General features: G+C 67.4%; 165 protein-coding genes, 6 tRNA genes and 7 pseudogenes (1 of these 178 cut by a window edge). 65 read left to right on the forward strand and 113 right to left on the reverse strand.

The window, feature by feature from the left end; genetic code table 11:
- Positions 1 to 16: 16 nt before the first annotated feature.
- From BLU54_RS05905 to guaB, 9 genes and pseudogenes are all read right to left on the reverse strand, one after another.
- Positions 17 to 274, reverse strand: a pseudogene (locus BLU54_RS05905) (transposase); the annotation flags it as partial.
- A 34-nt stretch (positions 275 to 308) separates the two neighbouring features.
- Positions 309 to 1,394 carry a restriction endonuclease subunit S domain-containing protein gene (locus tag BLU54_RS23130; protein ID WP_139169515.1) on the reverse strand — a complete coding sequence of 362 codons (1,086 nt, stop codon included), beginning with the start codon at positions 1,392 to 1,394 and terminating at the stop codon, positions 309 to 311.
- Positions 1,391 to 3,229 carry a type I restriction-modification system subunit M gene (locus BLU54_RS05915; protein WP_091906052.1) on the reverse strand — a complete coding sequence of 613 codons (1,839 nt, stop codon included), beginning with the start codon at positions 3,227 to 3,229 and terminating at the stop codon, positions 1,391 to 1,393. Before BLU54_RS05915 ends, BLU54_RS23130 begins: the two co-directional genes overlap by 4 nt.
- Positions 3,230 to 3,301: 72 nt before the next feature.
- The gene (locus tag BLU54_RS05920) at positions 3,302 to 3,874 is read right to left on the reverse strand and encodes a recombinase family protein (protein WP_235837836.1); all 573 of its coding nucleotides are present in this window, start codon (positions 3,872 to 3,874) and stop codon (positions 3,302 to 3,304) included.
- Between the two features lie 236 nt (positions 3,875 to 4,110).
- Positions 4,111 to 5,368, reverse strand: a pseudogene (locus BLU54_RS05925) (tyrosine-type recombinase/integrase).
- A 301-nt stretch (positions 5,369 to 5,669) separates the two neighbouring features.
- Entirely contained in the window at positions 5,670 to 7,253 is a 1,584-nt protein-coding gene (guaA, locus tag BLU54_RS05930) for a glutamine-hydrolyzing GMP synthase (RefSeq protein WP_091906054.1), read from the reverse strand.
- A gap of 14 nt (positions 7,254 to 7,267) precedes the next feature.
- Positions 7,268 to 7,417 carry a hypothetical protein gene (locus BLU54_RS23630; protein ID WP_170845042.1) on the reverse strand — a complete coding sequence of 50 codons (150 nt, stop codon included), beginning with the start codon at positions 7,415 to 7,417 and terminating at the stop codon, positions 7,268 to 7,270.
- Entirely contained in the window at positions 7,414 to 8,394 is a 981-nt protein-coding gene (locus BLU54_RS05935) for a hypothetical protein (RefSeq protein WP_091906055.1), read from the reverse strand. The genes BLU54_RS23630 and BLU54_RS05935 overlap by 4 nt, the downstream gene beginning before the upstream one ends.
- 4 nt (positions 8,395 to 8,398) lie before the next feature.
- The gene (gene guaB, locus BLU54_RS05940) at positions 8,399 to 9,859 is read right to left on the reverse strand and encodes an IMP dehydrogenase (protein WP_091906057.1); all 1,461 of its coding nucleotides are present in this window, start codon (positions 9,857 to 9,859) and stop codon (positions 8,399 to 8,401) included.
- A gap of 250 nt (positions 9,860 to 10,109) precedes the next feature.
- Between guaB and BLU54_RS05945 the strand changes: the two genes are divergently transcribed.
- A complete protein-coding gene (locus BLU54_RS05945) occupies positions 10,110 to 11,084 on the forward strand; it encodes a DMT family transporter (protein WP_091906059.1) in 975 nt (324 codons plus the stop codon).
- A 129-nt stretch (positions 11,085 to 11,213) separates the two neighbouring features.
- On the opposite strand, the gene BLU54_RS05950 is transcribed toward BLU54_RS05945, so the two are convergent.
- The gene (locus tag BLU54_RS05950) at positions 11,214 to 11,573 is read right to left on the reverse strand and encodes an RnfH family protein (protein WP_091906061.1); all 360 of its coding nucleotides are present in this window, start codon (positions 11,571 to 11,573) and stop codon (positions 11,214 to 11,216) included.
- A complete protein-coding gene (locus BLU54_RS05955) occupies positions 11,551 to 11,997 on the reverse strand; it encodes a type II toxin-antitoxin system RatA family toxin (RefSeq protein WP_091906624.1) in 447 nt (148 codons plus the stop codon). The genes BLU54_RS05950 and BLU54_RS05955 overlap by 23 nt, the downstream gene beginning before the upstream one ends.
- A gap of 161 nt (positions 11,998 to 12,158) precedes the next feature.
- Between BLU54_RS05955 and smpB the strand changes: the two genes are divergently transcribed.
- The gene (gene smpB, locus BLU54_RS05960; protein WP_091906063.1) at positions 12,159 to 12,605 is read left to right on the forward strand and encodes an SsrA-binding protein SmpB; all 447 of its coding nucleotides are present in this window, start codon (positions 12,159 to 12,161) and stop codon (positions 12,603 to 12,605) included.
- 224 nt (positions 12,606 to 12,829) lie between these two features.
- Here the strand turns inward: smpB and BLU54_RS05965 are convergent, their stop codons facing one another.
- From BLU54_RS05965 to ppsA, 6 genes are all read right to left on the reverse strand, one after another.
- Positions 12,830 to 14,212 carry a sigma-54-dependent transcriptional regulator gene (locus tag BLU54_RS05965; protein ID WP_091906065.1) on the reverse strand — a complete coding sequence of 461 codons (1,383 nt, stop codon included), beginning with the start codon at positions 14,210 to 14,212 and terminating at the stop codon, positions 12,830 to 12,832.
- 55 nt (positions 14,213 to 14,267) lie between these two features.
- Positions 14,268 to 16,550 (reverse strand): sensor histidine kinase, encoded by a 2,283-nt coding sequence (locus BLU54_RS05970; protein ID WP_170845043.1) that lies wholly within the window; start codon positions 16,548 to 16,550, stop codon positions 14,268 to 14,270.
- Between the two features lie 388 nt (positions 16,551 to 16,938).
- A complete protein-coding gene (locus BLU54_RS05975; protein ID WP_091906069.1) occupies positions 16,939 to 18,210 on the reverse strand; it encodes a dicarboxylate/amino acid:cation symporter in 1,272 nt (423 codons plus the stop codon).
- Between the two features lie 358 nt (positions 18,211 to 18,568).
- A complete protein-coding gene (locus BLU54_RS05980; protein WP_091906071.1) occupies positions 18,569 to 19,531 on the reverse strand; it encodes an SPFH domain-containing protein in 963 nt (320 codons plus the stop codon).
- A 120-nt stretch (positions 19,532 to 19,651) separates the two neighbouring features.
- A complete protein-coding gene (locus BLU54_RS05985; protein ID WP_091906073.1) occupies positions 19,652 to 20,110 on the reverse strand; it encodes an NfeD family protein in 459 nt (152 codons plus the stop codon).
- A gap of 203 nt (positions 20,111 to 20,313) precedes the next feature.
- Positions 20,314 to 22,704, reverse strand: a complete 2,391-nt coding sequence (gene ppsA, locus BLU54_RS05990) for a phosphoenolpyruvate synthase (RefSeq protein WP_091906075.1) — start codon at positions 22,702 to 22,704, stop codon at positions 20,314 to 20,316.
- 337 nt (positions 22,705 to 23,041) lie between these two features.
- Here ppsA and ppsR point away from each other — a divergent pair, with 337 nt between their 5' ends.
- Together ppsR and BLU54_RS06000 are read left to right on the forward strand one after the other, a co-directional pair.
- A complete protein-coding gene (gene ppsR, locus BLU54_RS05995; RefSeq protein WP_091906078.1) occupies positions 23,042 to 23,857 on the forward strand; it encodes a posphoenolpyruvate synthetase regulatory kinase/phosphorylase PpsR in 816 nt (271 codons plus the stop codon).
- Positions 23,854 to 24,822, forward strand: a complete 969-nt coding sequence (locus BLU54_RS06000) for a DUF72 domain-containing protein (RefSeq protein ID WP_328586104.1) — start codon at positions 23,854 to 23,856, stop codon at positions 24,820 to 24,822. Before ppsR ends, BLU54_RS06000 begins: the two co-directional genes overlap by 4 nt.
- A 163-nt stretch (positions 24,823 to 24,985) precedes the next feature.
- Here the strand turns inward: BLU54_RS06000 and BLU54_RS06005 are convergent, their stop codons facing one another.
- Both BLU54_RS06005 and BLU54_RS06010 read right to left on the reverse strand, forming a co-directional pair.
- Positions 24,986 to 25,336, reverse strand: coding sequence for a VOC family protein (locus BLU54_RS06005; RefSeq protein ID WP_091906080.1), 351 nt, complete (start codon positions 25,334 to 25,336; stop codon positions 24,986 to 24,988).
- Positions 25,337 to 25,652: 316 nt separating this feature from the next.
- The gene (locus tag BLU54_RS06010) at positions 25,653 to 26,087 is read right to left on the reverse strand and encodes a tautomerase family protein (RefSeq protein WP_139169517.1); all 435 of its coding nucleotides are present in this window, start codon (positions 26,085 to 26,087) and stop codon (positions 25,653 to 25,655) included.
- A 91-nt stretch (positions 26,088 to 26,178) separates the two neighbouring features.
- Here BLU54_RS06010 and BLU54_RS06015 point away from each other — a divergent pair, with 91 nt between their 5' ends.
- Both BLU54_RS06015 and BLU54_RS06020 read left to right on the forward strand, forming a co-directional pair.
- Positions 26,179 to 27,027, forward strand: a complete 849-nt coding sequence (locus BLU54_RS06015) for a LysR family transcriptional regulator (protein WP_091906082.1) — start codon at positions 26,179 to 26,181, stop codon at positions 27,025 to 27,027.
- Positions 27,028 to 27,239: 212 nt separating this feature from the next.
- Positions 27,240 to 27,761, forward strand: a complete 522-nt coding sequence (locus BLU54_RS06020) for a bleomycin resistance protein (protein ID WP_328586105.1) — start codon at positions 27,240 to 27,242, stop codon at positions 27,759 to 27,761.
- A gap of 227 nt (positions 27,762 to 27,988) precedes the next feature.
- On the opposite strand, the gene BLU54_RS06025 is transcribed toward BLU54_RS06020, so the two are convergent.
- From BLU54_RS06025 to rpsB, 16 genes are all read right to left on the reverse strand, one after another.
- Complete coding sequence (locus tag BLU54_RS06025) at positions 27,989 to 28,942, reverse strand: TrmH family RNA methyltransferase (protein ID WP_235837813.1); 954 nt, start codon at positions 28,940 to 28,942, stop codon at positions 27,989 to 27,991.
- Between the two features lie 106 nt (positions 28,943 to 29,048).
- The gene (gene rnhB / locus BLU54_RS06030; RefSeq protein ID WP_235837814.1) at positions 29,049 to 29,801 is read right to left on the reverse strand and encodes a ribonuclease HII; all 753 of its coding nucleotides are present in this window, start codon (positions 29,799 to 29,801) and stop codon (positions 29,049 to 29,051) included.
- A 104-nt stretch (positions 29,802 to 29,905) separates the two neighbouring features.
- Positions 29,906 to 31,123 carry a lipid-A-disaccharide synthase gene (gene lpxB / locus BLU54_RS06035; RefSeq protein WP_091906086.1) on the reverse strand — a complete coding sequence of 406 codons (1,218 nt, stop codon included), beginning with the start codon at positions 31,121 to 31,123 and terminating at the stop codon, positions 29,906 to 29,908.
- Between the two features lie 3 nt (positions 31,124 to 31,126).
- A complete protein-coding gene (lpxA, locus tag BLU54_RS06040) occupies positions 31,127 to 31,915 on the reverse strand; it encodes an acyl-ACP--UDP-N-acetylglucosamine O-acyltransferase (RefSeq protein WP_091906088.1) in 789 nt (262 codons plus the stop codon).
- 1 nt (position 31,916) lies between these two features.
- Entirely contained in the window at positions 31,917 to 32,390 is a 474-nt protein-coding gene (gene fabZ, locus BLU54_RS06045; RefSeq protein WP_091906090.1) for a 3-hydroxyacyl-ACP dehydratase FabZ, read from the reverse strand.
- A gap of 3 nt (positions 32,391 to 32,393) precedes the next feature.
- Positions 32,394 to 33,470, reverse strand: a complete 1,077-nt coding sequence (gene lpxD / locus BLU54_RS06050; protein WP_091906093.1) for a UDP-3-O-(3-hydroxymyristoyl)glucosamine N-acyltransferase — start codon at positions 33,468 to 33,470, stop codon at positions 32,394 to 32,396.
- Positions 33,470 to 33,949, reverse strand: a complete 480-nt coding sequence (locus BLU54_RS06055) for an OmpH/Skp family outer membrane protein (RefSeq protein WP_091906095.1) — start codon at positions 33,947 to 33,949, stop codon at positions 33,470 to 33,472. The genes lpxD and BLU54_RS06055 overlap by 1 nt, the downstream gene beginning before the upstream one ends.
- Before the next feature lie 92 nt (positions 33,950 to 34,041).
- Positions 34,042 to 36,342 carry an outer membrane protein assembly factor BamA gene (gene bamA / locus BLU54_RS06060; protein WP_091906629.1) on the reverse strand — a complete coding sequence of 767 codons (2,301 nt, stop codon included), beginning with the start codon at positions 36,340 to 36,342 and terminating at the stop codon, positions 34,042 to 34,044.
- Positions 36,343 to 36,576: 234 nt separating this feature from the next.
- Positions 36,577 to 37,965 carry an RIP metalloprotease RseP gene (gene rseP / locus BLU54_RS06065; protein WP_091906633.1) on the reverse strand — a complete coding sequence of 463 codons (1,389 nt, stop codon included), beginning with the start codon at positions 37,963 to 37,965 and terminating at the stop codon, positions 36,577 to 36,579.
- 329 nt (positions 37,966 to 38,294) lie between these two features.
- Entirely contained in the window at positions 38,295 to 39,476 is a 1,182-nt protein-coding gene (gene ispC / locus BLU54_RS06070) for a 1-deoxy-D-xylulose-5-phosphate reductoisomerase (RefSeq protein ID WP_091906097.1), read from the reverse strand.
- A 26-nt stretch (positions 39,477 to 39,502) separates the two neighbouring features.
- The gene (locus BLU54_RS06075) at positions 39,503 to 40,327 is read right to left on the reverse strand and encodes a phosphatidate cytidylyltransferase (protein ID WP_091906099.1); all 825 of its coding nucleotides are present in this window, start codon (positions 40,325 to 40,327) and stop codon (positions 39,503 to 39,505) included.
- Positions 40,321 to 41,097, reverse strand: coding sequence for a polyprenyl diphosphate synthase (gene uppS / locus BLU54_RS06080; RefSeq protein ID WP_091906101.1), 777 nt, complete (start codon positions 41,095 to 41,097; stop codon positions 40,321 to 40,323). Before uppS ends, BLU54_RS06075 begins: the two co-directional genes overlap by 7 nt.
- A 158-nt stretch (positions 41,098 to 41,255) precedes the next feature.
- Positions 41,256 to 41,816, reverse strand: coding sequence for a ribosome recycling factor (gene frr / locus BLU54_RS06085; RefSeq protein ID WP_091906103.1), 561 nt, complete (start codon positions 41,814 to 41,816; stop codon positions 41,256 to 41,258).
- Positions 41,817 to 41,881: 65 nt separating this feature from the next.
- Positions 41,882 to 42,595 carry a UMP kinase gene (gene pyrH, locus BLU54_RS06090; RefSeq protein WP_091906105.1) on the reverse strand — a complete coding sequence of 238 codons (714 nt, stop codon included), beginning with the start codon at positions 42,593 to 42,595 and terminating at the stop codon, positions 41,882 to 41,884.
- A gap of 278 nt (positions 42,596 to 42,873) precedes the next feature.
- On the reverse strand, positions 42,874 to 43,758 hold the full coding sequence (tsf, locus tag BLU54_RS06095) for a translation elongation factor Ts (protein WP_091906107.1): 885 nt from the start codon (positions 43,756 to 43,758) through the stop codon (positions 42,874 to 42,876).
- 135 nt (positions 43,759 to 43,893) lie between these two features.
- Positions 43,894 to 44,649: a 30S ribosomal protein S2 gene (gene rpsB / locus BLU54_RS06100; RefSeq protein ID WP_091906109.1), complete on the reverse strand. Its 756-nt coding sequence runs from the start codon at positions 44,647 to 44,649 to the stop codon at positions 43,894 to 43,896.
- A gap of 796 nt (positions 44,650 to 45,445) precedes the next feature.
- Between rpsB and map the strand changes: the two genes are divergently transcribed.
- The 3 genes from map to BLU54_RS24135 all read left to right on the forward strand — a co-directional run bounded on the left by map (position 45,446) and on the right by BLU54_RS24135 (position 51,322).
- Positions 45,446 to 46,249: a type I methionyl aminopeptidase gene (map, locus tag BLU54_RS06105; protein ID WP_091906111.1), complete on the forward strand. Its 804-nt coding sequence runs from the start codon at positions 45,446 to 45,448 to the stop codon at positions 46,247 to 46,249.
- Positions 46,250 to 46,896: 647 nt separating this feature from the next.
- Positions 46,897 to 49,500 (forward strand): [protein-PII] uridylyltransferase, encoded by a 2,604-nt coding sequence (locus tag BLU54_RS06110; protein WP_091906113.1) that lies wholly within the window; start codon positions 46,897 to 46,899, stop codon positions 49,498 to 49,500.
- Between the two features lie 1,012 nt (positions 49,501 to 50,512).
- Complete coding sequence (locus BLU54_RS24135) at positions 50,513 to 51,322, forward strand: pseudouridine synthase (protein WP_235837815.1); 810 nt, start codon at positions 50,513 to 50,515, stop codon at positions 51,320 to 51,322.
- Between the two features lie 715 nt (positions 51,323 to 52,037).
- On the opposite strand, the gene def is transcribed toward BLU54_RS24135, so the two are convergent.
- Genes def through BLU54_RS06140 form a run of 4 tightly spaced genes read right to left on the reverse strand, consistent with a single transcriptional unit; the run spans position 52,038 to position 59,800 of the window.
- The gene (gene def / locus BLU54_RS06125; RefSeq protein WP_211435312.1) at positions 52,038 to 52,568 is read right to left on the reverse strand and encodes a peptide deformylase; all 531 of its coding nucleotides are present in this window, start codon (positions 52,566 to 52,568) and stop codon (positions 52,038 to 52,040) included.
- Positions 52,568 to 54,607 (reverse strand): NAD-dependent DNA ligase LigA, encoded by a 2,040-nt coding sequence (ligA, locus tag BLU54_RS06130; RefSeq protein WP_091906119.1) that lies wholly within the window; start codon positions 54,605 to 54,607, stop codon positions 52,568 to 52,570. The genes def and ligA overlap by 1 nt, the downstream gene beginning before the upstream one ends.
- Positions 54,608 to 54,609: 2 nt before the next feature.
- Positions 54,610 to 56,178, reverse strand: a complete 1,569-nt coding sequence (locus BLU54_RS06135) for a cell division protein ZipA C-terminal FtsZ-binding domain-containing protein (protein ID WP_091906121.1) — start codon at positions 56,176 to 56,178, stop codon at positions 54,610 to 54,612.
- 13 nt (positions 56,179 to 56,191) lie between these two features.
- The gene (locus tag BLU54_RS06140; protein WP_170845044.1) at positions 56,192 to 59,800 is read right to left on the reverse strand and encodes a chromosome segregation protein SMC; all 3,609 of its coding nucleotides are present in this window, start codon (positions 59,798 to 59,800) and stop codon (positions 56,192 to 56,194) included.
- An 869-nt stretch (positions 59,801 to 60,669) separates the two neighbouring features.
- On the opposite strand from BLU54_RS06140, the gene dapC reads away from it, so the two are divergent.
- The 6 genes from dapC to cls all read left to right on the forward strand — a co-directional run bounded on the left by dapC (position 60,670) and on the right by cls (position 67,073).
- Positions 60,670 to 61,875 carry a succinyldiaminopimelate transaminase gene (gene dapC / locus BLU54_RS06145; protein ID WP_170845045.1) on the forward strand — a complete coding sequence of 402 codons (1,206 nt, stop codon included), beginning with the start codon at positions 60,670 to 60,672 and terminating at the stop codon, positions 61,873 to 61,875.
- Between the two features lie 225 nt (positions 61,876 to 62,100).
- Positions 62,101 to 62,940, forward strand: a complete 840-nt coding sequence (dapD, locus tag BLU54_RS06150) for a 2,3,4,5-tetrahydropyridine-2,6-dicarboxylate N-succinyltransferase (protein WP_091906637.1) — start codon at positions 62,101 to 62,103, stop codon at positions 62,938 to 62,940.
- Positions 62,940 to 63,287, forward strand: coding sequence for a Spx/MgsR family RNA polymerase-binding regulatory protein (locus BLU54_RS06155; RefSeq protein WP_235837816.1), 348 nt, complete (start codon positions 62,940 to 62,942; stop codon positions 63,285 to 63,287). The genes dapD and BLU54_RS06155 overlap by 1 nt, the downstream gene beginning before the upstream one ends.
- Before the next feature lie 13 nt (positions 63,288 to 63,300).
- Positions 63,301 to 64,449 carry a succinyl-diaminopimelate desuccinylase gene (gene dapE, locus BLU54_RS06160; protein WP_091906127.1) on the forward strand — a complete coding sequence of 383 codons (1,149 nt, stop codon included), beginning with the start codon at positions 63,301 to 63,303 and terminating at the stop codon, positions 64,447 to 64,449.
- Positions 64,450 to 64,521: 72 nt separating this feature from the next.
- The gene (gene prmB / locus BLU54_RS06165; RefSeq protein WP_091906129.1) at positions 64,522 to 65,421 is read left to right on the forward strand and encodes a 50S ribosomal protein L3 N(5)-glutamine methyltransferase; all 900 of its coding nucleotides are present in this window, start codon (positions 64,522 to 64,524) and stop codon (positions 65,419 to 65,421) included.
- Between the two features lie 209 nt (positions 65,422 to 65,630).
- Positions 65,631 to 67,073 (forward strand): cardiolipin synthase, encoded by a 1,443-nt coding sequence (gene cls / locus BLU54_RS06170; RefSeq protein ID WP_091906131.1) that lies wholly within the window; start codon positions 65,631 to 65,633, stop codon positions 67,071 to 67,073.
- 48 nt (positions 67,074 to 67,121) lie between these two features.
- On the opposite strand, the gene BLU54_RS06175 is transcribed toward cls, so the two are convergent.
- Positions 67,122 to 67,601 carry a glutathione peroxidase gene (locus BLU54_RS06175; protein WP_091906133.1) on the reverse strand — a complete coding sequence of 160 codons (480 nt, stop codon included), beginning with the start codon at positions 67,599 to 67,601 and terminating at the stop codon, positions 67,122 to 67,124.
- Between the two features lie 173 nt (positions 67,602 to 67,774).
- Between BLU54_RS06175 and BLU54_RS06180 the strand changes: the two genes are divergently transcribed.
- Complete coding sequence (locus BLU54_RS06180; RefSeq protein WP_091906135.1) at positions 67,775 to 69,805, forward strand: ATP-binding cassette domain-containing protein; 2,031 nt, start codon at positions 67,775 to 67,777, stop codon at positions 69,803 to 69,805.
- 151 nt (positions 69,806 to 69,956) lie between these two features.
- Here BLU54_RS06180 and radA read toward each other — a convergent pair whose 3' ends face one another.
- Both radA and alr read right to left on the reverse strand, forming a co-directional pair.
- Complete coding sequence (gene radA, locus BLU54_RS06185; RefSeq protein WP_091906639.1) at positions 69,957 to 71,330, reverse strand: DNA repair protein RadA; 1,374 nt, start codon at positions 71,328 to 71,330, stop codon at positions 69,957 to 69,959.
- 184 nt (positions 71,331 to 71,514) lie between these two features.
- Positions 71,515 to 72,585: an alanine racemase gene (gene alr, locus BLU54_RS06190; protein WP_091906641.1), complete on the reverse strand. Its 1,071-nt coding sequence runs from the start codon at positions 72,583 to 72,585 to the stop codon at positions 71,515 to 71,517.
- 766 nt (positions 72,586 to 73,351) lie between these two features.
- On the opposite strand from alr, the gene lplT reads away from it, so the two are divergent.
- From lplT to thiD, 3 genes are all read left to right on the forward strand, one after another.
- On the forward strand, positions 73,352 to 74,659 hold the full coding sequence (lplT, locus tag BLU54_RS06200; protein WP_091906139.1) for a lysophospholipid transporter LplT: 1,308 nt from the start codon (positions 73,352 to 73,354) through the stop codon (positions 74,657 to 74,659).
- 57 nt (positions 74,660 to 74,716) lie between these two features.
- Positions 74,717 to 75,607, forward strand: coding sequence for a hydroxyethylthiazole kinase (gene thiM / locus BLU54_RS06205; protein WP_091906141.1), 891 nt, complete (start codon positions 74,717 to 74,719; stop codon positions 75,605 to 75,607).
- A 63-nt stretch (positions 75,608 to 75,670) separates the two neighbouring features.
- Positions 75,671 to 76,471, forward strand: coding sequence for a bifunctional hydroxymethylpyrimidine kinase/phosphomethylpyrimidine kinase (gene thiD, locus BLU54_RS06210; protein WP_091906144.1), 801 nt, complete (start codon positions 75,671 to 75,673; stop codon positions 76,469 to 76,471).
- 12 nt (positions 76,472 to 76,483) lie between these two features.
- On the opposite strand, the gene BLU54_RS06215 is transcribed toward thiD, so the two are convergent.
- From BLU54_RS06215 to tsaB, 4 genes are all read right to left on the reverse strand, one after another.
- A complete protein-coding gene (locus BLU54_RS06215) occupies positions 76,484 to 77,635 on the reverse strand; it encodes a DUF1853 family protein (protein WP_170845046.1) in 1,152 nt (383 codons plus the stop codon).
- On the reverse strand, positions 77,632 to 78,567 hold the full coding sequence (locus tag BLU54_RS06220; protein ID WP_091906149.1) for a uracil-DNA glycosylase: 936 nt from the start codon (positions 78,565 to 78,567) through the stop codon (positions 77,632 to 77,634). The genes BLU54_RS06215 and BLU54_RS06220 overlap by 4 nt, the downstream gene beginning before the upstream one ends.
- A 64-nt stretch (positions 78,568 to 78,631) precedes the next feature.
- Positions 78,632 to 79,117: a ribosomal protein S18-alanine N-acetyltransferase gene (gene rimI, locus BLU54_RS06225; RefSeq protein ID WP_091906151.1), complete on the reverse strand. Its 486-nt coding sequence runs from the start codon at positions 79,115 to 79,117 to the stop codon at positions 78,632 to 78,634.
- A complete protein-coding gene (gene tsaB / locus BLU54_RS06230) occupies positions 79,114 to 79,989 on the reverse strand; it encodes a tRNA (adenosine(37)-N6)-threonylcarbamoyltransferase complex dimerization subunit type 1 TsaB (protein WP_091906153.1) in 876 nt (291 codons plus the stop codon). Before tsaB ends, rimI begins: the two co-directional genes overlap by 4 nt.
- Positions 79,990 to 80,696: 707 nt before the next feature.
- Between tsaB and BLU54_RS06235 the strand changes: the two are divergent.
- Positions 80,697 to 82,064: pseudogene (locus BLU54_RS06235) on the forward strand (DEAD/DEAH box helicase); the annotation flags it as partial.
- Between the two features lie 319 nt (positions 82,065 to 82,383).
- Positions 82,384 to 83,697, forward strand: a complete 1,314-nt coding sequence (gene aceA, locus BLU54_RS06240) for an isocitrate lyase (RefSeq protein ID WP_091906155.1) — start codon at positions 82,384 to 82,386, stop codon at positions 83,695 to 83,697.
- 126 nt (positions 83,698 to 83,823) lie between these two features.
- On the opposite strand, the gene BLU54_RS06245 is transcribed toward aceA, so the two are convergent.
- From BLU54_RS06245 to BLU54_RS06285, 9 genes are all read right to left on the reverse strand, one after another.
- Complete coding sequence (locus BLU54_RS06245) at positions 83,824 to 84,258, reverse strand: universal stress protein (protein WP_091906157.1); 435 nt, start codon at positions 84,256 to 84,258, stop codon at positions 83,824 to 83,826.
- Between the two features lie 84 nt (positions 84,259 to 84,342).
- Entirely contained in the window at positions 84,343 to 85,056 is a 714-nt protein-coding gene (locus BLU54_RS06250; RefSeq protein WP_091906160.1) for a YbhB/YbcL family Raf kinase inhibitor-like protein, read from the reverse strand.
- Between the two features lie 473 nt (positions 85,057 to 85,529).
- Complete coding sequence (clpB, locus tag BLU54_RS06255) at positions 85,530 to 88,127, reverse strand: ATP-dependent chaperone ClpB (protein WP_091906162.1); 2,598 nt, start codon at positions 88,125 to 88,127, stop codon at positions 85,530 to 85,532.
- A gap of 189 nt (positions 88,128 to 88,316) precedes the next feature.
- A complete protein-coding gene (moaE, locus tag BLU54_RS06260) occupies positions 88,317 to 88,868 on the reverse strand; it encodes a molybdopterin synthase catalytic subunit MoaE (RefSeq protein WP_091906164.1) in 552 nt (183 codons plus the stop codon).
- Between the two features lie 2 nt (positions 88,869 to 88,870).
- Positions 88,871 to 89,128 carry a molybdopterin converting factor subunit 1 gene (gene moaD, locus BLU54_RS06265; RefSeq protein WP_091906166.1) on the reverse strand — a complete coding sequence of 86 codons (258 nt, stop codon included), beginning with the start codon at positions 89,126 to 89,128 and terminating at the stop codon, positions 88,871 to 88,873.
- Between the two features lie 11 nt (positions 89,129 to 89,139).
- Positions 89,140 to 90,342, reverse strand: a complete 1,203-nt coding sequence (locus BLU54_RS06270) for a molybdopterin molybdotransferase MoeA (protein ID WP_091906169.1) — start codon at positions 90,340 to 90,342, stop codon at positions 89,140 to 89,142.
- Positions 90,343 to 91,180: 838 nt separating this feature from the next.
- Positions 91,181 to 92,668, reverse strand: a complete 1,488-nt coding sequence (gene thrC / locus BLU54_RS06275; RefSeq protein ID WP_091906172.1) for a threonine synthase — start codon at positions 92,666 to 92,668, stop codon at positions 91,181 to 91,183.
- Between the two features lie 49 nt (positions 92,669 to 92,717).
- Positions 92,718 to 94,061 (reverse strand): homoserine dehydrogenase, encoded by a 1,344-nt coding sequence (locus BLU54_RS06280; RefSeq protein WP_091906646.1) that lies wholly within the window; start codon positions 94,059 to 94,061, stop codon positions 92,718 to 92,720.
- 260 nt (positions 94,062 to 94,321) lie between these two features.
- Complete coding sequence (locus tag BLU54_RS06285) at positions 94,322 to 95,581, reverse strand: pyridoxal phosphate-dependent aminotransferase (protein WP_091906174.1); 1,260 nt, start codon at positions 95,579 to 95,581, stop codon at positions 94,322 to 94,324.
- A gap of 280 nt (positions 95,582 to 95,861) precedes the next feature.
- On the opposite strand from BLU54_RS06285, the gene BLU54_RS06290 reads away from it, so the two are divergent.
- The 11 genes and pseudogenes from BLU54_RS06290 (at position 95,862) to BLU54_RS06340 (ending at position 108,455) form a co-directional block, all read left to right on the forward strand.
- Entirely contained in the window at positions 95,862 to 96,242 is a 381-nt protein-coding gene (locus tag BLU54_RS06290) for an Mth938-like domain-containing protein (protein WP_091906177.1), read from the forward strand.
- A 78-nt stretch (positions 96,243 to 96,320) separates the two neighbouring features.
- Positions 96,321 to 97,997 carry a glycosyltransferase family 39 protein gene (locus tag BLU54_RS06295; RefSeq protein ID WP_091906178.1) on the forward strand — a complete coding sequence of 559 codons (1,677 nt, stop codon included), beginning with the start codon at positions 96,321 to 96,323 and terminating at the stop codon, positions 97,995 to 97,997.
- Positions 97,998 to 98,061: 64 nt separating this feature from the next.
- Positions 98,062 to 98,433, forward strand: coding sequence for a DMT family transporter (locus BLU54_RS06300; protein ID WP_091906649.1), 372 nt, complete (start codon positions 98,062 to 98,064; stop codon positions 98,431 to 98,433).
- Positions 98,434 to 98,517: 84 nt separating this feature from the next.
- Positions 98,518 to 99,642 (forward strand): DegT/DnrJ/EryC1/StrS family aminotransferase, encoded by a 1,125-nt coding sequence (locus BLU54_RS06305; RefSeq protein ID WP_091906179.1) that lies wholly within the window; start codon positions 98,518 to 98,520, stop codon positions 99,640 to 99,642.
- A gap of 34 nt (positions 99,643 to 99,676) precedes the next feature.
- Positions 99,677 to 100,621 (forward strand): annotated as a pseudogene (locus BLU54_RS06310) (glycosyltransferase); the annotation flags it as partial.
- Between the two features lie 233 nt (positions 100,622 to 100,854).
- Positions 100,855 to 101,799 carry a formyltransferase gene (locus BLU54_RS06315; protein WP_091906180.1) on the forward strand — a complete coding sequence of 315 codons (945 nt, stop codon included), beginning with the start codon at positions 100,855 to 100,857 and terminating at the stop codon, positions 101,797 to 101,799.
- Positions 101,796 to 102,851, forward strand: a complete 1,056-nt coding sequence (locus BLU54_RS06320; protein ID WP_091906181.1) for a bifunctional UDP-4-keto-pentose/UDP-xylose synthase — start codon at positions 101,796 to 101,798, stop codon at positions 102,849 to 102,851. Before BLU54_RS06315 ends, BLU54_RS06320 begins: the two co-directional genes overlap by 4 nt.
- A 10-nt stretch (positions 102,852 to 102,861) precedes the next feature.
- Positions 102,862 to 103,752 carry a polysaccharide deacetylase family protein gene (locus tag BLU54_RS06325; protein ID WP_091906182.1) on the forward strand — a complete coding sequence of 297 codons (891 nt, stop codon included), beginning with the start codon at positions 102,862 to 102,864 and terminating at the stop codon, positions 103,750 to 103,752.
- A gap of 85 nt (positions 103,753 to 103,837) precedes the next feature.
- Positions 103,838 to 104,311 (forward strand): peroxiredoxin, encoded by a 474-nt coding sequence (locus BLU54_RS06330; RefSeq protein WP_091906183.1) that lies wholly within the window; start codon positions 103,838 to 103,840, stop codon positions 104,309 to 104,311.
- A 535-nt stretch (positions 104,312 to 104,846) separates the two neighbouring features.
- Entirely contained in the window at positions 104,847 to 106,961 is a 2,115-nt protein-coding gene (locus BLU54_RS06335) for a PhoH family protein (RefSeq protein ID WP_235837818.1), read from the forward strand.
- A 156-nt stretch (positions 106,962 to 107,117) separates the two neighbouring features.
- Positions 107,118 to 108,455: a C40 family peptidase gene (locus BLU54_RS06340; protein WP_091906184.1), complete on the forward strand. Its 1,338-nt coding sequence runs from the start codon at positions 107,118 to 107,120 to the stop codon at positions 108,453 to 108,455.
- A 660-nt stretch (positions 108,456 to 109,115) separates the two neighbouring features.
- Here BLU54_RS06340 and BLU54_RS06345 read toward each other — a convergent pair.
- Positions 109,116 to 109,724 carry a TetR/AcrR family transcriptional regulator gene (locus BLU54_RS06345; RefSeq protein WP_091906186.1) on the reverse strand — a complete coding sequence of 203 codons (609 nt, stop codon included), beginning with the start codon at positions 109,722 to 109,724 and terminating at the stop codon, positions 109,116 to 109,118.
- Between the two features lie 114 nt (positions 109,725 to 109,838).
- On the opposite strand from BLU54_RS06345, the gene BLU54_RS06350 reads away from it, so the two are divergent.
- Positions 109,839 to 110,861, forward strand: coding sequence for an NADP-dependent oxidoreductase (locus BLU54_RS06350; RefSeq protein ID WP_091906653.1), 1,023 nt, complete (start codon positions 109,839 to 109,841; stop codon positions 110,859 to 110,861).
- A 210-nt stretch (positions 110,862 to 111,071) separates the two neighbouring features.
- Here the strand turns inward: BLU54_RS06350 and BLU54_RS06355 are convergent, their stop codons facing one another.
- From BLU54_RS06355 to rpsF, 7 genes are all read right to left on the reverse strand, one after another.
- Positions 111,072 to 112,082, reverse strand: coding sequence for an inorganic phosphate transporter (locus BLU54_RS06355; RefSeq protein WP_091906188.1), 1,011 nt, complete (start codon positions 112,080 to 112,082; stop codon positions 111,072 to 111,074).
- A 15-nt stretch (positions 112,083 to 112,097) separates the two neighbouring features.
- The gene (locus tag BLU54_RS06360) at positions 112,098 to 112,724 is read right to left on the reverse strand and encodes a DUF47 domain-containing protein (RefSeq protein ID WP_091906189.1); all 627 of its coding nucleotides are present in this window, start codon (positions 112,722 to 112,724) and stop codon (positions 112,098 to 112,100) included.
- 90 nt (positions 112,725 to 112,814) lie between these two features.
- The gene (locus BLU54_RS06365; protein ID WP_091906191.1) at positions 112,815 to 114,200 is read right to left on the reverse strand and encodes a replicative DNA helicase; all 1,386 of its coding nucleotides are present in this window, start codon (positions 114,198 to 114,200) and stop codon (positions 112,815 to 112,817) included.
- A gap of 155 nt (positions 114,201 to 114,355) precedes the next feature.
- Positions 114,356 to 114,808, reverse strand: coding sequence for a 50S ribosomal protein L9 (rplI, locus tag BLU54_RS06370; protein ID WP_091906193.1), 453 nt, complete (start codon positions 114,806 to 114,808; stop codon positions 114,356 to 114,358).
- A gap of 24 nt (positions 114,809 to 114,832) precedes the next feature.
- Positions 114,833 to 115,111, reverse strand: a complete 279-nt coding sequence (gene rpsR, locus BLU54_RS06375) for a 30S ribosomal protein S18 (protein WP_091906195.1) — start codon at positions 115,109 to 115,111, stop codon at positions 114,833 to 114,835.
- 8 nt (positions 115,112 to 115,119) lie between these two features.
- Entirely contained in the window at positions 115,120 to 115,449 is a 330-nt protein-coding gene (gene priB / locus BLU54_RS06380) for a primosomal replication protein N (RefSeq protein ID WP_091906197.1), read from the reverse strand.
- Between the two features lie 35 nt (positions 115,450 to 115,484).
- Positions 115,485 to 115,859, reverse strand: a complete 375-nt coding sequence (gene rpsF, locus BLU54_RS06385; protein ID WP_091906200.1) for a 30S ribosomal protein S6 — start codon at positions 115,857 to 115,859, stop codon at positions 115,485 to 115,487.
- Positions 115,860 to 116,132: 273 nt separating this feature from the next.
- Here rpsF and trxA point away from each other — a divergent pair, with 273 nt between their 5' ends.
- The 9 genes from trxA to pbpC all read left to right on the forward strand — a co-directional run bounded on the left by trxA (position 116,133) and on the right by pbpC (position 133,397).
- Positions 116,133 to 116,459, forward strand: coding sequence for a thioredoxin TrxA (gene trxA, locus BLU54_RS06390; RefSeq protein WP_091906201.1), 327 nt, complete (start codon positions 116,133 to 116,135; stop codon positions 116,457 to 116,459).
- A 238-nt stretch (positions 116,460 to 116,697) separates the two neighbouring features.
- Complete coding sequence (gene rho / locus BLU54_RS06395) at positions 116,698 to 117,960, forward strand: transcription termination factor Rho (protein ID WP_091906203.1); 1,263 nt, start codon at positions 116,698 to 116,700, stop codon at positions 117,958 to 117,960.
- 43 nt (positions 117,961 to 118,003) lie between these two features.
- Positions 118,004 to 119,494, forward strand: coding sequence for an MFS transporter (locus BLU54_RS06400; RefSeq protein ID WP_091906206.1), 1,491 nt, complete (start codon positions 118,004 to 118,006; stop codon positions 119,492 to 119,494).
- A gap of 13 nt (positions 119,495 to 119,507) precedes the next feature.
- A complete protein-coding gene (locus tag BLU54_RS06405) occupies positions 119,508 to 120,356 on the forward strand; it encodes a M90 family metallopeptidase (protein ID WP_091906208.1) in 849 nt (282 codons plus the stop codon).
- A 220-nt stretch (positions 120,357 to 120,576) separates the two neighbouring features.
- Positions 120,577 to 120,852, forward strand: a complete 276-nt coding sequence (locus tag BLU54_RS06410) for a type B 50S ribosomal protein L31 (RefSeq protein ID WP_091906210.1) — start codon at positions 120,577 to 120,579, stop codon at positions 120,850 to 120,852.
- 416 nt (positions 120,853 to 121,268) lie between these two features.
- Positions 121,269 to 123,017, forward strand: a complete 1,749-nt coding sequence (locus BLU54_RS06415; RefSeq protein WP_091906655.1) for an ArnT family glycosyltransferase — start codon at positions 121,269 to 121,271, stop codon at positions 123,015 to 123,017.
- A complete protein-coding gene (locus BLU54_RS06420) occupies positions 123,014 to 124,426 on the forward strand; it encodes an MATE family efflux transporter (protein WP_235837819.1) in 1,413 nt (470 codons plus the stop codon). The genes BLU54_RS06415 and BLU54_RS06420 overlap by 4 nt, the downstream gene beginning before the upstream one ends.
- Positions 124,427 to 124,788: 362 nt before the next feature.
- A complete protein-coding gene (locus BLU54_RS06425; RefSeq protein ID WP_091906214.1) occupies positions 124,789 to 130,977 on the forward strand; it encodes an Ig-like domain-containing alpha-2-macroglobulin family protein in 6,189 nt (2,062 codons plus the stop codon).
- Between the two features lie 140 nt (positions 130,978 to 131,117).
- A complete protein-coding gene (gene pbpC, locus BLU54_RS06430; protein ID WP_091906657.1) occupies positions 131,118 to 133,397 on the forward strand; it encodes a penicillin-binding protein 1C in 2,280 nt (759 codons plus the stop codon).
- Between the two features lie 794 nt (positions 133,398 to 134,191).
- On the opposite strand, the gene BLU54_RS06435 is transcribed toward pbpC, so the two are convergent.
- From BLU54_RS06435 to BLU54_RS06450, 4 genes are all read right to left on the reverse strand, one after another.
- Positions 134,192 to 134,268 (reverse strand) — tRNA-Asp (locus BLU54_RS06435).
- A gap of 63 nt (positions 134,269 to 134,331) precedes the next feature.
- A tRNA-Glu gene (locus tag BLU54_RS06440) sits at positions 134,332 to 134,407 on the reverse strand.
- A gap of 68 nt (positions 134,408 to 134,475) precedes the next feature.
- Positions 134,476 to 134,552 (reverse strand) — tRNA-Asp (locus tag BLU54_RS06445).
- Positions 134,553 to 134,616: 64 nt separating this feature from the next.
- Positions 134,617 to 134,692, reverse strand: a tRNA-Glu gene (locus BLU54_RS06450).
- A gap of 422 nt (positions 134,693 to 135,114) precedes the next feature.
- On the opposite strand from BLU54_RS06450, the gene BLU54_RS23140 reads away from it, so the two are divergent.
- Positions 135,115 to 135,363, forward strand: a complete 249-nt coding sequence (locus BLU54_RS23140) for a hypothetical protein (RefSeq protein WP_139169519.1) — start codon at positions 135,115 to 135,117, stop codon at positions 135,361 to 135,363.
- 509 nt (positions 135,364 to 135,872) lie between these two features.
- Here the strand turns inward: BLU54_RS23140 and BLU54_RS06455 are convergent.
- Together BLU54_RS06455 and gltX are read right to left on the reverse strand one after the other, a co-directional pair.
- Positions 135,873 to 135,948 (reverse strand) — tRNA-Ala (locus tag BLU54_RS06455).
- 139 nt (positions 135,949 to 136,087) lie between these two features.
- Positions 136,088 to 137,491, reverse strand: a complete 1,404-nt coding sequence (gltX, locus tag BLU54_RS06460; RefSeq protein WP_091906216.1) for a glutamate--tRNA ligase — start codon at positions 137,489 to 137,491, stop codon at positions 136,088 to 136,090.
- 481 nt (positions 137,492 to 137,972) lie between these two features.
- Between gltX and BLU54_RS06465 the strand changes: the two genes are divergently transcribed.
- Positions 137,973 to 138,896 (forward strand): patatin-like phospholipase family protein, encoded by a 924-nt coding sequence (locus BLU54_RS06465; RefSeq protein WP_091906218.1) that lies wholly within the window; start codon positions 137,973 to 137,975, stop codon positions 138,894 to 138,896.
- Positions 138,897 to 139,114: 218 nt separating this feature from the next.
- Here the strand turns inward: BLU54_RS06465 and BLU54_RS06470 are convergent, their stop codons facing one another.
- The 5 genes from BLU54_RS06470 to BLU54_RS06490 form a co-directional block, all read right to left on the reverse strand.
- Positions 139,115 to 139,840, reverse strand: coding sequence for a C40 family peptidase (locus BLU54_RS06470; protein WP_170845050.1), 726 nt, complete (start codon positions 139,838 to 139,840; stop codon positions 139,115 to 139,117).
- Between the two features lie 146 nt (positions 139,841 to 139,986).
- A complete protein-coding gene (locus BLU54_RS06475) occupies positions 139,987 to 141,738 on the reverse strand; it encodes an ABC transporter ATP-binding protein (protein WP_235837820.1) in 1,752 nt (583 codons plus the stop codon).
- A complete protein-coding gene (locus tag BLU54_RS06480; RefSeq protein ID WP_091906221.1) occupies positions 141,738 to 142,877 on the reverse strand; it encodes an ABC transporter permease in 1,140 nt (379 codons plus the stop codon). The genes BLU54_RS06475 and BLU54_RS06480 overlap by 1 nt, the downstream gene beginning before the upstream one ends.
- Entirely contained in the window at positions 142,874 to 143,932 is a 1,059-nt protein-coding gene (locus BLU54_RS06485; RefSeq protein ID WP_091906222.1) for a microcin C ABC transporter permease YejB, read from the reverse strand. Before BLU54_RS06485 ends, BLU54_RS06480 begins: the two co-directional genes overlap by 4 nt.
- Before the next feature lie 91 nt (positions 143,933 to 144,023).
- A complete protein-coding gene (locus tag BLU54_RS06490) occupies positions 144,024 to 145,955 on the reverse strand; it encodes an extracellular solute-binding protein (protein ID WP_407919398.1) in 1,932 nt (643 codons plus the stop codon).
- Positions 145,956 to 146,225: 270 nt separating this feature from the next.
- Here BLU54_RS06490 and fabI point away from each other — a divergent pair, with 270 nt between their 5' ends.
- Together fabI and BLU54_RS06500 are read left to right on the forward strand one after the other, a co-directional pair.
- Entirely contained in the window at positions 146,226 to 147,011 is a 786-nt protein-coding gene (fabI, locus tag BLU54_RS06495) for an enoyl-ACP reductase FabI (protein ID WP_091906223.1), read from the forward strand.
- Positions 147,012 to 147,112: 101 nt separating this feature from the next.
- A complete protein-coding gene (locus tag BLU54_RS06500) occupies positions 147,113 to 147,352 on the forward strand; it encodes a DUF3072 domain-containing protein (RefSeq protein ID WP_091906224.1) in 240 nt (79 codons plus the stop codon).
- Between the two features lie 311 nt (positions 147,353 to 147,663).
- Here the strand turns inward: BLU54_RS06500 and BLU54_RS06505 are convergent, their stop codons facing one another.
- The 3 genes and pseudogenes from BLU54_RS06505 to BLU54_RS06515 form a co-directional block, all read right to left on the reverse strand.
- A complete protein-coding gene (locus BLU54_RS06505; RefSeq protein WP_091906225.1) occupies positions 147,664 to 148,440 on the reverse strand; it encodes an endonuclease/exonuclease/phosphatase family protein in 777 nt (258 codons plus the stop codon).
- Between the two features lie 632 nt (positions 148,441 to 149,072).
- Positions 149,073 to 151,217, reverse strand: a pseudogene (locus BLU54_RS24435) (VTT domain-containing protein); the annotation flags it as partial.
- Positions 151,218 to 151,663: 446 nt separating this feature from the next.
- Entirely contained in the window at positions 151,664 to 152,599 is a 936-nt protein-coding gene (locus tag BLU54_RS06515; RefSeq protein ID WP_091906227.1) for a LysR family transcriptional regulator, read from the reverse strand.
- A gap of 97 nt (positions 152,600 to 152,696) precedes the next feature.
- Between BLU54_RS06515 and BLU54_RS06520 the strand changes: the two genes are divergently transcribed.
- Positions 152,697 to 153,578 (forward strand): aldo/keto reductase family oxidoreductase, encoded by an 882-nt coding sequence (locus tag BLU54_RS06520; RefSeq protein ID WP_091906228.1) that lies wholly within the window; start codon positions 152,697 to 152,699, stop codon positions 153,576 to 153,578.
- Between the two features lie 255 nt (positions 153,579 to 153,833).
- Complete coding sequence (gene xth, locus BLU54_RS06525) at positions 153,834 to 154,628, forward strand: exodeoxyribonuclease III (RefSeq protein ID WP_091906230.1); 795 nt, start codon at positions 153,834 to 153,836, stop codon at positions 154,626 to 154,628.
- Positions 154,629 to 154,790: 162 nt separating this feature from the next.
- On the opposite strand, the gene ntrC is transcribed toward xth, so the two are convergent.
- From ntrC to glnA, 3 genes are all read right to left on the reverse strand, one after another.
- Entirely contained in the window at positions 154,791 to 156,383 is a 1,593-nt protein-coding gene (ntrC, locus tag BLU54_RS06530) for a nitrogen regulation protein NR(I) (RefSeq protein WP_091906664.1), read from the reverse strand.
- Between the two features lie 67 nt (positions 156,384 to 156,450).
- Complete coding sequence (gene glnL / locus BLU54_RS06535) at positions 156,451 to 157,587, reverse strand: nitrogen regulation protein NR(II) (RefSeq protein WP_091906232.1); 1,137 nt, start codon at positions 157,585 to 157,587, stop codon at positions 156,451 to 156,453.
- 184 nt (positions 157,588 to 157,771) lie between these two features.
- Positions 157,772 to 159,187 carry a type I glutamate--ammonia ligase gene (glnA, locus tag BLU54_RS06540; protein WP_091906234.1) on the reverse strand — a complete coding sequence of 472 codons (1,416 nt, stop codon included), beginning with the start codon at positions 159,185 to 159,187 and terminating at the stop codon, positions 157,772 to 157,774.
- 449 nt (positions 159,188 to 159,636) lie between these two features.
- Here glnA and BLU54_RS06545 point away from each other — a divergent pair, with 449 nt between their 5' ends.
- Complete coding sequence (locus BLU54_RS06545) at positions 159,637 to 160,101, forward strand: rhodanese-like domain-containing protein (protein WP_091906236.1); 465 nt, start codon at positions 159,637 to 159,639, stop codon at positions 160,099 to 160,101.
- Between the two features lie 233 nt (positions 160,102 to 160,334).
- On the opposite strand, the gene BLU54_RS06550 is transcribed toward BLU54_RS06545, so the two are convergent.
- The 5 genes from BLU54_RS06550 to hrpA all read right to left on the reverse strand — a co-directional run bounded on the left by BLU54_RS06550 (position 160,335) and on the right by hrpA (position 168,832).
- Complete coding sequence (locus tag BLU54_RS06550; protein ID WP_091906238.1) at positions 160,335 to 161,123, reverse strand: competence/damage-inducible protein A; 789 nt, start codon at positions 161,121 to 161,123, stop codon at positions 160,335 to 160,337.
- Between the two features lie 9 nt (positions 161,124 to 161,132).
- Entirely contained in the window at positions 161,133 to 161,999 is an 867-nt protein-coding gene (locus BLU54_RS06555; protein ID WP_091906666.1) for an EI24 domain-containing protein, read from the reverse strand.
- Between the two features lie 153 nt (positions 162,000 to 162,152).
- A complete protein-coding gene (locus BLU54_RS06560; RefSeq protein ID WP_235837821.1) occupies positions 162,153 to 163,178 on the reverse strand; it encodes a sterol desaturase family protein in 1,026 nt (341 codons plus the stop codon).
- A gap of 174 nt (positions 163,179 to 163,352) precedes the next feature.
- Positions 163,353 to 164,351 carry a YVTN family beta-propeller repeat protein gene (locus BLU54_RS06565; RefSeq protein ID WP_091906240.1) on the reverse strand — a complete coding sequence of 333 codons (999 nt, stop codon included), beginning with the start codon at positions 164,349 to 164,351 and terminating at the stop codon, positions 163,353 to 163,355.
- A 101-nt stretch (positions 164,352 to 164,452) separates the two neighbouring features.
- A complete protein-coding gene (hrpA, locus tag BLU54_RS06570; RefSeq protein WP_091906242.1) occupies positions 164,453 to 168,832 on the reverse strand; it encodes an ATP-dependent RNA helicase HrpA in 4,380 nt (1,459 codons plus the stop codon).
- Positions 168,833 to 168,967: 135 nt separating this feature from the next.
- Between hrpA and argA the strand changes: the two genes are divergently transcribed.
- Both argA and BLU54_RS06580 read left to right on the forward strand, forming a co-directional pair.
- The gene (gene argA, locus BLU54_RS06575) at positions 168,968 to 170,332 is read left to right on the forward strand and encodes an amino-acid N-acetyltransferase (RefSeq protein ID WP_091906671.1); all 1,365 of its coding nucleotides are present in this window, start codon (positions 168,968 to 168,970) and stop codon (positions 170,330 to 170,332) included.
- Positions 170,333 to 170,381: 49 nt separating this feature from the next.
- Positions 170,382 to 170,657 carry an oxidative damage protection protein gene (locus BLU54_RS06580; RefSeq protein ID WP_091906244.1) on the forward strand — a complete coding sequence of 92 codons (276 nt, stop codon included), beginning with the start codon at positions 170,382 to 170,384 and terminating at the stop codon, positions 170,655 to 170,657.
- 98 nt (positions 170,658 to 170,755) lie between these two features.
- On the opposite strand, the gene BLU54_RS06585 is transcribed toward BLU54_RS06580, so the two are convergent.
- The 4 genes from BLU54_RS06585 to rnr form a co-directional block, all read right to left on the reverse strand.
- Positions 170,756 to 172,213, reverse strand: coding sequence for an HdeD family acid-resistance protein (locus tag BLU54_RS06585; RefSeq protein WP_091906246.1), 1,458 nt, complete (start codon positions 172,211 to 172,213; stop codon positions 170,756 to 170,758).
- Positions 172,214 to 172,256: 43 nt separating this feature from the next.
- Positions 172,257 to 172,952: a ribose-5-phosphate isomerase RpiA gene (rpiA, locus tag BLU54_RS06590; protein ID WP_091906248.1), complete on the reverse strand. Its 696-nt coding sequence runs from the start codon at positions 172,950 to 172,952 to the stop codon at positions 172,257 to 172,259.
- A gap of 239 nt (positions 172,953 to 173,191) precedes the next feature.
- Complete coding sequence (rlmB, locus tag BLU54_RS06595) at positions 173,192 to 173,929, reverse strand: 23S rRNA (guanosine(2251)-2'-O)-methyltransferase RlmB (protein ID WP_091906673.1); 738 nt, start codon at positions 173,927 to 173,929, stop codon at positions 173,192 to 173,194.
- Between the two features lie 79 nt (positions 173,930 to 174,008).
- Positions 174,009 to 176,450, reverse strand: coding sequence for a ribonuclease R (rnr, locus tag BLU54_RS06600; protein ID WP_091906250.1), 2,442 nt, complete (start codon positions 176,448 to 176,450; stop codon positions 174,009 to 174,011).
- Positions 176,451 to 176,860: 410 nt separating this feature from the next.
- Between rnr and BLU54_RS06605 the strand changes: the two genes are divergently transcribed.
- A complete protein-coding gene (locus BLU54_RS06605) occupies positions 176,861 to 178,231 on the forward strand; it encodes an aminotransferase class V-fold PLP-dependent enzyme (RefSeq protein WP_091906252.1) in 1,371 nt (456 codons plus the stop codon).
- A 181-nt stretch (positions 178,232 to 178,412) separates the two neighbouring features.
- Positions 178,413 to 178,497, forward strand: a tRNA-Leu gene (locus BLU54_RS06610).
- 662 nt (positions 178,498 to 179,159) lie between these two features.
- On the opposite strand, the gene BLU54_RS06615 is transcribed toward BLU54_RS06610, so the two are convergent.
- Entirely contained in the window at positions 179,160 to 180,371 is a 1,212-nt protein-coding gene (locus tag BLU54_RS06615; protein ID WP_091906254.1) for a M20 aminoacylase family protein, read from the reverse strand.
- Positions 180,372 to 180,884: 513 nt separating this feature from the next.
- Here BLU54_RS06615 and BLU54_RS06620 point away from each other — a divergent pair.
- Positions 180,885 to 181,787, forward strand: coding sequence for a hypothetical protein (locus BLU54_RS06620; protein WP_091906256.1), 903 nt, complete (start codon positions 180,885 to 180,887; stop codon positions 181,785 to 181,787).
- Positions 181,788 to 182,479: 692 nt separating this feature from the next.
- Here the strand turns inward: BLU54_RS06620 and BLU54_RS06625 are convergent.
- The 7 genes from BLU54_RS06625 to typA all read right to left on the reverse strand — a co-directional run bounded on the left by BLU54_RS06625 (position 182,480) and on the right by typA (position 194,421).
- Positions 182,480 to 183,631, reverse strand: a complete 1,152-nt coding sequence (locus BLU54_RS06625) for a Gfo/Idh/MocA family protein (RefSeq protein WP_091906259.1) — start codon at positions 183,629 to 183,631, stop codon at positions 182,480 to 182,482.
- A 297-nt stretch (positions 183,632 to 183,928) separates the two neighbouring features.
- Positions 183,929 to 184,732, reverse strand: coding sequence for a transposase (locus tag BLU54_RS06630; RefSeq protein WP_091906261.1), 804 nt, complete (start codon positions 184,730 to 184,732; stop codon positions 183,929 to 183,931).
- A 680-nt stretch (positions 184,733 to 185,412) separates the two neighbouring features.
- Positions 185,413 to 186,510 carry a cell division protein ZapE gene (zapE, locus tag BLU54_RS06635; protein WP_091906263.1) on the reverse strand — a complete coding sequence of 366 codons (1,098 nt, stop codon included), beginning with the start codon at positions 186,508 to 186,510 and terminating at the stop codon, positions 185,413 to 185,415.
- 128 nt (positions 186,511 to 186,638) lie between these two features.
- The gene (gene lpdA, locus BLU54_RS06640) at positions 186,639 to 188,066 is read right to left on the reverse strand and encodes a dihydrolipoyl dehydrogenase (protein WP_091906265.1); all 1,428 of its coding nucleotides are present in this window, start codon (positions 188,064 to 188,066) and stop codon (positions 186,639 to 186,641) included.
- Between the two features lie 128 nt (positions 188,067 to 188,194).
- Complete coding sequence (gene odhB / locus BLU54_RS06645; protein ID WP_091906267.1) at positions 188,195 to 189,448, reverse strand: 2-oxoglutarate dehydrogenase complex dihydrolipoyllysine-residue succinyltransferase; 1,254 nt, start codon at positions 189,446 to 189,448, stop codon at positions 188,195 to 188,197.
- A gap of 71 nt (positions 189,449 to 189,519) precedes the next feature.
- The gene (locus BLU54_RS06650; RefSeq protein WP_091906269.1) at positions 189,520 to 192,372 is read right to left on the reverse strand and encodes a 2-oxoglutarate dehydrogenase E1 component; all 2,853 of its coding nucleotides are present in this window, start codon (positions 192,370 to 192,372) and stop codon (positions 189,520 to 189,522) included.
- A 225-nt stretch (positions 192,373 to 192,597) separates the two neighbouring features.
- Positions 192,598 to 194,421: a translational GTPase TypA gene (typA, locus tag BLU54_RS06655; protein ID WP_091906271.1), complete on the reverse strand. Its 1,824-nt coding sequence runs from the start codon at positions 194,419 to 194,421 to the stop codon at positions 192,598 to 192,600.
- Between the two features lie 732 nt (positions 194,422 to 195,153).
- Here typA and BLU54_RS06660 point away from each other — a divergent pair.
- The 4 genes from BLU54_RS06660 (at position 195,154) to BLU54_RS06675 (ending at position 200,384) form a co-directional block, all read left to right on the forward strand.
- Positions 195,154 to 195,678 (forward strand): MarR family winged helix-turn-helix transcriptional regulator, encoded by a 525-nt coding sequence (locus BLU54_RS06660; protein WP_091906273.1) that lies wholly within the window; start codon positions 195,154 to 195,156, stop codon positions 195,676 to 195,678.
- A gap of 219 nt (positions 195,679 to 195,897) precedes the next feature.
- Complete coding sequence (locus BLU54_RS06665; RefSeq protein ID WP_091906275.1) at positions 195,898 to 197,427, forward strand: efflux transporter outer membrane subunit; 1,530 nt, start codon at positions 195,898 to 195,900, stop codon at positions 197,425 to 197,427.
- 114 nt (positions 197,428 to 197,541) lie between these two features.
- Positions 197,542 to 198,726 (forward strand): HlyD family secretion protein, encoded by a 1,185-nt coding sequence (locus BLU54_RS06670; protein ID WP_091906277.1) that lies wholly within the window; start codon positions 197,542 to 197,544, stop codon positions 198,724 to 198,726.
- A 101-nt stretch (positions 198,727 to 198,827) separates the two neighbouring features.
- Entirely contained in the window at positions 198,828 to 200,384 is a 1,557-nt protein-coding gene (locus BLU54_RS06675) for a DHA2 family efflux MFS transporter permease subunit (protein WP_091906279.1), read from the forward strand.
- Positions 200,385 to 200,847: 463 nt separating this feature from the next.
- On the opposite strand, the gene truB is transcribed toward BLU54_RS06675, so the two are convergent.
- The 9 genes from truB to BLU54_RS06720 all read right to left on the reverse strand — a co-directional run bounded on the left by truB (position 200,848) and on the right by BLU54_RS06720 (position 213,640).
- On the reverse strand, positions 200,848 to 201,858 hold the full coding sequence (gene truB / locus BLU54_RS06680) for a tRNA pseudouridine(55) synthase TruB (protein WP_235837841.1): 1,011 nt from the start codon (positions 201,856 to 201,858) through the stop codon (positions 200,848 to 200,850).
- 245 nt (positions 201,859 to 202,103) lie between these two features.
- On the reverse strand, positions 202,104 to 202,475 hold the full coding sequence (gene rbfA / locus BLU54_RS06685) for a 30S ribosome-binding factor RbfA (protein ID WP_091906282.1): 372 nt from the start codon (positions 202,473 to 202,475) through the stop codon (positions 202,104 to 202,106).
- 119 nt (positions 202,476 to 202,594) lie between these two features.
- Positions 202,595 to 205,486, reverse strand: a complete 2,892-nt coding sequence (gene infB / locus BLU54_RS06690) for a translation initiation factor IF-2 (protein ID WP_091906284.1) — start codon at positions 205,484 to 205,486, stop codon at positions 202,595 to 202,597.
- 45 nt (positions 205,487 to 205,531) lie between these two features.
- Complete coding sequence (gene nusA, locus BLU54_RS06695; protein WP_091906286.1) at positions 205,532 to 207,019, reverse strand: transcription termination factor NusA; 1,488 nt, start codon at positions 207,017 to 207,019, stop codon at positions 205,532 to 205,534.
- Positions 207,016 to 207,489: a ribosome maturation factor RimP gene (rimP, locus tag BLU54_RS06700; RefSeq protein ID WP_091906288.1), complete on the reverse strand. Its 474-nt coding sequence runs from the start codon at positions 207,487 to 207,489 to the stop codon at positions 207,016 to 207,018. The genes nusA and rimP overlap by 4 nt, the downstream gene beginning before the upstream one ends.
- Before the next feature lie 625 nt (positions 207,490 to 208,114).
- A complete protein-coding gene (rluB, locus tag BLU54_RS06705) occupies positions 208,115 to 210,013 on the reverse strand; it encodes a 23S rRNA pseudouridine(2605) synthase RluB (protein WP_091906291.1) in 1,899 nt (632 codons plus the stop codon).
- 142 nt (positions 210,014 to 210,155) lie between these two features.
- Positions 210,156 to 210,911 (reverse strand): SMC-Scp complex subunit ScpB, encoded by a 756-nt coding sequence (scpB, locus tag BLU54_RS06710; RefSeq protein ID WP_091906293.1) that lies wholly within the window; start codon positions 210,909 to 210,911, stop codon positions 210,156 to 210,158.
- Positions 210,912 to 211,371: 460 nt separating this feature from the next.
- Positions 211,372 to 212,601, reverse strand: a complete 1,230-nt coding sequence (locus tag BLU54_RS06715) for a pyridoxal phosphate-dependent aminotransferase (protein WP_091906295.1) — start codon at positions 212,599 to 212,601, stop codon at positions 211,372 to 211,374.
- Between the two features lie 139 nt (positions 212,602 to 212,740).
- Complete coding sequence (locus BLU54_RS06720) at positions 212,741 to 213,640, reverse strand: LysR family transcriptional regulator (protein WP_091906677.1); 900 nt, start codon at positions 213,638 to 213,640, stop codon at positions 212,741 to 212,743.
- 546 nt (positions 213,641 to 214,186) lie between these two features.
- Here BLU54_RS06720 and BLU54_RS06725 point away from each other — a divergent pair.
- From BLU54_RS06725 to BLU54_RS24530, 3 genes and pseudogenes are all read left to right on the forward strand, one after another.
- Positions 214,187 to 214,582, forward strand: a pseudogene (locus BLU54_RS06725) (transposase); the annotation flags it as partial.
- 1,289 nt (positions 214,583 to 215,871) lie between these two features.
- Positions 215,872 to 216,150 carry a hypothetical protein gene (locus BLU54_RS06740; RefSeq protein ID WP_091906303.1) on the forward strand — a complete coding sequence of 93 codons (279 nt, stop codon included), beginning with the start codon at positions 215,872 to 215,874 and terminating at the stop codon, positions 216,148 to 216,150.
- A 587-nt stretch (positions 216,151 to 216,737) separates the two neighbouring features.
- Positions 216,738 to 216,899 (forward strand): annotated as a pseudogene (locus BLU54_RS24530) (DNA-binding protein); the annotation flags it as partial.
- Positions 216,900 to 217,167: 268 nt separating this feature from the next.
- Here BLU54_RS24530 and BLU54_RS23635 read toward each other — a convergent pair.
- The 4 genes from BLU54_RS23635 to BLU54_RS06755 all read right to left on the reverse strand — a co-directional run bounded on the left by BLU54_RS23635 (position 217,168) and on the right by BLU54_RS06755 (position 219,990).
- The gene (locus BLU54_RS23635; protein ID WP_170845052.1) at positions 217,168 to 217,338 is read right to left on the reverse strand and encodes a hypothetical protein; all 171 of its coding nucleotides are present in this window, start codon (positions 217,336 to 217,338) and stop codon (positions 217,168 to 217,170) included.
- A gap of 69 nt (positions 217,339 to 217,407) precedes the next feature.
- A complete protein-coding gene (locus BLU54_RS24350; RefSeq protein ID WP_268874506.1) occupies positions 217,408 to 217,536 on the reverse strand; it encodes a hypothetical protein in 129 nt (42 codons plus the stop codon).
- A 294-nt stretch (positions 217,537 to 217,830) separates the two neighbouring features.
- The gene (gene bamC / locus BLU54_RS06750; RefSeq protein ID WP_091906307.1) at positions 217,831 to 219,009 is read right to left on the reverse strand and encodes an outer membrane protein assembly factor BamC; all 1,179 of its coding nucleotides are present in this window, start codon (positions 219,007 to 219,009) and stop codon (positions 217,831 to 217,833) included.
- 435 nt (positions 219,010 to 219,444) lie between these two features.
- Positions 219,445 to 219,990, reverse strand: coding sequence for a hypothetical protein (locus tag BLU54_RS06755; protein ID WP_091906309.1), 546 nt, complete (start codon positions 219,988 to 219,990; stop codon positions 219,445 to 219,447).
- Between the two features lie 394 nt (positions 219,991 to 220,384).
- Here BLU54_RS06755 and BLU54_RS06760 point away from each other — a divergent pair, with 394 nt between their 5' ends.
- Positions 220,385 to 221,698, forward strand: coding sequence for an EAL domain-containing protein (locus BLU54_RS06760; RefSeq protein ID WP_091906311.1), 1,314 nt, complete (start codon positions 220,385 to 220,387; stop codon positions 221,696 to 221,698).
- Here BLU54_RS06760 and BLU54_RS06765 read toward each other — a convergent pair.
- The gene (locus BLU54_RS06765; protein WP_091906313.1) at positions 221,670 to 222,098 is read right to left on the reverse strand and encodes a hypothetical protein; all 429 of its coding nucleotides are present in this window, start codon (positions 222,096 to 222,098) and stop codon (positions 221,670 to 221,672) included. The two genes, BLU54_RS06760 and BLU54_RS06765, sit on opposite strands and share 29 nt — an antisense overlap.
- Positions 222,099 to 222,744: 646 nt before the next feature.
- Positions 222,745 to 223,566, reverse strand: coding sequence for a TOBE domain-containing protein (locus BLU54_RS06770; protein WP_091906679.1), 822 nt, complete (start codon positions 223,564 to 223,566; stop codon positions 222,745 to 222,747).
- A gap of 219 nt (positions 223,567 to 223,785) precedes the next feature.
- Between BLU54_RS06770 and BLU54_RS06775 the strand changes: the two genes are divergently transcribed.
- Positions 223,786 to 223,944 (forward strand): DUF3309 family protein, encoded by a 159-nt coding sequence (locus BLU54_RS06775; protein ID WP_091906316.1) that lies wholly within the window; start codon positions 223,786 to 223,788, stop codon positions 223,942 to 223,944.
- Positions 223,945 to 224,969: 1,025 nt separating this feature from the next.
- On the opposite strand, the gene BLU54_RS06780 is transcribed toward BLU54_RS06775, so the two are convergent.
- On the reverse strand, positions 224,970 to 226,394 hold the full coding sequence (locus BLU54_RS06780; protein ID WP_235837822.1) for a DNA topoisomerase IB: 1,425 nt from the start codon (positions 226,392 to 226,394) through the stop codon (positions 224,970 to 224,972).
- A gap of 470 nt (positions 226,395 to 226,864) precedes the next feature.
- Here BLU54_RS06780 and glgA point away from each other — a divergent pair, with 470 nt between their 5' ends.
- Entirely contained in the window at positions 226,865 to 228,451 is a 1,587-nt protein-coding gene (glgA, locus tag BLU54_RS06785; RefSeq protein ID WP_091906320.1) for a glycogen synthase GlgA, read from the forward strand.
- A 214-nt stretch (positions 228,452 to 228,665) separates the two neighbouring features.
- On the forward strand, positions 228,666 to 230,686 hold the 5' portion of the coding sequence (locus BLU54_RS06790) for a maltotransferase domain-containing protein (protein ID WP_091906322.1). 1,348 nt of this gene lie beyond the right edge of the window; 2,021 of the gene's 3,369 nt are visible here — the first part of the coding sequence; its start codon is at positions 228,666 to 228,668; the stop codon falls past the right edge of the window.

Below are 230,686 nucleotides of genomic sequence, written 5' to 3' on the forward strand. Positions count from 1 at the left end.
ACATGTGCGCTTACCATTTTTTTGCGTTGATCTCCTTCATCACTTCGATTTCGAGATCCCGCTCCGCCAACAGCTTCTTGAGCCGCCCGTTCTCCGACTCCAGCGCTTTAAGCCGCTTCACGTCGTCGCTCATCATCTCACCAAACCGCTTGCGCCAGGCGTAGATCGACGCCTCGCTCACTCCGTGACGCTTGGCCACCTCCGCGATCGGTGCTGTATCCGCCTCCCGCAAAATCCGCACAATCTGCTCGTCGCTATATCGGCCCTTCTTCATGACGCTCCCACCCTCGATGCGCCATTATCCCAGATCAATTTGGTCTTACATTACCGGGACAGGTCACCGCTTCTCGAAGCCACTCATATACAGCGTGAAAGACATAAAGCAGGTAACCACCATTCAGTTGCGCTCCCGGACAAATAGCTGCAAGATTTTGGTTGATCGTGGCATCTATGAGTAGACGAGCAGACATTCCACGAGTCTTACCTTGCCCAATCATGCCGACGATGACAGTTCCTATTGGCAAAATCCGTAGTGAACATTTTTCAAGCGCATACTGCGTGATGAACTCTCCCGCATCACGAATATGAACTTGATTCACCTCCCCGGAGGCCAACCACGGAACATCTCCATCTGTCCAATATGCATCTACGTCACGACTTGGAGTAGTTCCGTTTTCCACCGTGGCGTAATACCCTAGGCCGGCAACTGTCCAATGCGCGGGAACCACCGGCATCCACGCGTAGCCGGACTCCTTCATTGGGGCGTTGGAGTCGAGGCCACGGGTGACGGCGTGCGAGATGGTGGCCTGGCGCTTTTCTGCCAGCAGCGTGAGGAGCTTTTCCTGCTCGGCAATCAGCGCATCAATCTTCCCGGTCTCGCGGTCGAGGAAGGCTGCAATCGCTTTCTGTTCTGGTTTGGGTGGCAAAGCCAAGGTGATGGCTTTCATCTCGCCGTAATTCGTACTCCACAAATCAGCGACAATGCCCTTGCCATAGCGGTAATACTCTTCTTGAAAAGCCACCGAACGGAACAAATGATGGACAAAGCGGCCATGTAACCCGTTGTCAGGACAGACGACAGTGTTGATGAGCGATACCGAGCCGTCGAGTTCAGACAGTCCAGATGAGCCTTTACGATCCGACCGGCTGTTGATTACAAAATCCCCTGCCAGCACGCATTTACGGTTGTCATTGTCATCCGTTTTGGCTGCCGTTTCGAGCTGAGGGACAATACCATTTTTGGTAACGGACAGAGGCGGATAGTCGATGTCACTGACTTTCTCGCGGCGTTCCGAGAAACGAGCGCCGATACGAGTAAGCTGCCAATGCTCCGGCACCATGCCCAGCCATGCCGCACGGCTTTCCTTGTAGGCTGCATAGGTTGGCAAACTCATTCTGCCAACTCTCCAAGCATCTTCATGATGTTGGCTGAAACCGCCTTCAATTCCTCATCAATCGTATGCAGATCACGCGGTGGTTCAAACACATAGAAATGCCGATTGAACGGAATTTCATAGCCTACCTTGCTTTTCTCTTCGTCGATCCAGGCATCCGCCGCATGTGGCAACACCTCCCGCTTGAAGTAAGCGCCGATATCCTCTGACAGCGGCACATTCTCGGTATCACGCAGCGCACTATCCGCCTGCTTTTTGCCCTTCTGCTTGCCTTTGACGCCGAGGACGATTTTGCCCTGCTCGTCGCGCAGCGGCCGTTCCACCGTAATGGTGGTGTAGCCAAAGTCCTGATTGCGGAAGATGCGTGAGATTGGCGCAACCTTCACCTTGCCGCCCGCAGGCGCCTCCGGCGGCCTGTTACCCGCCTCGACCACGCAACGGCCGATCTCCTTGCCTTCCGCGTCGAACGTCGTTGCAAGCTCCGCTTCGACACATTCGCCGAACAGGCGCGTCACCGTTGCGATCTGCTCGTCATTCATTTCCTTGCGCTTGCTGCCGAGGCTTTTGCGCATCTTCTGCCAGAAGCTGGAAGCGTCGATCAGTTGCACATGGCCCTTGCGCTGCTTCGGCTTCTTGTTCGACAAAATCCACACATAAGTGGCGATGCCGGTGTTGTAGAACATGTCGGTCGGCAGGCCGACGATGGCCTCCACCAGATCATTCTCCAGCACATAGCGGCGGATTTCCGATTCACCCGAACCCGCGCCCCCGGTGAACAGCGGTGATCCGTTCAGCACAATGCCGAAGCGGCTACCGCCATCTTGCGCCGGGCGCATTTTGCTGATGAGGTGCATCAGGAACAGCATGGAGCCATCGGACACGCGCGGCAGGCCGGGGCCGAAGCGGCCATCGAAACCTTGTCGCTCATGCTCGTTGCGAACGGACTTTTCGACCTTTTTCCACTCCACCCCGAATGGCGGGTTGGAAAGCATATAGTCGAACTTGCTCCCCCCATGCCCGTCATCCGACAGCGTGTTGCCGGGGATGATGTTGGCGACATTCTGACCCTTGATGAGCATGTCCGCCTTGCAGATGGCGTAGGATTCGTCGTTGAGCTCCTGCCCATACATGGTCAGGCGCGCGGCCGAGTTATGCTCCAGCAGATATTCACCGGCCACAGAGAGCATGCCGCCGGTTCCAGCGGTCGGGTCGTAGATAGTACGCACCACGGCGTTGCCCGAGGTCAGCACGTCGTCATCCTCGATGAACAGCAGGTTCACCATCAGGCGGATGACTTCGCGCGGGGTGAAGTGTTCACCGGCGGTCTCGTTGGAGATTTCCGCGAATTTGCGGATCAGCTCCTCGAACACCAGGCCCATCTGCGTGTTGTCCACCTCGTCCGGGTGCAGTTCGATATTGGCGAATTTCTCGGTCACCAGATACAGCAGGTTGGCTTTGGCCAGCCGCTCGACCTGGGCATAGAAATCGAACCGCTCGAAAATGTCGCGCGCCGCCGGCGAGAAGGCTTGCACATAGGCATAAAGGTTCTGGCGGATATGATCCTGGTCGCCCAGCAGCTTCACCAAGTCCAGCGGCGAGGTGTTGTAGAAGGACTGCCCGGCCTTGCGCAGCAGGAAGGGATCAGGGTTCAGGCCAGCCTTGGTCTTGGCCTCGAACTCGGCCAGCACCGCCGGCTTGGCGGCTTCCAGCACACAATCAAGGCGGCGCAGCACCGTAAACGGCAGAATGACGCGCCCATATTCAGACTGCTTGTAATCACCGCGCAGCAGGTCGGCGACAGACCAGATGAGAGAGGATAATGCTTGGTGGTTCATGGGTGAGGCCTTGTACGCGCGTATTGACTATATCGGTTGGCTGAAGCGGCCCGGCTGCCGCGAACGATGCCGTTAGTGAGGGGACACAGGCTTTTCCTGTGGCGTGATCGCGCCGACGTGTTTGTAAAGTGTCGTACGTGACACCCCATAGCGCCGCGCCACATCGGCTACCTGGATGTCCGGGTCGCGCAGGAGGGCCTTGATCTCGCGCACTTGCTTCTCGTTCAGCTTGGGCTTGCGGCCGCCTGAGCGGCCTCGGGCGCGCGCTGCGGCCAGGCCGGCATAGGTGCGCTCACGGATCAAGTTGCGCTCGAACTCCACGAGGGCGGCGAAGACATCGAAGACCAGCTTCCCAGCGGCGCTGCCCGTTTCGATTTTTTCGGTAAGGCTTTCAAAGCCGATGCCGCTGCGTTCGAGGGCGGCCACGATCTGCACCAAATCGGGCAAGCTACGGCCGAGCCGATCCAGCCGCCACACCACCAGCGTGTCACCGGTGCGCAGGGCTTTGCGGCATTGTTCAAGCTCCGGTCGCACGGCGTTTTTCCCGCTTGCAGCTTCCTCGTAGATTACGTGGCACCCCGCCTGCTGAAGCGCGTCACGCTGCAGGTCCAGTTGGTCTTTAGGGGAGACCCGTGCATACCCAATACGCTGATTCGGTAACGGAACCGGGGTATTGAAACTTGACGAGAATGTTAACTCGGCAATTGAGGTTCGGAAAGTCCCGAATGCCATTTTTTGATCCGTCCAGGAACCACCGTTTTCTGGGCACCGAGTTTGGCGAATGAAGAAAAGATCATCCAGCGTGATCTTTTCGGGATAAATGCAAACCTCGGCCTGTCCACCAAAAGCGATCCCGGGCAAGGCAATCATGCGCTTCTCCCTCACAAAGCCGGGCTGAGCACCGTGACCGACACGTCCTCCGGCACCAGCTTCGGCACATGCGTGCGTCCGTCGAACCATGCATCCACCATGTCGGCGACTCCTGGCGCACGTGCCGCCGCGGCCCGGCGTACTCGGCCTTGTTGTAGACCGAGCGCGAAGTCCGGCTGCCCTCTTCGTGAGCCAGACACTTCTCTATCCAGTCCCCATTGAGGCCGACCTCGTTGAGCAGCGTGGACGCGGTGCGCCGATGGTCGTGCACCGTGAATGGCTCCAGCGGCAGCCCGGCTTCCTTGGCACGTGACCCGATGAGCTGGGTCACCCGGTTGAGCGTTGCATGCGACATGCACCGATCGGGGTCATAGCGCGACGGCAGCACGAACCGCGAGCCCGCCGCGCAGGTGTGCAAGGCCACGAAAATGTCCACCGCCTGCCGCGACAGGTAGACCACGTGCGGCTTGCGCCCCTTCATCCGCACCTTCGGAATCGTTCAGGTGGCGTTCTCGAAATCCACCTCGTTTCAGTTCGCCTCGACCAGTTCGCTCTTGCGCACCATCGTCAGAAGGATCAGGCGCAAGGCCAGCCGGATGGTCGGATAGGACGCGATGGTCTCCAGTTGGTGGAAGGCCAGCCGGATCTCGGCCGGCGAGAGCGCCCCGGTCCTTGGGAACAAAGGTCGCGATCGAGGCTGCCCTCACGTCGTCAGCCGGATTGCTAAGCCGTTCGCCATGCAGGATGGCAAAGGCATAGACCTGCTTCACGATGTCTCGGATGTGGATGGCCGTAGCGGCGCGCCGCGCGCCTTCACCTTGTTGCACAACGGCCGCAGGTCGTCGGGGGTGACTTCCCTCAGCTTGCGATTCTGGAAGACCGGCAGGATGTCGCGGTCGATGATGTGCTTGCGCATCGCCCGTGTGCTGTCGGCCATGCGGGCATCGGCCAGCCAGCGTTCCGTCATCTCGCCGAAGGTGCTGGCGGCCGTCAGCCTCCGTTTGGCCCGCTGCTTCTCCAGCGCCGGGGAAAGGCCCTGATCGACCGAGCGCTTGGCGTCGAGCAGTCGCTCGCGTGCCATGGCCAGCGACATGCCGCCGGCCCGTACCGTCCAAGCGTGACCGTCTCGCGGCGCCCGTTGAGACGGTAGTCGTAGCGGAAGGTGACGGTACCGGCGGTCGATACCGCCACGTACATGCCATCGCGGTCAAAAACCTTATAAACCTTGGACTTAGGCTTGAGATTGCGCAGTGCTGCGTCGGTGAGCATTGAGGGTGTTCTTCCTGTTCGTGACGGCTTTTACCGTCAGGGACCTGGAGACCCGTTGATGCTCGGAAAGCCGCATGAAATAAGCTTTCCTCAGGAGTTTTTTACCGTCAAAGACCGGTTCGGTCTCAATAGTAAACGGGAAGGTCTGGATCCGACCTCCGGGGCTTACCGTCGGTTCTGTCGCCGACCCGTTCTGCTGGCCGGCGATAGCCACCGATAGAAAACGCGACTTATACGTTTAAAATCAACGACTTAAGTCACACCTACCGATACCTGGCGGTAGCCCCCGAAAGACGCTCCGTCACTCCCACTCAATCGTCGCCGGCGGCTTCCCAGAAATGTCATACACGACCCGGTTAATCCCCCGCACTTCATTGATGATCCGATTCGACACGTGCCCGAGCAGTTCGTGCGGCAGGTGTGCCCAGTGGGCGGTCATGAAGTCCTGGGTCTGGACGGCGCGGAGTGCGACGACGTACTCGTAGGTGCGGCCGTCGCCCATCACGCCGACGCTCTTGACCGGCAGGAAGACGGCGAATGCCTGGCTGGTGAGGTCGTACCAGGTCTTGCCGCTGCTCGGTTCGACCATCTCGCGCAGGGTTTCGATGAAGATGGCGTCGGCGCGGCGCAGCAGGTCGGCGAAGTCGCGTTTGACTTCGCCGAGGATGCGCACGCCCAGGCCGGGGCCGGGGAACGGGTGGCGGTAGACCATTGCGGGCGGCAGGCCAAGCTTGACGCCGAGTTCGCGGACTTCGTCCTTGAACAGTTCGCGCAGCGGCTCGACCAGCTTCAGTTGCAGGTCTTCGGGCAGGCCGCCGACGTTGTGGTGGCTTTTGATGGTGGCGGCGCCCTTCTTGCCGTGGCCGGCGGATTCGATGACGTCGGGGTAGATGGTGCCTTGGGCGAGCCATTTGGCGTCGGTCAGCTTGCTGGCTTCGGCCTTGAACACTTCGACGAATTCGCGGCCAATGATCTTGCGTTTGGCTTCGGGGTCGGTGACGCCGGCGAGTTTGCCGAGGAAGGCATCGCTTGCGTCGACGTGGATGACCTTGACTCCGAGGTGGGAGCCGAAGGTTTCCATTACCTGCTCGGCTTCGTTGAGTCGCAGCAGGCCGTGGTCGACGAACACGCAGGTCAGTTGGTCGCCGATCGCACGGTGCAGCAGCGCGGCGGCGACGGACGAGTCGACGCCGCCGGAAAGGCCGAGGATGACGTGTTCGTTGCCGACCTGCGCGCGGATCTTTTCGATCGCTTCGTCGATGTAGCTGCCCATCTCCCAATCGGCGCGCGCGGCGCAGATGTCGAGCACGAAGCGCTGGAGGATGGCGGTGCCCTTCACGGTATGCGTGACTTCGGGGTGGAACTGCACGCCGTAGAAGCCGCGGGCTTCGTCGGCGATGCCGGCGACCGGGCAGGACGGCGTGGAGGCCATCAGCTTGAAGCCTTCCGGCATGCGTTCGACCTTGTCGCCATGGCTCATCCACACCTTGAGCATGCCGTGGCCTTCGGCGGTGCGGCTGTCCTCGATGCCGTCGAGCAGGCGGGTATGGCCGTGCGCGCGCACTTCGGCGTAGCCGAATTCGCGGACATTCGACGATGCGACGCCACCGCCGAGCTGCTGCGCCATCGTCTGCATGCCGTAGCAGATGCCGAGCACGGGCACGCCCAGTTCAAACACCACGGACGGCGCGCGCGGGGTATCGCCTTCCGTCACGGAGCTAGGCCCGCCCGACAGAATGATGCCCTTCGGCGCGAATGCACGGATCGCCGCCTCGTCCATGTCGTACGGATGGATTTCGGAATAGACGTGCGCTTCACGCACGCGGCGCGCGATCAGTTGCGTCACCTGGGAGCCGAAATCGAGGATCAGGATCTTGTCGTGCATGGCTGGCGATGTGCTCAAAAGGGTCCAATCAATAAAGAAGCGACGGCAATGCCGTATCGGGCATTGCCGTCGCTGTCCAACTCGGTCTTCGCATCAAGGCCCCTGCGGCAGCTGCCGCCCAGGCCGTTTCCGGCAATGTGGTCGGCCGGTACGCGTTCGATCAAAGCAGCGGTTCGTCGGGTCGGCGGCGCGGTGCCGTGCCGACCGGCGTCAAAACGGGTTCATCGCGGACCAACGTGTCGCCGCTCGGCGTGACCGTGGTGCTGGTCGGTTCGCCGTGTACCGGCGCGCCGACGGGCCGCGTGGTGGTGGTGACCGTGGTGCGCGGATCGATGGCGCCCGGCGCCACGGTGGGGCTGCGCAGCACGGGTTCGTCGGCGGCAGTCACCGGGCGCGTCACGCGCGGATCGACGCCTTCCGGGACGGTACGGCCCAGGTCACGGTCGCGCTGCGACAGCGTCGCGCCGTCGAGATCGTGCCGAACCACACGCGGCGTTGCGCTTACCACGGTCTCGCGCTCGACGACGACCGGACGGGCCGTTCCGGCCGCCGTTTCATGGAGCGGCGCACCCGCGACCGGCGTCGCCGTCGTTGTAGTCGTCGTGGTGGTTGCGACCGGCGCCACCGGCGATGCTACCGGCGTAGCCACGGGCACGGCGACCGGCTCGGCCACCACCGGACGCTCGGCCAGCGCCTTGCGTTCGGCACGCTCCGCCGATGCCGCGCCTTCGGCGGCGAGGCGATCGCGCCAGCGCACGCTGGAGCCCATCTTGACCTGGATCAGTCCCAGCAACAGCACGACCGCGGCGGCGATCGACGCCACGACCAGATAATTGGTGCTCAGTTCCGGCACGCGCAGGCCGATCATCCAGACCAAGGCGAACGCCGAGGCGATCCACATCGTGTGGCCGGTGACCTTGCCGACCGCACCGGTCAACGCACCGTTGAAGGCCGCGACCAGCATCATCGCGCCGCCGCCCGCCACGACCACGCCGAGCAGTTGTCCAAGCAGCGCCGGCTGGGCGGCAAACGCGTCCAGCGGCGGCAGCAGGGACAACCACGGTGTAAGCAGAAACACTGCCGCGATGACCAATGCGATGCATCCATCCACAATCAACAAGGTTCGCAGCAATGCTTTCATGGTCTTACTCCGCTTGGTAGTTTGGCGCTTCCTTCGTGATCTGCACGTCATGGACGTGCGATTCGCGCATGCCCGCCGAGGTGATCTCGACGAAGGTCGCCTTTTCGTGCAATTCCGGGATGGTCTTGCACCCGCAATACCCCATGCTGGCCCGGACACCGCCGGTCAGCTGATACAGGATCGGAACGATGCTGCCCTTGTAGGCCACGCGCCCTTCGATCCCTTCCGGCACCAGCTTGTCGATATTCGCAGAGTTGTCCTGGAAATACCGGTCGGCCGCGCCGTCCTTCATCGCGCCCACCGAACCCATGCCACGGTAGGACTTGAACGAACGTCCCTGGTACAGGAACACTTCGCCCGGTGCTTCCTCGGTGCCGGCGAACACGCCGCCCATCATCACCGCATGAGCGCCAGCCGCCAACGCCTTCGACACGTCACCGGAGTAGCGCACGCCGCCATCCGCAATTGCCGGCACACCGCTTCCAGCCAGCGCTTCGCTGACGTTGGCGATCGCGGTGATTTGCGGTACGCCGACGCCAGCCACGATACGGGTGGTGCAGATCGAACCCGGACCGATGCCGACCTTGACCGCGTCGGCGCCGTGGTCCACCAGGGCTCGCGCGGCCTCTGCCGTCGCGATATTGCCGCCGATGACGTCGACCTGCGGGAAGTTCTGCTTCACCCAGCGGACACGCTCGAGCACGCCCTGGCTATGTCCGTGCGCCGTATCGACCACGATCACGTCGACACCCGCCTCGACCAGAAGCGAAATCCGTTCCTCGTTGTCGGCGCCGACGCCGACGGCCGCGCCGACGCGCAGCTTGCCATGCTCGTCCTTGCTGGCGGCCGGGTGTTCGGTGGCCTTGGTGATGTCCTTGACGGTGATCAGCCCGCGCAGCTCGAAATCGTCGTTGATGACCAGCACGCGCTCCAGGCGCGAACGGTGCATCAGCGCCTTGGCTTCGGCCAGCGGCGTGCCTTCCTTGACGGTGACCAGGCGGTCACGCGGGGTCATGATGTTGCGGACCGGTTCTTCCAGCCGCGTCTCGAAACGAAGGTCGCGGTTGGTGACGATGCCGACCAGGCTGCGGCCTTCGACCACCGGGAAGCCGGAAATGCCATGCTGGCGGGTCAGGTCGATCACGTCCCGGATGCGCATGTCGGGCGACACGGTGATCGGGTCGCGCAGCACACCGGATTCGTAACGCTTGACCTTGACGACTTCGCTCGCCTGTTCGCGCGCGGTCAGATTCTTGTGAACGATCCCGATGCCGCCGACCTGTGCCATCGCGATCGCGAGACGTGCCTCGGTGACGGTGTCCATCGCCGCGGAGACCAGCGGGATGTTCAGCGAGATGTTGCGGGTGAGCTTGGTGCGGAGGTTGGTGTCGCGCGGCAGAATGTCGGAGAACGCCGGCACGAGGAGTACGTCATCGAAAGTCAGGGCTTTCTGGATCGGACGCATGGCAAATCCTATAGGCGCAAAAGCGGATTATACGCGAGACGCGCCACGGCGTGGGAGCCGTGCTATCCTTTTGGCCCCTATCAAGCGCGGGATCCGGCGTCGCCGGTCCACGGCAGCGGGCGGTCCGGGGGCCGTCATGGAAACGCGGTGCCGCAACGGCGCCGACACCGCGCCGCCGACGGTGCGGTGAGCGGCCCGGCAGTGCCGAATCGTCCCAGTCGCGGCCGCGCGCAGTTGTTTTGCGAGACTCATGCGGCTCGGTATCTTCTACGGCTTGCTGGCAGGTGCCCTGTGGGGCATCGTTTTCGTCGTTCCGAAATTGCTGCCCGATTTCGGCCCCTTGCAGGTGAGCGCCGGCCGCTACATCGCTTACGGGCTGGTATCGCTCGCGGTGCTGATGCCTCGCGCACGCTCGGTCCTGTCGCGGCTACGCATGGCCGACGTGCGCGCCCTCTTCTCGCTCAGCCTGAGCGGCAATCTCGTCTATTACATCCTGCTCGCCGCCGCGGTGCGGCTGGTCGGCGTCGCGCCGACGTCGCTGATCATCGGCGTGCTGCCCGTGACGATCACGCTGGTCGGTTCGCGCGAACACGGCGCACTGCCGTTTCGCCGTCTGGTCGCGCCGTTGGCGACGGTCCTGGCGGGCATCGTCTGCATCAATCTGGACGTGTTCGGCGGCACCACCGACGGCGGTCCGCAGACCGGCGCGGCGCTGGCCGGAGTGGTCTGCGCGGCGCTGGCGCTGTTGAGCTGGACGATTTTTGCGGTCGGCAACGCACGCTATCTGCGCAGCCAGGACCGTTTCAGCAGCAACGACTGGTCGGTGCTCTGGGGCCTGATGAGCGGCGTCGTCGGGGCCTTCGTATGGATTTTCACGATGCTGGTTCCTGCCGAGTGGCACGGCCCGCTGCTGATCGCCAATCCGGACGCGGCGCGTTGGCATGAGTTCGTGCTGGTCAACCTGGGCCTGGCAATCGGCGCGTCCTGGCTCGGCAATGCGTTGTGGAATGCGGCCAGCCAACGCCTGCCGCTGACTTTGTCGGGTCAGATGATCGTTTTCGAGACGTTGTTCGCGCTGTTGTACGGCTATGTCTACGCGGGCCGCTGGCCTCGCGGACTCGAAATTCTCGCGATCGTCCTGCTGGTGGGCGGGGTGTTGTGGTCGGTGCGCGTGCATGCGAAAGCCGAGAAGCCGGACCCGCTGCTGCAGGCGGAGCACCCTTGAGAGCGGGCCAACACGCCGTCGGCCAGCCTGTCAGACGGGCCGCCAGGACGGCCCCAAGGCACCAACCCTCCTGACCCGCCTGCCACTCCTGCCCCACGCTCGCCGCGCAGGGCGGCAGACGCTCGGCGGTCAGCGACTGTCGCGCGGCAGCCAGCGCCGCCCTTCCACGGCGCCGGACGCTCGTGCTTTCGCGACACGCCGGTTGCGGGCGGTTTTGGGATCGACCTGCAGCGGCCGATAGATTTCGATGCGATCGCCGCGTTCGGGGACGTCGTCCAGGCCGACCAGCCGCCCAAAGATGCCGACGCGCGCAGTGGTCGGATCGATTTCGGGATGCAGCGCCACGATGCCGCTGGCCTCGATTGCCTTGCGTACCGACATGCCTTGCTCGAACGCGACGTGGACGACGCTCTGGCGCGCCGGCGTGGCGTACGCGACCATCAAGGCGTCGGCCGCGGCGGCCGGGTCAGACGGCGCTGGGCTTGCCATAGCGCACCGCCGCCCGCTTCACGAAGGAATCGACGAACGTGCTCATGATGTGGCTGAACACGGGTCCGATCAGTGCATCGAGCACGAAGTTAGCGAACTCGTAGTGGAGCGTGAATTCGATCTTGCACGCATCGTCGCGCAGCGGCGTGAACCGCCAGGCGCCATCGAAGCGCTTGAAAGGCCCGTCGCTGAACGTCATGTCGATCGACGTCGGCCGATGCTGGACGTTGTGGGTGGCGAAGAACTGGCGGATGCCCTTGAAATTGATGTCGATGCGCGCATCCATCGTGGTTTCGTCCTGATGGGTGATCTGCACGCCCCCGCACCAGGGCAGGAAGTTGGGATAGTCCGCCACGTCGGTGACCAGATCGTACATCTGCTCGGCGGAATGACGGATCAACAGGGATTTTTGGACGTCTGGCATGAAAGGATGGTCTGCCGCGGCCAGCACAGAGCTTGCGCGCCGCTTTGCTAGAATCGGAATTTTAGCCGAGTTGTCTGCGCGATGATTCGCAGTACGCGTGCCAGGCGCTTTTGCCGCCCCCATGCGCTGCGTGGGGCGCAACGACCGACGGATCGATATCGATGAGCATTGCCGACAACAAGAAAGCCTTTTTCGACTACTTCGTCGAGGAGCGCTACGAGGCGGGAATCGTGCTGGAGGGCTGGGAGGTCAAGGCCGTCCGGTCGAACCGCGCGCAGATCAAGGAAGGTTATGTCGTGATCCGCGGCGGCGAACTCTATCTGATCGGCATGCACATCAGCCCGCTGGCTGCCGCCTCGACCCACGTGGTGCCGGACCCGGTCCGCACGCGCAAGCTGCTGCTGCACGCGGCCGAGATCCGCAAGCTGATCGGGCGTGTGGAGCGACGCGGCTATACGCTCGTGCCGCTCGATCTGCACTACACGCGCGGCCGCGTGAAATGCGAGATCGGCCTGGCGAAGGGCAAGAAGCAGCACGACAAGCGCGAGACCGAGAAGAAACGCGACTGGGAACGCGAACGCGGCCGCATCGTTCGCCAGGGCATCTGACGCGCCTCGCGAGCGGGACGCTTTGCCGCGGCACCGATGAGCGGCATCGACATGCGGCATCAATAGCGGCATCAATAGCGGCATTGATAAGCGGCAGCGCTTGCGCGCTCCAGCAGCTGTCCAGGCGTGACAGGCGCCCGGAAGCATCGCCCCTGCTTCCGGTTGCACGCGCCCTGCGGACTCACGAATGCGCGGGCTCGCGTTCGGTCCGGGGCAGGCGCCGGTCAGATGCTCGCGCGGCCCTCGTCCACGCTGTCCGGCCGGCCGTGCAATGCATAGCGCTTGATCTTTTCGTACAGCGTCGCCTTCGGCAGCTGCAAGCGCTCAGCCGCGGCGCTCACCGAGCCCTTGCATTGCGCGAGCGCGTCGGCAATCGCCCCTTTCTCGAAACGTTCGACACGATCTTTCAGCGAAGGCGCGGAACCGTCGTCGATCGGCATCGCAGCAGCGTCGAGCGCTTCGTCAACGCCCAACACAAAGCGGTCGGCGGCATTGCGCAACTCCCGTACATTGCCGAGCCACGGCGCGGCCAGCAGCGCGCCGCGACGCGCCGCGCCGAGCTCGGGCGCCGCCCGCTGGTAACGTATCGCGGCATCGGCGACGAAATACTCGAACAACGGCAGGATGTCGTCGCGCCGTTCGGCCAGCGTCGGCATCGCCACCGTGACGACGTTCAAGCGGTACAGCAAGTCGCGTCGGAACACGCCCGATTCCACCAGCGCGAGCATGTCGCCCTTGGCAGCGGCAACGATGCGCACGTCGATCTTCACCGATTGGTTCGAGCCCAGGCGATCGAGCACGCCGTCCTGTAAAACGCGCAGCAGCTTCACTTGCAGCGCGAGCGGCATGCTTTCGATTTCGTCGAGAAACAGCGTGCCGCCCGAAGCGTATTCGAGCTTGCCGACGCGCCGCTTCGCGGCGCCGGTGAAAGCGCCCGCTTCGTAACCGAACAACTCGGACTCGAACACGGTCTCGGGCACCGCGCCGCAATTCAACGCGACGAATGGCTTGTCGTGCCGAACCGAAAGATCATGCAGATGCCGTGCGACCGACTCCTTGCCCGTGCCTGTATCGCCGACGATCAGCACCGGTGCGTCCGTCGCCGCGACGTTGCTGACCAGCCGGCGCACCTTCTCCATCGCGGCGCTCGTCCCGATCAAGGGCAGCGAGCCGGTGGCGCGTCGTTGCGCCAATTCGCGTCGCAGCCGCCGGTTTTCCAGGATCAGACCGCGCTGCGCGCCCGCGCGGGCCACCGCTTCGCGCAATCGCTCCGATGAAAACGGCTTTTCGATAAAGTCGTACGCGCCGCCCTTCATCGCGCTGACCGCCATTGCGACATCGCCATGCCCGGTAATCAGGATGACCGGCAGGTCCGGATCGCGTTCGCGCGCCCGGTCGAGCAGCGCGAAGCCGTCGATGCCTGGCAGACGCACGTCGCTGACGATCACGGCCACGCCGTCGACCGCGCCGTTGTCGAGTTCGGCGAGCGCAGCCTCGGCCGTGGCATGCGCGCTGACGTCGAGGTCGGCCAGTTCGAGACTCTGCGCGGCCGCGTGCCGCACGTGCGGATCGTCTTCAACGAGCAGGATGCGAGTGTCGTGTTCCATGCAATCCGAAATTGATGCCGCGGCCGGTTCCAGCTGGTCCGGGACAGCTGCCATTCTAACGCTGCGCTGCCTCGTCATTCGCCGGCCGCGGCGCGATCGGCAAGGTCAAGGCGAAGGCGGCGCCGCCGAGCCGGCTCGGCATCAGCGCGATATGCCCGCCGCAATCGGCCGCCAGCGCTTGCACGATCGCAAGTCCGAGTCCCATGCCGACGCCGGTCGCCTTGGTCGAGAAGAACGGCGCGAAGAGACGGTCGCGAATGGCCGGATCGATACCGGGACCATCGTCGTCGACGACGATCGTCACCGCCTCTCGGCCGGCCAGACCGGCACGCCAGCCCTCGCCCTCGGCCCAGTCCGCATGCAGGCCGTCGCCAGCCGGCGGCATGTCGGCCATTGCAAGGGCCGCAGCTCGCACCGCCTCGCCGCCGCAGGCCTCACTGCCCGCGTAATCGCCGTCGGACGTCGGTACCGGGCGCGCGACGGCAGACAGCGCGAGCGATGGGCGGTGCCCCGCCAGCGCCGCGGGTGGTAGGAGTGGTGCGGCCGGCGCGTTCTCGCTCGACGGCGCGATGTCCGTCGCCTCGCCGGCACCGCGCACATGGAAGCTCACCGCAATCCGCCCGCGCCGCGGTCCCGCGTCGTGCAGGCGCGCTTCGGACGCGCGTGCCGGGTCGAGCGGTACGCTCGCGGCGGGTACGCCACTGGCTTCCGCGCGGCCCGGCTCGATGGCGTCGATCGCGTCGAGCGCATTGCCGAGCAGATTGATCAGAATGTGTTCGAGCCGCAGCGCGTCGCATGCCAACAGCGGCGCGGCCTGACGCGCGTCGTCGACCGCGCGTGCGAGCAATGCGTCGAGCGAGACACTTACGCCCGGCGCCACCACCACGGTGACCGACACCGGCTCGCGCCCCGGCCGCGCGGCAAAGCGCGGCGCCAGCAGCGACGCTGCTTCAACCAGGGCATCAAGCGGATTCGCACGATCGGCACAGTCGGCGGGCTGTCGATTGCGCCCGACAAACACCTTCAGCGTATTCGTGATCTTGCCCATGCGTTCCGCAAGACTCGCGATGGCACGCAGGTTGTCGCGCGCCGCGTCGAGGCGGCCGCGCTCGAACAGTTCCAGCGTGTTGTCCGAGTAGCTGCGCAGGGCGGTCAACGGCTGATTCAGTTCGTGCGTCAGGCCGGCGGAGATCTGTCCGAGCGCGGCAAGTTGACTGGCCTTCAGCAGTTCTTCGTGCGCGTCCCGCAACTCCTGTTCGGCCCTGTCGCGCTCGGCGACCTCGGTACGCAGGCGATCGTTGGTCGCGGACAATTCCGCGGTCCGTTCGCGGACCCGCTCCTCCATCGCGGCATAAGCGGCTTTCAGGCGGCGGCGCGACAGCGCCAACGCCCGCAGCCGCTGCCGCCGCTGGCGCCAATAGAGCCCGATGAACAGCGCCGTCAACGCCGCGCACCCGGCGAGGAAGGCGGCCGCGCCGGCGCGCAGCCGGGCAGGCCCGAGCGGCGTCATGGTCTGCAGGCGCCAACCCGGCAGATCGACCGGCTGACGATATTCAAGATACGTTGGACCGTTGCCGACCGCGACGATGCGTCCACCGTCCGGCAGTGCCTCCAGCGTGCGCCAGGGCAGCGCTGGCAAGTCGCGCTCCGCGTATTGGCGGGTGCGGACGATCTGGCGCGCCGCGCTGGCCGGCAGCGGGCCGAGCGAACTGTAGCGCCAGGCCGGCACGGTCGACAGGACCACCACGTCGTTCTGATCGACCACCGCCAACGGGCCGGTGCCGTCGTCGCGCTGCAGCCAGTCCAGATCGATTTTCACCACGGCGACGCCGACCACGCGACCATCGACCACCACCGGTTCGGACAGGTAATAACCGGCTTCGCGGCTGGTGGTGCCGATGCCGAAGAAACGGCCACGCCCGCCGGCGAGCGCATCCTTCACATAGGGGCGATAACGAAACGAACGACCGACGAAACTCGCCGCGTCGCCCGCATTGCTGGCGGCGATGCACACGCCCTGCGCGTCGACGAGATAGGCGGCCATCACATGCGCATGGTCGGCCAGCGCCCTCATGAAGGCGTTCGCCTGCGCCACGGCGCCCGGCGCGGGTGGCGCCTGCACCAGCTGTTCGACGTAGGGATGATGCGCGAGCACCCATGGCAGCGCGCGGTAGCGCTCCAGCGTTGTATTGAGATCGGATGCGATCACCGTCGCGCGAGCCAGCGACTGGCGCTTGAGCTCGCCGACACCCTGTCGCCAGGCAAGCGACCAGGCCAGCCAGCAGATTGTCGCGATCGCGATGCCGACGGTGCACAGGCGCAGCAGGGTGGATTTCAAGATCGGCAGCGCGAGAAAGTGAGAAGCTGCATTCGGGCGTCGCGGTGGTCCGCCGCGGCGCCATATCACCGGGGTGGCGCGGCGCTCCGGTCCTCAGCTGTGCGCTACGCGACGTGCGCTCACGGACAGGATGTCACGCTCGGCCTCGCCGGGCGCTCGCAACCGAAAGCTTGCCGCATACGAATCGCATCCACCGGTCGCGCATAGAAGCCGCGCGTTGGTCGAACGCACACGGCAAACGACAGGCGGCGCGCAACCCAACGCGACACGGTCAGCCTGGCGACGCGGCCGGCGGATGATCCCGTCCGTGCCGCCCTTCTTCGATACGGCGGCCGCCGTGGCGGCCGTCGATCCGCGCCCGGGCCACACGCTGCACGGGCGCCCCGGATCATACCTCGACAGGCTGGGTCGGGCGACCCATCGCAGCCGCCAGCTTGCTGCGATCCAGCTCCCGCTCCCAGGCCGAGACGACGACCGTTGCAACGCCGTTGCCGACGATGTTGGTCAGCGCGCGGCATTCGCTCATGAAGCGGTCGACGCCCAGGATCAGCACCATGCCCGAGATCGGAATCGTCGGCACCACCGCGAGCGTCGCCGCCAGCGTGATGAAGCCCGCGCCGGTCACGCCGCTCGCGCCCTTCGAGGTGAGCATCGTCACGGCCAGCAGGGTCAGCTGCTGCGTCCACGTCAGGTCGGTGTTGGTAGCCTGCGCGATGAATAGCACGGCCATCGTCATGTAGATGTTGGTGCCGTCCAGGTTGAACGAATAGCCGGTCGGCACGACCAGGCCGACCACCGAACGCGAGCAACCGAGCTTCTCGAGCTTTTCCATCAACTGCGGCAGCGCGGCTTCGGAAGAGCTGGTGCCCAGCACGATCAGCATTTCCTCCTTGATATACGCGACGAAGCGGAAGATGTTGAAGCCGACGGCGCGTGCGATGATGCCGAGCACGATCGACACGAACAGGAAGGCGGTCAGATAGAAAGTGCCGACCAGCTTGAGCAGCGGCACCAGCGAACCCACGCCATAGCGGCCGATGGTGAACGCCATCGCGCCGAACGCGCCGATCGGCGCGAGCTTGGTGATCATGTGCACGACGCGGAAGAACATCGCGGAAATGCCGTCGATGAAGTCCATCACCGGCTTGCCGCGATCACCCATGTGCGACAACGCAGTGCCCAGCAGCAGCGCCGCGAGCAGGATCTGCAGGATTTCGCCCTTCGCGAACGCATCCGAAATCGTGTTCGGGATGATGTTCATCAGGAAGTCGACCGTGCTCTGCGAGTGGGCCTTGGCTTCGAAGCCCGCGATCGCCTTGGTGTCGAGCGTCGAGATGTCGGCATTGAAGCCGGCGCCCGGCTTGAGCAGGTGTGTCGCGGCCAGGCCGATGATCAGCGCGAACGTCGACACGATCTCGAAATACAGCAACGCCTTGCCGCCGACGCGTCCCACCTTCTTCATGTCCCGCATGCCGGCAATCCCGGTCACTACGGTGCAGAAGATGATCGGACCGATGACCATGCGGATCAGCTTCACGAAGCCGTCCCCGAGCGGCTTCAGGTCGACACCCAGTTTGGGATAGAAATGTCCGAGCAGTACGCCCAGTACGATCGCGATCAGTACCTGGACGTACAGGATCCGGTAGAAAGGCTTTTTCACGTTGGCTCCGGTCTTGTGATGGTTATGGCAACCGCGAACGATTTTTCGCGGTGCGCTTCACGCGGCAACCGAACCGAATACCGCTGCCACCGTGAACGGTGGCAGCAGGCAACGCGGCGGGAGGAAGGTGTCTCCGTCGTGGCTGAGGCCTGCGATCGCTGATCGCGGCCCTCTTTTCGGTCGGCCTGTGCGGCGCGGGCTCATTCGCAAGAGCGGTGCCAAGCGCGCCCGGTGCGGCCCGGCTGCCTCAAACCCAGGCGGGGCGGGCCTTCAGGCGCTTCGGGCAAGCGGCGGAGCGGGCCGCGGGGTCGCCGCGCGTCCGGTTTTCCGGAATCCGCGGCGCCGGCCCGTCCGGGATTCAAGACAATGGGCCGCGCGTCTGACGGGATGCGGCCGACGCGGCCAGTGGCCCCTGCTGCTGTCCCTTGACGATGGTCATCGCCGAGGTGATCAGCGCGCTGACGTCGCCGAGGTTGGCCGGCACGATCAGCGTATTGCCGGCCTTCGCCAATTTCGAGAATGCGTCGACGTATTGCTCGGCGATCTTCAGGTTCACCGCGTCGATGCCGCCGGTCTGTTCGATCGCGGCGCCGACCTTCGCAATCGCCTGCGCATTGGCTTCGGCGACGGCGACGATGGCCGCCGCCTCGCCCTGCGCACGATTGATCGATGCCTGCCGCTCGCCTTCGGACTGTTGCACCGCGGCTTCCCGGGCGCCGGCGGCAAGGTTGATCTGCTCCTGCTTGCGCCCCTCGGAAGCCGCAATCAGCGCCCGCTTCTCGCGCTCCGCCGTGATCTGCGACTGCATGGCGCGCAGGATCTCCTGCGGCGGCGTCAGGTCCTTGATCTCGTAACGCAGCACCTTCACGCCCCAGTTGGCGGCCGCTTCGTCGAGCGCATTCACGACGCTGCGGTTGATCAAATCGCGCTCTTCGAACGTCTTGTCCAGTTCGAGCCGGCCGATCACCGAGCGCAACGTGGTTTGCGACAGCTGGGTGATCGCCATCACGAAGTTGCTTGAACCGTACGATGCCTTCATCGGATCGGTGACCTGGAAATACAGCACGCCGTCCACCTGCAGCTGCGTGTTGTCGCGCGTGATGCACACCTGGCTCGGCACATCGAGCGGAATCTCCTTCAGGATGTGCTTGTAGGCAACGCGGTCGATGAACGGCAGAACGATCGACAGACCGGGCGTGAGGGTCGCGTGGTAGCGCCCAAACCGCTCGACCACCCAGGCGTGCTGCTGCGGCACGATCTTGATGGTCTGGGCGGCGAGAACGATCACGACGAGCAGGATGACGAGCGCGACGATGCTCATTGAGGTCTCCGGGTTGAGAAGAAGGGAACGCGGACGAATCTGTCGGCGCGGGGCAGGCTGCGACAGGGTCGCCGGACAGTCGCCGCGAGGGCAAAGCATGAGGACGCGCGCAACGGGCGCTCACCCTGCCCGCGGGTCGTAGTCAGGCTCGACCAGCAGCGTCAGACCGTCGATGCCGGCAATGCGATAGCGCCCGGCGCGCGGCTCGCCGCTGAGCAGCCGTACGTCCCACTCGGTGCCGCGATACCGGGCACGTGCCGCACGTCCGTTCCAGACAGCGACCTGCACCGGCTGGCCGCGATCCAGGTCGAAGGTATCGGCAGCCCCACTCGCCCGCGCCTGCGCCGGCATGCGGCCGCGCCGCCGGCGCCAGGCAGTCAGCAAGCCGACACCGGCCAGCGTCACGAGCGCCGCGGCGAAGACTTGCGCCGACGGGCCGGCGCCGGACAGCGCGGCAAGCATGGCCGCGCCGGCGCCCAGCGCGAGCATCAGAAGATAGAACGTGCCACTGAGCAGCTCGGCGATGATCAGGACGCCCGCGGCGACCGCCCAGCCGATCCAGTGAGGCACAGTGGGCATTGGAATCCTCCATGTCCGAAAAAACAAAAACCCGGCCTATGGCCGGGTTGCTGATCCTGCGGTTCCGCTCGGCGCGGCGCACCGCCCTTCCCTGTCGGGCGGCGGCTGCACCGGGAGACGGACTGCGGCTGCGCCGCAGCAACGAAGCAGGCGAAGCGCAGGGATCGGCGCGCGGACGCGACCGGCCCCTCAGCTTACCTTGCTTACAGTTGCTTTGCGAGCGCTTGCCAGGTATCGATCACCGTGTCCGGATTAAGCGAGACCGAGGCGATGCCTTCCTTCGCCAGCCAGACCGCGAAATCCGGATGGTCGGACGGCCCCTGGCCGCAGATGCCAACGTACTTGCCCTTCGACAGGCAGGCGTCGATCGCACGCTTCAGCATGAAGCGCACGGCCGGGTCGCGCTCGTCGAAATCGCGCGCCAGCAGTTCCATGCCAGAGTCGCGATCCAGACCCAGCGTAAGCTGCGTCAGGTCGTTCGAACCGATCGAGAAACCGTCGAAGAATTCAAGGAATTCGTCGGCAAGGATCGCGTTCGACGGCACTTCGCACATCATGATCAGACGCAGGCCGTTCTCGCCGCGACGCAGACCGTATTTTTCGAGCAGCCCGACGACCAGCTCGGCCTGCTTGATGGTGCGCACGAACGGCACCATGATCTCGACGTTGGTCAGGCCCATCTCGTCGCGCACATGCTTCAGCGCGCGGCACTCCATCTCGAAGGCTTCGGCGAACTCTTCCGAGATGTAGCGGGTCGCGCCACGGAAACCCAGCATCGGGTTCTCTTCTTCCGGCTCGTAGCGGGTGCCGCCGATCAGCTTGCGGTACTCGTTGGACTTGAAGTCCGACAGGCGCACGATCACCGGCTTCGGATAGAACGCCGCGCCGATCGTCGCAATGCCCTCGGCCAGCTTGTCGACGTAGAACTGACGCGGCGACGCGTGACCACGCGCCACGCTCTCGACCGCCTTCTTCAGGTCAGCGTCGACGTTTGGATAGTCGAGGATGGCCTTCGGATGGACGCCGATGTTGTTGTTGATGATGAATTCGAGACGGGCCAGGCCGACACCGGCGTTCGGCAGTTGGCTGAAATCGAACGCCAGTTGCGGGTTGCCGACGTTCATCATCACCTTCAGCGGCAGCGTCGGCAGTTCACCGCGCTGGACCTCGCTGACTTCGGTTTCCAACAGCCCGTCGTAAATGCGGCCCTCGTCGCCTTCCGCGCACGACACGGTGACCAGCGCGCCGTCCTTCAGCACGTCGGTCGCGTCGCCGCAGCCCACTACCGCCGGCACGCCGAGTTCGCGCGCGATGATGGCGGCGTGGCAGGTACGGCCGCCGCGGTTCGTGACGATCGCCGAGGCGCGCTTCATCACCGGTTCCCAGTTCGGGTCGGTCATGTCGGCCACCAGGACGTCGCCCGGTTGCACGCGATCCATCTCGCTGGCATCGCGCACCACGCGCACGGAACCGCCGCCGATCTTCTGGCCGATCGCGCGCCCGGTGGTCAACACGGTGGATGCGCCCTTGAGCTTGTAGCGATGCTCGACCTTGCCGGCCGACTGGCTCTTCACCGTCTCGGGCCGCGCCTGAAGGATGTAGAGCTTGCCGTCGCGGCCGTCCTTGCCCCACTCGATGTCCATCGGACGCTGGTAGTGCTTCTCGATGATGACGGCGAACTTGGCCAGTTCGATCACGTCGGCATCGTCCAGCGAGTAGCGGTTGCGCTGCTCGGGACCGACGTCGACGGTCTTCACGCGGCCTTCCTCGCCGGGACCGGTGAATTCCATCTTGATCAGCTTGGAGCCCAGCGAGCGGCGGATGATCGGCAGCTTGCCGTCGGCCAGCGTCTTCTTGAAGACGTAGAACTCGTCCGGATTCACCGCGCCCTGCACCACGGTCTCGCCGAGGCCGTAGCTCGAGGTGATGAACACCGCGTCGCGGAAACCCGACTCGGTATCCAGCGTGAACATCACGCCGGCGGCGCCGACGTCGGAGCGAACCATGCGCTGGATGCCGGCCGACAGCGCCACTTCGACATGCTCGAAGCCCTTGTGCACGCGGTAGGAGATCGCGCGGTCGTTGTAGAGCGACGCGAACACGTGCTTGATCGTCTCGAGCACGCCGTCGATGCCGACCACGTTCAGATACGTTTCCTGCTGGCCGGCGAACGACGCGTCCGGGAGATCCTCGGCGGTCGCCGACGAACGCACCGCGAACGACAGGCCGGTCTCGGATGCCGCTTCCAGCTTCGCGAAATGCTCGCGAATCTCCGTCTCCAGACGCGGTTGCAGCGGCGCGTCGACGATCCATTGGCGAATTTCACCGCCAGCGGCGACCAGCGCCTTCACGTCGTCGGTGTCGAGGCCCTTCAGACGCGCGGCGATGCGCTCGGTCAGGTCGTTGTGTTGCAGGAATTCGCGGAAAGCCAGCGCGGTGGTCGCGAAACCGCCCGGTACCCGCACGCCGGCGTCGGCGAGCTGGCTGATCATTTCGCCCAGCGAGGCGTTCTTGCCGCCGACCGAGTCGACGTCGCCCATGCGGAGCTGTTCGAACGGGACGACGTAGGCGCCGTCGAAATTCGATTGAGTCATCACAAAAGTCCCAAAGGTAAGAAAATCCTCGCTCCGGGTGGGCGTCGTGCCGCGCCGACCGCGTCGCCTGTCGGGCGCCTGCGGCACATCGGGCATGCGGCACGGGCATGGGGCACCGGGCAAGCCGGCTTCGCGCTGCCACGAAGCCGCCGGCAAGTCCTCGCCATGCCGCCAGCGGGCCGGGCGTCCTAGCGGCGCCGGCAGCCACCCATCCTTGGAGCTGTTGGGTAAGCCATCGCGCCGCAACGCAATTGCTTACCCAACAGCTTGTCGCTATTCTACCGTGCAGAACTACCCCTTGGGTGCGCGCTCCGCCGCACTGCTCCGACAGACCATTATGCCCCCTACCGTCTTCGTCGTCTCCGACGGCACCGGGATCACCGCGGAAACCTTCGCGCACTCGATCCTGTCGCAGTTCAATATGAAGTTCAAGCTGCTGCGGGTGCCGTTCGTCGATTCGCCGGACAAGGCTTACGAGGCGGCGCAACGCATCAATGCGGCGGGCGAGACGCAGGGCAGCCGCCCGATCGTGTTCACGACGCTGGTCGACAGCGTCTCGAATTCGATCGTCAAGGGCGCCAACGCGCTGGTGCTGGACATGTTCCAGACCTTCGTCGAGCCGCTCGAGATCGAGCTCAACATCAAGTCCAGCCACGAGATCGGGCGCGGTCACAAGGACGCCGACAGCGACGAATATCGCGGCCGGATCGCCGCGATCAACTATTCGCTGGAGCATGACGACGGTCAGTCGAACCGCAATCTGGCCGACGCCGACGTGATCCTGGTCGGCGTGTCGCGCAGCGGCAAGACGCCGACCAGCCTCTATCTGGCCATGCAATATGGCGTGAAAGCGGCCAATTACCCGCTGATTCCCGACGATTTCGAGCGCGGCAAGCTGCCGAGCGGGCTGGCGCCCTTTCGGGACAAGCTTTTCGGCCTGTCGATCGATCCCCAGCGGCTGTCCCAGATCCGCAACGAACGGCGGCCGGGCAGCAAGTACGCGGCGATCGAGAACTGCCGCTACGAGGTCAACGAGGCCGAGCAGATGATGCGGCGCAACGGCATCAAGTGGCTGTCCTCGACACACAAGTCGATCGAGGAAATCGCGACCACCGTGCTGCAGGAAATCAAGATCGAGCGGGCCACCTATTGAGCACCGCAGCGTCGGGCGGGCCTGCCGACATCGCCGGTTTTGACGCGCCGGCCTCGCCGTCGGTGCTGATCGGCACTGCGTCGTGGAGCGACCGTTCGCTGATCGCGAGCAAACGCTTCTACCCGGCCGGCGTGAACTCGCCGGAGGCCCGGCTGCGCTACTACGCGTCGCAATTCCCGCTGGTCGAGATCGACACCAGCTATTACGCGCTGCCGACTGTCGCGAGCGCGACGCAGTGGGCAGCGCGCACGCCCCCTGGCTTCACGTTCAACATCAAGGCGTTCCGCCTGTTCACCGGTCACCGTACCCAGTCCGCCGTGCTGCCGAAGGCGATTCGCGAAAAGCTGCCGGCGCAGTCCGACTGGGTGTACAAGCTGATGCCGGTGACGGCCCGGGAGGCGCTGTGGGAAGCGTTCCGGGAAGCACTTGCGCCGCTGACCGCGGCCGACAAGCTGGGCGCCGTGCACTTCCAGTTCGCGCCGACGGTAGTGCGCAGCGACCGGGCCCTCGCCCATCTCGATCACGTGGCGGCCCGACTGCCGGGCCTGACGATCGCCGTGGAGTTTCGCCACGCCTCTTGGTTCGCGACCGCGCAGGCACGTGCCGACACGCTCGACTTTCTCGCCGAACGCGGCTTCGTCAACGTCGTGGTCGACAGCCCGCAGGGATTTCAGAACAGCGTGCCGAGCGTCTGGGAGGCAACCTCGCCCGAGCTGGCGCTGGTGCGCCTGCACGGCCGCAACACCAGCACATGGAATCTGCGCGGCGCAACCAGCGCGTCGCAACGCTTCAATTACGACTACAGCGACGAGGAGCTGGCCGTGATGGCCGAGCGGGTCGCACAGCTGGCGGCGCGGGCCAAGCGCACGCATGTCGTGTTCAACAACAACTGGGAAGACCAGGGACAACGCAACGCGAAGACATTGAAGGGCCTCCTTGGCGGCGACGTAATCCGCTGGGCATGAGCGACTGCGCTCGCGCGGCGATAGTGGCGGCTGCCCTGTGTGTTAGGCGTAGACGACTCGGCCGCGCTTGCGGACGGCCTGTCATCGATGCGTTTCTCCACAAGTCGCGCCGCTCCGATTGAAGGAGGACCGCCGTCAACGTCGCCAGGCCGGGAGCGCGCCCCTAGGCGTGCTGCAAGATGTTGACGAGCTTCCCGAACGGATCCCTGACGTAGAACCGCAGCACGCCCCAAGGCTCACTGGCCGGGCCGTACTCGACCGGGAGGCCGGCGCTTCGTACGCGACGGAGTGCCTCTACGACATCGTCCACCTCGATCGACAAGTCCGGCACCGGCGTGCCCGAGCCGCCGTGATTCGCAAAACTGATCTGCGCGGGCGTCACGCTGCCGGCAGCGTAGGTGCGGATCCAGCCATGATCCATGACGAGGTCCAAGCCTAGTATGCCTCGATAGAAGGCGTCCGCTTTCGCGGCATCCGCAGCGGCCACATTGGCGATGATTCTCTTCACGATCATGTCAGCGCGTCCTGAAAATAGGCTGTCCAGGCGGATCTTATTGCATCCGCGCCTAGGTGATCACAAACGCGCGTTACCGTCTCGTTACCGTCTGACCCTGTCGCGGTCCGAAAGCAGCCATCCAGGTCTCGATCGAAGGCGTGGCAGGCAAATCGGTGCGGCGGCCGACTTGCAAAGCACCACGCTGGCACAGCACGGCCGATGCTGCGGCCGATGCTGCGTGTCGGGTCGCCGGCCCGGCCGCGCGTTGCCGCTTTGGTCAATGGCACTGCGCTCCGCCTCGCCGCCGGGGCCGGCGGTCGAGCAGTGGCCGGCGCTACTGGGGCCGGCACCGGCACTGCGATGGCTCTTGCCCGAACGACGTCGCATCTGCCGTCGAGGCCGCGCGGTCGGCCTGGGTGCGACCGTCGTAGCCCCAGTCCGTGCCCGGCACTTCCATGACCACGACGTAAGTGGCCAGCGGCAGATCCACGAAATATCGACGTAGCAACGTGGTCGCGGCCGCGACGAAAGCGCGTTTCTGTGCCGGCGTATTGGTACCGGCCGTGACGCGGACCTCGAGATGTGCCGCGCTTTGCGGCTCGCTCGCGCCGACGGTCCAAACACCGGCATGCGCGGTTTCGATCAGCACCGAAGTGAGTTCGTATCGCTTGCCGAGCAGGTCGGCGATCGACTGTGTCAATGCCTCGGCGACAAGGCGTCGGGTTTGCACGCTCGGTTCGTGCTGCAGCGTCAGTCTGGCGAAAGGCATCGTAGTGCTCCGAGAGAGGGAACGCCGATGTTATTTGAGAAAAACGAAGGTATGCTGCGGTTATGCTGCCCTGCAGTATTGAGTTTTTCTCATGCTTCCCGACATCCCATCTCCGCTGTTGCGCAGCTTCGTTGCGGTGATCGACTGCGGATCGCTTGCCGCTGCAGCGCGGCGCATCGCGCGTAGCGAGTCCGCGGTGAGCCTGCAGATCTCCCGCCTGGAAGGCATCCTGCAACGGCCTCTGTTCGACCGCGACGGCCGCGGGCTCAAGCTCAACCACGATGGTAGCCTGCTGCTGGTGCACGCGCGCGCCATCCTCGCGCGCATCGATGCCGCCCGCGCGGAGTTTGGCGCCGATACGGAGGCGCCGGTGGTTCGGCTTGGCGTCGTGCAGGACTTCGTGCACGCCGTGTTGCGACCGACGCTCGAGGACATACGGCGCGGCGCACCGGACGCCACGTTTGCAGTCGTCATCGGCAGCACGGCGGAATTGTTGCAGGCGATCAGCGAAGACCGGATCGACCTCGCGCTGTGCGCTGGCGAGCCGTTCGCCGGGCGGGTGGTCAAGCGGCTCCCGATGGCCTGGTTCGGTGTTCCGGCACTGGCCGCGGCCGACGTGGTTCCCCTGCTCAGCATCGCGCCGCCCTGCCCGTTCCTGCGTGCGGCGCAGGCATCGCTCGATGCCGCGGGACGGCCCTGGCGGGTGGCACTCACCACGCCGAGCCTTGACGGACTGCGCGCCGCGGTCGAGGCGGGCCTCGGGATCGCGTGCCGCACTGAACCGGGCCTGGGCCTGACACCCTTGGCGGAGACGGGCCTGCCGCCGTTGCCGGACATCGCGTATTCGATCGTGGAACGCGGCGCATCGAAGGGCGCACCCGGCCTTGCCGCGCAGCGCATGGCGGCACATCTGGAAGCGCTCGACGCGCACCCCGGCTGAGCCCCGACCGGCGGCGTACGAGAAGCCTTGCGTGCAAACGACAAGACCCCGCGACCGTCGAACCGCGAGCGATTCGACAGGCACGCGACGTTGTCCGACTACCGCACGGTCGATGCGGCTGAGCGGATACGATCGAGCGCTGGCGCTCGGCGAGCCAATCTGCCGACAGCAACGAAGCGGACCGACAAGACATAAGGGACAAGCGAGAACGTATGGAAACGCGAGACATGCCTCACCACGACACGACATTCGGCAAGGCTGTTCCCGTGCTTGCCTCGCTCGACATGCCACGCACGCTTGCGTTCTACCGCGACGTGCTCGGCTTTCAGACCCACTCGTTCGAGGACGCTTCATATGGCATCGCGACGCGCGGTGCAGTCGAGATCCACTTCTGGCGGTGCGGCGATCGCGTCATCGCGGAGAACACGTCGTGCTACATCCACGTCGCTGACATCGAGTCACTGCACGCCGAGCTGACAACGACTGTCGCCGATTTGCTGCCGGTGCGACGCACCCCCTGGGGGATGGCCGAGCTCTATGTGCACGACCCGGATGGCAACCTGATCAAGTTCGGGCAGGCGTTCGATGCAAACGACTCGCCAGCCACGCCAGCCGCTTCGTCGACCTGGAGCAAGCGATCGCCCAACGGGTCACGGCCGCGCCGCGCTTGCGCGGGACGGAACTCGGAGAGCGCGTCAGTGCCGCGCCCGGCAGCATCGCCGACGCGCGTCTAACGCGCGAGCGTCATGTCGCACGGTATCGGCACCGGTCACGGTCGCCGCGTCGACACCGCAGCCGCGCACGTCGCCCGAATGCCCGGATGCCCGAATGCCCGAATGCCCCAACGCCTGCACGTCTGGCCGCGTGCGGCCGCCGCTCACCTTATGCGCTGGTCCCGTATGCGCTGGCCCCGTATGCGCTGACCGTATGCGCCCCTCTCGCCCGCGCCCGCCGTGCGCCGCTAGCGCGCCGCGGTGATTCGTTGGCGTCGCTGCTCGAACAGGCATACCGCCGCCGCGGCTGCGACGTTCAGCGATTCGACGCCGTCGGTCTGCGGAATGAAGAGGTTCAGCGATGCCTTGTCGCGCCAGAACGGCGACACGCCGGCGCCCTCGTTGCCGAAGATCCAGGCCAGCGGCGGCCGCAGGTCGACTTCATGGAGCGGCTTCGACGACTGCAGTGTGGTCACCGTAATCGCGGCGCCGGCCAAGCCGGCCACGATCGCCTCGGGCGTGGTTTCGACCAACTCGGTCAGCGCGAAATGCGCGCCCATGCCGGCGCGCAGCACCTTGCTCGACCACGGATACGCGCAACCCGGCGTCAGCAACACTCTACGGACGCCCGCCGCAGCCGCGGTGCGCAATATCGCGCCGACGTTGCCGGCATCCTGGACCGCGTCGAGCACCACGACGTCGCCGATCGGCCCGGCTGTCAGCGGCCCGGCTGTCAGCGGCCCGGCTGTCAGCGGCCCGGCTGTCAGCGGCCCGGTTGTTAGCGGCCCGGCTGTCAGCGGCCCGGTTGTTAGCGGACTCGCAGTCAACGGTCCGTCTGCCAGCGGTCCCTGAGCCGCCGGCACCGGCACGATGGCGACGAGTGCCGTCGCTTCGCTGGCCGCGCTGATCTGCGCGAACAGCGACGGTTCGAAAGCAGTGATCTGCGCCCCGGCAGCGCGCCCGCGCGCAAGCAGTGCCGCTACCTCTCCGTCCGGCGGCACGGCAGACGACACCGCCCACTCGCCGGGGGCCCATTGCGCGTCCAGCAGTGCGCGTATCAGATGCGGCCCCTCCAGCCACGCGATGGCTTCGCTACGCTGCCGGCGCGTCGACTGCGCCAGCGCACGCAGCCGCTTGAAGAGCGGATTGGCTCGCGAAGTAACGACAGACTCGACGGGAGGACGCGCGGAAGAGGTAGGCATTGGCTCGGATGAACGGTTTGCGGCGGCTTACAGCGCCGAACAACGCTTCATGCCGCTTCAGGGTAACGCGCCGGGCGGTGCCAGCCCGCAGGTGGCGGCGCGTCGTTCAAAACAGCTTGCCGCTGAACGGGTCGCGCGGCACAACGTCGTGCATCGTTTCGAACCAGGCCGGGTCGAGCGGCGTCTGCACGCGTCGGGGTCCGCGTCCGGTCGGTCCGCACGGCTCGCCGAGCGCGCGGCGCACCGGTGCGAACGAGCGACGGTGATGGATGCAGGGCCCGTGCCGGTCCAACGCCGCCAGATGCTGCGCGGTGCCGTAGCCTGCATGCTGGCCGAACCCGTACACCGGGAACGCAGCGTCCAGCGCCAGCAGTTGCCGATCGCGGCTGACCTTGGCCAGGATCGACGCGGCGGAGATCGCCGGTACGCAGGCATCGCCGCCGATCACCGCTTCGCTCGCACACGGCAGCGTCGGGCAGCGATTGCCGTCCACCCGAACGAGGCCGGGGGCCATCGAAAGCCCGGCCACCGCACGCTGCATCGCAAGCATCGTCGCGTGCAGGATGTTGAGCGTGTCGATTTCCGCGACGGTGGCTTCGGCTATCGAGAAAGCGAGCGCGTTCGCGACGATTTCATCGAACAGCGCCTCGCGACGCCTTGCCGTCAACGCCTTCGAGTCATCGAGACCGGCAATCGGCCGGGCGGGATCGAGGATCACGGCGGCAGCCACCACCGGGCCCGCCAGCGGACCACGGCCGGCTTCATCGACACCGCAGCACAGCGTGTCGGGCGGGTCCGTCCACCGCCGCGCCGGGGGCTGGCGGCGCGCCTGAGCGGTCGAGGTGGAGGCCGAGGTCACGGCGCGCCGACGCGGCTGCCGCGCTGTCGGCCGGCCCGCGTCGGCGGACCGCTCAACGCCCGCCGCTTCCTCTGCCGTCCTATCCTGGAGGAAATCTCGCGCGTTCATCGCGCCTGCCCGCGCCGGCCTCGCGCCGTCTCGACCACCTCGGCAACGGCATCCGCGGCGCGGTGCGCGGTGCCCTGGCGCAGCGACTGATGGATTTCGGTGAAGATCGCCGTCAGCTCGCGTCGATTGACCTCATCGTTAAGCTGCGCCAGCGTGGCGTCGGCCAACGCCGACGGCGTCGCAAAATGCTGCAGGAGTTCGGGCACGACGAAACGGCCCGCGAGAATGTTCGGCAGCCCGACATACGGTAGATAGCCCTGCCGCCGCATGATCTGCCCGGTCAGCCAGGGCACCTTGTACGAGATGACCATTGGCTTCTTGAACAGTGCGGCCTCGAGCGTCGAGGTGCCGCTCTTGATCAGCATTGCGTCGCTGGCTTCGAGCACGCCGTGCGAATCGCCGACGATCACGTGCACCGACAACTGCGGATGCGTGGCGATCAACGGCGCCAGCAGGCTGGCCGCGGTCTCGTTCGCCGCCGCAAGCAGGAAACGCAAGCCAGGCTCGCGCTGCTGCATCAGCGCCATCGCTTCGAGGAACACCGGCGCGATGCGATGGATCTCGCCCTGCCGGCTGCCCGGCATCACGCCGATGCATGGCCCTGTCTCGGCAATCCCGAGACGGCGACGCGCGCCAGCGGTGTCGGGCACCATCGGAATGGCGTCAGCCAGCGGATGACCGACGAAGGTCGCCGCGATGCCAGCCCGATCGTAGATGTCTTTTTCGAACGGAAACAGGCACAGCATGTGATCGCTGGCGCGCGCGATCGTCTTGATCCTGCCGCCGCGCCATGCCCAGATCGACGGGCTCACGAAATGGACGGTCGGCACGCCGGCGGCGCGCAGCGCCTTCTCGACGCCGAAGTTGAAGTCCGGCGCGTCGATGCCGACAAAGGCGTCCGGCGGATCGGTCAGCAGCCACCGCACGAGTTGGCGGCGCAGTGCAAGAATGGCGGGCACATGGCGCAGCACTTCGACGTAGCCGTTGACGGCCAGCGTTTCGCTGGGCCAGCGTGCGTCGAAACCGGCTGCCACCATTCGCGGTCCGCCGATGCCGGCAATTTCAGCGGCAGGCAGGCGCGTGCGCAGGCCACCGAGCAGTGCCGCGCCGAGCAGATCGCCGGAGGCTTCGCCGGCCACCATCGCAAGACGCGGCGGGCCGTCCGGCACCGTGCCGGCAGGCGCGCGCGCTCGGGTCAGGACGGCGTTCGGCATCGCTCAGCGAATCAGGCCACGCTTGCTGCTTTCGGCGAAAGCGAGCAAGGCGGCGACGCTGTCCGTACCCGCGCCACCCTGCGCGACGGTCTCGCGCAGCGCCGCGAGCGCTTCTTCGAAGGCCAGGCCGCTCTTGTACAGCGTGCGGTACGCGGCGCGCACCGCGCCGATGCTCTCGGCGGAGAAACCGCGCCGGCGCAACCCTTCGACATTGACGCCGTGCGGGCTGGCCTTCTCGCCCGCCGCAATCACGAACGGCGGCAGATCCTGGACAAGCGCCGAGGCACCGCCGAGGAAACTGTGCGCGCCGATGCGCACGAACTGGTGCACGCCGGACATGCCGCCAAGGATCGCCCAGTCGCCGACCTGCACGTGCCCGGCGATCTGCGCATTGCTCGAGAACACCGTGTGGTTGCCCACCTGGCAGTCGTGCGCGATGTGCACGTAGGCCATGATCCAGTTGTCATCGCCGATGCGGGTCACGCCGCCGTCCTGCACGGTGCCCAAGTGAATCGTCGTGAATTCGCGGATCACGTTGCGCGCGCCGATTTCGAGACGCGTCGGCTCGCCGGCGTACTTCATGTCCTGTGGCACGCCGCCCAGGGCAGCGAAATGCCCGATCCGATTGCCCTCGCCGATCGACGTGTGGCCTTCGATGACCGTGTGCGAGCCGACCTGGCTGCCCGCACCGATCGACACATGCGGCCCGATCACCGCGAACGGGCCGATTTCCACCGTGGCGTCGATCTGGGCGGCCGGATCGACCACGGCGCTGGGATGAATGCGCGTCATGTCAGACCCCGGCGCTATCCGTCGTCTTGACCGCGCACATCAACGTCGCTTCGGCGGCAACGTTGCCGTCGACGCTGGCTTTCGCGGTGAATTTGAAGATGTCGCGCATGCGACGCTCGAACGTCACGTCCAGGATCAACTGATCGCCCGGCACCACCACGCGTTTGAAACGCGCCCCATCGATGCCCGCGTAGTAATACAGCGTGGTCGACGGATCGCGCGGCTCGTCCGCGAAGGTCAGCAGCGCGGCGGTCTGCGCCAGCGCTTCGAGAATCAGCACGCCCGGCATCACCGGACGTCCCGGGAAATGGCCGGTGAAGGCCGGCTCGTTGACCGTGACGTTCTTCAAGGCCCGGATCCGCTTGTGCGCTTCCAGTTCCAGCACGCGGTCGACCAGCAGGATCGGATAGCGGTGCGGCAGGAGCGAGAGGATCTGCTGGATGTCGAGCGTCGACGGCAGTTCTTTGTGTTCCATGTATTACTTTCCCGACAGATCGGCGACAGTGGCTTCGAGTTGTTTCAGGCGCTGGCGCATCGTGTCCAGATTACGCATGACGGCGGCGTTGCGGTTCCAGTCGGCGTTGGCGATCGCCGGGAACGCGCTGGTATAGACGCCCGGGCCCCGCAGCGATTTCGAGACGCCGGACTTGGCGGTCACCACTACGCGGTCGCCCAGGGTGACGTGGCCGGCGATGCCGACCGCGCCGCCGATCATGCAGTGCCGGCCGATGACCGAACTGCCGGCGATCCCGGCACAGGCCGCAATCACGGTGTGCGCACCGATGCGGCAGTTATGGGCAATCTGCACCAAATTGTCGATCTTCACGTCGTCCTCGACGACGGTATCGGCCATCGCGCCGCGATCGATCGTGGTGTTGGCGCCGATCTCAACGTCCTGCCCAAGCGTGACGCCGCCAACCTGCGGAATCTTGACCCACTGCCCGGTCGCTTCCGGATCGCTGTCGGACGAGAAGTCCGGCGCGAAGCCAAAGCCATCGGCGCCGATCACGGCGCCGGAATGAATGATGGTGCGGGCTCCGACGCGGCAGCCGTGATGGATCGTCGCGCGCGGATGAATCAGCACGTCCTCGCCAATCACCGCGCCGCGTCCGACGAACGCGTGTGCGCCGACCCGTGCGCGCGCCCCGATCGAGGCGCCCGCCTCGACGATCGCGAACGGGCCGATCGATGCAGTCTCGTCGACCGTCGCGCCCATTTCGACCAACGCGCGCGGATCGACGCCGGCACGCGGGCGCGGCTCGGCCGCGGCCACGAAGTGTTGCGCGACGCGCGCAAAACCGGCGTAGGGATTGTCGGTGACGATCCAGCTGCGGCCGGCGCTCGCGCCGCCCAGCGTATCGAGGTCCTGCTGGCGGATCAGCACGGCGCCGGCACTGCTGTCGGCGAGCTGATGCAGGTATTTGGGATTGGCCAGGAACGCGATGTGATCGGGTCCTGCACGGTCGAGCGGTGCGAGCGACGCGACCTCGCGCTCGGCGTCGCCCACCACCCGCCCGCCGACCAGCTCGGCGATGAGTGCGAGCTTGACCCCCATCAGTTCGACGACCCCGCGAGCGCCTTGATCACTTGATCGGTGATATCGACGCGCGGATTGACGTAGACGGCTTCCTGGAGGATCAGGTCGTACTTGTTCTGCTCGGCGATCGACTTGATCGCGCGGTTCGCGCGCTCCAGCACCGCAGCCAGTTCCTCGTTGCGGCGCTGGTTCAGGTCGGCCTGGAATTCACGCTGCCTGCGCTGGAAATCGCTGTCGAGTTGCGAAAGTTCGCGCTGCGTCTTCGCCCGGTCCGGGCTCTGCGGCGGCATCTTGTCGAGCCGGTCGGACAGCGCGCGCAGGCGCTGGCCCATGTCCTGCAGTTCCTTGTCGCGTTTCGAGAACTCCTGCTCGAGCTTCGATTGCGCGACCTTGGCGGGCGCCGACTCGCGCAGGATCCGATCCGAGTTGACCACCGCGATGCGCGTCGCATCCTGCGCGTGCGCGGCGGCCGCACCGGCCGCCAGCGTCAGCGCCATCAGCAACTGCCTGCCGGAATGAATGATTCGCTTGCTCAAGATACGTCTCTCCTGTCAGGTACGTCGTCGGCCGCTGTCGCGGCACGCCCGCATCAGAATGCCGTACCGATCTGGAACTGGAATTTCTGGTACTTGTCGTTTTCGTGCTTGACGAGCGGGAAGCCGAAGCTGATCTTCAGCGGGCCGATCGGCGAGATCCACGCCAGACCCAGACCGTAGCCATAGCGCAGGTCGCCCAGGTTGATGTTCTGCCCTTCGCCCCAGACGTTACCCGCGTCGAAGAACGTGAACACACGCAGCGTGCGGTCGTAACCGGTGCCTGGCAGCGGGAACGTCAGCTCGATGTTGCCGACCAGCAGCTTCGAACCGCCGATCGGGTCGCCGGTGGTCGAGTCGCGCGGACCGAGCGAACTGGTTTCGTAGCCGCGCACGGAACCGATACCGCCGGCGTAGTAGTTCTTGAAGATCGGGAACGGCTTGCCGCCGTAGGCCTTGCCGTAGCCGAACTGTCCGTTCAGGCCGAGCACGAAGCCACGCGCGAACGAGTAGTAGTACTGCTGCTGCAGGTCCAGCTTGTAGTACTCGCTGCCCGCCGGCGTACCGAATTCGGCATTGGCGCGCGAGTAGTAGCCCTTGCTCGGCACCAGCGCGCTGTCACGCGCGTCGCGCGACCAGCCCACGGTCAACGGGATCACGTTCGACACCGAGCCGGCCTGCGCGACATAGTTCTTGTACGACGCCGGCGTCGCGTCGTCGGTATTGATCCGGTACTGCGAGGCGCCGATACCGAAGTAGACGGTGTCCAGTTCCGAGAACGGCACGCCGAACTTCAGGTCCGCACCGACGTTCAGGATCCGGAAGTTGCTGTCGCTGGTCGAGTAATACAGCGGATAGTACGTGCGGTAGTACGCGCTGGTGATCCGGCTGATCCCGTCGATCGTGAAGTACGGGTCCGTCTGCGTGACTTCGAGGGTCCGGTAGGTCCGCGCGGTGTTGACGTTGACCGACAGGCTGGTGCCCGAACCGAACACGTTGTCCTGCGAAACGCCGGCCGACAGCACGACCTTGTCGCTCGACGAGAAGCCCGCGCCCAGCGTGATCGCGCCGGTCGGCTTCTCGGTGACCTTCACGTCGACGTCCACCTGGTCCGGCGTGCCCTCGACGGGCGTGGTCGTGACGTTGACGTCGGTGAAGTAGCCGAGCCGGTTGATCCGGTCCTGCGACAGCTTCAGGCGCGAGCTGTCGAACCAGGAGCTCTCGAACTGGCGCATTTCGCGACGCACGACTTCGTCGCGCGTCTTGGTGTTGCCGCTGATGTTGACGTGCCGGACGTAGACGCGCCGGCCGGTCTCGACGTTCATGACCAGGCCCACGGTGTGGTTCTGCTGGTCGATTTCCGGCTGCACGTTGACGGTGGCGAACGCATAGCCGTACTCGCCGAGCCGGTCCGTGATCGCCTTCGTCGACTCCGTCAGTTTCGCCGCGGAGAAACGCTCGCCCGCCTTGACCTTGACCAGCTTGCTCAGCTCGTCCTTCTTGTCCAGCAGTTCGCCGGTCAAGTCGACGGAGGTGACCGTGTACGGCTCGCCTTCGTGGACGCTGATCGTCAGATACATGTCCTTCTTGTCCGGCGAGATCGACACCTGCGTCGACTCGATGTTGAATTCGAGATAGCCGCGGTCCCGATAATAGGACACGATGCGCTCGAGGTCGCCGGTCAGCTTTTCCTTCGAATACAGGTCGTTCTTCGTGTACCAGGAGAACCAGTTCGGCGTGGACAACTGCATCTCGTCGCGCAGCGTGCTCGACTTGAATGCCTTGTTGCCGATGAAGTTCACCTGACGGATCTTCGCGCTCGGACCTTCGACCACCGAGAACAGCACCGAGACGCGGTTGCGGTCGACCGGCGTAACCGTCGTCGTCACCTCCGCCGCGTAGTAGCCGCGCGTGAGGTATTGACGCTTGAGCTCCTGCTCGGCCTTGTCGACCAGCGCCTTGTCGTAGTAGCGGCCCGTCGACAGACCGACCGCCCGCAGCGCCTTGGTCAGCGCTTCCTTGTCGAATTCGCGGATGCCGGAGAAGTCCACCGTTGCGATCGCCGGCCGCTCCTGAACGCGCACGATCACGACGTTGCCTTCGGCGGCGACGCGCACGTCGCTGAAGAAACCGGTGGCGAACAGCGCGCGGATCGCCTGCGACGCCTTTTCATCGGTGAAGGTGTCGCCCTTCTTGATCGGCAGATAGGAGAAGACCGTACCGGGTTCGATACGCTGCAGTCCCTCGATCCGGACATCGCTGACCGTGAACGGCGCGATGGCATGGGCGGCAACGCCGTGGAGAGCGAAGAGCGCCACGGTGGCAGCCTTCGGCACGAAACGATGAGGTTTGAACAACTTGCTTCCCCAATTCACTGGAAGGGTCTGTCGAGATGACTAAACAGCGCAAAACAGCGCAAAACGGCGCAAAGCAGCCAGCGCGCGCGGCCGTCGCGCTGCGCGGACCGTACATGCAAAAGGCCGCCGGCACGAACAGCCGCGAGCGGCTGCACAGTCGACGGCCACGAAACCACCGGTCACCCTACTGGCCGGCAACGAACGAAACGCCCAAAAAGGTCGGCGCTGGCGCGATCATGACCGGAAGACGCGCGTCAGATCGTTGAACAGCGCAATGGCCGACAGCGCAATGATGCACAGCAGGCCGAAGCGCTGCAGAAGGCCTTGCACGCGCTCCGATACGGCCCGGCCGGTCACAGCTTCGACCGCATAATATAACAAATGCCCCCCGTCCAAAACCGGAATCGGCAGTAGATTCAAGACGCCGATGCTGATGCTGACCAGCGCAATGAATGAAATGAAGGCGGCCAGACCGATCCGCGCACTCTGTCCAGCCTGGTCCGCGATGGTCACCGGACCACTCAGATTCTTCAACGAGGCCTGTCCCGTCAGCATGCGCCAGAAGATCTTCACGGAGAACACCGCGACGTCCAGCGTGCGCTGCGCGCCGAGCGCCAGCGCCCGCACCGGTCCGTAGCTGACCTTCACCTGGCGCAGGCGCTCGCCGATGCCGGCGCCAATCTGCACCACGCCGTCGGCGTTGGCATGCGGCGTCACGCTCAGGCGCACGGTCTTTCCGTCCCGCAAGACGTCGAGCGCCAGCGCGCGGCTGTCGGCGGCACGGACCGCGGCAACGAAGCGCGACGCGTCGGTTACCGCCTGGCCCTGCACCGCTAGCAAGCGGTCGCCGGCACGCAGGCCGCCCGCCGCGGCCGGACTGCCCGGCCGAATCTCGCCGATCTCGACCGCCAACGGCAGCGGCGCCAGACCGAGTGCGCGCAACGGGTCGGCGGCCGGATCGTCGGGCGCCGGCGCGTCCTTGCCCGCGTCCGTGGCGGCCAGCCGAAGCTGCCGGGTCAGCACCGCGCCGTCGCGGCGCACCTCGAGATCGAGCACGAGCGGCGCGCGCGCGCCGTCGCCCGCGCCCTGCCCGTCGGCGATCAGTCGCCAGCGCAGATCGGACCAGCCGCGGACGGCTTCGCGTTCGGCACCGGCGCCCGCGGCGACGATCTGGTCGCCCGCACGCAGGCCGGCCGCCGCCGCCGGGGTAGCGGCGTCCGGTTGCGCGAGCACCGGCGCCACGTCATTCACGCCGGCCATGTAGAGGCCCGAGAACAAGACAATGGCGAGCAGGAAGCTGGCCGCGGGGCCAGCCGCGACGATCGCAAAGCGGCGGCCGACGCTTTGCCGGTTGAAGGCCCGCGCGCGCGCCTGCGGCGAGAGCGGCCCCGTCTCGTCCCGCTCGTCGAGCATCTTCACATAGCCGCCGAACGGCAGCGAACCGAGGGTCCATTCCGTTCCGCTGCGGTCGCGCCAGCTATAAAAAGGTTTGCCGAGGCCCAGCGAGAAGCGCAACACACGCACGCCGCACAGGCGCGCGACGGAATAATGGCCGAACTCGTGGGCGACCACCAGAATGCCGATGGCAACGGCGAAGGCAGCAACGGCAATCAATAAGCTCATGGTCGACTCCAGTCCGGCCGAGGCGATGCTCGGCTTGTGCGCGCCGCGCTCGTCGCGCGCGCGACGGCCTGCCGCGTGACTATCAGGCAAGCGCCCCGTCGTGCCGCCTGGCCGCGGCTCGTCCTTGGCCAAGCGGCGCTGGCGTGGCGTCAGCCTGGCTTGCAAGCGGCCTGCGCGCTGCCCGCGAGCGGTTTGAGCGCGGTAGCGGCGCGCCTGCGTCGTGCCTCGCGTACAGCGTGCAGGTCGCGCTGCAAACCGGACCGCGCTGAGGCCCAAGGCCCAAGGCCCGCCCGCTACAGCCCTGCCGCGCCCGTGCCGGCTATGCCGCCTCAACCCGCCTGCAGTGCACCCGCGGCCAACGCCTCGTTCGCAAGACGGCGGGCCTCGTGGTCGGACGCCAGCACATCGTCCAGCCCGGCGAGTTCGACAATGCGCGCGCGCGCCATCGTCGACTCGACCACCTCGGCGATTGCCGTGAACCGCAATCGCCCTTCGAGGAACGCCTGCACCGCGACTTCGTTCGCCGCGTTCAGCACCGTGCTGGCGCTGCCGCCTGCCGACAGCGCTTCGAAGGCGAGACGCAGGCATGGAAAGCGGGCCAGATCGGCGCGCTCGAAATTCAGTTGGGCGACGGCGGCGAGATCGAGCGGCGCGACGCCGGCACCGACGCGGTCCGGATAGGCCAATGCGTGCGCGATCGGCGTGCGCATGTCGGGATTGCCCAACTGCGCGAGCACCGACCCGTCCGAGTAGCTGACCATCGAGTGGATCACGCTCTGCGGATGCAGCAGCACATCGATGCGTTCGCGCGGCAGCCCGAACAACCAGTGGGCCTCGATCACCTCGAGCCCCTTGTTCATCATGGTGGCCGAGTCGACCGAAATCTTGCGGCCCATCGACCAGTTCGGATGCGCGCAGGCTTCGTCGGGCGTGACGTCCGCCAGTGTCTCCAACGCACGCGTCCGGAACGGCCCGCCCGAGGCGGTCAGGATCAGCCGTTCGACGCCGCGACCATCGGCCCTGCCCTCGGGCAGGCACTGGAAGATCGCGTTGTGTTCGCTGTCGAGCGGCAGCAGGACCGCTCCGCTGCGCTGCACGGTCGCGATGAACAGCGCGCCGGACATCACCAGCGCTTCCTTGTTGGCCAGCAGGATGCGCTTACCGGCCCGGGCGGCCGCGAGCGCGCTGGACAGGCCAGCCGCGCCGACGATGGCCGCCACGACGGTGTCACAGCCGTCGGCGGCCGCTACTTCGTCCAGCGCGGCGGGGCCCCAACTTACCTCGGTCGGCAAGCCAGCGGCACGCAGATGGGCGCGCAGCGCCTCGGCGGCATCCGGCGAACCGACCACGGCAAGCTGCGGGCGGAAACGCTCGCACTGCTCGGCCAGCTTGCGCCAGTTGCGGTGCGCGGCGAGCGCGTATACCGAGAAACGCTCGGGATGCCGCCCGATCACGTCGAGCGTGCTGTCGCCGATCGAACCGGTCGAGCCAAGCAGTGTGATTCGTCTCATGAATAATCCGAAGCCGCGGCGGCGCCTCAGTGCACGAACAGCATCGCGATCGGCAGCACCGGCAACAGGGCATCGATGCGATCGAGCACCCCGCCATGCCCCGGCAGCAGCGCGCTGGAATCCTTCACGCCCGCCTGTCGCTTCAGCAGCGACTCGAACAAGTCGCCCAGCACGCTGAAAATGACCAGGACAGTGAGCGTCAGCAGCGCGACCGCGATGCCGCGCTGCGCGGCAAGCAGTTCATAGAAGGTCGGCGCGGCGGGATCGAACGGGTGCGCGACGATGGCAAGCAGCGCAACGACGATGGCCAGCAGCCAGCCACCGATCGCGCCTTCCCACGTCTTGCCAGGACTGATCGTCACCGCGAGCTTGCGGCGCCCGAAACGGCGACCGGCGAAGTAGGCCCCGATGTCGGCGAGCCACACCAGCAGCAGCAGCGACAGCACGAACGGCACGCCGTGCGCGCGGGCGGTAACGAGCGCATGCCAACAGGCATTGAACAGCACGATGCCAGCCAGCAGCAGGAACGCGCGCCAGCCTCCGGCGGCCAGCGTCGGCCGGCGCACGAACGCGAACGGCACGGCCAGCACCCAGAACAGCGCGGCAGCGCGATAGAGTCCGGGCGTGTCGAGCGGCAACGCACGCGCGCCGAGCAAGACCAGCACCGCGGTCAGCAATGCATAGCCGATCGCGAAATTGCCGCCGAACTTCAGCAAACGCGCCCACTCCCACGCGGCGAACACGACCACGAAGCCGATCAGGGCGCCGAACACGCCAAGCGGTGCGAAAAGCGTCACCGGCACGAATATCAGCAGCAGGACGATCGCGGTAAGCAGTCGGGCCTTCAGCATGGCAGCGCGTCCCGGCCGGTGGGTTGCAACTGAGCGCTGGTCCGGCCAAAACGTCGCTCGCGCCTACCGTACGACTGGCAGGCGGCATCGAGCGCCGCTTCGTCGAAATCCGGCCAGAGCAAATCGGTGAAATACAGCTCGGTGTAGGCGAGCTGCCAGAGCAGAAAGTTGCTGATGCGCTGTTCGCCGCCGGTGCGGATGAACAGATCGGGCTCCGGCGCGTCGGCCAGCGCCAGATGGCGCTCGAAGCTGCGCTCGTCGATCTCGCCGACCTGGCCGGATGCCGCGGCCGCCTCTGCGATCTTGCGGGTGGCCTGCAGGATGTCCCAGCGGCCGCCGTAGTTGGCGGCGATGGTCAGTGTCATCGCGCTGTTGTTCGCGGTCTTGGCCTCGGCGCGCCGCACCAGATCGCGAATGCGATCGTCGAAGCGGCTGAGGTCGCCGATGATGCGCAGGCGGATGTTGTTCGCGTGCATGCGGGCGACCTCGCGCTCGAGCACCATCACGAACAGACGCATCAGGAACGAGACCTCGTCCTGCGGCCGGCGCCAGTTTTCCGAACTGAACGCGAACAGCGTCAGGTGGGTGACGCCGCGCTTGACGCAGCCCTCGACGGTGGTACGCACCGCGTCGACACCGCGCGTGTGACCGGCGACGCGCGGCAGGCGCCGCTTCTGCGCCCAGCGGCCATTCCCGTCGAGAATGATCGCAATGTGCCGCGGCGTCTCGGACACGTCCGGCACATGGATCGTGGAACTGATATGAGTCATGAAACGCTGTCTCGGGACCGCTGCGCACCCGGCGGGGCGGTCGTTGGGGGCGACGCAAGCACCGGTTGCCAGGTGCCGCGCGTCAGTCGGACGAGGACGGCGGCTCGGCCCGCGTCATTGCGAGGCGGCGCGGCGCGCCCACCCGCCGACACGCCGGCTCAAACAGTCATGATCTCGGCTTCCTTGGTCTGGAACAGCTTGTCGATTTCGGCGACATAGCGGTCCGTCAGCTTCTGGATCTCGTCTGCCGAGCGGCGCTCCTCGTCTTCCGAGGCCAGCTTGTCCTTGACCAGCTTCTTGACCTGCTCGTTCGCGTCGCGGCGCAGATTGCGCACGGCGATCTTCGCGTTTTCCGCTTCGTTCTTCACGACCTTGACCAGTTCGCGGCGACGCTCCTCGGTCAGCGCGGGCATCGGCACGCGGATCTGCTCGCCCTGCGTCGACGGGTTCAGGCCCAGATCCGAATCGCGGATCGCCTTCTCGACGGCCGACACCATCTTCTTTTCCCAGGGCTGGACGCCGATCGTGCGCGCGTCGATCAGCGTCAGGTTGGCCACCTGCGAGATCGGCACCATCGAGCCGTAGTAGTCGACCTGGATGTGGTCGAGCAGGCCGGTGTGTGCACGGCCCGTGCGAACCTTCGCGAGATCGCCTTTGAACGACTCGATCGACCGCTGCATCTTCTGCTCGGCGTTCTTCTTGATATCTGCGATTGTCATAACTTTTTCCTAGCCAGTTTCGGGAGCGGCGCCGCCGGACCGGGACGCCCGGCGTGGCGAGCTGCTTAGACGTGGACCAGCGTGCCCTCGTCCTCACCCATCACGATGCGCTTCAGCGCACCTTGCTTGACGATGGAGAACACCTTGATCGGCAGTTTCTGGTCGCGACACAGTGCAAAGGCGGTGGCGTCCATCACCTGCAGGTTGCGCCCGATCGCCTCGTCGAAGCTGATCGTCGCATATCGCGTCGCGTTCGGGTCCTTTTTCGGATCGGCCGAGTACACGCCGTCGACCTTGGTCGCCTTGAGCACGATTTCGGCACCGATCTCCGCGCCGCGCAGCGCAGCGGCGGTGTCGGTCGTGAAGAACGGATTGCCGGTGCCGGCCGCGAAGATCACGACCCGCCCTTCTTCGAGCTGGCGGATCGCGCGCGGACGGATATACGGCTCGACCACCTGGTCCATGCGCAGCGCGGACTGGACGCGCGCCGTGAGGCCGACGTGGCGCATCGCATCCTGCAGCGCGAGCGCGTTCATCATCGTCGCGAGCATGCCCATGTAATCGGCGGTCGCCCGGTCCATGCCGGCGGCACCGCCAGCCACGCCGCGGAAGATATTGCCGCCGCCGATCACCACCGCCACCTGCGTGCCCATCGCGACGATTTCCGCGATGTCGCGGACCATGCCTTCGATCGTGCCGCGGTTGATCCCGTACGCATCCTCTCCCATCAACGCTTCGCCGGACAATTTCAACAGAACGCGTTTGTAGGCAGGGGTCATGGACGATTTACTCAGCGGATGAAATTCTTGTGGGTTGCGGCTTGCTACGTTAGCACAGTCGGGCGCGAACGGAGTCGCAAAGACGGCGCCGGACGGGTGCGACCCAGCCGGTCGATCCGGCCGCGACCGGACCGACAGGTCAGCATCGGCATCACTGCGTCCGACCGATCGAACACGGTTGGCACAACCGCGTCGAGCGCGAAGCGGGACGGCAGGCGCCGTCGCCGCTGCGTGGGTTTCGGATCGGCGCCGCCTGGCCGGCGCGCCGATCCGCTCCATCAGCCCTGCTTCGAGGCAGCGGCGACCTGCGCGGCCACTTCGGCGGCGAAGTCGTCCTGGCGCTTCTCGATACCTTCGCCGACGATGTACAGCGTGAACGACTCGACCGAGGCGTTGGCCGCCTTCAGCATCTGTTCCACCGTCTGCTTGTCGTTACGCACGAACGACTGGTTCAGCAGCGACACTTCCTTCAGATACTTCTGCACGCTGCCCTCAACCATCTTCGCGACGATCTCGGCCGGCTTGCCCGACTCGGCGGCCTTCTGCTCGGCCACGCTGCGTTCCTTCGCGATCAGTTCGGCCGGCACATCGCTCGACGAAACCGACACCGGCTTCATCGCGGCAATGTGCATCGCGACGTCCTTGCCGGTTTCCGGCGTACCGCCGCTGAACTCGACCAGCACGCCGATGCGGGTGCCGTGGACGTAGGCGGCCAATTGCTTGTCGGTCGCGACACGCTTGAAGCGGCGCAGCGTCAGGTTTTCACCGATCTTGCCGACCAGCGCCGCGCGCACCGATTCCACCGTACCCGACTCCATCGGCAGCGCCAGCGCGGCAGCCGGATCGGCCGGGTTCTTCTCGGCAATCAGTTCGGCGACGGCGCGAGCGAAGGCCAGGAAGTCGTCGTTCTTGGCGACGAAGTCGGTTTCGCAGTTCAACTCAGCCAGCACGCCGACGCCATTGGCGATGTGCGCGACGACGATACCTTCCGCCGTCACGCGCGAAGCGGCCTTCGACGCCTTGCTGCCGAGCTTCACGCGCAGCAATTCCTCGGCACGGGCCATGTCGCCTTCGGCTTCGGTCAGGGCCTTCTTGCACTCCATCATCGGCGCGTCGGTCTTAGCGCGCAGTTCTGCCACCATGCTCGCGGTAATTGCCGCCATGATCTACTCCTTGTCTGGTTTGACTCTGTCTGTCTGGACCTGCTCGATTGCCGCGCCGGGCGCGCTGGCTGTAAAAAAGGGGCCTGGAAGCAGCCCCTTTTTATATCGCGTCGTGCTCGCGCCCGACCCGAGCGATCAGGCCTGCTCGTTCACTTCAACGAATTCGTCGCCGTCTTCGCTGGCGCGGATCGCTTCGACCACTTCCTGGGTCGCCGCGTCACGGCCTTCGATGATCGCGTCGGCAACCGCGTTGGCGTACAGCTCGACTGCGTTCCGCGAGTCGTCGTTGCCCGGGATCACGTATTCCAGATCGTCCGGCGAGTGGTTGGTATCGACCACGGCCACGACCGGCACGCCCAGCTTGCGAGCTTCGGCGATCGCGTTCTTGTGGTAGCCGACGTCGACCACGAAGATCGCGTCCGGAATGCCGCCCATGTCCTTCACGCCGCCAATCGCCTTCTCGAGCTTGTCGCGCTCGCGTTCGAACAGCAGGGCTTCCTTCTTGGTCATCTTCTCGAGCTCGCCTGCCTCGACCGCTGCGTCCATGTCCTTCAGGCGCTTGATCGACGACTTGAGCGTCTTGAAGTTGGTGAGCATGCCGCCCAGCCAACGGCTGTCGACATACGGCATGCCGGCGCGGCGGGCCGCGTCGGAAATCATCTCGCGCGCCTGGCGCTTGGTGCCGACGAACAGGATCGTGCCGCGATTGGCCGACAGCTGACGCACATACTTCAGTGCGTCGTTCAACATCGGCATCGTCTTGTCGAGGTTGATGATGTGAATCTTGTTGCGCGAACCGAAGATGAACGGTGCCATCTTGGGGTTCCAGAAGCGGGTCTGGTGACCAAAGTGGACGCCCGCTTCGAGCATCTGGCGCATCGTGACTGCCATGAGTCCTTCTCCAAAGGGTTGGGTCTTAAGCCGCCCGCGACATCGTCCGTGCTGTTACGGACGACACCCTGGGTGCGGCGGCTCGCGATTTCCTGACTATTTTCTGAGTGATACCAGATAGCTTCCGAGCGTTCGGCGAACCGATCTGGCAATGCCCGCGATCCGGCAATGCCCGCTTGTCGCGGCATCGACACGTGGTCGATGCCTGCAGCAGGCGCTCGGGTGCAACGGAAGCTAGCCCGAGAGTATAGCATCGACGCCGCAGAATTGCATGCGTTTCGACAGGCTGGCACGCTGGCGCCGCACCGTTGGAGGGCGGCCAACGAGCGCGGCCGATGGCGGCGGGCGGCGCCCGGATGCAGCGGCAGGTGGCCGGAGGCTGCGGCAGGTGGCTGGTTTCCTTAAAACTTGGCAGTATATGTCGATGATAGGGGCCGTGGCCTGCCCGCAACGCCTCGCGCGAAGACCGGGGCCGGCAGGTTGGCGCCTGCCGCACGATGCAGGAAGGCGAACGCTGCAAATCGCGCTGATGCGCGTCGCGCGGGGGTCATCGCCTCTCCTGATTCGCAAGGCATCGGTTTCTCAGCAGTGTCCGTACGCCCTGGCCCGCCCTCATCTGGCCTTACCTGGCCTTACCTGGCCTTACCTGGCCTTTCCCGCCCTGGCCCCGCCGCTGCCCGCCCGTGCCGGGCCTGTCAGCGGCCCCGTCGTGCTCGGCTTGTGGCGCTTGCGCCTGTGCCGGAGCGGCGAAGGTGCGATAATCCCGCCACTTAAGATTCACGCAAGCCCGTTCGCCATGGCCGTTACCATCAAGACCGAACACGACATCGCAAAAATGCGCGAGGCATGCCGTCTCGCCAGCGAAGTGCTCGACCACATCACGCCGTTCATCAAGCCGGGCGTCTCGACCGGAGAGTTGGACCGGCTCTGCCACGCCTACATGACGGACGTGCAGGGCACCGTGCCCGCGCCGCTGAACTACCAGCCGCCCGGTTATCCGCCCTATCCGAAAGCGACCTGTATCTCGGTCAACGACGTGATCTGCCACGGCATTCCGGGCGACAAGGTGTTGAAGAACGGCGACGCGCTGAACATCGACATCACGGTCATCAAGGACGGTTATTTCGGCGACACCAGCCGGATGTTCATCGCCGGCGAGGGCTCGATCCTCGCCAAGCGTCTCGTGCAGGTGACGTTCGAATGCATGTGGCTCGGCATCGACCAGGTACGGCCGGGCGCGCAGCTGGGCGACATCGGCCATGCGATCCAGCGGCATGCCGAAGCGGCCGGCTACAGCATCGTGCGTGAATACTGCGGCCACGGCATCGGCACCGTCTTTCACGAGGATCCACAGGTGGTCCATTACGGGCGTCCGGGCACAGGACTGGTGCTAGAGCCGGGCATGATCTTCACCATCGAGCCGATGGTGAACGCCGGCCGTCGCGACATCCGCACGATGCCCGATCAGTGGACCGTGAAGACGCGGGATCGCAGCCTGTCCGCGCAATGGGAACACACGGTGCTGGTCACCGAAACGGGGGTCGACGTCCTGACCGTGTCGGCACTGACCCCGGCGAGGCCGGCGCTGGCCGACGCCTGAGACAAGCGCGGCGCTTGTTTCGATTGTTGCGCGCGCCGCAGCGCGCGTCAGATGCGGAACCGGCGCGGGAACGCGGCGGGCTGATCGGGGCAGACGCTGGACCGCGATGGCGCTGCGCGGGTGGGTACGCCGGCCAGTACCAGCGCCGCGAGTCGACATGACGTGTCCCTGCGGTCCCGGTCCCGGACGGGTGGCGAAGGATTGGCAAAGCGGCCGTCGCAAGCAGCGCGGTGCCGGCGACGCCGGGCGGCGTGCCCGATGCTCGCCGAAACTCGCCGAAACTCGCCGATACCCCCCACACTCGCCCACACTGGCCGATGCCCGCCGACACCCGATGCATGCACTTTTCGTCCGGACTATGCTACGAACGGACGCACGAGGCTGCGATGCGCTATCGGCAAGACGGACGCGCCTGAGCGACGCCAAACCGGCACGCCGCCGCAGTCTGGCCGCAGTCTGGCCGCAGTCTGGCCTCAGTCTGGCCGCAGTACGGCCGCAGTACGGCCGCAGTACGGCCGCATCACCGACGCACTTTCGACGAACTTTCGACGCCCACCGACGCAGCACCGGGCCGCAACGCCTCGCCGTCGCCTGTCACCCTGCCAACCGCCACGACCGTGACCGACCGTCAACGACTGTCTTCCACCATGAATGCTCAAGCCATGCCCGCCCCCGCCGAGGGCAGCGTCGACGACCTCGGCGCCTGGCGCGCGCGCATCAAGCAGAGCAAACAGCAACTGTTCGACCGCTTCGACGCCGGCGGGCGCGCCGATTCGCTGGCGCGCTCGCTTGCGATGCTCGCCGATCAGGTGTTGTCGGCCGCCTGGCTGCAATGCGGGCTGCCGGACGATGCGGCACTGGTCGCGGTCGGCGGTTATGGCCGCGGCGAACTGGCGCCGTATTCCGACGTCGACATCCTGGTGCTGCTTTGCACACCGGCCGACGAGGCCACCGCAGCGCGCATCGAACGCTTCATCGGAGCGGCGTGGGACCTGGGCATGGATATCGGCAGCAGTGTGCGCACGCTGGACGAATGCCTGGCCGAGGCGCAGGCCGACGTGACGATCCAGACCTCGATGCTCGAGGCACGCCGCATCGTCGGCTCGCCGGACTGCTACGCGCGCTTCCGGGCAGGCTTCGATGCGGCGCTCGATCCGCGCACGTTCTTCGATGCCAAGCTGCTCGAGATGCGGCAGCGGCATGCGAAGTATCAGGACACGCCGTACAGCCTCGAACCGAATTGCAAGGAAAGCCCCGGTGGCCTGCGCGACCTGCAGCTGATCCTGTGGATCGCGCGCGCCGCCGGCTATGGCAGCAGCTGGGCCCAGCTCGAAAGCGGCGGGCTGTTGACCGCGCACGAAGCGCGCGAAGTACGCCGCAACGAGAACTTCCTGAAGACGCTGCGGGCACGCCTGCACCTGCTCGCGCGTCGGCGACAGGACATCATCGTGTTCGACCTGCAGACCGCGCTGGCCGAGTCGTTCGGCTATCGCACCACCCATCAGCGACGTGCCAGCGAGCCGCTGATGCGGCGCTACTACTGGGCGGCCAAGGCGGTCACGCAGTTGAGCACGGTGCTGCTGCAGAACATCGAAGCGCGCCTGAATCCGGACACCAGCGGCGTGACGCGGGTGCTCTCGCCGCGCTTCGTCGAGAAGCAGCGGATGATCGAGGTGGTCGACGACGAGGTGTTCGAGCGGGAACCGACGGCCATCCTGGAGGCCTTCGTCCTTTACGAGCGCACGCATGGCGTGAACGGCCTGTCGGCCCGCACGCTGCGCGCGCTGTACAACGCGCGGCACGTGATGAACCTCGCATGGCGGCGCGACCCGCGCAACCGCCGGCTCTTCCTCGACATCCTGCAGGCGCCGCACGGCGTCACGCACGCGCTGCGGCTGATGAACCAAACCAGCGTGCTGGGCAGCTATCTGCTGAACTTCGGCCGGATCGTCGGCCAGATGCAACACGACCTGTACCACGTCTACACGGTGGACCAGCACATCCTGATGGTGCTGCGCAATGTCCGCCGTTTCGCCGTGCCGGATCACGCGCACGAATATCCGCTGTGCTCGGAGCTGATCGCCGACTTCGAACGGCCGTGGGTGCTGTACGTGGCGGCGCTGTTCCATGACATCGCAAAAGGCCGCGGTGGCGATCACTCGCAGCTCGGCATGGGCGACGCGCGCCGCTTCTGCCGCGAGCACGGCATCGGCGAGGCAGACAGCGCGCTGATCGTCTGGCTGGTCGAGCATCACCTGACGATGAGCCAGTTCGCGCAGAAGCAGGACACCAGCGACCCGGCCGTGCTGCGGCGCTTCGCCGACATCGTCGGCGACGAACGGCACCTGATCGCGCTCTATCTGCTCACCGTCGCCGACATCCGCGGCACCAGCCCGAAGGTCTGGAACACCTGGAAGGGGCGGCTGCTGGAGGATCTGTTCCGGCGCGCGCGGCAGGTACTGGACGGCGCACCGACCGATCCGCGCACCGAATTGCGCGAACGTCGCGACGGCGCGCGCGCACTGCTGCGCCTGCAGGCGCTGCCGGAGGGCGTCGAAAAGCGGCTGTGGGACGACCTGGACGTCAGCTATTTCCTGCGCCACTCGTCGGAGGACATCGCGTGGCACACCCGCGCGCTTCACGACGTGCCCGAGGGAGCCGGACCGCGCGTGAAGGCGCGTCCCGCGCCGCAGGGCGAAGGCCTGCAGGTGCTGATCTACGCGAAGGACCAGCCGGACCTGTTCGCGGCGATTTGCGCCTATTTCGAACGCGCGTCCCTGTCGGTGTTGGAAGCGCACGTACATACCACCCGGCGCGATTACGCACTGGACCACTTCCTGGTGGTGGACCGCGACCTCGACGCCGGTTACCGGGACATCGCGAATCTGGTCGAGAAGCAACTGTGCGAACGGCTGCTGGCGCATGCGGCCGGCGAGGCACCGCTGCCGACGCCATCGCGCGGCCGGCTCTCCCGTCTGTCGCGCGCGTTTCCGATCGCGCCGCGGGTCGACCTGCGCTCCGACGAAGCGGGCCAGTACTATCTGCTCTCCGTCTCCGCGAACGACCGTACCGGTCTGCTCTATGAGATCGCGCGCGTGTTCGCGCGCCACCACCTCGTGCTGCATGCGGCGCGAATCAACACGCTCGGCGAACGCGTCGAGGACACTTTCATGATCGCCGGACGCAGTCTCGGCGACGCCCGCATGCAGCTGCAGCTCGAAACCGAACTGCTGCGCGCGGTCAGCATCTAGGCAAGGCATCGGATACACCATGCGTGAAAAACTCACCATCAAGAAGCCGCCCGAAGCGCGCACGCCCGGGGCACGCCGTGCTCCGGTGCGCCCGTTCGGGCTGAATGATCGCCGGCCGGCAAAACGCGCAACCGAGGGTACGGCCGCCGCTGGCAAGCCCCGCGCGCAGCCGACGGAATCCCGCGGCCCGGCGGGCGCGCCCGCGCGCAAGGCCGGACCCGCCCAAGGACGGCCGGCCGGCCCCGGCCGGAGCACGCCGCGCCCGAGCGGCGCCGGCGAAAGCCGCGGCCCGCGTCCGGAGCACAGGTCTAGCGACGCGAAGCCACGTTTCGGTGAAGGCCGCGGCACTGGCGGCAGCGAACGGCCATACGCCCGCAAAACCTCAGAGAGCGGTGCCGACGCCCGGCGGCCGGCGGGCGATCGACCGTTCCGCCGCGACGGCGACGGCGACGGGCGCAGCCCCAACCCTCGCGGCCCCAACGCTCGCGGACTCAACCCGCGTGGGCGTGACGGCGAGCGGCGTCGGCCCGATGTCGACGCACGCGGGGAGCGTGGCGAAGGCCGCGCACGCGAGCCCGGCCACGGCGACAGGCGGGAACGCGACCGCAGCGGCGACGGCGCACCTCAGCGCCGCCCGGCGGGCCGGTTCGAGGAACGGCCAGGCGGCCGTTTCAGCGAACGGACCGGCCCGGGCGCCGCCAGGCCTGCCGGCCCGCGGTCGTCGGAGCGGTCGTCGGAGCGCTTGGGCCAGCGTGCCGACGCGTCCTCCGGCAAGCGCTGGGGCGCGCGGCCCGACGCCGCCGGCGACCGTCGAGCAACCGCGCCGCGGGACGACGCCCGTCCCCGCCGGGACCGCGAAACGGCTGCGGCAGCCCCGCTTCGCCGCGCGCCCACTGACGCCGACCGGTCGGGCCGCTTCGATCGGTCCGGTCGGTCCAGCCGGACCGATCGGACCACGCGGTCCGAGCGGCCTTCACCCCGGCCGGCGGCGCGCACGGTCCGCTCCGAACCGATGCCGTCCGCCAGCAGCGAGCGGCCGGTGCAGACGGTTGCCACCGAGTCGGCCGATGGTCCGCGCCTGTCGAAGCGGATGGCGGAACTGGGCCTGTGCTCGCGCCGCGAAGCGGATGAATGGATCGAAAAGGGCTGGGTCACCGTCGATGGCGCGATTGCGGTGCTTGGCCAGCGTGTGCTGCCGAGCCAGAAGATCGACATTGACCGCCGCGCGCGCAGCGCGCAGGCCAGCCTGGCAACGTTCCTTCTGAACAAGCCGATCGGCTATGTGTCGGGCCAGCCGGAGGACGACCATCCGCCCGCCGTGGCGCTGCTCAAGCCGGACGCGGAATGGTTGGCCGACGGCGCCGTGCCCAGCCGCTTCGACCGCGCGATGCTGCAGGGACTGGCGCCCGCCGGCCGCCTGGACATCGATTCGACCGGCCTGCTCGTGCTGACGCAGGATGGTCGCGTGGCGCGGCAACTGATCGGCGAGCAATCGGAAGTCGACAAGGAATATCTGGTTCGCGTGCACTACGGTGCCGTCGAGCAGGATGTGGCCGCGCACTTCCCGGAAGAGCGCCTGGCGCGCTTGCGTCACGGCCTGAGCCTGGACGGCGTGGCGCTCAAGCCGGCGCAGGTCGACTGGCAGAACGGCGAGCAACTGCGCTTCGTGCTGACCGAAGGCCGGAAGCGGCAAATTCGCCGGATGTGCGAATTGGTCGGCCTGGAAGTCGTCGGTCTGCGCCGGATTCGTATTGGCGGCGTCGTACTCGGCAATCTGCCGGTCGGCCAATGGCGACTGCTCGGCGCCGACGAACGGTTCTAGGCGACCGCCGCCGCAGCGCGGTTCCGCGCGGATGATGCCGGGACCGCGACGGCGCGTGCTTCCGGCCCGCCGCAGCGCGGTCCGGGACGGAACGCGAAGCGGAATCCCGGGCGGCGCCTCGGCTGGGATGCGGCGGGGCGGCCGGGGTGGCCGGATCCTGCCGTTCCGATTGCGGCGGAGGCAGCGCGGGTGGCTTGAAGCGCCCGATGGGCAGAGTGGTCCAGATAGTCAAGGCGGACCCGGCAGTCCGACTTGTCCGACTGGTCCGACTGATCCCGGTGGCCGGAACGGCTTGAGACAGCGGCACCGCGCCGGCGCGGCTGGGTCGGTCGGCGTGACCGGTGCAGTTGCAGTTGCAGTTGCAGTTGCAGTTGCAGTTGCAGTTGCAGTTGCAGTTGCGGTTGCAGTTGCGGTTGCAGTTGCGGTTGCAGTTGCGGTTGCAGTTGCGGTTGCAGTTGCAGTTGCAGTTGCAGTTGCGGTTGCGGTTGCGGTTACAGTTGCGGTTGCCAGACACTTGCGACGCCTGCCGCGCAAGCGGGAAGCGCCCTGCCCCGCAGTCTGGCCGGCCCGCCCCGGCGGCCGCGGATCGGTGATGTCGGATCGGTGATGTCGGATCGGTGATGTCGGATCGGTGGCGTCGGATCGGTGGCGTCGGATCGGTGGCGTCGGACCGGTGGTGTCGGACCGGTCGTGCGGACCGGGCAGTCCGCGGGCGTCAGTCGGCCTCGACCGTTGAGCCCGGAAACATCGCGTCGACGAAACCGAACTTCGAAAGATCGGTCATCCGCATCGGGTACAGCTTGCCGATCAGATGGTCGCATTCATGCTGTACGACGCGCGCGTGGAAACCTTCCGCGATCCGGTCGATCGGCTTGCCATACTGATCAAAGCCCTTGTAGTGGACCATCGAGAAGCGGCCCACCACGCCGCGCAGCCCCGGCACCGACAAGCAGCCTTCCAGCCCTTCCTCCATGTCCTGCGTGACCGGCGCGACAATCGGATTGATCAGCACCGTCTCCGGAACCGGCGGCGCGTCCGGATAGCGTTCGTTGTGACCGACCCCGAACACGACCACCTGCAGGTCGACGCCGATCTGCGGCGCGGCCAGTCCGGCGCCGCTGACCGCCTTCATCGTCTCGAACATGTCGGCCACCAGCGCGTGCAGCGCCGGCGTATCGAAATGTTCCACCGGCTGGGCGATGCGCAGCAGACGCGGATCGCCCATCTTCAGAATGTCGCGAATCATCATGCTTCTCCGTTGAGCAAGGCCAGCATGCCGGCCTCGTCCAGCACCGTCACGCCCAGCGCGACCGCCTTCTCGAGTTTGCTGCCGGCGTCCTCGCCGGCCACGACGAAATCGGTCTTTTTCGACACCGAGCCACTGACCTTCGCGCCGGCCGCCTCGAGCATCGCCTTCGCTGCCTCGCGGGTCAGCGTCGGCAGCGTACCGGTCAGCACCGCGGTCTTGCCGCTCAGCGCTCCCGCCGGCGCCGCCTGTGCCGGCGGGCCTTCCGGCCAGTGTACGCCGGTGGCGCGCAGTTGTTCGATCGCCTCGACGTTGTGCGGTTCCCGGAAGAAATTCGCGACCGACTCGGCCACCGCGGGTCCGACATCGCGGACCTCGAGCAATTGCGCGACGTCCGCCGCCATCAACGCGTCGAGGTTACCGAAATGACGCGCCAGGTCGCGCGCCGTCGATTCGCCGACGTGGCGAATGCCCAGCGCGAAAATCAGGCGCGGCAGCGTCGTGGCTTTGGCCTTCTCCAGCGCGCCGTGCAAGTTCTGCGCGGATTTCTCCGCGAACCGATCCAGTGCGGCAAGCGCCGACACGCCCAGCCGGAACAGGTCGGCGGGCGTGCGCACCAGGTTTTGCTCGACCAGCTGATCGATGATCTTGTCGCCCAGGCCGTCGATGTCCAGCGCGCGACGCTGGGCAAAATGCCACAGGGCCTGCTTGCGCTGCGCCGCGCAGATCAGCCCGCCGGTGCAGCGTGCCACCGACTCGTCCGGCAAGCGCTCGATCGCCGAACCGCAGACCGGGCAATGGGTCGGCATCCTGAACGGTCTGGCGTCGTCCGGGCGCCGTTCGGCCAGGACCGACACCACTTCCGGAATCACGTCGCCGGCACGGCGCACGATCACGCTGTCGCCGACACGCACGTCCTTGCGGGCGATCTCGTCCTCGTTGTGCAGCGTCGCGTTCGTCACGGTGACGCCGCCGACGGCAATCGGCGCGAGCCGCGCCACCGGCGTGATCGCGCCGGTACGGCCAACCTGCACGTCGATCGCCTCGACCCGCGTGACCGCGGTCTCCGCCGGAAACTTGTGCGCGAGCGCGAACCGCGGCGCGCGCGAAACAAAGCCCAGCGTGGCCTGTTCTTCGCGCCGATTGACCTTGTACACCACGCCATCGATGTCATACGGCAGCGCGGCGCGGCGCGCGCCGATGTCGGCGAAGAACGCAAGCAGACCGTCGGCACCGGCAACCACGCGCCGTTCGCCGTTGACCGGCAGCCCCATGCCGGCATACCAGTCGAGCAGTCCGCTGTGGGTATCGGGCATCTCCTGCCCTTCCAGCACGCCGATCCCATAGGTGAAGAACGACAGCGGACGCTTCGCCGTCACTGCGGGATCGAGCTGCCGCAGGCTGCCAGCGGCCGCGTTGCGCGGATTCGCGAACGGCCGCTCGCCCGCCTCCAACTGGCGCGCGTTGAGTTTCTCGAAATCGCGCTTGAACATCAGCACTTCGCCGCGCACTTCGAGCACGGCGGGCGGCTTGCCCTTCAGACGCAGCGGTATCGATCGAACGGTGCGCAGATTCGCGGTGACGTCCTCGCCAGTGGCGCCATCGCCACGGGTCGCACCGCGCACCAGCCGACCGTCCTCGTAGCGCAGCGAGATCGCAAGCCCATCGAATTTCAACTCGCAGGCGTACTCGACCATCGTCCGGTCGAGCGTGTCCGCGGCCCGCTTGTCGAAGGCGCGCACCGACTCGTCGTCGAAGCCGTTGTTGAGCGACAGCATCGGCACCGTGTGGACGACGCTCTCGAAGCCGCTCGCCGCTTCGCCGCCGACCCGCTGGGTCGGCGAGTCCGGATCGAAGGCCTCGGGATGCGCCGCCTCGAGCGCGCTCAGTTCGGCGAACAGGCGGTCATATTCCGCATCCGGGACCACCGGCTCGTCGAGCACGTAATACGCGTAGTTGAAGCGTTCGAGCTCGGCCCGCAGCCAGGCGATCTGGTCGAGAGGATGGTCGGCGCCGGGCGCCGGGTCGATGCGCGCCATGGTCAGACCGAGAACAGGCGACGCGCCGCCGCCGAGCCCGCGGGAATGCCGGCCGCTTCGAGCCGGCCGTAGATCTTCAACAACTGCTCCTCGATGTTCTGCAGCGTCTCCTGCGACAGCGTGCGGCGTTGATCATCGACCAGATGACCGCCGATGCGTTGCGACAGCGAGCGCGCGTAGTCGCACATCAGCCGGAACGGCAGGATGTCTTCGTCGGCGGCCGGCACGTCGAGCAACAGCGTGATCATGTCCCCACCCTTGTAGGTCAGGTCGTCGCGCACGAAGTTGGTGTCGCCGAAGGCCAGCATGAAGACCGGAATCTGCTTCGCGTCGAGTTTGACGAAGCGCAGGCCGTCGCGGGCCAGCAACAGACCATCCTGGGTCGCCACCACCTGCACGTAGTTGGCCGACCACGGCGCGCCGTCCGACACCACGTTCACCGACAACTGCGCGTCGCACTGGGCGGCAAAGGCGTCCAGTTCGCGGCCCATGCCGACGATCTCGAGCATGTCCGGGAACGACGGCACCGCGTCGATCGCATCGGCCAGCTGATTGACGCCATGCACGAACTCGGAAAACTCGAGCTCGTTCAGTGCGCCGGCGCGGTTCGCGAGCTGCACCGCGGCCCGCAGGTGGTCGTAATGACGGCCGGCGCGCGGCGCTTCCCAATGCCCGTCGTCCGCGCGTCCCTCGATGTGAACCTGCTTGTTGCCGGCGCGCCGCAAGCGCAGGGCCAGCGGTGCGACCCGTTCGCCGGCCACGGCGCCGGACAGCGCCAGCGGCACCACACAGTCGATGCGACGATCGATGATCGCCACGTCGGCGTCGAGGCTCGGCGGCGCCGGCGGCGGCGGCTCGACAGGCGGTTGCGCGGAGAGCTGCGGTTCGGCCGGATAGGCGGGATGGCGGGCCGCGTCGTCGGCACTGCCGCCAAGGTTGGCCGCGTCGTTGCCCGTGCCAGCCGCGTCAGCTTGCGCAAGGTGCGGCTCGCGGGCTTGCTGCGCCGCGGCCGCGTCGGGCGCCGCGCCGCCGGCTAGCAGCGGCTCGGCATCGGCGCCACGATCGGCATTGCCCAGCGCCTCGTCCACCGCAGCGGCACCGCCGGCCTGCAACGCGGCCTCGTTGACACGTGCGCGGCTGTCCGCTGCGGCGGCGAGGTCAACGCCGAACCCGGCACCGCCAAGGGTCGGTTCGCGCCGCTGCGAGCCGTCGCCCGACGCCTGAGGCGTCGGCGCCGCTTCGCCGGCGGCGGCCGTACGGCTCGGCCGCCCGCCCGCGACCGGTGCGGCGGGTGCGGCCGGTGCCGGTGCGGATGGCGGCGCCGGCGGACGGGCAGCGCCCGCGCCGGTCTTGCCGGCCGACGGTGCGGCGGGCGCACCGCGGCTGCCCGGCACCGGTTGGATGAAGGGCGATTCCTCGTGAAGTTCCGGCACCAGCGGGCCGACTTCAGGCTCCTCGGCCCGGCGCGGCAACCGGCGACGCGCGCGCCGTCCCTGCCAGCCGTTATAGGCCACCACGCCAGCCACGATGATCGCGCCGGCACCGATCAGGCCAGCCTGCAATTCGTCCATGCAATCTCCTTGTTCAGGCGCCCTTGTCGGCGAAGCCGAGGGCAGCCTCCATATCCACGGCGACGATCCGCGACACGCCCTGCTCCTGCATGGTCACGCCGATCAGTTGCTCCGCCATCTCCATCGCGATGCGATTGTGCGAGATGAACAGAAACTGCGTCTTCTCGGACATCGCCTTGACCAGCTCCGCGAAGCGGCCGGTGTTGGCGTCGTCGAGTGGCGCGTCGACCTCGTCGAGCAGGCAGAACGGCGCCGGGTTGAGCTGGAACATCGCGAACACCAGCGCGGTTGCAGTCAACGCCTTCTCGCCGCCCGAGAGCAGATGGATCGTCGAATTCTTTTTACCAGGCGGCTGTGCCATCACTTGTACGCCGGCATCGAGGATCTCGTCGCCGGTCATGATCAGCCGCGCCTGCCCGCCACCGAACAGGCGCGGGAACAGTTCACCAAAATGCCGATTGACCTCGTCGAACGTGCCTTGCAGCAATTCGCGGGTCTCCTGGTCGATCGTGCGGATCGCATCCTCGAGCGTGGCGATCGCACGGTTCAGATCGTCGGACTGCGTGTCGAGGAAGGTCTTGCGCTCGCGCGCGGTCCGCAACTCGTCGAGCGCCGCCATATTGACCGCGCCGAGCCCCTGGATGGCCTGGTTGATCCGCGCGACTTCGCTCTGCAGCCAACCGGGCTTGAGATCCGGCGTCAAGCGGCTGGCCAGCGCATCGACGTCGGCCTGGCTCGCCGCCAGTTGCTCGGCATACTGTTCGGCCGACAGGCGTGCGGCCTGCTCCTGCAACTGGCACTCGGTGATGCGCTCGCGCAGCGGCTGGAGCACGCGCTCGCCGGCCAGACGCGTCTCGTCGGCCTGCCGCAGTTGCTGCGTGAGCGCATCCAACTCGCGGCGAGCCGCGCCGAGGGTGGCCTCGCGTTCGGCGCGGCGACGCAGCGCATCCTGCAGGCCGTCGTCGGTCTGCTCGCCGGCCAGCCGCTCGGCCTCGGCGCGCGCATTTTCAAGATCGATCTCGACCTGTTCCGACTGGGTCTCGCTCAAGGCCAGGCTGCGCCGCAGTTCGTCGCCCCGTTGCACCAGCTTGCGGGCTTCGAAGTCGGCCTCCTGGGCAAGGCGCTCGCGCTCGCGCAGGCTCGCTCTCGCCTGGTCCAGCGCGCTGGCCATCGCCTCGTAAGCCCGCTCGGCATCGGCGAGCGACGCCTGGCGCTCCGCCAGGACGGCCTCGTGTTCGTCGGCCAGCGCTTCGGCATCCAGTCCGATCGCGCGCTGCTCCTCCTCCCGCTCGGCCACTTCGGCCAGATCCGCATCGAGCTGCGTGCGGCGCTCGTTCGCGCGGCGCACCGCCTCGCTTGCGGCAAGCAGTTCGAGTTGCAGCGCGTGCGCGCGTCGCGCCGCTGCCTCGACCTCGCGGCGCGCGTCCGCCGCGGCCGCCGCCGCTTGCCGGAAGGCCTGTTCGGCCTGATCGGCGTCGCGACGCGTCTGTTCGGCGAGCAGGCGCTGCGCACGGCCTTCGCGTGCCAGTTCCGTGAGTTCCTGCTCGCGCGCCAGCATGCCCGCCTGCTCGCTGTCGGCCGCATGGAAGTGAATCGCGGTGCGGCTCAGCACGTGCCCGTCCGGCACGACCAGGCAGGCACCGGTCGGCAAGCGGTCGCGCAGCACCAGCGCGTCGGCCAGCGTGTCCGCGACATAGGTGTGGGCCAGCCAGTCGGCCAGCGCGGCGCGCACCGCGGGCACGTCGACGACGATGCGCGACATCGCCGGTTCCAGGCCGGCAGGGGTTTCGAGCGCAGGGGCGACTGCATGCGCGTCGAAGAGATCGACGCGCGCCGGCGGCGCCGATAGTGCGGGCGTGCCACCGCCGCCGTCGACTGCGCCGTCGACTGCGCCGTCGACTGCGCCGTCGACTGCGCCATCGAGTCCGCCATCCAGTCGGCCATCCAGGGCGCAGAACTGCTCGAAGCGGGTCGTCTCGCGCGCGTTCAACCGCCCGCGCAGGACCGCCTCGATCGCCGTCTCCCAGCCGCTGGCAACCTTGATGCGCTGCCACAGCGGCTGTCCCGCCTCGACGTGAGCATCGAGCCAGGGCGCCAATGCATCCTGGCGTTGCAGATTGGCCTGTACGGCCTGCAACGCGGCGTGGCGCGCTTCGGTCTGCTGCGCGCGGGCGGCGGCATCGCGGGCCTGCCCGTCGAGCTCGCGCCATCGCCCCTCCCGTTCGGGCGTCAGCGCCTCTGCCTCCGCGAGGCGCTCACGGGCTTCCTCGGCCAGCGCGGCTGCTTCCTCGTGATCGGCCTTCAGTCCGTCCAACCCGCTCTCGTCGGACGCGGGCAGTTGCGTGCGTTCGGCCTCCAGACGCAGCCGCCGCTGGCCAAGCTGCTCCAGCTGGACGGTCGCGTTGCGGCCCGCGGCGGCAGCCAGCCTGGCTTCCTGCTCGACGCCCGCGATGCTGGCGCGAAGTTCGGTCAGCGCACGCTGCGCGTCGCGCGCCCGCGCTTCGCTCTCGGGCAGCGCCTCGCTCGCGATCGCCGCCTCTTCCTGCGCAATCGCCCGCTTCTCCTCGGCGATCTCGCCTTCCTCGGCCAAGCTGTCGAGCTGGGTCTGCGCCTCCCGGCTCTGCTGACGCCACCGTTCGCCCTGCGCGTTCAGCGCGGCGATCTGCGCGACGAGACGCTCGCGCGACTCCAGCGCGAAGCGTTTCTCGGCCTCCAGCCGCGCCACTTCGGCGTTCACCTCGTAGAGGGCGGCCTGTTCCGTCTGCAGGCTGTCGCTGCCCGCATAATGCGCGGCGCGCAACCCTTCCAGGTCGGCTTCGACACGCCGCAGCTCGCCGGTGCGGGCGTCGAGCTGGGCCACTGCCTCGTCACGCGCCTGCCGGTGACGGGTCTCGTTGGCACGCGCTTCATTGCGGCGGATCAGCCAGAGCAGACGCTGCTTCTCCTCGCCCTCGTCGCGCAGCGCGGTGAAGCGCTCGGCCACCTCGGCCTGGCCTTCCAGCTTCTGCAACTGGCTGTCGAGTTCGCGCAGGATGTCCTCGATGCGCACGAGGTTCTCGCGCGTATCGTTCAGGCGGTTTTCAGTCTCGCGCCGGCGCTCCTTGTACTTCGACACGCCCGCTGCCTCCTCGAGGAAGACACGCAGGTCCTCGGGCTTGGCCTCGAGGATGCGCGCGATCATGCCCTGGCCGATGATCGCGTACGCGCGCGGTCCAAGCCCGGTGCCGAGGAAGATGTCCTGAATGTCGCGGCGGCGGGCCGGAAGATTGTTGATGTAGTAGCTGGAGGTGCCGTCGCGCGTGAGCACGCGCTTGACCGCGATCTCGTCGTAGGCGCCCCACTGGCCGCCGGCACGCTTGAGCGTGTTGTCGAACACCAGCTCGACGCTGGCGCGGCTGCCGGGCTTGCGGTTCGTCGAGCCGTTGAAGATCACGTCCTGCATCGACTCGCCGCGCAGTTCCGACGCGCGCGATTCACCGAGCACCCAGCGCACGGCGTCGATGATGTTGGACTTGCCGCAACCGTTCGGGCCGACCACGCCGACGCGCTGACCGGGCACCTGGAAATGCGTCGGATCGACGAAGGACTTGAAACCGGCGAGTTTGATCGAAGTGAGACGCAAGGCTGTTTCGCTTTCTGGGGCCGGCCGGGTCGCGAGGGATACGACGGGGCGTGTCAAAACGGCCCTGTTGGAATCGCGATCATCATACCATCGGGGACGGTCGATCAAGCCCGCCGAACGGCATGCCGCATCAGCATGACGTCGCCGGCGACGGTACGTCCGTGGCCCGGTGCACGGCTGCGCCCACTGGCTGACACGCGCCGCCGCACCTGCCGCCGCACCTGCCGCCGTGTCTGTCGTCCTGCCTGTCGCCGCACCAGCTGCTGCGTCTGTTGCCGTGTCTGTCGCCGTGTCTGTCGCCGGCCCCGTCGCCAGACCTCGCCGTCGCGGGCGCGCGGCCGCCGCACCGCGTACCCTGCAACGCACGCGCACGCCACCCGCATCCGCCGCAGGCCACCTCGGCGCACGGCGCTCCGCTATACTGGCCGCGCATCGGCACTTGCCTGTCAGCTGCCTGTCGACTGTCTGTCGGAACAGCCCGAGAAGGTTGCTCGCCAGGCCGTCGAGCCGCGGCGTCAGGCCATGCGCAAGCCCGCCGGGCTGCGGTTGCTCGGCGCGCCAGCCCCGCCAGCGATCGCGGGCAGGCGAGGCCGGCGGCCGCGAACCGGCACGCCGTTCGGTCCGCGCCCGAAGAAGGCCACCCCCTCCGGGGCGTCTCGATGGCCGCAGTGCCTGCGACGCTTCACGGGTCCTTGCCGCGCGTGTCCTTGCCCGCATGCCGGCCACCGGTCGGCGCGGGACGAGGACCGAGCTGCCTGCTTCGCGACCGAGCTGCCTGCTTCGCGACCGAGCTGACTGCTTCACGCATCGCTGCCTTGCCGCTGCCGCGCTTCCGTCCACCCCTTCTTGTCAACGCCCGTCCTGCCGCCGTGAATCCGCTCCTCGATACCCTGCAACCCTACCCGTTCGAAAAGCTGCGCGCCCTCTTCGAGGGCGTCGAGCCGCCGGCCGGCAAGCCGGCGATCAGCTTCGGAATCGGCGAGCCGAAACACGCCACGCCGCAGTTGATCAAGGATGCCTTGGTCGGTGCGCTCGACGGCCTGGCCAGCTACCCGGCCACGGCGGGTTCGCCGGCGCTGCGGCAGGCCATCGCCGGTTGGTTGCAACGGCGCTATTCGCTGGACGCGCTCGACTGGCGCAGCCAGGTGCTGCCCGCCGCCGGCACGCGCGAGGCGCTGTTCGCGATCGCGCAAACCGTCGTCGACTCGCGCAGCGTCGACCGTCCAGTGGTGGTCTGCCCGAACCCGTTCTACCAAATCTACGAGGGCGCGGCGCTGCTTGCCGGTGCCCAGCCGTACTACGCGAACAGTGTGCCGGCCCGCAATTTCGCCTGCGACTACGCTGCGATTCCGCCGGAGGTGTGGGCGCGCACCCAGCTCGTCTATGTCTGCTCGCCGGGCAATCCGACCGGCGCAACCGTGTCGCTCGAAGACTGGCAACGGCTGTTCGACCTCTCGGACCGTCACCGCTTCGTGATCGCGTCCGACGAGTGCTACTCGGAGATCTACTTCGACGAGGCCACGCCGCCGCTGGGCGCGCTGGAGGCCGCGCAACGGCTCGGCCGCGATTGCACGCGGCTGCTGGTGTTCTCGAGCCTGTCGAAACGGTCCAATGTGCCCGGCATGCGCTCCGGCTTCATCGCCGGCGATGCCGCGGTGCTTGCCAGGTTCCTGCTCTATCGTACCTATCACGGGTCGGCGCTGAGCCCGGTGGTGCAGGCGGCCAGTATCGCGGCCTGGGGCGACGAGGCGCACGTCCTCGACAACCGGCGGCAATACGCGGAGAAATTTGCGCGCGTGCAGCCGCTGCTTGCCGAGGTGCTGGACGTGGCGATGCCGGACGCGGGTTTCTATCTGTGGGCGAAGGTCGGGCGCACCGGCCTGGACGACGCGACGTTCGCGCAACGACTCTACGCGTCCGAACACGTCACCGTATTGCCGGGCAGTTTTCTTGCCCGCGAGCAGGACGGTCTGAACCCGGGCGCCGGCTATGTGCGCATCGCACTGGTGGCCGGGCTCGACGAATGCCTGGAAGGCGCGCAGCGCATCGCCGCGTTCTGCCGCGGTCTGCGCTGAGCGGGCCCCGCCAAGCCGTTATAATCGGCGGTTTGAATCGGCAGCCGAGATCGACGGTTGCGATCGACAGTCGAAAACGTCGGTCGAGAGCGTCGGTTGCGCGAGCGCCGGCCGTCGCGGCCGTCGCCTCTGCCTGACCTCGCCGGCGTCCGGCTCCCGGCCGGGCCGGCACGATTCCCTAACATCGACTCCCACGACTTTCGCGGCTTCCGCGACCTGCGCACCATGACCCAGCAATCCGCACAGCAACTCGAAACGATCATCGACCAGGCCTGGGAAGGCCGCGCCGCCCTCTCGCCCAGTTCGGCCGGCGCCGAGGTCCGCGAGGCGGTCGAGGCCGCCATCGCCGGCTTGGACGCCGGCACGCTGCGCGTGGCCGAGAAGCGCGACGGCGGCTGGCAGGTCAATCAGTGGTTGAAGAAGGCGGTGCTGCTGTCGTTCCGGCTGGCCGACAACGTGCCGATGGCGGCCGGCGGCTTCACGCAGTTCTACGACAAGGTACCGAGCAAGTTCGCCGACTACACGCCCGAAGCGTTCGCGGCCGGCGGCTTCCGCGTCGTGCCGCCGGCGCTGGCCCGCCGTGGCGCGTTCATCGCGCGCAATGTCGTACTGATGCCGTCGTACGTGAACATCGGCGCGTATGTCGACGAAGGCACGATGGTCGATACGTGGGCGACGGTCGGCAGCTGCGCGCAGATCGGCAAGAACGTGCACCTGTCCGGCGGCGTCGGTATCGGCGGCGTGCTCGAACCGCTGCAGGCCAACCCGGTGATCATCGAGGACAACTGCTTCATCGGCGCGCGCTCGGAGATCGTCGAAGGCGTAATCGTGGAAGAGAACTCGGTCATCTCGATGGGCGTGTTCATCGGCCAGAGCACGAAGATCTACGACCGCGAGACCGGCGAAGTGACGTACGGCCGCGTGCCGGCCGGCTCGGTGGTCGTGCCGGGCAATTTGCCGTCGAAGGACGGCAGCTACAGTCTGTACGCCGCGGTGATCGTCAAGAAGGTCGACGCCAAGACGCGCGCCAAGACCGCCATCAACGACCTGCTGCGGGGCGAATGATGCTCGACGTCTGGGGCATTCCGAACTGCCAGACGGTGAAGAAGGCGCGCGCCGCACTCGAGGCGCGCGGCGTCGATTATCGTTTCCACGATTTCAAGAAAACCCCGCCGGCCGTCGCCATGCTGCGCGACTGGCTGCGCGACGCGCCGCTCGAAACGCTGCTGAACCGGCGTGGCACGACGTGGCGGCAGCTGAGCGATGCCGAGCGGGCGCAGGCCGAACACACCGACGGCGCGCTCGAACTGCTGGCGGCCAAGCCGTCGCTGATCAAGCGCCCGGTGGTCGTCGAGGAGGGCCGAGTGCGCTCGGTCGGCTTCGACGCGGCGCGCTTCGACACGCTCGGCTGACCGGAGAACCACGATGTCCACCACCCTCGCGCTCACCGAGGCGCTGATCGCGCGCCCGTCCGTCACGCCGGACGACGCGGGCTGTCAGCAGTTGATCGCCGAACGGCTGCGCCCGCTCGGCTTCGTCTGCGAGACGTTTGCCAGCGGCGGCGTCACCAACCTGTGGGCCGTGCGCGACGGCAGCGGCGGCGACTCCGCGCCGCGCCTGATCTTCGCCGGCCACACCGACGTCGTGCCGACCGGCCCGGTCGAGGCCTGGCGCTCGCCGCCGTTCGAGCCGACACGGCGCGACGGCCTGCTCTACGGCCGCGGCGCGGCCGACATGAAGACGTCGGTGGCGGGCTTCGTGGTGGCGCTGGAGGAATTCGTTGCGGCGTCGCCGGCGCACGCCGGCTCGATCGGCCTGCTGCTGACGAGCGACGAGGAAGGCCCGGCGACCGACGGCACGACAACCGTGGTGGAGGCGCTGCGCGCCCGTGGCGAGCGGATCGACTACTGCATCGTCGGCGAGCCGACCAGCGTCGACCGCCTCGGCGACACCGTGAAGAACGGCAGGCGCGGCTCGCTGTCCGGCCGGCTGGTCGTGCACGGCGTGCAAGGGCACGTCGCCTATCCGCACAAGGCGCGCAATCCCGTGCACATGGTGGCGCCGGCGCTGGCTGAACTAAGCGCCACGGTATGGGACGAGGGCAACGCGCACTTTCCGCCCACCACGTTCCAGGTCTCGAACATGCAGGCCGGCACCGGCGCGACCAACGTGATTCCCGGTACGGCGACCCTCGATTTCAATTTTCGCTTCTCGACCGAGTCGAGCGCGGCCGGGCTCGAGCAGCGCGTCGCGGCGATCCTGGCGCAGCATGGGCTGGGCGAGGCGGATTACGAGATCCGCTGGGTGCGCAGCGCCGAGCCGTTCCTGACCCCGGCCGGCGCCCTCAGCGAAGCGCTGACCGATGCGATCATGGCCGAAACAGGCGTGCGCACCACGCTGTCGACCACCGGCGGCACCTCGGACGCCCGCTTTCTGGCCACGCTGGCCGGGCAGGTTGTCGAATTCGGCCCGGTCAACGACAGCATCCACAAAATCGACGAACATGTGGCGCTCGACGCGATCGAACCGCTGAAAAACGTCTACCGGCGCGTGCTGGCGGCGCTGGTCGCCTGAGCGCACGGGCCGGCACGGCCGGGCCGTGCCCTCCCTCACACCGCAAGCGCTACCGCACCGAGCGAACCGATCATGCCCCTTACCGTTTCCAAGCTGCCCTTCTCGACGCCGCGCGATCTACTGCGCTACGCGGTCAGCCGTTTCAACCGCGCCGGCCTGTCGTTCGGACATGGCAACGCCAGCGCGCTCGACGAAGCGGCCTATCTGATCCTGCACACGCTGGCGCTGCCGCTCGACACGCTCGAACCCTGGCTCGACGCCGCCCTGCTCGATGAAGAGATCGACGCGGTGACCGCCTTGATCGACCGCCGCGTGGAGGAGCGCGTGCCGGCGGCCTACCTGACCCACGAAGCGTGGATGCACGGCCAGCGCTTCTACGTCGACGAGCGGGTCATCGTACCGCGCTCGTTCATCGGCGAACTGCTCGAAGACGGGCTGGCGCCGTGGGTCAGCGATCCAGACGGCGTCACAGCGGTGCTCGAACTGTGCACGGGCTCGGGCTGTCTGGCGATCCTCGCCGCGCAGGCCTTCCCGAACGCCGAGATCGATGCGGTCGATCTGAGCGAGGATGCGCTCGACGTGGCCGAGCGCAACGTCGCCGACTACGGCCTGGGCGAGCGCATCGCACTCTACGCGGGCGATCTCTACGCGCCGTTGCCGGCGCGACGCTACGACGTCATCATCGCCAATCCGCCCTACGTCAACGACGCGTCGATGGCGAGCCTGCCGGCCGAGTACCGCAAGGAACCGCGCATGGCACTGGCCGGCGGCGCCGACGGCATGGACATCGTGCGGCGTATCGTCGAGTCGGCCCGCCCGTTCCTGAAGGACGACGGCGTGCTGGTGGTCGAAATCGGCAACGAGCGGCCGTATGCGGAAGCGGCATTCGGCGGCCTCGACCCGATCTGGCTCGCCACCAGCGCCGGCGACGACGCGGTGTTCCTGATCCACGCCGGCGACCTGCCCGACTGAAACGGCTGCCCGCTGCGCGCGGGCTGCCGGTATGATGGTTTCTTTCGACTCGCTGTCGGGTGTCGAACCGTCGGGCCGGCCCTGCCGGCCGCGATGGTGCCCGCGCCGCGGCCAAGGTGACCCGCCGGGGTGCGGCCGCTGCGCGGCGATGCCCCGGCGCGAGCCGGCCCACGACCGACGGCCACGCCCGCGCCGCCTCCTCCTTCGCCATGCACCTGAGTCTGCTCGATGTCGGCTCCCTGCTCCTCTTCATCCACTGGCTCGGCCTCGCCGCAGCCTGCCACGCGGTACTGAGGGCGCGCACCTCGCAAGGCGCGATCGCCTGGGCGGTGGCCCTCGGCACCATGCCCTACCTGACGCTGGTGCCCTATCTGTTTCTAGGCAGCAGCCGCTTCGCGGGCTATATCGACGCACGCCGCTCCGGCAACCGTCAGGTGCGTGCGCGAGCGCTCGGTTCGGATTGGCAGCGCTTTCGGGATGATGCGCTGCGGCCGGCTCAGCGCTCGGGCGAACTGCTCGGTCATCACGCATCGGTCACGCTGGAGCGGCTGACCGGCATGCCGCTGGTCGGCGGCAACCAGGTGCGCACGCTGATCAACGGCGCGGCCACCTTCGACGCAATTTTCGCGGCGATCGCGGCAGCCCGCAGCTATGTGATCGTCCAGTTCTTCATCGTGCGCGACGATGCGCTCGGCGCCCGGCTGGCGACAGCGCTGGCCGAGCGCGCCGCGGCCGGCGTGAAGGTGCACCTACTCTACGACGGCATCGGCTCCCACGACCTGTCGCGTCGCTACGTGCGCGAGCTGCGCGCGGCCGGCGTCGAGGTCCACAAGTTCGCCACCGGTCATTTCATCAACCGCTTTCAGCTCAATTTCCGCAATCACCGCAAGATCGTCGTGGTCGACGGCGAATGCGCGTTCGTCGGTGGACACAACGTCGGGGTCGAGTACCTGGGCGACAAACCGCCGCTGTCGCCGTGGCGCGACACGCATATCGAAATACGCGGCCCGGCGGTCGGCTGCATCCAGTTCGCGTTTCTCGAGGACTGGTACTGGGCCACGCAGCGCGTCGCCGAACTCGCGCATGCCACGCCGGTGGCCGGCGACATGCGCTGCCAGGTGGTAGCCACCGGGCCGGCCGATGCGCAGGAGACCTGCTCGCTTTTCTTCGTCGAGGCGATCAACGCGGCGAAGACGCGCCTGTGGATCACGACGCCCTACTTCGTGCCCGACGAGGCGGTCTTCGCGGCGCTACGCCTGGCCGCCTTGCGCGGCGTCGACGTGCGGGTGCTGATGCCGGCGCGGCGCGACCATCTGGTGGTGTTCTCCGCATCGACGCTGTACGCCCACGATGCGGTGCGTGCGGGTGTGCGCGTGTTCCGCTATCAGCCGGGCTTCCTGCACCAGAAGGTGATCCTGATCGACGACGTCGCGGCCGCGGTCGGCAGTCCGAATCTCGACAATCGCTCGTTCCGCCTGAATTTCGAGTTGACCGTGCTCACCATCGATCGCGACTTCGCGACCGAGGTGCGCACGATGCTGGAAGCGGATTTCGCGCAGTCCAGCGAGATCGCCGCTGCCGAGTTCACCGGCAAGCCCGGTTGGCAGCGCGCGGCGATGCATATTGCACGGCTGTTTGCGCCGATCCTCTGACCGGCATGGCGTCCGCGACGGCGCGCGGCGCAGCGAGGCGCGCCCTGCCTAGAGCAAGGCTTCGATGTCGGCCGCGATCGTGTCGGGCTTGGTGATCGGCGCGTAGCGCTCGACGACGCGGCCATCGCGCCCGATCAGGAACTTGGTGAAATTCCACTTGATGCCTTCGGTGCCGAGCACGCCAGGCGCGCTCGAGGTCAGCCAGCGATAAAGCGGATGCGCCGCATCGCCGTTGACCTCGATCTTCGCGAACATCGGGAACGACACGCCATAGGTCTGGCGGCAGAACGAGGCGATCTGCTCCGCGTCGCCTGGCTCCTGTTTGCCGAACTGATTGCAGGGAAAGCCGAGCACCTCGAAACCACGCGCGGCGAAACGCTGCTGCAGCGATTCCAGGCCGGCGTACTGCGGCGTGAATCCACAATGACTCGCCGTGTTGACGATCAACAGGACCTTGCCTTCGTAGCGGGACAAGGCGATGGTCTCGCCATTCAGCGTCTCGACGCTGAACGAGTACAGTTGACTCACGACGCTCTCCGTAGGTTCGAGGGATAGGCAAAGTGTAAAGGCAGGCTTGCAAACGTGCAGCGCAGCGCACCGGCGCGGCCGGTCGGTGCCGCCGATCCCTTAGAATAGCGGCCTCTTGCAGACACGCGCGCCGGAGCGGCACGCGCGTCTGCCTCACCAGCCGAGGTATCGCGGTGCTCCGCTTCACTGACTTCAGCCTGTCGCGCGGCGTCAAGCCGCTGTTCGAGCATGTCTCGTTCGCGCTCAATCCCGGCGAGCATGCGGGCCTGATCGGCGCCAACGGCGCCGGCAAATCGACCCTGTTCTCGGTCCTGCTGGGCCGCTTGCATCCGGACGGGGGCGATGTCGACTGGCCTGCGAGCTGGCGCGTCGCCCACGTCGCACAGGAGACGCCGGCACTCGACCGCAGCGCGCTCGACTACGCGCTCGACGGCGACGTCGTGCTGCGCGAGATCGAGCAGGACATGGCAACCGCCGAGACTGCCGGCGACGGCCACGCCCTGGCGCTCGCCCACACCGCGTACGCGGACGCCGACGGCTATACCGCGCGGGCCCGCGCCGAAACGCTGCTGGCCGGTCTCGGCTTCACGCCCGACGCGCTTGCGAAATCGGTGGCCAGCTTCTCGGGCGGATGGCGGATGCGGCTGAACCTTGCGCAGGCACTAATGTGCCGCTCCGACCTGCTCCTGCTCGACGAGCCGACCAACCACCTCGATTTGGATGCAATCGTTTGGCTGGAGGACTGGCTGCGCCGCTACCCCGGCACGCTGCTGGTGATCTCGCACGATCGGGAATTCCTCGATGCGGTGACGCAGGTGACGCTGCACATCGAGCAACGGCAGGTCAGGCGCTATGGCGGCAACTACAGCCAGTTCGAGGTGCTGCGCGCGCAGCAGATCGAACTGCAGCAGAGCGCATTCGAAAAACAGCAGAAGACGATCGCACATCTGCAGAGCTTCATCGATCGCTTCAAGGCCAAGGCGACCAAGGCCAAACAGGCCCAGAGCCGGGTCAAGGCGCTGGAGCGGCTGGAGCGCGTCGCGCCGGTGTTGAGCGCGTCGGAATTCACGTTCGAGTTCCGCACGCCGGACGCGGCGCCCAATCCATTGCTGGTGCTCGAGGCGGTGCGCTGCGGCTATCGTGCGGGCCACCGCAGTGAGGGCGGCAGCGAGGGCGGCAGCAGAGACGGCAGCGAGGGCGGCGGCAAGGGCGGGCGCGCGGGCGAGACCGCCATCATCGACAGCGTGACGCTGTCGATCCAGAGTGGCGAGCGCATCGGCCTGCTGGGCGCCAACGGCCAGGGCAAGTCCACGCTGATCAAGACGCTGGCCGGCGTGCTGGCGCCGCTGGCCGGCACGGTGCGCGGCGGCAAGGGGCTGAGCATCGGCTACTTCGCTCAGCACCAGCTCGAGACCTTGCGTGCCGACGACACGCCGCTCGGCGCGCTCGCCCGGCAGGCGGGCGACGCGCGCGAACAGACGCTGCGCGATTTCCTCGGCAGCTTCAATTTCCGCGGCGAGATGGCGACCTCGCCGATCGGCCCGCTCTCGGGCGGCGAGAAGGCGCGGCTCGCGCTGGCCCTGCTGATCTGGCACAAGCCGAATCTCCTGTTGCTGGACGAGCCGACCAACCACCTCGATCTGGAGACGCGCGAGGCGCTGACCGCCGCCCTCGCGCGCTTCGAAGGCACGCTGATCCTGGTGTCGCACGATCGCCACCTGCTGCGCGCCAGCGCGGACAGCTTCCTGTTGGTGGGGGAACGGCGCGTGCGCCCATTCGACGGCGACCTCGACGACTACCGGGACTGGCTGCTGGCGCAGGCAAAGGCGGCCCAGCAGGCCGACAGTGCCGCCGCGGCGGCGGCCGGAGGCGGCGATGCAAGGGGCGACGGACGGGGTGAAACGCGAAGCGACAGCCGCCGCGACGGCCGACGCGCCGATGCGCAGGCGCGTCAGCAACGCAACGAAAAGCGCCGCCCGGTGCAGCGGCGCATCGAATCCCTCGAGAAACGCCTGCAAGCGCTGGGCGAGGAAAAGCGCGCGCTGGACGAAAAGATCGGCGACCCGGCCAGCTATGAGGCGGCCAACAAGGCGGCCCTGACCGACTGGCTCAAGCGCCAGGCCGAAGTCGGTACCGAACTGGAGTCGGTCGAAACCGAATGGCTGGAAGCGCAGGAAGCGCTCGAGGCGCTGGACGCGGGCTGACGCCGCTCCGGCCTGCCCGGCATCCTCGGTATCCCCGGCCAGGCCGCGGCTCGGTCGAGTCGATGCGGACGCTGTCGCCGTGCCACGCCCAGGATGCCGCCCGTGCCGCCCGCGCCGGCCATGGCCGACGCGCGCCGCGGCGCCGCCGCTCTTATTCCAGTGTCTTGACCCGATCGATGGCCTGCTCGAGGCGCTCCACCGGGATCACCTGCAGCCCTTCGGGCGCCTGCTTCGGGGCATTCGCACGTGGCACGATCGCGTGCGAGAAACCCAGCTTGGCCGCCTCGCGCAAGCGGTCCTGGCCGCGCGGGGACGGCCGGATTTCCCCGGCCAGACCGATCTCGCCGAACACCACCAGCCCCTTTGGCAACGGCTTGTTGCGCAGCGACGAATGGATCGCCAGCAGCACCGCCAGATCGGCCGCCGGCTCGGTGATCTTGACGCCGCCGACCGCGTTCAGGAACACGTCCTGGTCGAAGCACGCGATGCCGGCGTGCCGATGCAGGACCGCCAGCAGCATCGCCAGACGGTTCTGCTCCAGACCGACCGCCAGCCGGCGTGGGTTGGGAACCTGCGACGCGTCGACCAGGGCCTGAACCTCGACCAGCAGCGGCCGGCTGCCTTCCTGCGTGACGAGCACGCAGGAGCCGGGCACCTGCTGCTCGTGCTGCGACAGGAACAGCGCCGACGGATTCGACACGCCGCGCAGGCCGCGTTCGGTCATTGCGAACACGCCCAGTTCATTCACCGCGCCGAAGCGGTTCTTGAACGCGCGCACCAGCCGGAACGACGAATGCGTGTCGCCCTCGAAATACAGCACCGTATCGACGATGTGCTCGAGCACGCGCGGCCCGGCCAGCGCGCCCTCCTTCGTCACGTGGCCGACCATCACGATGGTGGTGCCGGACTGCTTGGCCAGACGGGTCAGCTGGGCCGCGCATTCGCGCACCTGCGCGACGGAGCCGGGAGCGGACGTCAGTTGGTCCGAATAAAGCGTCTGGATCGAGTCGATGACGGCGACGCTCGGCCGGTTCTCCTCGATCGCGGCCATCACCGTTTCGAGCTGGATCTCGGCCAGCAGCCGCAGCCCGCCGAGGCCCTCGGCCTCCAGCAGGCCGAGGCGCTGGGCACGCAGCGCAATCTGCGCGTCCGACTCCTCGCCGCTCACGTAGAGCACGCGGCGCGAGCCCGCCAGGTGAGCCAGGGCCTGCAACAGCAACGTCGATTTACCGATGCCCGGATCGCCGCCGATCAGCACCACGCCGCCCGTGACGAGGCCGCCGCCCAGCACGCGGTCGAATTCGCCGATGCCGGTCTCGAAGCGCGGCACTTCGGCGGCGTCGATCTCGGCAAGCATGCGCACCGCACTGCTCTTCGCCAACGGCTTGAAGCGCTGGGTGCTCGGGCTTTCCACCGGCGCCTCGACCATCGTGTTCCACGCGTTGCAGCCAGGGCACTGGCCCTGCCAACGCGGCGTCTGCTGCCCGCACGACTGGCAGACAAACTGTGTCTTGACTTTAGCCATCATGTTCCTGGTTGCATGCACGCCGGCCGGACCGCTTCCGCGCGGCGCGCACCGCATCAGATGGGGGCGGCCGCCTCCAACGCAATGCGGGCGTCGGCCGCCCCGGCCCGCCGTCGGTTCGCCGCGGCGGCCTGCATGATCCCCGGCCAGCGCCGGCACGCCGGCGCCATGCGCGCCTGCCGGCTCAGTCCGCGTGCGTCGGAACCCGCGGCATCACCGCGCACATCAGCTCGTAGCCGATCGTCCCGGCTGCCTGCGCGACGTCGTCGATCGCGACCTGCTCGCCCCAGAGTTCGACGCTCGCGCCCGTCTGCACATCGCCGCATGGCGTCAGGTCCACGGCCAGCATGTCCATCGAGACCCGTCCCAAGGTACGCGTGCGTACGCCGTTGACGGCGATCGGCGTGCCGGTAGGCGCATGCCGCGGGTAGCCGTCCGCATAGCCGCAAGCGACGATGCCCGCGCGAATCGGCTGATCGGCGCGAAACAGCGAGCCGTAGCCGATCGACTCCCCAGCCTCCAGCCGCTGCGTGGCGATCAGGCGCGAAGTCAGCGTCATCGCCGGCCGCAGGTCGGCCGCCGCGATGTCGGCGTGCCGGCCGGTCGGCGATGCCCCGTAAAGCAACACGCCCGGCCGGATCCAGTCGCCATGCGCATCCGGATGCCAGAGCGTCGCGGCCGAGTTGGCGACCGAACGCTCGCCCGCGATGCCGGCCGCGCCATGCTCGAATGCTTCGCACTGTGCGGCGATGCCGATCTCGCCATCGGCGTTGGCGAAGTGCGTCATCAGCGTGATCTGGCCGATCGAGGCGATGCCGCGCGCCCGCTCCCAGGCGGCGCGATAGCGCGCCGGACGGAAGCCGAGCCGGTTCATGCCGGTGTTCATCTTCAAATAGACGTTCAGCGGCCGGTCCAGTCGCGCGGTCTCGATCATGCGCAATTGGTCGTCGCAATGCACGCCGGTGGTCAGGCCGTGGCGATTGATGAGATCGAGGTCGGCGGGTTCGAAGAAACCTTCGAGCAGCAGGATCGGCCCGGCCCAACCCGATTCGCGCAGCCGGACGGCTTCGTCCAGATCGAGCAGCGCGAAGCCGTCGGCCTCGCGCAGGCCGGCGAAAGCGCGCGCCAGACCGTGACCGTAGGCGTTGGCCTTGACCACTGCCCATGCCTTGGTCCCCGGCGCGGCGGCGCGGGCGCGGGCGAGGTTGTGTCGAAGTGCCTGGGTATGAATCGTTGCGGAAATGGGACGCGGCATGGCAGTGATCCGACTGGTGCAGGCGCCGCCGGCGCGGCGGCGCGGAAAAATTCGATCGCAGAGCAAGCAACAAACGACAAGCGGCACGCAACAATCGACTAGCCGCAAGCGGCAGGCGGCAGGCGGCAGGCGGCAAAGCGGCAAGCATCAAAGCGCGGCAGCAGGCGGACAATGTCGCGCACCGCCCCGTCCGACATCGTTCGAAGCGGCCGCCCGGCCGGTGCGGCTGGCCTGTCCCGGCGCCCGCGCCGGTCGAACACCGCCGCGGCATGCGGCAAGGCGAAGCAGCAGCGCAGCCTGCGGCACCGCCAAATGCGCGCCGGAGCGTGCGCGACGGCGAAAGCCGATTGAAACCCTCGCGCCTGCCCGCCTGCCGACCTGGCGCCGCGCGCCCGCCCGGCACACTGCCGAGGCGAAAGCCGTGCCGACAGCAGGCACGCGGATTGCCGGCAGGCATGGTCGAAAACCGGTATTTTCGTGTTATAAAGCCGGGCGCACAACACGTTTCCTCGAGAAATGTCGCCGCACCCGGGTCGCCCTGCGCCACGCAGCGAGCGAGGCTGCGGCAGCAGGCAGCGCGTCGGCCCGTGCCCTGCTCTCGGTGCCGTCGGCGCGAGCGGCACGCGAGCTTGCCGCACTGTCACCCATCATCGGAGGCTTGGTTTATGCTGGCTGTCTTGCCAACGCAGGTCCGCTCGCTCCTGTTTCGCGCTTCGCCCATCACGCCGGGACGCAAGGCGCGCATCGAGACGGTGACGAACACTCGATGAAGAAAGGCTTTCACACCATCATGGCCGCGCAGTTCTTTTCGTCGCTGGCCGACAACGCGTTGCTGATCGCTGCGATCGCGCTGCTGAACGAAGCGCATGCGCCGCAGTGGATGACGCCGCTTCTCAAGCTGTTCTTCGTCCTCTCCTATGTGATTCTGGCGGCCTTCGTCGGCACCTTCGCCGACTCGCGTCCCAAGGGCCGGGTCATGTTCGTGACCAACACGATCAAGGTGGTCGGCTGCCTGACGATGTTGCTCGGCGCCCATCCGCTGCTGGCCTATGGCATCGTCGGCTTTGGCGCCGCGGCCTATTCGCCCGCCAAGTACGGCATCCTCACCGAACTGCTGCCGCCGGAAAAACTGGTGGCCGCCAATGGCTGGATCGAAGGTACCACCGTGTCGTCGATTATCCTCGGCACGGTGCTGGGCGGCGCGCTGATCAGCCCGCACCTGTCCGCGCACCTGCTGGCGCTGAACCTGCCCGGGGTGCTGACCGCCGCGGACTCGGCAATCGTCGTGATCACGGTGGTCTACGTGATCGCCGCGCTGTTCAACCTCGGCATCCCGGACACCGGCGCACGCTATCCGCAGCAGGACCGCAATCCCTTCACGATGGTCCGCCACTTCGCCGACTGCTTCGTGACCCTGTGGCATGACCGGCTCGGGCAGATTTCGCTGGCCGTCACCACGCTGTTCTGGGGTGCGGGCGCGACGCTCCAGTTCATCGTCCTGAAATGGGCCGAGGTCTCGCTGGGCATGACGTTGTCACAGGGCGCGATCCTGCAGGCGGTGTTCGCGATCGGCGTGGCGGTCGGCGCGATGGTCGCCGCGTCCCGCGTGCCGCTGAAGCGCTCGCTGTCGGTGTTGCCGGTCGGCATCTGGATGGGCGCCACGGTGATGCTGATGTCGGTGTTCAGCCGCAACCTGCTGCCGTCCGGCTGGATGCTGCATGCTGGGGCCTGGCAGGTGCCGCCCTACCTGCTGCTGGCCTATGTGTTCCTGATGATCGTCGGCGCGATGGCCGGTTTCTTCGTGGTTCCGATGAACGCGCTGCTGCAGCATCGCGGCTACGTGCTCCTGTCCGCCGGCCACTCGATCGCGGTGCAGAACTTCAACGAGAACCTGTCGGTGCTGGTGATGCTGTGTCTGTATGCCGCGCTGATCCGCTTCAACGTGCCGATTTCCGCGGTGATCGTCCTGTTCGGGCTGTTCGTGTGCAGCGCGATGTGGCTGATCATGCTGCGCCACCGCGCCAACCAGCGCAAGTTCGACGCTGTCGCACTGATCGGCGAGGAACGCCACTAATTCCGTGCGCAACGCGGCGGGCCGTTCACCGCCCGCTGCGTTGCGCACCACAATGCCATGCCCCTCACTTCCGATCCGCACCGTCCGACGGCGCCGGCCCAACCGGACGCCGGACGGCTCTACAGCCTGGTCGAGACGCTGCGACAGCGCGCGCCGCTGATCCATTGTCTGAGCAACACGGTCGTCGAGAACTTCGTCGCGAACGTGCTGCTGGCGCTGGGCGCGGCGCCGGCGATGGTCGTCGACGCCGGCGAGGCGGCGGAGTTCGCGCCGGTGGCAGACGCGCTGTCGATCAATCTCGGCACGCTGACCGAGCCGCAGGCGGTGGCCATGCGCGCCGCGGTGCAGGCCGCGAACGCGGCGGGCCGCCCGTGGGTGCTCGACCCGGTCGCGGTCGGCCATCTGTCGCTGCGCACGCGCTTCGCCCACGAGCTGCTGGCGGTGGCGCCGGCGATCATACGGGGCAATGCCTCCGAGATCATCGCGCTGGCCGGCGCCGCGGGCGGCGGCCGTTGCGTCGAGAGCACGGCGCGCAGCGAGGCGGCCCTGCCCGCCGCGATCGCGCTCGCGCGAGCCCGCGGCGCCGTGGTCGCGCTGACCGGCGAGACCGACTACGTGACCGATGGCGAGCGGGTCGCCGGCTTCGCGAACGGCGACCCGGTGATGCAGCGGGTAACCGGCGTCGGGTGCGCGCTGTCGGCCACCTGCGCGGCATTCGTTGGCATCTGCTCCGACCGCTGGCTGGCCGCCTGCGCGGCGGTCGCCTATACCGGTGTCTGCGGCCAGCTTGCTGCGCGGGCCCACGATGTGACGCCGTCCGCGCAAGCCGGGCCGGATGCGGTGAGCCGCCCCGCGCGGCCCGGCAGCTTCATGCCGTCGTATCTGGACTGGCTGGCCGGCCTGGGCCAGGACGACTTCCTGCGCCTGCTGCGTCCGGCGGATGCCTGACCCAGTGACGGCGGGCGCGCCGCGCCGGTCTGCCTTCTCCACTCGTTCTTGACACGTTTTTCCATGCCGATTGCCAATGTGCTCACCATCGCGGGTTCGGATTCAGGCGGCGGCGCCGGCATCCAGGCCGACCTGAAGACGTTTTCGGCGCTCGGCGCTTACGGCGCCAGCGTGATCACCGCGCTGACCGCCCAGAACACGCGCGGCGTCACCGCCGTCCACGCCCCGCCGGCCGCGTTCGTCGTTGCGCAGATCGACGCGGTGTTCGATGACATCCGGATCGACGCGGTCAAGCTCGGCATGCTTGCCAACGCGGAGATCGTCACCGCCGTGGCCGGCGCCCTGCGCCGCTGGCAGCCACGGCACGTGGTGCTGGACACCGTGATGATCTCGAAGAGCGGCCATGCGCTGCTGACCGAGGACGCGTGCATTGCCCTGCGCGACACGCTGCTACCGCTGGCCACGCTGGTGACGCCCAACCTGCCCGAGGCGGCTGCGCTGCTTGGCGTGCCCGCTGCCACCGACGAAGACGAGATGGTGCGGCAGGGCCGCGCGCTCTGCGCGCTTGGCGCGCGGGCGGTGCTGGTCAAGGGGGGACACCTAGGCGGTGCCGGCAGTCCCGACTGGTTGATCACGGCCGACGACGAGATCCGGATCGACGGCATCCGTGTCGACGTCACTGCCAGCCATGGCACCGGCTGCACGCTGTCGGCGGCAATCGCGGCCCTGCTGCCGGTGCTGCCGAGCGTCGAGGCGGCCGTGGTCGGCGCGAAGGCGTATCTGACCGACGCGCTGCGCGCCTCCGGACAGCTCGAGGTCGGGGGCGGCGTGGGCCCGGTCCATCATTTCCATCGCTGGTGGTAGGCCGACGCCGCGCTAGCCATTGACCGCGGCGGCGGCCCGGGCCGGCCAGTCATCGGGCACGATCAGCACGCGGCCCGCCTCGACGTAGCGGCCCATTGCGCCGGGCAACAACGCTATCTCGTCAGTCAAAGCAGCGAGCAGCACGGGGCGGCCGCCGGCCAGCCCGCGGTCGAGCGCCGCGTCGAGATCGGCGCGTGCGAGCAGTTCGTTCATGTCGCGCGTCACGGGCGCGAGCCATTCCCGCCGCGCAGGCAGGCAGTAGCCCACGACCGGGCCGGTGCTGCCCAGTTCGCCGGCCACCGCCGCATCGTCCCTGGCATGCCAGGCGCCTCGCGTCATCCAGACGCCGCGCGGATGGTCAAGCGACAGCGTGGACGATGGCACTGGCGCGCGTGCCGCGTGATGCCCGGGCGGATAGAACAACCGCCCCTTCAGCAGCAATGCAGCCCGCCAGCCGCCGCCCCAGTGCGCGATGAAGTCGGCGCGCGACGACAGGGTCAGCTGATGTTCGCGCAGATGGGCGACCTTGCGATCCAGCCGATCGCCTAGCCCGGCGCCGACGAAACGCGACAGCGCATCGGCCGGCACGGCCCGGTTGCCGGCCGTCGGTGGTTGCCACAAATAGAACTTCACCGCCATTTCCCAGTGCTGCTTCGCGCCGTCAGGCGTTTCAAACAGGAAATCGCATTCGCCGATTGTGCTGCCCCCAGCCCGCAACGGCCAGCCGGCGGCAAGCAAGCGCGCATCCAGCACCGGGCCGAACGCGGCGGCGAGCAGGCGTTCCGCATAGCGGCCCAGCCGCAGGGCGGGCGTACGCGGACCGGGAGGACGCGCGCCATTCAATGTTGGCGACGCGGGCGGCACGGACGACACGGACGACACTGAGGTCAAAGCCGCCGCCATGTGATCGCGCGGCGGCACCGGCGACCAGACACGTGCGTACTCGCGTCCGGCCTCGGCCAACGCCTTGGCGGTGAGCGGATGCACGCGATATAGCGCGGCGGGATCGGCCAGCGACAGGTTCGGCACGCCCGCAGCGAGCAGGGCCGGCGCATGCAGCAGCCAGTCCAGGTCGGCCGCGGCCTGTGTCGGGTCCGGCGGGTCCGGCGGGTCCGGCGGGTCCGGCGGTAAGGGGGCCGGCACGGCGGCGGGCGCGGTGCTCAAGCGTCGCTGGCCGCGCGCTCCGCCGTTGCGCGCCGGTGGAGGTCGCGCGCGAACTGAAGATCGGCCCAAGCCTTGGCCTTGTCCTGCAGCGTGCGCAGCAGGTAGGCGGGATGATAGGTGACGACGACCGGCACGCCCTGGTAGTCATGCGCCTGCTGCCGCAGGCTGCCGATCTTTGCATCGCTGCGCAGCAGCGTCTGCGCCGCGAATCGCCCCAGCGCGACAATGACCTTCGGCTGGATCAGTGCGATCTGGCGTTGCAGATACGGCTCGCACGCCGCGATTTCTTCGGGCAGCGGATCCCTGTTGCCGGGCGGGCGGCATTTCACGACGTTGGCGATGTAGACGTGCCGGCGCCGCTCCATGCCGAGCGCGCGCAGCATATTGTCCAGCAGCTTGCCCGCCTGGCCGACGAACGGCTCGCCCTGCAGATCCTCGTTCGCGCCCGGCCCCTCGCCGACGAACAGCCAGTCGGCGTTCGGATCGCCGACTCCGAACACGACGTTGGTTCGCGTCTCGCACAGGCCACAGGCAACGCAGGCCGACGCGTGCGCGGCGAGTGCGTCGAAGTCGAGCTGTTCGATCGTGCGGGTGCGGATCGATGCGGCGTCGGCGACGCTGTCCAACCGCACCGGCGCGCCAGGCGCCATGCGCGGTACGACCGGCGCCGACGTCGATACCGACCCACGCGCGGCCACCGCTGACACGGTCGCGCGCTCGTCATCGATGGAATCGGCCAGCCCGGCTGCCGCCTGCGCCGACACCCGTGCGTGCGCGGACGGTGCGTCCGCCGCCAGCGAGGTCGGGACATCCTTCTGCAGCGCCGGCGACGCCTCGGTGGGCGCTTCGACGCCCGCTGGCGCGTGGCCGTCGCGCCGCAGCGTCCAGCGCGGCCAGAGCCCCAGCTCGGCAAGTATTCGGGAATCGTTCATTGCTATGCTCGTGCGCCGGACGCGACCGACATCCGGCGGTCGAGTCCGGCATTCTCGTGCAACCTTACAGACTCAGCCGCATTACGATCGCGTCTTCACGCAGGCCGCCCGCCGCCGGATAGTACGCGCGACGCTGCCCCACCCGCTCGAAGCCGAGCCGTTCGTAGAGCCCGAGCGCGCGCGCGTTGCTGGGCCGCACCTCGAGCAGCACGCTCGCCATCCCGGTTGCCGCCGCGAGGGCGCGCACCTGCTCCATCAACGCCCTGCCATAACCGCGCCCCTGCTCGGCGGGTGCCACGCACACGTTGAGCAGATGCAGCTCGTCGACCACCGCCATCGCGATGAAATAGCCGACCAGCCGGGCATCGACCCGCAGGCATACGCCGGCATAGCCATGCCGCAGCGAGTCGACGAAGTTGCCGCGGGTCCACGGAAACGCGTAGGCGGCCACTTCCAGGACCATCACCTCGGCCACGTCGCGCTCGCTCATCGGCAAGAACAGCGCCTCGCGCGGTGCGTCGACCTGCCGGTCGCTGGCGGCCGCGTTCATCGCGCCGTCTCCGCCCGGCGGGCGGCCCGCTCGTCGATGGTCAGCGCGACCTTGTCGCGCACGTACTCCGGTGCCGCCGAGGCGGCGTCCTGCGCGCCGCCGGCCAGCCAGACACGATGCGCCAGCCGCGCGATGGCGCCCGCATGCGGCATCGCATCGAGGTCGGCAGCCGCCACGCTGCCGAGCAGGCCGGCGGCCACCATGTCACCGCCGAGACGCGCACCAAACACCGCCGCGGCATTGCCGGCCAGCGCAAACGTCGCCGCGGCCGCGCCGTCCGCGCCGTCCGCGCCGAGCACGCCGCGCCCCACTGCTTCCGGCGGGCCAACGGCGGGCGCGGCAAGCGTGCGCCAACCCTCCGCCTCGTGCGCATAGGCCGCCCAGTACGCTTCGTCCATGCGGGCGTCGACCGCGACCAGCGTGCGCTCACACGCACTCGCCGTTGCCGCGTTCTCACCGCCGATCTCGACCGCACCGGCCTCGCACGGCAACACAATGCCGAGGCGCGCAAGACGCGCGCGCTCGGCGCAGGCGAGCAGGGAATCGACGCCGATCACTGGCAGGCCGGCGCCGAACGCCAGCCCCTGCACGACGCCAACCGCGGTGCGCAAGCCGGTGAACGAGCCCGGCCCCCGGCCGTAGGCGATCGCGACGCAATCCGACAACGCCAGACCTGCGTCCGCGAGCACCTCCCGAACCGCCGTCAACACATAAGTGCTCGATTCCGGTCCGGTGTCGCGATGCCGCACGAACAAACGCTGCAGCATCGACGCCCCGGACGCACGGCTGGCGTCGTCGGGCGCGACGCGCAGCAGCGCGACCGAGCAGAAGCTCGTCGACGTATCGAGTGCCAGCAGTGCATGAGGTTTCATGGGCGCTATTGTAGCGGCTGCCGGCGCCGACCGGCCGGCCTTCGCCGGCGGCCGTGCGGGTCTGCACGCGCGCGCAAACGCGCGCAATACAGAGGTTGGTTGCGAGTTGCCGCTTGCGATGTCCCCGACTGCCGCCCGCGGCAGAGGGGCTTGGCCGGTACGGAGTCGGCATGCGGGGGCCGCCCGTCGCGTCGACCCGCCGATTGGGCAAGCGCCGATCTCATGCGGCGATGCCGGAGCGGCTATCCCAAGCGGCTATCCCAAGCCGCCATTCCAAGCGGCTATCCCAAGCCGCCATTCCAAGCGGCGACCGCACGCGATATCGGCAATCGCAGGGGCCGGTCCGACCACCGCACCGCTTTAGATCGGCCTGGACGAATTAGCGCTGGCTTTTCCGCAGGTTTTTCAGTAGAATCCCTGGTTGCGCTCTCACAAAAAGAGCGTTCCACAGCGTTAAGTCCCAATCCCGCTTAGAAACTGTCCCTCCTGTTCCCGTGCGGTCTCATTGCACGGCTCATGACACGGCACCCCGACGCATCATTGCGCGTCTTCCGGGCCCGCCGGTATCCGATAGCTTCTAGCCCCGGCCGGTTTGCATTTCGTATGCAGCCGTCCCAGCCCACGCGCGCGCCTTCATGGCACGTGTGGCGGAGTTCGTTCGATTGGCGCCAACGCCCCGCAGTCACTTAGGAATTTTGCGCCTGAATATGAATTCTGCCGAAAACCAGATCAACCCCACCATTGACACCGCCAGCGACAGCCAGCACACCGCGGCCGAGCAGGTTGTCGTCAATGAATTTGCGTCGCTTGGCCTGTCCGCGCCGATCGTCAGCGCGCTGACCGCCGCCGGCTACACGCAGCCGACGCCGGTGCAGCGTCGCGCGATCCCCGCCGCGCTCGAAGGACGCGACCTGCTGGTCTCCAGCCCGACCGGCTCGGGCAAGACCGCCGCGTTCATGCTGCCGGCCATCCAGCGCCTGTCGACCGAAACGGTCAGCGGCGCGGACCGCAGCCGTTCGCGTTACCCGGTGGCACGCCCGCGTCTGCTGGTGCTGACGCCGACCCGCGAACTGGCCGTCCAGGTCAGCCGCGCCGCCGAAACGTACGGCCGCGACCTGCGCCAGCTGCGCACGGTCAGCATCCTCGGCGGCGTGCCCTATGCCCAGCAGTTGGCCTGGCTGAAGCGTGACCCGGAAATCATCGTCGCCACCCCGGGCCGCCTGATCGATCACCTGCAACGTGGCCGCATCGAACTGTCGGCGCTGTCGATGCTGGTGCTCGACGAAGCGGACCGCATGCTCGACATGGGCTTCGTCGAAGACATCGAGACCATCATCGCCGCCACGCCGGCTTCGCGCCAGACGCTGCTGTTCTCGGCCACGCTCGACGGCAAGGTCGCGTCCCTGACGCGCACGATGATGAACGATGCGCTGCGCATCGAGATCGCCGCCGAACCGGCACGTCGCGACAACATCGTTCAGTCGGTGCTGTGGGTCGACGATCGCGCCCACAAGGACCGTCTGCTGTCGCATCTGCTGAGCGACGCCGCGCTGGACCAGGCCATCGTGTTTACGGCCACCAAGAGCGACGCCGCCCAGCTGGCCGTGCGTCTGTCGGACGAAGGCTTCGCGTCGGCCGCGCTGCACGGCGACCTGCCGCAGCACGCTCGCACGAAGACCCTCGGCTGGTTGCGCTCGCGCCGCCTGCGTGTGCTGGTCGCGACCGACATCGCGGCGCGCGGTATCGACGTGCCCGGCATCACGCACGTTTTCAACTATGACCTGCCGAAGTTTGCCGAGGACTACGTGCACCGTATCGGCCGCACTGGCCGGGCCGGTCGTTCGGGCATCGCGGTCAGCCTGGCCGAGCATGCGGAGATCGGTGCCGTGAAGCGTATCGAACGCTTCACGCGCCAGCCGCTGCCGGTGAACGTCATCGAAGGCTTCGAGCCGCGGCGGCCGGCGCCCAGCAAGACCGCGCGCCCGACGGGCGGCCGCGGCCGCCCGGGCGGTCGTCCCGGCCAAGGTCGTCCGGGCCAGGGACGCCCGCAAGGCCGTCCGGGCCAGGGCGGCGGTCAGCGTCGCGGCTCGACTTTCCGCAACGCCTGACGAAAGCCCGGCGTCGTCTCGGCGACGCGGTGCGGATTTCACGATGTGAAGTCCGGCTTTGAATCGCGGTAGCGCATGCTGCATGGCACAACGAGGCCATTCCAGCATGAGCTACCGCGTTTTTCATTGTGAAATTAAATCCGCATTACTCTGATTCAAAAGGATTTATTTTTTCCATCCGCCGCTATCTCCGACCGTTGCAGCGCGCTCGCGCAGCCCTACACTCTTCTACAAGAGTTGCGCGATTGCCGCCTGACCGACGAGTTCAACCCTTGGAGAAAGCGAGATGACCCTGCCCCATACCGCCGCCGACCTGACCCACGCCTGGCACAGCGATCCCCGCTGGCAAGGCATCCGCCGCGATTACAGCGCCGATGACGTGATACGCCTGCGCGGCTCGCTGCAGGTGGAGCACACGCTGGCCCGACGCGGTGCCGAGCGACTCTGGCACTTGCTCAACGAAGAGCCGTTCATCAACGCCCTTGGCGCGTTGACCGGCAATCAGGCCATGCAGCAGGTCAAAGCCGGGCTGAAAGCCATCTATCTGTCTGGCTGGCAGGTCGCCGGCGACGCCAACGTCGCGGGCGAGATGTACCCCGACCAGTCGCTGTACCCGGCGAATTCGGTGCCGCTGGTGGTCAAACGCATCAACGCGACGCTCACGCGTGCCGACCAGATTCAGTGGTCCGAAGGACTGCAACCCGGTGACGCCGGCTTCATCGACTATTTCGCGCCGATCGTTGCCGATGCCGAGGCGGGCTTCGGCGGCGTGCTCAATGCATTCGAGCTGATGAAGGCAATGATCGAAGCGGGCGCGGCTGGCGTGCACTTCGAAGATCAACTGGCCAGCGTCAAGAAATGCGGGCACATGGGCGGCAAGGTCTTGGTGCCGACCCGCGAGGCGGTGGCGAAGCTGGTGGCCGCGCGGCTGGCCGCCGACGTCTGCGGCACGCCGACCGTGCTGATCGCGCGTACCGACGCCGAGGCCGCCGACCTGCTGACCGCCGATATCGACGAGAACGACCAGGCCTTCCTGACCGGCGAACGCACTGTGGAGGGCTTCTTCCGCACCCGTGCGGGTATCGAGCAGGCGATCTCGCGCGGACTGGCGTACGCGCCCTATGCCGACCTGATCTGGTGCGAGACCGGCCGACCCGATCTCGCATTCGCGAAGCGCTTTGCCGAAGCCATCCATGCGCGCTTTCCTGGCAAGCCGCTGGCCTACAACTGCTCGCCATCGTTCAACTGGAAGAAGCACCTGGACGACGCGACGATCGGCAAGTTCCAGCGCGAGCTGGCGGCAATGGGCTATCGCTTCCAGTTCATCACGCTGGCCGGTTTCCACAGCCTGAATTACTCGATGTTCGAACTGGCGCATGGCTACGCGCGACAGCAGATGAGCGCTTTCGTCGCGCTCCAGCAAGCGGAGTTCGCGGCGGCGGACAAGGGCTTCACCGCGGTGAAGCACCAGCGCGAGGTTGGTACCGGCTATTTCGATCGGGTGACGCAGACGATCGAGCGCAATGCATCGACCACCGCGCTGTCCGGCTCGACCGAGAACGAGCAGTTCTTCGAGCAGCGCGCGGATGCCGCGGCCTGAGGCCGCGCGTGGCACGGCGTGCGCGCCCGTCGATGCGGCGGACGCGTGTCGGCGGCCGGGGGCGAACGCATGGCCCCGCCACCGAGCGCCAGCGCGCCGCCGGTGCGGCAAGGCCGGCTGGCGCGGCTAGCGGTACGCGAGCACCGGCACCGGACTGCTGGCCAGCAGCCGCTGCGCCTCGCCGATGCCGAACATGCCGGTCAGACCGCGCTTGACGCGGGAATTGATCACCACCAGATCGCAGCCGCACTCGCGCACCGCCTCGACGATGCCGACGTGCGGCGAGGCGTTCACGCTGGTGCGAGCTTCGCAGCGCAGACTGCGCGCCGCCGCGCGCACAACGAAAGTCGACAGGTAGGCCTTGGCGTCGTCCTCGCAGCGCTGCATGAAGTCGGCCGGCGCCTCCACCATTACCTCGCTGAACGCCGACACTTCGTATTCAGGCAGGCACGTGTAGACGGTCAGTCGGCTGTCGAACGACGCGGCCAGTTGCAACGCCGCGTCCCCGGCGCCATCGCACGCCGGCGTGGCATCGGTGGCGAACAGGATGTGCTTGAACATCGCTCCCTCCCAGCGGACCGGGTCCGCGCGAAGACTGTCACTGCGCGCATGGCGCGCGGCTAGCCCGCCCAATAGGACGGGCGGCTAGCGCGCATAACGGCGCGCGACGCTGGTGTACCCGACCACGTGCCCACGGCTGGCAGCGATGAACGCCGCGCGGTCGAGGCCCGGCGGCAACGCATCGGGCGCCAGATCAAGCGCGAAGAGCTGGAACACGTAATGATGCGGCGTCTCGCCCATCGGCGGGCAGGGTCCAGCATACACGTCGGTACCGGCAGTGTTGCGGCCACCGGCGCCCGGCAGCACCGAACCGCCGCCCTGCTCGCCCGTGCCAAGCTCGAACCCCAGTACATCGGGCGGGATGCCGTAACGCAACCAGTGAACAACGCCACCGCCCTGCTGGCCGTCCGGATCGAAGACCAGCAGCGCAAGGCTGCGCGCGCCGTTGGGCGTGCCCTGCCAGCTCAGCGCCGGCGACAGGTTCTCGCCGCCGCAGTCGCGCGCGCGGTTCGCCTGCGCTCGGCCCAGCATCGCACCGGCCGGTGCATCGGGTGTGACAATCGTGAACGACGGGACCGACGTCGCCGGCGGTGGCGGTGGCATTGACGCGGCGGCCGGCGCCGAGGCGCCGCTGGCGCGTTGCGCCGCGGCGGGCGGGCTCGTCAGGCACGCGAGCACCGCAAGCAAGCCGACAGCCAGGCGAACCGGCACGACGCCGCGCTGACGACGCATCCGACGACGTCGCGGCCCGTCGATGCCGGGCAGGCTGGCGTGTGGAAAAATCTCTGGCAGGCGCATGGTTCGCTTCCGGTCTGCAATCTGGGGCGGGACGCGGGACAGGCCGACGCGGCATCCCGAAACGGGCAAACGACTCGCCGCACGCCGCGGCTTGGGGCAGCGTCGTGCGGCCACATCCGCGGGCTGCCGATCCGGGGCGCCGGGCCGGGGCGACGATCCACCGCGCCGTCCGAATCGCCATTGGTAGCACGAAGCCGTGACCTAGGCCAGAGCGCGTGCCACCGTGGCCCCGTCGCCAGGCGCGGTGGCATGTCCCAATCGCGGCCGGCACTCCCTGACATCGCCAGGGTTTTCATCAGCCAAGCGGCGGATGCCTCGACGGCCAGTTTCGCAGATTCGACGCGCAAAAAAAACCGGCCCGGCAAATGCCGGACCGGTCTTGCAGCACTCAACGCTTATCTCGAATGCGTCGCGCCGGCGGGCCTGATCCAGGCGAAGCGGCCCGCGCGACGCGACAGCAGGGTAGCAGGGTCTCAGTGCACGACACGGTCGAAACTGAACGCGCCGTCGTGCCAGTCGACCGGGATCACGTCCTTCGGCGCAAAGCGTCCATTCAGGATCAGCTTGGCCACCGGATTTTCGATCTCCTGCTGGATCGCTCGCTTCAACGGCCGCGCACCGAACACCGGGTCGTAGCCCACCTTGGCGATTTCCGCCAGCGCGGCATCGGACACGTCCAACTGCATGTCGAGCTTGGCCAGGCGCTCGGTCAAGCGTCCCAACTGGATCTTCGCGATCGCCTCGATGTTCGTGCGATCGAGTGCATGGAACACCACGACGTCGTCGATCCGGTTCAGGAACTCCGGACGGAAATGCTGCTTCACTTCCGCCCACACCGCATCGCGCACCAGCGCCTGCTCCTCGCCCACCATCGCCTGGATGGTCTGCGAGCCCAGGTTCGAGGTCATCACGATCACCGTGTTCTTGAAGTCGACCGTGCGGCCCTGTCCATCGGTCATGCGCCCGTCGTCGAGCACCTGCAGCAGCACGTTGAACACGTCCGGATGCGCCTTCTCGATTTCGTCGAGCAGGATCACGCTGTACGGTTTGCGACGCACGGCTTCGGTCAGGTAGCCCCCTTCCTCGTAACCGACGTAGCCCGGCGGCGCACCGATCAGGCGCGCGACGCTGTGCTTCTCCATGAACTCGCTCATGTCGATGCGGATCAGATGCTCCTCCGAATCGAACAGGAAAGTCGCCAACGCCTTGCACAGCTCGGTCTTGCCGACGCCGGTCGGGCCGAGGAACAGGAAGGAACCATACGGCCGGTTCGGATCGGCCAGGCCGGCGCGCGAACGCCGGATCGCGTCCGACACGGCACTGATCGCCTCGTCCTGCCCCACCACGCGCTCATGCAGACGCGCTTCCATCTCCAGCAGCTTTTCACGCTCGCCCTGCATCATCCGCGCGACCGGGATGCCGGTGGCGCGCGCCACCACCTCGGCGATTTCCTCCGCGCCCACCTGGGTGCGCAGCAGCCGCGGACGCGCCCCTTCGGTGCCGCCGTTCGCTTCGGCCTGCGTGACTTCCTTCAGGCGCGCCTCCAACTGCGGCAGCTTGCCGTATTGCAGCTCGGCGACCCGATCCAGCCGGCCTTCGCGTTGCAGCATGCCGATGTCGGCACGCACGCGATCGATTTCTTCCTTCAGGTTCGCGCTGCCCTGCACGGCCGCCTTTTCCGCGGTCCAGATTTCCTCGAGGTCGGCGTACTCCTTGCCGAGACGTTCGATTTCCTCCTCGATCAGGCCCAGCCGTTTCTGCGATGCCTCGTCCTTCTCCTTCTTGACGGCCTCGCGCTCGATCTTGAGCTGGATCAGCCGGCGGTCGAGACGGTCCATCTCCTCCGGCTTGGAGTCGATTTCCATCTTGATCCGCGACGCAGCCTCGTCGATCAGGTCGATCGCCTTGTCCGGCAGGAAACGGTCGGTGATGTACCGATGGCTCAACTCCGCCGCGGCGACGATCGCCGGATCGGTGATCTCGACGCCGTGGTGGACTTCGTACTTTTCCTGCAGACCGCGCAGGATCGCGATGGTCGCCTCGACGCTGGGCTCGTCGACCAGCACCTTCTGGAAGCGACGCTCGAGCGCGGCATCCTTCTCGATGTACTTGCGGTATTCGTCGAGCGTGGTGGCGCCGATGCAGTGCAGCTCACCGCGGGCAAGCGCCGGCTTGAGCATGTTGCCGGCGTCCATCGCACCCTCGGCCTTGCCGGCCCCGACCATCGTGTGCAGCTCGTCGATGAAGACGATCGTGCGGCCTTCGTCCTTGGCGATGTCGTTGAGTACCGACTTCAGGCGCTCCTCGAATTCACCCCGGTACTTCGCGCCGGCCAGCAGCGCCGCCATGTCGAGCGACAATACGCGCTTGTTCTTCAGCGTTTCGGGCACTTCGCCGTTGATGATGCGCTGCGCCAGGCCTTCGACGATGGCCGTCTTGCCCACGCCGGGCTCGCCGATCAGCACCGGATTGTTCTTCGTGCGGCGCTGCAGGATCTGGATCGTCCGGCGAATCTCGTCGTCCCGGCCGATCACCGGATCGAGCTTGCTCGAGCGCGCGCGTTCGGTCAGATCGACCGTGTACTTCTTCAAGGCTTCGCGCTGGCTTTCCGCGTCGGCCGAGCCGACGTTCTGACCGCCGCGCACGGCGGCAATCGCCGTCTCCAGCGAACGCCGGTTCACGCCGTTCTCGCGCAGCAGGCGGCCGACCTCGCCCTTGTCGTCGCAGGCGGCAAGCAGGAACATCTCGCTGGCGATGAAGCTGTCGCCCTGCTTCTGCGCTTCCTTGTCGGCCTGGTTCAGCAGACCGCTCAGTTCGCGGCCGATCTGCACCTGTCCGTCGGTGCCGCTGACCTGCGGCAGACGCGCGATGGCCTTCTCGACGGCCGCCGAAAGCGGCTGCAACGCCGCGCCCACGCGCGACAGCAGCGACGGCACCGAACCGTCCGCCTGGGCGAGCAGCGCCGCGAGCAGATGCACCGGCTCGATATATTGATTGTCGCGACCGACGGCAAGGCTTTGCGCGTCGGCCAGCGCTTCCTGGAACTTGGTTGTGAGCTTGTCGATCCTCATCGGAACAGCCTCCTGGTCGAATGACTCTGAGGTAGGGCTGACCGCGACGATTTCAAGGTAAAAATTGCGGGTTTTGCCTCGCGCCCTGCCTTGCGGTCCTCAGCGCGGTTTTATGCGCCGCCTTCAGACCCTTGCAGTGCGGCTCGCGGTGCGGTGGTCATCAGTGGGTCGCGCGCTGTGCCGCCGCGCTCAGGCCCTGCGTGGCCTTGCGCGCGTGCCTTCGGTCGCTTTGTCGTGCGTCGCTTTGTCGTGCGTCGCTTTGTCCTGCGTCGCTTCGTCGGCACCGGCGCCCTGCCAGCGCTGCTTCGCGATGTCGTCGCGCTCGCGCGCCTCGACCCAGCGCGACACGCCGTCGGCCGTCTCCTTCTTCCAGAACGGCGCCTCGGTCTTGAGGAAGTCCATCACGAATTCGCAGGCCTGGAACGCTTCGCCGCGGTGCGCGGAGGCGACCGCCACCAGCACGATCGGGTCGCAGGGCTTCAGCGGACCGACCCGGTGGATCACGGTGACGCCGCGCAGCGACCAGCGTGCATGCGCATCGGCAACGATTGCCGCCAGCGACGCCTCGGTCATGCCCGGATAGTGCTCCAGTTCGAGCACGTCCACCCCCTGCGCACCGTTCAGGTCTCGCACCTGCCCGACGAAGGCCGCGACGGCGCCGACCGACGCATCGTGCTCACGCAGCGACGCGATCTCGGCACCGGCGTCGAAGGCCGCCGCCTGCACCACGATACGATCCATGCTCAGCCTCCGGTGACCGGCGGAAAGAAGGCGATCTCGTCGCCATCGGCCAGCGGCGTGTCCGGCTGGCCCGCGCGCTGGTTGCGCGCAGCGCGCACCGGCCGCGACAGGTCGAGCGCGTCGGCCCAGACGCCGCCACGCGCCCGCAGCCAGTCGCGCAGCGCGCCGACCGTCGCAACCTCGGCCGGCACCTCGACCCGCTCGGCCGCCACGCCGAGGGTTTCGCGCAAGGCGGCAAAGAATCGCAGTTCAATCAACATCGCAACATCCTTCAGGCAAGCAGATCGGAAAAAGGCAGAAAGCGCACCGGCTGGCCCGGCTCGATGGCCGCGCCCGACGGCATGTCGATCAGACCGTCGCCCCACACGGTCGAGGTCAGCACGGCGGAGCGCTGATCGCCATGGATCACCGCCCGTCCTTGATCGTCGAGCCGGGCGCGCAGGAATTCGCGCCGACGGTCGCCGCGGTGGGCGAACGCGGCCGGCACGGTCAGCGTGCGCGGCGTCACCACGGTAGCGCCCATTGCCTTCAGCAGGAACGGCCGCACGAAGATCAGGAAAGTCACGAACGCGGACACCGGATTGCCGGGCAAGCCGATGAAATGCGCCGCGCGGCCGCCTTGCGCGGCGTTCAACTGGCCAAAGGCGAGCGGCTTGCCCGGCTTGACGGCGATGCGCCACAGATCGAGCCGGCCTTCGGCCTCGACCGCCGCCTTCACGTGATCCTCTTCGCCGACCGAGACGCCTCCGCAGGTCAGCACCAGGTCGGCGGCCAGGCCGCGGCGCAGGGCCGCGCGGGTGGCATCCAGCGCATCCTCGACGATGCCGAGGTCGTCGACCACACAACCCAACCGACGCAGCAGCGCGGCCAGCACGTAGCGATTCGAGTTGTAGATCGCGCCTGGCACCAACGGCTCGCCCGGCGAGCGCAATTCGTCGCCGGTCGAGAAGAGCGCCACGCGCAGTCGCGGCCGCACGGGCAGCGTGGCATGCCCCAGCGAGGCGGCCAGCCCGAGCGCCTGCGGGGTCAGACGGCTGCCAGCGCGCAGCACCGTGTGGCCGGCCGCGATGTCGGCGCCCCGCCGGATCACCCATTCGTCCGGGGCGGGCGCGCGTTCGAACGCGACGCCGGCCGCGTCGGCCTGCGCTTCCTCCTGCATGATCACGGCATCCGCGCCCAGTGGCAGCGGCGCGCCGGTAAAGATGCGCGCGCAGCTGCCAGGCGCGAGTGGCTGCGTGGTGCCGCCGGCCGCAATGCGCTGGCTGACCGGCAGACGGCGGCCCGGCGCGATTTCCGCGGCGCGCACCGCATAGCCGTCCATCGCGCTGCGGTCGTCACCCGGTACATCGAAGCCGGCCTGCACATCCTCCGCAAGGATGCGGCCATCCGCTTCCTCAAGGCGCACGTGCTCGACGGCTTCGGGCGGGCGGGCGCCGGCCAGCAAGGCCTCGAGCGCGGCGTCGACGGTAAGCATCGGGGAAGCGGAAGCGGTCATGGGCGAGAGGGTAATGATAAGCGGTGGTGAAAAGCGGTAATGAAAGACGCTAACGAGAAGCGGTGCCGGGAAGTGATGGCAAGAAGGAATGAACCGGAACAGCGGCAGGCGGCACGACGAAGCGGGTGCACGCGGCCGGGAGATTCGCGACAACTCACGCTATCGGCACACGTTACAGGCACACACTGTCGGCCCGTGCCTGGCCGGCACGCCCGACGCGACGCGCGAGCGAGGTCGACGGCGCCGGCGGCCAAGGCACACGCCTGCCCGAACGACCCGACGCAAAGCGAGGCTGGACGCGCCCGACGAAGCCTGGCCGTGCCGGTCCGACGTTTCGCCAGGCCCGCGCTCCGGCTCGGGTCGGATTGGGCCGGAGCGGTCACGGGCAGACCTGCTACCCGGCACGGGCGGCGCCGGCCAAGCGCTGCGCCGTGCAACCCGCCTATTCTAGCGAGGCACGGCCGGCCGCGCACCGCGTGGCGGTCGCGGCGCAGGCGGGCGCGCGCTGCGTTGCGTGGCGTTGCGTTGGAGCGGGCGTCGGGACCGCTGTGAAAGTGAAACAGCGCACGGGGCACGCACAGCGCGCCGAGGCGCAGGATGGCCGACTGTGGCGGAACGATGGCACCGGACGATGGCACCGGACGATGGCACCGGACGATGGCATCGAAGCAGGACATCGAATCGCGACCTGGCAAGCCGGGCCGCATTGCCGACCGCATTGCCGACCGCGTTGCCGATCGCATTGACCTCGCGGTGCCGCTCGCATGGCCCTCGGCGCTGAGCGCGAGCGGCGATGCGGTGGTGGCGGGCGCCGCCGTCAGTCGGCCGAGTGTTCGGCCACGAATGCCTTCACCCGCTCGGCCTCGGCCGGCACGACCGTCACGTGCTGCGGCAACGCCTCGATGCCGACGAAATCCGCGGGGCGATCCGGTTCATGACCCAGTGCCTCGCGGATCGTTTCGCCGAACTTCACCGGCTGCGCCGTCTCCAGCACGATCATCGGCACGCCCGGCTCCAGATACCGCCGGGCCACGCAGACGCCGTCGGCGGTATGTGTGTCGATCGTGGTGCGGTAACGGGCATCGACGTCGCGGATCGTGGCGATCCGGTCTGCGTGATTGCTGCGGCCGGAAACGAAGCCGTAGTGCTTGATCGCGTCGAATTCCGGCGTGCCGCCGAGGTCGAAGCCGCCCTGCGACGCGACGGCCTCGAACGCGCCTGCCACCCGGGCACTGTCCCGCTCGAACAGATCGAAGACGAAGCGTTCAAAGTTCGACGCCTTCGAGATGTCCATGCTGGGGCTGGTGGTCTGGCGCGTTTCCGCCGCGCTGCGCACGCGGTAGGCGCCAGTGCGGAAGAACTCGTCGAGCACGTCGTTCTCGTTGGTCGCGACCACCAGGCGCGCGATCGGCAGTCCCATCATGCGTGCGATGTGGCCAGCGCAGACGTTGCCGAAATTGCCGGACGGCACGGTGAACGAGACCTTCGGCATCGCCTCGAGCGGCGCCTCGGCGTGCGCCTGCCACGCGGCGTCGTCGAACGCGGCAAGGTAGCCCTTGAAGTAATAGACCACCTGCGCGACCACTCGCGCCCAATTGATCGAATTGACCGTACCGACGCGGTGACGCGCCTTGAACGCCGCGTCGTTGGAAATCGCCTTGACGATGTCCTGGCAGTCGTCGAACACGCCCTGCACCGCCAGGTTGAAGATGTTCGGATCGTCCAGGCTGTACATCTGGGCGCGCTGGAACGCGCTCATCTTGTTGTGCGGCGAGAGCATGAACACGCGCACGCCACGCTTGCCGCGCATCGCGTATTCGGCCGCGCTGCCGGTGTCTCCCGACGTGGCGCCGACGATGTTGAGCGTCGCGTGGTCGCGCGCCAGCGCATGCTCGAACAGGTTGCCGAGCAGTTGCATCGCCATGTCCTTGAAGGCGAGCGTCGGTCCGTTCGACAGTTCCAGCAGCGACAGCGTGGTGCCGCCCTCGCTGCCGAGCGTGCTGAGCGGCGTGATGTCGCTGGCCGGACCCGCGCGGCGCGTGTGACGGTACACCTCGGCGGTGTAGGTCCGCCGCGTCAGTGCCGCCAGCGTGTCGCGATCGATGTCGTCGGCGAACTTGGCCAGAATCTCGCAGGCGAGCGCAGCATAATCGAGGGTGCGGAAATGTCGCAGCTCGTCGGCCGTGATGCGCGGGTAGTCGAGCGGCATGAACAGGCCGCCGTCGGGCGCCAGGCCGCCAAGGAGGATGTCCAGGAACGAATGCGGCTGGCCGGCTGCCGCGCCACGGGTCGAGACGTATTTCACTTCTGCAATTCCTCAGAGCGCACGCGCGGCCCCTGCCGCGCGCGCCGGTTCAATCCAGGCTTTCCATGCGCAGGCGCGTCACCTTCGACACCACGGTCGGCAGCGCCTCGATCGCGGCGATGGCTTGGTCCGCCGCCGCCTCGCGCGTCAGGTGCGTCAGCAGTATCAGGTCGGTGGCGCCCTCGCCCTCGCGGGAAGCCTTCTGCAGCAACGCGTCGATCGAGATGTCGGCGTCCGCCAGCAGGCGCGTGATGTGGGCCAGCACACCGGTTTCGTCGGCGACCCGCATGCGCAGGTAGTAGCTGCTGCGCACGTCCCCGATCGGCAGGATCGGCGTGTCGCTCAGACGATCGGCCTGGAACGCCAGGTGCGGCACGCGCTGCTCCGGATCCGCGGTGTGCAGCCGGGTGACGTCGACCAGGTCGGCGACCACTGCCGAGGCGGTGGGTTCCGCGCCCGCGCCCTTGCCGTAGTAGACGGTCATGCCGACCGCGTCGGCCGACACCGCCACCGCGTTCATCGCTCCCTCGACATTGGCCAGCAGCCGGGCCGCCGGCACCAGCGTCGGATGGACGCGCAGTTCGATGCCGGCCGGCGTGCGGCGCGTCAAACCCAGCAGCTTGATCCGATAGCCGAGTTCCTCGGCGTAGCGGATGTCGACCGCTTCCAGATGACGGATGCCCTCGACGTGGGCACGCTCGAACTGCACCGGCACCCCGAACGCCAGCGCGCTCATCAGCGCGACCTTGTGGGCCGCGTCGACGCCGTCGATGTCGAAGGTCGGGTCGGCTTCCGCATAGCCGAGACGCTGCGCGTCGGCCAGCGCGCTGGCGAAGTCCACGCCGCGATCGCGCATTTCCGACAGGATGTAGTTGGTCGTGCCGTTGATGATGCCGGCGATCCAGTTGATGCGGTTTGCCGACAAGCCTTCGCGCAACGCCTTGATGATCGGGATCCCGCCGGCCACCGCCGCCTCGAACGCGACCATCACGCCGCGCTCGCTGGCTGCCTGGAAGATCTCGGTGCCGTGGACCGCGAGCAGCGCCTTGTTGGCCGTCACTACGTGCTTGCCGTTGCCGATCGCGCGCAACACGAGGTCGCGCGCCACCGTGGTGCCGCCGATGGTCTCGACCACGATGTCGAGCGACGGATCGTCGACCAGTTCACGCAGATCCTCGCCAATGCGCACGTCCCAGCCGGGCGCCGCGCCGAGCGCACCGTCGAGCTCGGCCTTGCGCGTGGCCGCGCGCGCCGGGTTGCGCACGGCAATCCGTGTAATCGCGATGCCACGGCCGGCCCGGCGGCTGATTTCTTCCTGATTGCGCGCGAGCACGGTGTACGTGCCGCCGCCGACGGTGCCGAAGCCAAGCAGGCCAACTTTGATCGCGTCCATTCGGTGAGTGAGTGCCAGATAGTTGAAGCGGAGGTGGAAATCGGTGGCCGGGCGGCCTGGGTGGCGGATATCGGCGAAACTGTCCCGCGGCGCCGGAGCGGCCGGACGGCCGGCCAACGTGGCGGCCGCCCGACCGGCTGGCGTAACGGACCGCGACGGTCCGGCCGCGTTGCCCGCGTTGCCCGCGTTGCCCGCGTTGCCCGCGTTGCCCGCGTTGCCCGCGCGACCGGCTGGCCGGCCAACGCGGCCAGCCGGTCGCATCAGGCCGTGTGTCGCTTGCGGTAGCCGTCCAGGAAGCGCGCAATGCGTTCGATCGCGATGCGCAGATCGTCCACGTTCGGCAGGAACACGACGCGGAAGTGGTCCGGATGCGGCCAGTTGAAGCCGCTGCCCTGCACCAGCAGCACCTTTTCCTGGGACAGCAGCTCCTGGATGAAGCGCTGGTCGTCGGCAATCGGATAGACGGCCGGGTCGAGCTTCGGGAACAGGTAGAGCGCGGCCTTCGCCTTCACGCAGCTCACGCCCGGAATCGCCGTCAGCATCTCGTGCGCCAGTTCACGCTGCTTGTAGAGACGGCCGCCCGGCAGGATCAGATCGTCGATGCTCTGGTAGCCGCCCAGCGCGGTCTGGATCGCGTACTGGCCCGGCACGTTCGCGCACAGCCGCATCGTCGCGAGGATGTTGAGCCCCTCGATGTAGTCCTGCGCCGGCCGCTTGTCGCCGGACACCACCATCCAGCCGGCGCGGAAGCCGCACGAACGGTAGCTCTTCGACAGGCCGTTGAAGGTGACGGTCAGCACGTCCTCGGACAGCGCCGCCAGCGACGTGTGCTTCAGACCGTCATAGACGATCTTGTCGTAGATCTCGTCGGCAAACAGGATCAGGCCGTGCTCGCGCGCGATCGCCACCATCTCGCGCAGCAGGTCGTCCGGATACAGCGCGCCGGTCGGATTGTTCGGGTTGATCACCACCAGCGCCCGCGTGTTCGGCGTGATCTTCGCGCGAATGTCGTCCAGATCCGGCAGCCAGCCGTTGCCCTCGTCGCACAGGTAGTGCACCGGCGTGCCGCCGGAAAGGCTGATCGCGGCCGTCCACAGCGGATAATCCGGCGCCGGCACCAGGACTTCGTCGCCGCTGTTGAGCAGCGCCTGCATCGCCATCACGATCAGTTCGGACGCACCGTTGCCCAGATAGATGTCGTCGATCGTCACGCCCGCAACATTCTTTTGCTGCGTGTAGTGCATGATCGCCTTGCGCGCCGAGAACACGCCCTTCGAATCCGAATAGCCGGACGAGGCAGGCAGGTTGCGGATCATGTCCTGGACGATCTCGTCCGGCGCGTCGAAGCCGAACGGCGCGAGATTGCCGATGTTCAGCTTGATGATGCGATGCCCTTCCTCTTCGAGCCGCTTGGCTTCGTCGAGCACGGGACCGCGGATGTCGTAGCAGACGTTCGCGAGCTTCTGGGATTTGAGGACGGGTTTCACGGCAGGCCAGCGGAGCGAGGGGTGGGCGGGCATCGACCGGGCGGAAGGCGGGCACAGGCGAGGCCACGGTGGACGCAGCGGCGGCAGCCCGGCGCATCAAGCGGGCCACTGCCGGCTCGTCGTGACGCGCCGGGCTGCGGGAGAAGCCAGGCGAAAGGCTATAATTTAGCGGATTTCGCCGCCTCCCGGCAAACCAAATGCGACACGGCGCCGCCCTCGTGGCGCGCGGCCGACGCCGGCCGTCCGTTGCCGTGCGCTGTTGTCCGCTGCCGCCCCCGGCCCTGTTCCTCAACCCTGCCCGCCGAGACTGCCCTTGAAACTGCACCCGGACAGCGACCCGTCCCTGAACACCGTGACCGCCTACGACGACGACCATGTCGACGTGAACAAGGTGCGCTTCACGCACAGCGTGATCGTGACGCCCGACGCGCCGGTGCGCGCGTGGCAGGTCGACGCGTTCGAGACGCTCAGCGAGGCCAGCTTCGAGGCACTGGCGGAACTGGCGCCCGAAGTGGTGCTGCTCGGTACCGGCCGGCGGCAGCGTTTCGTGCATCCGCGGCTGGTTGCCGCACTGGCGGCGCGCCGCATCGGCGTCGAGGCGATGGACTCCGGCGCCGCCTGCCGGACCTACAACATCCTGATGGGCGAGGGACGCCGCGTCGCACTCGCGCTATTGATCGAGTCGGCACGGTAGAATGCGGCCCGCGCCGGCTCGCCGCTCCTGGCTTGTCGGCCCACAACCGTTCGTCGACCTATCTACCCCCACCGGCTCATGAGACAGGACACCCGGCCCTTGTTGTCGCGCGGCGCGCTTCTCCTTCTGATCGCGCTGTTCGCCCTGCTCTGGTTCGCGCAACTCAATATTCGTCACCTGATCGCCAGCGACGAAGGACGCTACGCCGAGATGGCGCGCGAGATGCTGCTGAGCGGCGACTGGCTCACGCCTCGCTACAACGGCTACAAGTATTTCGAGAAGCCGCCGCTGCAGACCTGGCTGAACGCGGCGACCTTCGCCGCCTTCGGCATCGGCGACTGGCAGGCGCGGCTGTACACCGCGCTGTGCGGCTTCGGCGGCGTGCTGGTGGTCGGCTTCGCCGGCGCGCGCGTGTTCAACCCGCTCTCCGGGCTGGCCGCCGCGTTGATCCTTGCGACGTCGCCCTACTGGAACCTGATGGGGCACTTCAACACCCTCGACATGGGCCTGGCGTTCATGATGACGGTGACGCTTGCGACGCTCCTGCTGGGCCAGCGTCCGGGACTGAGCGATCGGGCGGCGCGGGGCTGGATGTGGCTGTGCTGGGCGTCGATGGGTCTGGCAGTGCTCAGCAAGGGACTGATCGGACTGGTTCTGCCCGGCGCCGTGCTGGTCATCTATTCGCTGGTGGCGCGCGACGGCGCGGTGTGGCGGCGGCTCTACCTGTTCAGCGGTCTGCTGGTCTTTCTGCTGGTCACCGCGCCCTGGTTCATCGCGGTCCAGCACGCCAACCCCGAGTTCTTCGACTTCTTCTTCATCAACGAACACTTCAGGCGCTTCCTGACCACCGAGCACCATCGCACCGGCGCGCCGTGGTTCTTCGTGCCGGTGCTGTTGGTCGGGTTCCTGCCGTGGTTGTCGATCGTGCCGCAAAGCCTGCGGCAGGCGCTGGCGATGCCGCGCCAGGCCAACCGCTTCTCGCCGGTGCTGCTGCTGATCGTCTGGACGGTCTTCATCTTCCTGTTCTTCAGCATTTCGAAATCGAAGCTGATTTCCTACGTGCTGCCGGTCGCGCCGTCGATCGCGCTGTTGCTCGGGCTGTTCCTGCCGATGATGACGCGCACGCAATGGAAGCGTCACCTGGCGGTCTACGCGCTGGTGCTGGTGGTGGGCATGTTCGCGGCGATGTTCCTGGCCGGCATGGGCGACGCGCGCACGCCGAACGCGCTGTATCGCAGCTACCAGGCCTGGGTCTATGTCGCACTGGCGATCGGTCTGGCGGGCCTCGGCCTGGCCGCGCTCATTGCACGGCGCAATCCGCAGGAGCCGCCGCGGCGCGCGATCTTCGTCTATGGCGCCACCTGGTTCGTGCTGGTCAGCGTGGCCGGCAACGCGCATGAAATCTTCGGACGGCAAAGCGCCGGCGTCGACCTCGTGGCGCCGGTGCGCGCCACGCTGGCGACGATGCCGCCCGACGTGCCGTTCTATTCGGTCAACGTGCTGGATCACACGATGCCGTTCTATCTCGGCCGCACGATGACGATGGTGCAGCACCCCGACGAACTGGCATTCGGCGTGCGTCAGGAACCGCAGAAGTGGCTGCCGACCATCGACGCCTGGGTGGCGCGCTGGCGGGCGCTGCCGCAGGGCATGGCGTTGCTGCCGCCCTACCTGTTCGACCAGATGAGCGCCGCCGGCGTGCCGATGCGCGTCGTCGCGCGCGACAGCCGGCGCGTGATCGTGGCGCGGCACTGACCCGCCTGCCAGCCCACCCGACCGGCCTTATGCGCGGCTGATGCCGCGCGAGCGCAATCAAACCATGAATGGCGTAACCTTCGTCCTGATCCTCTCCGGCGTGATGCTCAACGCCGTCGCGCAGTTGCTGCTCAAGGCGGGCGTGAACGCGATCGGGCGTTTCGGCTATGGCGCCGACGAGCTGTGGGGCGCCGCGCTCAAGCTGGCCGTGCAATGGCCGATCCTGGGCGGCCTCGCCTGCTACGCGGTAAGCCTGGTGCTGTGGATCGTGGCGCTGTCGCGCGTCGATGTTTCGCTGGCCTATCCGATGCTTTCGCTCGGCTACGTGGTCAACGCCTTCGTTGCCTGGTACTGGTTCGGCGAAGTGATGACCATCCCGAGGCTGGTCGGCATCGGTATCATCCTGATCGGGGTCCTCGTGCTGTCGCGCGGCTAGCCGCGCGGCGGTGCACCCGGTCCCCGCTGCCCCTGCCTCGCTCCACCCGGTCAACCGGCCCCTCGTCCAATCCGTTTCGTTCCGATGAGCTCGCTCCCCTTCATTCCGTTTACGCGTCCCGAAATCGACGAAGCCACCATCGCCGGCGTGGTCGAGGTGCTGCGCTCCGGCTGGATCACCACCGGCCCGCAGAACCAGCGCTTCGAGGCCGAGCTGTCGGCCTACTTCGGCGGGCGCCCGGTGCGCACGTTCAACTCGGGCACCGCCACGCTCGAGATCGCGCTGCGCATTGCCGGCGTCGGCGCGGGCGACGAGGTGATCACCACGCCGCTGAGCTGGGTGTCGACCGCCAACGTGATCCTGGAGGTGGGCGCGACGCCGGTGTTCGTCGACATCGACCCGGTCACGCGCAACCTCGACCTGGCCCAACTCGAAGCCGCGATCACGCCGCGCACCCGCGCGCTGCTGCCGGTTTACCTGGCCGGTCTGCCAGTCGACATGGACCGGCTGTATGCGATCGCCGCACGGCACGGCCTGCGGGTGGTCGAGGACGCGGCGCAGGCGATGGGCGCGACGTGGGGCGGCCGCCGCATCGGCGCGCTCGGCGATCTGGTCTCGTTCAGCTTTCATGCGAACAAGAACCTCACGTCGATCGAAGGCGGCGCGCTCGTCTTCAATACCGAGGACGAAGCCCGGCTGGCGGAGAAGTACCGCTTGCAGGGCGTGACCCGGCATGGCGTCGACGGCATGGAAGTGGACGTGCTCGGCGGCAAGTACAACCTGACCGACGTCGCCGCGCGCGTCGGACTTGGGCAGTTGCCGCATCTGGCGCGCTTCACCGAACGCCGCCGCGCGCTTGCGCGCCGCTATCTGGACCGCCTGGCCGGCGGCGCGGCGGTCCGCGCCGGCGTGCAACTGCCGACCGCGGACTTCGAGAACAGCAACTGGCACATGTTCCAGGTGGTCCTGCCCGCGGGCGTCGAACGGGCCAGCATCATGACCCGACTGAAGACGCAGCAGATCGGCAGCGGTGTGCACTACCCGCCGATCCACCTGTTCCAACTCTATCGCGCGCGCGGTTTCGGCCCCGGCATGTTCCCGCACGCCGAGCGCGTCGGCGCTTCGATTCTCACCCTGCCACTCTTCACGACGCTCGCCGACGCCGACGTCGATCGCATCGTCGCGGCGCTCGACGCCTGTTTCGCTTGAGCACCCGATCCCGTTCCCCCGCCTCCACCTGCCGATGAGCCAGCCACAACTCTCCATCGTCATTCCCGTCTACAACGAGGCCGACGGTCTGGCCGCCCTGTTCGCGCGCCTGTACCCAGCACTCGATGCCCTCGGCTTGCCGTACGAGGCGATCTTCGTCAACGACGGCAGCCGCGACCGCTCGGCGGAACTGCTTGCCGACCAGTTCCGCGCCCGCCCCGACGTCACCCGCGTGGTGCTGCTCAACGGCAACTACGGTCAGCACATGGCGATCCTTGCCGGTTTCGAGGCGAGCCGCGGCGAGATGGTCGTGACGCTCGACGCCGACCTGCAGAATCCGCCCGAGGAGATCGGCCGGCTGGTCGAGACCATGCGCGCCGGGCACGACTACGTCGGCACCATCCGTCGCCGGCGGCAGGATTCGCTGTGGCGCCGCAAGGCGTCGCTGGCCAACAACCGCCTGCGCGAGCGCATCACGCGGATCCGCATGACCGACCAGGGCTGCATGCTGCGCGCGTACAGCCGGCGCATCGTCGAAACGATCAATCGGTGCGGCGAGGTCAACACCTTCATCCCGGCGTTGGCCTACACTTTCGCGCAGAACCCGACCGAGATCGAAGTCGGCCACGAGGAACGGCACGCGGGCGAGTCGAAGTATTCGCTGTACAGCCTGCTGCGGCTCAACTTCGACCTGGTGACCGGCTTTTCGGTGGTACCGCTGCAATGGCTGTCGTTCGTCGGCGTGCTGCTCTCGGCCGGTTCGGCGGGACTGTTCCTGCTGCTGATCGTGCGCCGTTTCATCGTCGGCGCCGAGGTGCAGGGCGTGTTCACGTTGTTCGCTATCACCTTCTTCCTGCTCGGCGTGATCGTGTTTTCGCTGGGTCTGCTCGGCGAGTACATCGGCCGCATCTATCAACAGGTGCGCGCGAGACCGCGCTACCTCGTGCAGACGGTGCTCGAACGCGAAGGCTGGTCCGGCCAGCGCCACACGACGGGCGGCGTCCATTCGGATGGCGTCTGGCCGTCGGCGACGGCCAGTGCAGTCGATGCGGTCAGTGCGGGCGGAGCGGGTGCGAGCGTCGCGCCCGCTGCCGCTACTCCTGCCCCTGCCGCTACTCCTGCCCCTGCCGCTGCTCCTGCCGCCGCGGCCGCGCCTGCCGGTGCGCCGCGCGCGGCCGACGCCGGCAAGGCCGACGGCGCGGAGCCGCTGCTGTGACGCGGCGCGCCGTCGTCTTCGCTTATCACAACGTTGGCGCGCGCTGCCTGCGCGTGCTGCTCGCCGGTGGTGTCGAGGTCGCCCTGGTGGTGACGCACGAGGACGATCCGAACGAGACGATCTGGTTCGACAGCGTCGCCACCGTGGCCGCGGAACATGGCATCGAGACCATTACGCCCGGGCCGGCGGAAGTCGCGTCGCTCGAACAGCGCGTCGCGGCGCTGGCCCCGGACTTCGTGTTCTCGTTCTACTACCGGCTGATGCTGCCGACGCGCCTGCTGGGTCTGGCGCCGCGCGGCGCGTTCAATATGCATGGCTCGCTGCTGCCGCGCTACCGCGGTCGCGCACCGGTGAACTGGGCCGTGCTGCACGGCGAAGGCGAAACCGGCGCGACGCTGCACGAGATGGTCGAAAAACCGGATGCGGGCGCGATCGTCGCGCAGACGGCGGTGCCGATCCTGCCGGACGACACCGCGCATCAGGTTTTCGAGAAGGTGACCGTCGCGGCCGAGATCACGCTGTGGCGCGCGCTGCCGGGCCTGCTCGACGGCAGTGCGCCGCGCCTGCCGAACGATCTCGCCGCGGGCAGCTACTTCGGCGGCCGCCGCCCGGACGACGGCCGTCTCGATTTCAGCCAGAGCGCGCAGCGGGTCTACGATCTGATTCGCGCGGTCGCCCCGCCCTATCCGGGCGCGTTCGCCGATATCGCAACCTCGGCGGGCGTGCGGCGGGTGATCGTCGCGCGGGCGCGCCTGACGCCGCTGCCCCCTGCGCTCGCCGGCCGGACGGATTTGCCGGCTGGCTTCCTGCTAGTGGATAATGCGCTCCTTGCCGTCTGCGGCGACGGCCGGGCCATCGCGATCCACGAGCTGCGCACGCCCGACGGCGAGCGCATCGACCGCGACGCCGCCCACGCCCTGTTTCCCTCCTTCCGCACATGAACAAGAAAGTTCTCATCCTCGGCGTCAACGGCTTCATCGGCCACCATCTGTCGAAGCGCATCCTCGAGACCACCGATTGGGAGGTCTACGGCATGGACATGCAGACCAATCGGATCGGCGACCTGCTCGCGCACGAGCGCATGCATTTCTTCGAGGGCGACATCACGATCAACAAGGAGTGGGTCGAATACCACGTCCGCAAATGCGACGTGATCCTGCCGCTGGTCGCCATCGCCACCCCGGCAACCTACGTGCAGCAGCCGCTCAAGGTCTTCGAACTGGACTTCGAGGCCAACCTGCCGATCGTGCGGTCGGCGGTCAAGTACCGCAAGCACCTGGTGTTTCCGTCGACCTCCGAGGTCTACGGCATGTGCGCCGACGAGCAGTTCGACCCGGACGCCTCGCCGCTGGTCTATGGCCCGATCAACAAGCCGCGCTGGATCTATGCGTGCTCGAAGCAGCTGATGGACCGCGTGATCTGGGGCTACGGCATGGAAGGGCTGAACTTCACGCTGTTCCGCCCGTTCAACTGGATCGGGCCCGGCCTCGATTCGATTCATACGCCGAAGGAAGGCAGCTCGCGCGTGGTCACGCAGTTCCTCGGTCACATCGTGCGTGGCGAGAACATCAATCTGGTCGACGGCGGCATGCAGAAGCGCGCGTTCACCGCGGTGGACGACGGCATCAGCGCGCTGATGAAGATCATCGCCAACGAGAACGGCGTGGCAAGCGGGAAGATCTACAACATCGGCAACCCGGGCAACAACTTTTCGGTGCGCGAATTGGCGAACATGATGCTCACGCTGGCCGCCGAATATCCCGAGTACCGCGACAACGCGAAGAAGGTGCAGCTGATCGAGACGTCCTCGCAGGCCTACTACGGCGCCGGTTACCAGGACGTGCAGAATCGCGTGCCGAAAATCGACAACACCTGCGACGAACTGACGTGGCGGCCGACGACCGGCATGGACCAGACGCTGCGCACGATCTTCGAGGCCTATCGTTCGCAGGTCGCCGAAGCGCGCGCCCTCGTCGAAGCCGAGCACGACTGACGCCGGCACGATGGCGCGCATCGTCCTCAAGATCGACGTCGACACGCTGCGCGGCACCCGCGAAGGCGTGCCGAACCTCGCGCGCCTGCTCGAACGCGCGCAGGCCAACGCAACCTTCCTGTTCAGCCTCGGCCCGGACCATACTGGCTGGGCGCTGCGGCGGGTGTTCCGGCCAGGCTTCCTGAAAAAGGTGTCGCGCACGTCGGTCGTCGAACACTATGGCATCCGCACGCTGCTCTACGGCACACTGTTGCCCGGCCCGGACATCGGCCGCCGCGCGGCGGCGGAGATGCAGGCCATTGCCCATGCCGGCTTCGAGACGGGCATCCATACCTGGGATCACGTCTACTGGCAGGACAACGTCCGGCACCGCGACCGTGCCTGGACCGAACGTCAGCTCGACCTGGCGCACGCGCGCTTCCGCGAGGTATTCGGCGCTTCGCCGGCAACCTACGGCGCGGCGGGCTGGCAAGGCAATGCGTACGCGCTGCAGAAGCTCGACGCGTGGGGCATGCGCTACGCGTCGGACGGGCGCGGGCGCGGACCCTACCGGCCGATCGTCGCCGGCCGGACGCTCCAGCACGTGCAGATGCCCACCACGCTGCCAACCTTCGACGAGGTATTGGGCGTCGACGGCGTCGATGCGAGCAACGTCGAGCGGCGCCTGCTCGCGCTCACCGAGGCAGACCGCGACCAGGTCTTCACGCTGCATGCGGAACTGGAGGGACAGAAGCTCGCTCCCGCCTTCTCCCGCCTGCTCGACGGTTGGCGCGCGCAGGGTCACCAGCTGGTCTCGATGGGCGACTATCACGCCACGCTGGACCTCGCCGCGCTGCCCGCGTACTCTTTTGCCTGGGGTGAGATTCCGGGCCGGGCCGGCGAACTGATCGTCCAGCCCTGAGCATCGCTCCCGCCGCCACGCCGCCGCGGTCCGCCCGGGCCGGAGGGGCATGCGGCGATCCGGCTCCCAAGGAGAATCGTTACCGATGCCCATTGCCGTCGACAGTCAGGCGCCCGATTTCACCGCACCGGCAACCGGAGGAGCATTCTCGCTCTCCCAGCTGCGGGGACGCCAGGTGGTGCTCTATTTCTATCCAAAGGACAACACACCGGGTTGCACGACCGAAAGCCTGGCTTTCCGCGACCTGAACCCGCAGTTCGATGCGGCCGGCGCGACCATCGTCGGCGTATCGCGCGACAGCGTCCGCTCGCACGACAACTTCAAGGCGAAGCTCGAACTGCCGTTCACGCTGGTATCCGACGCCGACGAAGCCGTGTGCCTGGCGTACGACGTGATCCGCAAGAAGAAGATGTATGGCAAGGAAGTGCGCGGCATCGAGCGCACCACTTTCCTGATCGACCCGGACGGCATCGTGCGCGAGGCCTGGCGCGGCGTAAAGGTGCCGGGCCACGTCGACGACGTGCTGGCGGCTGTACAAGCCCGGGCGGTGGCGATATAGTCGATCGCAATGATTGCGATCCCCGGCGCGTCCCTGTTGCGGTCTTCCTCGAGCTGCCCGACTGGCCCATCCGGCCATTCGGTGCGGGGTGGCCCCATGGGCTCCGCGGCCTCCGTTGCCCCCGCTGCCCCTATTGCCCCTATTGCCCCTGTAGCCTTACGGCCGCATCGTCGGTGCCGGCCACGGTCGCCGGCCCGTCGCCGCCTCGGTGCGCCGCGCCACGCCGCCGCAGCGCGCCACTGCATCACACCGTCGCGTCATGCTTTTGCTTCACTGCAGGGCCTGTCACGGCCACTGCGGGGCAGACCGGTGACGGCAGCAGCGACCGCGCCGATGCGCGTTGCCTTCAGCCAGTCATCGTTCAGCCAGTCCCTATGCAAGCTGTGTGGCTGCCGCCGGCTGCGTCCGACCACGACACGCCGCATCCCAACAGTCACTCGTTCCCAATCCCCGACCACCTGCCGGATGACCGGTCGCGAGCCGCGCGGCCACGGGGCAAGCCAATCGCCGCCCCACTTCCGGCTGAGGAGACTCCATGCCTTTACCGACTCCGCCCAGCAAGCTGGGCGCGTTGCTTTCGCCGGATGAATATCCGACTCAACTGCGTGCGCGACGCAGCACGCGCAAGACGCGTGGCGGCGTGCCGGAAGCCGCGGCCGTCGAGGACGCATCCGCCGGCGTCAGTCTGACGCTGCCGCTGCCGACCGCGGCCGCCGAGCGTACCGGCCTCGAAGTACCGGCCGTGGCACCCGATATCGCGCCGCCGCAGCCGCGCCGCGCCCGTCGCGGGCAGCGCGCGGACAGCGACGCGGTCACGGCGTCGGCCTCGCTGCCGTACGACGCGACGGCCGCGTCGGACGTCTCGCGTGTCGACGAAGCCGTCGAAGTGCCGGAAACGACCGCCTATCCGCCCGCCCTTGATTCGAGCCACACGGCCAGCCACACGGCGAACGACGCGGCGGGCCACGCGGCCACGGCGCCAGCGCGCGAGTCGCGTGAAGGGCGCGAGGCGCGTCGCGCTAACGCCCGCGCAACCGCGCGAGCCAGGCCGGCCACGCCGCTGCCGCAGACGCCGCCGACGCAGCAAACGACATCGGCCCACGACCGCGAGGCCCCGCTCGGCACCGAGACGCCGATCACCGCGCGCGGCGCGGACCTCGACGCCCCGGGTGTCGACACGCCACTGCTGCTCACCGACACGGCTCCGAAGGGTCGCCGCCGCGGCCAGGACGCCGCGCCACGGGCCGAGCAGGCAACCCGCAAGCTGTTCGTGCTGGACACGAATGTCCTGCTGCACGACCCGAGCAGCCTGTTCCGCTTCGAGGAACACGACGTCTATCTGCCGATGATGACGCTCGAGGAACTCGACAACAACAAGAAGGGCATGTCCGAGGTGGCGCGCAACGCGCGCCAGGTCAGCCGCTCGCTGGACGCGCTGGTGGCCGCCGACGGCGGCAACATGGCCGATGGCATCGCGTTGTCGTGCCTTGGCAATCGCGACGCGCGCGGCAAGCTGTTCTTCCAGACCTCGCTCAACGACATCGAGGCCGTGGTCGGCCTGCCCGAAGGCAAGGCCGACAACCAGATCCTGGGCGTCGTGCGTTCGCTGCAGCGCGCCCGTCCGGACCGCTCGGTCGCGCTGGTGTCGAAAGACATCAACATGCGCATCAAGGCCCATGCGCTCGGGCTGCGTGCGGAGGACTACCGCAACGACCAGGTCCTCGAGGACAACGACCTGCTCTACACCGGTGTGATGCCGCTGCCGCGCGACTTCTGGCATCGTCATGCCAAGGGCATGGAAAGCTGGAAGGACGCGCGCACCGGCTCGACGTTCTACCGTCTGAGCGGTCCGCAGGTTGGCGCGATGCTGGTCAACCAGTTCGTCTACCTCGAACCCAACGACGGCGAGCCGTCGTTCCACGGCGTGGTGCGCGAAATCAACGGCCGCACCGCGGTGCTGCAGACGCTGCGCGATTACGGCCACAACCGCAACAACGTCTGGGGCGTCACCGCGCGCAATCGCGAACAGAACTTCGCGATGAACCTGTTGATGGACCCCGAGATCGACTTCGTCACGCTGATCGGCCAAGCCGGCACCGGCAAGACGCTGCTCGCGCTGGCCGCGGGACTGGCCCAGGTGCTCGACGAGAAGCGCTATAACGAGATCATCGTCACCCGCGCGACCGTGCCGGTCGGCGAGGACATCGGCTTCCTGCCCGGCACCGAGGAAGAGAAGATGCAGCCGTGGATGGGCGCGTTCGACGACAACCTCGAAGTGCTGCAGAAGTCGGACGACTCGGCCGGCGACTGGGGCCGTGCCGCGACGCAGGACCTAATCCGTTCGCGGCTGAAGGTGAAGAGCATGAACTTCATGCGCGGACGGACCTTCGTCGAAAAGTACGTGATCATCGACGAGGCGCAGAACCTGACGCCGAAGCAGATGAAGACGCTGGTGACGCGGGCCGGTCCGGGCACCAAACTGATCTGCCTGGGCAATCTGGCACAGATCGATACGCCGTACCTGACCGAAGGCAGCTCCGGCCTTACCTACGTCGTCGACCGCTTCAAGGGTTGGCGCCACGGCGGCAACGTGATGCTGGCGCGCGGCGAGCGCTCGCGGCTTGCCGATCACGCCACCGAGGTGCTGTAGGCGCGCAAGCGCCGCGGATGGGCGCCGGGCGACCCCTTCCGTGAATCTCGGAATCAGGGGAAAGTCCTTTTCAAACAGGCATTAAGCGCGGTCAGTGTAGGTTTTTTGTTACGAAGCGCGCCGGCAAGGTTGGCGCTGGGGAGGGAGAGGGCTAAGATGCTCTCTCCCTCTTTTTTTGCCCCGTCGATGCGCCTGCCCGCCCTCCTGCTCGTCGTCACTGCGTCCGCGCTGGTCGTCGGATGCGGCTCGACGCCGCCCGCGCGCGAGTCGGCGAGCGGCGCGAAGGGTGGCCTGCGTACCGCGCACGGCGGCGCGCCGAAGGCCTACGCACCGCCAAGCGGCTTTCCTCGTTTCGTCGATCAGAGCGTCGGCACCGAAGAAATCTCGATCCAGGCGATGAGCCTGGTCGGCGTACCCTACCGCTGGGGCGGCAACACGCCGGAAGCCGGTTTCGACTGCAGCGGCCTGGTCCGCTATGTGGTGGCGCGCGCCGCCGACGTCGAGCTGCCGCGCACCACGGCGGACATGAGTCAACGCGGCTCGCCGATCGATCCCGACGGCGTCGCGCCCGGCGACCTGATCTACTTCAACACCACCGGCCGGCCGCACTCGCATGTCGGCATCTATGTCGGCAACTACCGCTTCGTCAATGCCCCGTCGACCGGTGGCACGGTCCGCATCGATTATGTGACCAACCCTTATTGGGCCAAGCGCTTCGACGGCCTGCGGCGGATCGACCGCGCGACCCGTTCGCCGTTCGACGCGCCGCAGTGGCAGGCGGCCGCGCCAGCCGCCGCGACGGTGGCGACCGCGCCGGCACCGGTGCGCCCGGTGGCGACGCCGGTCCGCCCGCCCGCCGCGGTGGCGCCGGCCGTCGCCGCCGTGGCGGTGTCATCGCCTGCACCGCGCGTCGACATCGCAGGCGGCCGCGAAGATGGCGGCAGCCGCCAGGGCGGCAGCGATCCGATCGCCGGCGCGATCGCCTCGGCCGAGGCCGGCGCCGCGCTGGACGGCGGCGGTGGCGCGGCCGCGCCGATGCGTGTCGCCACCGCGGCGCCGCGTGCGCCGTCCGCCTACGCGCCGCGCAACGCCTATGCGCCTGGCAACGTCTCTGGCAACGTCTCTGGCAGCGTCTATATAGCGCCGGAGAACCCGGCCCGAGCCGCCGCGCCGGCTACCGTGGTGCGCACCGCGGCGACACGCCCCGCTACCGTCGCGGGGCAGCCGACAAGCCAGCTGACAGTCCAGCCGACAGCACAGCCGACAGTGCAGCCGACAGCCCAGCCGGTGCCCCAAGCAATCCGCACCGTTCCCGCCGCAGTCGCCGAGTCGTCCAACGCCCCGTCGGCCCGCCCAGCCGCGCCCGACGCGTTCGAGCCGCCGCCGCCGCTGGCCCGTCAGGCCATGCGGCAAGTGCCGAACTCGCCGACGCTCGACGCTCGCACGCATGGCGATGACGATCCGATCGGCAGGATGGCCGCTGGACAGTTGTAGCCGTGGCATCGACGGCCATTGCGGCTGAGCGCCCACGGCGCGGCAGCGTGCTGGCGCGTTGCAATCGCGCGCTGTGAATCCGGTGAGCGCGGATCCATGACGTGGTGGCGAATTGTCGGGCCACCGAAGCATGGTCGGCGGAACGTCGGCAGGCGCGGTCGGCCGCCCCCGCGGCCCCGTGCAGCACCTGCCATGCCGGTGCGTCCGCACCCGCGACCGTCCGGCACCGTCGCCCTCCGCGGCCCCATCCACCATCCACCACCCGCACGCTGGCCCGCGCTGCCACTCGGTCACGGAACGCGGCAGCCGGCTACGAAGAAGGCCTGTGAGAAGCTTGCAGTGGCAGCAGCGCGCTGACTGAAGCCTCGGAGAGAACGCAAAACGGCTTCTGCTTCGGACCTCTTCCCCACACCACCGTTCTATGCGCCGAGCGCTGAATGGGCGCGTTGCAAAAGCGAACTGGTTGCTACGGGGATGGAGCCGGCTCAGCCGGCCCTTCAGGTGATCGACCCGCGTGTTGTTGAACGAGTTCGAGCCTGCCCGCAGAGGCCGGTCAAGCGGATACACGGAATGCTTCGGCGCCTTCCTCGACCACCTGAATCGGTGGATGGGCAGGCCACGCAACCCGACCTGCGTCGCCCTCGTGCGCAAGGCTGTCGGTCAGACCGCCGACTTCGCCGGCGCCGGCGCCACGGGCCATGACCGCAACGCCTGTCTCGCGACCTTTTCCAGCGTCTCCTTGGAGAAGCCGGCTTTGGCCTGAACGGCGATGCCATGGGCCACCGCCAGCAGATAGCTGGCGAGCGCATGGCTATCCTCATGCGCAGGCAAATCGCCCTCGTCCCTGGCCTTCTCGAAGCGTGCCTGCAACGCAGCAAGTCCACGCGCCCGCCAGTCGATCAGCGCTTGCATCGCAAGCTCCGAAGCCTCGGACGCCGCCAGCGCCCCGGTAATGCCCAGACATCCCAGCCGATCCGGATAACGGGTGTTGAGCGCCACGGCACCGAGCAGAAAGCGTTCGGCCACCGCTCGGGCGGTACCTTGCTGCAGCGCGTCCCGTACATAGTCCGCGTAGTGCGCGTCATAGTGCGCCAGCGCGCGCAGGAACAACGCGTCCTTGTTGCCAAAGGCCGAGTAAAGCGCTGGCCGCTCCACGCCGGTCGCGGAGACCAGATCGGTATACGACGTGGCGTCATAGCCCTTGCGCCAGAACAGGGTCAGCGCGGCTTCCAACGCGTCGTCCGGGTTGAACGTTCTAGGTCTTCCCATGATTACGCATCCATTTTGTAACGATGATTATAATATCGCTTGACAGCCGGATTGCGAAACGTAATGATCATTATGTAATGACCGTTACTTTATTGTGCAACTCCAGGAATGCCGATGGCCAAACCATTCAATCGCCAGTTCACGCTGGCCGCCCGCCCGCAAGGCCTTGCCAGACTGAGCGACTTCCGCTTGATTGCAGGCGCGCTGCCCGCGCCCCGTGAAGGCGAAGTGCTGTTTCGCAACACGCTGTTTTCCATCGATCCCTATCAGCGCAACCTGATGGGCAACGGCTCGTCCGAATGGCCGACGCTCAACATCGGCGATCCCATGGGCGGGCCCACCGTCGCAGTGGTCGAAGCAAGCCGCCATCCCGATTTCGAGCCGGGCGATACGGTCCAGACCTGGTCCGGCTGGCAAGACTACGCTGTCTCCAACGGCTCAGACATCCGCAAGCTCGATCCGGCCGGCGCGCCGCTGTCGACCGCGCTGGGCCCGCTGGGACTGACGGGCTTCACCGCGTGGTACGGCATGACGAAGGTGCATGACTTCAAACCGGGCGGCTCGCTGATCGTCACCGGGGCGGCGGGATCGGTCGGTTCGATGGCGGCGCAATTGGGCAAGTTGCGCGGCATGCGCGTCGTGGGTGTGGCCGGCGGCCCGACCAAGGTTGCGATGCTGAAGGAGGAGCTCGGCCTGGACGCCGCCATCGACTACAAGGCAAGCGACTTCAAGGAACAGGTGGGCCAGGCGCTGCCCGACGGCATCGACGCCTTCTTCGAGAATGTCGGCGGGCCGATCTTTCCGGTGCTGATGGAACACTTCAACACCGATGCCAAGATGGTCGTCTGCGGCACCATCGCCGATTACAGCGACACCGAACTGCCGCAAGGCACCAACTACCTGCCGCGCCTGATCACGCTGATTCACTACCGCTTCGTGTCCATCAAGGCTTTTGCGACGCCCTATGTGATCGATGCCTTCCCGGAATTCCTGGCGGCAGTGGCGCCGTTGGTCGCTGCCGGCAAGCTGCGCTATTACGAGGAATTCGTCGATGGTTTCGAGAAGCTCCCGGCAACCCTGCTCAGCCTGTTCGATGGCACGCACAGCGGCAGGAAATTGATCGTGCGCAACGACTGACCACCCAGTGGACCGTGAATGGCGATGCAGGTGTCATCGTGAAACAAAAAAGCCGCCGGCGCAGTCGCGCCGGCGGCTTCCTCATGATTCACCCGCAGGCGGCTTGCACCGTTCACAAGCGCGGGCCATGGTCCGCTGCCGGTATTGGATCGATGCCAGCGATGCCCGCGATGCTCCCGACGCCCGGCAGCGCGCGTGCCGCGCGTCGCGTCAGAACAGCCGATGCGCGAGCCACCAGCCGCAGCCGGCCATTACCGCCGACGCGGGAATCGTGAGCACCCAGGCCCAGACGATTCGGCCGGCAACGCCCCAGCGTACCGCCGACACCTTCCGCGTCGAACCGACGCCGACGATGGCGCCGGTGATCGTGTGGGTGGTCGACACGGGGACGCCCATGAACGACGCGATGAACAAGGTGATCGCACCGCCGGCTTCGGCGCAGAAGCCGCCGACCGGCTTGAGCTTGGTGATCTTCTGGCCCATCGTGCGCACGATCCGCCAGCCGCCGAACAGCGTGCCGAGGCCGATCGCGAAGTAGCACGCGGCGATCACCCAGATCGGCGGCGCCCCGGCGCTGGCCGCGACGTGGCCGCTCGCCACCAACAGCATCCAGATGATGCCGATCGTCTTCTGCGCGTCGTTGCCGCCGTGGCCAAGGCTGTACAGGCCCGCGGACAGCAGTTGCAGCCGGCGGAAGCGCCGGTCCACCTTGGCCGGCGGCGTGCGGAAGTACAGCCACGAGACCGCCACCATGAACATCGAGCCGAGGATGAAGCCGAGCAGCGGCGAGATGAAGATGAACGCGACGGTGGTCAGCAAGCCATGCAGATTCAGCGAGCCGAAGCCGGCCTTGGCGACCGCCGCGCCGACCAACCCGCCGATCAGCGCATGCGACGAGCTCGACGGAATGCCCGAGATCCAGGTGATCACGCTCCAGGCGATCGCCCCGGCGAGCGCGCCGAAGATCACGTAGTGATCGACGACATCCGAATCGATGGTGCCGTGGCCGACCGTTGCCGCGACCTTCAGATGGAAGATGAAATAAGCGATGACGTTGCACAGCGCGGCAAAGGCGACTGCCTGTTGCGGCTTGAGCACACCGGTCGAAACGACAGTGGCGATCGAATTCGCCGCGTCGTGGAAACCATTCATGAAGTCGAACAACAAGGCGACCGCGACCAGCACCACGACCACCCACAACGCGATTTGCACCGATGCCATTAGCTTGACGCCCCGTTATGCGTTTTCGAGCACGATGCCTTCGATGATGTTGGCGACGTCCTCGCACTTGTCGGTGACCGTCTCGAGCAGTTCGTAGATCGCCTTGTGCTTGATCAGGGTCTTGACGTCGTCTTCCTCGCGGAACAGTTTCGAGACCGCGGCGCGCATCACGCGGTCGGCCTCGGACTCGAGCTTGTCGATCTCGTTGCACGAGGCGAGGATCTGCGTGGCGTCCTTCATGTCGTTCAGACGGGCCACCGCCTTCTCGACCTCGACGCAACACCCGACGCAGATGCGCGCGAGGTCGGTCGCCGCCGGCGGCAGCGTGCGCACGTCGTACAGCGAGACCGCCATCGAGACGTCGTCCATCACGTCGAGCACGTCGTCCATCGTCGAGATCAGCGCATGGATCTGGTCGCGATCCAGCGGCGTGATGAAGGTCTTGTGCAGCAGATCGATGGTCTCGTGCGTGAGCTTGTCCGCGCGCTTTTCGCCGGCGTGGATGTTCTGCTTGTGCACCTCGGCGTTGTCGAGATTGTTGACCAGCGTATGCAGTTCGTGGCTCGCTTCGACGATGCACTTGGCATGCGCGTTGAAGATCTCGAAAAACTTGCCTTCGGTAGGCATGAAGCGACCAAACATAGGTTCCTCGTGTGGGCTGTCCACAGCCCGGTGACGAAAAGTGCGCGTATTGTAACCGTCAGCGCGCGCGGCGCCAGACGGGCCGCGCGCTTATTCCGAATAGAACGCGCCGGGTCCGGCGAAATTGTCGAACTTCGTGTATTGACCAAGGAAGGTCAGGCGCACGGTACCGATGGGGCCATTACGCTGCTTGCCGATGATGACCTCGGCCGTCCCCTTGTCCTGGCTGTCGGGGTTGTAGACTTCGTCGCGGTAGATGAACAGGATCACGTCCGCATCCTGTTCGATGGCGCCCGACTCGCGCAGGTCGGACATCACCGGTCGTTTGTTCGGCCGCTGTTCGAGACTGCGGTTGAGCTGCGAGAGCGCCACCACCGGCACGTTCAGCTCCTTCGCGAGGCTCTTCAGCGACCGCGAGATCTCCGAGATCTCGGTGGCGCGGTTCTCGCCGCTGGATGCGGCCGACATCAGCTGCAGGTAATCGATGATGATCAAACCGAGCTGTCCGCACTGGCGGGACAGGCGGCGCGCCCGGGCCCGCAGTTCCATCGGATTCAGCGCGCCCTGCTCGTCGATGAAGATCTGCGCCTCGCCCATCTTCTGTACCGCGTGCGTCAGCTTCGGCCAGTCCTCGTCGGTCAGCTTGCCGGTGCGCAGGCGATGCGCATCCAGGCGGCCGACCGAGCCCAGCATCCGGGTGGCGAGCTGTTCGCCCGGCATTTCCATCGAAAATACCGCGACCGGCAGACCGTACTCGATCGCGACGTATTCGCCGATGTTCATCGAAAACGAGGTCTTGCCCATCGACGGGCGACCCGCGACGATGATCAGCTCGCCGCCGTGCATGCCCGAGGTCATGCGGTCCAGGTCGACGAAACCGGTCGGCGTGCCGGTCACGTCGCTCGGATTGTCCTGGTGGTAGAGCGTATCGATGCGCTCGACAACCTTCGACAGCAGCGGTTTGATTTCGGCGAAGCCGCCCTGGGCACGCGCGCCTTCCTCGGCGATCGCGAAGATTTTGGACTCGGCTTCGTCGAGCAGCTGGCGCACCTCGCGGCCCTGCGGCGCGAATGCGCCGCCCGAGATCTCGTCGGCGACGCTGACCAGCTTGCGCAGTACCCCTCGATCGCGCACGATTTCCGCATAGCGACGGATATTGGCGGCGCTCGGCGTATTCTGGGCCAGCGCGTTCAGGTAGGCGAGTCCACCCACTTCGTCGGCCTTGCCGGCGGTGGATAGGGATTCGAACACGGTGATCACGTCCGCCGGCCGGGCACCGGCGATCAGGCGGCCGATATGCTGGAAGATGAGCCGGTGATCGTAGCGGTAGAAATCGGCTTCGCCGACGAAGTCGGCGATACGATCCCACGCGGCGTTGTCGAGCAGCAGTCCGCCGAGCACCGATTGTTCGGCCTCGATGGAATGCGGCGGCACCTTCAGGGATTCGATCTGAGGATCGGAGAGCGGCACATTCATGGTGCCGGATTATAACGTCGCGGCCGCCCGCGCTCTTTTTTCGATCCCAAAAAAAACGCGGCCACCGTTTCCGGTGGCCGCGCGCGGCACGGAAGCGCCGCCTGGTCGGGATGCACGTCGCCGCGCGGTCCCGCAGGCGTCGCCTGCGCGCAACGTCAGACCGTCTGACCCACCACCTGGGCGGTGATCTCGACCTGCACTTCCGAGTGCAGCACGACCGTGACCGGGTGCTCGCCAACGGTCTTCAGCGGACCGTTCGGCAGGCGCACCTGCGACTTCTCGACCACGAAGCCCTTGGCGGCAAGCGCCTGGGCGATGTCGTTGTTGGTCACCGAGCCGAACAGACGGCCGTCGACGCCGGCCTTTTGCGGGATCTCGAGGGACAGGCCGTTGAGCTTCTCGCCCTGCGCCTGCGACTCGGCCAGCTTGGCGGCGGCGGCCTTTTCGAGTTCGGCGCGCTGCGCTTCGAACTGAGCCTTGGCCGCTTCGGTGGCGCGGCGCGCCTTGCGGTTCGGGATCAGGTAGTTACGGGCGTGGCCGTCCTTGACGCGGACGATATCGCCGAGCTTGCCGAGGTGCGGGTCGGCTTCGAGCAGAATGACTTCCATGTGTTTCTCCGGGGACGGGGCAGATTACGAGCGGTGCAGATCGGTGTACGGGAGCAGCGCGAGGAAACGCGCACGCTTGATCGCCGTACCCAGCTGGCGCTGGTAATGCGCACGCGTACCCGTCAGACGGGCCGGCGTGATCTTGCCGTTTTCGCTGATGAAATCCTTCAGCGTGTTGATGTCCTTGTAGTCGATTTGTTCGACTTTGGCAGCCGTGAAACGGCAGAACTTCTTGCGCTTGAACAGCGGGTTCTGCTGTTGACGACGACGTTCAAACTTCTTCTTGTCGGTGGGACGAGCCATGATCGATCCTATTCAGTATCTTGCAGTTCGGTGATGTGAAAGACCAGCGTGCGTGCATTGCGGTGCCGCGGCGCGAGAAAGCCGGTGAAGCGGTAGCGGGTCTGCGGCGTACATGCCGCCAGTGCCACGCTCGCCTCGCCAGCCGCCAGCGCCGGGAGCGTCAGCGCGACCTTGCGGGCCTGCCCTGCCTCCACCACCTGACCCTCGTGTGCGAGCACGGTTTCCCGTATCGGCACCCCGGCCGGCGTGTACCGGACAGGCTGGGTCTCGGCGACCACCGCGACGATTTCGAGACGGTTGTCCGGGCGTGCGGCCCCGGCATGCGCCGTCGGTGTCATCGCTGCGGTCTGCGCTGGTCGCTGCGACCGGCCGCTCAGGCGGCCGCGTCGGTCGAAGCCGGCGCCGGCGACTTCTTCGCCTCTTCGCGCTGGACTTCCTTCATCATCGGCGACGGGCCCGTCTCGGCCCGCTTCATCTTCGTGATCAGATGACGCAGCACGGCGTCATTGAACTTGAACGCGTGCTCCAGGTCCTCGAGGGTGTCCTGGCTGCATTCGATGTTCAGGCAGACGTAGTGGGCCTTGGCGAGCTTGTCGATCATGTAGGCCAGTTGACGACGGCCCCAGTCTTCGACGCGATGGATCTGACCACCCTTCGACGTGATGGTCGTCTTGTAGCGTTCGATCATCGCCGGCACCTGTTCGCTCTGATCAGGGTGCACGATGAAAACGATCTCGTAGTGACGCATATGCGCTCCTTCTTCCTTGCGGGTATAAGCCACCCGCCCGCGGACCCGGGCCGGCCAGCGCGTCTCCGCACCGGCCGGCCGGCGTACTGCGCCGGTGTGGCAAGGTAAAGCGCGCGATTATAGCGCGATTCCGGGCGGCGTTTCAAGCTGCAAAGCGCGGGGGCGACCGACGCGCCGGCGGGAATTGGTGTATCGTCACGTTACCGAACTGGCACGGCGTGCCCGGTAGACGCACACGGCGTCGAAGCCGCGCCACAACGAGGTTATTCCAACATGAGCGACAAGATCCAGCATATCAACGACGCATCGTTCGAACAGGACGTCCTGAAAGCCGACAAGCCCGTCCTGCTCGACTTCTGGGCCGAATGGTGCGGCCCCTGCAAGATGATTGCACCGATCCTCGACGAAGTGGCCACCGAGTATTCGGACCGCCTGACGGTCGCCAAGCTCAACGTCGACGAGAACACCGCGACCCCGGCCAAGTTCAGCGTGCGCGGCATTCCCACGCTGCTGCTGTTCAAGAACGGCACGGTTGCCGCCACCAAGGTCGGCGCATTGTCGAAGGCGCAACTGACTGCCTTCCTCGACAGCCAGCTCTGAGATCCGCGCGGCGTCCGCCCGGACGCCGCCTCCAGCCAGCGCATCTGCCGCTGGACAACGCGCCGGCGCCTGTTATAATCGCCCAACGGTAGCCGGCACGTCTGGCGTCCCCGGTCAATCCGGGGCATCGCCGCGCTAGCGCCGTGCTAGAATTCCTCCCAGCCCCGATTCGTCCTCAGAGCGCTCGCTCGCCCCTCCCTCTCTTTCTGCCTTCCGCCTTCCCGGACGGGAAACCCGTATGCATTTATCCGAGCTGAAGTCTCAACACGTCTCCCAATTGATCGAGCTGGCCAATGGCCTGGAGATCGAGAACGCGAACCGTCTGCGCAAGCAGGAATTGATGTTCGCCATTCTGAAGAAACAGGCGAAGCTGGGCGAGACGATCTTCGGCGACGGCACGCTGGAAGTGCTGCCTGACGGCTTCGGTTTCCTGCGTTCGCCGGAAACGTCGTATCTGGCGAGCACGGACGACATCTATATCAGCCCGTCGCAGATCCGCCGCTTCAATCTGCACACCGGCGACACGATCGAAGGCGAAGTGCGCACGCCGAAGGACGGCGAACGCTACTTCGCTTTGGTCAAGGTCGACAAGGTGAACATGCAGCCGCCCGAGGCCTCGAAACATAAGATCATGTTCGAGAACCTCACGCCGCTGCATCCGAACAAGCCGCTCACGCTTGAACGCGAGATGCGCGGCGAGGAAAATGCGACAAGCCGGATCATCGACATGATCGCGCCGATCGGCAAGGGCCAGCGCGGCCTGTTGGTCGCCTCGCCGAAGTCGGGCAAGACGGTGATGCTCCAGCACATCGCGCACGCGATCAAGGCGAACCATCCGGACGTGAAGCTGTTCGTGCTGCTGATCGACGAACGGCCCGAGGAAGTGACCGAGATGCAGCGCTCGGTGGTCGGCGAAGTGGTCGCCTCGACCTTCGACGAACCGGCGTCGCGGCACATCCAGGTTGCCGAGATGGTGATCGAGAAGGCCAAGCGCCTGGTCGAGATGAAGCAGGACGTGGTGATCCTGCTCGACTCGATCACGCGTCTGGCACGCGCATACAACACCGTCGTGCCGACCTCGGGCAAGGTGCTGACCGGCGGTGTCGACGCGAACGCGCTGCAGCGGCCGAAGCGCTTCTTCGGCGCGGCCCGGAATGTCGAGGAAGGCGGCTCGCTGACCATTATCGGCACCGCGCTGATCGAGACCGGCAGCCGCATGGACGACGTGATCTACGAGGAATTCAAGGGCACCGGCAACATGGAAGTGCACCTGGAACGCCGCCTCGCGGAACGCCGCGTCTACCCGGCGATCAACCTGTCGAAGTCGGGCACGCGCCGCGAGGAACTTCTGATCAAGCCGGAAATCCTGCAGAAGACCTGGCTGTTGCGCAAGGTCATCTCCGAGATGGACGATGTCGAGGCAATGGAATTCCTGCTCGACAAGATCCGCCAGACGAAGAACAACAACGAGTTCTTCGATCTGATGCGCCGCGGCGGCTGACAGCCGCCCGGTCCACGGACCTGCCCGTCGCCCGGCCCGCCCGATGGCAACACGGCCCGGCCTCGACCGCCTGGTGTTCCCGTGGGCCATCGCCTGCGCCACCGGCCTCGAATACTTCGACAGCGCGCTGTTCAGCTTCTTCGCCAGCTATATCGCTGGCGGCGTGAACGCGTCACCGGACGAACTGGTCTGGGCAGCCACCAGCTACGCCACCGCCGCCGTGCTGGGCATCGTCCAGCAGCAGTGGTGGGTCGAGCGGCTGGGCTACCGGCGCTATCTTGCCGTCTCCCTGCTGGCCTACGCGCTCGGCGCCCTCGCCTCGGCGCTGTGCCAGAGCTCGATCGAACTGGCGCTCGCGCGCGCCTGGCAAGGCTATTGGATCGGCCCGCTGATGGGCGCCTGCCGCATCCTGATTCAGAACTGTTTTCCCGGCACGCAGCGCGCGGGCGCGATCCGCATCTTCCTGGTGATGATCCTGATCGGCAGCGCCGGCGCGCCGCTGGCGGGCAGCATCCTGCTCGACCACGCGCAATGGCGCATGCTGTTCGCCTGCACCGCGCCGCTGGCCTGCCTGTTCGCGCTGGCAGTGTGGCTGAGCGTTCCGCCGCTGGGCGTGCTGGCTGCCGCCGAACGGGGCGAAGCGCACGTCTGGCCCTATCTGGTCTTCGCAATCGGCCAGGGCGCACTGCAGATCGTCCTGCAGCAACTGCGCTTCACGCTGTTCACCGGCTCGCCGCTGCCGCTGGTGCTGACCGCGCTCGCCGTCGCCGCACTCGGCTGGTTCGGCTACCACCAATGGCGTCATCCGCGCCCGTTGATGCGTCTGGACGCGCTGCGCGAACGCTCCTACCGGACCGGCCTGACGCTTTACGTGCTGTACTACTTCCTGTCGACCTCCCTCTCCTACCTGCTGCCACGCTTCATGGAACAGGGCCTTGGCTGGTCGGTGTTCCGGAGCGGCGAGCTGATCGGCGTGACGTCGCTGACCTCGCTTGCCCTGCTGTTCGGCTATCTGCGGATCTCGCCGCGCATCACGCGCAAGAAGTGGCTGATCGTGCCGGGCTTCATCTGCGCGGCCACGACCGCGTTCTGGCTCGCGTCGATGACGCCGCAGGTCGGGCCGCGCGAGCTGGCCGGCGCGCTGCTGCTGCGCAGCCTGCTGATCCTGTTCATCGTGCTGCCCGTCGCCAACCTGACGTTTCGACCGTTCACCGGCGACGCCTTCTCGCACGGCTACCGGATGAAGAACGTCGTCAAGCAGTTGACCATTTCGTTTTCCACCGCGTCGGTCATCGTGCTCGAACAGCATCGCGCGGCGCTGCATCACAGCCGCCTGGCCGAGGTCGCGACACCCTACAATCCGGTCTTTCGTCAGACGCTCGACGCGCTTGCCGGTCCCGCCCCGCTCGCCGAGGTCGCGGCGATGGTGACTCGCCAGGCGGCCTTCATGGCCTCGCTCGACGCGTTCGTGTTCGTCGGCGCGGTGGCGGCGCTTGGTGGGCTCTATGCACTGCTGCAACGCGACATCAAATAACCCGACAGCGGCCATGTTCGATGCCTACCGACAGTGGCGTGCGCGCCGCAGCGCGGCGCGCGAAGCGCGGCTGGTCGACGCCTTCGCGATTCCCGAGCCCTTGTGGGATGCCACCCTGGCTCGTTTCGCGTTCGTGCGCTGGCTCGACGTCGCGTCCTTGCAGCGCCTCCGCCGCCTTGTCAGCCTGTTCCTGGCCGACAAGCAATTCACGATGGTGCAGGGCCTGGAGCCGGACGACGCGATCTTCGCCGCGATCGCGGTCCAGGCCTGCCTGCCGATCCTGGAACTCGACCTGTCGTTGTACGGCGGCTGGCGCGAGATCGTGGTGTACCCGGGCGAGTTCGTGATCCGGAAGACGGTGCAGGACGAAGCCGGCGTGGTGCACGAGGTGGTTCAGGACGCCAGCGGCGAAGCGTGGCACGGCGGACCGGTGATTCTGTCGTGGCAGGACGCCGGCGACGACAGCGGTTTCGCGTACAACGTGGTGATCCACGAATTCGCGCACAAGATCGACATGCGCAACGGCGTGGCCGACGGCATGCCGCCCCTGAGCGACGCGTGGCACCGTGGCATCGACCGGCCGGCCTGGCGAGCCGGACTCCAAGCGTGTTTCGACGCGTTCTGCGCGGCAGTGGCTGCGGTGCCGCGTCGCGCGTGGCGGCGCTTCGAGGCCGAATCGCTGCTCGACCCCTACGCGGCGCAGGACCCGGCGGAATTCTTCGCGGTTGCCAGCGAGACGTTCTTCGTCGCGCCGCGCGCGCTTGCCGACGAGATGCCGCCGCTCTACGACCTGCTGCGCGCCTACTACCGGCAGGACCCGGCGCAATGGGAACGCGACGCGGACGCCGCGGCCGTGAAATAACGCTGCCGGGCGTGTTTTTCTGGCATAATCGCAGGCTTCGTCTCGAAACCTTTGGCTACTGGCAAGTGGCTCGCGGCTTGGCCGTGCGGACGGGAGGCAGTTGCGCTCGACGGCGCGGCTTTCCCGGCACGTTCGAGGGACGATGCCAACCGGGTGATCCGGGCCGGCATTCCGTTCCGCAGCGAGTTGGCGGGTTGGCTACCGACAGATAGATACAGTCATGAAAGAAAACATTCATCCGAATTACCGCGAAGTCCTGATCCAGGACCTGTCGTCGGGCTTCAAGTTCGTCACCCGTTCGACGATCCAGACCCGCGAAACGATCGTTCACGAAGGCAAGGAATACCCGCTCGTGAAGGTCGAAGTCTCGTCGGAATCGCACCCGTTCTACACCGGCACGCAGAAGATCGTCGACACGGCTGGCCGCGTCGAGAAGTTCCGCCAGAAGTTCGGCGCGCGTGCGGGCGGCAAGGCGACGACCAACACCGCAAGCTGAAATTGACGGCGAGCGCACTGTCGCTCGCAGGTCGATAGGGGCAGCCTAGGCTGCCCTTTTTCTTGTGCGCGCGCTCGGTGAAGGCGGCCGCGCTGCCTTCACCGAGCGAATGCGGTTCGTGCTTCGCGTTGGCCGCCGCCCTTCCCGCCCCGGCCGCCCCGGCCGCCGCGGCGGCCACCGCAGACGCCGCAGACGCCGCGGACGCACGGTCGCATGCCAGCGACGCCGGCCCTGCGCCGGCATGCGTCGTTGACCGGGCGCCGCAGTCGCCGTCAGCGCCGTCTTGCCTTGCGACGCATGCGTCACATGCGTCACACATGCGTCGCATGCCAGGCATGCACGACGTGCGGCATGCAGCACGCCCGGCGCCTGACCGATCTACAATGAGCGCCCGACGCCGCACCGGCTCCGAGAGCATGAACCCTGTCGTCCGCCTGACCGCCTCCGCCACCCGCGCCCTGCCCCGTGCCGCGCTGCTCGCAATCTGCCTGATCTACGCAGCGACCGGCCTGTTCGCGCGCGATCCCTGGAAGAACGAGGACGCCGCCGGCTTCGGCGCAATGTACACACTCGCGCACGGCACGCCGGCCGACTGGCTGACGCCGAACATCTTCGGTCATCCGGTGCCGGACAACGGGCCGTTGATGTATTGGCTCGGCGCGCTTTCGATCCGCCTGACCGGCTGGCTGCTCGGCGCGAGCAACGCGGCGCGGCTGCCCACCTTGCTGCTGTTCCTGCTGACCTGCGGCCTGGTCTGGTACGGCAGCTATCTGCTCGGCCGCCGCGCCGAGGTGCAGCCGTTCAAATACGCGTTCGGCGGCGAACCGGCGCCGCGCGACTATGGCCGCACGATTGCCGACGGTGCGGTACTGATCCTGCTCGCGTGCTTCGGCCTGGCCGAGCGCGGGCATGAAAGCACCGCGCAGATCGCGCAGTTGCTGTCGGTGACGCTGGTCCTGTACGGTCTCGCCCGGTTGAGCGACAAACCTTGGCAGGGCGCGGCCTGCTGGGGCGGCGGTGTCGGCCTGCTGGCGTTGTCGGGCAACCCGGTGATGCCGGTGGCCGTCGGCGTCTGCACGCTTGCCGTGCCGCTCCTCAGCCCGGCGCTGCGCCGGGTGCAACTGCTTGTTCTGGGCCTGCCGCTGGCGCTCGCGATCGGCCTGAGCTGGCCGCTGGTCGCATGGTTCGCGGCCCCCGACACCGCCGCCCATCGCTACCTGTACGACTGGCTCAACGCGGGTTTGAACCGCTACAGCGGCGGCCCCTCGAACGTGCTCGCCTACGCGGCGAAGAACTTCCCGCTGTTCACCTGGCCCGCGTGGCCGCTCGCGCTCTGGTCGCTGTGGAGCTGGCGACGCCTGTGGCGCGCGCCGCACGTTGCCGCGCCGCTGGCGGTGGCCGTGCCGCTGCTGCTGCTGGTGCTGCTGCAGAGCCATCAGAACAACCGGCTGTTCGTGCTGCCGCTGCCGGCGCTGTCGATGCTTGCCGCGTTCGGCCTGCCGACCCTCAAGCGCGGTGCGATCAATGCGATCGACTGGTTCGCGGTGCTGAGTTTCACGCTGCTCAGCGGTTTCGTATGGATCGTCTGGATCGCTGGCCAGACCGGCTTCCCGCCGCCGATCGCGCGCAATCTCGCGCGCCTGTTGCCGGGATTCCAGCCGAGCTTCAATCCGCTGGCACTGGCCGCCGCGCTGGCCGCGACCGCCGCATGGGTCTGGCTGGTGCGTTGGCGGCTGTCGCGCTCGCCGAAGGTGCTGTGGCGCAGCGTGGTGCTGTCCAGTGCCGGCACGACGCTGATGTGGGTGTTGCTGATGACGCTGTGGCTGCCGTTCATCGACTACAGCCGGACCTACCGCGACGTGGCGCAACAGATCGCCAGCCATCTGCCGCCCGACTACACCTGCATCGATCCGGTACGCCTGGGCGAGGCACAGATCGCGTCGTTCGGCTATTTCGCGGACATGCGCTTCCGCCGCCCCGGCCAGAGCGACTGCAATGTGCTGCTGCGCCAGGACCGGCAGGACTTCGGCGATCCGCAGTCGCCGGCGCCCTACTGCTGGCGACAGGTATGGGAAGGCCGGCGCGCGGCCGATCGCGACGAGCGCTTCCGCCTCTACCTGCGCGAGGCACGGCCGGCCCGCGCCGGCGCGGGCGGCTGCCGATGACAGACGGTCAGGGGCGCTCCGAGCGGACGAGCCGGCGCGGCGGCAGCGAGCGCGCCGGGCATTGGTGGCATGACGCGCGCGCGATCGGCGCCCTCGCCTGGCCGGTGCTGATCGGGCAGCTGGCGATCATTGCATTCGGCGTTATCGATACCGCGATGGTCGGGCGCTATGCGTCGCTCGATCTCGCCGCGCTCGGCCTCGGCGCCTCGATCTACATCAGTGTATATGTCGGCCTGACCGGCATTCTCGGCGCGCTGTCGCCAATCGCCGCTCAATTGCACGGTGCCCGGCGGCCCGGCGAAATCGGCGAAGAAGTTCGCCAGGCGGGCTGGCTGGCGGCGGCGCTGGCAGTGATCGGCATGGTGCTGCTGGCCTTCCCCGGCCCGTTGCTGGCGCTGTCCGACGCTTCCCCGGCACTGGCCGAACGCACCGTCGCGTATCTGCGCGTGCTCTCGTTCGGCTTGCCCGCCGCCCTGCTGTTCCGCATCTACAACTCGCTGTCGACCGCGCTCGGCCGGCCGCGCCTGGTGATGGCGCTGCAGCTGATCGGCCTGGCGCTGAAGGTGCCCGCCAACCTGTGGCTGATCTTCGGCGGCCTGGGCGTCGCCGCGCGGGGCGCACCGGGCGCGGCGCTGGCCACCACCGCGATCAATTGGGCGCTGGCGCTGATCGGCGTGGGCGTGCTCTATCGGCATGCGTTCTATCGCCCGTTCGGGATTTTCCTGCATGCCAGCCGGCCCAATCCGGCGCGGCTGTGGGCCTTGCTGCGGCTTGGCGTGCCAATGGGGTTGTCCTACCTGATCGAGGTGACGGCCTACACGTTCATGGCCATCTTCATCGCGCGTTTTGGCACCACGCCGCTGGCCGGCCACCAGATCGCCGCCAACCTGGGCGCGGTGCTGTACATGACGCCGATGTCGCTCGGCATTGCAACCGCGACGCTGGTGGCCCAGGCCCTCGGCGCCCGCGAGCGCGAGCGCGCCCGCCGACTGTCGCGCCACGGCATCACGATCGCCGCGCTGCTCGCGGTGTTGTATGCCGTGGCCCTGCTGGCGGCGCGCGGCCCGATCCTGTCCGCGTACAGCGCCGACCCGGCGGTGGTCGCCGCGGCGGGCAGCCTGCTCGGCATCGTCGCGCTGTACCACTTCTTCGACGCGGTGCAGATCAGCACGGCCTTCGCGCTGCGCGCACACAAGGTGGCCGTGGTGCCGACGCTGATCTACGCCTTTGCGTTGTGGGGGGTTGGCCTCGGCGGTGGCTATGTGCTCGGCTTCGACCTCACCGGCTGGGTACCGGCCCGATGGCAAGGCGCGCGCGGTTTCTGGCTGGCCAATGCGCTCAGCCTCGGCGTCGCGGCGTTGGGTCTGCTCGCATATCGACGCGTGGTGGTCGGCCGGCCGCGCGACTGAGCACGACTGAGCCCGGCTTGCGCCGGCCGCGCCTGGCCCTGCCGTGACCGGCGGCCGCGCCGGCCCGCCTGCGCCCACCGGACACACCGCGGCGTGCGCCATCGCGGCCGCCGCAACGCCCGGTACCCGAGCGCTGCCGCCGCGGCACCGTTCACCGCCTGCTCGAGCTGTCCTGCCCGCCCGCCTTATCCGTTTGCCCCGCAGCTTAGGCGTCCGTCGCGCCGGTGTGTGACACCGCACAGCCTTTTGGCCTCGCGCGTGGTTGAAGCGCGACGATTTGGCGCGCCATCGCCATCGCAACCGGCCGCTTGACAAGCGGCTCGTCTACAATCGTCGGACCTTACAATAAGGAGACGGCAGCGATGCACGCGGAAGCAGGGGCAGGCAACAGACAGATCGACGACCGACACGCCACGCGCCCCCGGCCCGTGCCATCCGAAGCACCACCGTTGCAACGCGCAAACGTCTCGCGCCGTCACGCCTGGCTGCCGCGCCTGCTGGTGGCGGCGGGCTGCCTGACGTCGCTGTTGTTCGCCACATCCGCGCACGCGGCACGCATCGTCCGCGTCACACCGGAAGGCGAAGTCGGTCCGGTCACGCAAGTCACCGCGGTATTCGACGAGGCGATGGTGGCGTTCGGCAGCGGCGACGGGGCCGCCCCGTTGACGCTGAGCTGCAGCGGCGCGCCCACTTCGGCGACGCGCGGCAGTGGCCGCTGGATCGATGCCAAGACCTGGTCGTTCCGCTTCGACCAGACGCTCGGGCCGGGCGCGCGCTGTGAATTGCGTCCGAGCGCCGGACTCAAGTCCGCTGCCGGTCAAGCGGTGACGGGCAATACCCGCTATGCGTTCGCAACCGGCGGTCCGCGCGTCCTTGCGCTGCGACCCGGCGGCAACGTCGACGAAGACCAGATCTTCGCGGCGCGGATGAACGTGCCGGTGACCGAGCGTTCGGTGCAGGACAACGTCTTCTGCGAAGTCGACGGCATCGGCGAGCGCTTGCCGGTGAAGCTGGTCAAGGGCGCCGACCGCGATGCGATCCTGCGCCACCTCGACGTCAGCGGCGCCGGTCCCGACTGGATCACCTTCAGTTGCCAGCGCCGCCTGCCCTCGGGAGCGACCGTGCGGCTGCTGTGGGGTGCCGGCCTCGCCACCGCTGGCGGCGTCAGTGCCGGCCGGCCGCAGCAGTTCGAACGCACGGTGCGCGCACCGCTGACGGCGAGCTTCAGCTGCGAGCGCGAAAATGCGCGCGCCGCATGTTCGCCGCTGCGTCCGATGCAACTGTCGTTCACGGCCAACGTGCCGCGCGCCACCCTCGAATCGATCGTGCTGCAAACGCCCGACGGCAAACGCAAGCCGACTGTTTCGGACAACGATTCGCCCAGCACGACGATCACCTTCCCGGCGCCGTTGCCGCCGGATGCGGCGCTGTCGATCGTGCTGCCCGCCGGCCTGAAGGACGACGCCGGGCGGCCGCTGAGCAACGCGGGCACCTTCCCGCTCGCCGTGCGCACCGCGGCGATGCCGCCGCTGCTCAAATTCTCGACCGGCAGTTTCGGTATTCTGGAACGTTTCGCCGAACCTGGCGGCACGCCGATGCTGCCGCTGACCGTGCGCCACATCGAGGCCGACGCCACGTTCAATGCGGCACGCGTGCCGGCGGCGGGCGGCGCGCTCGCGCAGAAACGCGTCGACGACGACGCCGCGATCATCGCGTGGCTCGGCCGGCTCCGCCACTTCGACGATGACGGCACCTACGTCACCGAAAAACGCCTGAACAGCATCGAGCCCGGACTGCTGGCCCGGTCGCCGAAAGCAGTGCGTATCCGCCAGGAGGACGGCACCGAGCTGATCGACGTGCGCTCGCTGTCCCTGCTTGCCAACAGCGCCGGCGTGCAACGCCTGAACCTGCCGACCAGTGATCCGAAGCAGCCGCGCCCGTTCGAAGTGATCGGCCTGCCGTTGAAGGACGCCGGCTTCTACGTGATCGAAGCGGCCTCGCCGCGGCTCGGCGCGTCGCTGCTCGCCGACCCGCGCCCGATGTACGTGCGCACCACGGCGCTGGTCACCAATCTGGCCGTGCACCTGAAGCAGTCCCGCGAGGGCAGTCTGGTCTGGGTCACCACGCTGGACGGCGCGCGCCCGGTGGCCGGCGCGCGCATCCGGGTATCGAGCTGTGACGGCCAGTCGCTCGCCACCGGCGAGACCGGCAAAGACGGCACCGTCACGTTCAACGAGACCTTCCCGCGCAAGTGGTGCCAGGAAAGCGGCTCGAGCGGCGTGTTCGTGTCGGCACGCGTCAACGATCCGAAGACCGGGCCGGACATGTCGTTCGTGCTGTCGGACTGGGATCGCGGCATCGAACCGTGGCGCTTCAACGTGCCGACCAACGAGAACCCGCAGCCGAGCTTCGTTGCGCACACGGTGTTCGACCGGCCTTTGTTCACGCCGGGCGAGACCGTCTCGATGAAGCATTTCCTGCGTCAGCAGACCGGTCGTGGCCTCGCCGTCGATCGGCAGGCGCAGCCGGCGAAGGCGATCGTGCGCCACCTAGGCAGCGACGACAGCTATGAGCTCGCGCTCACGTGGCGCCCGGACGGCACCGCGGTCTCGACGCTGCCGCTGCCGCCGCAGGCCAAGCTCGGCGAATACAGCGTCAGCCTGTCCGACGAGGGCGAAGGCGAACGCGGCACCGAGTACGACGCAGGGCATTTCCGCGTCGAGCGGGTCCAATTGCCGGTGATGCAAGGCAAGGTCGCGATCGGCGGCGCGCCGCTGATCGCCGCGCAGCAGGCCGATGTCTCGGTGCAGTTGAACTACTTGTCCGGCGGCGGCGCGGCCGGCCTGCCGGTCCGCGTCTCGGCGCTGGCGCGGCCGAGCAGCCCCGATTTCGACTCGCGCTACCCCGGCTTCAGCTTCACGCCGTATCGTCCGCCGACCGCCGACGCCAGTGTCGGTGGCGGTGACGAGGGCGACGACGGCAGCGCGGGCGACGGCGACGCGGCAGCGCGGGACGGCAGCGCCGGCAGGCTGATCGCGGACAAGGTCGCGCTGACCCTCGACCGCCAGGGCGCCGGCCGGTTGAAGCTCGATCACGTGCCGCGCAGCGACGAACTGCAGGAACTCGTCGTCGAGGCCGACTACGCGGATCCGAACGGACAGATCGCGACGCTGCGCTCGCAGGCGCGCGTCTGGCCGGCTGGCGTGGTGGCGGCAATCCGCACGCCGGACTGGGCCGCGCGCGAAGGCAAGATCACCGTGCAGGGACTGGCCCTCGACACGCGCGGCGAGGTCAAGGCCGACGTGCCGCTGACGATTCGCGCCGTGTCGCGGCGGGTGATCTCGACGCGCCGTCGCCTGGTCGGCGGTTTCTACGCCTACGACAATCGCACCGAAATCCGCGAACTGGGTGACGTCTGCAAGGGCCGCAGCGACTCGCGCGGCCTGTTGGTGTGCGAAGCCAAGCTCGATGCCACCGGCGACGTGACGTTGATCGCGACCGCCGACGACGCCGACGGCCGGCATTCGAGCGCCAGCGCCTCCGTATGGGTGGCCAGCCGCGACGAAGTCTGGTTCGGTGGCGACAACACCGACCGCATCGACGTGCTGGCCGACAAGCGCGAGTACCAGCCCGGCGAGACTGCGCGCTTCCAGGTGCGCATGCCGTTCCGGGCCGCGCGCGCGCTGGTCACCGTGGAGCGCGAAGGCATCCTGCATCGCGAGGTCGTCGAACTCAACGGCAACGATCCGACCGTGCAGTTGAAAATCTCGCCTGACTGGGGCCCGAACGTATTCGTGTCGGTGCTGGTCCTGCGCCCGCGCGTGCGTGAAGTGCCGTGGTATTCGCTGTTCACATGGGGCTGGAAGTCGCCGGTCGAGTGGGCACGCGCGTTCTGGTACGAAGGGCGCGAATACCAGGCGCCGAACGCGTTCGTCGATCTCTCCAAGCCCGCCTTCCGGGTCGGCGTCGCCGAAATCTCGGTCGGCCTCGCGCCGCACCGGTTGCAGGTCACCGTCACGCCCGACCATGCCGATTATCCGGTGCGCGCCAAGTCGTCGGTCAAGGTGCGCGTGACCGGCCCCGACGGCCGGCCGGTGCCCGCCGGCACCACCGTCGCGTTCGCGGCGGTGGACCAGGCCCTGCTCGAACTCAAGTCCAACGACAGTTGGGCGTTGCTCGACGCCATGTACCAGCGACGCTCGCTCGGCGTGCGGACCGCCACTGCGCAGATGGAAGTGATCGGGCGCCGCCACTTCGGCCGCAAGGCGGTTCCCGCAGGCGGCGGCGGTGGCCACACGGCGACCCGCGAGCTGTTCGACACCCTGCTCCTGTGGCAGCCGGACGTGCAGCTCGACGCCAACGGCGAGGCCCGCATCACGGTGCCGCTGTCCGATGCGCTGACCAGCTTCAAGCTGGTGGCCGTCGCCAGCCAGGGCGCGGATCGCTTCGGGACCGGCGCCGCGACCATTCGCTCACGCCAGGACCTGCAGCTGATTTCCGGGCTGCCGGCGCTGGTGCGGTCCGGTGACCAGTATCGGGCCGGCTTCACGCTGCGCAACACCACTGAGCGGGCGATGGAAGTCAAGGTCACCGCGCATCGCAGCATCGTCGCGGCGGACGGCAAGCCGGCTGACGGCAAGGTCGGCGGCGGCAAGGCCGCGAGCAGTGCCGCCGCCCCGCGCGTGAGCACGGCGCCGGTCGCCGATGCGAGCGACGAGACCCTGCCCGTGCAGGTGATCAAGCTGGCCGCCAACAGCGCCGCCGAGGTGGTCTGGGACGTGGTCGCGCCCGCTCGCGATACGCCGGCCGCGGCCTTCGACGACACCCCGGTTGCGCTCGCCTGGCGTGTCGAGGCGGAGGAGAACGGTGCCGCGCACGCGCGGGACGCGATCGCACAGCGGCAGTTGCTGGCGCAGAGCGTACCGCTCACGGTCAGGCAGGCGACGTTGACGCAACTCACGCCGGCCGGCCTGAGCATGCCGATCGCTTCGCCGCGCGAGGCGTTGCCGATCGGTGGCAGCGACAACCAGCCGCGCGGCGGCGTGCGTGTCTCGTTGCGCGCGCACCTGGCGGATTCCCTGCCGGGCGTGCAGCGCTGGCTGCGGCGCTACCCTTACAGCTGCCTCGAACAGCAGACCTCCCGCGCCATCGGCATGGGCGACCCGGACGCGTTCGCGCGCATCGCGCGGTCGCTGCCGGTCTACCTGGACGAAGACGGACTGGCCGCGTACTTCCCGCCAGGCGAGGAAAGCCGTGCAAGCGGTAGCGAAGTGCTGACCGCCTACCTGCTCGACATCGCCAGCGCCGCCTCGGCCAGCGACCGCGCCTTCACCTGGCCGACCGAGTACAGCACGCGCATGCTCGACGGTCTGGAACGTTTCGTCGAAGGCCGCCTGAAGCGCGACCATTGGGCGCCGCGCGACGATCTCGGCTGGCGCAAGCTGAGCGCGATCGAAGCGCTGTCGCGCTACGGCCGCGCCCGCCCGGCGATGGTCGAATCGCTGTCGCTCGACGTGCCGAACCTGCCGACTTCCGCACTGCTCGACTGGTACCAGATCACCGGCCGCTTGAAGGACCTGCCGGATCGCGAGCAACGGCATGACGAGGCAGGCCGCGTGCTGCGCGCGCGCCTGTCGCTCAGCGGCACGCGGCTGGACTTCACGACCAGTGCCAGCGACGCGCTGTGGTGGCTGATGAGCGGCGACGACGTCAACGCGGCGCGCCTGCTCGAAGCCACTGCCGACGATGCCGGCTGGCGCGACGACATGGGCCGGATGGCGCTTGGCCTGCTCGGCCGCCAGCAGCAAGGTGCGTGGGCGACGACCAACGCCAACGCATGGGGCGTGGTCGCGCTGCAGGGCTTCTCGCGCCGCTTCGAGAGCACGCCGGTCAACGGCACCACGCAGGCGAGCGTCGACGGACGCGATGCCGCGGCGGGGCGTTGGGGAGCGAGCGATGGTCCCGCGCCGCTGCTGATCAACTGGCCGAAGCCGGCCGGCGCCAAGGCCACGCTGAACCTGCGCCATGACGGCACTGGCCAGCCGTGGGCCAGCGTCGAAGGTCTGGCGGCGGTGCCGTTGCAGCGCGCGGTCAACGCCGGCTATCGCATCGAGAAGACGGTGACGCTGGTGCAGGGCGAAAAGACCGCGGCGCTCAAGGGCGACCTCCGGCGCGGCGACATCCTGCGCGTGCAACTGAACATCGACGCGCAGACGCCGATGACCTGGGTGGTCGTCAACGATCCGGTGCCGGCGGGCGCGGTGATTCTCGGCTCGGGCCTCGGGCGCGACAGCGAGATCGGCGCGAACGCCGCCGCCTCGTCGCGCGACGACAGCGGTGCGGCACCGAGCTACGTGGAACGCGGCCAGGACGGCTATCGCGCGTATTACGCCTATCTGCCCAAGGGTAAGCTGACGGTGACCTACACCGTGCGCCTGAACAGCATTGGCCGCTTTGCGTTGCCGCCGACGCGGGTCGAAGCACTGTATGCGCCGGACGTGTTCGGCGAGACGCCCAACGCGGCCATGCGCGTCGTGGCTGGCGCGCAGTGACGGTCGCGCGGCGCGCCGGCGCGCGGGCGGCGGCGCCCGTTAAGCCCGTTAAGCCCGTTAAGCCCGTTAAGGCGGTTAAGGCGGTCAAGCCGGTCAAGCCTCGGCAGCTCGGGCACCGCCGGTCCCGCGCACGGGCGGCACTGGCGGCACTGGGCGTCATCGGCCTGTTCTGCGGCACGGCGTCGGCGGCGCCGCTGCCGTCGTTCGACGCGGTGCGCAGTGCCTGGCGCGCGTCGGACTGGATCGTGCTCGACCGCCATGGCGAACCGATCCAGCGCCTGCGCGCCGATTTCGGCGCATGGCGCGGCGACTGGGTCGCGCTCACCGACGTCTCGCCCGCCTTCCGCGATGCGCTGCTGGTCTCCGAGGACAAGCGCTTCTATGCGCACAGCGGCGTCGACTGGCGAGGCGTCGCCGCCGCGGCGTGGGGCAATCTGTGGAACACGCGAACCCGCGGCGCATCGACGGTCACCATGCAGCTGGCCGGCCTGCTCGACGATGACCGGCGCTCGGGCACGCCGCGTTCGGTGTTCGACAAGGTCGAGCAGACCGTGGATGCGCTCGCGCTCGAACGCTCCTGGCGCAAGGACCAGATCCTCGAGGCTTATCTGAATCGCGTGCCGTTCCGCGGCGAGCTGATCGGCATCGATGCACTGTCGCAGACGCTGTTCGGCAAGGCCCCGTCGGGTCTGGACCGCCGCGAGTCGGCGGTGGCGGCCGCGCTGATTCGCGCGCCGAACGCGGGCCCCGCACGCGTCGCCGCGCGTGCCTGCCAGATCGAACAGGCGCTGGACGCAGCCTGCGACGGGCTGCGCGACTACACCCGTCGCGTGCTGGAACGCCCCTCGCGCGGCCGCGCCGACGTCGCGGACGGCGCCGAGGGCCTGGCGCCCCACTTCTCGCGCCGCTTGCTGTCGGCGGAACGCCCGGCGGCCGGCACGCGCGTGACGAGCAGCCTCGACGCGCCCCTGCAGCGTTTCGCGACGCGGGCGCTGCGCACCACCCTCACCGGCCTGTCGCGCAACGGCACGTCGACGACCGGACACATCGCGGACGGCGGCGTGATCGTGCTGGACAATGCCAGCGGCGAAGTCCTCGCCTGGGTCGGTTCGGCGGGCCGCCTGTCGTCGGCTCCCGAAGTCGACACGGTGGCCGCGCTGCGTCAGGCCGGCTCGACGCTCAAACCCTTTCTGTACGCCAGCGCCTTCGATCAACGGCGGCTGACCGCCGCCTCGCTGTTGCACGACAGCCCGATCGGCCTGCCGACCGGCGGTGGCCTTTACGTGCCGCAGAACTACGACAAGGATTTCCACGGCTGGGTGAGCGTGCGTCATGCGCTGGCCAGTTCGCTGAACATTCCCGCGGTGCGCACACTTGTGATGGTCGGCGCCGAACCGTTCGCGCGACAGCTTCGCGCATTGGGCCTGCCGCTCGAACACGACGGCGACTATTACGGTTTCAGCCTGGCGCTCGGCAGTGCCGACGTCACACTGGCGTCGTTGACCAATGCATACCGCGCGCTGGCCAACGGCGGCGTCGCCGGCCCGCTGAGCGTGCATCCGCCGCTCCGCGCCGGCGTGCCCGCCCCGCGTGCGCCGAGCGGTTTCCCGGCTCCCGCGGCCGCGCGGGTGTTCAGTCCGGCCGCGAGCTTCGTGGTCTCGGACATCCTGGCCGACCGCAACGCGCGCTTGACCACCTTCGGCATCGACAGCGTGCTGACCACGCCGTACTACACGGCAGTCAAGACCGGCACCAGCAAGGACATGCGCGACAACTGGACGGTCGGCTTCTCGCGCCGCTACACCGTCGGTGTCTGGGTCGGCAACGCGGACGGCTCGCCAATGTGGGACGTGTCCGGTGTGACCGGTGCCGGCCCGGTCTGGCGTCAGGTTCAGGACTATTTGCAGCGGCGCGGCACCGGCGGCAACCTGCCCGCGAATACCGCGCCGGCTGCCCCGGCGGGGGTCGAGCAGGTGGCGGTGCGCTTCGAGCCGGCACTCGAACCGGCGCGCGACGAATGGTTCCTGACCGGCACCGCCCAGCCAGTGGTGCGACTGGCCAGCATCCATGCGCCGACGGCGCCGCGCGCCGGCACCGCGGGCGCGCGCATTGCCGAGCCCGTCGACGGCACGATCTTCGCGCTCGACCCCGATATTCCACCTGCCAATCAACGCATCACCTTCGTGGCCGACGGCATCGCGCCGGCCGCGCGCAGCGCGCTGCGCTGGCGCGTCGACGGCCAGCCGATCGTGCAGAAAGGGCCGGCGCGCTGGCTGCCGTGGCCAGGACGGCACCGGCTCGCACTGCTCGACGCGAAGGGACAGACACTGGACGAGATCGGCTTCGAGGTGCGCGGCGCCGGCGTCAAGCCAGTCGCCGCGCGCCCGTCAACCGCCGCATCTGCGCCGGGCCGACGCTGAAGCACGCCGATCCGCAGCAGTCGCGATCGGCCCTGGCGGACCGCAGCGCGGCACCCCGCGAGCAACTCCGAGAACTTGGTTCGCAGGCCGAAACGACGGCTCGGCTGAGCACCGCATTCCGTTACGTCAGGGCAGGCAAAACCGCGCAGGCGCCGCGCTGCCGGTCAACACCCCCCATCGACACCCCTCGCCGATGCCACTTGCCAAGGCTGCCGCCGCCACCGTTCGCCAACGCCGCCCGCGAGCGCCGCGCCGCGCCGGAAGTGTGCATGACGGTCGCCGGCATGTCAGCGCCTGGCACCGTCGCGGCGCTGCTGGCCCGCTGCTGATCTTCTCTCAGCGCAGGCATCGAACGAAGCTTGTCCCGCACGCTGACGCGCGAGGCGTGCGCGGTGTACTGATACCGTCAGCGACGATGCGTTTGGATTGGCTCCGACGGGACGTAACGTGACGCGAAGACGCTCGCACGAAGGCGGCGGCGCGCTTCGGTCGCACCATGCGATCGCCGTCGTTGCGCCGCTGGTTGCGCAGCGCAAAACGGCAATCTGCCGAAAGCGCCGGGCGAGGCGCGTGGCCCGCCGCCAATGGCTGCTCGAAGCGGCCTCGAAGCGGCCTCGAAACGGCCTCGAAGCGACCTCGAAACGGCGGCCCCGACGCGGCACACGGCGTGCCCTTGGCTCATTTGGGATCGCGCAACATGCACTCGCTCGGCCGGCCGGCCGGCATCGACACAGGATGGAAACGCGACTGAAAAAGAAAAAGCCCGTTCGATTTGCATCGAACGGGCTTGAGACTGGCGGAGTGGACGGGACTCGAACCCGCGACCCCCGGCGTGACAGGCCGGTATTCTAACCAACTGAACTACCACTCCGAACTGCTGTACAACAACGCGTTCATTGCCGCGCTGCCATCGATGCGTCCAGCGCATCATGTTTGGCGTCCCCTAGGGGATTCGAACCCCTGTACTCACCGTGAAAGGGTGATGTCCTAGGCCTCTAGACGAAGGGGACAGGACCTGTCCTGCTTTCGCAGAACGGTTTGCTACTCAAACGAGGCCTGCGTCTCGCAGAACTCAAACTGGCGGAGTGGACGGGACTCGAACCCGCGACCCCCGGCGTGACAGGCCGGTATTCTAACCAACTGAACTACCACTCCAAACTTCTCGTCGACACCGCACCGTCTCGTGCGCTGCCGCTCGATGCGTCGCCGCATCCGTATCTGGCGTCCCCTAGGGGATTCGAACCCCTGTACTCACCGTGAAAGGGTGATGTCCTAGGCCTCTAGACGAAGGGGACGGTGTAACCGCCCTACTGCCGTACTGCTCAAATCGGAAGCGGATTATACCGTGTCGCTTACACTCTGTGAAGCAGCACCGGCTGCTTCGACACGCTGTCCACCGCTTCCTTGCATCGCTCGCTGCCTGACAGCCGACAGCAGCGATACCGCTTCGCCACCGACTTGCGTCGCTCGAAATGAGCAGCAGCGAAGACCGCGATTATACGCAGCAGTAATTCTTTCTTGCAAGGACTTTTGCGTGGGTTTCACACGGACGTTTCGCCGGCCTGTTGCCCTACCACCGTCAAACATTGCGTCGATCCTGCAGACGCGGGGCGACCCCTCCAGTGGCGAATGATCTGGCACGACCTCGGAGAACGCGCTCAGCGCTACCGATCGCACGGATAAGCAGGCGGTACTGCAACCAGCCGACCGATAGCGGGTGGCACACAGGCAAGGCACTGATGTCAGCCCGGCTGTTTCCGGCCCGGATCGATTGGCACCTATCGATCCAGGCTGCCCGGTGCTCGACAGCACGCGGGCCGAATCGCGCGTCTGCGTCGCTTCGCGCAACGAGCAGACCTTGCCGTGTGCCGAGTACAACGTCCGGTTCATGCCACTCATCGCGTCAATCGCGTCGTACGCCAAGGAAAAGAACACGTCTTCTCTGGCTGAGCAAAGCGATGTTTGAGCATGCGTTCGCGCCAGCGAGGAAAACGCTCATGGCCCCTCCTCGTCGCCTTTCCTTCCCGCGCTGTCCTCGCTACGTTCACGCCTTGCTCGTCGCAGCGGAACGCCGCGGATGCATTGCAATGGCAATGGCAATGGCAATGCCAGACGCTGCAACGCGTGACTGGCTTCGGACTGCGAACTTCCTTATGCAGGCCGGATGGGTGTCGCGCACTGCGGTGGGAAACGGCGAGGCATCGAACACTCTGCGCAAACGGCGCACACGCCATTCGGCTTGGCGAGCGAACGCGGGACGGGAACTTGGAAAACGCTGCGCCGCGGTTACTTGATGATGCGCGCGACCGGCGGCCGGGCTGCCGCACGCACCGACGGCACGACGGATCGCGCGACGGCCGTGGCAAAGTCAGGAAGGCAGTACCAAAACAAAATGCCAAGACGAAGTGCCAAGACGAAAAAAAAGCCCTGGAAACCAGGGCTTTTCTTCGTACAACGCTGTCTTCTACTGAAACTTGGTGGAGGTAAGCGGGATCGAACCGCTGACCTCTTGCATGCCATGCAAGCGCTCTCCCAGCTGAGCTATACCCCCGACAGAGAAAAGATTATAGATGACCGCGATGCGAGTGTAAAGGTCTTTCTCCGTATTTCGGCCAGGCTCCAGGTTTCCACCCGGTCCGCTCCGGCACCGCGGCCAACCTTTGCTCACGCGGCGCCGCGGCCGGCCATCGTCACGCGGCGCTGCGCAGGCGAGCGACGACCGTATCGCGCTCGAACAGCGCGAGTACCGCATCGATCGACGGCGTGTGCGTGGTGCCGGCAACCAGCAGTCGCACGGGCATCGCGAGTTGCGGCATCTTCAGGCCATGGGCGGCGAGCACTGCCTTCATCGCCTGTCCGATCGCCGCTTTCTCCCATGCCACGTCGGCCAGCGCATCGGCAAAGGCGGCAAGCGCCGGCTTCACCGCATCGGTGACATGCTGTGCGAGCGCATCGGCCGCCGGCGCGGGCACGCGATAGAACATGGCCGCGCTTTCGGCGAGTTCGCGCACGGTTGCTGCGCGATCCTTGAACAGGCCGACGACCGAGGCGAGTGCCGGCCGTTCCAGCGCGGTCAACCCCTCAGCGCGCAGCAAGGGCTCGACGAGCGCGGCGAGGCGCGCATCGTCGGCCTGCTTGATGTAGTGATTGTTCAGCCACTTGAGCTTTTCGCCGTCGTACTGCGCGGCCGAACTGCCCAGATGCGCCAGGTCGAACCACTCGACGAACTGCTCGCGCGAGAAGATTTCCGCATCGCCGTGCGACCAACCCAGCCGGGCCAGGTAGTTCACGATGGCCTCGGGCAGGTAGCCGGCATCGCGGTAGTCCATCACGCTCATCGCGCCGTTGCGCTTCGACATCTTTTCGCCGGCCTCGTTGAGCACCGTCGGCAAGTGTGCGTAGACCGGCGGAGTCGCGCCCAACGCACGCAGGATGTTGATCTGGCGCGGCGTGTTGTTGACGTGGTCGTCGCCGCGGATCACATGGGTGATGGCCATGTCGAGATCGTCGACCACCACGCAGAAGTTGTAGGTCGGCGTACCGTCGCCGCGCGCGATGATCAGATCGTCGAGTTCGTCGTTGGACACCTCGACACGCCCCTTGACCGCATCGTCCCAGGCCACGCTGCCGTCGAGCGGATTGCGGAAGCGCACGACCGGCAGCACGCCGTCCGGCTTCTCGGGCAGCGTCTTGCCCGGCTCCGGCCGCCAGCGGCCGTCGTAGCGCGGCTTCTCGCCGCGTGCACGCTGCGCTTCGCGCAGGGTGTCGAGTTCTTCAGGCGACGTGTAGCAGTAGTATGCCTGCCCGGCGTCCAGCATCTGCTGAATGACCTCGCGATAGCGCGGCATGCGCTGCATTTGATAGAACGGGCCCTCGTCGATGTCGAGTCCGAGCCAGTCCATGCCGGCCAGGATCACATCGACGGCCTCCTGGGTCGAGCGCTCGACGTCGGTATCCTCGATGCGCAGGATGAAGGTGCCCTTGTGATGACGTGCAAACGCCCACGGGTACAAGGCGGAACGGATGTTCCCCAGATGGATGAAGCCGGTCGGGCTCGGCGCGAAACGGGTTCGGACTGTGGAGGCAGCGGTCATCGTCGGTCAACTGAAGCGGTGGCGCGCACCGCATGGGAAAGTGGCATCGGCCGGATCAAGGCCAGACCTTTGCGCAACGCCCGGATTATAGCGCCCCGCCTCCGCTCTGCTCCGGCGCCGTCGCTGCCGGGTGCCCGTCACCGCCGTGCCGGCCCGCACGCTGCCGTCCTCCGACGACGTCGGCTCTCGCAAGGTTCTCATTCAGCCCCCTACTCGGTCCTCACCCGGTCCTCACGCGGTCCTCACGCGGCCGCGCGCCCGCCGCCGCGGCCAGCCGGGCGACGGTTCGGATCGCGCGACCTCGCCGCCGGTCCGGTCGATCGCGCGATCCGTCCCCGTCCTCCCCGGCGCCGGCGCCGGCGCGCACGACGGCGCGCTCCGGTGCGCTCCGGTGCGCTCCAGTGCGCTCCGGTGCGGCGACGCTCTTATAATCGGCGTTGCCCGGCGGCCCCACCGCCCTTCCTCCACGCCACACTCGACGATGTCCGAACACTCCGCCTTCAATCCCCGACGCCGCGCCTTGCTGGCCGGCTTCGGCAGCACCGCCGTGGTTTCGCTGGCTGCCTGTACGTCCACCCCGTCGCGCCCCAGCGCACAGACAGGAGGCAAGCCGCTGCGGATCGGACTGGCGCTCGGCGGCGGGGCCGCGCGCGGCTTCGCGCACATCGGCGTGATCAAGGCACTCGAAGCGCAGAACATCGTACCGGCATTGGTCGCGGGCACGAGTGCCGGATCGGTGGTCGGCGCGCTGTGGGCTGGCGGGCGCGACGGGATCGCGCTGAACAAGTTGGCGCTGACGCTGGACACCGACGCGCTCAGCGACTGGGCGCTCCCGTTCCGCACGCGCGGCCTGCTCAAGGGCGCCGCGCTGCAGACCTTCGTGAACCGAGAACTGAACAACCGTCCGATCGAGAAGCTTGATCGCCCGCTCGGCGTGGTCGCGACCGACCTGGCCAGTGGCGAACCCATTCTGTTCCAGCGCGGCTCCACTGGCCAGGCGGTGCGAGCGTCATGCAGCGTGCCGTCGATCTTCGAGCCGGTGCGGATCGGCAATCATGAGTACGTGGACGGTGGCCTGGTCAGTCCGGTGCCGGCCGCCTTCGCCCGCCGCATGGGTGCCGATTTCGTGATCGCGGTCGATATCTCGCAAAGCCCGGTGGGCGCCTCGCTGTCGAGTTCCGTCGACGTGCTGCTGCAGACGTTCACGATCATGGGCCAGTCGATCAAGGCCTACGAGCTCGACAAATATGCGGACGTGGTGATTCGCCCGACGCTGCCGACCATGGGCGGCGCCGATTTCGCGTCGCGGAACATGGCGGTGCTGGCTGGTGAGGAAGCGGTGCGGCAGATCCTGCCCACCTTGCGCAGCAAGCTCGCCGCAGCCCAACAACATGCCGGCGCCTGAGCGCGCGGCCCTGACGTTCGCCGCCCTGCGAGGTTCCGTTCGGCACGGTCACTGCGGCACCGGGGCGGTCATGGCCCGCGCGGCCGCACCCGTGCCGCAGAGCCACACACGATCGATCGTCGTGCAACGCTCGCAATCTGCCGCACCGGCATGAAAAAAGCCGCCCACGGGCGGCTTGCTCGCATGCGCGTCCGCTTGGGACGCCCACTGCGTCAGGCTCAGTACGACATCTTGGCGCGCTGGATGTGCGCGCGGACGTCGTTGCCCTGCGCAACATCGTCGGTGTAGACAGCGTCGTCGATACGGCGGGCGCCGTTGTAGCGCACCGACCAATAACGATCGGACAGATTGTCGACGCGAATCGTGCTGCCGGTCGACGGCGAGTGCACGAACTTGTTGTCGCCGATGTAGATGCCCACGTGCGAGAATGCACGACGCATCGTCTTGAAGAAAACCAGATCGCCTGCCTTGAGTTCGTCCGGACGAATCTTCTCGCCGACGCGGCTCATTTCTTCGGCGCGGCGCGGCAGTTCATAGTTCAGCGTGTCCTGGAACACGTATTTGACGAAACCGCTGCAGTCGAGACCGGCGTCGGGCGTGTTGCCGCCCCACTGGTAACGCACGCCGATCAAGTTCAGCGCACCGACGACCACGTCGCCGGCCTTGCTGGCCACGCCGGACAGGAAGCCGCTGGGCCCCAGCGATGCGTGACGGGCCGCGACGCCCTGGTCACCGTCCTGCGACATATCGGCGGCGCGCACGCTACCGATGATCGGCGCCGCGTTCAGCGCGCTCGGGGACAGGATGCCGGAGGTACGGGTAGCTGCCTGAAACGGGCCGTTGGTCTCGTCGGCCTGCGCGGTACCGGCGGCGCAGACGAGCGTGGAAGCGGCGAGGAAAGAGGCAAACAGGCGGAACGAGGAGCGGACTAGGCGTTGCTGCATCGGTCGGTATTCTTTACGCAGTGAAGTACTGCTAGCGGAAAAGTCTGACCGGATAGTAGCAGACAGCAAATGGCTGTCAATCAGTTCACACGTTCACAGGTGATTTTTTCCGATCTTTTACGCGCCTGATCTCGTTCTTTACCGATTTAATACGCGGGGTTGTCGGCAACCACGTCGATCGCGGCGCCTACGGACGACAACAGAGCGCGAGTATAACTGCTCCGGGGTGCCCGGAAGATTTCCTCGGTCTCGCCTTGTTCGACCACCCGGCCGCCGCGCATCACCAGCAGGCGATGCGAGACGGCGCGCACCACGTCGAGGTCGTGCGTGATGAACAGATAGGCCAGTTGGCGGCGGCGCTGCAGGTCGAGCAAGAGTTCCAGCACCTGTTTCTGCACCGACACGTCGAGGGCGCTGGTCGGCTCGTCAAGAATCAGCAGGCTCGGGTCGAGCACGAGCGCCCGCGCGATTGCAATGCGTTGCCGCTGCCCGCCAGAGAACGCGTGCGGATAGCGCGCCAGCGCGTCCGCCTCCAGTCCGACTTCCTGTAGCACCGACAGCACCTTGGCGCGGCGCGCGACGGCGTCGAGCTGCGGGCAGTGCAGACGCAGTCCCTCGGAGACGATGCTCTCGACGGTCATGCGCGGCGAAAGCGTGCCGTACGGATCTTGAAACACCACCTGCAGCTGTGCGCGCAGACGCCGTGCGTCCGCACCGCGATAGTCGCCCAGTGGCTTTCCCGCAAAGCGCACGGTACCGGCGTGCAGCGGCACCAGGCCCAGCAACGCCATGCCCAGCGTCGATTTGCCCGAACCCGATTCGCCAACCACGCCGACCGTCTCGCCCGGCCGCACCAGCAGGTCGACATCGGCAAGCGCATCGAAATCGCGCATGCCGCTGCCCGGCAGCAGCGCGCGCCAGCCAGCGGCCGTGCGGGCGGCCGTCACCCGGTAACGTACGCCGATGCCCGTGGCTTCGAGCAGCGGCGCCTCGGCCTGCGGCGGCGGCAGCGTTCCGCGACGTGGCCGCGCGTCCAGCAGCCGGCGCGTGTATGGGTGCTGCGGCGAGCCGAACACCGTCGGCACCGATCCGGTCTCGACGATGCGACCACGCTCGATCACGGACACACGATCGGCAAAGCGCCGCACCAGATGTAGATCGTGAGTGATCAGCAGCACCGCGAGCCGCCGGCCATCGGTGCCCTCCTCCTGCAGCGCGCGCAGCAGATCGACGATCTGATTGCGGATCGTCATGTCGAGCGCGGTGGTTGGCTCATCGGCAATCAGCAGGCGCGGGCGGCAGGCCAGCGCCATCGCGATCATCACCCGCTGGCGTTCGCCGCCCGAGAGCTGGTGCGGCAGGCTGTGATAGCGCCGCGCCGGATCGACGATGCCGGTGCGCGCGAGCAGATCCAGCGCCCGTTGCGCGGCCTGCGCCGGCGTGGCCGCATCGTGCAGCCGCACCGACTCCGCAATCTGCCGCCCCACCGCCTGCAACGGGTTCAGCGCGCTCATCGGCTCCTGGAAGATCATCGCGATGTCGGCGCCGCGCAAGCCCCGCATCGCGCGCTCGGGCAAGGTCAGCAGCGACTGGCCGGCAAAGGCGACCGTGCCGTCCAGTTGCGCGCCGTCGAGCAGTCGCAGCACGGCCAGCGCCGTCACGCTCTTGCCCGAGCCCGACTCGCCGACCAGCGCGTGCCGCTCGCCTTCTTCGACATCCAGATCGAGCCCGGCCAGTGCCGGCGCCGGCGCGCCCTCGAAGCGCACGCTCAGACCGCGTAGCGACAGCAGCGGCGCGCTGGCCACGCCACTGCGCGGCTCGCGAGCCGAGCCGCGCGCCGGAGCCGATCCGGCGACCGTCGTACCCGTGGTCCCCATAGTACCCGTCGTATCGCTCATCATGCGATGCCCTGCGCGGCCCGCGTCGCGCGCGTGTCGAGTGCTTGCCGCAATGCGTCGCCCATGAACGTCAGCAACAGCAGCGTCACCACCAGTACCGCGAAGCAGGCGGCCGATATCCACCAGGCATCGAGGTTCGCCTTGCCTTGCGCGAGCAGCTCGCCGAGGCTGGGTACCCACGCCGGCACGCCGAGCCCGAGGAAGTCGAGGCTGGTCAGCGCGAGAATCGCACCGCTCATCCGGAACGGCAGGAACGTTACCACCGGCGTCAGACAGTTCGGCAACAGGTGCCGCCACACGATCTGCGCATGCGACAGGCCCAGCGCGCGCGCCGCCCGCACATAGTCCTGGTTGCGATTACGCAGGAATTCCGCGCGCACATAGTCGGACATGCCGATCCATCCGAACGCCGACAACAGGACGATCAGCAGCAGCAGGCTCGGCGAGAAGATCGACGCGAAGATGATCAACAGATACAGCTCGGGCAGCGCGCCCCAGATCTCGATCACGCGCTGGGTGAACAAGTCGAAACGCCCGCCGAAATAGCCCTGCAGCGCGCCGGCGGCGACGCCCAACACGGTCCCGATCGCGGTCAGCGCCAGCGCGAACAGCACCGACACGCGGAATCCGTAGACCAGACGCGCGACAACGTCGCGTCCCCGGTCGTCGGTGCCAAGCCAGTTCTCGTCGGATGGCGGCGCCGGATTCGGACGTTTCGCGAAATAGTTCAGCGTGTTCGGGCCGTAGTGGATCAGCGGATAGATCGCGAGGTTGCCGTCGCGTTCGATGCGGTCGCGCACGAATGGGTCGAGATAGTCGGCCGGCGTCGGAAAGTCGCCGCCGAAGGTGGTTTCGGGATAGTCGTGCAGCACTGGCGCGTACCATGCCCCGTGGTAGCGCACCAGCAATGGGCGGTCGTTGCACCAGAGTTCTGCGGTGAAGCTGGCGACGCACATCGCGATGAATACCAGCAGGCTGACGTAGCCCAGCCGGTGATGACGAAAGCGTCGCCACACCTGCCGGCCGGGGCTGAGGGTTGCGGCGATAGACGTGGTGGTAAGCGCGGCGGTAGGCGCGGCGTCGGCGTTGGCGGGCGGCACGGCGGGCGGCGGCACGAGAGGCGGTTGCTGGCTGTTCATCGATTACGCGCCGCAGCGTCGAAGCGGATGCGGGGATCGACCATCACATAGGCGACGTCGGCGAGCAGCTTGGTGATCAGGCCAATCAGCGTGAACAGATACAGCGTGCCGAGCACCACCGGATAGTCGCGCCGCGTGACCGCCTGGTACGACAGCAAGCCCAGGCCATCGAGCGAGAACAGCGTCTCGATGAGCAGGCTGCCGGCGAAGAACGCGCCGACGAAGGCGGCCGGAAAGCCGGTCACCAGCGGCAGCGCCGCATTGCGGAACACGTGCCGCCACAACACCTGGCGCCCGGAGAGTCCCTTGGCGCGCGCGGTCAGCACGTACTGCTTGCGGATCTCGTCGAGGAAGGCGTTCTTCGTCAGCATGGTCAGCACCGCGAATTCGCCGATCACCGACGCGGTCACCGGCAACGCAAGGTGCCAGAAGTAATCGCCGATGCGCGCCGGCCACGACAGGCTGTGCCAGTCGTCCGAGAGCAGGCCGCGCAATGGGAACACCTGCCAGAAGGAGCCGCCGCCGAACAGGACCAGCAACAGCACGCCGAGCACGAAGCCCGGTATCGCATAGCCGACCAGCACGACGAGACTCGTCACCAGATCGAAGCGAGAGCCGTTGCGCACCGCTTTCGCGATACCGAGCGGCACCGAGATCAAATAACTCAGCAGAAAGGTCCACACGCCGATGCTGATCGAGACCGGCAGCTTCGACACGATCAGACCGGCCACGCTGCGGTGTTGGTAGTAGCTCTCGCCCAGGTCGAAGCGCGCGAAACGGCCGAGCATCGCGAGATAGCGCTCGAGCGGCGGCTTGTCGAAACCGTACAGCGCACGCAACTGCTGCAGTTGCTGTGGATCGACGCCATGCGTGGCGGCGTAAGCGGCTGGCCCGCTTACCGCCACCTCGCCGCCGCCACCCGCGTGCCGCATCTCGTAGACGAGTTGTTCGACCGGCCCGCCCGGCACGAACTGGATCACGATGAAGGTGAGCGTCAGGATGCCGAGCAGGGTCGGCACCATCAACAGCACGCGTTTCAGGATGTACGGGAACATGGAAGATTGGGTTGGACACGCCGGGCAAGAAATGCGTCGAGCCGGACCCGGGCAAGGTCCGATGCCACCGGGCGCGCGCCGGCGCCTCGTCTCATCGGGCGGTGCCGCGCACCGGCGCGGCGTCCCACCAGGTCTGCACCAGCCAGCCCTGGGCGTCGTAATAAAGCGGCAGCCGCGCGGGATATCGTAACGTGCTGCGATACGCCATGCGGTGCGTCGTGGCCAGCCAGTGCGGGATCACATAAAAGCCATGCATCAGCACGCGATCGAGCGCATGGACCGCCGTGGTCAACTGATCGAGATCGTCGGCTGCCAGCACCTTGCCGATCAGCGCGTCCACCACCGGCGAAGCCAGCCCGATCATATTGTCGGAACCGGGCGTACGGGCCGCGCCGGAGCCGAAACGGTCGGTCAGCTCGTTGCCCGGCAGCGTGGCGTCCGGCACGCGCAGCGTGGTCATGTCGAATTCGAACGCATCGAGCCGCTTGCGGTACAGCGCGTAGTCGATGGTGCGGAAGCGCGCCTGGATGCCGAGCTTTTCGAGATTGCGTACGTAGCCCGCCGCCGCCTGCCCGAGCGCGCCGCCGGTGTCGTCGAGTATCTCGAATTCGAACGGGTGGCCGGCCGCGTCGCGCAGCGCGCCATTCCGATACTGCCAGCCCGCGGCGGCGAGCAGCGCGCGCGCGGCGCGCAGATTGGCGCGCAGCGAGCCGGGGGGCGTGGTGCTGGGTTGCGTGACCATCGGACCGAAAACGGCCGGATCGAGTTGCCCCTTCAGCGGCTCGAGCAACGCACGTTCCGCCGCGTCCGGCATGCCCTTCGCGGCCATCGGGCTGTTCGCGAAATAGCTGTCGATGCGGGTGTACTGGTCGTAGAACAGTTGGCGGTTCAGCCATTCGAAGTCGAGCGCGAGGCCAAGCGCCTGCCGCACGCGCACATCCTGGAACAGTGGTCGCCGGACATTCATGAAGAAGCCCTGCATGCCCGCGCCGTTCTGATTCGCGAAGCTGCGCTTGACCAACTGCCCGCTCTCGAAGCGCGGGCCGGTGTAGCCGCGCGCCCAGCTCTTCGCGCGATACTCCACCGTGGCGTCGTACTCGCCGGCCTTGAACGCCTCCAGCCGCGCGATGTCGTCGCCGTAGAGTTTGTAGCGGATCCGCGCGAAGTTGAACATGCCGCGCCGCGTCGGCAGGTTCCTGGCCCAATAGTTCGGGTCGAGCCGGTATGTGATGGTGGCACCGCCGTCGTGCGACTCGACGCGATAGGGACCGCTGCCGATCGGCATCTCGAAACCGAGCGCGTCGAAGGCGACGCGTGTGCCGTCGGCGCGCACGCCCCACTTTGGCGAAAAGACCGGCAAGCCGCCGACCAGCAGCGGCAATTCGCGGTCGGCCGTCTTGAACTCGAAGCGGACGGTGGCGGGGTCGATGACGACCACTCGAGCGACCTGCGCGTATTGGAAGCGATAGCTTGGCGCGCCCTTTTCGATCAGGGTGTCGAACGAATACTTGATGTCGTTCGCGGTGACACGGTCGCCATTCGAAAAGCGCGCCGCCGGGTTCAGATGAAAGGTCGCCGAGCGCCGGTCGGGTGCCACGCTGACATCGTCGGCCAGCAGGCCGTATGCGCTGGCCAGTTCGTCGCTGCTCTGCACCAGCAGGCTGTCGAACAGCATGCCGATGCCAGGCGCGGCATTGCCACGCAATGTGAATGGATTGAACTTGTCGAAGCTCGTCAGCCGGTTCGGATTGGCAAGGACCAACATGCCTCGCTTCGGCGCGTCCGGATTGACGTAATCGAAGTGCGCGAAGTCGGCGAGATACTTCGGCTCGCCATACTGCGCGATCGCGTGCGCGGCGAACGACGCCGCCGGCATGCACAGCATGGCTGCCGCCATGCCGGCAAGCACGGCGCCCTTTGCGAGCACGGCCCGGACGCGTACCGGCGCGGACCGCCCGCGCCTGCTCAACACCGGGCGCGCCCGACGCGCGCAAGCACCTGGCCGGTCTGTGCGACAAGGCATGGTTCGGTGCGGGCGTGGCAGGCGGACGAATGCATGGTGGCTGGGTCGGATCGGGAAGGCGCGGCCGCGTCAAGCGCGGCGTGGCACGACGAACGGGCGTCGGCACGCGGCAGCGCCCGTCGCCATCTCACAATGATATGCGATAAGCCGGCCGTTCCGTCCCGCCAAGTCGCGACGGCGCAACGCAATGTGAGAGAATCGCAGCCATCGCCGCTCCCGCCAGGGCCGGCTGGCCACACAAACAACGCGAACATACGCAACGGAGAATCTATGGGCTTCCTCGCCGGAAAACGCATCCTCTTGACCGGATTGCTGTCGAACCGCTCGATCGCCTACGGCATCGCGCAGGCCGCGCACCGCGAAGGGGCGGAACTGGCCTTCACCTACGTCGGCGACCGCTTCAAGGATCGCGTCGTCGAGATGGCGCGCGAGTTCGGCAGCGACATCGTGCTGCCCTGCGACGTGACCGAGGATGCACAGATCGACGGCCTGTTCGCCGAACTGAACAAGGTCTGGCCCAAGCTCGACGGCCTGGTCCATTCGATCGGCTTCGCGCCGCGCGAAGCGATTGCCGGCGACTTCCTGGAAGGCATGACCCGCGAGAACTTCCGCGTCGCGCACGATATCTCCGCCTACAGTTTCGCCGCGCTTGCCAAGGCCGCGCGCCCGATGCTGTCGCCGGACGCATCGCTGCTCACGCTGACCTACCTCGGCAGCGAACGCGCGATCCCGAACTACAACACGATGGGTCTGGCGAAGGCATCGCTTGAAGCGAGCGTGCGTTATCTGGCCGTGTCGCTGGGCGCCCAGGGCGTGCGCGTGAACGGTATTTCGGCCGGCCCGATCAAGACGCTCGCGGCAAGCGGCATCAAGGGCTTCTCGAAAATCCTCGACGCGGTCGAGCAAGCCGCGCCCCTGCATCGCAACGTGACGATCGAGCAAGTCGGCAATGTCGCCGCCTTCCTGCTGTCGGATCTGGCTGCGGGCATTTCGGCGGAGATCACCCACGTCGACAGCGGCTTCAACGCAATCGTCGGCGGCATGGGCGAAGGCTGAGGAAGCGCCGGCGATGGCGGATACGGTGTTGCGGCGCCGTGCCAAGATCCGGGAATGGCGCTTGCTGTGTATAGGTTGGACCAGCACGCGCAGGAGACGCCATGACCGAAGCCAAGCAAAACCCGAAACAGCCCAGCAACGCGAAGGACGCGCCGCCGTCGAATACCGAGAAAGATCCGTCGGACTGGATCACGGGCGATGAGCCGATGACGGGCGCGCAAGCGTCGTACCTCAAGACGTTGAGCGAGGAGGCCAAGGAGGAATTCGACGCAAACTTGTCGAAGGCCGAAGCCTCGCGCCGCATCGATGCACTGCAGGAAAAGACCGGGCGCGGCAAGTAAGCTCTGTTGCAGGCGGGGCGGTTTGCCCCGCCTCTCTGCGTCGCTTCTTCCCCACCGCACTGCTCGCACGCCCCCTGGGGAATCGTGTCGACCGCGGCGCGCACGCATCGTGGCGCAAGTGCTCGTCAGACTCGGCGCGCTGTCGCAGTGATTGGCTGCGCTAACCTTTCGCTACCCTTTCGCTTGACACGCCGTCGGACCAGATCAATCGCAGCGGCATGCTCCTGGACTGCTGCATCCGCGCCGCGCCCGCGCTGTGTCGGACGCCGTCCGGGACCACTCGCCTGCCGCGCCGCCGCCCGCGCAGACCGTCAGGCATCGATCTGCGCGACCAACGGCAAATGGTCCGACGCTATCCGGGCCGCGCGCGTCTTGTGTACCGAAACCCGCACCAGTCGTTTCGCGGGGCTGACCCAAACGCGATCGAGCGCGAACACCGGCAAACGTGACGGAAAGGTCAGCGGCGCCGGCACGCGTTTGAAGTGCGCGACCAGGCGGCGCAGCGCGCGTCCCCACAGGAACCATTCGTTCAGGTCGCCGACCAGCACGACCGGCATGGCCGGCGTCTCGAAGCTTTCGAGCAGTTGCTCGACCTGTCGGCGCCGTTCCGCTGCGCTCAGGCCCAGATGGGTCGCCACCACGCGCAACAGGTGTCCGTCGCAGTCGATGTCCGCATCGAGCGCGCCGCGCGGCTCGCGCGTGCCGAACGACAGATCGATGGCGCGCGAAGCAACGATCGGGTGACGACTCAGTACCGCATTGCCGTACAGACGTTGCGGACTCGACATGGTCACGCCCGCCACCGAGTGAAAGCCGGTCGCCTCGGCGAGATAGGCCAATACATTCGGCGCGTCGCTGCCGCCCAGCGGCACTTCCTGCAACGCCACGACGTCGGCATCGATCTCTTCCAGTACCGCGGCGATCCGCGCCGGCGCCAGTTGCCGGTCGCGGCCGACCGCGCCGTGAATGTTGTACGTCACGATCTTCAACGGCCACGGCCGTCTTGCCTCGCTGCGGCGGAGCGCGCGGTCGTCGGCATCGCCCGGCAGCACTGCCTGGGAGTCTATCGTCTCGTCCAGCTCGATCATCGGCGCTCACCTGCGTTGCCCGCGCGCTGCCCGGCGGTCGACGAGCGCGCGTCCGGTGCGCTCGCCTCGCCGGCCCGACGCCCTGCGGTAGCGGGCGTAGTGGACGTAGCGGACGTGCCGGACGTGCCAGCGGTGCCAGCGGTGCCAGCGGTGCCAGATGCATTCGGGCGGGACGCGCGGCTCGACGCAGCGCCGCCGGCCGGATGCGCACGCTGGCCTGGCTCGCGGGCCGGTTGCCCGGTGTGCGAGGCGCGCTCGTCGACCCGCTGGTCGCTCTGCCCCTGGGCCAGTGGCGATGCCGCGTGGTCCTCCGTCGGCGCCGTCGCCGCCGGGCTCAAGGTCCCGCCGACCCGCGCCTTGATCGTGCCGCGTGCCTCGTCGCCTTCGCTCGCGCGGCGCAGCGCATCCTGGGATGCGTCGGGCACCCGCCGTCCATGTGCCGTGGCCTCATCGCCGTGCGCCCGTGCCGGCACCGCCGTGGACGACGACGCGGGTAGCCAGCCTGAATCGCTGTTGCGGCGGGATGTCGCCGCCGCGGCACGCTGGTCCGCCGCATCCGCCGTCTCGCCACCATGCGCCTGAAGCGTCCCGCCCTTGCCGTCCTGCGCTTCCTGTGCAAGCGCGTGCCGGCGCTCGCGCCGCTTGAAGACCCGCTGCAACGCGACCGACAGGCCGATCAACAGGGCGGCGATCGCCAGCAGCAAGGCAAAGGCGGCCGGTGTCGGATGCCGGATCACGTTGACCAGTTGCTGCGCGAACGCCACCGTCGCGACGATGCCGGGCACCATGCCGATGACGGTGCCGAGCAGATAGTCGCGCAGACGGATCTGCGAAGCACCCGCGATCACGTTGACCAGCGTGAACGGCGCAACCGGCAGCAAGCGCAGCACGACCATCGCCACCAGCCCACGGTCGGCAACCCTGTCCGATAAGTCATTGATGCGGCTCCCGGCCAGCCGCCGCACCGTGTCGCGCCCCAACCACCGTCCGGCAAGATAGGTCACCAGCGCGCTGGCCAGCGTGCCGCCGATCGCGTAACTGGCGCCCTCGAGCGCGCCGAACGCCATGCCGGTGGCGACGATCAACAGCGTGACCGGCATCGACACCAGGCCGGCCAGCACGTAGACGACCACGATCACGACGGGACTGAATGGCATGTCGGCGACGTGCTGCGCCAGCGTCACCATTTTCGCGATGCTCAAGTACTCGCTGAGCGGCGTGAAGCGCCACAGCAGTGCGCCCATGGCCGCGATCAGGGCCAACAATCCCAAGCCAGCAAAACGGCTGGTCAACGGCTTATGCTTCTCTTCGGGCACGAACTGCGTGATCAGCGCCTCAGGCGCCACCGGCTGCTCCGGATCGATGATCGCCTCGTCGGGCACCAGCGCATCGACATCGGGCGTCACGGTTGGATCGTGCGGCACCATCGTGCGCGGCTGGCCGCGCAGCGCCTCGATGGTCGCCACCAGGCTGTGTGTTTGCGCCAGCGTCGCCGCCACCGTGGCGGGCTCGACCCCAAGGTGTTCGGCCAACAGGCGGTCGCGCGTCGCGCCGATCGCGGCCGCCACGCGCGGATCGGTGCTGCCGTCGAGCGCGACGTTGCACTCGGTATCGAGCACCATCGAGCGGTTGTTCAGATTGGCCGAGCCGACGAAGTACAGCGAGTCGTCCGCGATCATCAGCTTGCTGTGAACGTTGACGCAGGCGTCGCCGAGTTCGGGCACGTGCGGACAATACAAGCGGTAGCGGCTGTCGGTGTCGACCGCGCGCAGGCGTCGGTGCAGGCGCGCGCGCAGCGTTCCCATCGTCGCTTCCTGCAGCCATCCCCCCTCGGAGAACCGAGACAGGATCACGATTTCCGGGCCCTGCGGGTCGTCGAGCTTCTCGACCAGGGCTTCGGCGACGATGCCGGAAGTGAAGTATTGGTTCTCGCAATAGACATGCTCGCGCGCGCGGCGGATACCGTCGAGATACATCTGGCGGATTTCCTGCACCGCGGGCCGCCCGGCATATTCCGGCTCGGTGCGGCAGATGGCCAGCTCCACGTCGGTGACGTCGGGCTCGAACGCGACAGGCCACGGATCCAGCGCGCGGTCGTCGTGGCGGCTGCGCTGCGCCACCCGCTTGCCGATCGCGCGCACCCAGCGCTCGCGCGCCAGATCGCCGATCGCCGCCGCGGCCGGCCCGTCGAACATCACCTGAACATCGTGGAACGGCGCGTAAGGCTTGCCATCCGCGTCCTTGCGCAATGGATTGTCGGCCGCATGCGCCGCATCGTCCCAGCGCGAGCGCGTCAGGTCCAGGCCGCCGACGAAGGCCAGCGCGTCGTCGACCACCACCATCTTCTGATGGTGCGAGCCGCCCAACGGATGCCGGCCGTCCTGCCGAAACACGAAACGCCGATGCGCCCGCCAACCCATCTTGAAGACCGGCAGCCATTCGCGCTCGAACGCGTACAGCATCGCAAAGTCCCAACTGAGCACGTAGACACGAAGATGGCGGCGCGCCGCGACGATGGCATGCAGGAATTCGGCCAGCGGTTCGGGAAAGCCGTCGTCCGCGCCGCCCGGCACCAGGCGCATGCGGCTGTCGATGTCCCATCCCAGGATGAACACGCTGCGCTGCGCGCTGACAATGGCCTGCCGCAGCGCCGTGAAGTACTCCGCACCGTCGACCAGCGTGCGGAAGCGGCCCGCCTTTTCCACCCGCCAGCAATTGCGCCCCGGTTCAAACAAGGACGAACGGGGTGGCGTGGGGGAAGAAACAGTGGACGGCATCGGCGCAGGCGGCTTGATCTTTCGGGTGGCGAACCGGAGCTCCGGTATGCGTCCCCACTAAGCACATCCTGTTCCAATGCACGGCGCCGGCTAGTCTTCCGGCAAACGATTGCGTCTCGCACGGCGGATGGCCAGTACAACGACGACGACGTTGAGCGTGAACCAACCGAGTGCGATATCGATGAGCATGCGAGGCCTCCCAAGCCGGGATCCGGGCATCATGCCCGCTGGCCCTTCGCAAGGCGATGAGCGGCGTCTTAAAAACAGGCCTTGGTAGACAAATGCGCGCCAAATGCGCGACTAATGCACGACAAATACGCGTGGAAAGCGTGCCGCGCGACCCGTCCTCGGCGCGTCGCGCGGCACGCTTCGTGGCGCCGTGCTTCGCGACGACATTCGCCATGCCCGTTTATGCGTCGTACGACGCTTCGCCTCGACTGCCGCACTCAAGTACCGTCGTGCGCCCCGCTCGCGGCGCCGGTCTGTCCCGCTGCACGAACGTAATCGACGAACGCGCGCAACGGCGCGGGCACCAGGCGCCGCCCGGGGTAGTAGAGAAACGGGCCGGAGAAGCGCGGCCACCACGCTTCCAGCACGGCTTCCAAGGCGCCGCTCTGCAAGTGAGGGCGGAGCCAATCCTCGAACACGTAGACGACGCCAGCGCCGGCGAGCGCGGCATCGATGGCCAGATCGACCGCACCGCCCAGGTGCACGATCAGCGGGCCGGACGCATCGATCTCGACGGATTCGCCGTCCCGCTCGAACGACCAGGCCGGCATCGCGCCGCTGGGGAAGCGTCCGCGCATACAGGCGTGGCCGATCAGATCGCGCGGTTCGCGCGGACGGCCGCGTCTGTTCAGGTAGTCCGGCGACGCGGCGGCCGCGAATCGTTGCACGCGCGGCCCGATCGGCACCGCGATCATGTCCTGCTCCAGCCGCTCGTCGTAACGAATGCCGGCATCGCAGCCGGCGGCGAGCACGTCGACGAAACTTTCTTCGACGACGACTTCGAGCCGGATCTCGGGATACGCGGCCAGAAAGCCCGGCACGATCGCCGGCAGCACCAGTCGTGCCGCGCTGAGCGGCACGTTCAGCCGCAAGCTGCCCGCCGGCCGGTCTCGGAATCCGTTGACGGCATCGAGTGCCGCGTCGACCTCGCCGAGCGCGGGTCCGAGCCGATCGAGCAAGCCGCGGCCTGCCTCCGTTGGCACCACGCTGCGCGTCGTGCGGTTGAGCAGGCGCACCCCCAGTTGGCTTTCGAGCCGGCGTACGGCGTCGCTGAGCCCGGAGGCGCTGCCGCCGCTCAGACGGGCGCCATCGCGAAACCCGCCAGCACGCGCGACGGTCACGAAGGCATGCAGATCGTTCAGTTCGATTTTCATTGTTCGGAATGGCGTACGAGCCGTGCGGACTGTACGGGATTATCGCCGGATCGCCGGACGTCTATCGTAGAGGCTTCAACCCAGGGAGAACCGATCCATGTCGAACGTCGCAGCATCCGCCGGCTATACGCTCGGTGACCGTACCGTCAAGCGCCTCGGCTACGGCGCGATGCAACTCGCCGGCCCGGGCGTGTTCGGACCGCCGAGGGACCGTGAAGCGGCGCTGGCGGTGCTGCGCGCGGCAGTCGAAGCCGGTGTCGATCACATCGATACCAGCGACTTCTACGGCCCGCACATCACCAATGCGCTGATCCGCGAAGCGCTTTCGCCCTATCCGGAGACGTTGACCATCGTCACCAAGATCGGCGCGCGCCGCGGTCCGGACGGATCCTGGCTGCCGGCGTTCGCGCCGGCCGAGCTGGCGGAGGCCGTGCACGACAACCTGCGCAACCTGGGCCTCGACGTGCTGGACGTGGTCAATCTCAGAATCATGTTCGACGTGCACGGGCCGGCCGAAGGCTCGATCGAAGCACCGCTCGCCGCGCTGGCCGAACTCCAGCACCAGGGCAAGGTGCGCCATATCGGGCTGAGCAACGTGACCGCGCGCCAGGTGGCGGAAGGTCGCGCCATCTGCCCGATCGTCTGCGTGCAGAACCAGTACAACGTCGCGCACCGTGCCGACGATGCGTTGATCGATGCGCTCGCGGCAGAGCGCATCGCCTATGTGCCGTTCTTTCCATTGGGCGGCTTCAATCCCTTGCAGTCGAGCACGTTGTCCGAGGTCGCGAAACAGCTGGACGCCACGCCGATGCAGGTCGCGCTCGCCTGGCTGCTGCAGCGCTCGCCCAATATTCTGCTGATCCCGGGCACGTCGTCGGTCGCGCACCTACGCGAAAACCTCGCAGCCGCTTCGCTCAGGCTGCCTGACGACGCACTCGCGGCGCTGGACCGGATCGGCGCGCAGGCGGCGCAAGACTGAGCGCGTCATCGCGCGTCATCGCGCGTCATCGCGCGGCTCGCGGCGGCGGCACCACGCGTGCCGCCGACAGCGAGGCGCGGCACCGCGTGATCCGGGCGATGCGGTCCAGCGTGGCTGCACGTCCGGCACCGCTGTTCTCGCCGCATGCGCACCGTAGACTAGAATGTTCGCGATCGCGTCCACCGCGCCGCCCGGCGCGTGCCGTGCACCGGCCCGATCTGGACCCTCACGACTTTCTCGCCACTCCGGAACTCTATGCGACTCGCCACCTGGAACGTCAACTCGCTGAAGGTGCGCTTGCCGCACGTGCTCGACTGGCTGGCCGCCAATCCGATCGATGCGCTGTGCCTGCAGGAATTGAAGATGAGCGACGACGCGTTTCCGATCGCCGCCCTGCACGAGGCCGGCTACCAAAGCTTTTTCGCCGGGCAGAAGACCTACAACGGCGTCGCGATTCTCGTGCGCAACGGCCTGACGATCGATGAAGCGACGGTAGTGCGCAATATGGCGGGTTTCGAGGATCCGCAGCAGCGTTTGATCGCCGTCACGATCGAAGGCGTGCGCGTCATCTCCGCGTATTTCCCGAACGGCCAGGCGCCCGGCACCGAGAAGTTTGCGTACAAGCTGCGCTGGCTCGACGCACTGCAGGCCTGGCTGGCCGGCGAACTCGCAACGCATCCGCGGCTCGCGCTGCTCGGCGACTTCAACATCGCGCCCGAAGACCGCGACGTGCACGATCCCGCGAAATGGATCGGCCAGAACCTGGTGTCGGACGAAGAGCGCGACGCGTTCCGCCGCTTGCTCGCGCTGGGCCTGAGCGACGCGTTCCGTCTGTTCGAGCAGGAAGAGAAGGCCTTCAGCTGGTGGGACTACCGGATGTTCGCCTTCCGGCGCAATGCGGGCCTGCGCATCGACCACATCCTGTTGAGCGAGTCGTTGCGCGCGGCCTGCACCGGCGCACACATCGACCGCGAACCGCGCAAGCGGGAGCAGCCCTCCGATCACACGCCCGTCGTCGCCGAGATCGACCTCGCTCGCGTCGCGCGCTGACCGGGCCGCCTGCGTTTCGCCGGGCCGCGCGCCAAGCCAGGCGCCGCGCCATCCTCTGGGAAAGACGCCTTCTTTGGCGTTGTCGCGGCGTTCTCCCCGGCCCGCTCCCGGCTCTCGCTCCAGCCCGTATTTCAGCCCGTATTTCAGCCCGATTTCCAGTCTTTATTCCAGCCCGAGTTCCTGGATCTTGCGCGTGATCGTGTTGCGGCCGATGCCCAGGCGCTCGGCCGCCTCCACCTTGCGTCCGCGGGTGAATTCGAGCGCTTCCCGGATCACCGCCGCCTCGAAGCGGCGCGTCACCTCGTCCATCACGTCCGGCGTGCTGCCGCGCAGCAGGCGCCCGACCTCTCGCCGCAACGTGCTTTCCCAGCCGCCCGCCAGCAATCCGCCACCGACCGGGCCACCAACCGGGCCACCAACCGGGCCACCAACCGGGCCACCAACCGGGCCAGCTTCGGTGGTGTCCGCGCCCGGCCCCATGCCCGCCGTCCCCTCCTGTGCCGCCCGTGCGTCCCGCAGATCCCGCAGCGCCCCGCTGTCGCCCACCGTTTCGCCGGCGCTTGCACCATTGTCGCGCGCGGCCGCTACCTGGACCGGCTGCTGGCCGAGCAGGTCCGTCGGCAGATCCTTGATCTCGACCGTCTGCGCCGGCGCCATCACGGTGAGCCAGTTGCACAGGTTTTCGAGTTGTCGCACATTGCCGGGGAATGGCAGCGACGACAGATACGCAAGCGTGTCGTCGGTGATCCGCTTCGGCTCGACGCCCAGATCGCGCGCGCTTTTCTGCAGGAAATGGCGCGCCAGCAGCGGGATGTCCTCGTTGCGTTCCCGCAGTGCCGGCAGGCGCAGGCGAATCACATTGAGACGGTGATACAGGTCTTCGCGGAACAGGCCCTGCCCGACGCGCGTCTCCAGGTTCTGGTGCGTCGCGGCGATGACGCGCACGTTCGCGCGCAGCGGATTGTGGCCGCCGACGCGGTAGAACTGGCCGTCCGACAGCACCCGCAACAGCCGCGTTTGCAGGTCGAACGGCATGTCGCCGATTTCGTCGAGGAACAGCGTGCCGTTCTCCGCCTGCTCGAAACGCCCCTGCCGCATCGCCTGGGCGCCGGTGAACGCGCCGCGTTCATGGCCGAACAGTTCGGACTCCAGCAGATCCTTCGGGATCGCGGCGGTATTGAGCGCGATGAACGGACCGTTCGCGCGCGGGCTGTGGCGATGCAGCGCACGCGCGACGAGTTCCTTGCCGGTGCCGGACTCGCCGGTGATCAGCACGGTCGCACTGGAATTGGACAGCCTGCCGATCGCACGGAACATGTCCTGCATCGCACTGGCCTGCCCGAGCATTTCGGTGGCTTCGTTCATCCGCTCGTCGAGCGCCGGCGCGGTGCGCAGGCTTTCGTCGACGGCGCGCCGGATCAGCTCGACGGCGCGATCGATATCGAACGGTTTGGCGAGATATTCGAACGCGCCGCCCTGGAACGCGGACACCGCACTGTCCAGGTCGGAAAACGCGGTGATGATGATCACCGGCAGGCCCGGATAGCGGTCGCGCACCGCCTGCAGCAAATCGAGGCCCGAGCCGCCCGGCATGCGAATGTCGGAGACCAGCACCTGTGGCCGCTCGTGCTCCAGCGCGGCGAGCGCGTCGCGCACGTTGGAAAAACTCTTGGTCGCGAAATTGTCGCGCGCCAGGGCTTTTTCGAGCACCCAGCGGATCGACTGATCGTCGTCAACAATCCAGATCGGCTTCATGGCAGGCTTATCGGCTGGATGGAAACGCGGCGGCATCCCTGTACCAACGAGACACCGCGATTGGAATTCAACATTGCAGCGGCAGCAGGATGCGGAATTCGGTGTGGCCGGGCCGACTCTCGCACTCGATCATGCCCTCGTGCTGCTGCACGAAGTTCTGCGCGAGCGTCAGGCCGAGGCCGCTGCCGTCCTCGCGGCCCGACACCAGCGGGAAGAAGATTCGGTCTCGGATCTCTTCCGGAATGCCTGGGCCGTTGTCGATGATGCGCAGGTCGAGCGCCAGCTTGCAGGGCCGTTTCGCGATCGTCACGCGGCGCGCGACCCGCGTGCGGAACTCGATGCAGGCGGTGCCTTCGGCGATCGGCTGTCGAAGCGCCTGCGCCGCGTTGCGCGCGATGTTGAGCACGGCCTGGATCAGCTGTTCCATGTCGCCGCGCAGGTCCGGCACCGAGACGTCGAAGTCGCGGTGGATCGTCAGGCCGCGCGGGAACTCGGCCAGCATCACCGCCCGCACCCGCTCGCACACCTCGTGGATGTTGAGGTCGCGCGCGATGTGTGGATGGCGGTGCGGTTCGAGCAGGCGGTCGACCAGCGTCTGCAGCCGATCCGACTCCTTGATGATGACCTGCGTGTATTCGCGCAGCCCGCCGTTGGCGCCCAGCTCCAGCTCGAGCAGTTGCGCGGCGCCACGGATGCCGCCCAGCGGATTCTTGATCTCGTGGGCCAGGTTGCGGATCAACTGCTTGTTGACCGCGCTCAGGTCGAGGATGCGTTCCTCGCGATCGGTGCGCAGCTTCTGCTCGTTCTCGACCAACTCCAGCAGCACATAGCCGGGCGCCGCGTCGAGCGAGCCGATGATCGCGTGGACGCGCAGCGGCTCGCGTTGCGGCAGTTCCAACACCGCGTCGAGCTGCGTGGTGCCGGAGGCTTCCTCGCGCAATGCGGCGATCGCGCCCGCTGGCGCGTCGGCGTTCGGGAACAGATCGGTCCAGCCGAGCTGGCATAGCTGACGCAGCGACATGCCGAGCATCGCCTCGGCGGCCGGGTTCGCAAACGCGATCGCCAGCCGCTCGCGAGCGAGCACGAGGATCGCATTCGGCAGCGCCTCCAGTCCGGGCAGCAGGCCGGCCGCGGCCAGCGCGGGATGCTCGGCCTCGGCGCGAGCCGCACTGCGGCGGATTCGGATCAGGTTCTTCAACACCATCGATCAATCTTCGCGCGGCATGAGCCGCCTTCGTTCCGGCAATGAAAAAGGGGCGGAGTCCGCCCCTTCGGGCGCACCTGGTCACGCCCGCGCCCGCATGCCTGTAGGCGCCCCCGCCAGCCCTGGCGCGGCGGCCGACAAGGCAGCCACCGCGCCGGGCAGCGGGCTGGCGCCGCCACCCGCCTTACAGCGAGTAGTACAACTCGAACTCGACCGGATGGGTCGTCATGCGCAAACGCGTGACTTCGGCCATCTTCAGTTCGATGTAGGCATCGATCATCGAGTCGGTGAACACCCCGCCGCGGGTCAGGAACTCGCGATCCTTGTCCAGCGCCTCGAGGGCTTCGTCCAGGCTTGCGCAGACGGTCGGGATCTTCTTGTCCTCTTCCGGCGGCAGGTCGTACAGATTCTTGTCCGCGGCGTCGCCCGGATGGATCTTGTTCTGCACGCCGTCAAGGCCCGCCATCATCAGCGCCGAGAACGCCAGATACGGGTTGGCCATCGGATCCGGGAAGCGCGTTTCGATACGGCGGCCCTTCGGGTTCGACACGTGCGGAATGCGGATCGATGCCGAGCGGTTGCGCGCCGAGTAGGCGAGCTTGACCGGCGCTTCGAAGTGGGGAACCAGACGCTTGTACGAGTTGGTCGACGGGTTCGTGATCGCGTTCAACGCGCGGGCATGCTTGATGATGCCGCCGATGTAGAACAGCGCGAACTCCGACAGGCCCGCGTAGCCGTTGCCGGCGAACAGGTTCTGGCCGTCCTTCCAGATCGACTGGTGCACGTGCATGCCCGAGCCGTTGTCGCCAACGATCGGCTTCGGCATGAAGGTCGCCGTCTTGCCGTAGGTGTGCGCAACGTTGTGCACGATGTACTTCGTCATCTGCGTCCAGTCGGCACGCTCGACCAGCGTCGAGAACTTGGTGCCGATTTCATTCTGGCCCTGACCGGCCACTTCGTGGTGATGCACTTCGACCGGGATGCCGATCTGTTCGAGCAGCAGACACATTTCGGAACGCATGTCCTGGAACGTGTCGACCGGCGCCACCGGAAAGTAGCCGCCCTTGACGTTCGGACGGTGGCCCGAGTTGCCGTGGTCGAATTCCTTCGACGACGACCAGGGCGCTTCTTCCGAATTGATCTTGACGAACGTGCCCGACATGTCGGTGTTCCAGTTCACCGAGTCGAAGATGAAGAATTCGGGTTCCGGGCCGAAGTACGCCGTGTCGCCCAGGCCCGTGCTCTTCAGGTAGGCCTCGGCGCGCTTCGCGAGCGAGCGCGGGTCGCGCTCATAGCCCTTGCCGTCCGACGGCTCGACCACGTCGCAGCTCAGCACCAGCGTCGGCTCTTCATAGAACGGGTCGATGAAGGCGGTATTCGGGTCCGGCATCAACAGCATGTCCGACGCTTCGATGCCCTTCCAACCGGCGATCGACGAACCGTCGAAAGCGTGGCCGCTTTCGAACTTGTCCTCGTCGAATGCCGACTTCGGTACCGACACGTGCTGCTCCTTGCCCTTGGTGTCGGTGAAGCGGAAGTCAACGAACTTGACGTCCTCGTCCTTGACGAGCTGCATGACGTCGGCCACGGTTTTGCTCATTACCTTTCTCCTGGAATGCCTGCGGTGCGGCACCGCTAAGGGGCCGCGAGACGGTGTTCTGGGTGTTCTGCCGGTTTTCGAAACGGACGGCTCAAGTCAGCAGGGAGCATGCCAGTGCACCTTTTTAGCGCCTCAGCACCGCCGCGCCTGGTGCCGCGGGGCGCCCCAGGCAGCGCCGCCTTCGAATCCGAAAACTTAAAGCCCCATTATGGGGCGTTATTGGCACCGTAAAAGTGCTTTTTTATCGACGACGAAAAGATCGCACAATCTTGGTGCTTCCGGCCCGACGCACTGCGCAGCGGCATAGGCGCCGAATCGAGGTAGCCGCCCATTCCGCCAGCATCGCGCACGACGCGCGGGCTCGATGGCGCGCTCGCGCGTGCCGCGCAATGGCGGCCCTGGTCGGAAGCGCTAGAATGCCCGTTGCCGAGTCACCCGGAGCAAACACCATGGCGCAGCAAGATGAAACGTTGGCGCGTGCGGCGCGCCGCCGCGACGAGCAGGGATTGAGTTATGCGGGTGCCGTTACGCCGCAGGAAGCCTACGCAATACTGCAGGCCAATCCTCGCGCGAAGCTGATCGATGTCCGCACGCGTGCGGAAATCGACTGGGTCGGCCGGCCGGACGTGCCGCCAGAACAGTACGCCCTGGTCGAATGGAATCGTTACCCTGGCGGCGTGCGCAATCCCGAATTTCTTGCCGAGCTGCGCGCCGCCGCCCCTGCGGACGCGCCGGCGCTGCTGCTATGCCGCAGCGCCGCGCGCTCGAAGGCAGCCGCCTCGGCGGCCGCCGAGGCGGGCTTCACGCAGGTCTATGACATCCTGGAGGGATTCGAGGGCGACCGCGATGCCGCCGGGCACCGCAAGCAGGTCGGCGGCTGGTGCTTCCATCAATTGCCGTGGATCGGCGCCTGAACGGCGGCGCCGGCAAGCCGCCGTCAAACACACTGTAAGCACCCCGCAAGCGCCCTTCTGAGGTCCGCCGGCCGCTGTGGATGCGCGACGCGCCATGATACGTTGCCCGGTACCGTGCGGCCCTCATCAAACGTGGGCACGCCACTTCCGTGGCACGGATGCCGGACCGCGTCACCACGGTGCAGGCCGGACTGATTTCGGCGCTCGGATCCTTGCGCCCAGACCGTCGGCGCTCAGATCTCGACGATCTCGCCGCCAAGCTTTTCGACGCCCGCGTGCAGTTGCGCGTAGGCGGCCTGTACCGCGCTCGGCTCCCCTTTCACCCCCAGGTCGATGTGGCGACGCGCGTAGACGCCGCCGCGCTCCGCGTCGCCCACGCTTGGCAGGCTGAACGCGCGCACGCTCGGGTGAGCCGTCTCGATTTCCTCCATCAGCGGCGTGATCGCCGCCTCCATCAGGCCGAACACCAGCATGGAACGTTCGACATGCGGATTCGCGTGATGCAGGTCCGCATAGTGGGTGTCCAGCACCCACTCGATCATCGGCCAGGCCATGACCGGGAAACCCGGCACGAAATAGTGATTGTGCAGGGCAAAGCCGGGAATCTGGTTGTAGCTGTTCGGGATGATCGCGGCACCCTGCGGAAATTCGCCCATGCGCAGGCGATGCACGTTTTCCGGCAGCGTCGGGTCCTGCGGGCCGCCCATTGCGCGGATGCGCGCGCCGATCCGTTCGCGCGCCTCTGGGTGGAGTTCGATCGGCAGGCCGAGCGCGCGAGCCGCGCACTGACGCGTGTGATCGTCAGGCGTGGCGCCGATGCCGCCCGTCACGAACACCACGTCGGGACCGGCGAAGGTGCGCTGGAGCGTCGCGGTGATCCGCTCCGGCTCGTCGCCCAGGTACTCCGCCCAGGCCAGCGACAGACCGCGCGCACCGAGCAGTTCGATGACCTTCGGCACGTGCTTGTCGAGCCGACGGCCGGAGAGAATTTCGTCGCCGATGACGATGAGGCCAAACGCCATGATGTCTTCCTATTCGAGATGATCCAGGGCAACCGTGCCGCTGCCGCCGCTGCCGCCGTGCCCGTCGTCAGCAGGCAGTGCGCGCGCGCGCATCGCCGCCAGTGCTGGCAGGCAGTAGTGAGCAAACCACAGTGCCGAGAACACGAAGATGAAAGCGTACAACCAGATTGCGATCGGCGCGAAGACCGGAAACAGCACGTAGATCACCGTCCCGAGCCCGAAGATCGCAAGCGGAAAGGTGCCGGCCAGGCCCACCGCCACGCCCATCAGGAGCAACGGCCAGCGATGGGCGCGGATCAGCGCGCGGCGTTCGACCCGCGTGGCGTGCTCGGCGAGTGCATCGTAGGCCATCATGCGGTAGGTCAGCCAACCCCACAGCAGCGGCGACAGGACCGCGAACACGGGCGTGACGAACCACAGCGGCACCGACACCACGAAGATCAGCAGGGCCACGAGCGTGACCAGCAGCGAATGGCCAAGGCTGTCGAACCAGCCGCCGCCCCGCGCCGGCACGAGCGACGCGTAGCGCGTGCGCTGCAGGTGCTTGAGGACGGTCGGCATCGCAACCGCCGCGCAAAAGAGCAGCGCCGTCAGCGCGATCAACGGCACCACCAGCAGGGCAAGGAAGATCGGGCCGACCAGCGCAACCGGCGACGGCAGTCCCAGCCACTGCGTCAGGTTCGAGAGTTCGACCACCGGCAACCAGCCGGCCAGGCCGCGCCGCAGGTCGGACAGCAAGGTGTCGACGCCATAGCTCATCAGCAACCCGCCCCACAGCGCGCAGGCCAGCAGGAACGGCCAGACCGTCAGCCACAGCATGCGGGGATGGAGCGCGCTCAGCAGCGCGCGGTACAGGGAGGCGATCAGCGCTTTCATGCGTTCATTGTTCGGCAGGAATCCCGACAACGGCAACATGCGTGCCCAGTGTCCGGCCCGGCGCGCGCCGCGGACGCGGTGAACACGATCGACCGGGCCGGCGGGTCGACGCTTCGGTCGACGGTTGCAGCGACGGTCTGGTCGCGCCGCCGCTCACCGGTGACGCGGCAAGCGCCCTGCCCTCAGCCCGGGCAAACGGGCGACGGCATCCGCGACACGGCGCGCGGAGCGCCGCGCGCCCAGCCATTGCTGCGCGATGAAGCTTTCGCCGTAATCGCGCCCGTGCCCGTCCGGCCCCGGCAACTGGTCGCGGATGCCGGTCGGTTCGGGCGCCTCGTTCCACGATGCGCTGCGGAACAGCATATCCCACCACGGGAACAGCACGCCGAAGTTGCAGCCGTAGCGGGTGCCTTCATGACCGTAGCCGACCGCATGATGCCGGCGATGGAAGGCCGGGCTGACCACCAGGCGACCCAGCACCGGGCCGAACGGCATCCGTACATTGGCGTGCTGCACGCTCTGCACGACCTGGCTCAACACGGTGAGCGCGACGAACTGGCTGGGCTCGACGCCGATGAACAGCGCGATGCCAGCGAAGAACGACGACTCGATCACCGACTCGAGCAGATGCTTGCGATCGTCTGACCACAGCGACATCTGCTGCTGGCTGTGGTGCACCGCATGCAGTTCCCACCACCAACCAAAGCGGTGCTGCCAGCGATGCTGCCAATAGCCGGCGAAATCCAGCACCACCAGGTAGAGCAGGAAGGCGACCAGCGGGTGCGAGGTGACGCCTGGCCACATGTCGTCGAGGTCGAAACTCGGCATGCCGCGCATCGTCATCCAGTTGTGCAGGCGATCGAATGCGGGTTGCAGGCAGAAGAAGAAAAACAGATTGAGCAGCCCCAGGCGCGTGATCCACGTATAGAACACGTCGACCCGCACCGCGCGGCGGTTCTGCCAGCGCTCCGCCGGCCACAATGCCTCGAGCGGCCGCAGGATCGCATACATGCCGACGATGGCCACGAAGCCGACGATGACCCAATACAGGCCGTCGTACAGCTCCTCGTCGTAGCCCATCCAGCCGAAATGGAACAGCACCGGCTGGAGCACGTCGACGAAGAGCCAGGTCTGCGCACCGCCGATCAGGTTGTTGAACACCGCAACGAAATCTTGCACGCCACTTCCTCGCAAAACCAAACGTGATGCCGTTGCAACGCCCGGCCGGCCCTGCCGGTTGACGCCTCGTCGGCCTGCCGCGCTGCGACCGCTGGCCGCGCACCCGAACGCTGCGCGAAGGCCGTGTGAAGCGCAGTGACAAGCGCCGTGACAAGCGCCGTTACAAGCGCCGTGTCAGGCACCATTCGGCGCGGTCAGCGGCGCGCGATTGTAGAAATAGATGCCGTGCGGCGAGCGTCCGACGGGGATTGTCGCCACCAGCTGACGCGTGGTCAGGTCGATGATGCCGACGTGGCGGGCGAACCGGAACGTCACCCACAGATACCGCTTGTCGGCCGTCAATTCCATGTCGTCCGGCCCGGGCATCAGGCCGGTGATGTCGCCGACATTGGTCAGCGCATCCTCGTCGATGATACTGATCGTGCTTTCGACCCGATTGCTGACGGCCACATGCTTGCCGTCAACCAGCGACCGGAAGTTGTGCGCGCCACGGCCGGTATGGATGCGCTTGACCACCGTGCGCTGCCGCCAGTCGACCACCGCGACGTAGTCGCCGCCGGTCATGCCGACCAGCATGTACTTGTCGCCGGGTGTCATCCACAGCCCGGCTGGCGCCGGCCCCACCTTCATCTTCCACAGCAGGGTCTGCGTCGCGAGATCGATCGCCGCGATCTCGCCCGACACCTGCAGCGAAATGAAGGCGGTGCGGCTGTCACGCGTGAACGCGATGTGGCTCGGCATGGCCGGCAACGGCAGGCGCTTGGCCGGCGTCAGATCGCGCCCGTCATAGCGGTAGATGTCGACCCGGTCGAGCCGCAACGCCGTCGAGACGAACCAGCGGTTGTCCGGCGAGAAGCCGATCTGGTACGGGTCCTCGATGTTCTCGACCCGACGCTGGATCGTGCCGAGCTTCGGATCCAGGAAGAACAGGCTGTTCGACACCGAATTCGCGACGATCAGCGACTTGTTGTCCGGCGTCGCCATCAGGTGATGCGGTTCCTTGCCCACCGAGTACTTCGACACCACCTGCTTGGTGGCCGGATCGATCAGCGAGATCGACGCCTCGGCGGAGTTGAGGATGACGACGTTGTCCGCGTGCGCGGGCGTCGCGGCGACCATGGCGGCGGTCAGCAGGCCGGCATGCAGCCGGCGGGCAGGAACGGAAAGGCGCATTGCATACCTGTTGCGTGATTCGGCATTGTAGAAGCTTTTCGAGACGGCCGGCGAGCGGCGCGGGCGCGCAGCGGTCAGCCTTACCGATCCTGCCCGCCGCCTCAGTGTTGCATCGACTGCCAGAGCTTCTGCAGCCGTTTGACGGAGACCGGCATTGGCGTGCGAAGTTCCTGCGCGAACAGCGATATGCGCAATTCCTCCAGCAGCCAGCGGAATTCCGCGAGCCGCGGATCGCCGCCCTGCCGCCACGCGCCGGCCGCACGCTGGTAAGGCACGCGCACCGAATCGAGGTCCGCCTGCAGCCGGGCATCGCGGGCCGGGTCGGCCTTCAGTTTGGCCAGACGCACCGCCACGCCCTTCAGGTAGCGAGGCAAGTGTTGCAACTGGGCATCGGGCGTGCCGGTCACGAAATGCTTGCCGACCAGCGCCCCGAGTTGCGCCTGCATGTCCGCGTGCGCGGCCGCGAAGCTCTTCGACTGGGCCAGTTTCTTTGCGACGTCGACGTACTCGGCGAGGATCTGCTGCGCGGTACGCGACAGTTCCTGGGCCAGCAGATTGAGCCGCTGCCGGCCCTGCGCCAGGCGCGCGGCGAAACTCGCGTCGTCGTCCGGCAACGGCGCGACCATGCAGGCGCGTTCGATCGCGCGCGCGATCAACTGGTCGCGCAGCTCCTGCTGAGTGCCCAGGTTCATGTACTGGATCGACATCTGCTGCAAGCCCGGCAGATTCTTCTCCAGATATTTGACCGGCTCGCGCAGCTGCAGCGCGAACAGGCGTCGCAGCCCGGCCCAATGCGTCGTGGCGGCTTCGTCCGGCGAATCGAATACCTGCACTTCGCAGTGATCGCCGCGGTCGACGAGCGCCGGGTAGCCAAACAGGGTCCGATCGCCGCGCCGGATCTCGAGCAGTTCGGGCAGCTTGCCGAAGTTCCACTGGGTCAGGTCGTCGTAGATCGCGGTCCCTGCCGCACTGCCGGCTGCGCTGCCGGGTGCGCTGCCGGGTGCACTGTCGGGTGCGCTGCCGGAGGCGGTATTCGGCGCGGCGGCGGGCGCGGGCGCGGCGCCTTGCGGCCGGCCGCCCCGCCCGTCGGGGGCGCGGCGGCCGCCCTGTGCGTCGCCGCGCTCGGGCAGCGCCGCATGCGCGCCGACCGCTGCGATTTCACGAAAACGCTGCTGCGCGGCCTCGCCAAGCTCGACGCGCAGTTGGCCCAGGTTACGTCCCATCGCAAGCTGCCGACCGTGTTCGTCGATCACCTTGAAATTCATCAAGCGGTGCGGTCCCAGGGTCTCCTGCTTGAAGTCGACCGGCCGTACCTGCACCTGGGTGGTCTCGCGAATATCGGCGCCCAGCGCCTCGACCAATCCCTGGCCGCTCGACGGCAGGCCTTTCTGTTCGGCCCGCTCGGCGAAGCCGGCCGCATAGTCGGGCAGCGGCACGCAGTGGCGTCGCAATTTCTGCGGCAGCGACTTGAGCAGGGCCTGCACCTTGTCCTTCAGCATGCCCGGCACCAGCCACTCCGTGCGCCGCACGTCGATCTGATTCAACGCGAACAGCGGCACGGCCACGGTCACGCCGTCGCGCGGCGAGCCCGGCTCGAAGTGGTAGGTGACAGCCATCGACTGGCCGGCCAGCGTGAGCCGCTTCGGGTAGAGATCGGTGGTGACGCCGGCCGCCTCGTGCCGCATCAGTTCGTCGCGCGACAGGTACAGCAGCTTCGGCTGCTCGGCGCTCTCACGGCGGTACCACTTCTCGAACGACACCGTGCCATGCACGTCGGCCGGAATCGCCGCGTCGTAGAAGCCATAGATCAGTTCATCATCGACCAGCACGTCTTGCCGCCGCGACTTGTGCTCGATCTGCTCGACGTCGCCGATCTGCTTGCGGTTATGCGCGAAGAACGGCAGCCTGGTGTCGAACTCGCCCTCGACCAGCGCCTGCCGAATGAAGATCTCGCGCGCCCGTTCGCGCTCGCCGCCCTTGCCGAAGTCGACACGCCGCCGCTGGTAGATCGTCAGGCCGTACAGCGTGGCCCGCTCGAACGCCACGACGCGTCCTGCCTTCTTTTCCCAGTGCGGCTCGGCACGCGATCGCCGCAGCAGATGCGCGCCCACCGCCTCGATCCACTCCGGTTCGATGCGCGCCAGCGTGCGCGCGTACAGGCGCGTGGTCTCCACCATCTCGGCGGCCAGCACCCAGCGTCCCGCCTTCTTGCCCAGCAGCGAGCCCGGCCACGGAAAGAACTTGATGCCGCGCGCGCCAAGATAATGCGGCTCGTCCTCCGCCTTCATGCCGACGTTGCCCAACAGGCCCGCCAGCAGGGACAGATGGATCTGCTCGTAGGTGGCCTCGGTCTGCGCGATGCGCCAGCCCTGCTCGCGCGCCACCGTGACGAGCTGCGCATGGACGTCGCGCCATTCGCGCAGGCGCAGGTGCGAGAGGAAATTCGCGCGGCAGGCGTCGACCAGTTGCCGGTTCGACTGCCGGTTCGCGACCGCGTCCTCGAACCAGCGCCAGATCTTCAGCCAGCTCAGGAACTCGCTTTTCTCGTCGGCGAAACGACGATGCGCGGTATCGGCCGCTTCCTGCTGCTCGGCCGGCCGCTCGCGCGGGTCCTGCACCGACAGCGCGGCGGCGATGATCAGCACCTCGCCCAGCGCGTCGCGCTCGCGCGCGGCCAAAATCATGCGCCCGACGCGCGGGTCGAGCGGCAGGCGCGACAGCTCGCGTCCGGTCGGCGTGAGCGCGTTGTCGTCGTCCACCGCGCCAAGCTCGGCGAGCAACTGGTAGCCGTCGGCGATGGCGCGGCCCGGCGGCGGTTCGATGAACGGGAAGGCCTCGATCGAGGCCAGATGCAGCGCCTTCATGCGCAGGATCACCGCGGCGAGCGACGAGCGCAGGATTTCGGGATCCGTGAAGGGCGCACGCTTGGCGAAGTCGTCCTCGTCGAACAGGCGGATGCAGATGCCGTCGGCAACCCGGCCGCAGCGGCCGGCGCGCTGGTTGGCGGCGGCCTGCGAGATCGGTTCGATCTGCAACTGTTCGACCTTGTTGCGATAGGAATAGCGTTTGACCCGTGCCAGCCCGGTGTCGACCACATAGCGAATGCCCGGCACGGTCAGCGAGGTCTCCGCCACGTTGGTCGCGAGCACGATGCGGCGAGCGTTCGAACTCTTGAAGATCTTCGCCTGATCGGCGGCGGAGAGCCGCGAGAACAGCGGCAGGATCTCGACGTGCGGCGGATGATGACCGCGCAGCGCATTGGCCGCGTCGCGAATCTCGCGCTCGCCAGGCAGGAACACCAGCACGTCGCCGGGCCCCTCGCGCACCAGTTCGCCGACCGCGTCGACGATCGCGTCATGCATGTCGCGGTCGCGCACCCGCGTGCGCGCCGGCTCGGCGGCGGGTGCCCTGGCCACAGCGGCGCCGCTGGCCGCGCCGTGCGGCGACAGGCGGCTGTCCTGCACTGGCCGATAGCGGATCTCCACCGGATACAGGCGTCCGCTGACCTCGATCACCGGCGCGGGCCGCTCGTCGCTGCCGAAATGACGGGCGAAGCGCTGCGCGTCGATGGTGGCCGAGGTGACGATGATCTTCAGGTCGGGCCGCTTCGGCAGCAACTGCCGCAGATAGCCGAGCAGGAAGTCGATGTTCAGGCTGCGCTCGTGCGCTTCGTCGATGATCAGCGTGTCGTATGCGCGCAGCAGCGGGTCGCCCTGCGTTTCGGCGAGCAGGATGCCATCGGTCATCAGCTTGACCGAGGCGCCCGGGCTGAGGTTGTCGGTGAACCGAACCTTGTAGCCGACCACCGCGCCCGGTTCAGTGCCGAGCTCGTCGGCGATGCGACGCGCGATCGTCGACGCGGCGATGCGCCGCGGCTGGGTGTGGCCGATCAACCCGGCGCCGCCGGCACCCCGGCCGCGTCCCAGGGCCAGGCAGATCTTCGGCAGCTGCGTGGTCTTGCCAGAGCCGGTTTCGCCACTGACGATGACCACCTGGTGGTCGCGTATGGCGCGCGCGATTTCCTCGCGCCGCGCCGACACCGGCAGCGCTTCGGGAAAGACGATGGCCGGCACCGGCGTGGCCGGCGCCCGGCCTGTGCGCGGCCCGTCGCCGTCCGTGCGAACCTCTCGCTGCCCCCCGCGACCACCCTCGCGAGCCGGTCCGGCGCCGGCCGTTGCGAGGTTGCCGCCATCGCTTGCTGCGCCCGCCGCTGCACCGTCCACACCACCGTCCACACCACCGTCCGCACCACTGCCCGCGCCGCCGTCCGCGCCCCTGCCCGCGCCACTACCGCCAGCGCCGCGGCGGCGACGACGCCGGCGCGCGGGTGCCGGCGCGCTTTCGTCGGCCGCCGGTACCGACGCCTCGGGCGGGGACGGTTCGCCACCCGCGTTGGCGCGCTCATCGGCGGACGAAGACAGGGACGTGTGGGGCGGGCGTGGCGGGTTGGGCAACTTGGGGCTATCCGGGGAGGAGGTCATGAAGCCGGCGTGCGCGATGGCGGCGCGGCGGCTCGGAAAGACGGAACGCCGTCGTGCGCGGCGGCGGCGTGGAATCTTGTCGCCGCGACCGGCCGATCGTCTACATTGGACATGGCGTCGCATTATAATCCGCGCATGAATGCCGAAACCTCCTCGTCCCCACGGCCCGTGGCGTCCAGCCAGGCCGATCCCGTCGACCTTGCGCAGTTCGTCGACTGGCTGCGTGCCGTCGCGCCCTACATCCACGCGTTCCGCAACAAGACCTTCGTCGTCGGTTTCGGCGGCGAGCTGGTCAGCGCGGGCCGGCTGAACACGCTGGTGCAGGACGTGGCCCTGCTCCAGGCGATGGGCATCCAGATCGTGCTGGTACATGGCTCGCGGCCGCAGGTCGAGGAGCAGATGCGGCTGCGCAATCTCAGTTCCCAGTTTGCACGGGGCCTGCGCATCACCGACGCGCCCGCACTGGAATCGGCGAAGGAAGCGGCCGGCGAAATCCGTCTCGATATCGAGGCGGCGATCAGCCAGGGGCTGCCGAACACGCCGATGGCGCACGCCCGCATCAGTGTCGTATCGGGCAACTTCGTCGTCGCGCGACCGGTCGGCATCGTCGACGGTGTCGACCACCTGCATACCGGCGTGGTGCGCAAGGTGGACGCCGACTCGATCCGTCTTTCGCTGGCCAACGGCAAGCTGGTGCTGCTGTCGCCACTCGGCTTCTCGCCGACCGGCGAAGCGTTCAACCTGTCGATGGAAGATATCGCCGCGTCGACCGCCATCGCGCTGCGCGCCGACAAGCTGATCTACATCACCGAAACGCCCGGCGTGGTCGACGGCGACGGCTCGCTGCTGCGCGAACTCGCGCTCGATGACGCGACGCGCCTACGCGAAACCGGCACGCTGCCCGAGGAAGTCGAGTTCTATCTGCGCCACGCCTGCCGCGCCTGTCGCGGCGGCGTGCCGCGTGCCCACCTGATTCCGTTCGCACTCGATGGCTCGATCCTGATCGAGCTGTTCACGCACGACGGCGTCGGCACGATGGTCAGCTACGAGAACCTCGAAAGCCTGCGCGAAGCGACCGCGGACGACGTCGCAGGCATCGTCCAGTTGATCGAACCGCTCGAAGCGGACGGCACCTTGGTGCGCCGCGACCGGCACCAGATCGAGCGCGAAGTCGATCACTTCTCGGTGATCGAACACGACGGCGTGCTGTTCGGTTGCGTCGCGCTGTATCCGTATCAGCGCGAGCGCATCGGCGAGATGGCCTGTCTGACCGTCGCACCGGAAGCGCAGGGTTCCGGCGACGGCGAACGCCTGCTCAAGCGCATCGAGCAGCGCGCCCGCGCGCGCGGCCTGAACCGCATCTTCGTGCTCACCACGCGCACGGAACACTGGTTCCTGAAACGCGGTTTCGTGAAGGCGAGTGTCGACGACCTTCCGGAAGATCGCCGTCGCCTCTACAACTGGCAGCGCAAGTCGCTGGTCCTGATCAAGCAGTTGTGACCGGCGCCACGCCCCGGTCACCCACCATCCCATACGAAGGAGCAACACCATGCCGCGCACCGTTCAATGCGTGAAACTCGGCCGCGAAGCCGAGGGATTCGACTTTCCGCCCGTCCCGGGCGAACTCGGCAAGCGTATCTACGCCAATGTCTCGAAAGAGGCGTGGCAGGAGTGGTTGAAGCAGCAGACCATGCTGATCAATGAGAATCGCCTGAACATGGCCGACGCGCGGGCGCGCCAGTACCTGTTGAAGCAGACCGAGAAGTACTTCTTCGGCGAAGGCGCGGACAGCGCCTCGGGCTTCGTGCCGCCGACCGGCGCCTGAGGTCTTGCCGGCGCGGCCGCACGGCTGCGCCCAACCCCACGCGCCTGCCGTCCTCCGGTCCGGTGCTGTCACCGAGTCCGCCAGGCGCGGACTTCGCGTCAGCCGGGTGCCACCGGCTCCGCCGGCGCGGCGGCCGCACCCTCCTCCTCACGCCATTGCTGGCGCGCGCGGTGCAGTTGGCGCAGCGCGAGGCGCGCCATCTTGAACCAGCCGAACGGCTTGGGATCAACGATCATGCTGAGCGCCCGGGCGTAGTCCAGCACCAACCCCGGCGTCCATGCCATCGTCACCGCACGCCGGCGGATCTGCACCGCCACCCAGAGCTCCGGCGTGGCCAGCACGCGCAGGAACGCACGCCATCCCCGGTCGGTCCCGCCCAGACTGCCGACCGCACCCTCCACCGCCGCTTCCAGCGCGTACGCGACGGTGCTCGAACAGTTGCGGTAGGTGAGGTTGTACACCGGCGTGCGTCGGTAGACGTCCCAGAACGCCTGCAAGCGGACCGGATCGTAGTTCCGGACGCGCACCTTGACGGTGGATTCGCACCATGCGGCCGATTCGGTCAGGTAGTCGGGTTGGAAGGTGCCCGGCACGTCGTTGTCCGCGGTCGCACGCAACAGGCGCGCGAAGTCTTCCGGCGAACGATCGATCTCGACAGCCGGATACAGGCTGATGTAGACGCCCTCGCTGCTTTCCAACGCCGCATGGCCGGTTGAAATCACGCCGTTGACGTCGACCGCGGCAATATAGCGATCGATCACCGGGCGCCGCAACGCCTTCGCCTTTGCCGAGCCGGTCGGCGTCCAGACATGCACGATCAGCTCGCGCTTGAGCGCCGGATCCGCCGACACCATCGCATCGGCGTTGGCGGCATGAATGGACGTCTCGCCGGCGGCCAGATGCGCCGCCAAGCCCGCCTCGTGCGTGTGCACGCCCGCGTCGAGCGCCCGATGGCGCGCATCGTCGAGGTTATGCTGCGACAACGCCGCCAGCGACGCACGCTCGGGCAGGAAGCGGGCTCGCAGCGCCAGCCAGATGATGTTCCAACCGCCGATCGCCAGGCCCAGCCCGAGGCTGTACGGAACAGTGCCGACGTAGTGCGTCGGATAGGGCTGAAAGAAAAAGATCGCGAGTCCGATCTGCACCACGCCACCGGCAAAGGCCAGCCGCCAGCCCGGGAAGCGCACCACATGCGCGGAGGCGATCTGCAGCGCGCCGCCGCACAGGAACAGCAAGCCGAACATCATCGACAGCGCCATGTGGCCCGCGGTGTGACCGCTCAGGATCAGCAACGCGGCCAGCGTGAAGAGCCCGCCCTTGCCATAGCGCAGCGTGCGCTGGCCGCCCACGCCGGTCCAGGCGACGGCCAGCGTCGCCACGCCCTCGGCCAGCAGCAGCCACGCGAACACGCGCAGTGGGAACACCAGCACGCCGTCGGTGGCATCGATGCAGAGCAGCAGCCCGGCAAGCATCCAGAGCGCGCCGAGGCCCAACAGGACCGGCCAGCGCCGGCGCAAGTAGTCGGTGCCGAGCAGCAGCAGAATCAACTGGACCATCACGCCCTCGCAGTAAGTTTGCGGCGCGTCGCGCGCCGGGCCATCATTGTCTGGGGAACGTCACCGTCTGCACGCCATCGGCCACTGCGAACAGGCCCAGATCGGCCCGACGCCGGGCGAACAGGCCGACGGTCACGACGCCGGGCCAGTCGTTGACGCGTGCCTCGAAGCCGCGCGGATCGACAATGTCGAGACCGGCGACATCGAGGATTTCGTTGCCGTTGTCGGTCACGTAGACGCTGCCGTCCTTGTGCAGGCGCCGCGTCGGCGCGCCGCCGCATTCACGCAGTCGACGCGCGACCGCGTTGCGGGCCAGCGGCACGACCTCGACCGGCAGCGGGAACGTGCCGAGCCGCTCGACGCGTTTCGACCCGTCGGCAATGCACACGAACTGTCCGGCAACCGAGGCGACGATCTTCTCGCGCGTCAGCGCGCCGCCGCCGCCCTTGATCATATGCCCGTCGGCATCGATCTCGTCCGCGCCGTCGACGTAGATCGGCAGCGACTCGACGTCGTTCAGGTCGATCACGGTGAAGCCGGCGGCTTCGAGGCGCGTGGTGGTGGCCGTGGAACTCGACACGGTGGCGCGGATGCGCGCGCGATGCGGGGCGAGCGCATCGATGAAGCAGTTGGCGGTGCTGCCGGTACCGACACCAAGCACGGCGTCGGACGGCAGATGAGCCAGTACGTGCTCGGCGGCCGCGCGGCCAACCAGCACCTTCAGTTCGTCTTGGGTCATGTGTAGAGCGATCGGATCGGGTCACGGCCGCCTGCCGGCGACCGCCCGGTCTTGAGACAGGAGGCAGACGCGCGCATTCTACCGCCGGCGGCACGGCGCCGTACGTCCGAATGGCGAACGCAGCGGCGGCGCAACGGCCCGAGCCTCGGTCCAAGCCTCGGCCAACGGCCAGCTTGGGCAAGGACAGCCGCTGGCGCCCCGGAGCGCGGCGAGCGCCCGATGTACGGCAACGCGCGGCGTCAGTCCTGGCGCTGCCGCACCGCCTCGAACAGGCATACGCCGCTCGCGACCGACACGTTCAGGCTCTCGACGGCACCATTCATCGGGATGCGCACCAACGCGTCGCAGGTCTCGCGCGTCAGCCGGCGCATGCCTTCGCCTTCGGCTCCCATCACCAGCGCCAGCGGCCCGGCGAGCTTGGCCTGATAAAGATTCTCGCTGGCCTGGTCGTCGGTACCGACCACCCAGATGCCGGCGTCCTTGATCTCGCGAAGCGTTCTGGCGAGATTCGTCACCGTGATGTAGGGCACCGTGTCGGCCGCGCCGCTGGCGACTTTCGCCGCCGTGGCATTGAGTCCGACGGCCCGGTCGCGCGGGGCGATCAGCGCGTGGGCACCGGCCGCGTCGGCGACCCGCAGGCAGGCGCCGAGGTTGTGCGGATCGGTGACGCCATCGAGCACCAGCAGCAACGGCGGCCCTTCGAGCGCGTCGAGCAATTCGGTCACGGTCTGCGCCAGCGCCACGTCGGCGGCACGCGCCACCACGCCCTGGTGCCGTTCGCTGCCGGCCAGTCCGCGCAGGCGTTCGGCGTCGGCCGCGATCAGCCGCACATTCGCCGCCTTGGCGACGCCGAGGAAATCCTGCATGCGTCGGTCGCGACGCGTCGGGTCGAAAAAGACTTCCTCGACGCTGCTTGCATCGTGGCGCAGGCGGGACTGGACGGCGTGGAAGCCGTAGATGATCTTGTGACGTGACATACGAATCTCGAAAAGCAAACGGGGCGCGGCAATGGCGCGCCCCGCGGAGGCAGGCGAGCGACAGGCCGCGACGGCGGAATCAGCGCCGGCGGCGGCGACTGCGCTTGGCCGCACCGCCCTTGCCGGCCGGCGCGGCCGCCGGCTCACCCGCAGCGGCCGTGCGACGCGACGCGGGCGCGGCTTCCCGCGGCGTGCCCTCGGCGGGCGTCTTCTTGCCGCCGCGCGCGGCGCGGCCGCCCTGCGGCGCACGGGCCGGCGCCGCGGATTGCTCGTCGATCAGGCGGAAATCGATCTTGCGCGTGTCGAGATCGACGCGGCCGACCTGCACCCGCACCCGATCGGTCAGGCGATACCGGATACCCGTGCGTTCGCCGCGCAATTCGTTGCGCACCTCGTCGTATTGGAAATAGTCGCTGCCCAGTTCCGACACATGCACGAGCCCTTCGACGAACAGCGCGTCGAGCTGCACGAAGATGCCGAACGACGTGACGCCACTGATCGAGCCACTGTATTCCTCGCCGAGCTTGTCGCGCATGAAATAGCACTTCAGCCAGTTCTCGACATCGCGCGAAGCCTCGTCGGCGCGCCGCTCGTTGGCCGAGCAATGCATGCCGAGCTGCTCCCAGACCGCAAGCTGCTCGCTGCGCGGCTTGCGCCGCGCGTCAGGCGCCGGCGCCGGCGCGGCGGCCGGCGCGCGGCGCCCCTTCGACGGCGCGGCCGTGTTCAGCGGCACTGCGTCGGGCGGCACCGGCACGTATTTCTCGCCGGCCAACACCGCGCGAATCGCCCGGTGCGTCAGCAAGTCTGGGTAGCGCCGGATCGGGCTGGTGAAGTGCGCGTACGATTCGTACGCAAGGCCGAAGTGGCCGACGTTGTCGGGACTGTACACGGCCTGCTGCATCGAACGCAGCAACATGGTCTGCAGCATCGGCGCGTCCGGCCGCCCCTTGATCTCGTTGATCAGCGCCGCGTAGTCGCTCGCGTGCGGCGTGTCGCCGCCCCCGAGCGTCAGGCCGACGCCGCGCAGGAAGGTGCGCAGGTTGTCCAGCTTCTCGGCGCTCGGCCCCGCGTGCACCCGGAACAGCGCCGGATGCTTGTGTCGTTTGAGCAAGTCCGCGGCGCACACGTTGGCGGCCAGCATGCACTCCTCGATCAGCTTGTGCGCGTCGTTGCGGGTGCGCGGCACGATCTGTTCGATCTTTCCCTGCGGATTGCAGACGATATAGGTTTCAGTCGTCTCGAAATCGATCGCGCCACGCTTGTGCCGTGCAGTGAGCAGCGCGCGATACGCCTCGTGAAGATTCTGCAGATGGGGCATCAACGCGGCGCGGCGCGCTGCTTCCGGTCCCTTGCTGTTCGACAGCGCGGCGGCCACCTCGGTGTATGTCAGGCGCGCCGCGGAGTGGATCACGGCCGGATAGAACTGATAGGCCTTCACCGCGCCCTGCGCGTTGATGACCATGTCGCAGACCAGCACGCAGCGATCGACATCCGGATTCAGCGAGCACAGTCCGTTCGAAAGCTTTTCCGGCAGCATCGGGATCACGCGGCGCGGAAAGTACACCGACGTGCTGCGCTCGATGGCGCCGGCGTCGAGCGCCTCGCCGGGCCGCACATAGTGCGACACGTCGGCGATCGCGACCAGCAGCCGGAAACCGTTGGCGCGACCGATCTTGACCGGCTCGCAATACACCGCGTCGTCGAAGTCGCGCGCGTCCTCGCCGTCGATGGTTACCAGCGGCACATCGCGCAGGTCGATGCGCTGTTTCAGGTCGGCGCTGCGCACTTCGTCGGGCAACGCCCCTGCCTGCTTCAGCACCGCGGCGGAGAATTCATGCGGCACGCCGTACTTGCGTACCGCGATTTCGATTTCCATGCCCGGATCGTCGATGTCGCCAAGCACCTCGACCACTCGTCCGAAGGCCTGGGAATGGCGGGTCGGGAAATCGACGATCTCGACCGTGACGACCTGTCCGGCGCGGGCATCGCGCAGCGACTTCGGCTCGACCAGGATGTCCTGACCCAGGCGCGCGTCTTCGGGCGCCACGACCAGGACGCCGTTCTCGTTGACGAGACGGCCGATGACCCGCTTGTTCGCGCGCTCGACGACTTCGACGATGTGCCCTTCCGGCCGCCCGCGTCGGTCGGTGCCGCCCGCGCGCGCCAGCACGCGGTCGCCGTGCATCGCCTTTTCCATCTCGATGTGCGAGAGAAACAGATCCGTCTGACCGTCGTCGCGCAACAGGAACCCGAAGCCGTCGCGATGCCCCTGCACGCGACCGGCGATGAAATTGGGACTCGACACCAACTCGGCATTGCCCTTGTCGTCGGTGCGCAACTGACCGTCGCGTGCCATTGCGGCGAAACGCTTCATGAAACCGTCGCGCTCTTCCTGCTTGATCGACAGTGCGTCGGCAATCTGGTCGGCATTGAGCGGTGTGTCGCTGCGGCGAAGCACGCCGAGGATTTCCTCCCGGCTCGGCACGGGATAGGCGAATTTGCTCGCGGGCTTGTTAATGATGGTTTCCTGTTCTCTGTCGAGTCCATGGCGCCTGCGGAACGACGGCCGCCCCTCGACGGGGCCGCAGACCCGGGTCCGCGAAGACTTCGCATGCTGCGGGACCTTGGGTCGCCCGAGGTTGGCCGCGCCGGTCGCTGCGCCGGGGCAGGCCCGGCGGATACGGCCGGCAGCGGACTCGTGTCGGCTGGTGGCACGGATTGTCCGATTCTAGCATTGCAGGAAGCCACTCCCACCAAGCATTATCGAGAAAACGCCCGGGCCCATGTCACCGGCCGGCTCGCTGCCGGCGCACGCGCCGCCGGTGCTCTGCCACCCGACCGTCTCGCACCTGTCGGTCGCGCACCGGTCCCCGGCACCGATCCGCCTTGCATCGATCCGCCTTGCATCGATCCACCTTGCCCCTGTCCGCCATGCCTGCCACCCGCGCCACCGCCCTCGCCGCGCCTCACCTGGACCGACTGCGCGCCGACACGCCGGCGCTGCGTTCGAGCGGGCATTTCAATCATGGCTCGTGCAGCCTGCCCCCCGCGCCGGTGTTCGACGCCGCACGCCACTGGCTCGATCTGGAGGCTCGCCACGGCACCCTGGCCGCGCTCGAACGGCTTGGCGACGCGCTGATTGACAGCCGGCAAGCGATGGCGGCGCTGCTGCACACGCAGGCGGCGCGGATCGCCTTCACCCCATCGGCGTCGCACGGCTGGGCGCTGGCCAGCCGCGCCCTGTGTGCGCACGGCGGCGCACACATCATCACGACGCGGCACGAATGGGGCGGCAACGCGCTCGTCATGTTCGCCGAGCGCGACGCCGGCCGGTTGGTCATCCATCGGCTCGACGCAGCGAGCACCGAGCCGGCAGACCCGCTCGACCGTCTCGACAGCGCGATCGCGGCCCTGCCGCCATCGCTCCGCCGCAGCACGGCGGCACCGCGCTGGGCCTTGTCCGTGCAGGCGGTCAGCGCCGGTTTCGGCGGGGTTGCGGACTTCACCGGCCTGGCCGAACGGGTGCATGCCGCCGGCGGCCTGTTGTTCGTCGACGCCAGTCACGCGGTCGGACAGACCGATGTCGACGTGCATGCGATCGACTGCGACGTGCTGGTGTTTCCGACTCGAAAGTGGTTGCGCGGCCCGAAGGGCGTCGGCGTGCTCTACCTGTCGGAGCGCGCGCTGGCCGCCTTCGACAACGCGCCGCTGCCGGACGCGAGCAATACCGAGTGGCGGCACGCCGAGACCGCACACCCGCGTACCGACGCGCGGCGTTTCGAGATCGGCGAATTCAATCCGGGCCTGCGGCTCGCCGCCGGCGCGGCGGCGCGATACGCGACAGAGCTGGGTCCGGCGGCGATCGAGGCGACGGTGCACCGGGTCGCGGCCAGCCTGGCGGAACAGATCGCGGCACGCACCGGCCTGCAGCCGGCGGAAGTCGCACTGCTCGCCGGCACTGGCCCCATGCCATGCCGCGACGACGGTGTCGCGATGCGCTCCGCGAGCGGACTGCTGACCTATCGTCTGCCGGCCGGCGCCGCCGGCTGCATTGCGGCGCGCCTGCACGCGCGTGGGCTGCGCGTCGGCACGGTCGAGCCGGCGAATTTGCGCTGGTTGTTCACATCGCTGGGAGCGGTCGATCTGCTGCGCCTGACACCGCATTACATGACACCGACCGAGCAATGCGCGGCGCTGGTCGATGCGCTTGCCGACGCGCTTGCCGCTGTGCTGGACGATGCGGTCGCGGCAGTGGTGTCGGGCGTGCCGCGCCAGCGGTCCCACGGCTCGGGACACGGTTGAGCCTGGCGCACCGGCGTGATGGGGCTTGGCCATTGCGGGCGAAGCGCACGACCGCGGGCGAGACGGCGCGGACGTAGCGCGCTTCCGCGCATTGAAGGCAAGCAGGCCTCGAAAAGCACGCTGCAAAAAAAGTTTGACAGATCCGATTGAGTCTCTATAATGAGCACTTCTTCGACGCGCTGCCCAGGTGGCGGAATTGGTAGACGCGCATGGTTCAGGTCCATGTGCCGCAAGGTGTGGAGGTTCGAGTCCTCTCCTGGGCACCAATCAGCGGTCGTAGGAATATGTAGTAACAGAGAGCCCCGCAAAGCAAAAGCCTGCGGGGTTTTTTGTTTGTGCGTTTTTGTTTGCGCGTTTTTTGTTTGTACGCTCGCTCGGTGAACGTGCGCGGTCGGATCGGTCCACGCAGTGCCGGGATGGCCACTCCGTTGCCACCTGACATAGGTAGGGGCTTGTCGTGCGCAGCGCGCTGACCCACCTGCATCCCGGCCACTGACGCCTGTCGGCTCGCCGCACAGCCGCGAACCGAGGCCAGCCACGGCGACGGCCCGGTGTCGCCCTGCCCTGTTCCTTTCTGTTGATTCCAGCCTGCCCGCGACTCGCCGATGCATGGCCATCCGCGCCATCCTCGCACCGTCACCGCCGACATTATCGTCAACATCACTTTCGGTAGGAACCGGCGAAGGCAGGCGCGACGCCGAGGGGCCGGCGCGAACATCATATTTCCATCGAGCTGACACCGGCGCGACCTCGCGGTCCTTGCGGCCGCAGGCACGTCTCGTTACGTCACTGCTGCGCCGCGCATGCCTTCCCACCACTGCCAGCGACTGCTGCCGATGGCATGGTCCTGCCGCCCGGCATTGCGTGCCCGGCGGCCGTCGCGCGCAACCGCAATGCGCTGCGCCGGCAGCGCGCCCGCGTCGACGCGTCAAGCCTGTCGGCCTTGTGCGTCCCCAGCCAGAAAACGCTGCGCCAACCGCACGAAGTAGCTTGCGCCGATCGGCAGCAGCGCGTCGTTGAAGTCGTAGCTCGCGTTGTGCAACATGCATGGCCCGCCGCCATGACCCGCGCCGCGATGGGCACCGTCGCCGTTGCCGATGAACACGTAGCAGCCCGGCCGTTCGCGCAGCATGAACGAAAAATCCTCGGCGCCCATCGTTGGCTCGACGTCGGCATCGACGCACTCGTCGCCGACCAGTTCGCGAAGGATGTCAGCCGCGAACGCGGCTTGCACCGGATCGTTGATCGTCGGCGGATACCCGCGCTTGAAGTCGACCTCGGCCCGACAGTCGAACGCCTCGGCGACGGTGGTGGCAATCGCCTTCATCCTTCGTTCGATCAGGTCGATCGGCGCCTCGGCGAAGGTTCGCACGGTGCCGCCGAGCCAGGCGTGGTTCGGCACGACATTGTCGGCATCGCCTGCATGGAACTGTGTGACCGACAGCACGACGGTATCGATCGGCTTGTTGTTTCGCGTGACGATTCCCTGCAGGCCGTTGGCAATCTGCATGGCCGCGAACAGCGGGTCATGACCCAGATGGGGCATCGCGGCGTGACAGCCCACACCGGTCACGGTGATGCGAAACTCGCTGGCCGACGCCATCAACGGTCCCGCGCGCAGACCAAAATGGCCGGCCGGGATGCCCGGCCAGTTATGCACACCGAACACGGCATCCACCGGAAAGCGTTCGAACAAGCCATCCTCGATCATCGCGCGCGCGCCCGCCTCGCCTTCCTCGGCCGGCTGGAAGAAACAGCGCACGATGCCGTCGAAATCGCGACGGGCGGCCAGCCGCTCGGCCGCGCCGAGCAACATCGCGGTATGACCGTCATGGCCACAGGCGTGCATCACGCCGGGGACCGTCGAGCGATGCGCGAAAGTATTGGCCTCGTGGATCGGCAGCGCATCCATGTCGGCGCGCAGTCCGATCGCGCGCGTGCTGCGCCCGGCCTGCAAGGTGCCGACCACGCCAGTGCGACCGACGCCTCGGGTGACATCGAAGCCCCAGGCCTCGAGCTTGTCCGCCACGAAGGCGGCGGTACGATGAACTTCGAAGCCCAGCTCTGGGTGGGCGTGAATGTCCTGACGCCAGGCACGCAATGCGTCGGCCCGGGCTTCAATTTCGGCAAGCGGTTTCATCTCAGACCTCGACAATCGATTGCACAGGCGGGCCAGATTGCCGGGCGCGGGCGACGCCGCGCGGCGTTGGCTTCTGCCACCTGACAGGTTCCCGCATCGCAGACCGAGCCACCTCGTTACCCACGGCCCACCACGGCGGGCGGGCCGGTGCCGCGGCTCTGTGCGCGAAGCGACGCCTCGACTTTAACAGTGCGCGCCCTGCCTCCACAATGCGGGCTCGCCGCGAGCCTGCCGACGCCTCGGCAACGCGCGCCCCTACGCAGCCGCCAAGTGCTCACACCTCGGGCAATCGACTGCGCTGGCGACGTCCGCCGATATCGGCGCCCCGCGCCATCGCGTCGCCATCGCCGCGGTCGCCGCAGTCACCATCCCGCGCGATGGCACGGAGGCGGCGCGCTGTTTGCTACGCGCAATCAGCATGGGCCATATCGTTCAGCGAGATGACGCGATTGCGGCGCGGCAGCAGGCAACGCCGAGCCGGCTGGCCCGTCCGACCACAACAGGGAGCGAGCGATGGCCAACCTGCGCGGCAACGCCCAGAAACTTCTCAGCGATACCGAACTACAGGCTTTCGACGCGACACGCGGCGAAGCATTGCGCGGCCTGTCGAAGACCGACATACGCAAGCATGTGGAACGCGCCCGCAAGTTGCGCGACAAATATCGAGACCTCTACCGACGACAGCGCGTCGCATCGCACGGCAAGCCCGACAGCGAGGCATCGAATCTCCGCACGCAGCAGAAGGAAGCGATCTTCACCGATATCGTCGAGCGTCTTGAAAAGCGTCTCGGACAAATCGAGACGCAGGAAGATCGCGACTATGCAAAGCTGCAGCGACAGCGGCCGCGCGACACGGCGCGGGATCGGGACGGCGTGACCGGCGCGACGACTTCAAGCAAGACACGTGGCCAGCGCGGTGAGCGCAGTCCTGCCGGTAAGAGCGGCAGCAGCGGCGTGGCGGCACGCAAGCCCAGGGCGGGAGTGACGGCAAAGACAACCGACAGAGCGAGGCAAACGAGGACGCCCGCGCGCGATCCAGTGGCAGTGGCAGTCGCAGTGGCAGCGGCACCGCGTGATACGGTTGCGAAGCCGCGCATCAGCCGCAAGAGCGACGGTACGACCTCGCTTTCCAATACGGTAGCGGCCGAGTCGGTGGACACGCGGCCGGCCAAACGTAGCCGCAATGCGGCCGGTGCCGAACCTGACCTGCGTACGGCTGCTGATGCGACGTTGCGGGGCGCACGCCGGTCGCCGGCGGTACGGCGCTCCACCGCACGCAGCCCCCGCGCGACGCAGATCGATGCCGACAAGAATGTGCCAGCGATCGATGCCAGTCCGCGCGACCCGGTTGTCGACCGCGACGCCGCGCCCGGTGCTCCGAACGGTGCGAACGGTGGCATCAAGTCGTCGCTGTGAGACCGTGACCGCCCCGGCGCCGCCCCGCAGGCGGCCAGTCAGTGTTCGAGATGGAATTCGGGAGCGTTCACCAAGGCATGCACGGCGAGCACGGGGCGACCATTGCGGCTACCCGAAACGGCCTGGGACACACTCGAAACGACGGCCGGTCATGAGCGCAAGCGCGCGAGCGTGGCCGAACGCGCACCGATATGGAGACGCGATTTTCGATGCAAACGCGTGCTTTCCGCACGCGTCCCGCAGATAGGCCATCGGCGGCGACGCGGGGCTCCGCGCAAGCAGTGTCAGAACACCAGCGCGAAGCGTTAGCGCGCCGTCTCGCACGGGCACATTGCAGAACCGCTTTGGCATGACGCGGCGACGACCGCAACCGCAAGGACTGTGTCGGCACTGGTAGCGGTGCCACAAAGCGGCGCCTCGGCGCGGTCGGGCCGGTGACGCTTGTCACTGCATCGGCACTTCGCACCGCGCAGCGTGGCAGTGCCTTGCAAGTCGGCGACGCGATAGAGAGATCCTTCAGCGGGACGCCACGGCACGCCGCAGCACGGCGGCAGTACGATACATCAGCGAAACACGTCAGCAAGACACGTCAGCGAAACGCCTCAGCAAGAGGCACAGCAGTGAGCGACAGCGCCTCACCGGTGAAGCACGAGGGTGGCGCCCGCAGGACGTTTCGCTCCCGAAGCCAGTGCTCAATCACCACCGGGCGCCGCCGCGTCGACCAACGGCGGAATGTCGATCTGTGGCAAACGACGCGCCTCGGCCGGATTCGGACCGGTGCGTCGATGAAACGGTTCGAGCTTCTGCGCCTGTCCGGTCTGCAGTGCCCGCTCGATTGCGGCCAATACTCGCACATCCGCCAAGCCTTCCTCGCCCGACGGCTCCGGGTCGCGGCCGTCGATCACGCACGCCGAGAAATACTGGAGTTCACCACCGAACTGGTCGGTCTCCGGGAAGTCGACCGACTCGGTCTTGCCGTCGCGCGTAACCTTCAGCGACAGTGCGACGCCAGGGCCGAAGCCGAAAGCCGGCTGGGCAAAGATGTCGCCGCTGGCACCGACGATTCGATAGTGTTCGGCGGCATCAGCACCATAGGACACGGTGAATTGCGCGAGTCGATCGCCGGGAAAGCGTAACGTCACCGCGACCGTATCGTGAAAGTCGAAAGGCAGCGTTGCCCGCTTCACACCGACCGCCGACACTTCGATCGGTTCTGCGCCGAACAGGCTGCGTGCCGCATTCAATGGATAGGGACCCATGTCTGGCACAGGGCCCGCCCAGAAACCATGCCGCGCGCGATGGTTGGCCGCTTCGACCTTTTGCGAGAACGCCGCACTGAAGTAGCGCGGCTCGCCAATCTCGCCGGCGCGCACGCGCGCGATCGCGTCGAGGGTAGCGGGTTCGAAATGGAGGCGGTAGGCGATCATCAGCTTTGCGCCACTCTTGCGCGCGGCCGCGCGTATCGCCTCGCACTCCGTTTCGGACACAGCCATCGGCTTTTCCAACAGCACGTGCAAACCTGCCTCCAGCGCGGCGATCGCGTAATCGTGATGCATCCAGTTCGGAAGCGCCAGATAGACCGCGTCCGCCACCTTCGCGTCGAGGAACGCCTGATAGTCGTCGTAACCGAACACGTGCTCGATGCCGTAGCGTTGCGACAGCACCCTGGCCTTTTCGACATCCCCCGTCACGAGCGCCGTCATGCGCGAGTTGCCGGTGTGGGCGACCGCCGGCATGAACGCCGCCTGTGCAATCCAGCCCGCGCCGACGACTGCATAACGCACATTGCGTCCCTTGCTCGCGTTCACTCCGCCCTGCGCCACTTGCCGAGCTTCTCCCGCCATTGCCGTCTCCTGATCAGCGATTGCCGAACCTGTCGTCCGGTCGGTGTAACCATGCAAGCGACGTGCCCCCTCGTCGCTATCCAGACAGTACCGGCAGTAACGGCAGTAACGGCAGTAACGGCAGTAACGGCAGTAACGGCAGTAACGGCAGTGAACGATATCGCGCAGTGCGTTGCCGTTCGCGCTCCGACACATTCGCGCCGCTGCCGCCACGGCAGCCCACGCCGCCGTGACGGGCCAACCAGCGGAGCCACCGCCGCCGCGGTGGGATGACGGCAAGCTCGATGCCGGCTGGCTTCAGACGGTGACCAAGCTCCGCCGTACGGCAGCGCGCGGCGCGCGCGATCCGGTGCGCACCGACGTGCTTGTCGGCGTTGCCCGCGTCTCGGCCTTGCCCTTGCCGGTGCGGGTGCCAGTGCCTGTGCCAGTTCCGGAGAGGCGTACGCCGACGCGGGCAAGGGAGCCGCTCGCGACCGGCGCCGCTTTCGGGATGATGGCGCGGCGCGGCGCGCCGACCAGCTTGGCCGGTTTCGGCGCTTTCACCGGCTTGACTGCCTTCACTACCTTCGCCGGCACGTCGGTGTCGACGGTGGCCACCGACTTCAGCCGCCTGGTCGATGCGGCCAGCGCATCGATGCGGCCAGCAGCACCGGCGAGCGCCGCGGCACGCTGAACGACGGCGGCGCGGTGGGACGCAGGAACACGCCGCGCCTGCTCTCGCGCCGAGCGCGCCGCCGCGCCGCCCGACGCGGCGCGTGCCAGCAAGGCGATCGGCGCACGCATGCGCGAACTGATCAATTGATTGAACGCGTCCGCCGACGGGCCGAACAGCGTCTTCGCAATATCCTTCATCACGCCGCATTCGTGCCAATTCTTGAAACGGCGGTGACAGGTTTGATACGACGGATAGCGACGCGGCATCGAGGCCCACGATGCGCCGCTGTACATCACCCACAGCACGGCGTTGAGAACCGCCCGCGTGTCGCACAGCGGCCGCCCGCGCATGTGCCTGCCCTTGCTGCCGATGCGCCGGTTGAGTTCGGGAATCAAGGTTCGCACGCTGGCCCACTGCTCGTCAGTGAGATCGACATAAGGTTTCATTGCAGGTCTCCTCGGTCTGAACGACCGCGCATGGCGCGGCTCGATGCGCCGCGATGCGACGCACCGTCCAAGTTATCGAGAGACGCCAATTTCGAGAATAAGACTAGTCGCAAAACACCGGGATATTTGGCATCGGCCGGACGGTCGGGGCTTGCGCGCCCGTCGGGTGACCGGGCGAGCACGAAGGCTCACGCTCGGTCGACCGTCGCTACGGTTGCATCGCGCGGTCGATGACCGCGAACGCACTGCGACGTGATCGGAGCATGACGGCGGCGCGTGCGGCCCGGTCTGCTCGCGCCGCTCGGTCGAGCGTGAAGGCCTTGGATGCGCTGCGGCGGCGCCTGCCACGGTTTCGATGCGGCATTGAGAGGGGTTGCGGCGGGGTTGCGGCGGGGCTGCGACGGGGCTGCGATGGAATTGCGATGCGGTGCCCACGTGCTGCGGACGCGGCGCGCATGTGCAGCAGAACTGGCGATGGCGGCACGCGCGTCATCGATCGCGGGCGCGCGAGCGCGGTGCGATGCCGGTCGAGCGGCCCACACGCGGAATTCGCACGGCACCGCGTCGTCTCAATGCGACGAAGGCCGCGTGCGCCTCGGCGACCGGGCGGCCCAGGTCGGGTTGCCGAGCGGCGCGCGCCGCGCCGCTGCCGCCCGTCGACGTATCCGTTGCCGGTGGGCTCAGACCAAGCGCTCGGCCGCGCCGCGCCGTTCGGATTCGAGATATTCGCGCGACTGCATTTCCGTGATGCGCGACACCGTGCGGAAGAATTCATTCGCCATCGGCCCTTCCGTGTACAGCTGCTCGGGCGGCACCGCCGCCGACATCAGCAGCTTGACGCGATGGTCGTACAGCACATCGATCAGCCAGGTGAAGCGCCGTGCCTCGGAGGCCTGCCGCACGCTCATCTGCGGCACATCGGACAGGATGATGGTGTGGAAGCGGCTGGCCAGTTCGAGATAGTCGTTTTGCGATCGCGGCCCGCCACACAGCGTTGCGAAGTCGAACCAGACCACGCCGTCGGCGCGGCGCAGCGCACGCAGTTCCCGCTTTTCGATATGCAGCAGCGGCGATTCGTCGGGCACCGCGACCAAATCGCGGAACGCATGGCGCAGCGCACGATCGGCGTCGCCGCCGAGCGGCGTGTGGTAGGCCTGCACCTGCGAGAGCGTGCGGCGCCGATAGTCGATGCCGGCGTCGACATTGAGCACGTCCATCTTGTCCTTGATCAGCGCGATCGCGGGCAGCAGACGGTCGCGATGCAGGCCGTCCGGATACAGCGTGTCCGGTTCATAGTTGGAGGTCATCACGAACTGGACGCCGTTTTCGAACAGCCGGTCGAGCAGCCGGTACAGCATCATCGCGTCGGCGACATCGGAGACGTGGAATTCGTCGAAGCAGATCAACGCATACTTACGGCCGATCTGACGGGCCAGCTCGTCGAGCGGATCGGCCCGGCCCTTCAGCACTTCGAGTTGCCGGTGTACCTCGCGCATGAACTCGTGGAAGTGCAGACGCGTCTTGCGCGTCACCGGCACGACGGTGAAGAAGCTGTCCATCAGGAAGCTCTTGCCGCGGCCGACCCCGCCCCACAGATACACGCCCTTGGGCGGCGTATCGCGCGCGAACAGGCGCTTGATCGCGTTCGAGCGGCGGTCCTTGTAGGCGACCCAGTCGTCGTAGCAGCGCTGCAGCCGATCGACCGCGGCGCGCTGTGCCGCGTCGCTCTGATAGCCCCGCTGGCGCAGTTCGTTGTCGTAGTATTCGCTGACGTTCATGGCTCGTCCGGTTCGCCCCGTACCACGCCGGAGCCGGGCAGTAAAAAAGGCGGTGCGCCGGATCGGCGACCGCCCTGCTTCCCGGCCAGGCAGCCGGGATCGACGCGCCGCAGCCGGCGCGCCGGCGCTTACATATTGATCGCGCGCTTGTCGGCTGCCAGGGCCGCCTCACGGACGACTTCGGACAGCGACGGATGCGGATGGCAGATCCGGGCGATGTCTTCCGACGCCGCCTTGAATTCCATCGCCACCACCGCTTCCGCGATCAGGTCCGACGCGCCGGCCGAGACGATGTGCACGCCGAGGATTTCGTCGGTCTTCGCGTCGGCGATCACCTTGACGAAACCTTCCGGCGCATCGATGCCCAGCGCGCGACCGTTCGCCGCGAACGGAAACTGACCGGCCTTGATCTCGCGGCCTTCCTGCTTCAACTGCTGCTCGGTCTTGCCGACCCAGGCGATTTCGGGGGACGTGTAGATGACCCACGGAATGCAGTTGTAGTCGATGTGCGGCTTCTGGCCGGCGATGATCTCGGCAACCGCGACGGCTTCGTCCTCGGCCTTGTGCGCGAGCATCGGACCGCGCACCACGTCGCCGATCGCGTAAACGTTCGGCAGCGAGGTCTTGCAGTGCGCATCGACGTCGATGAAGCCGCGCTCGTTCGGTGCCAGCCCGATATTTTCGAGACCCAGGTTGTCGGTGTTCGGCACGCGTCCGACCGACACGATCAGACGATCCGCGTCGAGCGTCTGCGCGTTGCCGTCCCTGTCCGTGTAGGCGATCGAGACACCGCTGTCGCTGGTCTTCACTTCGCCGATCTGCACGCCCAGGTTGATCTTCAGTCCCTGCTTCTTGAACTGCTTTTCCGCTTCCTTCGCGACTGCCGCGTCGGTGGCGGCCAGGAACGTCGGCAACGCTTCGAGGATCGTCACGTCGGCACCCAGGCGGCGCCAGACCGAACCCAGTTCGAGCCCGATCACGCCGGCGCCGATCACGGCGAGCTTGGCCGGCACGGTATCGAACGTGAGCGCGCCTTCATTGTCGGAGACGATCCGGTTGTCGACCGGAAGCGACGGCAGATGACGTGCCTTGGAGCCGGTCGCGATGATCACATTCCGCGCCGTCACGGTTTCGGTGGTCTCGCCGCCGACCTCGATCTTGTAGCCGGCGTCCTGCTTGCCGACGAAGCGGCCGTGGCCCTTGAGCCAGGTGATCTTGTTCTTCTTGAACAGATACTCGATGCCGCCGGTCATCTTCTTGACGATGCCGTCCTTGCGGGCGTGCATCTTGGCCAGGTCGATGGTTGCGCCGGACACCGCGATGCCGTGCACCGCGGCATGGTGATTGATCTTCTCGAACTCTTCCGACGACGCCAGCAGCGCCTTCGACGGGATGCAGCCGACGTTCAGGCAGGTGCCGCCCAGCGCCAGTTCGCCCTTCGGATTCTTCCAGTTTTCGATACACGCGACGCTGAATCCCAGCTGCGCGGCGCGCACGGCGGCGACATACCCGCCGGGGCCGGCGCCGATCACGACGACGTCGAATTCTTGTGACATGACTAACCTTTTTGGGAGCGGAGCGCGGCCGGCGCGCTCACGTTTGCAGCAGGATGACCGCGCCGGCCGGTGGCCACGCGCGGTCGCCGGCGGCTTCCGGCAGCGTGGCCGGATTGCCGCCGGAACGCTTACAGATCGAGCAGCAGACGCGCCGGATCTTCCAGCGCATCCTTCATCGCCACCAGCGCCAGGACAGCTTCGCGGCCGTCGATGATGCGGTGGTCGTAGGACATCGCCAGGTAGTTCATCGGGCGGATCACGATCTGGCCGTTCTCGACGACAGCGCGTTCCTTGGTCGCGTGCACGCCCAGGATCGCCGACTGCGGCGGGTTGATGATCGGCGTCGAGAGCATCGAGCCGAACACGCCGCCATTCGAGATCGAGAACGTACCGCCGGTCAGTTCTTCCAGCGACAGCTTGCCGTCCTTCGCCTTCTGGCCGAATTCGGCGATCTTCTTCTCGATGTCGGCCAGGCTCAGTTGGTCGGCATTGCGCAGGATCGGCACGACCAGACCACGCGGCGAACCGACGGCGATACCGATGTCGAAGTAGCCGTGGTAGACGATGTCGTTGCCGTCGACCGACGCGTTGACGACCGGGTACTTCTTCAGCGCATGCACGGCCGCCTTCACGAAGAACGACATGAAGCCCAGCTTCACGCCGTGCTCCTTCTCGAACTTGTCCTTGTACTTCCCGCGCAGGTCCATCACCGGCTTCATGTTGACTTCATTGAAGGTGGTGAGGATGGCGTTGGTCTGCTGCGATTGCAGCAGACGCTCGGCGACCCGCGCGCGCAGGCGCGACATCGGCACGCGCTGTTCCGGACGGCCGTTGATCCACTGTTCGCCGCTGGCCGGCGACTTCACGTCGGCCAGCGATTGACGCGGTGCGGCGGCAGGCGCGCTGGCGGTCTGCGCGTCGTTCTTGGTGATCCGGCCGTCGCGGCCCGAGCCCTGCACGTCGCCGGCCGACAGGCCCTTTTCGGCCATGATCTTGCTGGCGGCAGGCGAGGCGGCAGCCGTGCCCGACGGCGTGGCGGCGGCAACCGCCTGGTCGGCTTGCGAGGCAGCCGGCTGGGCGGCAGGTTGGGCCGGGGCCGGCGCGGCGGCCTGGCTCGGTTGCGCGGCGGCGCCCGCCTTGCCTTCGGTGTCGATCCGCGCGATCACTTCGTCGGCGGTGACGGTGTCACCGTCCTGCTTGACCAGCTCGGAGAGCACGCCGGCGGACGGCGCCGGCACTTCGAGCACGACCTTGTCGGTCTCGATTTCGATCAGGATCTCATCCTGCGAAACCGCCTCACCGGGCTTCTTCTTCCAGTTAAGCATGGTCGCTTCGGCGACCGACTCGGACAGTTGCGGAACTTTGACATCGACGATGGACATATTTTTTCCCTGGCAGTGCGGAATTCTTGATTGAGCGGTGGGAAGGCGCGCGGGCCTTCCCACCAAGGACATTACTTGACGCGTGCGCCCTTGGTCGGAGCGAACGCACCTTCGACCAGCGCCTTCTGCTGCTCGTAGTGCTTGGCGTAGTAGCCGACGGCCGGCGAAGCCGACGCCGGACGACCGATGTAAGCCAGCTTCTGGCCCTTCTTCATGCCCTCGATCAGGTGATGCTCGACATAGAACCACGGGCCCTGGTTCTGCGGTTCGTCCTGCACCCAGACGACATCCGTGAGGTTGTCGTACTTGCGCAGTTCCGCCTCGAAGGCCTTGTGAGCGAACGGGTAGAGCTGCTCGACCCGCACGATCACCGCGTTGTCCAGCTTCGCCTCGCGACGGTGCGCAAGCAGATCGTAGTAGACCCGGCCCGAGCAGACCACCATGCGGGTGACCTTCTGCGGTTCGATCTCGTTCGACACTTCACCGATGACAGGCTGGAAGCCGCCGCTGGTGAACTCGCTCAGGTCGCTGACCGCTTCCTTGTGACGCAGCAGCGACTTCGGCGTGAAGACGATCAGCGGCTTGCGGAACTGGCGGATCATCTGACGACGCAGCAGATGGAAGATCTGCGCCGGCGTGGTCGGCTGCGTGACCTGCATGTTGCTGTCCGCGCACAGTTGCAGGAAGCGTTCGATACGCGCCGACGAGTGTTCCGGGCCCTGCCCTTCATAGCCGTGCGGCAGCAGCATCGTCAGGCCCGACACGCGGCCCCACTTCACTTCGCCGCTGGAGATGAACTGGTCGATCACGACCTGCGCACCGTTGACGAAGTCGCCGAACTGCGCTTCCCACATCACCATCGTGTTCGGTTCGGCGGTCGAGTAACCGTATTCGAAGCCGAGCACCGCTTCTTCGGACAGCACCGAATCGATCACGGTGAACGGCGCCTGGCCGTCGGTGACGTTCTGCAACGGCACGTAGGTGCCGTCGTTCCAGCGCTCGCGGTTCTGATCGTGCAGCACCGCGTGGCGGTGGCTGAACGTGCCGCGCCCGCTGTCCTGGCCGGTCAGGCGCACCGCGTAGCCGGAGCTGAGCAGCGAAGCGAAGGCGAGATGCTCGCCCATGCCCCAGTCGAGCGGTTGTTCGCCGGCGACCATCGCGCGACGGTCGCGCAGGACGCGTTCGACCAGCGTGTGCAGCTTGAAGTTGTCCGGAACGGTCGTGATGCGTTCGCCCAGGCGCTTGAGCTCGGCCAGCGGCACCGCGGTATCGGCGGCGTCGGTCCACTTGCGATTCAGGAACGGCACCCAATCGACCGCATACTTGCTCTTGTAGTTCGAGAGCACCGGATCGACGGTGTGCTGCCCGGCTTCCATCGCCTGGCGGAAAGCCTTTGCGTAGCCGTCGACTTCTTCCGCGCTCAGCACGCCCTGCGCGACGAGCTTGTCCGCGTAGACCGCGCGCGAGCCCGGGTGCTTGGCAACGCTCTTGTACATCAGCGGCTGCGTGAGCGCCGGCGTGTCCTGTTCGTTGTGGCCGAGCTTGCGGAAGCACACGATGTCGATGACGACATCCTTGTGATAGGTGTTGCGGTATTCGACCGCCCATTCGGTGGCCAGCGCGACGGCTTCGGGATCGTCGCCGTTCACGTGCAGCACCGGCGCCTCGATCATCTTGACCACGTCCGAGCAGTACAGCGTCGAACGCGCGTCGCGCGGATCGGACGTCGTGAAGCCGATCTGGTTGTTGATGACGATGTGCAGCGTGCCGTGCGTGCCGTAGCCGCGCGTCTGCGCAAGGTTCAGCGTCTCCATCACGACGCCCTGGCCCGCGAACGCCGCGTCGCCGTGCACCTGCACCGGCAGCACCTGACGGCCTTCGAGGTCGCCGCGGCGATCCATCCGCGCCTTCGCGGAGCCTTCGACGACCGGGTTGACGATTTCGAGGTGCGACGGGTTGAACGCAAGCGACAGGTGCACCGGGCCATTCTCGGTCGAGATGTCGCTCGAGAAGCCCTTGTGGTATTTCACGTCGCCAGCCGGCAGGTCGTCGACATGCTTGCCTTCGAACTCGTCGAACAGATCCTTCGGCATCTTGCCGAGGGTGTTCACGAGCACGTTCAGGCGGCCACGGTGGGCCATGCCGATCACGATTTCCTGCACGCCGCCTTGCGATGCGCTGCGGATCACCTGATCCATCGCGACGATGAAGCTCTCGCCACCTTCCAGCGAGAAGCGCTTCTGGCCGACATACTTGGTGTGAAGGAAGCGTTCCAGGCCTTCGGCCGCGGTCATGCGTTCGAGGATCTGCTTCTTGCGCTCGACCGAGAAACGCGGGGTCGCGCGGATCGACTCGAGCTTCTGCTGCCACCAGCGCTTCTGCTCCGGATCGCTCAGATACATGAACTCGGCACCGATCGTGCCGCAGTAGGTATCGCGCAGACCTTGCAGAATGTTGCGCAGCGACGCCTTGTCGAAGCCCAGGTACAGGTTCTCGGCGCTGAACTGCTGATCCATGTCCGCTTCGGTGAAGTCGTAGAAGCGCGGATCGAGTTCGGCGATGTTCGGACGTTCCTGGCGCTTCAGCGGATCCAGATTCGCCAGACGCGAGCCCAGGAAACGGTAGGCGTTGATCATCGACTGCACGTGCACCTGCTTGCGCGCGGTGCCGAGGTCGGACTGGGCTACGCGGGGCAGGAAGGCGTTCGAACGGGCGCGCTGTGCAAACGATTCGACGATCGGCGCATGGGCGACGTCGTTGTTCGCGCTGCCGTCGACGGCGGGCACGTGTTGCAGCGCGTCAAAGTAGTCGCGCCAATTGTCGGGAACGGAGGTGGGGTCGTTGAGGTAGGACTCGTACATCTCTTCGACGTAAGCGGCATTGCCGCCGAAGAGGTAGGAGTTCTCCTGCTCTTGTCTCATCATTTTTACGCTCACTTTTCTTCGAGTTTCTCGAAAAAATGCGGGTTTGAAAAACCTTCCGCGACACGGCCTGACCGTTAGCGGATTGCGAATCAAGTGGTGCTGGGAAGGACCGGTACTCTAATCGCGCAGCATAGCATGTAAGCGCGTGGGCTGCGCGGCCGAGCGGGCCGATAGGCATGCTCGACGCGGAAAAGCCGCCCGGAGGCGGCTTTTCTCACAACAGGATCAGTTGCTTTCTTCGCGGCTCGCGCGGCGACGCTCGTGTTCCTTCAGATGGCGCTTGCGCAGACGGATAGATTGCGGCGTGACTTCGACCAGTTCGTCGTCGTCGATGAATTCCACCGCGTATTCGAGCGACATCTGGATCGGCGGCACCAGGCGCACGGCTTCGTCGGTACCCGAGGCGCGCACGTTGGTCAGCTGCTTGCCCTTGATCGGGTTCACGACCAGGTCGTTCTCGCGGCTGTGAATGCCGATGATCATGCCTTCATACAGCGCATCGCCCGGCTTCACGAACATGCGGCCGCGATCTTGCAGCTTCCACAGTGCGTAGGCGACGGCCTGGCCATCGTCCTGCGAGATCAGCACGCCGTTGCGGCGCTCGCCGACGCTGCCATCACGCACCGGCATGTAGGTGTCGAAGATGTGGCTCATCAGGCCGGTGCCGCGCGTCAGCGTCAGGAACTCGCTCTGGAAACCGATCAGGCCTCGCGCCGGGATCCGGTATTCGAGACGCGTCCGGCCGCGGCCGTCCGACACCATGTCGAGCATCTCGCCGCGACGGCGGCCGAGTTCTTCCATCACGCCGCCCTGGTTCGCGTCGTCGACGTCGACCGTGAGCATTTCGTACGGCTCGTGCTTCACGCCGTCGATTTCCTTCATGACCACGCGCGGACGCGACACGGCAAGCTCATAGCCTTCGCGGCGCATGTTCTCGATCAGGATCGTCAGGTGCAGTTCGCCACGTCCCGACACTTCGAACACGGTTTCGTCGCCCGTGTCCTTCACCCGCAGTGCCACGTTCGAGCGCAGCTCGCGGTCCAGGCGTTCGCGGATCTGACGACTGGTCACGAACTTGCCTTCGCGGCCGGCCAGCGGCGAGGAATTGACGCAGAAGTTCATCGTCAGCGTCGGCTCGTCCACCGCGATCATCGGCAACGCTTCAGGCGTGTCCGGCGCACACAGCGTCGCGCCGATGCCGACGTCTTCGATGCCGTTGATCAACACGATGTCGCCGGCCTCGGCGCTGTCGACCAGCACGCGGTCCAGACCTTGGAAGCCCAGCACCTGGTTGATCTTGCGGTTCAGCAGATCGCCTTCCGGGCCGAAACGCATGACGACCGGCTGACCCGGCTTGATGCGGCCGCGGGTGATGCGGCCGACGCCGATCCGGCCGACGTACGTCGAGTAATCGAGGGACGAGATCTGCAGTTGCAGCGGGCCTTCCGGATCCGCGTCGCGCACCGGCACGTGTTGCAGGATCGCGTCGAACAGCGGCCGCATGTCGCCCTCGCGGACGGTTTCGTCGAGACTGGCATAGCCGTTCAACGCCGATGCGTAGACCACCGGGAAATCGAGCTGCTCCTCGGTCGCGCCGAGCTTGTCGAACAGGTCGAAGGTCTGGTTGATCACCCAGTCCGGCCGGGCGCCCGGGCGGTCGATCTTGTTGACCACGACGATCGGGCGCAGACCCAGGGCGAGCGCCTTGCGGGTCACGAAACGGGTTTGCGGCATCGGGCCTTCGACGGCATCGACCAGCAACAGCACCGAGTCGACCATCGACAGCACGCGCTCGACCTCGCCGCCGAAGTCGGCGTGCCCAGGCGTGTCGACGATGTTGATGTGCGTGCCTTCATACTCGACCGCGCAATTCTTCGCGAGAATCGTGATGCCCCGCTCTTTTTCGATGTCGTTCGAGTCCATCACGCGCTCGGCAACCTGCTGGTTGTCGCGGAACGTGCCCGACTGCCGGAGCAGCTGGTCGACGAGGGTGGTCTTGCCATGATCGACGTGGGCGATGATGGCGATATTGCGTAGCGCGCGGCTCATGAGAGAACTCGGGGAAACGGTAAAGGTGCCGGTCAGGATCGTGTGGGTCGCGGACTGGGCCAGGCGGCGGCACGGGCGCCCGGGCAGTGTTGCGCCGCTGGCGCGCCCAGCCGGGCAGACCGACGTTGCGCCCATGCCGGGCGGCGGCCGGCGCCGGCCTGGCGGCGATGACACGCTGCAGTCAGGGCCGCACTCGGCGTCCCGGTCCTGCGTGCTGCGTTCATCCGGGCAGGCACCGCGCCTCGGCTGCGCAGGACGTCGTTCGACGGCCTTCGCAGCCGCCGCGGAGCGGCGGCCCGACTGAACCGGAGCTAACCGGATTTCAGGCAACTTGCGAGTATAGCACGTCACAGACGAACATTTCGAGAAGCCTCCCTTGCCTCCTACGTTGCCTCCTCCCTTCCCTTCTCCCTTCCCTTCTCCCGCCCGTCGCCCAATGCATGCGGAATGCCTGGACGGGGCGCCGCCGCGTCTCTCGGCGCTGCCACGCGTTGACCACGGCACGCGGTCGGTGATCGGGCCGACGCGCGGCGCAATGCGATCGTGGCGGCACCGCGTCGCGTGCGCGTGTAACGGCTCCTGACCGCAGCCGTCCGCGCCGGAACGCAGCATCCCGGAAATGCCCATGCCGCCTGTCGACCATTCGCCCGACACGGTCAATCGCTCGTTCATTGCGTCGTCAACGAACTCGGGCGTAGAATGCGTGCCTTCGCAATATATGCAAACGCAACTATGTCAGACGACGACCGCGCCGACGCCGACGCGCCCGGTGCGCCCGCCCGCTACGCCGCGGACGAAAGCCTGGGCTATCTGCTGGCACGGGTGCGCTCCGCGCTGAGTACGTCGGTCCACCGGCGCGCGTCGGTGGAGCTTGGCCTGAGCGGCAAGCAGGCGATCGCGCTGAAGCTGATTCACAGCGGACGGTGCACGGCCGCCGAAATCGCTCGCGAATACGGCCTGGAGGCGAGCGCCGTGACGCGCCTGCTGGACCGGCTGGAAGACGGCGGTCTGGTCACCCGGGAACGCAGCGTTGCGGACCGGCGCGTCGTGGAACTGTCGCTGACCGTGAAGGGCGAGGAAGTAGAGTCACGCGTCCGGACCATCATCAACGATGCGCTCGAACAGATGATGACCGGCTTCACGTTCGACGAAGGCAAGTTCCTGCAAGCGCTTCTGAAAAGAATGCTGGCCAATAGCCAGGCGGCTAATCAATGCCGCCCCGAGACCGGCGAAGGCGACTGTCTCGATTCGTGCTGAGCGGTCGAAGCTTACCAAATACTTGCAATTTCAATTTTTCGAGCGGTTCTCCGGACGATGAAGTCTTCCCTCTCCCGCCTTTCGCGCCTTTCGCGCCTTTCGCGCCTTGCCCGCCTCACGCGTTATCCGTCTCCGCGCGCCGCGCTGCCTGCCAGCGCGCGCGCGCCCGGTGCCAACGCTGGCCTCTCGGGGCGTGCTCGGGCCTTTGCGCCCGCCTGCATGGTCGCGGCGCTGGCGCTGGCCGGCTGCGTCAACTACAGCGGCATCCACAGCGACAAGACCATCGCCTCGCCTGACACGTTGAGCAGTACCGAGACGTTGCCGGCCCAAGGCGGCGCCTGGCCCGACGAGCAGTGGGCCGCGCAATTCGGCGATCCGCAGTTGCAGGCACTGATCGACGAAGCGCTCGCCGACAGCCCGTCGATCGCCGACGCCCAGGCCCGCCTCGCACGCGCGGCCGCATATTCGCAAGGCGCGCGGGGCCGGCTCGCGCCGCGCGTCGAGGCGCGCTACGCCCTCACCCGCGAGCTGCTGTCGAGCAATGCGCTCTACCCGGAGCCGTACGGCGGCCAGTGGTACACCGAGAACAATGCGAGCATCGGGGCGACCTGGGACCTCGACCTGTGGGGCAGGAACCGGGCGTCGCTGCGTCAGGCCATTTCCGAGGAAAAGGCCAGCGCGGCCGAAGCGCAGGCGGTACGCGAGTCGATCTCTCATTCGGTGGCCCGCGTCTACAACGAGCTGGCCCACGAGTACGCGCAGTACGACCTGATCGCCAAGGAGATCCAGCGCCGCAAGGAAATCGGCGAGATGACGCGCGCGCGCGTCGGCGCCGGCCTCGATACGCAAGTGGAAGTACGGACGTCCGAGACCAATGTCGCAAGCAGCGACACGGCGCTGGCCGAGGTCGAAGGCCGGATGGCCGCGACGCGGCTGCGGCTGGCGGCGCTGCTCGGCAAGGGACCGGACCGCGGCAACACGATTGCGCGCCCGACGCTGCTGGCGCGCCCGGCAGTCGCCCTGCCCGACGCGTTGCCGGCCAATCTCGTATCCCGGCGCGCCGACCTGGTGGCGGCGCGCTGGCGGGTCGATGCGGCCAGCCAGGGCGTCGAAGCGAAGAAGGCCGATTTCTATCCGAACCTGAACCTGAGCGCGGCGTTCGGCTTCGACGCTTTCGGCTTCGGACGTTTCCTGCAGTTCGGCAGCCGGCAGGCGAACGTCGGGCCGGCGCTCAACCTGCCGATCTTCGACGCGGGCGCGCTGCGCGCGGAACTGCGCGGCCGCTATGCCGATTACGACGCGGCAGTGGCGAACTACAACAAGACGCTGATCGACGCACTCTCCGAAATCGCCACGCAGGTGGCTGGCATCCGCTCGACGGAGCAGCAGCGCGAGCGCGCTCAGCGCGCGTTCGATGCCGCCGCCGAAGCCTACCGGCTCGCGGTGATCCGCTACCGCGCCGGCCTGTCGACCCAGCTGCAGGTGCTCAATGCAGACCTGAATCAACTCAACGAACAGCAGCGGCTGGTCGACCTGAACGCCATCCGCGTCGATCAGCAGTTCGCGCTGATCCAGGCGCTGGGCGGCGGTTTCGCCGACCGGCACGGCGACGGCGACGGCGACGGCGATAGCGACAGCGCCACGCAGGGCGCGGCGGCGACGGCCACGACGTCGGCCACAGCCGTTCCCGCTCGCGACGGCGCGGCGTCCGCCCCACCCGCTGGCGCGGCGACGCGCCCGCCCGCATGACAGGCGGCGCGCGCGACCGCCATGCGTTATTCGTTACTCGTTAGCCGTGGCCGGCCATGCCGGCCCGACGCATCTGTCAGTACAACGTGAATCCGGACCCGGAGCATCGAAACAATGAGTCAAGTTGAGCAGTCCACTCAGGCCCCGGCCCCGCGCGGCAACCGCCGGCGCGCGCGCCTTCTCGGCCTGTTGATCTTCGTCGTACTGGCCGCGGCGATCGCCTACGGCCTGTATTACTTCCTGGTCGCCCGTTTTTACGAAGACACCGACGATGCCTATGTGAACGGCGACATCGTGCAGATCACGCCGCAGATCGTCGGCACGGTGGTCGCGGTGCGAGCCGAGGACACGCAGCGGGTCGAAGCCGGCCAGCCGCTCGTCGTGCTCGACGACGCGGACGCCAAGGTGACGTTGCAGCAGGCCGAAGCGAGTCTGGCGCAAGCCGTCCGGCAGGTGCGCACGGTCTACGTGAACAACAACGCGTATGCGGCAGGCGTCAACGAGCGCCGCAGCGATCTCGCACGGGCACAGGCCGACCTGCGCCGCCGGCAACAGATTGCGCAGACCGGCGCGGTGTCCAGCGAAGAAATCGCCCACGCCCGCGACGCCGTGGCAAGCGCGCAGGCAGCGCTGACCGCGGCCGAGCAGCAGCTCGCTTCCAATCAGGCGCTGACCGCCCAGACGCGCATCGAAAATCATCCGAACGTGCTGCTGGCGGCGGCCAAGGTGCGCGACGCGTATCTGAACGTGGCGCGCACCACCCTGCCCGCGCCACTGGCCGGTTATGTCGCGAAACGGGCCGTGCAGGTCGGTCAGCGTGTCGCCCCTGGCAATGCGTTGATGGCGATCATTCCGCTGAACAGCGTGTGGGTCGATGCCAATTTCAAGGAAGTGCAACTGCGGCATATGCGCGTGGGCCAGCCGGTCACGCTGACGGCCGACCTGTACGGCGGCGATGTCGAGTACCACGGCCGCGTCGTCGGCTTCTCCGCCGGCACCGGCAGCGCGTTCTCGCTGCTGCCCGCGCAGAACGCCACCGGCAACTGGATCAAGGTGGTGCAGCGGCTGCCCGTGCGCATCGCGCTCGATCCGCGCGAGCTGTCCGCCCATCCGCTGCGTGTCGGTCTGTCGATGCAGGCGGAAGTCGACGTACGCAACGAACAGGGCGACGCACTCAATCGCAGCGCGGCGACGGTCCACCAGACCGACGTGTTCGCGCGCTATGGCGCCGACGCCGACGCGGAGATCGCCCGCATCATCGCCGAGAACGCCGGCAGCACGGCACGCGCATCGCGCTGACCGATGACGCCGATGCGTGGCATTGACCCTCGCGGCGCCGGCCTCGGCCGGACGCCGCGGCCGGCGCGCACTTCGCTCGCCGGCCGACGCAGAGATTCCTGATGGCAGCAGCCCCCATTCAGCATCCGCCGCTCACCGGCGGCGCGCTCGTGCTCGGCACCATCGCCGTGTCGCTGGCAGTGTTCATGAACGTGCTCGACACATCGATCGCCAACGTCTCGATCCCGGCAATTTCCGGCGATCTCGGCGTGGCATCCGACCAGGGCACGTGGGTGATCACGTCGTTCGCCGTGTCGAACGCGATCTCGGTGCCCCTCACGGGCTGGCTCACCGAGCGCTTCGGCCAGGTGCGCCTGTTCACGACCTCGATCCTGCTGTTCGTGATCGCGTCGTGGCTGTGCGGCCTCGCGCCCAACCTGCCCTTCCTGCTGGCTGCGCGCGTGCTGCAGGGCGCGGTGGCCGGTCCGATGATCCCGCTGTCGCAATCGCTGCTGCTGGCCAGCTATCCGCGTGCAAAGGCGTCGATGGCGCTGGCGCTGTGGTCGATGACCACGCTCGTCGCGCCAGTGGCCGGTCCGATTCTCGGCGGCTGGATCTCGGACAACTACTCGTGGCCGTGGATCTTCTACGTCAACATCCCGGTCGGCGTGCTCGCCGCCGCCGCCACCTGGATCGTGTTCCGCGAGCGCGATTCGGCGACCCGGCGTGCGCCGATCGACGTGGTCGGCCTGGTGATGCTGGTCGTCTGGGTAGGCTCGCTGCAGGTGATGCTCGACAAGGGCAAGGACCTCGACTGGTTCAGTTCGCCGACCATCGTGGTGCTGGGCCTGACGTCGCTGGTGGTGCTGATCGCCTTCGCGATCTGGGAACTGAACACCGAGCATCCGGTGGTCGACCTGTCCTTGCTCGGCCAACGCAATTTCGTCGGCGGCACGGTGGCCATCTCGGTCGGCTACGGTCTGTATTTCGGCAACCTGGTGCTGATTCCGCTTTGGTTGCAGACCACCCTCGGCTATACCGCGACCGAGGCCGGCATCGTGATGGCGCCGGTCGGCTTGTTCGCGATCGTGCTGTCGCCGATCACCGGGAAGTTCCTGCCGCGCGTCGATCCGCGCAAGATCGCGACCGCCTCGTTCATCGTGTTCGCACTGGTGTTCTGGATGCGCTCGCGCTATACCACCGGCGTCGACACATGGAGTCTGCTGCTGCCGACCCTGATCCAGGGCGCCGGCCTCGCCGGCTTCTTCATCCCGTTGGTCTCGATCACATTGTCGGGCCTGCCGGGACACCGCATCGCGGCCGCGTCGGGCCTGTCGAACTTCGTGCGGATCATGTGCGGCGGCATCGGCTCGTCGGTGTTCACCACCGCCTGGGATCGGCGCGCCTCCGCCCATCATGCGCAGTTGGTCGAGAGCGCCAACCCGTACAACCCGGCCTTCATGCAGAGCGTCGAACAACTGCGCCAGCTCGGCATGACCCGCGAGCAGGCGATCGGCGCGCTGCACCAGGGCATCAACGCGCAGGCGGCGATGCTCGGCGTGAACGACATCTTCTATCTGTCGGCAGGCATCTTCATCGCGCTGATCGCGCTGATCTGGATCACCAAGCCGCGCCGGGCCACCGGCGACGCCGCGGCAGCCGCCTCCGCGGCGCACTGAGCCCAGACCAGCGGGCGGGCTGGCGGTGCTTTTGCCGGCCCAGGCAAGCGGGCGGGCGACGCGTGGCAACGCGCGGGTGCGCTGGCCGAAGGCGCACCGCCCATCGTGCTCCTTCCCGCTCCTTCCCGCTCCTATCCGCCCCTACCCGCTCGGTCCAGCCAACGTCGAACCGGCCGCGCGGCTGCCAGACCGCACTGCCCGAGGGCCCGAGCCCCCTTCGGCATCGGCATCGGCTGGGGTCAGCACGTGTCGGCACAGGTCGGCCTGTCGTGCGCGATCCCTGAGGCGAGCGCGCACGGGCGCCCTGCCTTGCAGCATCGCGATCCGCTCATGCAATCCGCGCTCAGGCAATCCACTCAGGCAATACCGCCGGGAGAACGCGGCATCGTGTCGGCGGGCGCCGGCAAGCATGCGTGCGCGTGCGGTCTCGACGACTTCGGCACGCGCGTTCCGCACGTCGCGCTTAGGCAGGTTCGTCGATTGGGCGCACGAGCAGTCGCTGGGGGCTCAGCACCGACTCCGCGTAGACCGCGAGTCCCAGCAGACACCCCGCACCGTCATACACGCGCACGCGCCGATCGCCTGCATCGGTTGCATCGGCTGCAGTTGCCGCGTCGGCCGCACTAGCTGCACTGGCCTCGACGCGGCCCGCCTCCAGGCGCAAGCGTTGGCCCTGCCCGAAGCGTTGCGCTTCGGACGGATCCAGTACGACAGCCGGAAAAGTGGACAGCAGCGCGTCGACCGGCCGCAGATGCCGCGTCGGCTCGGCGTCGTTCTGCAACAGCGCGAGCGGCACCGCGTCGTCGAGCGTCAGGCTGCCGACCGCGGTACGGCGCAGGCCGGTCAGGTGGGCGCCGCAGCCCAACGCCTCGCCTATGTCCTCGGCGAGCGTACGAACATAGGTTCCCTTGCTGCACAGAACGTCCAGCATCAGCGTCGGCGCATCGTCCCAAACGCTGTCAACCAGCTCCAGCGCGTGGATCGTGACCGCACGGGCGGCACGCTCGACGGTCTCGCCGGCACGCGCGTAAGCATAGAGCGGCCGGCCATCCCGTTTCAACGCCGAGTACATCGGCGGCACCTGCTCGATTGCGCCGCGAAAACGCGGCAGCACCGCATGGACGTCGGCGGCCGTGCAGGTGACGTCGCGCTGCAGCACCGCCTGCCCTTCGGCGTCACCCGTGTCGGTGGTGACACCGAGACGGACATGGGCCAGATAGCGCTTGTCGGCATCCAGCAGATCCTGCGAAAACTTGGTCGCCTCGCCGAAGCAAAGCGGCAGCAGACCGCTGGCGAGCGGGTCCAGCGTTCCCGTATGGCCAGCCTTCTTTGCGTCGAACACCCGCTTGGCGCGGACCAGCGCATCGTTGCTGGACAGTCCAACCGGTTTGTCCAGCAGCAGCACGCCGTCGACCAGCCGGCGGGGACGCCGCGCCTGCTGGGCCCGGGGGCGTCCTTTCGGCGGCTTCGCCACCCTCGCCGCCTGCGCGACGCCCGGCTCGGCGCGTCCGGGCTCGCCCGGGCGGTCCGACAGCGCGGCAGGATCGACGCCACTCGCCGGCGCCGGTAGATGGGATGCAGCGGATTGCGCCCAGGCAGCCGAGCCGTGTGCGCCAGCGGGCGCGTCGCCCGGACCGCAGCGGCCGCTTGCCTCGGAGGTGCCGGATCGTGCCACCGCCGGCACCGCGTCCGGGCCGGACGTTACGCTGGCCATTGCCTTCAATCCTTCGCGCGGGTCGCGTTTGCGCGATCGATCAGCTGCGACATTTCCACCGCGCGCTCGATCGTGCGGTCGTGGAAAAAGTGCAGCGTCGGCACGGTATGGATGCGCAGGCGCTTGAACAGCAGATTGTGCAGATAGCCCGCCGCGTCGTTCAATGCCTCGGCCGTGCCCACCGGATCGTCGGACAAGGTGGTGAAGTACACCTTGGCATGCGCGTAGTCGGGCGAGACCGACACGCTCTGGATCGTCACCAGGCCGACGCGCGGGTCTTTCACCTCGCGCATGATCATTTCGGACAGATCGCGCTGGATCTGGTCCGCGATCCGCGTGCCGCGGTCGCCCGCGCTGCCGCCGCGTTTGCTTGCCATCGTCTTGTCTCTCCAAATGAAAACGGCGCGACCGGGGTCGCGCCGTTCTGTCGCTCAGCCGTGCCCGCAGGCCGGCCTTGCCGTTGCCGGGCCGTGCCGCATCGGCACGGCGCCTGTCGTCACAGCGTACGCGCGACTTCGGTCACTTCGAACACTTCGAACTGGTCGCCTTCGGCGATGTCGTTGAAGTTCTTCACCGACATACCGCACTCGAAGCCCGCCTTCACTTCGCGGACATCGTCCTTGAAGCGGCGCAGCGAATCGAGTTCGCCCGTGTGAATGACCACGTTGTTGCGCAGCACCCGCACCGACGCGCCGCGCTTGACCTGGCCTTCGAGCACCATACAGCCGGCCACCGCGCCGATCTTCGGCACCTGGAACACCTGACGGACGTCGACCAGGCCGGTGACGACCTCGCGCTTCTCCGGCGCCAGCATGCCGGACATCGCTGCCTTCACCTCGTCGACCGCGTCGTAGATGATGTTGTAGTAGCGGATGTCGACGCCGTTGGTCTCGGCCAGACGGCGCGCCTGTGCATCCGCGCGCACGTTGAAGCCGATGACCACCGCCTTCGACGCCGTCGCCAGGTTGACGTCCGATTCGCTGATGCCGCCAACCGCCGCGTGCACCACCTGAACCCGCACCTCGTTGGTCGAGAGCTTGTTCAACGCGTGGATCAGCGCTTCCTGCGAGCCCTGTACGTCGGCCTTCACGATCAAGGCCAGGTTCTGCACCTCGCCTTCGCCCATCTGCTCGAACATGTTCTCGAGCTTCGCGGCCTGCTGGCGCGCCAGCTTGACGTCGCGGAACTTGCCCTGGCGGAACAGTGCGATCTCGCGGGCACGGCGCTCGTCCGGCATCACGATGACTTCTTCGCCAGCGCCCGGCACTTCGGACAGACCCTGGATCTCGACCGGAATCGACGGACCGGCTTCCTTCGCCGGCTTGCCGTTCTCGTCGAGCATCGCACGCACCCGACCGTAGGCCGCGCCCGCCAGCACGACGTCGCCGCGCTTCAGCGTGCCCGACTGCACGAGGATCGTCGCGACCGGGCCGCGGCCCTTGTCGAGCCGTGCTTCGATCACCAGGCCCTTGGCCGGCGCTTCGACCGGTGCGGTCAGTTCCAGCACTTCGGCCTGCAACACCACGTTCTCGAGCAGGTCGTCGATGCCCTGGCCGGTCTTGGCCGACACCGGCACGAACGGCGATTCACCGCCGTACTCCTCCGGCACCACGCCCTCGGCGACCAGTTCCTGCTTGACGCGGTCCGGGTTGGCGTCAGCCTTGTCGATCTTGTTCATCGCGACGACGATCGGCACGCCGCCCGCCTTCGCGTGAGCAATGGCTTCCTTCGTCTGCGGCATCACGCCGTCGTCGGCCGCCACCACCAGCACCACCACGTCGGTGGCCTGCGCGCCACGCGCCCGCATGGCGGTGAACGCCTCGTGACCCGGGGTGTCGAGGAAAGTGACCACGCCACGCGGCGTCTCGACGTGATACGCGCCGATGTGCTGCGTGATGCCGCCCGCTTCGCCCGCCGCGACCTTGGCGCGCCGGATGTAGTCGAGCAGCGAGGTCTTGCCGTGGTCGACGTGGCCCATCACGGTCACGACCGGCGGACGCGGCAGCGCCTCGGCATTGCTCTCTTCCTGCACGACCAGCATCGCTTCCGGATCGTCCAGCTTCGCGGCAAGCGCGTTGTGGCCCAGTTCCTCGACGACGATCATCGCCGTTTCCTGGTCCAGCGGCTGGTTGATGGTGACCATCTGGCCCATCTTCATCATCACCTTGATGACTTCGGAGGCCTTCACCGACATCTTGTGGGCGAGATCCGCCACCGAGATCGTCTCGGGAACGTGCACATCGCGCACGATCGGCTCGGTCGGGGCCTGGAAGTTCGAACGGTCGTCCTGATGCCGGCCGCGGCCACGCGGACCGCCGCGCCAGTTGCGATCGGCGCCGCCGCTCGCATCGCCGCGCGTCTTCAGGCCACCACGGCGACGCGCCGCGTCATTGGTGTTCTGCCAGCCGCCCTTGCCATTGCCCGCGGGCGCCGGCTTGTTGCGGCGATCGTTGGCCGACGCCGGCGCTGCCGGTTGCGCGGCGGTCGTCGTCGCGGGCTTGCGCTCGGCCGGACGGGCCGCCGTGCCCTCGGCCTTGGCCGGACGGTGCAACGTGCCCTTTGCGGCCTCGGCCGCCTTTTCCTGCGCGGCCGCCTCGGCCTTCACCTGCTCGAGCGTCTTCGCACGGCGCGGCGTCGCCATCATCTCGCGAATCGCGCGCACTTCCGCCTCGGCCGCTTCACGACGCTTGCGCGTCGCCTCGGCAGCCTCCTCGGCGCGTGCAGCCGCTTCGCGGGCGCGCTGGGCCGCCTCGGCGGCGGCGCGTTGCTTGGATTCAGATTCGTTGACGCTGGTCACGTTGGTCGGTGCTGCGCTGGCTTCGGATTCATTGGAAGCGGCGGCCTGCTGCGCGGCCGCCCGTTCCGACGCGGCACGTTCCTCGGCTTCCGCCGCCAGACGCGCCGCCTCGGCCGCCAGGCGAGCCCGTTCGGCCTCGGCCTCGGCTTCCCGCTCGCGCGCCTCGCGTTCGCGGGCTTCCCGGTCGGCCGCCTCGCGTGCCTGCGCCTCGGCCTGCTCGGCCGCGGCGCGTTCCGCCGCCTCACGGGCGGCCGTTTCCTGTTGCGTGGTATCCGGCGCGGCAGGCGCCGGCTCGTCACGTTTCACGAAGACACGCTTCTTGCGCACTTCGACTTGAATGGTGCGAGCTCGTCCGGTGGCATCGGCCTGCCGGATTTCCGACGTTTCGCGCCGCGTCAGCGTGATCTTACGCTTGTCGTCGGCCACCCCGTGCGCACGGCGCAGGTGGTCGAGCAGACGCGCCTTGTCCGTCTCCGACAGCAGATCGTCGTCGCTCCGCTTCTCGACCCCGGCCGCGCGGAGCTGCTCCAGCAGCACAGCCGCAGACATCTTCAATTCCGCTGCAAATTGAGCTACGTTGTTGCTCGCCATTCAAACCTCTTGTGGCAAGGCTCGCGCCTTGCGGTTAAACGTGTTTCATGCGTCCGCCTGGAACCAGTGTTCGCGCGCTTTCATCACCAGCGCCGTCGCCGCTTCGTTGTCCAGGCCGGTGATCTCGACGATTTCGTCGACGGCCAGTTCGGCCAGATCGTCCCGCGTATGGATCGCATGTTCGGACAGCTTTTCCAGCAACTCGGGCGTGATTCCCTCGAGCGTGCGGAGCTCCTGTCCGCCTGTCTCGACCCGCTCCTCGTCGGCGATCGCCATCGTCAACAGCGCGTCGCGTGCGCGATTGCGCAGCTCGGTGACGGTCGCCTCGTCGAATGCCTCGATATCGAGCATTTCGTTGAGCGGCACGTACGCGATTTCCTCGAGACTCGTGAAGCCTTCGTCGATCAGGATGTCGGCGACCTCGTCGTCCACATCCAGGCGCGCCATGAACAGGCCGCGCAGACCGCTGCGTTCCTCGGCCTGCTTGGCGGCCGATTCGTCCGGCGTCATGATATTGATTTGCCAGCCGGTCAGTTCGCTCGCCAACCGCACATTCTGGCCGCTGCGGCCGATGGCGATCGCCAGTTCGTTCTCGTCGACGACGACATCCATCGAGTGCTTTTCCTCGTCGACGACGAGGGACTGCACGGCGGCGGGCGCGAGTGCGCCGATGACAAACTGGGCGGGATCCTCCGACCATAGCACGATGTCGACGTTCTCGCCACCCAGCTCGTTGCGAACGCCCTGCACCCGCGAGCCACGAATGCCCACGCACGTGCCGATCGGGTCGATGCGCTTGTCGTAGGCCACCACCGCGATCTTCGCGCGCAGACCCGGGTCGCGCGCGGCTGCCTTGATCTCGAGCACGCCCTGCTCGATTTCCGGCACTTCCATCTCGAACAGCTTCTTCATGAACTCCGGCGACGTGCGCGAGAGCTCGATCTGCGGGCCGCGCGCGGTGCGGTCGACCTTCGCGATAAAGGCGCGCACGCGATCGCCGATCCGGAAGTTTTCCTTCGGAATCAGCTGGTCGCGACGCAGCAGCGCCTCGACGCGGCCCGATTCCACGACCAGGTTGCCCTTGTCCATGCGCTTGACCGACCCGGTCATGATCGCGTCGCCGCGCTCCAGGAAGTCGTTCAGAATCTGCTCGCGCTCGGCATCGCGAATACGCTGCAGGATCACCTGCTTGGCCGCCTGCGCGCCGATACGACCGAATTCCTCGGACTCGATCGGCTCCTCGATGAACTGATCCACGTCGATGTCCGGCCGCTGCTCGCGCGCCTCGAACAACAGGATCTGCTTGTCCGGTTCCTGCAGGCCCGCTTCGTCCGGCACCGTCAGCCAGCGCCGGAAAGTGTGATGCTCGCCGGTCTGGCGATCGATCTCGACGCGAACGTCGACATCGCGCTCGCCGAAGCGCTTCTTGGTCGCCGACGCGAGCGCCGCCTCAACTGCGGCGAACACGACGTCACGGCCCACGTTCTTCTCGCGGGCCAGCGCCTCCACCAGCATCAATACTTCGCGACTCATTGTTTGCGGCTCCTAAAATCTACTTGCGGCACCAAACGGGCCCGGTCGATATCCGAAAGGGTGAAGTCGAGCACGGCGGGGCCATCCTTGCCTTCGAACTCGATCGCCAGGGTTTCGCCGTCGGGCGGCAGCAACACGCCCTTGAAATGCTTGCGCGACTCGATCGGACGCTTCAGCGTGACCGACGCCTCGCTGCCGGCGAATCGCACGAAATCGGCTATCTTGTTGAGCGGCCGGTCCAGGCCTGGCGACGACACTTCCAGCCGCGCGTAGTCGACGTTCTCGACCGTGAAGACGTGCTGCAGCTGCCGCGTGGCGCGCTCGCAATCGTCGATTGTCACACCGGTCGGTGACGTGGGATTGTCGATGTAGATCCGCAACATGCCGCCGCCGGGGCGTTCGACCTCGACAAGTTCAAGCCCCAACGCACTCAGCGTCGTGGCAATCACGTCGGTCAGTTGCTGCTTCATCTGCGCCCTCCTCGTTTCCGTTCCGAGGCCCGGCCCCGCCCGTCCCGCCATTCACCGTCACGCCCGGTTGCTGTTCCAGGTCCGGCCCAGCTGCCCGCTGACGCCCGGCCATCGGCCCGGCGCATTCGGTTTTTCCAAAAAAAAATGGGCTAAAGCCCATCTTTCGCACTGCCACTGCCCTCGCTCGACCGTCGGCTCCTGCTCCGCCATCCACGGCTTCGCATCGACCGCCCGCCGTCGCCGACCGACGCTGCCCACCGGCGCCGCCGCTTGGCGCTTCCGCGCCCGCTGCCGCGCCAACATCCGGCAGCTACACGGTTTCGCCTTTGGCCCGTTCGGGTGCCAGAGCCGAACCGGCCGAACCGGCTGCTGACCAGCCCGTCCGCGCACCGTTCCAGCCCTGTTTGCGCTCCGTCCGCAACGTGCTACCCGGCCGGTGAATCACTGCAAAACCACCGCAAGATCACCGAAAAATCACGGTAAAGCAACGCCGCGCCAGACTGGGCCGCCCGACGAAGACGGTATTCTACACGACGGCCACACCGCAGGCAAATTGCATGCTGCCCTCCGGCGTAGACCAAGCGTTTGCGCGCGCCGGCCCAGCAACAGGCCGGACGCCGTTCGGTCAGCCGCCCCGCCCCTTGCCGCCGCGGCCGCGCTTCGCATTGGGCGAGGCACCCGGCGCGCGCGGCGGCCGGTCTTTCGACGGCCTTGCGCCCGGGCCGCGCATATTGCTGCCGGCGCCCGCGCCGGCGCCGCTGGCACCGCGTGGTCCACGCGGACCACTGCCAGGACGGCCCGCGCCAGAACGCGCGCCGTTCCCGGCCGGTCCTCGCGAACGGCCGCCGCTCGGTGCATTGCCGCTCGGGAACATGCTGTTCGCATGCGCGTTGGCGGGCACGTTCGCGGTGCCGTTGCCGTCGCCCACCGGGCTGCGGCGTCCGCCACGCGGGCGGGCCGGCGGGGCGAGATCCGCGCCGCCGCGCATCACGCCGATGTCGCGCGCCAGTTGGCGAGCGACGAACGACGGCTCCTGCGCGAACACGCCGAGCGCAGTCTGCATCGGATCGGGCTGACGGCGGGCCGGCGCTTCGGTGGGCCGTTTCTCGTCCGATGGCAACTTGATGCCGACCGCGGCGAGCAAGCTGCGCACCTGCGTCGCCTCGAGCTCTTCCCAGCGGCCGCGCCGCAGGCCGCGCGGCAGCACGATCGGACCATGCCGCGTGCGAATCAGACGGCTGACGGTAAGGCCGACCGCCTCGAACATGCGACGCACTTCGCGGTTGCGGCCTTCGGCCAGCGCCACGTGATACCAGCGATTGGTCCCTTCTCCACCGCCGTCGGCCACGCGCAGAAACTGCGCCTGACCGTCGTCGAGCGTGACGCCGCGCAGCAGCTTCTGGCGGGAAGCCTCGTCCAGTTCGCCGACCACCCGCACTGCGTATTCGCGCTCCACACCATAGCGCGGATGCATGAAGCGGTTCGCAAGATCGCCGGACGTCGTCAGCAGCAGCAACCCTTCGGTGTTGAAGTCCAGACGTCCGACCGCCAGCCACTTCGCGGTCTTCATCGTCGGCAGGCTGTCGAAGACGCTCGGACGCCCCTCGGGGTCCGCGTGACTGACGATCTCGCCGGTCGGCTTGTGGTACAGCAATACGCGCGGCGGTCGGCTCGGCTGCTTGCGCCGGATCGGCCGACCGTTGATGCGGACCACATCGGTCGGCAGGATGCGTTGCCCGATGTGGGCCGGTTCGCCGTTGACCGACACACGGCCGGCGATGATCAGCTCCTCCATGTCGCGACGCGATCCCATGCCGGCATCGGCAAGCACCTTGTGCAGCTTCGGCGCGTCGTCGTCGGGCGCCAGCACGCGCTTGTCCGCGGTCTTGCGGCGCAGGATGGGCGCTTCGTGCGCGAGACCGCCCTCGGCGTTGTCGGCGTCGAAGGCCGGCGACGACACGTAGGAGAAGACCTCAGCCGCGCCCGGCGCGGCCGGGGCAGTCGGCGCGGGCTTGCCGCCACGCCGTTCACCGCGCACCGCGTCGGCGGTGGCGGCAGGCTTGCCGGGCCCGGCCCTGCGGTTACCGTTGCCGCGCGGGCCTGGCTTGCCGCCGGCATTGGTGCCCGCGTTGTTGCCCGCGTTGTTGCCTACATTGCCGCCGGCATGCCCGCCCGTATTGCCATCCTTACGCGGGCCACGTGCCGCACCGCGCGAATCACGCGCATCACGCGATTCGCGGGGCGCCCGGCGCCCGCCCTTCGACGGGCCGGCTTCGCCCGCGGGCGCTTCGCCACGCGGCGCGTCCGCGGTGGCCGTCGCCTCTGCGCCCGCCTCTGTTTCGCCGTCCTTGCGCGACGACTGGCGACGACGCGCGATCAGGCTGCGAGGCCCCCGCCGCAGCCCTCGGCGAGGCCGCTCGCCCTCACCCTGTTCCGTCCCCGAGTTGCCGCCGCGGTTTGCATCGCCCGCATCGGCCAATGCCGTCGCCTTTTCAGACGCTTCCTTGTCGTTGCTTTGTTCCAAAACCACCTCTTTCGTGTGATGAGCGACCGCCGCCGCCGGCAGGACTCCGCTGCCGCTCGCCTCGATGCACCCTGTATGCGTTGCCGCGCTCACGGCCGCTCAGCGTGCCGCGACGCGCCGGCCGGTTGCAGCCGGCCGATCGTCAATGGTCGATTCTTTCCGTATCGCCGCCCGGCGCGGCGTCGGCCGCCGTCGGGCCGTCCGCGTCCTGCGCCACGGCATGTGTCGTGTCCGGTGGCACATCGAGCGCCGCGTGGCGGTCGATCGGGTCCGCCAGCGCCCCCCCCTGTTCGGCCGCGCCGCCCTCGGCCAGCGGATCGGGCAGCACATCGGCTGGCGCACCGGCGGCCAGCGCCATGCCCTCCACCAATGCGTCGGCCGCCTCGCCGAGCGGATCGAGTGGCGGCAGCGCGTCGAGCGACGTCAGCCCAAGGTCCTCCAGGAAGCGGCGCGTGGTCGCCAGCAACGCCGGCCGACCCGGCACCTCGCGATGGCCGATGGTCTCGATCCAGCCCCGCTCTTCGAGTTGCCGAATGATCAGGCTGTTGACCGTTACGCCGCGGATTTCTTCGATGTCGCCTCGTGTCACCGGCTGGCGGTAGGCAATGATGGCCAGCGTTTCCATCACCGCGCGCGAATAGCGCGGCGGTTTTTCCGGCGTGATTCGCTCCAGATACGGGCGCATCGCCGCCGTGCTCTGGAAGCGCCAGCCACCGGCCAGCGACACCAGCTCGACGCCGCGGAATCGCCAGGCTTCGCGAAGCTCCTCGATCAGGCCCCGGATCGTATCGCCCGACAAGGCGTCGTCGAACAGACGGCGCAAGGCCGAGACCTTGAGCGGCTCCTGCGCACAGATCAAAGCAGTCTCGAGGACGATTTTCGCCTCTTGCGTGTTCATGAAACTCGACCGGAGAGGCGCCGGTTTGTCCGGCTGCCTGAGGATGCACTCGCGGAACGCCCAGGACGGCAAGGGTCCGTGGCGGGTCATCGCGTCGGTTGTCGGTAATGCGTCGGTGATGCGTCGCCAATGCGTCGGTGATGCGTCGCCAATGCGCCAGTCATGCGCTACTGACGCGCGGTGCTACATCGATGGCGCATCAGACGGCGCAGTCATCAACGTGGCGACCGGCTTGCCGGCGCACCGCTCATGCCTGGCTGATGCGAGCTATCCCGCATGCGAGCGACTATGGCATGGGCGCGGAAAGCGGTCCATCAGGCCAACCGGCCTAATCAACCTGAAGGGCGGCGGCGGACCGCGGCGGGCCAGGAGCGGACCATCGAATTGGCGCACTCGACCCATGCCGGGCACCCATCTTACAAAAAATCGGACAGCCGGTAAAGCAGCGCCGGCGCGATGTTCAACCGAGGAAGCGGGCCAGGCGCGCCACGCCCTCGTCGAGCGCGGGCAACGCGCGTGCATAACACCAGCGTACGTGGCCCTCGCCCGCGGGTCCGAACGCCGCGCCCGGCGCCAGTCCGAGCCCCGCCTCGGCGACCAGCCGCTTGCACAGCGCAACACTGTCGTCGGCGCCCGGCATGCTGAAGAACACGTACATCGCGCCGTCCGGCGCGGCCGCTTCGACACCGGGCAGCGCGGCGAGCGCACCGGCAAGATGATCCCGTTTCGCGCGCAGGTCGTCGCGGACCGACCGCACGATGGCCTCGCCCTCGGCGAGCGCGGCCTGGGCCGCGCGCTGCACGAAATCGGGCGCGCACGACGTGTTGAATTCGATCAGCTTGCCAAGGTCTTCGCTCAACGCCTGCGGCGCAGTGATCCAGCCGATCCGCCAGCCGGTCATCAACCACGCCTTCGAGAACGAGTTGACGCTCACGACCCGCTCGTCGCGCGAGGCAAGGTCCAGAAACGACGACGCCGCGCGCGCGCTCCCCGCTTCGCTTGCTTGCCCGGACGGAAGCGGAGCATCGCCCTCGGCGCGGCCGTAATACAACCGTTCGTAGACGTCATCCGCGACGATCCACACGCCGAGCCGACGACAGTGGTCGAGTACCGCGCGCTGTTCCTCGCGCGTCATCACCCAGCCGGTCGGGTTGTTCGGCGAATTGATGAATACCATGCGTGTGCGTGGCGTGATGGCGTCGAGCAGGCGGTCCAGGTCGAGTCGCCAGCGCCCTTGCGCATTGTCGAGCGCGACGGTGCGCACGCTGGCGCCCAGGATGCGCGGAATCTCAAGCAGGTTCGGCCAGAGCGGCGTCACCGCGACCACTTCGTCACCCGGGTCCAGCAGCAACTGGGCGCACAGCATCAGCGCGTTCACGCCTGCGCTGGTCACGCCGATATTCGACACTTCGGTCGCGCCATGCAGGTCGCTGACGTACCGCGCAAGCGCCTCGCGCAACGGCGCGTTGCCGAGGTTGTGCGTATAGAACACCGCCCCGTCGGCCAGTGCCTGGCGAGCGGCGTCGGCGATCGGCGCTGGCGTCGGCCGGTCGGACTCGCCGAACCAGAACGGCAGCACGTCGGCGCGGCCCATGCCGGCGTTCGCCACCTCCCGAATCTTCGACGCGCCCAAACTGCGAATCGCCGCACGCGACTGCGCCACGCCAACGCCCGATCCGGCATCCATCATGCAACGCTCCACGCGAAAAGAGCGAGTGTAACGCGCGGCCATGCCACCGGCATAGACGAAGCCCGAGCCGTGGCTGGACCTCGGCTCGCGTTGGCCGTCAGCGAAGCTGTGGTCAACGGCCCGCACCTTGGCGCTGGCATCACCAAGTGGCGCGCACGCCCAGCAACTCCCCGACCACGCCCCACACTGCCTCCGCCGCCGGCGACAGCGAGCGATGCCGCCTGCGGACCCGCAGGATTGCACGGCGGGACTCGGGCCCGATCGGCAGCGCGACGAGCGGCATGCCGGCTGGCAGCGGCAACGCCAGCGCGGGCAGGATGCCGAGGCCGATGCCCGCTTCGACGAGACCAAAGATGGTGGCCGCGTTCGCAACGTCCTGCACCACGTCGACCTGGACGCCGGCATCGGACAGCGCGCGATCGATCAGTGGCCTACTGCCCGAGCTGTGATCGAGCAATACGACATCGCGCCCGGCCAGGCCCGTCCAAGGCAGCGAGCCGCTGACGGCGAGCGTGTCGTCGTCGCGCAGGATGGCGACGAAGCTGTCCTCGCAGAGCGCCTCGATCTGGAGGTCGTCCGCCTCGAACGGGCCGACCACCACGCCGAAGTCCACTTCGCCGGAACGGACGTGCCGCAGTACCTCGCTCTGTACCTCGTCGCGCAGCCGCAAATGGACGTAGGGAAAGCGCTCCCGACAGCGCGCGACGCACGGAGGCATCAGGCGCGCAGCAATCGTTGGACTGGCGGCCACCATCACCCGGCCGCGCCGCTGCGCACCGATCTCGCTCACTTCGCGCAGGAACACGTCGAGATCGTCCAGCAGCCTCGGCAGGTGGGCCTGCACCTCGGCCCCCACCGCGCTGAGCTGGACCTCGCGCGTCGTGCGGTCGAAGAGCCGCAGGCCAAGCTCGATCTCCAGTTCGCGCACCGCGCGGCTCACCGCCGACTGCGTCAGTCCCACCTCGGCGCCGGCCCTGCTGAAGCTGCCGCTCTTCGCCACCGAGAGGAAAAGGCGCAGCTGGCGCAGGGTCACATTCATCGACGTCGGCATCGCAGCGCTCCGCGGCAGACCGGATCGGCGCCGCAACGGGATTGGGGCGCACGGCCCTCGCGCCGTGCGGCTGCGCATCTTAACGCGTCCGTGGCGGGGCAACGGCCCAGCGGCGGTGTGCGGCGGGCACTTGCACCACTGCGCCGAACGCTGGTGCAGGCCATGTTCCGTTGCGATGCATGCGCCTGGCGCCGTGCACGAGATTGGTGATTATGCGGATTGTGGCGAGTTGTCACGGCCCCTATCCTCTAGCGTCGTCAAACCCCGTGTTGTCTGGTCAAAAGCCGCATCGGCGCAGGGTTTCCGGACGACTGGCATACCTGATGCTTTGGAGGGGTCACCAGCAGAAACTGCTCAAACGGCCCACAGAGAAGTTCGTTTTTCCGACCGTTTCTGCTTCTGCTTTTCGGTGTGGCGGGATGCGGGTCTTGGCTATCCCCACCCGTCTGCGACGCGCCATGAGGAGCTCCGGGGGGAGCTTGGATCGCACTGCGCACGTGGCGTACCTGCATAGCTTCGTTGAGGTGAGACATGATGCTGTTTGATGACTTGAAGGACCACGAGTGGGAACTGGTCGAAACGCTGTTCGCCGAAGAACCCCAACGTAGCGAACGCCGCGGTCGTCCTCGCGTCGAGGCGCGCGCAGTCGTCAACGCGGTTCTGTGGGTCCTGTCCACGGGCGAGGGCTGGTCGAAGCTGCCGGGCCGCTATCCGTCGCCGCCGACTTGCCGCCGCCGCTTCGACGAATGGCAGTCTGACGGCACGCTGAGCGAAATGGTTCGCCTGCTGGCCTGTGCCGGACGCCAGGTGTCACTGCGCGGCCGTGCGACGGCTGCCTCGGTGAAGCCCGTGGTACCGCCGAGCCGCGATCGGCTGCGCGGCGCGTTCTGGACCAATCCGGAGTCGTGGCGCGCGCCGGTCAAGATGGCCTGAGGTCGCCGCAACACACACGGCGGCGGCCAACCGCCGCCGCCCGCCGCCAAGCCAACCAACCAACCGCCTCAGCAACCGGTCCGCAACCCGGGCCACGGCCTGCCCTATAGCCGCCGTACAAGCCGCCCCACCAGCCGATCCAGCAGCCTGCGCAGCAACCGGTCCATCGTGGCCTGACCACCGGCCTGACTCGTTACACGCTCCAACGCCCGCATCGCGGGCGTTTTGCTTTTCCGCCGCATCGCAGCCGCCGCATCGCAGCCGCCGCATCGCAGCCGCCGCATCGCAGCCGCCGCATCGCAGGCATCAAGGCGCCGCATCGAATGCGTCGCTTGTACTCGCCGCCCTCCGCCGTGCTACGTGCAGGACGGCGGCCACCGCGATCGGCACGCAGCCAGGCGCGCGACTGAAGGTAGGCAGCGTTTCGGCGGACCGCCACGCCGGCCGCTGGCAACATGGTGGTCGGAACCCCGGCGCTGCGCGGCGGCTCGCATCCACATCGCAGCGCGAGCTGTCGATGCGTTGGTGCGTTGGTGCGTTGGTGCGTTGGTGCGTTGGTGCGTTGGTGCGTTGGTGCGGCAGATGGGTTGATGCGCGAACCGGCGCCGCAGCGGCGCGACGCACGGCGATCTCGGCCTGCTTCCTTGCGAAACAAACGCTTACCAACGCTTACAGCCTTCTTTTGCCCATTGTCTAGGCTAGATGAAAGCGCACGATGCAGATGCGCAGTCGGAGGCAAGGATGCGCTACGGGAGTCAACCAATCAACACGGAGCCGCGCGTGGCGCGGCGCTTGGATCGGGATGCGGTGACCTGGCCCGCGCCCCGCTTGCGGGCGGAGCACGCCTGGGCGTGGCCCGCAGCCAGCGGGGTGCGGCGCGCAGTCGCCCACACGATACTGGTAGCAGCTACGTTGCTGGGAATGGTCGGAATGGCGGCGACGCCCGCCCAGGCCCAGCTGCACGGCCGCTGGCCTGACGGCCCGCACCGTGGCGCGTCGGAATCGTTGCGGCCCGACGGGGAGCGGGAAGCCGGCAGACGTGCCGAGGCAAACGTGCCACGCGGCGATCTCAGAGCCGATATCGCCAACAACTCGCGCAACGCCAGCTATCGGCCCGGTCGCTGACAAACCATCGGCACCGACCGTTGGCACGAATCTTCCTAAAGAACCGTCGGATGCGTGTACTGGCCGCGCGTCATCTGCCAGCCCGAGGGAAAGTTGCATTCCAACAAGGGCTTGCAGTGTTTTCGGGGCCAGCGCCTTTTACTTCTGACGGAGTTCTTACAATGAAAAAGACGAGTATTGCTCTGCTGATGGCGCTTTGCGGTGTGTCCGGTGCCGCGGTCGCACAAGATGCCGGCATGTCGCCGGCGCCGAACACTGTGATTTCGAGCACCGATCCGGCGCGTGCCGCCGACATCGAGCAACGCGCCCAGGCGCTGCAGTCGCGTCAGGGCATGAGCCCGGTTTCCGATCGCAGCTACCGGCCGAGCTCGCATCGCCATCACCGCCCGATGCACCGTCAGTCGCAGCGTGTGACGCCGGATTCCGGCAACAAGCAGTAAGCATCGTCGCCCCTGGGCACGTGCGACGAGCGTCGGAGCGCGGCCGGGGGCTTCCCTGGTTTAGATGTGACTTGGTTCCGCGTGCGCCCTCGTTCCAAGCGCGCACCAGCGGGGCGCCATCCGGCTACGTGCCGTGCAACGTCGCGCTTTGACAGATCAAAGATTGGAGCGCAGTCGAACACGCCTTTCCGGCGCTTCCATTCCGCTTCCGTCACGCTTCCGCCGCCGAAGGAAAGGCTGGCTTCTTGTGTTCGGCTTCCGTCGGAGACAGTCGGATTCAATCCGACTCCGCCCTCCCTCAAGCATGCTTCGGCTCGGCGGCAACGGTGCCTGCGCGTTCATGCCCGTCCTTCGCGCCTTCATCTGGCGCCTTTGCCTTGCTCCCCCGGAAGGCGCCATGCTTCGGGTATAGTTTCGCCCCAGCCTCGCCTCTACAGGACCGCAACGTGAGCCAAATAGAATTCGATATCGAGTGGACCGATCGTGCCCTCGCCGCCGTCACCGCACTCTATAAAGGCGGCGCTGGCGGTGGCAAACCTCAGGCCCGCGGCAAGCCGAGCGGCGCGGGTGCCGAACCGCCCGCGATTGGTCTACCGCCGCTGGAGTGCTGTCCCGCAGAGGGCGACGTGATGTTTCTCGGACCCAAGGGTAACCAGCAGCCGTTCATCGTGATGGAACGGCAATATCACCACGAGGGCGGCGACGACTGGACGATTGTATTGATACTGGATACGGCGGAAGACGCGTAAGTTGGCGCCCTCCCCCGCGTCTGCTCGCTGAGGCGCTGGCGTTCGCGTTGCCCATGACATGCGAGCAGCATCCCCGCTATGGCCGGGCGCTGAACGGTTTCGACGCACCGTGCGTTGCCAGCAAGCGCGGCGACCACCGACACGACGCCCGGCGTACCCCCATGCCTCTCGGCATGCGTGAGGGACAGCGCGCCAAGTCGCAGCCGTAGCGCGAATCCGCCATCGGTCCTGCCACTCGCTCAGGCTAGCGCCTGAGCGGAGGTTGGCATCAGAGGATGCGGCCGCTTTGTCGGCGCAGATCGCGTGCGCCGCGGCGGGTGCTCCAGCGTTCGCGATCGGCCTGGCCGTCACGAGCGCCATCGGCACCCGTGTAGCATGCGACCAGCACGCCGATGACCAGCATCAACGCCCACATCCAGTACGGCATCAGATCGATCATTTCCATCTCCCCATGGCGTCGTGCTTATGGGGCACGCTCGCCTAAGCCATCAGCCGCCCCTGCGGCGTTTCAACAGATCAATGCGCCGGCACCCGCGCACAGCGCTTCATGCACTTGACGTACGCCCACCGTCGGGATCACGACCTCGCCACTGTCGCCGCCGGCATCGCTCGCCAAGAACTGCGCCGATGTGTTCATGAATGCGCGGCGGATTATGGCCAGGTTAATGTCAAGATTTGTCATTATTGTTAAGGGCTTGCCGCCTCTTTGTTATTCATGGCACGCGTTGCTTCGTCGCCGCCGGTGCCGTCAGTGCATTGTCGCTGCCGCGACCTGCACTTCATACAGCAAAACCTGTACCAGACTTGCTTTGCGTCATGCCTGGCGTTGCTGTCGCGCCGGTCGGTTACGGCCGCTCGGACCCGCTCGTCGGGGCGAAAAAAAACCGCCCGGAGGCGGTTTCTCACTACGCTTGGCGCTCAGTGGATTTGCTCAACGCATCTGATCTGCCAGCAGGCGCAGGATGCGATCAGCCTGCGCCGATGCATCGCGCTCGCTGTTCGCGCCGATCACGGCGATCCGGGTTTGCGTCGGCGTCAGTGCCCGCACATTGATCCGGTATTGAATCGCCTTCTTTTCCTTCTTGCCGTGGAACAGTTGGTTCCAGAACCCCTGCGCTGCAGTGCCGAGGTCGTTCGGATCGACATAGCGCACGAAATACAAGCCACGCTCGCGGTCGCGGTCGTCGACCGTGAAGTTGGCCCGATCCAGCGCCAAACCGGTGCGCAGCCACGCGCGATCGTACCCTTCCGGCAGCGTGATCTGATGGTCCTCGATGTCCACCGCGCCCGCGCCGAGCGGCGCCGGCGTGGCGGCGGCAGGCGGCGTATTGGCCACAGGCTGCGCAGGCGACCGCTGCGCGCCGGCCAGACGCTGATTGCCCGCATTTTCGTTACGCGCCACGGTTTGCAGCAACCGCTGCAGGTATTCGGCTTCCAGGCCCGGATCGTTCGGCCGTTGCCGCCACTGCGAATTCTCGTTGGTCTGCCCGGTCAGCACTTCCTGCATGCCCTTCTGACTGACGAACACGTAGAAACCGCCCTGGGGGGCCGACTCGATCCGCGTGCGATAGCGGTTACGCTCCGCGGTGACGTAGGCATTATCCAACGCCTTTGAAATCGTGTTGCGGATCAGATCCTGGCGTACGTTGGCGCGGGACTCCCGCCAGTCAGTCTCCATCACGCCACGCTGCGACGAATCCTCGGCCAGCACGAAGCCTTGTTGCTGCCAGAAAGTGCGAAGCAGTTCCCACAGTTGCGCACGCGGCATGCTGCGCACCAACAACCACCGCTGGGAGCCGTCGCGCTGCAGTTGCACGCCGCTGGCCGTCGGCAGGACGTTATCGGTGGATACCGGCTGCGCCGATTCCTGCCGCTCGTACGACGACAGCGACGTCTCGCCACCCACCGGCGGCAGCGCCCGGGCCTCACGCGCCTCGTCGATCAGATTTGGCGGCGTGGCCATCGAATCCGTCTTGACGCGCGTCGTGCTTTTGTAATCGATCGCAGTCGGGTTCGGCGCGCTGCATCCGGCGACCAGTCCCACAGCCAACGCCGCGGCGCAGGCACGGCCCAACGAAATACGGGAAATGCTGAGGGAAGTACGCTTCATGAAGTCGGTCGGATCGCCAGAGCACGAGAAGGGATAACGCCGGGCATTGTAAGGCCTGGGCGTGCGCGGCGCAAAAACCGTCGTCCCTCAAGGCGATGCCAGCGCCGTTGCGCGCCGCTTGCGGCGGCGCCCGGGACGTGAGAAGCACCGTTGTCGTCCCGCAATCACGGGGAAAACGACGCGTTGCGCGTCGTTCGGACGGTCACAACTTGTAATACTCGCAGGTCACGTCACGTCACATTACGTCATGTCACGTCGCGGCCCGCGCAGGCAAGCCTGTCCCGGTCTCTTGGAACCGCGTCGTCTGGCGGTGCGCGCGAAGCTCGTATGCGGCGCCACCTGTGAAGCCACGCAGGCCGCCAACCCCACACCCGCCTGCCATGCGGAAACGTCGCGCCGTGCCACCGTTGTCGGGTAACGGTGGCACGGCGGGGATCAGGCGCCTTGCAGTGCCGCCGCCGACGAACCGCGCGCCACGCGAATCGCGCCGGCGGCCTCTTCGCGTTTGCTGACCCATTGATGCGCCCATTCGGTCACGAACGACCGCGCGCCGTCCACGTCGGCAAAGGCGGGACCGATAAGTCCCGAACGCTCGATGCGCTCGCCCTGGTAGTAGATCGTGACGCTCGCCCGGTAGCGGTCGCCGCCGTACTGGGTGACTGCGGGTACATAGGTGTAGTCAGGATAAAGAATGTCGCTGATCTGCATGGTGTTTCTCCATTTGCCCCTGGCGCCGTCCGGAAACGGCACACGCCGCGCGTCGTCGTGACGCAATGCAACAAGCCACGCAAGAGTCATACCGGTTCTCAAGTCGCGCAAAGGAATTTTCGAGTCCATCCATCGGCGCAGGGTCTTGCCGCGCCACCTCGACGAAACCGGGCCGTATGCCCGGGTTCCGTCTGCAACGCCGGCGCCGCCAATGCGGCCGAGCCGCCCCACCAGACGAATCATGCTGCGACGCAGCAACGACATCTGTGCCATGCCGCGCAGAACAGCGGAAATTGGCGTTGCAACGGTTGCCAGTCTCCCGCGGGCGTATTGCCTGCTTATGTCGACGCGCTAGACCTTATCGGGCCGCGGTAATCAACCAGCTGGGCAATCGGAGCCCGCCACAGCAATGGCTCGCGGCATGCAGCATGTGACTGTGCGCCTGTTTGGTTACCGCCAACCGGACCCCAATTGTCGAACTGTCGGCACGGTGGCGCACACTTTCGGACGCCAGCGATTGATACAAAGTTTTTGACAATCTAAGCTGCGCGTTACAGGATGCTGCCGCGGCCAGCCACGCTGACCGCCGCCGTCTGGCATCTGCCGGCATTCCGCGCAGACGCGCGTCGGGCGGCGAGCGACGCCCCTGTTCCAACGAGTGCCCGCGATGAATGTTTTTGCCCGCGACGACCGGCCTTTCCGCCCGACAGTGGATGACGTCGACGGTCGCCGCACGCTGCACTACGGCGAATTGACCCTGTTCAGCGCGTTTGAACCGGTGCTCAGCGTCTCGCACATGCGGCCGGCCGGCTACGAGGCGCTGCTGCGCGCGCACGATCAGGCCGGCCAGGCCGTCGCGCCGCTTTCGGTATTCACGCAGGCCGCGCGGCTGGGCGATTTGCTGGAGCTGGACCGGCTCAGCCAGTCGCTCCATCTGGCCAACTTTCGCGGCTTGCAGCGGGATCACGAGTGGCTGTTCCTGAACATACACCCTGCCGCGCTGGCCGACTTCCGGCACGGCACGGCGCTCATCGAGCAGATGCGCACACTCGACCTGCCGCCCCAACGCGTCGTACTGCAGGTGGTCGAGCAGCCCAATGCCGACCCGCGCCGCCTGGTCGAGTCGATCCATCTGCTGCGACGTCACGGTTTCTTGATTGCGCTAGATCACTTCGGTGCCGGACATTCGAATATCGACCGCGTCTGGCAGTTGCAGCCCGACATCGTCAAGCTGGATCGCGGCATGGTGTTCCATGCAACCCAACACGCGCACGTGGAGCGCGTGTTGCCGGGCCTGGTGTCACTGCTACATGAATCGGGCAGGTTGGTGCTGATCGAAGGGGTGGAAACCGAGCACGAGGCGCTTATTGCGATCGAGGCGGGCGTCGATTTCGTGCAAGGGGCGTATCTCGCGCCAGTCGGCACGGCGCCGCCCAGCGCTGGCCAGGTGCTGCAGGACATGGATGCGTTGGCAGATCGATTGCGCGACCGCGACGCGGCGCGGGCGCAGGCGCGGGAAAGCGTGATTGCCCCATACCGCGCCGCGCTCGCCGAGGCAGTCACCCTGCTACGCGGCGGCGCGACGCTGGCCGATGCTTGCGCCGGCTTGCTGGCCCTGCCCGAGGCAGCGCGCTGTTTCCTGCTGGACGAGCGAGGTCGCCAGCTCGGCGCGAACGTCATGCCACGCCGACCGATGCGGCAACGGGCCCGGCGCTTCATGCCGCTGGTCGATGCGACCGGCGCGCGCTGGGACCGACGCCCTTATTTCCGCAGCGCGCTGGATTCCCCCGGACGCATTGCGCAGACCGCCCCGTACCTGTCGATCAACGAAGCCCACCTGTGCGTGACGCTGTCGGTTGCCTTCGCTCCGACCGCGCACCAGGGTCTACAGGTGCTATGCGCGGACATCGACTGGAGCGGCGTCGATCGCCGCGACAATCTGCCGGCCGCGATCAATTTCGGCGCGTTCTCTGCCGTCTGATGTCACTCGACGCAACGGCGGCCGACTGACTCAACAGGATCGGCGCAAGTTCGCCGACCAATCCCTCGCGCGAGATCACCAACGCGCGTACGCCCGCATGGCCGAACAGCAGCTCGGCGCGCGCCCGCGCGGTCAGGCGTTGCGAGATGTCGGGTTCGACCACCATCAGACCCTTGCAGCACGCGTTGAGGCGCATGCGACGCAAGCGCAGCCAGGCGCGCAGCCCAGGCTCGGACGCCGGCACCGCTGGCCTGCCGCACTCGAGCAGTACGAACGCGCGGTCGTGCGCGAGCAGCGCATCCGCTTCGCGGCACCACCGGAACACCGCGTCGGCGTCCGGATAGCGCATCGCGACGATGGGAAATGCCGAGGTATCGAAAAAAGCGCTGGCATGCGGCATGGTCGTTCCGGTCGCGAGAGGTCGAGCGCTCATCTTATTGCGAATGGTTTTCATTTTCAATAGGAGATGGTGCCTGTCGCTTCGCCTCCTGCCGCCGCCGTTCCCCACGCCCGGAAGGCGCGGCTTGCAATACAGAACGCCTGGCTGGGCGCCTTGACTCCTCCGCCTGCTTGTACTCGCGCCGCGCTCGCCTCGCACGTTGCCTCTCGCCACCTACCCGTGTCTTCACGGAAGTTGCCCGTGGCTTGCCCGCGGCGTCACCGTATCTCGCGCGCCGCTTACCTGCCGCTTACCTGCCGCTTACCTGCCGCTTACCTGCCGCTCATCTGCCGTTTACCGCCGCTTACCCCGCCTCTCGCCCACCTGTCACTCTACCGGCGCGCCCCGGCCCGCCGCATCCCGAATCCGAGCGACGCGGCTGGCGGACCAGCTCATGGACTTAGGCCGTTGCTCGCCCAGCGCCGCTGCGGGTGCGGGTGCGGGTGCGGGTGCGGGTGCGGGTGCGGGTGCGGGTGCGGCAAAGCGTACGTCGACGGCAACGGCGCCCACGGCGACTTCGTTCGGCCCGGTGCCGCCGCCCGAAGCGCCGGTCTGCGTCCGCGCCCCCGCTACCGGTCCCGCGCGTATGCGGTGCGGCCTGGGCGGTTCAAGGCAGCGCGAGGATCACACTCGCCGGATTGAACACCGCGCAGGCGTGGTCGCCCGTCGCCAGGCCGAGTGGCGCGACACCGCTGCGGCTGACCATCGCGGTCAACGACTGGTGCGACGAGAGCGCGAGCGTCACTACACAGTTGACCGCGCCGTCATCGATGCGGGCAACCGTGCCGGCGAATCGGTTCGGCGAGGCGATGCCCGGCAACGATGCCAGCTCCCCGGCGAACAGCATGACCGCGCTGGCCTTGACCAGCGCGCACACCTCGCTGCCGGGTTCGAGCCCCAGTCGGGCAGCGCTGTCGTGCGTGATACCGGCCGTCACCATGCGCCCCTCGCCCAGCGACACGGCTACCTCGTCGTTGACGGCGCCGGGCCGAATCGCGGCCACGGTGCCGTACCACGCATTGCGCGCGCTGGTGCGCAATCCGATCCGGCGCACCAGCCGCCAGTCGTCGGCAGCCGCCTCTCCAAAAGCGGCGGACGCCCGTGCGAGAAACTGACCGTGTTCGCGCGCCAGCGTGTCGAAGACGCGGACGAGACGCTTGCCAGCATCGGTCAGCGCGGTACCGCCACCACCGCGCCCGCCGATCGCGCGCTCGACGAGTGGCGCACCGGCCAGGTTGTTCAGCGCGTCGACCGCTTCCCAGGCAGCCTTGTAGCTGAGTCCGACCTGCTTCGCCGCGGCGGTAATCGACCCAGTCTCGTCGATGGCCGCAAGCAATGCCACCCGTTGCCGGCTGAAGCGGGCCGCCCCCCCGTCGGTCAGCCATAGTTCGCCGGCAAGGTCGAAGGTCGGTCGGGAAGAATCAGTCATGCCGCGCATCTCCATGAGTCGCAATGTCGAAGGAGTGGTGAATGATCGACGGGCCGGTGAGCGTCTGTCTGTCGACTGCCGCCAAACAGACCACGTTGGGTGAGACGGGAGGTGCACCGGCTTGCAGCCAGCGGTCGGCCAACACGCCAGGCATATCGTTTGCTCTACCCTCGTGCCGCTCAACCACTGACCGGTCGACAACTTCGAAGGAGAACAAAGATGACCATCGGTACCATCCTGCTGATTATCCTGATCCTGCTGCTCATCGGCGCCTTCCCTGCATGGCCGTATAGCCGCTCGTGGGGTTACCGGCCGACTGGCTTCGTCGGCATCATCCTGATCATTGTCATCGTACTGTTCCTTATGGGACGCATATGACGGGCGCGGCGGCAGACGGTTTTCAGGCAACCGTCCGCCGCCGCTTCGTATGCGGTCAGCCCACTAAAAAAAGCACCATTGCGTGTCCCGATGGCAGTCAATATCGCGGGCGACCGATCGCCCGAGGCGACCGGCTGTTCCGACCTCGATCGGTCAGCGTCGAATCCGCCGAACAATTGCAACTGCCTGGCCGAGTGCATACGCCGGTGCAGCCGCGCGAATATTCCACTATCGACAAGCGCCTAAGGCCCAAGCGCTGCGGGTGCCGATTGTTCCGCAGGTGCTATTGTCGACTGCCTCCTGACGCGGCGATGACTTTCCTGATCGTTGCGAATCCTCATTTTCCGCTTTCGAACAGCGCACGGTAGAGCGCTTCGCGTGCCCCTGGACTGACGAGCGAACGCTATCATGCCGCGCGCCTTCGCCGGCGTTACCGACAACGGCCCGAATCGACGAGGCCGCCATTTCCGACTGCCTGACCGAAGTATTGACGGACCGTCGTTCATTCTCCAAAAACTTCGAGCCGTCGCATTCGTCCCGTTCGCCGATCTTCGCTCTCAGTCGTCCGGTTCGTCCGCCTCTGCTCTGCCCGTTTGCTGTGCGGGAGCAATGCGCCAAGGGCTTGAACGGCTTGAAGCGCTTGAAGCGCTTGAACGCCTATGACGACACCCCACAGTCACTCACTGCACGCGCTTGCGGACGCACATCACGTTGTTCCAGCCGAGGCCAGGTCATAACCGTGCCCGCGTTTGCACGCATGCGTCGGCGACCGTGGCCGACCACGCTTTGACTGCACGACGCGCACCATCGGCGACCGCATCGTCGGCGGCGACGTTAGCACTGACGCACCGGCACGTTGGGCACTTCCCGCAATGGCAGGCGACGCTCCGACGCACTGGCGGAAGCAGGAAGGACAGGACATGCTGACTATGAAATGGCAGCGCTAGGGTGCCTGTTCATCCGCGCCGGCCCGCTTGGAACGGGTATGCAGGCGACACCGGATCCGCCGGACGCGGACGCGCGTTTTAGACGCTCGCCTTGTCGGCTTCGCCAAGCGCACGGCGCGACACGCGTTTCTCGGTAGCCGCGGCCGGCCGTCGCGCGCTTGCGCCGGCGCGCGGCCCCTTGCCTGACTTGGCTACCTTGGCAGCCGCGCTGCCCTTGCTGGCCGTGGGGGCCTCGGCTGCGCCAGGTGTCCTCGACGCCTTGGGTGGCCTGGCCGCGCTGGATGCATTGGATGCATTGGAAGTCTTGCCGGACGACGCGCCACGGGCTTCGCGCCGGCTCTTGCGCAACAGATCGACAAGCCCCGCCTCGGCCGCATTGGCCACGCCGCGCCGCTTGGTACGCGCTGCCCGGCGCGATTCGCGCGCCTGCTGCTTCAGCCATTGCTTCAGGAAGGCGGCAAGCATCGCTTCGTCGTTGCGCAGGCCGCGCCGCCGCGTCGTTTCCGCGGGAACCTGCAGGGCGGCCAGCGCGCCCGCCTCGTAGGCTTCGAACACGGCAGGATGCACATAGCAGCGACGGCAGACCGCCGGCGTATTGCCGAGCCGACGCGCCACGGTTTTCACGACATCCGCGACGCTGCGGCGCATCGCGGTCAGCGTCTCGCCGGTCTCTTCCGGAAGCGCACGCAGCGCGGCCATCGCATGCACGCTGCCGGCCCAGGTGCGAAAGTCCTTCGCGGTGAACTCGCCGCCGGTGATCTCGCGCAGGTACGCATTGATGTCCGAGGAATCGACTGCGCGTCGCGTACCGTCCGCGTCGATGTACTGAAACAGCTCCTGACCCGGCAGATCCATGCAGCGACGTACGATGGCGGCCAGGCGACGGTCCGCGAGTGTCACGTCGTGCTCCACGCCACTCTTGCCACGGAAGTGGAAGCGCATTGTCGCGCCCCGCACCTCGACGTGCCGGTTGCGCAGCGTGGTCAGTCCGTATGATTGATTCTCACGCGCATAGTCCTCGTTGCCAATACGAATCAGGGTCGTATCCAACAGCCGCACGACCGTGGCCAGGACCTTCTCGCGAGGCATGCCGCGCCGCCGAAGGTCGCGCGCCACCCGGGCCCGCAGACGCGGCAGCACGCCCCCGAACGCCAGCATCCGCTCGAACTTGTTCTCGTCGCGCGCTTCACGCCACCGTGCGTGATAACGATACTGCTTGCGGCCTCGCGCATCGCGTCCAGTCGCCTGCAGGTGGCCTCTCGGGTTCGGACAGATCCAGACATCCTCGTAGGCCGGCGGGATCGCCAGCGCATTGATTCGTGCGATCACGCCCGGATCGTCGATCCGTTCACCCGATGCAGTACGGTACACGAACGCATCCCGCTCGCGCCGCCGACTGATGCCTGGACTGGCATCCGATACGTATCTGAGACCCGCCGGCACGTCCTCCGGACAGCCGGTGCTTTCGGACGCCGCTTCTGACACCTTGCTCGTAACCCGCACGTTCCACTCCAGTATGCCTGGACTGAGGCGGGCCACCCGCCGTTTCCGATCGCTCGTCCGAGACCTGCACCACGCGAGCAATTCGTGGGCCTGGACGTTCGAGGCAGAGTCGCCCGCCGCACTGGGGCAGCGCGCGGGCGGCGCTCCAAAGCGGTGCAAATGTAAAATTTCGCTACAACCTTTAGCGATTTTTACACCGTTCGGGTTGTCACATAGCTGAGCGAAAATTTCACCACCGTCTGTATCGGAAAATAGTTCCGAAAAGTCCTGAATGTCTGCACGATGATGGGTCCTGGGCTCGGTAGCAAATGCCGACATCGCACGGCGTCTGCGTGCTTTCGCGCACAGACACGAAACAGGGAAATCCCTTATAAAACGGGCATAGAACCTGCTTTGAAAAGTGCCATTACCGCCGTCCCGGAGCGGCCCTCCGAACCGGCGGTCGCGAATGTTTCTGTCTGGAGTCCACCTTGTCTACGCCCGTGTTGATCGTCGCGTCCGAAGCCCTGCCCCTGGCAAAAACCGGGGGGCTCGGGGACATGCTGAGCGCATTTGCGCCGGCGCTGCAGGGGGCTGGCGTTGAACCGACGATCCTGATGCCCGGCTACCCGGGCGCAATGGCGCAGGCAACCGGGCTGAAGCGCGTCGGCACGCTGAGTGATCTGCCTGGCGGCGACTGCGTGCTGTGGCGCGGCTACATGCCGGATACCGGTGTGCGCGTGCTGCTGCTGCAGAACGATGCACTGTACGATCGCCCGCGCCTGTACCAGGCGGCCGACGGACGGGAGTGGGACGACAATGCACTGCGCTTCGGCACACTGGCCGCCGCCGCTGCCCGCATCGCGCAGGGCGTGCCGGGCGTCAAGCGACCGGCAATCGTGCATGCGCATGACTGGCACGCCGGCTTGACTCCGCTGTACATGAAGCTGTTGGGCGTGACTGACGTGAAGAGCGTCTTCACGATTCACAACCTGGCGTTCCAGGGCAACTATCCGTTGTCGCTCGGCGCGGAACTCGGCTTGCCCGACTGGGTGCTCGAAGCGGGGCCGGACGCCGGCGGCATCGAGTTCTACGGCCAGTTGAGCTTCATGAAGGCCGCCATCCGTTTCGCAGACGCGATCACCACCGTGAGCGAGACCTACGCGCGCGAGATCATGACGCCCCGCTTCGGTCATCTGATGGAAGGCGTGCTGCAGGAAAACGCCCACAAGGTCGTCGGCATCATCAATGGCATCGACGGCGACGTTTGGGATCCGCGCACCGACGCGATGATTTCGCGCACCTACCGCCCTGGCGAAATGCGCGGCAAGAATGCATGCAAGCGTGCGTTGCAGCAGCTGTTCGGCCTGCCCGCGGACCCGTTTGCCCCGCTCATCGCGCTCGGCAGCCGGCTGACCTGGCAGAAGATGGCCGACCTGGCGGTGCACACGCTCGCGTCGCTGCTGGATACTTACCCGCGTCTGCAGGTGGTCGTGCTCGGCCAGGGCGAGGCCGACGCCGAGCAGGCGATGCTGCGCCTGGCGCATGCCCACCCTGACCGCGTCGCCGTCCATATCGGCTACGACGAAAAGCGTGCACACATGTTGCATGCGGGTGCTGACATGCTGTTGCACGGCAGCCGCTTCGAGCCGTGTGGCCTGACGCCGATGTACGCGATGCGCTACGGCACGGTGCCGATCGCCTCGCGTGTCGGCGGCTTGGCCGATTCGATCGTTGACGACGGTCTCGACCCGCGCAACGTCGGCATGCCGCCGGCCCATACGCCGCTTACCGGCTTCCTGTTCGACGGCGAATCGGTGGCAGCGATGCGCGTGGCCTGCGAGCGCGCGATCGACGCGTTCATGCGGCCGGTGTTGTGGCGCATGATCCAGCGCAACGCGATGGAACGCGATTTCAGTTGGGACGGCCCGGTGGCGCGTTTCGCCGATCTGTTCGCGACGCTGGTCGGCATGGAGCACGTTCGCCTCAAGCCGGCCAGGATGTCCCGCGTGCGCCGCAGCCGCAGCAGTGGCGCCGCCAATGATCGCAAGCCGGCCACGGTGTCCGCGACGGCCTAGCAGTCAGCATTGAATCAGCATCAAGGACGGTACCGCCTGCCGCGGCGGTACCCGTCGACCGCGGGGCTCTCCCCGCACCGTTCAGGAGGGTCGCGCGCCCGGAGGAGACCCGCTGCCAAGGCGGACCGGCGAGCGATCCCAGCCCATCCACAAGTCGCGGCGCCGCACGCACGGTGCGCACGGGAGCCGCGACGCGCCACGTGAAGAGCGCCCGATGCCCAATGAATCCGCTTTCGCTCCCCGTATCTACTACGTCTCGCCGCTGTTGATCGGCCCGCTGTCCGCCTGGGACAACCACCTGGACCGCGCCGCAGCAATGGGCTTCGATCACGTGCTGATCGCACCGCCCTTCCTTCCTGGCGCCAGCAACGACATCTTCGTCACCGCCGATCACCAGCGCCTCAATCCGGTCTTCGAAAGCGATCTGCACGTCAACGAGGCGCTGGGCGAGTTGTCCCGCAAGGCGCGCGCGCGTGGCCTGTCGCTGCTGTTGGATATTCCGCTGGATCGCGTCGCGGCCGACGGTGGCCTGGCCGCCGACCATCCGGACTGGTTCGTCGACAGCGTCAGCCACGGTGGTATCGACCCCCGCGCGCACGCCGATCCGCGTCTGGTCCATTACGCGAACTTCGCGCGCCCTGAAAGCGCCGATCGGCTGGTCGACTGGTGGGCGCAGCAGTTGCGCGAATTCCTCGACGCCGGCGTGGTCGGCTTCCGGTTCGACGCGCCGCGCCAGGCGCCGGGCCATATCTGGCGCCGCCTGGCCGCGGCCGTACGCGAGAAGCATCCATTGGCGCGCTTCCTGGCCTGGACGCCCGGCCTGGCGCGGCAGGAACAGATCGCGCTGACCGACGCCGGCTTCGATGCCGTGTTCTCCTCCCTGGCGTGGTGGAACGGCCGCGACAGCTGGTTCCTCGAGGAATACACCGCGCTGTCGCGCGTGGCGCCGCCGATCGCCTTTCCCGAAGAGCCGTACGGCCGCCGCCTCGCGACTTTGATTCCGGATGCGTCCGATCCGGTGATGGTCGAGCGCGCCTACGTCCGTTCGATGCGGGTGGCGAACGTGCTCGGCTGCGGCGTGCTGATCCCGATGGGCTTCGAGTTCGGCGTCGCCGAGGCGCTGAGCCGTGAACACGGTTCGCCCGCGCAATTCACGGCGCTCGCCGAGGCGCCGCCGCTCGATCTGCGCGACGAGATCGCGCGCGTCAACGGGCTGGTCAAGCCGGCGCCGGTGCTCGGCTCGGCCGGCGCCCTGCTGCCGCTCACCGGCCCCGATGCCAAGGTGACGGCCGTGTTGCGCACGCCGCTGAACGACTGGCGGGTGACCGACGAAGCCGCACTGATCCTGATCAATCCGGATCTGCGCCGCGACATCGAAATCGATGGCGGCGATATTCTGGACGGCATCCCCGGCGAATTCACCGAGTTCGCGCCGCTGGCCGATCCGGACGCGGTGTTCCGGCCGCTCGGTCGCCGGCTGCTCGAAGCGGGTGAAGTCCGCGTGTTCGCCGCGCGTCGGCCGGCCAGCATCCGTCAGGTGGCAACCGGCAAGCGCAGCACCAAGGCGGCCGAACGCAAACAGACGACCGAAGCGACGCGTGTGCCGCGCATCGCGATCGAGGACGTCACGCCGGTCGTCGACGGCGGCCGTTTCCCGGCCAAGCGCGTGGTCGGCGAAACCCTGGCGGTCGAGGCCGACGTGTTCCTCGATGGCCACGACCAGCTTTCCGCCGCCGTCCGTTACCGTCCCGCCAGCGCGGATGCCGTCTGGCAGGAAGCGCCGATGCGGGCGCTCGGCAACGACCGCTTCGTCGCCGACGTGCCGCTCGAACGGCTCGGCGCTTACGAGTTCAGCGTGCTGGCCTGGCGCGACAGTTATGGCTCCCTGATCCACCATCTCGAACGCAAGCTGGCGGTGGGACAGGAGGTCAAGCTGGAAGTGGAAGAAGCGCGCTTGCTGATCGCCGCGGTCGCCGACGCGGTGTCCGACGAGGCGAGCGAGACGGAACGCGCCGCGGCCGACAAGCTGCATGAGCTTGGCAAGCGGCTCAAGCGCGCGAAGGACGATGACCGCCTGGCGCTTGTCGTCGACCACGACACCAGCACCTTGATCGCCGCCACCGGCGTGCGTGACTTCTTCACGGCTTCGCCGGTGTATCGCGTGCTGGCCGAGCGCTCGGCCGCGCGCTTCGCGAGCTGGTACGAACTGTTCCCGCGCTCGCAGTCCGGCGACGC

It is taken from the genome of Chitinasiproducens palmae (genome assembly GCF_900095735.1).
Classification (GTDB): Bacteria; Pseudomonadota; Gammaproteobacteria; order Burkholderiales; family Burkholderiaceae; genus Chitinasiproducens; species Chitinasiproducens palmae.

Excerpts from the sequence above, each read along its gene's own strand:
- nusA (WP_091906286.1), bottom strand. The coding sequence starts at position 207,019 with ATGAGTCGCGAAGTATTGATGCTGGTGGAGGCGCTGGCCCGCGAGAAG.
- trxA (WP_091906201.1), top strand. The coding sequence starts at position 116,133 with ATGAGCGACAAGATCCAGCATATCAACGACGCATCGTTCGAACAGGAC.
- BLU54_RS06335 (WP_235837818.1), top strand. The coding sequence starts at position 104,847 with ATGCCTTTACCGACTCCGCCCAGCAAGCTGGGCGCGTTGCTTTCGCCG.
- BLU54_RS06345 (WP_091906186.1), bottom strand. The coding sequence starts at position 109,724 with ATGGGAAGACCTAGAACGTTCAACCCGGACGACGCGTTGGAAGCCGCG.
- BLU54_RS06740 (WP_091906303.1), top strand. The coding sequence starts at position 215,872 with ATGAAAAAGACGAGTATTGCTCTGCTGATGGCGCTTTGCGGTGTGTCC.
- BLU54_RS06155 (WP_235837816.1), top strand. The coding sequence starts at position 62,940 with ATGCTCGACGTCTGGGGCATTCCGAACTGCCAGACGGTGAAGAAGGCG.
- BLU54_RS05985 (WP_091906073.1), bottom strand. The coding sequence starts at position 20,110 with ATGCCCACTGTGCCTCACTGGATCGGCTGGGCGGTCGCCGCGGGCGTC.
- ispC (WP_091906097.1), bottom strand. The coding sequence starts at position 39,476 with ATGAGACGAATCACACTGCTTGGCTCGACCGGTTCGATCGGCGACAGC.
- BLU54_RS06245 (WP_091906157.1), bottom strand. The coding sequence starts at position 84,258 with ATGTTCAAGCACATCCTGTTCGCCACCGATGCCACGCCGGCGTGCGAT.
- lpxA (WP_091906088.1), bottom strand. The coding sequence starts at position 31,915 with ATGACGCGCATTCATCCCAGCGCCGTGGTCGATCCGGCCGCCCAGATC.
- def (WP_211435312.1), bottom strand. The coding sequence starts at position 52,568 with ATGATTCGCGACATTCTGAAGATGGGCGATCCGCGTCTGCTGCGCATC.
- BLU54_RS06250 (WP_091906160.1), bottom strand. The coding sequence starts at position 85,056 with ATGCGCCTGCCAGAGATTTTTCCACACGCCAGCCTGCCCGGCATCGAC.
- BLU54_RS06615 (WP_091906254.1), bottom strand. The coding sequence starts at position 180,371 with ATGAAACCGCTTGCCGAAATTGAAGCCCGGGCCGACGCATTGCGTGCC.
- BLU54_RS06015 (WP_091906082.1), top strand. The coding sequence starts at position 26,179 with ATGCTTCCCGACATCCCATCTCCGCTGTTGCGCAGCTTCGTTGCGGTG.
- BLU54_RS06340 (WP_091906184.1), top strand. The coding sequence starts at position 107,118 with ATGCTCTCTCCCTCTTTTTTTGCCCCGTCGATGCGCCTGCCCGCCCTC.
- rpiA (WP_091906248.1), bottom strand. The coding sequence starts at position 172,952 with ATGACCCAAGACGAACTGAAGGTGCTGGTTGGCCGCGCGGCCGCCGAG.
- frr (WP_091906103.1), bottom strand. The coding sequence starts at position 41,816 with ATGACAATCGCAGATATCAAGAAGAACGCCGAGCAGAAGATGCAGCGG.
- map (WP_091906111.1), top strand. The coding sequence starts at position 45,446 with ATGGCCGTTACCATCAAGACCGAACACGACATCGCAAAAATGCGCGAG.
- lplT (WP_091906139.1), top strand. The coding sequence starts at position 73,352 with ATGAAGAAAGGCTTTCACACCATCATGGCCGCGCAGTTCTTTTCGTCG.
- BLU54_RS06465 (WP_091906218.1), top strand. The coding sequence starts at position 137,973 with ATGTCCGAACACTCCGCCTTCAATCCCCGACGCCGCGCCTTGCTGGCC.
- aceA (WP_091906155.1), top strand. The coding sequence starts at position 82,384 with ATGACCCTGCCCCATACCGCCGCCGACCTGACCCACGCCTGGCACAGC.
- moaE (WP_091906164.1), bottom strand. The coding sequence starts at position 88,868 with ATGGATCGTATCGTGGTGCAGGCGGCGGCCTTCGACGCCGGTGCCGAG.
- fabI (WP_091906223.1), top strand. The coding sequence starts at position 146,226 with ATGGGCTTCCTCGCCGGAAAACGCATCCTCTTGACCGGATTGCTGTCG.
- glnA (WP_091906234.1), bottom strand. The coding sequence starts at position 159,187 with ATGAGCAAAACCGTGGCCGACGTCATGCAGCTCGTCAAGGACGAGGAC.
- BLU54_RS06295 (WP_091906178.1), top strand. The coding sequence starts at position 96,321 with ATGAGACAGGACACCCGGCCCTTGTTGTCGCGCGGCGCGCTTCTCCTT.
- rpsR (WP_091906195.1), bottom strand. The coding sequence starts at position 115,111 with ATGGCTCGTCCCACCGACAAGAAGAAGTTTGAACGTCGTCGTCAACAG.
- xth (WP_091906230.1), top strand. The coding sequence starts at position 153,834 with ATGCGACTCGCCACCTGGAACGTCAACTCGCTGAAGGTGCGCTTGCCG.
- bamC (WP_091906307.1), bottom strand. The coding sequence starts at position 219,009 with ATGAAGCGTACTTCCCTCAGCATTTCCCGTATTTCGTTGGGCCGTGCC.
- BLU54_RS05915 (WP_091906052.1), bottom strand. The coding sequence starts at position 3,229 with ATGAACCACCAAGCATTATCCTCTCTCATCTGGTCTGTCGCCGACCTG.
- BLU54_RS05965 (WP_091906065.1), bottom strand. The coding sequence starts at position 14,212 with ATGGAACACGACACTCGCATCCTGCTCGTTGAAGACGATCCGCACGTG.
- priB (WP_091906197.1), bottom strand. The coding sequence starts at position 115,449 with ATGACACCGACGGCGCATGCCGGGGCCGCACGCCCGGACAACCGTCTC.
- BLU54_RS05935 (WP_091906055.1), bottom strand. The coding sequence starts at position 8,394 with ATGAAAGCATTGCTGCGAACCTTGTTGATTGTGGATGGATGCATCGCA.
- BLU54_RS06415 (WP_091906655.1), top strand. The coding sequence starts at position 121,269 with ATGAACCCTGTCGTCCGCCTGACCGCCTCCGCCACCCGCGCCCTGCCC.
- BLU54_RS06330 (WP_091906183.1), top strand. The coding sequence starts at position 103,838 with ATGCCCATTGCCGTCGACAGTCAGGCGCCCGATTTCACCGCACCGGCA.
- dapE (WP_091906127.1), top strand. The coding sequence starts at position 63,301 with ATGTCCACCACCCTCGCGCTCACCGAGGCGCTGATCGCGCGCCCGTCC.
- BLU54_RS06505 (WP_091906225.1), bottom strand. The coding sequence starts at position 148,440 with ATGATCGAGCTGGACGAGACGATAGACTCCCAGGCAGTGCTGCCGGGC.
- ppsR (WP_091906078.1), top strand. The coding sequence starts at position 23,042 with ATGCCCCCTACCGTCTTCGTCGTCTCCGACGGCACCGGGATCACCGCG.
- ligA (WP_091906119.1), bottom strand. The coding sequence starts at position 54,607 with ATGGCGCGCATCGACCCGGCGCCCGGCGCCGACCATCCTCTCGACCAG.
- BLU54_RS06025 (WP_235837813.1), bottom strand. The coding sequence starts at position 28,942 with ATGCCTACCTCTTCCGCGCGTCCTCCCGTCGAGTCTGTCGTTACTTCG.
- fabZ (WP_091906090.1), bottom strand. The coding sequence starts at position 32,390 with ATGGAACACAAAGAACTGCCGTCGACGCTCGACATCCAGCAGATCCTC.
- smpB (WP_091906063.1), top strand. The coding sequence starts at position 12,159 with ATGAGCATTGCCGACAACAAGAAAGCCTTTTTCGACTACTTCGTCGAG.
- guaB (WP_091906057.1), bottom strand. The coding sequence starts at position 9,859 with ATGCGTCCGATCCAGAAAGCCCTGACTTTCGATGACGTACTCCTCGTG.
- lpxB (WP_091906086.1), bottom strand. The coding sequence starts at position 31,123 with ATGCCGAACGCCGTCCTGACCCGAGCGCGCGCGCCTGCCGGCACGGTG.
- BLU54_RS06425 (WP_091906214.1), top strand. The coding sequence starts at position 124,789 with ATGCACGCGGAAGCAGGGGCAGGCAACAGACAGATCGACGACCGACAC.
- BLU54_RS06075 (WP_091906099.1), bottom strand. The coding sequence starts at position 40,327 with ATGCTGAAGGCCCGACTGCTTACCGCGATCGTCCTGCTGCTGATATTC.
- lpdA (WP_091906265.1), bottom strand. The coding sequence starts at position 188,066 with ATGTCACAAGAATTCGACGTCGTCGTGATCGGCGCCGGCCCCGGCGGG.
- BLU54_RS06775 (WP_091906316.1), top strand. The coding sequence starts at position 223,786 with ATGACCATCGGTACCATCCTGCTGATTATCCTGATCCTGCTGCTCATC.
- BLU54_RS06665 (WP_091906275.1), top strand. The coding sequence starts at position 195,898 with ATGGTCGCGGCGCTGGCGCTGGCCGGCTGCGTCAACTACAGCGGCATC.
- rlmB (WP_091906673.1), bottom strand. The coding sequence starts at position 173,929 with ATGTCACGTCACAAGATCATCTACGGCTTCCACGCCGTCCAGTCCCGC.
- BLU54_RS06650 (WP_091906269.1), bottom strand. The coding sequence starts at position 192,372 with ATGATGAGACAAGAGCAGGAGAACTCCTACCTCTTCGGCGGCAATGCC.
- BLU54_RS06545 (WP_091906236.1), top strand. The coding sequence starts at position 159,637 with ATGGCGCAGCAAGATGAAACGTTGGCGCGTGCGGCGCGCCGCCGCGAC.
- rho (WP_091906203.1), top strand. The coding sequence starts at position 116,698 with ATGCATTTATCCGAGCTGAAGTCTCAACACGTCTCCCAATTGATCGAG.
- BLU54_RS06625 (WP_091906259.1), bottom strand. The coding sequence starts at position 183,631 with ATGGCGGGAGAAGCTCGGCAAGTGGCGCAGGGCGGAGTGAACGCGAGC.
- BLU54_RS06760 (WP_091906311.1), top strand. The coding sequence starts at position 220,385 with ATGAATGTTTTTGCCCGCGACGACCGGCCTTTCCGCCCGACAGTGGAT.
- BLU54_RS06670 (WP_091906277.1), top strand. The coding sequence starts at position 197,542 with ATGAGTCAAGTTGAGCAGTCCACTCAGGCCCCGGCCCCGCGCGGCAAC.
- prmB (WP_091906129.1), top strand. The coding sequence starts at position 64,522 with ATGCCCCTTACCGTTTCCAAGCTGCCCTTCTCGACGCCGCGCGATCTA.
- BLU54_RS06660 (WP_091906273.1), top strand. The coding sequence starts at position 195,154 with ATGTCAGACGACGACCGCGCCGACGCCGACGCGCCCGGTGCGCCCGCC.
- BLU54_RS06490 (WP_407919398.1), bottom strand. The coding sequence starts at position 145,955 with ATGCCTTGTCGCACAGACCGGCCAGGTGCTTGCGCGCGTCGGGCGCGC.
- BLU54_RS06270 (WP_091906169.1), bottom strand. The coding sequence starts at position 90,342 with ATGCTTACCGTCGACGCCGCGCTCGAGGCCTTGCTGGCCGGCGCCCGC.
- BLU54_RS06285 (WP_091906174.1), bottom strand. The coding sequence starts at position 95,581 with ATGCCCGCCCACCCCTCGCTCCGCTGGCCTGCCGTGAAACCCGTCCTC.
- thiD (WP_091906144.1), top strand. The coding sequence starts at position 75,671 with ATGCCGATTGCCAATGTGCTCACCATCGCGGGTTCGGATTCAGGCGGC.
- BLU54_RS06475 (WP_235837820.1), bottom strand. The coding sequence starts at position 141,738 with ATGAGCGATACGACGGGTACTATGGGGACCACGGGTACGACGGTCGCC.
- BLU54_RS06280 (WP_091906646.1), bottom strand. The coding sequence starts at position 94,061 with ATGGACGCGATCAAAGTTGGCCTGCTTGGCTTCGGCACCGTCGGCGGC.
- BLU54_RS05945 (WP_091906059.1), top strand. The coding sequence starts at position 10,110 with ATGCGGCTCGGTATCTTCTACGGCTTGCTGGCAGGTGCCCTGTGGGGC.
- BLU54_RS06580 (WP_091906244.1), top strand. The coding sequence starts at position 170,382 with ATGCCGCGCACCGTTCAATGCGTGAAACTCGGCCGCGAAGCCGAGGGA.
- BLU54_RS06220 (WP_091906149.1), bottom strand. The coding sequence starts at position 78,567 with ATGAACGATTCCCGAATACTTGCCGAGCTGGGGCTCTGGCCGCGCTGG.
- radA (WP_091906639.1), bottom strand. The coding sequence starts at position 71,330 with ATGGCTAAAGTCAAGACACAGTTTGTCTGCCAGTCGTGCGGGCAGCAG.
- BLU54_RS06300 (WP_091906649.1), top strand. The coding sequence starts at position 98,062 with ATGAATGGCGTAACCTTCGTCCTGATCCTCTCCGGCGTGATGCTCAAC.
- typA (WP_091906271.1), bottom strand. The coding sequence starts at position 194,421 with ATGAGCCGCGCGCTACGCAATATCGCCATCATCGCCCACGTCGATCAT.
- rplI (WP_091906193.1), bottom strand. The coding sequence starts at position 114,808 with ATGGAAGTCATTCTGCTCGAAGCCGACCCGCACCTCGGCAAGCTCGGC.
- BLU54_RS06135 (WP_091906121.1), bottom strand. The coding sequence starts at position 56,178 with ATGGACGAATTGCAGGCTGGCCTGATCGGTGCCGGCGCGATCATCGTG.
- odhB (WP_091906267.1), bottom strand. The coding sequence starts at position 189,448 with ATGTCCATCGTCGATGTCAAAGTTCCGCAACTGTCCGAGTCGGTCGCC.
- BLU54_RS06720 (WP_091906677.1), bottom strand. The coding sequence starts at position 213,640 with ATGAATGTGACCCTGCGCCAGCTGCGCCTTTTCCTCTCGGTGGCGAAG.
- BLU54_RS06365 (WP_091906191.1), bottom strand. The coding sequence starts at position 114,200 with ATGAATGTGCCGCTCTCCGATCCTCAGATCGAATCCCTGAAGGTGCCG.
- BLU54_RS06010 (WP_139169517.1), bottom strand. The coding sequence starts at position 26,087 with ATGCCTTTCGCCAGACTGACGCTGCAGCACGAACCGAGCGTGCAAACC.
- BLU54_RS06305 (WP_091906179.1), top strand. The coding sequence starts at position 98,518 with ATGAGCTCGCTCCCCTTCATTCCGTTTACGCGTCCCGAAATCGACGAA.
- BLU54_RS06675 (WP_091906279.1), top strand. The coding sequence starts at position 198,828 with ATGGCAGCAGCCCCCATTCAGCATCCGCCGCTCACCGGCGGCGCGCTC.
- zapE (WP_091906263.1), bottom strand. The coding sequence starts at position 186,510 with ATGAACGTCAGCGAATACTACGACAACGAACTGCGCCAGCGGGGCTAT.
- BLU54_RS05950 (WP_091906061.1), bottom strand. The coding sequence starts at position 11,573 with ATGGCAAGCCCAGCGCCGTCTGACCCGGCCGCCGCGGCCGACGCCTTG.
- BLU54_RS06005 (WP_091906080.1), bottom strand. The coding sequence starts at position 25,336 with ATGATCGTGAAGAGAATCATCGCCAATGTGGCCGCTGCGGATGCCGCG.
- BLU54_RS06765 (WP_091906313.1), bottom strand. The coding sequence starts at position 222,098 with ATGCCGCATGCCAGCGCTTTTTTCGATACCTCGGCATTTCCCATCGTC.
- rbfA (WP_091906282.1), bottom strand. The coding sequence starts at position 202,475 with ATGGCAAGCAAACGCGGCGGCAGCGCGGGCGACCGCGGCACGCGGATC.
- ntrC (WP_091906664.1), bottom strand. The coding sequence starts at position 156,383 with ATGAAGCCGATCTGGATTGTTGACGACGATCAGTCGATCCGCTGGGTG.
- rpsB (WP_091906109.1), bottom strand. The coding sequence starts at position 44,649 with ATGGCAGTCACGATGCGCCAGATGCTCGAAGCGGGCGTCCACTTTGGT.
- BLU54_RS24135 (WP_235837815.1), top strand. The coding sequence starts at position 50,513 with ATGCCGTCCGCCAGCAGCGAGCGGCCGGTGCAGACGGTTGCCACCGAG.
- BLU54_RS06355 (WP_091906188.1), bottom strand. The coding sequence starts at position 112,082 with ATGGCATCGGTGCAAATCGCGTTGTGGGTGGTCGTGGTGCTGGTCGCG.
- BLU54_RS06020 (WP_328586105.1), top strand. The coding sequence starts at position 27,240 with ATGGAAACGCGAGACATGCCTCACCACGACACGACATTCGGCAAGGCT.
- BLU54_RS24350 (WP_268874506.1), bottom strand. The coding sequence starts at position 217,536 with ATGAACACATCGGCGCAGTTCTTGGCGAGCGATGCCGGCGGCGACAGT.
- BLU54_RS06630 (WP_091906261.1), bottom strand. The coding sequence starts at position 184,732 with ATGAAACCTTATGTCGATCTCACTGACGAGCAGTGGGCCAGCGTGCGA.
- cls (WP_091906131.1), top strand. The coding sequence starts at position 65,631 with ATGCACCTGAGTCTGCTCGATGTCGGCTCCCTGCTCCTCTTCATCCAC.
- BLU54_RS06480 (WP_091906221.1), bottom strand. The coding sequence starts at position 142,877 with ATGAACAGCCAGCAACCGCCTCTCGTGCCGCCGCCCGCCGTGCCGCCC.
- rseP (WP_091906633.1), bottom strand. The coding sequence starts at position 37,965 with ATGAGCTTATTGATTGCCGTTGCTGCCTTCGCCGTTGCCATCGGCATT.
- lpxD (WP_091906093.1), bottom strand. The coding sequence starts at position 33,470 with ATGGGGGTCAAGCTCGCACTCATCGCCGAGCTGGTCGGCGGGCGGGTG.
- scpB (WP_091906293.1), bottom strand. The coding sequence starts at position 210,911 with ATGAACACGCAAGAGGCGAAAATCGTCCTCGAGACTGCTTTGATCTGT.
- BLU54_RS06405 (WP_091906208.1), top strand. The coding sequence starts at position 119,508 with ATGTTCGATGCCTACCGACAGTGGCGTGCGCGCCGCAGCGCGGCGCGC.
- BLU54_RS06515 (WP_091906227.1), bottom strand. The coding sequence starts at position 152,599 with ATGAAAATCGAACTGAACGATCTGCATGCCTTCGTGACCGTCGCGCGT.
- BLU54_RS06110 (WP_091906113.1), top strand. The coding sequence starts at position 46,897 with ATGAATGCTCAAGCCATGCCCGCCCCCGCCGAGGGCAGCGTCGACGAC.
- BLU54_RS06565 (WP_091906240.1), bottom strand. The coding sequence starts at position 164,351 with ATGCGCCTTTCCGTTCCTGCCCGCCGGCTGCATGCCGGCCTGCTGACC.
- BLU54_RS06470 (WP_170845050.1), bottom strand. The coding sequence starts at position 139,840 with ATGCAGCAACGCCTAGTCCGCTCCTCGTTCCGCCTGTTTGCCTCTTTC.
- glnL (WP_091906232.1), bottom strand. The coding sequence starts at position 157,587 with ATGGTGTTGAAGAACCTGATCCGAATCCGCCGCAGTGCGGCTCGCGCC.
- BLU54_RS06485 (WP_091906222.1), bottom strand. The coding sequence starts at position 143,932 with ATGTTCCCGTACATCCTGAAACGCGTGCTGTTGATGGTGCCGACCCTG.
- ppsA (WP_091906075.1), bottom strand. The coding sequence starts at position 22,704 with ATGACTCAATCGAATTTCGACGGCGCCTACGTCGTCCCGTTCGAACAG.
- hrpA (WP_091906242.1), bottom strand. The coding sequence starts at position 168,832 with ATGACCTCCTCCCCGGATAGCCCCAAGTTGCCCAACCCGCCACGCCCG.
- BLU54_RS06410 (WP_091906210.1), top strand. The coding sequence starts at position 120,577 with ATGAAAGAAAACATTCATCCGAATTACCGCGAAGTCCTGATCCAGGAC.
- BLU54_RS06360 (WP_091906189.1), bottom strand. The coding sequence starts at position 112,724 with ATGTTTGGTCGCTTCATGCCTACCGAAGGCAAGTTTTTCGAGATCTTC.
- BLU54_RS06605 (WP_091906252.1), top strand. The coding sequence starts at position 176,861 with ATGCCTGCCACCCGCGCCACCGCCCTCGCCGCGCCTCACCTGGACCGA.
- guaA (WP_091906054.1), bottom strand. The coding sequence starts at position 7,253 with ATGCACGACAAGATCCTGATCCTCGATTTCGGCTCCCAGGTGACGCAA.
- uppS (WP_091906101.1), bottom strand. The coding sequence starts at position 41,097 with ATGACTCATATCAGTTCCACGATCCATGTGCCGGACGTGTCCGAGACG.
- gltX (WP_091906216.1), bottom strand. The coding sequence starts at position 137,491 with ATGACCGCTGCCTCCACAGTCCGAACCCGTTTCGCGCCGAGCCCGACC.
- BLU54_RS06550 (WP_091906238.1), bottom strand. The coding sequence starts at position 161,123 with ATGGCGTTTGGCCTCATCGTCATCGGCGACGAAATTCTCTCCGGCCGT.
- BLU54_RS06770 (WP_091906679.1), bottom strand. The coding sequence starts at position 223,566 with ATGACTGATTCTTCCCGACCGACCTTCGACCTTGCCGGCGAACTATGG.
- tsf (WP_091906107.1), bottom strand. The coding sequence starts at position 43,758 with ATGGCGGCAATTACCGCGAGCATGGTGGCAGAACTGCGCGCTAAGACC.
- moaD (WP_091906166.1), bottom strand. The coding sequence starts at position 89,128 with ATGTTGATTGAACTGCGATTCTTTGCCGCCTTGCGCGAAACCCTCGGC.
- BLU54_RS06520 (WP_091906228.1), top strand. The coding sequence starts at position 152,697 with ATGTCGAACGTCGCAGCATCCGCCGGCTATACGCTCGGTGACCGTACC.
- rimI (WP_091906151.1), bottom strand. The coding sequence starts at position 79,117 with ATGAACGCGGCCGCCAGCGACCGGCAGGTCGACGCACCGCGCGAGGCG.
- BLU54_RS06320 (WP_091906181.1), top strand. The coding sequence starts at position 101,796 with ATGAACAAGAAAGTTCTCATCCTCGGCGTCAACGGCTTCATCGGCCAC.
- clpB (WP_091906162.1), bottom strand. The coding sequence starts at position 88,127 with ATGAGGATCGACAAGCTCACAACCAAGTTCCAGGAAGCGCTGGCCGAC.
- BLU54_RS06325 (WP_091906182.1), top strand. The coding sequence starts at position 102,862 with ATGGCGCGCATCGTCCTCAAGATCGACGTCGACACGCTGCGCGGCACC.
- infB (WP_091906284.1), bottom strand. The coding sequence starts at position 205,486 with ATGGCGAGCAACAACGTAGCTCAATTTGCAGCGGAATTGAAGATGTCT.
- argA (WP_091906671.1), top strand. The coding sequence starts at position 168,968 with ATGAATGCCGAAACCTCCTCGTCCCCACGGCCCGTGGCGTCCAGCCAG.
- BLU54_RS06585 (WP_091906246.1), bottom strand. The coding sequence starts at position 172,213 with ATGGTCCAGTTGATTCTGCTGCTGCTCGGCACCGACTACTTGCGCCGG.
- BLU54_RS06350 (WP_091906653.1), top strand. The coding sequence starts at position 109,839 with ATGGCCAAACCATTCAATCGCCAGTTCACGCTGGCCGCCCGCCCGCAA.
- rpsF (WP_091906200.1), bottom strand. The coding sequence starts at position 115,859 with ATGCGTCACTACGAGATCGTTTTCATCGTGCACCCTGATCAGAGCGAA.
- BLU54_RS06055 (WP_091906095.1), bottom strand. The coding sequence starts at position 33,949 with ATGGCGCTGACGCTGGCGGCCGGTGCGGCCGCCGCGCACGCGCAGGAT.
- BLU54_RS05955 (WP_091906624.1), bottom strand. The coding sequence starts at position 11,997 with ATGCCAGACGTCCAAAAATCCCTGTTGATCCGTCATTCCGCCGAGCAG.
- alr (WP_091906641.1), bottom strand. The coding sequence starts at position 72,585 with ATGCCGCGTCCCATTTCCGCAACGATTCATACCCAGGCACTTCGACAC.
- BLU54_RS06500 (WP_091906224.1), top strand. The coding sequence starts at position 147,113 with ATGACCGAAGCCAAGCAAAACCCGAAACAGCCCAGCAACGCGAAGGAC.
- BLU54_RS23635 (WP_170845052.1), bottom strand. The coding sequence starts at position 217,338 with ATGATCGATCTGATGCCGTACTGGATGTGGGCGTTGATGCTGGTCATC.
- BLU54_RS05980 (WP_091906071.1), bottom strand. The coding sequence starts at position 19,531 with ATGAGCATCGTCGCGCTCGTCATCCTGCTCGTCGTGATCGTTCTCGCC.
- BLU54_RS06755 (WP_091906309.1), bottom strand. The coding sequence starts at position 219,990 with ATGGCACAGATGTCGTTGCTGCGTCGCAGCATGATTCGTCTGGTGGGG.
- BLU54_RS06420 (WP_235837819.1), top strand. The coding sequence starts at position 123,014 with ATGACAGACGGTCAGGGGCGCTCCGAGCGGACGAGCCGGCGCGGCGGC.
- pyrH (WP_091906105.1), bottom strand. The coding sequence starts at position 42,595 with ATGACCCCTGCCTACAAACGCGTTCTGTTGAAATTGTCCGGCGAAGCG.
- dapD (WP_091906637.1), top strand. The coding sequence starts at position 62,101 with ATGACCCAGCAATCCGCACAGCAACTCGAAACGATCATCGACCAGGCC.
- BLU54_RS23130 (WP_139169515.1), bottom strand. The coding sequence starts at position 1,394 with ATGAGTTTGCCAACCTATGCAGCCTACAAGGAAAGCCGTGCGGCATGG.
- tsaB (WP_091906153.1), bottom strand. The coding sequence starts at position 79,989 with ATGAAACCTCATGCACTGCTGGCACTCGATACGTCGACGAGCTTCTGC.
- thiM (WP_091906141.1), top strand. The coding sequence starts at position 74,717 with ATGCCCCTCACTTCCGATCCGCACCGTCCGACGGCGCCGGCCCAACCG.
- BLU54_RS06620 (WP_091906256.1), top strand. The coding sequence starts at position 180,885 with ATGGCCAACCTGCGCGGCAACGCCCAGAAACTTCTCAGCGATACCGAA.
- rimP (WP_091906288.1), bottom strand. The coding sequence starts at position 207,489 with ATGAAGCAGCAACTGACCGACGTGATTGCCACGACGCTGAGTGCGTTG.
- BLU54_RS06400 (WP_091906206.1), top strand. The coding sequence starts at position 118,004 with ATGGCAACACGGCCCGGCCTCGACCGCCTGGTGTTCCCGTGGGCCATC.
- BLU54_RS06555 (WP_091906666.1), bottom strand. The coding sequence starts at position 161,999 with ATGAAAGCGCTGATCGCCTCCCTGTACCGCGCGCTGCTGAGCGCGCTC.
- BLU54_RS06715 (WP_091906295.1), bottom strand. The coding sequence starts at position 212,601 with ATGATGGATGCCGGATCGGGCGTTGGCGTGGCGCAGTCGCGTGCGGCG.